At 65.7% G+C, this 224,764-nt stretch carries 214 protein-coding genes, 8 tRNA genes, 3 rRNA genes and 2 riboswitches (1 of these 227 cut by a window edge); of the genes, 146 read left to right on the top strand and 79 right to left on the bottom strand.

Going from position 1 to position 224,764, the window contains the following annotated elements:
* Positions 1-41: 41 nt before the first annotated feature.
* From hemE to CupriaWKF_RS16765, 7 genes are all read left to right on the top strand, one after another.
* The gene (hemE, locus tag CupriaWKF_RS16795) at positions 42-1,133 is read left to right on the top strand and encodes a uroporphyrinogen decarboxylase (protein WP_276098919.1); all 1,092 of its coding nucleotides are present in this window, start codon (positions 42-44) and stop codon (positions 1,131-1,133) included.
* A 531-nt stretch (positions 1,134-1,664) separates the two neighbouring features.
* Entirely contained in the window at positions 1,665-3,950 is a 2,286-nt protein-coding gene (locus CupriaWKF_RS16790; protein WP_276098918.1) for a primosomal protein N', read from the top strand.
* 199 nt (positions 3,951-4,149) lie between these two features.
* Entirely contained in the window at positions 4,150-8,118 is a 3,969-nt protein-coding gene (putA, locus tag CupriaWKF_RS16785) for a trifunctional transcriptional regulator/proline dehydrogenase/L-glutamate gamma-semialdehyde dehydrogenase (RefSeq protein ID WP_276098917.1), read from the top strand.
* A gap of 146 nt (positions 8,119-8,264) precedes the next feature.
* Positions 8,265-9,416, top strand: coding sequence for a branched-chain amino acid ABC transporter substrate-binding protein (locus CupriaWKF_RS16780; RefSeq protein ID WP_276098916.1), 1,152 nt, complete (start codon positions 8,265-8,267; stop codon positions 9,414-9,416).
* A 166-nt stretch (positions 9,417-9,582) separates the two neighbouring features.
* A complete protein-coding gene (locus tag CupriaWKF_RS16775) occupies positions 9,583-11,541 on the top strand; it encodes a tetratricopeptide repeat protein (protein ID WP_276100850.1) in 1,959 nt (652 codons plus the stop codon).
* 154 nt (positions 11,542-11,695) lie between these two features.
* Complete coding sequence (locus CupriaWKF_RS16770; RefSeq protein ID WP_276098915.1) at positions 11,696-12,931, top strand: cation:proton antiporter; 1,236 nt, start codon at positions 11,696-11,698, stop codon at positions 12,929-12,931.
* Positions 12,931-14,046 carry a YbdK family carboxylate-amine ligase gene (locus CupriaWKF_RS16765; protein ID WP_276098914.1) on the top strand — a complete coding sequence of 372 codons (1,116 nt, stop codon included), beginning with the start codon at positions 12,931-12,933 and terminating at the stop codon, positions 14,044-14,046. Before CupriaWKF_RS16770 ends, CupriaWKF_RS16765 begins: the two co-directional genes overlap by 1 nt.
* Before the next feature lie 15 nt (positions 14,047-14,061).
* Here the strand turns inward: CupriaWKF_RS16765 and CupriaWKF_RS16760 are convergent, their stop codons facing one another.
* From CupriaWKF_RS16760 to CupriaWKF_RS16725, 8 genes are all read right to left on the bottom strand, one after another.
* Entirely contained in the window at positions 14,062-14,526 is a 465-nt protein-coding gene (locus CupriaWKF_RS16760; RefSeq protein ID WP_276098913.1) for a hypothetical protein, read from the bottom strand.
* Positions 14,527-14,667: 141 nt separating this feature from the next.
* Complete coding sequence (locus CupriaWKF_RS16755) at positions 14,668-15,405, bottom strand: MBL fold metallo-hydrolase (RefSeq protein WP_276098912.1); 738 nt, start codon at positions 15,403-15,405, stop codon at positions 14,668-14,670.
* 85 nt (positions 15,406-15,490) lie between these two features.
* Complete coding sequence (locus CupriaWKF_RS16750) at positions 15,491-16,867, bottom strand: L-serine ammonia-lyase (protein ID WP_276098911.1); 1,377 nt, start codon at positions 16,865-16,867, stop codon at positions 15,491-15,493.
* A 53-nt stretch (positions 16,868-16,920) separates the two neighbouring features.
* Positions 16,921-17,457 carry a YetF domain-containing protein gene (locus tag CupriaWKF_RS16745; protein ID WP_276098910.1) on the bottom strand — a complete coding sequence of 179 codons (537 nt, stop codon included), beginning with the start codon at positions 17,455-17,457 and terminating at the stop codon, positions 16,921-16,923.
* Between the two features lie 103 nt (positions 17,458-17,560).
* On the bottom strand, positions 17,561-20,491 hold the full coding sequence (gene gcvP, locus CupriaWKF_RS16740; RefSeq protein ID WP_276098909.1) for an aminomethyl-transferring glycine dehydrogenase: 2,931 nt from the start codon (positions 20,489-20,491) through the stop codon (positions 17,561-17,563).
* Between the two features lie 103 nt (positions 20,492-20,594).
* Positions 20,595-20,975 carry a glycine cleavage system protein GcvH gene (gene gcvH, locus CupriaWKF_RS16735; protein ID WP_029046545.1) on the bottom strand — a complete coding sequence of 127 codons (381 nt, stop codon included), beginning with the start codon at positions 20,973-20,975 and terminating at the stop codon, positions 20,595-20,597.
* A 104-nt stretch (positions 20,976-21,079) separates the two neighbouring features.
* Positions 21,080-22,207, bottom strand: a complete 1,128-nt coding sequence (gene gcvT / locus CupriaWKF_RS16730) for a glycine cleavage system aminomethyltransferase GcvT (protein ID WP_276098908.1) — start codon at positions 22,205-22,207, stop codon at positions 21,080-21,082.
* A gap of 98 nt (positions 22,208-22,305) precedes the next feature.
* A riboswitch (glycine riboswitch) is annotated at positions 22,306-22,439 on the bottom strand.
* Positions 22,440-22,460: 21 nt separating this feature from the next.
* Positions 22,461-22,549: riboswitch (glycine riboswitch) on the bottom strand.
* A gap of 62 nt (positions 22,550-22,611) precedes the next feature.
* Positions 22,612-22,848, bottom strand: a complete 237-nt coding sequence (locus CupriaWKF_RS16725; RefSeq protein ID WP_276098907.1) for a glycine zipper 2TM domain-containing protein — start codon at positions 22,846-22,848, stop codon at positions 22,612-22,614.
* Positions 22,849-23,119: 271 nt separating this feature from the next.
* Between CupriaWKF_RS16725 and CupriaWKF_RS16720 the strand changes: the two genes are divergently transcribed.
* Positions 23,120-25,216, top strand: coding sequence for a UvrD-helicase domain-containing protein (locus CupriaWKF_RS16720; protein ID WP_276098906.1), 2,097 nt, complete (start codon positions 23,120-23,122; stop codon positions 25,214-25,216).
* 308 nt (positions 25,217-25,524) lie between these two features.
* Here the strand turns inward: CupriaWKF_RS16720 and CupriaWKF_RS16715 are convergent, their stop codons facing one another.
* Positions 25,525-26,667, bottom strand: a complete 1,143-nt coding sequence (locus CupriaWKF_RS16715) for an ABC transporter substrate-binding protein (RefSeq protein ID WP_276098905.1) — start codon at positions 26,665-26,667, stop codon at positions 25,525-25,527.
* 210 nt (positions 26,668-26,877) lie between these two features.
* On the opposite strand from CupriaWKF_RS16715, the gene hemN reads away from it, so the two are divergent.
* On the top strand, positions 26,878-28,347 hold the full coding sequence (gene hemN / locus CupriaWKF_RS16710) for an oxygen-independent coproporphyrinogen III oxidase (protein ID WP_276098904.1): 1,470 nt from the start codon (positions 26,878-26,880) through the stop codon (positions 28,345-28,347).
* 94 nt (positions 28,348-28,441) lie between these two features.
* Here hemN and CupriaWKF_RS16705 read toward each other — a convergent pair whose 3' ends face one another.
* Positions 28,442-29,317 (bottom strand): c-type cytochrome, encoded by an 876-nt coding sequence (locus CupriaWKF_RS16705; RefSeq protein ID WP_276098903.1) that lies wholly within the window; start codon positions 29,315-29,317, stop codon positions 28,442-28,444.
* A gap of 348 nt (positions 29,318-29,665) precedes the next feature.
* Here CupriaWKF_RS16705 and CupriaWKF_RS16700 point away from each other — a divergent pair.
* Together CupriaWKF_RS16700 and CupriaWKF_RS16695 are read left to right on the top strand one after the other, a co-directional pair.
* Positions 29,666-29,741, top strand: a tRNA-Arg gene (locus CupriaWKF_RS16700).
* Between the two features lie 272 nt (positions 29,742-30,013).
* On the top strand, positions 30,014-30,244 hold the full coding sequence (locus CupriaWKF_RS16695) for a hypothetical protein (RefSeq protein WP_276098902.1): 231 nt from the start codon (positions 30,014-30,016) through the stop codon (positions 30,242-30,244).
* Between the two features lie 145 nt (positions 30,245-30,389).
* Here CupriaWKF_RS16695 and CupriaWKF_RS16690 read toward each other — a convergent pair whose 3' ends face one another.
* Complete coding sequence (locus tag CupriaWKF_RS16690) at positions 30,390-30,623, bottom strand: YMGG-like glycine zipper-containing protein (RefSeq protein WP_276098901.1); 234 nt, start codon at positions 30,621-30,623, stop codon at positions 30,390-30,392.
* Positions 30,624-30,632: 9 nt separating this feature from the next.
* Positions 30,633-31,016 carry a hypothetical protein gene (locus CupriaWKF_RS16685; RefSeq protein WP_276098900.1) on the bottom strand — a complete coding sequence of 128 codons (384 nt, stop codon included), beginning with the start codon at positions 31,014-31,016 and terminating at the stop codon, positions 30,633-30,635.
* A gap of 519 nt (positions 31,017-31,535) precedes the next feature.
* On the opposite strand from CupriaWKF_RS16685, the gene CupriaWKF_RS16680 reads away from it, so the two are divergent.
* Positions 31,536-32,924, top strand: coding sequence for an FAD-binding oxidoreductase (locus tag CupriaWKF_RS16680; protein ID WP_276098899.1), 1,389 nt, complete (start codon positions 31,536-31,538; stop codon positions 32,922-32,924).
* Positions 32,925-32,962: 38 nt separating this feature from the next.
* A complete protein-coding gene (gene arfB / locus CupriaWKF_RS16675) occupies positions 32,963-33,367 on the top strand; it encodes an alternative ribosome rescue aminoacyl-tRNA hydrolase ArfB (RefSeq protein WP_276098898.1) in 405 nt (134 codons plus the stop codon).
* A gap of 118 nt (positions 33,368-33,485) precedes the next feature.
* Here the strand turns inward: arfB and htpX are convergent, their stop codons facing one another.
* Complete coding sequence (gene htpX, locus CupriaWKF_RS16670) at positions 33,486-34,364, bottom strand: protease HtpX (RefSeq protein WP_276098897.1); 879 nt, start codon at positions 34,362-34,364, stop codon at positions 33,486-33,488.
* Positions 34,365-34,477: 113 nt separating this feature from the next.
* Entirely contained in the window at positions 34,478-34,837 is a 360-nt protein-coding gene (locus tag CupriaWKF_RS16665; protein ID WP_276098896.1) for a hypothetical protein, read from the bottom strand.
* 345 nt (positions 34,838-35,182) lie between these two features.
* Between CupriaWKF_RS16665 and CupriaWKF_RS16660 the strand changes: the two genes are divergently transcribed.
* From CupriaWKF_RS16660 to CupriaWKF_RS16650, 3 genes are all read left to right on the top strand, one after another.
* Complete coding sequence (locus tag CupriaWKF_RS16660) at positions 35,183-35,629, top strand: Cd(II)/Pb(II)-responsive transcriptional regulator (protein WP_276098895.1); 447 nt, start codon at positions 35,183-35,185, stop codon at positions 35,627-35,629.
* A 509-nt stretch (positions 35,630-36,138) separates the two neighbouring features.
* Complete coding sequence (rnk, locus tag CupriaWKF_RS16655) at positions 36,139-36,558, top strand: nucleoside diphosphate kinase regulator (protein WP_276098894.1); 420 nt, start codon at positions 36,139-36,141, stop codon at positions 36,556-36,558.
* A gap of 265 nt (positions 36,559-36,823) precedes the next feature.
* Entirely contained in the window at positions 36,824-37,174 is a 351-nt protein-coding gene (locus CupriaWKF_RS16650) for a hypothetical protein (protein WP_276098893.1), read from the top strand.
* Between the two features lie 215 nt (positions 37,175-37,389).
* Here the strand turns inward: CupriaWKF_RS16650 and CupriaWKF_RS16645 are convergent, their stop codons facing one another.
* The 6 genes from CupriaWKF_RS16645 to gcl all read right to left on the bottom strand — a co-directional run bounded on the left by CupriaWKF_RS16645 (position 37,390) and on the right by gcl (position 45,140).
* Positions 37,390-38,265: a neutral zinc metallopeptidase gene (locus CupriaWKF_RS16645; protein WP_276098892.1), complete on the bottom strand. Its 876-nt coding sequence runs from the start codon at positions 38,263-38,265 to the stop codon at positions 37,390-37,392.
* Positions 38,266-38,473: 208 nt separating this feature from the next.
* The gene (gene pyk / locus CupriaWKF_RS16640) at positions 38,474-39,937 is read right to left on the bottom strand and encodes a pyruvate kinase (protein ID WP_276098891.1); all 1,464 of its coding nucleotides are present in this window, start codon (positions 39,935-39,937) and stop codon (positions 38,474-38,476) included.
* Positions 39,938-40,036: 99 nt separating this feature from the next.
* Positions 40,037-41,344 carry a glycerate kinase gene (locus tag CupriaWKF_RS16635; protein ID WP_276098890.1) on the bottom strand — a complete coding sequence of 436 codons (1,308 nt, stop codon included), beginning with the start codon at positions 41,342-41,344 and terminating at the stop codon, positions 40,037-40,039.
* Positions 41,345-41,452: 108 nt separating this feature from the next.
* On the bottom strand, positions 41,453-42,373 hold the full coding sequence (glxR, locus tag CupriaWKF_RS16630; protein ID WP_276098889.1) for a 2-hydroxy-3-oxopropionate reductase: 921 nt from the start codon (positions 42,371-42,373) through the stop codon (positions 41,453-41,455).
* Positions 42,374-42,442: 69 nt separating this feature from the next.
* Positions 42,443-43,225 (bottom strand): hydroxypyruvate isomerase, encoded by a 783-nt coding sequence (gene hyi, locus CupriaWKF_RS16625; protein WP_276098888.1) that lies wholly within the window; start codon positions 43,223-43,225, stop codon positions 42,443-42,445.
* A gap of 130 nt (positions 43,226-43,355) precedes the next feature.
* Complete coding sequence (gcl, locus tag CupriaWKF_RS16620) at positions 43,356-45,140, bottom strand: glyoxylate carboligase (protein WP_276098887.1); 1,785 nt, start codon at positions 45,138-45,140, stop codon at positions 43,356-43,358.
* 284 nt (positions 45,141-45,424) lie between these two features.
* Here gcl and CupriaWKF_RS16615 point away from each other — a divergent pair, with 284 nt between their 5' ends.
* Positions 45,425-46,180, top strand: a complete 756-nt coding sequence (locus CupriaWKF_RS16615) for a hypothetical protein (RefSeq protein WP_276098886.1) — start codon at positions 45,425-45,427, stop codon at positions 46,178-46,180.
* Positions 46,181-46,192: 12 nt separating this feature from the next.
* Here CupriaWKF_RS16615 and CupriaWKF_RS16610 read toward each other — a convergent pair whose 3' ends face one another.
* Positions 46,193-47,407, bottom strand: coding sequence for a M20 aminoacylase family protein (locus tag CupriaWKF_RS16610; protein WP_276098885.1), 1,215 nt, complete (start codon positions 47,405-47,407; stop codon positions 46,193-46,195).
* Between the two features lie 28 nt (positions 47,408-47,435).
* On the bottom strand, positions 47,436-48,731 hold the full coding sequence (locus CupriaWKF_RS16605) for an MFS transporter (RefSeq protein ID WP_276098884.1): 1,296 nt from the start codon (positions 48,729-48,731) through the stop codon (positions 47,436-47,438).
* Positions 48,732-49,071: 340 nt separating this feature from the next.
* On the opposite strand from CupriaWKF_RS16605, the gene CupriaWKF_RS16600 reads away from it, so the two are divergent.
* The 3 genes from CupriaWKF_RS16600 to CupriaWKF_RS16590 all read left to right on the top strand — a co-directional run bounded on the left by CupriaWKF_RS16600 (position 49,072) and on the right by CupriaWKF_RS16590 (position 51,381).
* Entirely contained in the window at positions 49,072-50,022 is a 951-nt protein-coding gene (locus CupriaWKF_RS16600) for a LysR family transcriptional regulator (protein WP_276098883.1), read from the top strand.
* A 64-nt stretch (positions 50,023-50,086) separates the two neighbouring features.
* Positions 50,087-50,998: a LysR family transcriptional regulator gene (locus tag CupriaWKF_RS16595; RefSeq protein ID WP_276098882.1), complete on the top strand. Its 912-nt coding sequence runs from the start codon at positions 50,087-50,089 to the stop codon at positions 50,996-50,998.
* Between the two features lie 20 nt (positions 50,999-51,018).
* On the top strand, positions 51,019-51,381 hold the full coding sequence (locus CupriaWKF_RS16590; RefSeq protein WP_276098881.1) for a DUF2784 domain-containing protein: 363 nt from the start codon (positions 51,019-51,021) through the stop codon (positions 51,379-51,381).
* Between the two features lie 94 nt (positions 51,382-51,475).
* Here the strand turns inward: CupriaWKF_RS16590 and CupriaWKF_RS16585 are convergent, their stop codons facing one another.
* The 6 genes from CupriaWKF_RS16585 to CupriaWKF_RS16560 all read right to left on the bottom strand — a co-directional run bounded on the left by CupriaWKF_RS16585 (position 51,476) and on the right by CupriaWKF_RS16560 (position 58,388).
* Positions 51,476-52,309 (bottom strand): crotonase/enoyl-CoA hydratase family protein, encoded by an 834-nt coding sequence (locus tag CupriaWKF_RS16585; RefSeq protein ID WP_276098880.1) that lies wholly within the window; start codon positions 52,307-52,309, stop codon positions 51,476-51,478.
* A gap of 71 nt (positions 52,310-52,380) precedes the next feature.
* Positions 52,381-54,045: a long-chain-fatty-acid--CoA ligase gene (locus CupriaWKF_RS16580; RefSeq protein ID WP_276098879.1), complete on the bottom strand. Its 1,665-nt coding sequence runs from the start codon at positions 54,043-54,045 to the stop codon at positions 52,381-52,383.
* Between the two features lie 75 nt (positions 54,046-54,120).
* Positions 54,121-54,906, bottom strand: a complete 786-nt coding sequence (locus CupriaWKF_RS16575; protein ID WP_276098878.1) for an enoyl-CoA hydratase-related protein — start codon at positions 54,904-54,906, stop codon at positions 54,121-54,123.
* A 31-nt stretch (positions 54,907-54,937) separates the two neighbouring features.
* Positions 54,938-55,738 carry an SDR family oxidoreductase gene (locus CupriaWKF_RS16570; protein WP_276098877.1) on the bottom strand — a complete coding sequence of 267 codons (801 nt, stop codon included), beginning with the start codon at positions 55,736-55,738 and terminating at the stop codon, positions 54,938-54,940.
* A gap of 518 nt (positions 55,739-56,256) precedes the next feature.
* Complete coding sequence (locus CupriaWKF_RS16565; protein ID WP_276100849.1) at positions 56,257-56,949, bottom strand: GntR family transcriptional regulator; 693 nt, start codon at positions 56,947-56,949, stop codon at positions 56,257-56,259.
* Positions 56,950-56,996: 47 nt separating this feature from the next.
* Positions 56,997-58,388 (bottom strand): C4-dicarboxylate transporter DctA, encoded by a 1,392-nt coding sequence (locus CupriaWKF_RS16560; protein WP_276098876.1) that lies wholly within the window; start codon positions 58,386-58,388, stop codon positions 56,997-56,999.
* 406 nt (positions 58,389-58,794) lie between these two features.
* On the opposite strand from CupriaWKF_RS16560, the gene CupriaWKF_RS16555 reads away from it, so the two are divergent.
* Both CupriaWKF_RS16555 and CupriaWKF_RS16550 read left to right on the top strand, forming a co-directional pair.
* Entirely contained in the window at positions 58,795-60,048 is a 1,254-nt protein-coding gene (locus CupriaWKF_RS16555) for an allantoate amidohydrolase (RefSeq protein ID WP_276098875.1), read from the top strand.
* Between the two features lie 56 nt (positions 60,049-60,104).
* Entirely contained in the window at positions 60,105-61,373 is a 1,269-nt protein-coding gene (locus tag CupriaWKF_RS16550) for a M20/M25/M40 family metallo-hydrolase (RefSeq protein WP_276098874.1), read from the top strand.
* 206 nt (positions 61,374-61,579) lie between these two features.
* Here CupriaWKF_RS16550 and CupriaWKF_RS16545 read toward each other — a convergent pair whose 3' ends face one another.
* On the bottom strand, positions 61,580-62,155 hold the full coding sequence (locus CupriaWKF_RS16545) for a GNAT family N-acetyltransferase (protein WP_276100848.1): 576 nt from the start codon (positions 62,153-62,155) through the stop codon (positions 61,580-61,582).
* Between the two features lie 142 nt (positions 62,156-62,297).
* Here CupriaWKF_RS16545 and arsC point away from each other — a divergent pair, with 142 nt between their 5' ends.
* Positions 62,298-62,657 (top strand): arsenate reductase (glutaredoxin), encoded by a 360-nt coding sequence (gene arsC / locus CupriaWKF_RS16540; RefSeq protein WP_276098873.1) that lies wholly within the window; start codon positions 62,298-62,300, stop codon positions 62,655-62,657.
* Between the two features lie 82 nt (positions 62,658-62,739).
* Here the strand turns inward: arsC and CupriaWKF_RS16535 are convergent, their stop codons facing one another.
* The 3 genes from CupriaWKF_RS16535 to CupriaWKF_RS16525 form a co-directional block, all read right to left on the bottom strand.
* Positions 62,740-62,967: a hypothetical protein gene (locus tag CupriaWKF_RS16535; RefSeq protein WP_276098872.1), complete on the bottom strand. Its 228-nt coding sequence runs from the start codon at positions 62,965-62,967 to the stop codon at positions 62,740-62,742.
* A 185-nt stretch (positions 62,968-63,152) separates the two neighbouring features.
* Positions 63,153-63,800: an exonuclease gene (locus CupriaWKF_RS16530; RefSeq protein WP_276098871.1), complete on the bottom strand. Its 648-nt coding sequence runs from the start codon at positions 63,798-63,800 to the stop codon at positions 63,153-63,155.
* A 25-nt stretch (positions 63,801-63,825) separates the two neighbouring features.
* The gene (locus tag CupriaWKF_RS16525) at positions 63,826-64,476 is read right to left on the bottom strand and encodes an MBL fold metallo-hydrolase (RefSeq protein ID WP_276098870.1); all 651 of its coding nucleotides are present in this window, start codon (positions 64,474-64,476) and stop codon (positions 63,826-63,828) included.
* A gap of 259 nt (positions 64,477-64,735) precedes the next feature.
* Here CupriaWKF_RS16525 and CupriaWKF_RS16520 point away from each other — a divergent pair, with 259 nt between their 5' ends.
* On the top strand, positions 64,736-65,479 hold the full coding sequence (locus CupriaWKF_RS16520; RefSeq protein ID WP_276098869.1) for a septal ring lytic transglycosylase RlpA family protein: 744 nt from the start codon (positions 64,736-64,738) through the stop codon (positions 65,477-65,479).
* 66 nt (positions 65,480-65,545) lie between these two features.
* Here the strand turns inward: CupriaWKF_RS16520 and rsmI are convergent, their stop codons facing one another.
* Complete coding sequence (gene rsmI / locus CupriaWKF_RS16515) at positions 65,546-66,442, bottom strand: 16S rRNA (cytidine(1402)-2'-O)-methyltransferase (RefSeq protein WP_276098868.1); 897 nt, start codon at positions 66,440-66,442, stop codon at positions 65,546-65,548.
* Positions 66,443-66,453: 11 nt separating this feature from the next.
* Between rsmI and CupriaWKF_RS16510 the strand changes: the two genes are divergently transcribed.
* The 6 genes from CupriaWKF_RS16510 (at position 66,454) to CupriaWKF_RS16485 (ending at position 71,084) form a co-directional block, all read left to right on the top strand.
* Complete coding sequence (locus CupriaWKF_RS16510; protein WP_276098867.1) at positions 66,454-66,837, top strand: YraN family protein; 384 nt, start codon at positions 66,454-66,456, stop codon at positions 66,835-66,837.
* 86 nt (positions 66,838-66,923) lie between these two features.
* Complete coding sequence (locus tag CupriaWKF_RS16505; RefSeq protein ID WP_276098866.1) at positions 66,924-67,511, top strand: phosphoheptose isomerase; 588 nt, start codon at positions 66,924-66,926, stop codon at positions 67,509-67,511.
* Positions 67,512-67,542: 31 nt separating this feature from the next.
* Positions 67,543-68,361 carry a BON domain-containing protein gene (locus tag CupriaWKF_RS16500; RefSeq protein WP_276098865.1) on the top strand — a complete coding sequence of 273 codons (819 nt, stop codon included), beginning with the start codon at positions 67,543-67,545 and terminating at the stop codon, positions 68,359-68,361.
* A 128-nt stretch (positions 68,362-68,489) separates the two neighbouring features.
* Entirely contained in the window at positions 68,490-68,816 is a 327-nt protein-coding gene (locus tag CupriaWKF_RS16495; protein WP_276098864.1) for a c-type cytochrome, read from the top strand.
* A gap of 11 nt (positions 68,817-68,827) precedes the next feature.
* On the top strand, positions 68,828-70,087 hold the full coding sequence (locus CupriaWKF_RS16490) for an NAD(P)/FAD-dependent oxidoreductase (RefSeq protein ID WP_276098863.1): 1,260 nt from the start codon (positions 68,828-68,830) through the stop codon (positions 70,085-70,087).
* Positions 70,088-70,184: 97 nt separating this feature from the next.
* Positions 70,185-71,084, top strand: a complete 900-nt coding sequence (locus CupriaWKF_RS16485) for an EamA family transporter (protein ID WP_276098862.1) — start codon at positions 70,185-70,187, stop codon at positions 71,082-71,084.
* 82 nt (positions 71,085-71,166) lie between these two features.
* On the opposite strand, the gene CupriaWKF_RS16480 is transcribed toward CupriaWKF_RS16485, so the two are convergent.
* The 4 genes from CupriaWKF_RS16480 to CupriaWKF_RS16465 are packed head-to-tail and all read right to left on the bottom strand — an operon-like array spanning position 71,167 to position 74,210.
* Positions 71,167-71,916, bottom strand: a complete 750-nt coding sequence (locus CupriaWKF_RS16480) for an amino acid ABC transporter ATP-binding protein (protein ID WP_276098861.1) — start codon at positions 71,914-71,916, stop codon at positions 71,167-71,169.
* Position 71,917: 1 nt separating this feature from the next.
* On the bottom strand, positions 71,918-72,610 hold the full coding sequence (locus tag CupriaWKF_RS16475) for an amino acid ABC transporter permease (RefSeq protein WP_276098860.1): 693 nt from the start codon (positions 72,608-72,610) through the stop codon (positions 71,918-71,920).
* Between the two features lie 2 nt (positions 72,611-72,612).
* The gene (locus CupriaWKF_RS16470; RefSeq protein ID WP_276098859.1) at positions 72,613-73,308 is read right to left on the bottom strand and encodes an amino acid ABC transporter permease; all 696 of its coding nucleotides are present in this window, start codon (positions 73,306-73,308) and stop codon (positions 72,613-72,615) included.
* A 56-nt stretch (positions 73,309-73,364) separates the two neighbouring features.
* Entirely contained in the window at positions 73,365-74,210 is an 846-nt protein-coding gene (locus CupriaWKF_RS16465) for an ABC transporter substrate-binding protein (RefSeq protein WP_276098858.1), read from the bottom strand.
* A 411-nt stretch (positions 74,211-74,621) separates the two neighbouring features.
* Between CupriaWKF_RS16465 and CupriaWKF_RS16460 the strand changes: the two genes are divergently transcribed.
* The 12 genes from CupriaWKF_RS16460 to CupriaWKF_RS16405 all read left to right on the top strand — a co-directional run bounded on the left by CupriaWKF_RS16460 (position 74,622) and on the right by CupriaWKF_RS16405 (position 83,501).
* Entirely contained in the window at positions 74,622-75,038 is a 417-nt protein-coding gene (locus tag CupriaWKF_RS16460; protein ID WP_276098857.1) for a metalloregulator ArsR/SmtB family transcription factor, read from the top strand.
* Positions 75,039-75,107: 69 nt separating this feature from the next.
* Positions 75,108-76,457 carry a sulfite dehydrogenase gene (gene soxC / locus CupriaWKF_RS16455; RefSeq protein WP_276098856.1) on the top strand — a complete coding sequence of 450 codons (1,350 nt, stop codon included), beginning with the start codon at positions 75,108-75,110 and terminating at the stop codon, positions 76,455-76,457.
* Complete coding sequence (locus tag CupriaWKF_RS16450) at positions 76,441-77,481, top strand: c-type cytochrome (RefSeq protein WP_276098855.1); 1,041 nt, start codon at positions 76,441-76,443, stop codon at positions 77,479-77,481. The genes soxC and CupriaWKF_RS16450 overlap by 17 nt, the downstream gene beginning before the upstream one ends.
* Before the next feature lie 117 nt (positions 77,482-77,598).
* Positions 77,599-77,925, top strand: a complete 327-nt coding sequence (locus tag CupriaWKF_RS16445) for a c-type cytochrome (protein WP_276098854.1) — start codon at positions 77,599-77,601, stop codon at positions 77,923-77,925.
* Between the two features lie 166 nt (positions 77,926-78,091).
* The gene (soxY, locus tag CupriaWKF_RS16440; RefSeq protein WP_276098853.1) at positions 78,092-78,547 is read left to right on the top strand and encodes a thiosulfate oxidation carrier protein SoxY; all 456 of its coding nucleotides are present in this window, start codon (positions 78,092-78,094) and stop codon (positions 78,545-78,547) included.
* 40 nt (positions 78,548-78,587) lie between these two features.
* A complete protein-coding gene (gene soxZ, locus CupriaWKF_RS16435; protein ID WP_276098852.1) occupies positions 78,588-78,899 on the top strand; it encodes a thiosulfate oxidation carrier complex protein SoxZ in 312 nt (103 codons plus the stop codon).
* Between the two features lie 67 nt (positions 78,900-78,966).
* Positions 78,967-79,425 (top strand): DsrE family protein, encoded by a 459-nt coding sequence (locus CupriaWKF_RS16430; protein WP_276098851.1) that lies wholly within the window; start codon positions 78,967-78,969, stop codon positions 79,423-79,425.
* A 76-nt stretch (positions 79,426-79,501) separates the two neighbouring features.
* Positions 79,502-80,308: a sulfur oxidation c-type cytochrome SoxA gene (soxA, locus tag CupriaWKF_RS16425; protein WP_276098850.1), complete on the top strand. Its 807-nt coding sequence runs from the start codon at positions 79,502-79,504 to the stop codon at positions 80,306-80,308.
* A gap of 18 nt (positions 80,309-80,326) precedes the next feature.
* The gene (gene soxX / locus CupriaWKF_RS16420) at positions 80,327-81,001 is read left to right on the top strand and encodes a sulfur oxidation c-type cytochrome SoxX (protein WP_276098849.1); all 675 of its coding nucleotides are present in this window, start codon (positions 80,327-80,329) and stop codon (positions 80,999-81,001) included.
* 61 nt (positions 81,002-81,062) lie between these two features.
* A complete protein-coding gene (locus CupriaWKF_RS16415) occupies positions 81,063-81,509 on the top strand; it encodes a TlpA disulfide reductase family protein (RefSeq protein WP_276100847.1) in 447 nt (148 codons plus the stop codon).
* A gap of 121 nt (positions 81,510-81,630) precedes the next feature.
* The gene (gene soxB / locus CupriaWKF_RS16410; RefSeq protein ID WP_276098848.1) at positions 81,631-83,352 is read left to right on the top strand and encodes a thiosulfohydrolase SoxB; all 1,722 of its coding nucleotides are present in this window, start codon (positions 81,631-81,633) and stop codon (positions 83,350-83,352) included.
* Positions 83,353-83,425: 73 nt separating this feature from the next.
* Positions 83,426-83,501 (top strand) — tRNA-Ala (locus CupriaWKF_RS16405).
* Positions 83,502-83,585: 84 nt separating this feature from the next.
* Here the strand turns inward: CupriaWKF_RS16405 and CupriaWKF_RS16400 are convergent.
* Complete coding sequence (locus CupriaWKF_RS16400) at positions 83,586-83,798, bottom strand: hypothetical protein (RefSeq protein ID WP_276098847.1); 213 nt, start codon at positions 83,796-83,798, stop codon at positions 83,586-83,588.
* 168 nt (positions 83,799-83,966) lie between these two features.
* On the bottom strand, positions 83,967-85,502 hold the full coding sequence (locus tag CupriaWKF_RS16395) for a DHA2 family efflux MFS transporter permease subunit (protein ID WP_276098846.1): 1,536 nt from the start codon (positions 85,500-85,502) through the stop codon (positions 83,967-83,969).
* 128 nt (positions 85,503-85,630) lie between these two features.
* On the opposite strand from CupriaWKF_RS16395, the gene CupriaWKF_RS16390 reads away from it, so the two are divergent.
* Together CupriaWKF_RS16390 and CupriaWKF_RS16385 are read left to right on the top strand one after the other, a co-directional pair.
* Positions 85,631-86,074, top strand: a complete 444-nt coding sequence (locus tag CupriaWKF_RS16390) for a MarR family transcriptional regulator (protein WP_276098845.1) — start codon at positions 85,631-85,633, stop codon at positions 86,072-86,074.
* A gap of 6 nt (positions 86,075-86,080) precedes the next feature.
* Positions 86,081-87,010: a cation diffusion facilitator family transporter gene (locus CupriaWKF_RS16385; RefSeq protein ID WP_276098844.1), complete on the top strand. Its 930-nt coding sequence runs from the start codon at positions 86,081-86,083 to the stop codon at positions 87,008-87,010.
* 357 nt (positions 87,011-87,367) lie between these two features.
* On the opposite strand, the gene CupriaWKF_RS16380 is transcribed toward CupriaWKF_RS16385, so the two are convergent.
* The 3 genes from CupriaWKF_RS16380 to CupriaWKF_RS16370 form a co-directional block, all read right to left on the bottom strand.
* Complete coding sequence (locus tag CupriaWKF_RS16380) at positions 87,368-87,994, bottom strand: DNA-3-methyladenine glycosylase I (protein ID WP_276098843.1); 627 nt, start codon at positions 87,992-87,994, stop codon at positions 87,368-87,370.
* 146 nt (positions 87,995-88,140) lie between these two features.
* Positions 88,141-89,136 carry a hypothetical protein gene (locus CupriaWKF_RS16375; protein WP_276098842.1) on the bottom strand — a complete coding sequence of 332 codons (996 nt, stop codon included), beginning with the start codon at positions 89,134-89,136 and terminating at the stop codon, positions 88,141-88,143.
* A 159-nt stretch (positions 89,137-89,295) separates the two neighbouring features.
* Complete coding sequence (locus CupriaWKF_RS16370) at positions 89,296-89,613, bottom strand: hypothetical protein (RefSeq protein WP_276098841.1); 318 nt, start codon at positions 89,611-89,613, stop codon at positions 89,296-89,298.
* Between the two features lie 237 nt (positions 89,614-89,850).
* Between CupriaWKF_RS16370 and CupriaWKF_RS16365 the strand changes: the two genes are divergently transcribed.
* A complete protein-coding gene (locus tag CupriaWKF_RS16365) occupies positions 89,851-90,738 on the top strand; it encodes a class III extradiol ring-cleavage dioxygenase (protein ID WP_276098840.1) in 888 nt (295 codons plus the stop codon).
* Positions 90,739-90,765: 27 nt separating this feature from the next.
* Here the strand turns inward: CupriaWKF_RS16365 and CupriaWKF_RS16360 are convergent, their stop codons facing one another.
* From CupriaWKF_RS16360 to CupriaWKF_RS16345, 4 genes are all read right to left on the bottom strand, one after another.
* Positions 90,766-92,061, bottom strand: a complete 1,296-nt coding sequence (locus tag CupriaWKF_RS16360) for an MFS transporter (protein WP_276098839.1) — start codon at positions 92,059-92,061, stop codon at positions 90,766-90,768.
* A gap of 77 nt (positions 92,062-92,138) precedes the next feature.
* A complete protein-coding gene (locus CupriaWKF_RS16355; RefSeq protein ID WP_276098838.1) occupies positions 92,139-92,549 on the bottom strand; it encodes a VOC family protein in 411 nt (136 codons plus the stop codon).
* Between the two features lie 21 nt (positions 92,550-92,570).
* Entirely contained in the window at positions 92,571-92,921 is a 351-nt protein-coding gene (locus tag CupriaWKF_RS16350; RefSeq protein ID WP_276098837.1) for a GFA family protein, read from the bottom strand.
* Between the two features lie 33 nt (positions 92,922-92,954).
* Entirely contained in the window at positions 92,955-93,374 is a 420-nt protein-coding gene (locus CupriaWKF_RS16345) for a GNAT family acetyltransferase (protein ID WP_276098836.1), read from the bottom strand.
* 125 nt (positions 93,375-93,499) lie between these two features.
* Between CupriaWKF_RS16345 and CupriaWKF_RS16340 the strand changes: the two genes are divergently transcribed.
* Positions 93,500-94,111, top strand: coding sequence for an HD domain-containing protein (locus CupriaWKF_RS16340; protein ID WP_276098835.1), 612 nt, complete (start codon positions 93,500-93,502; stop codon positions 94,109-94,111).
* 43 nt (positions 94,112-94,154) lie between these two features.
* Here CupriaWKF_RS16340 and CupriaWKF_RS16335 read toward each other — a convergent pair whose 3' ends face one another.
* A complete protein-coding gene (locus CupriaWKF_RS16335) occupies positions 94,155-97,748 on the bottom strand; it encodes an indolepyruvate ferredoxin oxidoreductase family protein (RefSeq protein ID WP_276098834.1) in 3,594 nt (1,197 codons plus the stop codon).
* 347 nt (positions 97,749-98,095) lie between these two features.
* Here CupriaWKF_RS16335 and CupriaWKF_RS16330 point away from each other — a divergent pair, with 347 nt between their 5' ends.
* Positions 98,096-99,355 carry an NYN domain-containing protein gene (locus tag CupriaWKF_RS16330; protein ID WP_276098833.1) on the top strand — a complete coding sequence of 420 codons (1,260 nt, stop codon included), beginning with the start codon at positions 98,096-98,098 and terminating at the stop codon, positions 99,353-99,355.
* Positions 99,356-99,443: 88 nt separating this feature from the next.
* On the opposite strand, the gene gspF is transcribed toward CupriaWKF_RS16330, so the two are convergent.
* The 11 genes from gspF to gspG all read right to left on the bottom strand — a co-directional run bounded on the left by gspF (position 99,444) and on the right by gspG (position 110,767).
* Entirely contained in the window at positions 99,444-100,661 is a 1,218-nt protein-coding gene (gspF, locus tag CupriaWKF_RS16325; RefSeq protein ID WP_276098832.1) for a type II secretion system inner membrane protein GspF, read from the bottom strand.
* A gap of 12 nt (positions 100,662-100,673) precedes the next feature.
* Complete coding sequence (gene gspE, locus CupriaWKF_RS16320; protein WP_276098831.1) at positions 100,674-102,200, bottom strand: type II secretion system ATPase GspE; 1,527 nt, start codon at positions 102,198-102,200, stop codon at positions 100,674-100,676.
* 8 nt (positions 102,201-102,208) lie between these two features.
* On the bottom strand, positions 102,209-104,611 hold the full coding sequence (gene gspD, locus CupriaWKF_RS16315; protein WP_276098830.1) for a type II secretion system secretin GspD: 2,403 nt from the start codon (positions 104,609-104,611) through the stop codon (positions 102,209-102,211).
* 35 nt (positions 104,612-104,646) lie between these two features.
* Positions 104,647-105,453, bottom strand: a complete 807-nt coding sequence (locus CupriaWKF_RS16310) for a type II secretion system protein N (protein ID WP_276098829.1) — start codon at positions 105,451-105,453, stop codon at positions 104,647-104,649.
* Positions 105,453-106,061 carry a type II secretion system protein M gene (locus CupriaWKF_RS16305; protein ID WP_276098828.1) on the bottom strand — a complete coding sequence of 203 codons (609 nt, stop codon included), beginning with the start codon at positions 106,059-106,061 and terminating at the stop codon, positions 105,453-105,455. The genes CupriaWKF_RS16310 and CupriaWKF_RS16305 overlap by 1 nt, the downstream gene beginning before the upstream one ends.
* Before the next feature lie 8 nt (positions 106,062-106,069).
* Positions 106,070-107,461 carry a type II secretion system protein GspL gene (gspL, locus tag CupriaWKF_RS16300; protein WP_276098827.1) on the bottom strand — a complete coding sequence of 464 codons (1,392 nt, stop codon included), beginning with the start codon at positions 107,459-107,461 and terminating at the stop codon, positions 106,070-106,072.
* Positions 107,462-107,708: 247 nt separating this feature from the next.
* Complete coding sequence (gene gspK / locus CupriaWKF_RS16295) at positions 107,709-108,734, bottom strand: type II secretion system minor pseudopilin GspK (RefSeq protein WP_276098826.1); 1,026 nt, start codon at positions 108,732-108,734, stop codon at positions 107,709-107,711.
* A 2-nt stretch (positions 108,735-108,736) separates the two neighbouring features.
* Entirely contained in the window at positions 108,737-109,432 is a 696-nt protein-coding gene (locus tag CupriaWKF_RS16290; RefSeq protein ID WP_276098825.1) for a prepilin-type N-terminal cleavage/methylation domain-containing protein, read from the bottom strand.
* Positions 109,410-109,820 (bottom strand): type II secretion system minor pseudopilin GspI, encoded by a 411-nt coding sequence (gspI, locus tag CupriaWKF_RS16285; protein ID WP_276098824.1) that lies wholly within the window; start codon positions 109,818-109,820, stop codon positions 109,410-109,412. The genes CupriaWKF_RS16290 and gspI overlap by 23 nt, the downstream gene beginning before the upstream one ends.
* The gene (locus CupriaWKF_RS16280) at positions 109,817-110,317 is read right to left on the bottom strand and encodes a GspH/FimT family pseudopilin (RefSeq protein WP_276098823.1); all 501 of its coding nucleotides are present in this window, start codon (positions 110,315-110,317) and stop codon (positions 109,817-109,819) included. Before CupriaWKF_RS16280 ends, gspI begins: the two co-directional genes overlap by 4 nt.
* Before the next feature lie 15 nt (positions 110,318-110,332).
* Positions 110,333-110,767, bottom strand: coding sequence for a type II secretion system major pseudopilin GspG (gene gspG / locus CupriaWKF_RS16275; protein WP_276100845.1), 435 nt, complete (start codon positions 110,765-110,767; stop codon positions 110,333-110,335).
* 239 nt (positions 110,768-111,006) lie between these two features.
* On the opposite strand from gspG, the gene CupriaWKF_RS16270 reads away from it, so the two are divergent.
* The 5 genes from CupriaWKF_RS16270 (at position 111,007) to CupriaWKF_RS16250 (ending at position 115,136) form a co-directional block, all read left to right on the top strand.
* A complete protein-coding gene (locus CupriaWKF_RS16270) occupies positions 111,007-111,459 on the top strand; it encodes an Rrf2 family transcriptional regulator (RefSeq protein WP_276098822.1) in 453 nt (150 codons plus the stop codon).
* A 102-nt stretch (positions 111,460-111,561) separates the two neighbouring features.
* A complete protein-coding gene (locus CupriaWKF_RS16265; protein WP_276098821.1) occupies positions 111,562-112,782 on the top strand; it encodes a globin domain-containing protein in 1,221 nt (406 codons plus the stop codon).
* A 69-nt stretch (positions 112,783-112,851) separates the two neighbouring features.
* Complete coding sequence (locus CupriaWKF_RS16260) at positions 112,852-113,550, top strand: type II secretion system protein N (RefSeq protein WP_276098820.1); 699 nt, start codon at positions 112,852-112,854, stop codon at positions 113,548-113,550.
* Between the two features lie 169 nt (positions 113,551-113,719).
* The gene (locus tag CupriaWKF_RS16255; RefSeq protein ID WP_276098819.1) at positions 113,720-114,295 is read left to right on the top strand and encodes an EF-hand domain-containing protein; all 576 of its coding nucleotides are present in this window, start codon (positions 113,720-113,722) and stop codon (positions 114,293-114,295) included.
* A gap of 349 nt (positions 114,296-114,644) precedes the next feature.
* Positions 114,645-115,136 (top strand): Lrp/AsnC family transcriptional regulator, encoded by a 492-nt coding sequence (locus CupriaWKF_RS16250; RefSeq protein WP_211946200.1) that lies wholly within the window; start codon positions 114,645-114,647, stop codon positions 115,134-115,136.
* 80 nt (positions 115,137-115,216) lie between these two features.
* Here the strand turns inward: CupriaWKF_RS16250 and CupriaWKF_RS16245 are convergent, their stop codons facing one another.
* Positions 115,217-115,915 carry a GNAT family N-acetyltransferase gene (locus CupriaWKF_RS16245; RefSeq protein ID WP_276098818.1) on the bottom strand — a complete coding sequence of 233 codons (699 nt, stop codon included), beginning with the start codon at positions 115,913-115,915 and terminating at the stop codon, positions 115,217-115,219.
* A 376-nt stretch (positions 115,916-116,291) separates the two neighbouring features.
* Between CupriaWKF_RS16245 and CupriaWKF_RS16240 the strand changes: the two genes are divergently transcribed.
* Both CupriaWKF_RS16240 and kefC read left to right on the top strand, forming a co-directional pair.
* Positions 116,292-116,840: an NAD(P)H-dependent oxidoreductase gene (locus tag CupriaWKF_RS16240; protein WP_276100843.1), complete on the top strand. Its 549-nt coding sequence runs from the start codon at positions 116,292-116,294 to the stop codon at positions 116,838-116,840.
* Positions 116,837-118,648 (top strand): glutathione-regulated potassium-efflux system protein KefC, encoded by a 1,812-nt coding sequence (kefC, locus tag CupriaWKF_RS16235; RefSeq protein WP_276098817.1) that lies wholly within the window; start codon positions 116,837-116,839, stop codon positions 118,646-118,648. Before CupriaWKF_RS16240 ends, kefC begins: the two co-directional genes overlap by 4 nt.
* A 28-nt stretch (positions 118,649-118,676) precedes the next feature.
* On the opposite strand, the gene CupriaWKF_RS16230 is transcribed toward kefC, so the two are convergent.
* From CupriaWKF_RS16230 to paaA, 7 genes are all read right to left on the bottom strand, one after another.
* Entirely contained in the window at positions 118,677-119,312 is a 636-nt protein-coding gene (locus CupriaWKF_RS16230) for a TetR/AcrR family transcriptional regulator (RefSeq protein ID WP_276098816.1), read from the bottom strand.
* A gap of 43 nt (positions 119,313-119,355) precedes the next feature.
* Positions 119,356-120,150, bottom strand: coding sequence for a DUF1835 domain-containing protein (locus CupriaWKF_RS16225; RefSeq protein ID WP_276098815.1), 795 nt, complete (start codon positions 120,148-120,150; stop codon positions 119,356-119,358).
* Between the two features lie 132 nt (positions 120,151-120,282).
* Positions 120,283-121,371 carry a 1,2-phenylacetyl-CoA epoxidase subunit PaaE gene (paaE, locus tag CupriaWKF_RS16220; RefSeq protein WP_276098814.1) on the bottom strand — a complete coding sequence of 363 codons (1,089 nt, stop codon included), beginning with the start codon at positions 121,369-121,371 and terminating at the stop codon, positions 120,283-120,285.
* 32 nt (positions 121,372-121,403) lie between these two features.
* Entirely contained in the window at positions 121,404-121,976 is a 573-nt protein-coding gene (gene paaD, locus CupriaWKF_RS16215) for a 1,2-phenylacetyl-CoA epoxidase subunit PaaD (protein ID WP_276098813.1), read from the bottom strand.
* 16 nt (positions 121,977-121,992) lie between these two features.
* A complete protein-coding gene (gene paaC / locus CupriaWKF_RS16210; RefSeq protein ID WP_276098812.1) occupies positions 121,993-122,844 on the bottom strand; it encodes a 1,2-phenylacetyl-CoA epoxidase subunit PaaC in 852 nt (283 codons plus the stop codon).
* Positions 122,845-122,856: 12 nt separating this feature from the next.
* The gene (gene paaB, locus CupriaWKF_RS16205; RefSeq protein WP_276098811.1) at positions 122,857-123,144 is read right to left on the bottom strand and encodes a 1,2-phenylacetyl-CoA epoxidase subunit PaaB; all 288 of its coding nucleotides are present in this window, start codon (positions 123,142-123,144) and stop codon (positions 122,857-122,859) included.
* 22 nt (positions 123,145-123,166) lie between these two features.
* Positions 123,167-124,180, bottom strand: coding sequence for a 1,2-phenylacetyl-CoA epoxidase subunit PaaA (gene paaA, locus CupriaWKF_RS16200; protein ID WP_276098810.1), 1,014 nt, complete (start codon positions 124,178-124,180; stop codon positions 123,167-123,169).
* A gap of 217 nt (positions 124,181-124,397) precedes the next feature.
* On the opposite strand from paaA, the gene CupriaWKF_RS16195 reads away from it, so the two are divergent.
* The gene (locus CupriaWKF_RS16195; RefSeq protein WP_346348595.1) at positions 124,398-126,611 is read left to right on the top strand and encodes a VTT domain-containing protein; all 2,214 of its coding nucleotides are present in this window, start codon (positions 124,398-124,400) and stop codon (positions 126,609-126,611) included.
* A 44-nt stretch (positions 126,612-126,655) separates the two neighbouring features.
* Positions 126,656-127,351 (top strand): endonuclease/exonuclease/phosphatase family protein, encoded by a 696-nt coding sequence (locus tag CupriaWKF_RS16190; RefSeq protein ID WP_346348594.1) that lies wholly within the window; start codon positions 126,656-126,658, stop codon positions 127,349-127,351.
* Positions 127,352-127,356: 5 nt separating this feature from the next.
* On the opposite strand, the gene CupriaWKF_RS16185 is transcribed toward CupriaWKF_RS16190, so the two are convergent.
* Both CupriaWKF_RS16185 and CupriaWKF_RS16180 read right to left on the bottom strand, forming a co-directional pair.
* Positions 127,357-128,007 carry a PQQ-binding-like beta-propeller repeat protein gene (locus CupriaWKF_RS16185; RefSeq protein ID WP_276100840.1) on the bottom strand — a complete coding sequence of 217 codons (651 nt, stop codon included), beginning with the start codon at positions 128,005-128,007 and terminating at the stop codon, positions 127,357-127,359.
* A gap of 37 nt (positions 128,008-128,044) precedes the next feature.
* Positions 128,045-129,268: a helix-turn-helix domain-containing protein gene (locus CupriaWKF_RS16180; RefSeq protein WP_276098809.1), complete on the bottom strand. Its 1,224-nt coding sequence runs from the start codon at positions 129,266-129,268 to the stop codon at positions 128,045-128,047.
* Between the two features lie 165 nt (positions 129,269-129,433).
* Between CupriaWKF_RS16180 and CupriaWKF_RS16175 the strand changes: the two genes are divergently transcribed.
* The gene (locus CupriaWKF_RS16175; RefSeq protein WP_276098808.1) at positions 129,434-129,904 is read left to right on the top strand and encodes a universal stress protein; all 471 of its coding nucleotides are present in this window, start codon (positions 129,434-129,436) and stop codon (positions 129,902-129,904) included.
* 21 nt (positions 129,905-129,925) lie between these two features.
* Here the strand turns inward: CupriaWKF_RS16175 and CupriaWKF_RS16170 are convergent, their stop codons facing one another.
* Both CupriaWKF_RS16170 and CupriaWKF_RS16165 read right to left on the bottom strand, forming a co-directional pair.
* On the bottom strand, positions 129,926-130,204 hold the full coding sequence (locus tag CupriaWKF_RS16170; protein WP_011299329.1) for a DUF1488 domain-containing protein: 279 nt from the start codon (positions 130,202-130,204) through the stop codon (positions 129,926-129,928).
* Positions 130,205-130,306: 102 nt separating this feature from the next.
* On the bottom strand, positions 130,307-132,400 hold the full coding sequence (locus tag CupriaWKF_RS16165) for an FUSC family protein (RefSeq protein ID WP_276098807.1): 2,094 nt from the start codon (positions 132,398-132,400) through the stop codon (positions 130,307-130,309).
* A gap of 84 nt (positions 132,401-132,484) precedes the next feature.
* Between CupriaWKF_RS16165 and CupriaWKF_RS16160 the strand changes: the two genes are divergently transcribed.
* Entirely contained in the window at positions 132,485-132,763 is a 279-nt protein-coding gene (locus tag CupriaWKF_RS16160; protein WP_276098806.1) for a hypothetical protein, read from the top strand.
* Positions 132,764-132,809: 46 nt separating this feature from the next.
* Here CupriaWKF_RS16160 and CupriaWKF_RS16155 read toward each other — a convergent pair whose 3' ends face one another.
* Together CupriaWKF_RS16155 and CupriaWKF_RS16150 are read right to left on the bottom strand one after the other, a co-directional pair.
* Entirely contained in the window at positions 132,810-134,054 is a 1,245-nt protein-coding gene (locus CupriaWKF_RS16155; protein ID WP_276098805.1) for a spore maturation protein, read from the bottom strand.
* 102 nt (positions 134,055-134,156) lie between these two features.
* Complete coding sequence (locus CupriaWKF_RS16150; RefSeq protein WP_276098804.1) at positions 134,157-134,543, bottom strand: DUF488 family protein; 387 nt, start codon at positions 134,541-134,543, stop codon at positions 134,157-134,159.
* Between the two features lie 694 nt (positions 134,544-135,237).
* Between CupriaWKF_RS16150 and CupriaWKF_RS16145 the strand changes: the two genes are divergently transcribed.
* The 55 genes from CupriaWKF_RS16145 (at position 135,238) to dsbD (ending at position 180,470) form a co-directional block, all read left to right on the top strand.
* Positions 135,238-136,769 (top strand): 16S ribosomal RNA (locus tag CupriaWKF_RS16145).
* 64 nt (positions 136,770-136,833) lie between these two features.
* Positions 136,834-136,910 (top strand) — tRNA-Ile (locus CupriaWKF_RS16140).
* Positions 136,911-136,920: 10 nt separating this feature from the next.
* Positions 136,921-136,996, top strand: a tRNA-Ala gene (locus tag CupriaWKF_RS16135).
* A 291-nt stretch (positions 136,997-137,287) separates the two neighbouring features.
* Positions 137,288-140,168 (top strand): 23S ribosomal RNA (locus CupriaWKF_RS16130).
* A gap of 129 nt (positions 140,169-140,297) precedes the next feature.
* A 5S ribosomal RNA gene (gene rrf, locus CupriaWKF_RS16125) occupies positions 140,298-140,411 on the top strand.
* The 16S, 23S and 5S rRNA genes sit together here with 5 tRNA genes alongside, the layout of an rRNA operon.
* A 321-nt stretch (positions 140,412-140,732) precedes the next feature.
* Positions 140,733-140,818, top strand: a tRNA-Tyr gene (locus CupriaWKF_RS16120).
* A 50-nt stretch (positions 140,819-140,868) separates the two neighbouring features.
* Positions 140,869-140,942, top strand: a tRNA-Gly gene (locus CupriaWKF_RS16115).
* A gap of 40 nt (positions 140,943-140,982) precedes the next feature.
* A tRNA-Thr gene (locus tag CupriaWKF_RS16110) sits at positions 140,983-141,057 on the top strand.
* Between the two features lie 43 nt (positions 141,058-141,100).
* The gene (tuf, locus tag CupriaWKF_RS16105; RefSeq protein ID WP_276098793.1) at positions 141,101-142,291 is read left to right on the top strand and encodes an elongation factor Tu; all 1,191 of its coding nucleotides are present in this window, start codon (positions 141,101-141,103) and stop codon (positions 142,289-142,291) included.
* An 86-nt stretch (positions 142,292-142,377) separates the two neighbouring features.
* A tRNA-Trp gene (locus CupriaWKF_RS16100) sits at positions 142,378-142,453 on the top strand.
* 59 nt (positions 142,454-142,512) lie between these two features.
* A complete protein-coding gene (gene secE, locus CupriaWKF_RS16095) occupies positions 142,513-142,893 on the top strand; it encodes a preprotein translocase subunit SecE (protein ID WP_276098803.1) in 381 nt (126 codons plus the stop codon).
* A gap of 10 nt (positions 142,894-142,903) precedes the next feature.
* Positions 142,904-143,485, top strand: coding sequence for a transcription termination/antitermination protein NusG (gene nusG / locus CupriaWKF_RS16090; protein WP_276098802.1), 582 nt, complete (start codon positions 142,904-142,906; stop codon positions 143,483-143,485).
* 162 nt (positions 143,486-143,647) lie between these two features.
* Complete coding sequence (gene rplK / locus CupriaWKF_RS16085) at positions 143,648-144,079, top strand: 50S ribosomal protein L11 (RefSeq protein ID WP_010810467.1); 432 nt, start codon at positions 143,648-143,650, stop codon at positions 144,077-144,079.
* A complete protein-coding gene (rplA, locus tag CupriaWKF_RS16080; RefSeq protein ID WP_276098801.1) occupies positions 144,080-144,775 on the top strand; it encodes a 50S ribosomal protein L1 in 696 nt (231 codons plus the stop codon).
* A gap of 390 nt (positions 144,776-145,165) precedes the next feature.
* Positions 145,166-145,687 (top strand): 50S ribosomal protein L10, encoded by a 522-nt coding sequence (gene rplJ / locus CupriaWKF_RS16075; RefSeq protein WP_276098800.1) that lies wholly within the window; start codon positions 145,166-145,168, stop codon positions 145,685-145,687.
* Positions 145,688-145,753: 66 nt separating this feature from the next.
* Positions 145,754-146,128 (top strand): 50S ribosomal protein L7/L12, encoded by a 375-nt coding sequence (rplL, locus tag CupriaWKF_RS16070; RefSeq protein WP_276098799.1) that lies wholly within the window; start codon positions 145,754-145,756, stop codon positions 146,126-146,128.
* A gap of 415 nt (positions 146,129-146,543) precedes the next feature.
* Entirely contained in the window at positions 146,544-150,650 is a 4,107-nt protein-coding gene (gene rpoB / locus CupriaWKF_RS16065; protein WP_276098798.1) for a DNA-directed RNA polymerase subunit beta, read from the top strand.
* A gap of 110 nt (positions 150,651-150,760) precedes the next feature.
* The gene (gene rpoC / locus CupriaWKF_RS16060; RefSeq protein ID WP_276098797.1) at positions 150,761-155,005 is read left to right on the top strand and encodes a DNA-directed RNA polymerase subunit beta'; all 4,245 of its coding nucleotides are present in this window, start codon (positions 150,761-150,763) and stop codon (positions 155,003-155,005) included.
* Between the two features lie 253 nt (positions 155,006-155,258).
* Positions 155,259-155,732 (top strand): YbaK/EbsC family protein, encoded by a 474-nt coding sequence (locus tag CupriaWKF_RS16055; RefSeq protein WP_276098796.1) that lies wholly within the window; start codon positions 155,259-155,261, stop codon positions 155,730-155,732.
* A gap of 170 nt (positions 155,733-155,902) precedes the next feature.
* Positions 155,903-157,750 (top strand): DNA helicase RecQ, encoded by a 1,848-nt coding sequence (recQ, locus tag CupriaWKF_RS16050; RefSeq protein ID WP_276098795.1) that lies wholly within the window; start codon positions 155,903-155,905, stop codon positions 157,748-157,750.
* 324 nt (positions 157,751-158,074) lie between these two features.
* A complete protein-coding gene (rpsL, locus tag CupriaWKF_RS16045; protein ID WP_006576501.1) occupies positions 158,075-158,452 on the top strand; it encodes a 30S ribosomal protein S12 in 378 nt (125 codons plus the stop codon).
* A gap of 207 nt (positions 158,453-158,659) precedes the next feature.
* Positions 158,660-159,130, top strand: coding sequence for a 30S ribosomal protein S7 (gene rpsG / locus CupriaWKF_RS16040; protein ID WP_010810459.1), 471 nt, complete (start codon positions 158,660-158,662; stop codon positions 159,128-159,130).
* A gap of 118 nt (positions 159,131-159,248) precedes the next feature.
* Positions 159,249-161,357 carry an elongation factor G gene (gene fusA / locus CupriaWKF_RS16035; protein ID WP_276098794.1) on the top strand — a complete coding sequence of 703 codons (2,109 nt, stop codon included), beginning with the start codon at positions 159,249-159,251 and terminating at the stop codon, positions 161,355-161,357.
* Positions 161,358-161,451: 94 nt separating this feature from the next.
* A complete protein-coding gene (gene tuf, locus CupriaWKF_RS16030) occupies positions 161,452-162,642 on the top strand; it encodes an elongation factor Tu (protein WP_276098793.1) in 1,191 nt (396 codons plus the stop codon).
* A 78-nt stretch (positions 162,643-162,720) separates the two neighbouring features.
* Positions 162,721-163,029 carry a 30S ribosomal protein S10 gene (gene rpsJ, locus CupriaWKF_RS16025; protein WP_006160488.1) on the top strand — a complete coding sequence of 103 codons (309 nt, stop codon included), beginning with the start codon at positions 162,721-162,723 and terminating at the stop codon, positions 163,027-163,029.
* A 664-nt stretch (positions 163,030-163,693) separates the two neighbouring features.
* A complete protein-coding gene (rplC, locus tag CupriaWKF_RS16020) occupies positions 163,694-164,344 on the top strand; it encodes a 50S ribosomal protein L3 (protein WP_224081394.1) in 651 nt (216 codons plus the stop codon).
* 12 nt (positions 164,345-164,356) lie between these two features.
* Entirely contained in the window at positions 164,357-164,977 is a 621-nt protein-coding gene (gene rplD, locus CupriaWKF_RS16015) for a 50S ribosomal protein L4 (RefSeq protein ID WP_276098792.1), read from the top strand.
* The gene (gene rplW, locus CupriaWKF_RS16010; RefSeq protein WP_006576245.1) at positions 164,974-165,288 is read left to right on the top strand and encodes a 50S ribosomal protein L23; all 315 of its coding nucleotides are present in this window, start codon (positions 164,974-164,976) and stop codon (positions 165,286-165,288) included. Before rplD ends, rplW begins: the two co-directional genes overlap by 4 nt.
* A gap of 2 nt (positions 165,289-165,290) precedes the next feature.
* Positions 165,291-166,121, top strand: coding sequence for a 50S ribosomal protein L2 (gene rplB, locus CupriaWKF_RS16005; protein ID WP_011299310.1), 831 nt, complete (start codon positions 165,291-165,293; stop codon positions 166,119-166,121).
* Positions 166,122-166,143: 22 nt separating this feature from the next.
* Entirely contained in the window at positions 166,144-166,419 is a 276-nt protein-coding gene (gene rpsS / locus CupriaWKF_RS16000; RefSeq protein WP_011299309.1) for a 30S ribosomal protein S19, read from the top strand.
* A 9-nt stretch (positions 166,420-166,428) separates the two neighbouring features.
* Positions 166,429-166,758, top strand: a complete 330-nt coding sequence (gene rplV, locus CupriaWKF_RS15995; protein WP_003271370.1) for a 50S ribosomal protein L22 — start codon at positions 166,429-166,431, stop codon at positions 166,756-166,758.
* Between the two features lie 9 nt (positions 166,759-166,767).
* Positions 166,768-167,565 carry a 30S ribosomal protein S3 gene (gene rpsC, locus CupriaWKF_RS15990; protein WP_276098791.1) on the top strand — a complete coding sequence of 266 codons (798 nt, stop codon included), beginning with the start codon at positions 166,768-166,770 and terminating at the stop codon, positions 167,563-167,565.
* A gap of 2 nt (positions 167,566-167,567) precedes the next feature.
* Positions 167,568-167,984: a 50S ribosomal protein L16 gene (gene rplP / locus CupriaWKF_RS15985; RefSeq protein ID WP_010812391.1), complete on the top strand. Its 417-nt coding sequence runs from the start codon at positions 167,568-167,570 to the stop codon at positions 167,982-167,984.
* A gap of 11 nt (positions 167,985-167,995) precedes the next feature.
* Complete coding sequence (gene rpmC / locus CupriaWKF_RS15980; RefSeq protein ID WP_008642937.1) at positions 167,996-168,190, top strand: 50S ribosomal protein L29; 195 nt, start codon at positions 167,996-167,998, stop codon at positions 168,188-168,190.
* Entirely contained in the window at positions 168,187-168,465 is a 279-nt protein-coding gene (gene rpsQ, locus CupriaWKF_RS15975) for a 30S ribosomal protein S17 (RefSeq protein ID WP_011299307.1), read from the top strand. Before rpmC ends, rpsQ begins: the two co-directional genes overlap by 4 nt.
* A gap of 274 nt (positions 168,466-168,739) precedes the next feature.
* Positions 168,740-169,108, top strand: a complete 369-nt coding sequence (gene rplN / locus CupriaWKF_RS15970) for a 50S ribosomal protein L14 (protein ID WP_006576237.1) — start codon at positions 168,740-168,742, stop codon at positions 169,106-169,108.
* A gap of 9 nt (positions 169,109-169,117) precedes the next feature.
* Complete coding sequence (gene rplX / locus CupriaWKF_RS15965) at positions 169,118-169,426, top strand: 50S ribosomal protein L24 (RefSeq protein WP_011299306.1); 309 nt, start codon at positions 169,118-169,120, stop codon at positions 169,424-169,426.
* A 25-nt stretch (positions 169,427-169,451) separates the two neighbouring features.
* The gene (rplE, locus tag CupriaWKF_RS15960) at positions 169,452-169,994 is read left to right on the top strand and encodes a 50S ribosomal protein L5 (RefSeq protein ID WP_011299305.1); all 543 of its coding nucleotides are present in this window, start codon (positions 169,452-169,454) and stop codon (positions 169,992-169,994) included.
* A gap of 9 nt (positions 169,995-170,003) precedes the next feature.
* Positions 170,004-170,309 (top strand): 30S ribosomal protein S14, encoded by a 306-nt coding sequence (gene rpsN, locus CupriaWKF_RS15955; protein ID WP_276098790.1) that lies wholly within the window; start codon positions 170,004-170,006, stop codon positions 170,307-170,309.
* 27 nt (positions 170,310-170,336) lie between these two features.
* Positions 170,337-170,732 (top strand): 30S ribosomal protein S8, encoded by a 396-nt coding sequence (gene rpsH, locus CupriaWKF_RS15950; RefSeq protein ID WP_276098789.1) that lies wholly within the window; start codon positions 170,337-170,339, stop codon positions 170,730-170,732.
* 10 nt (positions 170,733-170,742) lie between these two features.
* On the top strand, positions 170,743-171,276 hold the full coding sequence (rplF, locus tag CupriaWKF_RS15945; protein WP_276098788.1) for a 50S ribosomal protein L6: 534 nt from the start codon (positions 170,743-170,745) through the stop codon (positions 171,274-171,276).
* A gap of 11 nt (positions 171,277-171,287) precedes the next feature.
* Entirely contained in the window at positions 171,288-171,644 is a 357-nt protein-coding gene (gene rplR / locus CupriaWKF_RS15940) for a 50S ribosomal protein L18 (RefSeq protein WP_276100838.1), read from the top strand.
* Positions 171,645-171,664: 20 nt separating this feature from the next.
* Positions 171,665-172,183, top strand: coding sequence for a 30S ribosomal protein S5 (gene rpsE / locus CupriaWKF_RS15935; protein WP_011299302.1), 519 nt, complete (start codon positions 171,665-171,667; stop codon positions 172,181-172,183).
* Positions 172,184-172,193: 10 nt separating this feature from the next.
* Entirely contained in the window at positions 172,194-172,376 is a 183-nt protein-coding gene (gene rpmD, locus CupriaWKF_RS15930) for a 50S ribosomal protein L30 (protein ID WP_010812381.1), read from the top strand.
* A 22-nt stretch (positions 172,377-172,398) separates the two neighbouring features.
* The gene (rplO, locus tag CupriaWKF_RS15925) at positions 172,399-172,833 is read left to right on the top strand and encodes a 50S ribosomal protein L15 (RefSeq protein ID WP_276098787.1); all 435 of its coding nucleotides are present in this window, start codon (positions 172,399-172,401) and stop codon (positions 172,831-172,833) included.
* 47 nt (positions 172,834-172,880) lie between these two features.
* Positions 172,881-174,224: a preprotein translocase subunit SecY gene (gene secY, locus CupriaWKF_RS15920; RefSeq protein ID WP_276098786.1), complete on the top strand. Its 1,344-nt coding sequence runs from the start codon at positions 172,881-172,883 to the stop codon at positions 174,222-174,224.
* 22 nt (positions 174,225-174,246) lie between these two features.
* Positions 174,247-174,465, top strand: a complete 219-nt coding sequence (gene infA, locus CupriaWKF_RS15915) for a translation initiation factor IF-1 (protein ID WP_029047590.1) — start codon at positions 174,247-174,249, stop codon at positions 174,463-174,465.
* A 31-nt stretch (positions 174,466-174,496) separates the two neighbouring features.
* A complete protein-coding gene (gene rpmJ, locus CupriaWKF_RS15910; RefSeq protein ID WP_008642959.1) occupies positions 174,497-174,613 on the top strand; it encodes a 50S ribosomal protein L36 in 117 nt (38 codons plus the stop codon).
* Between the two features lie 19 nt (positions 174,614-174,632).
* The gene (gene rpsM / locus CupriaWKF_RS15905) at positions 174,633-174,998 is read left to right on the top strand and encodes a 30S ribosomal protein S13 (RefSeq protein WP_276098785.1); all 366 of its coding nucleotides are present in this window, start codon (positions 174,633-174,635) and stop codon (positions 174,996-174,998) included.
* 24 nt (positions 174,999-175,022) lie between these two features.
* The gene (gene rpsK / locus CupriaWKF_RS15900; protein ID WP_010812376.1) at positions 175,023-175,421 is read left to right on the top strand and encodes a 30S ribosomal protein S11; all 399 of its coding nucleotides are present in this window, start codon (positions 175,023-175,025) and stop codon (positions 175,419-175,421) included.
* A gap of 291 nt (positions 175,422-175,712) precedes the next feature.
* Positions 175,713-176,336: a 30S ribosomal protein S4 gene (rpsD, locus tag CupriaWKF_RS15895; protein ID WP_276098784.1), complete on the top strand. Its 624-nt coding sequence runs from the start codon at positions 175,713-175,715 to the stop codon at positions 176,334-176,336.
* Positions 176,337-176,512: 176 nt separating this feature from the next.
* Positions 176,513-177,493, top strand: a complete 981-nt coding sequence (gene rpoA, locus CupriaWKF_RS15890) for a DNA-directed RNA polymerase subunit alpha (RefSeq protein ID WP_011299297.1) — start codon at positions 176,513-176,515, stop codon at positions 177,491-177,493.
* Between the two features lie 143 nt (positions 177,494-177,636).
* A complete protein-coding gene (rplQ, locus tag CupriaWKF_RS15885) occupies positions 177,637-178,032 on the top strand; it encodes a 50S ribosomal protein L17 (RefSeq protein WP_011299296.1) in 396 nt (131 codons plus the stop codon).
* Positions 178,033-178,139: 107 nt separating this feature from the next.
* A complete protein-coding gene (gene cutA, locus CupriaWKF_RS15880) occupies positions 178,140-178,520 on the top strand; it encodes a divalent-cation tolerance protein CutA (RefSeq protein ID WP_276098783.1) in 381 nt (126 codons plus the stop codon).
* Positions 178,521-178,544: 24 nt separating this feature from the next.
* Positions 178,545-180,470 carry a protein-disulfide reductase DsbD gene (dsbD, locus tag CupriaWKF_RS15875; protein WP_276098782.1) on the top strand — a complete coding sequence of 642 codons (1,926 nt, stop codon included), beginning with the start codon at positions 178,545-178,547 and terminating at the stop codon, positions 180,468-180,470.
* 3 nt (positions 180,471-180,473) lie between these two features.
* Here the strand turns inward: dsbD and CupriaWKF_RS15870 are convergent, their stop codons facing one another.
* The 3 genes from CupriaWKF_RS15870 to yihA all read right to left on the bottom strand — a co-directional run bounded on the left by CupriaWKF_RS15870 (position 180,474) and on the right by yihA (position 183,640).
* On the bottom strand, positions 180,474-181,667 hold the full coding sequence (locus CupriaWKF_RS15870) for a magnesium transporter CorA family protein (RefSeq protein WP_276098781.1): 1,194 nt from the start codon (positions 181,665-181,667) through the stop codon (positions 180,474-180,476).
* A 15-nt stretch (positions 181,668-181,682) separates the two neighbouring features.
* The gene (gene hemB, locus CupriaWKF_RS15865) at positions 181,683-182,675 is read right to left on the bottom strand and encodes a porphobilinogen synthase (protein WP_276098780.1); all 993 of its coding nucleotides are present in this window, start codon (positions 182,673-182,675) and stop codon (positions 181,683-181,685) included.
* Between the two features lie 266 nt (positions 182,676-182,941).
* On the bottom strand, positions 182,942-183,640 hold the full coding sequence (gene yihA / locus CupriaWKF_RS15860; protein ID WP_276098779.1) for a ribosome biogenesis GTP-binding protein YihA/YsxC: 699 nt from the start codon (positions 183,638-183,640) through the stop codon (positions 182,942-182,944).
* A 447-nt stretch (positions 183,641-184,087) separates the two neighbouring features.
* Here yihA and CupriaWKF_RS15855 point away from each other — a divergent pair, with 447 nt between their 5' ends.
* The 8 genes from CupriaWKF_RS15855 to msrQ all read left to right on the top strand — a co-directional run bounded on the left by CupriaWKF_RS15855 (position 184,088) and on the right by msrQ (position 192,200).
* Complete coding sequence (locus CupriaWKF_RS15855; protein WP_276098778.1) at positions 184,088-184,747, top strand: c-type cytochrome; 660 nt, start codon at positions 184,088-184,090, stop codon at positions 184,745-184,747.
* Between the two features lie 156 nt (positions 184,748-184,903).
* Positions 184,904-187,114 carry a cytochrome c biogenesis protein ResB gene (locus CupriaWKF_RS15850; protein ID WP_276098777.1) on the top strand — a complete coding sequence of 737 codons (2,211 nt, stop codon included), beginning with the start codon at positions 184,904-184,906 and terminating at the stop codon, positions 187,112-187,114.
* A 91-nt stretch (positions 187,115-187,205) separates the two neighbouring features.
* Positions 187,206-188,411 (top strand): c-type cytochrome biogenesis protein CcsB, encoded by a 1,206-nt coding sequence (ccsB, locus tag CupriaWKF_RS15845; protein WP_276098776.1) that lies wholly within the window; start codon positions 187,206-187,208, stop codon positions 188,409-188,411.
* 142 nt (positions 188,412-188,553) lie between these two features.
* Entirely contained in the window at positions 188,554-188,988 is a 435-nt protein-coding gene (locus CupriaWKF_RS15840) for a hypothetical protein (RefSeq protein ID WP_276100836.1), read from the top strand.
* A 31-nt stretch (positions 188,989-189,019) separates the two neighbouring features.
* Positions 189,020-189,562, top strand: coding sequence for an RNA polymerase sigma factor (locus CupriaWKF_RS15835; protein WP_276098775.1), 543 nt, complete (start codon positions 189,020-189,022; stop codon positions 189,560-189,562).
* Entirely contained in the window at positions 189,559-190,392 is an 834-nt protein-coding gene (locus CupriaWKF_RS15830; RefSeq protein WP_276098774.1) for an anti-sigma factor, read from the top strand. The genes CupriaWKF_RS15835 and CupriaWKF_RS15830 overlap by 4 nt, the downstream gene beginning before the upstream one ends.
* A gap of 108 nt (positions 190,393-190,500) precedes the next feature.
* A complete protein-coding gene (msrP, locus tag CupriaWKF_RS15825) occupies positions 190,501-191,508 on the top strand; it encodes a protein-methionine-sulfoxide reductase catalytic subunit MsrP (protein ID WP_276098773.1) in 1,008 nt (335 codons plus the stop codon).
* Positions 191,509-191,522: 14 nt separating this feature from the next.
* Positions 191,523-192,200, top strand: coding sequence for a protein-methionine-sulfoxide reductase heme-binding subunit MsrQ (msrQ, locus tag CupriaWKF_RS15820; protein WP_276098772.1), 678 nt, complete (start codon positions 191,523-191,525; stop codon positions 192,198-192,200).
* A 28-nt stretch (positions 192,201-192,228) separates the two neighbouring features.
* On the opposite strand, the gene lysA is transcribed toward msrQ, so the two are convergent.
* Positions 192,229-193,500, bottom strand: a complete 1,272-nt coding sequence (lysA, locus tag CupriaWKF_RS15815) for a diaminopimelate decarboxylase (protein ID WP_276098771.1) — start codon at positions 193,498-193,500, stop codon at positions 192,229-192,231.
* Between the two features lie 2 nt (positions 193,501-193,502).
* Positions 193,503-193,733, bottom strand: coding sequence for a hypothetical protein (locus tag CupriaWKF_RS15810; protein ID WP_276098770.1), 231 nt, complete (start codon positions 193,731-193,733; stop codon positions 193,503-193,505).
* 200 nt (positions 193,734-193,933) lie between these two features.
* Between CupriaWKF_RS15810 and cyaY the strand changes: the two genes are divergently transcribed.
* Positions 193,934-194,269, top strand: coding sequence for an iron donor protein CyaY (gene cyaY, locus CupriaWKF_RS15805; protein ID WP_276098769.1), 336 nt, complete (start codon positions 193,934-193,936; stop codon positions 194,267-194,269).
* A gap of 72 nt (positions 194,270-194,341) precedes the next feature.
* Here the strand turns inward: cyaY and CupriaWKF_RS15800 are convergent, their stop codons facing one another.
* The gene (locus CupriaWKF_RS15800; RefSeq protein ID WP_276098768.1) at positions 194,342-196,717 is read right to left on the bottom strand and encodes a penicillin-binding protein 1A; all 2,376 of its coding nucleotides are present in this window, start codon (positions 196,715-196,717) and stop codon (positions 194,342-194,344) included.
* A gap of 379 nt (positions 196,718-197,096) precedes the next feature.
* On the opposite strand from CupriaWKF_RS15800, the gene pilM reads away from it, so the two are divergent.
* The 11 genes from pilM to CupriaWKF_RS15745 all read left to right on the top strand — a co-directional run bounded on the left by pilM (position 197,097) and on the right by CupriaWKF_RS15745 (position 212,828).
* Positions 197,097-198,167, top strand: a complete 1,071-nt coding sequence (gene pilM / locus CupriaWKF_RS15795) for a type IV pilus assembly protein PilM (protein WP_276100835.1) — start codon at positions 197,097-197,099, stop codon at positions 198,165-198,167.
* A 20-nt stretch (positions 198,168-198,187) separates the two neighbouring features.
* Entirely contained in the window at positions 198,188-198,829 is a 642-nt protein-coding gene (locus CupriaWKF_RS15790; protein WP_276098767.1) for a PilN domain-containing protein, read from the top strand.
* Positions 198,830-198,831: 2 nt separating this feature from the next.
* Positions 198,832-199,500 (top strand): type 4a pilus biogenesis protein PilO, encoded by a 669-nt coding sequence (gene pilO, locus CupriaWKF_RS15785; protein ID WP_276098766.1) that lies wholly within the window; start codon positions 198,832-198,834, stop codon positions 199,498-199,500.
* On the top strand, positions 199,497-200,036 hold the full coding sequence (locus CupriaWKF_RS15780) for a pilus assembly protein PilP (RefSeq protein WP_276098765.1): 540 nt from the start codon (positions 199,497-199,499) through the stop codon (positions 200,034-200,036). Before pilO ends, CupriaWKF_RS15780 begins: the two co-directional genes overlap by 4 nt.
* Complete coding sequence (locus CupriaWKF_RS15775) at positions 200,033-202,150, top strand: type IV pilus secretin PilQ (RefSeq protein ID WP_276098764.1); 2,118 nt, start codon at positions 200,033-200,035, stop codon at positions 202,148-202,150. Before CupriaWKF_RS15780 ends, CupriaWKF_RS15775 begins: the two co-directional genes overlap by 4 nt.
* A 289-nt stretch (positions 202,151-202,439) precedes the next feature.
* Positions 202,440-202,982 (top strand): shikimate kinase, encoded by a 543-nt coding sequence (locus CupriaWKF_RS15770; RefSeq protein WP_276100834.1) that lies wholly within the window; start codon positions 202,440-202,442, stop codon positions 202,980-202,982.
* A complete protein-coding gene (gene aroB, locus CupriaWKF_RS15765) occupies positions 202,979-204,085 on the top strand; it encodes a 3-dehydroquinate synthase (protein WP_276098763.1) in 1,107 nt (368 codons plus the stop codon). Before CupriaWKF_RS15770 ends, aroB begins: the two co-directional genes overlap by 4 nt.
* Positions 204,086-204,139: 54 nt before the next feature.
* Positions 204,140-205,276 carry a deoxyguanosinetriphosphate triphosphohydrolase gene (locus tag CupriaWKF_RS15760; RefSeq protein ID WP_276098762.1) on the top strand — a complete coding sequence of 379 codons (1,137 nt, stop codon included), beginning with the start codon at positions 204,140-204,142 and terminating at the stop codon, positions 205,274-205,276.
* Between the two features lie 105 nt (positions 205,277-205,381).
* The gene (locus CupriaWKF_RS15755; RefSeq protein ID WP_276098761.1) at positions 205,382-206,086 is read left to right on the top strand and encodes a transposase; all 705 of its coding nucleotides are present in this window, start codon (positions 205,382-205,384) and stop codon (positions 206,084-206,086) included.
* A gap of 363 nt (positions 206,087-206,449) precedes the next feature.
* The gene (locus CupriaWKF_RS15750; RefSeq protein ID WP_276098760.1) at positions 206,450-211,252 is read left to right on the top strand and encodes a glutamate synthase-related protein; all 4,803 of its coding nucleotides are present in this window, start codon (positions 206,450-206,452) and stop codon (positions 211,250-211,252) included.
* Between the two features lie 112 nt (positions 211,253-211,364).
* Complete coding sequence (locus tag CupriaWKF_RS15745; RefSeq protein WP_276098759.1) at positions 211,365-212,828, top strand: glutamate synthase subunit beta; 1,464 nt, start codon at positions 211,365-211,367, stop codon at positions 212,826-212,828.
* 108 nt (positions 212,829-212,936) lie between these two features.
* Here the strand turns inward: CupriaWKF_RS15745 and CupriaWKF_RS15740 are convergent, their stop codons facing one another.
* Complete coding sequence (locus CupriaWKF_RS15740) at positions 212,937-213,473, bottom strand: GNAT family N-acetyltransferase (RefSeq protein ID WP_276098758.1); 537 nt, start codon at positions 213,471-213,473, stop codon at positions 212,937-212,939.
* Positions 213,474-213,696: 223 nt separating this feature from the next.
* Between CupriaWKF_RS15740 and CupriaWKF_RS15735 the strand changes: the two genes are divergently transcribed.
* The 13 genes from CupriaWKF_RS15735 to hisD form a co-directional block, all read left to right on the top strand.
* Positions 213,697-214,782 carry a tripartite tricarboxylate transporter substrate binding protein gene (locus tag CupriaWKF_RS15735; RefSeq protein WP_276098757.1) on the top strand — a complete coding sequence of 362 codons (1,086 nt, stop codon included), beginning with the start codon at positions 213,697-213,699 and terminating at the stop codon, positions 214,780-214,782.
* 95 nt (positions 214,783-214,877) lie between these two features.
* Positions 214,878-215,699 (top strand): ABC transporter ATP-binding protein, encoded by an 822-nt coding sequence (locus CupriaWKF_RS15730; RefSeq protein WP_276098756.1) that lies wholly within the window; start codon positions 214,878-214,880, stop codon positions 215,697-215,699.
* Entirely contained in the window at positions 215,696-216,472 is a 777-nt protein-coding gene (gene mlaE, locus CupriaWKF_RS15725; protein WP_276098755.1) for a lipid asymmetry maintenance ABC transporter permease subunit MlaE, read from the top strand. Before CupriaWKF_RS15730 ends, mlaE begins: the two co-directional genes overlap by 4 nt.
* A gap of 52 nt (positions 216,473-216,524) precedes the next feature.
* The gene (gene mlaD, locus CupriaWKF_RS15720) at positions 216,525-217,046 is read left to right on the top strand and encodes an outer membrane lipid asymmetry maintenance protein MlaD (protein ID WP_276098754.1); all 522 of its coding nucleotides are present in this window, start codon (positions 216,525-216,527) and stop codon (positions 217,044-217,046) included.
* The gene (locus tag CupriaWKF_RS15715; RefSeq protein ID WP_276098753.1) at positions 217,043-217,957 is read left to right on the top strand and encodes a VacJ family lipoprotein; all 915 of its coding nucleotides are present in this window, start codon (positions 217,043-217,045) and stop codon (positions 217,955-217,957) included. Before mlaD ends, CupriaWKF_RS15715 begins: the two co-directional genes overlap by 4 nt.
* Positions 217,958-218,152: 195 nt before the next feature.
* Positions 218,153-218,782: an ABC transporter substrate-binding protein gene (locus CupriaWKF_RS15710; RefSeq protein ID WP_276098752.1), complete on the top strand. Its 630-nt coding sequence runs from the start codon at positions 218,153-218,155 to the stop codon at positions 218,780-218,782.
* A gap of 139 nt (positions 218,783-218,921) precedes the next feature.
* The gene (locus CupriaWKF_RS15705; protein WP_276098751.1) at positions 218,922-219,206 is read left to right on the top strand and encodes an STAS domain-containing protein; all 285 of its coding nucleotides are present in this window, start codon (positions 218,922-218,924) and stop codon (positions 219,204-219,206) included.
* 236 nt (positions 219,207-219,442) lie between these two features.
* Complete coding sequence (locus CupriaWKF_RS15700; protein WP_276098750.1) at positions 219,443-220,393, top strand: ABC transporter ATP-binding protein; 951 nt, start codon at positions 219,443-219,445, stop codon at positions 220,391-220,393.
* Positions 220,390-221,211, top strand: coding sequence for an ABC transporter permease (locus CupriaWKF_RS15695; protein ID WP_276098749.1), 822 nt, complete (start codon positions 220,390-220,392; stop codon positions 221,209-221,211). Before CupriaWKF_RS15700 ends, CupriaWKF_RS15695 begins: the two co-directional genes overlap by 4 nt.
* Positions 221,212-221,244: 33 nt before the next feature.
* Positions 221,245-221,493, top strand: coding sequence for a BolA family protein (locus CupriaWKF_RS15690; protein ID WP_211955740.1), 249 nt, complete (start codon positions 221,245-221,247; stop codon positions 221,491-221,493).
* 107 nt (positions 221,494-221,600) lie between these two features.
* A complete protein-coding gene (murA, locus tag CupriaWKF_RS15685; RefSeq protein ID WP_276098748.1) occupies positions 221,601-222,851 on the top strand; it encodes a UDP-N-acetylglucosamine 1-carboxyvinyltransferase in 1,251 nt (416 codons plus the stop codon).
* Positions 222,852-222,859: 8 nt separating this feature from the next.
* Positions 222,860-223,534 carry an ATP phosphoribosyltransferase gene (gene hisG, locus CupriaWKF_RS15680; protein WP_276098747.1) on the top strand — a complete coding sequence of 225 codons (675 nt, stop codon included), beginning with the start codon at positions 222,860-222,862 and terminating at the stop codon, positions 223,532-223,534.
* Positions 223,535-223,562: 28 nt separating this feature from the next.
* Positions 223,563-224,764 carry the 5' portion of a histidinol dehydrogenase gene (gene hisD, locus CupriaWKF_RS15675; protein ID WP_276098746.1) on the top strand. Its footprint extends 136 nt past the window's final position, so 1,202 of the gene's 1,338 nt are visible here — the first part of the coding sequence; it begins with the start codon at positions 223,563-223,565; its stop codon lies off the right edge, out of view.

Genomic DNA, 224,764 nt, shown 5'->3' with positions numbered 1-224,764 from the left:
CCGTGGCCATCCCTTAGAATGGCGGTCTTACGAGGATGACCATGACCGCACTGCAGAACGACACTTTCCTGCGCGCACTGCGCCGGCAGCCGACTGAATACACGCCGCTGTGGCTGATGCGCCAGGCGGGCCGCTACCTGCCAGAGTACAACGCCACGCGCGCGCGGGCCGGCAGCTTCCTGGGGCTGGCCAAGAATCCGGCCTACGCCACCGAGGTGACGCTGCAGCCGCTGGATCGCTATCCTCTGGACGCGGCCATCCTTTTCTCGGACATCCTGACCGTACCCGACGCGATGGGCCTGGGCCTGTCGTTCGCCCAGGGCGAGGGCCCGCGCTTTGCCCGGCCGCTGCGAACCGAAGCCGATGTCCAGAAGCTGGCGGTGCCGGACATGGCGTCGCTGCAGTACGTCTTCGATGCCGTTGCCGAGATCCGCCGCGCGCTGGTCCAGGACGGCCGCCAGCGCGTGCCGCTGATCGGTTTCTCGGGCAGCCCCTGGACGCTCGCGTGCTATATGGTCGAAGGCGGCGGCTCGGACGACTTCCGTACGGTCAAGGCAATGATGTACGGCCGCCCCGACCTGATGCACCGGATCCTGGAGATCAATGCTCAGGCGGTCAGCCAGTACCTGAACGCCCAGATCGAGGCCGGTGCCCAGGCCGTGATGATTTTCGACACCTGGGGCGGCGCGTTGGCCGATGGCATGTACCAGGCATTCTCGCTGGCCTACATGCGCAAAGTGCTGGCTGGCCTGAAGCGCGAGCATCACGGGCAGCAAATCCCGGCGATCGTGTTCACCAAGGGCGGTGGCCTGTGGCTGGAAAGCCTCGCCGACATCGGCGCCGACGCAATTGGCCTGGACTGGACCGTCAACCTGGCCGACGCCCGGCGCCGCACCGCGGGGCGCGTGGCGCTGCAAGGCAATATCGATCCCACGGTGCTGTTCGCTCCCGAGGCTGCCATCCGCGAGCAGGTGCGTGGCGTGCTGGACAGTTATGCCGCGGCGGGCGGCAGCGACGGGCATGTGTTCAATCTGGGCCACGGCATTTCGCAGTTCACGCCGCCGGAAAGCGTGGCCGTGCTGGTTGACGAAGTGCATCGCTATAGCCGCCAGCTGCGTGCGCAGCGAGGCTGAGCCACCTTTGTTCTGGCGGCTGGCGGCAGGGGCGCCGGCCGCTGTTTCCCCGCGGTGCAGCGATCTTGCGCGGTTTGCCCTCAGTGCCGCCAGAGGCGCGCCGAAACTACTGTCAAGTAAACAATTTCTTCCGGATTCACCAAAAAGGTACTTCCGCTTGACCGATGAGGCTTGACTTATGCACACCGATAGGTTTGCGGCGGTGCAAGAACGGGTTACCCCTTAACTCATCTGGGGGATGTTTGCAAGGCCTTGATTTTTAAGGAATTGGAAGTTTTTCAATGCGGGCGTGCCGGCCAGTGAGTCCCTTGTTTTTCGGGCTTTGGCGGCATCTTGGAGCGACTTTTCAACAAAGTTATCCACAGGGGCGTTGGAATTAGTGGAAAAGCAGTCATCTATCATCGACTTAGGGCCACATTTGAAGTTTTACTTTAAGTTGATGTTGCGCCGCACACAAAGCCTCGAGCGATTCCTTTCGCGCCGCATTCCGCACAATTTTCGCGCACGCGTTGTGCACCACAACCGCCCGCAATGATGCTGTCAGACGACACCGAGCCGCGCAGCGGGGGCATTATCCGCGTCGCGCTCGATACCCCCGCGGACGACTGTTTCGACTATCTTGCCGGCCCCGACGTGTCGCCTGGTGACCTGGTGGTGGTGCCATTCGGGCGTCGCAGCGTGGTCGGGGTTGCCGTCGCCCGCGCCGTTGAATCCGCCGTGCCCGCGGAACGTCTCAAACCGGTGTCCGCGCGGCTGGACTGGCTGGCGCCGCTGGCGCAAGAGTGGCGGGACCTGGCGGCATTCGCCGCGCGCTATTACCAGCGCTGTCTCGGGGAAGTGATGCTGCCGGCGCTGCCGCCGTCGCTACGCGAACCGGAGGGTTGGCCGCGTCTCGCACAGCGTGCGCGTACCGAGGCGTACCGGGTGCTGCCCGAGCATATTCCCACGCTGCTGGATGCCATACCCGCCCGCGCCCGGTCAGTGCGAGCGCTTGCCCAAGCGCTCGCCGACCGTGCCGCAGGCGATGCGGTGCCGTTGCCAATGAGCCAGTCCGAGGCACGCGAGCTGTGCGCGGCCGCGCCGGCCAGGCTGGCGGAATGGGTCGCCGCGGGCTCGGTCGAGGCTCTGGTCGCCGAACGCACTTTGCTGGCCACGGCACCCGCCCAGGCCCCGTCGGTGGCGCCCCCGCTGCACGAGGAGCAGCGTATGGCGGTCGATGCCATTGCCGCGGCCACGTCATTCGCGCCGTTCCTTCTTCACGGCGTCACCGGCAGCGGCAAGACCGAGGTCTACCTGCACGCCATGGCGCAGGTGCTGGCACGCGATCCGCACGCGCAGGTGCTGATGCTCGTACCCGAGATCAACCTGACGCCCCAGCTCCAGTCGCGTATCGCCGCCCGGTTTCCGCACTTGCCGCTGGCCGTGCTGCACAGCGGACTGGCCGACCAGGAGCGCAGCCTGCAGTGGCTGGCCGCCCATCGTGGCGAAGCACGCATCGTGCTGGGCACGCGCATGGCGGTGATGGCGTCCATGCCGCAGCTCGCGCTGATTGTTGTCGATGAAGAGCACGACACGTCCTACAAGCAGCAGGAGGGCCTGCGCTACTCCGCGCGCGACCTGGCCGTGTGGCGCGCCAAGCGGCTCGGGGTCCCCGTGGTGCTGGGTTCGGCCACGCCGTCGATGGAGACCTGGTGGCGCGCCGAGCAGGGCGCCTACCGCAAGCTGGTGCTGCGAGAGCGTGCGCAGGCGGAAGCCGCGCTGCCGGTGGTGCGGCTGGTCGACCTCAACCACGAACGCCAGCGCCAGCGCGCGCTGTTCGAGGGCCTGTCGGTCCCGCTGCTGGAAGCCATCGAAGCACGCCTGGCGCGCGGCGAGCAGAGCCTGCTGTTCCTTAACCGCCGCGGCTACGCACCGGTCCTGGCCTGCGACAGCTGCGGCTGGCTCTCCGGCTGCCCGCGCTGTTCGGCGTACCTGGTATTGCACCGTCCCGAGCGGCGGCTGCGCTGCCACCACTGCGGCCTGGAAGCCCCGGTGCCGCACCATTGCCCCGATTGCGGCAATGTGGATATCGCGCCGCTGGGCCGCGGCACGCAGCGCATCGAAGAAGCCCTGGCGGCGCGTTTCCCACAGGCGCGCATCGCCCGCATCGACGCCGACTCCACACGTCGCAAAGGCAGCGCGCAAGCCATGTTCGACGACGTCCATGCCGGCGAGGTCGACATCCTGGTCGGCACCCAGATGGTCGCGAAGGGGCACGACTTCCAGCGCGTCACGCTAGTGGGCGTGGTCCACCCGGACGCCGCCATGTTCAGCCACGACTTCCGCGCCGCCGAGCACCTCTTTGCATCGCTGATGCAGGTGGCAGGCAGGGCGGGGCGGGCCGGATTGCCGGGCGAAGTCATGATCCAGACCCGCTACCCCGATGCTGCGGCATTGCAGGCCCTGCAACGCCATGACTATGATGGATTCGCCGCCGGTCAGTTGCGCGAGCGGCGCCAGGCAGGGTTGCCCCCGTTCTGCTACCAGGTGCTGCTGACCGCCGAACATGGCCAGCTGGAGCGGGCCCTGCAGTTCCTGCGGGCGGTCCGCCGCCTGGCAGATGGCAACGTGCTGGCACCTGAGGTGCAACTGCATGACCCGGTACCGATGTCGATGGTCCGTATTGCCGGCCGGGAGCGCGCGCAGATGCTGGTGGAAGCCAGCGCCAGGCCAGTGCTGCAACGGTTTGTGAGCGAGTGGGTACAGACTTTCTCCGAAGCTGGAGCGGATGCCCGGGGCATCCGGTGGCAGTTGGAGATCGATCCGCTGAGGATCTGAAGGCCGGGTTGCACCATGACCGTGGTGCAACCTCTATAATTGTTTTCTATCTAGTGGTTGCACTAGGTTGCACCCTCGCGTTTTTCGGGAGTAAGATCGCGCCAGCCCAAAGGTTGCGCAGGTCGGGCCCCTATGCCGTCCGGGCTTGACCCCAAGACGGATCGACCCGCAGCCTTGTGTCTTACGGAGAACAGCTCGCATGGCCACCACCACCCTCGGCGTCAAGCTCGACGACGCCTCGCGCGATCGCCTCAAGCGCGTCGCCCAATCCATCGACCGCACGCCGCACTGGCTGATCAAGCAGGCGATCTTCACGTACCTGGAGCAGATCGAGCGCGGCCACCTGCCGCACGAGGCGGCGGCCGGCGGTGCGGCGGATGCCGAGAGCGCCGATCCGCGTGACCTGGGCCATGCGGATGGCGCGCCCCAGCCGTTCCTGGAATTCGCGCAGAGCATCCAGCCACAGTCCGTGTTGCGCGCGGCCATTACCTCTGCCTATCGCCGCCCCGAGACGGATTGCGTGCCAGTGCTGCTGGAACAGGCGCGCCTGCCGCACCAGCAGGCCGAGTCCGCCATCAAGATGGCCAAGAAGCTGGCCATGACCCTGCGCGAGCAGAAGGTCGGCACCGGCCGGGAAGGCCTGGTGCAGGGCCTGATCCAGGAGTTCTCGCTGTCTTCGCAGGAAGGCGTCGCGCTGATGTGCCTGGCCGAGGCGCTGCTGCGCATTCCCGACAAGCCCACGCGCGACGCGCTGATCCGCGACAAGATCAGCGGCGCCAACTGGCAGTCGCACCTGGGCCAGAGCCCGTCGCTGTTCGTCAATGCCGCGACCTGGGGCCTGCTGCTGACCGGCAAGCTGGTGGCCACGCATACCGAGTCGGGCCTGAGCAAGGCGCTCACGCGCATCATCGGCAAGGGCGGCGAGCCGCTGATCCGCAAGGGCGTGGACATGGCCATGCGCCTGATGGGCGAGCAGTTCGTCACCGGCGAGACCATTTCCGAGGCGCTCGCCAACGCGCGCAAGTACGAGGCACAGGGCTTCCGCTACTCCTACGACATGCTCGGCGAAGCCGCGATGACGGAAGAAGACGCCCAGCGCTACCTGGCGTCCTATGAGCAGGCCATCCACGCGATCGGCCAGGCCTCGCGCGGGCGCGGCATCTACGAGGGCCCTGGCATCTCGATCAAGCTGTCGGCGCTGCATTCGCGCTACAGCCGCGCCCAGCACGAGCGCGTGGTCACCGAGCTGTACGAGCGCCTGAAGAGCCTGACGCTGCTGGCACGCCAGTACGACATCGGCATCAATATCGACGCCGAGGAGGCAGACCGCCTCGAAATCTCGCTGGACCTGCTCGAGCGCCTGTGCTTCGAGCCCGAGCTGGCCGGCTGGAACGGCATTGGCTTCGTGGTGCAGGGCTACCAGAAGCGCTGCCCGTTCGTGATCGACTTCCTGATCGACCTGGCCCGCCGCAGCCGCCACCGCCTGATGATCCGCCTGGTCAAGGGCGCCTACTGGGACAGCGAGATCAAGCGCGCCCAGGTCGAAGGCCTGGAGGGCTATCCGGTCTACACGCGCAAGGTCTACACCGACGTGTCCTACGTGGCCTGCGCGCGCAAGCTGCTGTCGGTGCCGGACGCGATTTATCCACAGTTCGCCACGCACAACGCGCACACGCTGTCGGCCATCTACCAGATCGCCGGCCACAGCTACTACCCCGGCCAGTACGAATTCCAGTGCCTGCACGGCATGGGCGAGCCGCTGTACGACCAGGTCGTGGGCCCGGTCGCAGATGGCAAGTTCAACCGCCCGTGCCGCATCTACGCGCCGGTCGGCACGCACGAGACGCTGCTGGCCTACCTGGTGCGGCGCCTGCTCGAAAACGGCGCCAACACCTCATTCGTGAACCGCATTGCCGACGACACCATTTCGCTCGATGAACTGGTGGCCGACCCGGTGGCCGTGGTCGAGACCATTCATCGCGAAGAGGGCACGCTCGGCCTGCCGCATCCGAAGATCCCGTCGCCGCGCGGCCTCTATGGCAAGTCGCGCGCCAATTCGGCCGGCATCGACCTGGCAAACGAACATCGCCTGGCGTCGCTGTCGTCGGCGCTGCTGGCCGGCACCAGCGAGCGCGTGGTGGCCGAGCCGATGCTGGGCACCGAGGTTCCGCGCGCGGCCGATGCGGTTGCGGCACCCGTGCTGAACCCGGCTGACCACCGCGACGTGGTAGGTCATGTCGCCGAGGCCAGCCAGGCCGAGGTCGACGCTGCGCTGCAGGCCGCCGCCAATGCCGCGCCGATCTGGCAGGCCACGCCGCCCGACGTACGCGCCGCCGCGCTGGAGCGCGCCGCCGACCTGATGGAAGCGCAGATGCAGTCGCTGATGGGCATCATCATGCGCGAGGCCGGCAAGACCTTCTCCAACGCCATCGCCGAAGTGCGCGAGGCGGTGGACTTCCTGCGCTACTACGCCGCAGAAGTTCGCCGCAGCTTCGACAACGAAACCCACCGCCCGCTGGGCCCGGTGGTCTGCATCAGCCCGTGGAACTTCCCGCTGGCGATCTTCACCGGCCAGGTGGCCGCGGCGCTGGCCGCCGGCAACACCGTGCTGGCCAAGCCTGCCGAGCAGACCCCGCTGATCGCCGCCGCCGCCGTGCGCCTGCTGCGCGAGGCCGGCGTGCCGGCCGGCGCGGTGCAACTGCTGCCGGGCCGTGGCGAGACCGTAGGCGCGGCGCTGGTGGGCGATGCCCGCGTCAAGGGCGTGATGTTCACGGGCTCGACCGAAGTCGCGCGCATCCTCCAGCGCAATATCGCCGGCCGCCTCGATGCCGCTGGCCGCCCGATCCCGCTGATTGCAGAAACCGGCGGCCAGAACGCGATGATCGTCGATTCCTCGGCGCTCGCCGAACAGGTGGTGGGCGACGTGGTTAACTCCGCGTTCGACTCGGCCGGCCAGCGCTGCTCGGCGCTGCGCGTGCTGTGCCTGCAGGAAGACGTGGCCGACCGCGTGCTCGAGATGCTCAAGGGCGCCATGAACGAGCTGACCATGGCCAACCCGGACCGGCTGTCCACCGACGTGGGCCCGGTCATCGACGATGAGGCGCGCGGCAATATCGTGCGCCATATCGACGCTATGCGCGCCAAGGGCCGCCGCGTGTACCAGGCCGACCCGAACGCCGCGCAGGGCGCGAGCTGCCGCCACGGCACCTTCGTGCCGCCGACGCTGATCGAACTCGACAGCATCGACGAGCTCAAGCGCGAAGTGTTCGGCCCCGTGCTGCATGTGGTGCGCTACCCGCGCGCGGCGCTCGACACCATGATCGGCCAGATCAACGGCACCGGCTATGGCCTGACGATGGGTATCCACACCCGCATCGATGAAACCATCGCGCAGATCGTGCAGCACGCCGAGGTGGGCAACCTGTACGTGAACCGCAATATCGTCGGCGCCGTGGTCGGCGTGCAGCCGTTCGGCGGCGAAGCCCTGTCCGGCACCGGCCCGAAGGCCGGCGGCCCGCTGTACCTGCATCGCCTGCTGTCGGTGTGCCCGCAGGACGCGGTGGTACGCAGCGTGCGTCATGCTGAAGCTTCGGGCGCCACGCTGGCCACGCCGGAGCGCCCGGTCGCGGCGCAGGCCCTGAAGGACTGGGCCAAGGCGGAGATGCCCGCGCTGGCCGCGGCGTGCGACCGCTTTGCCGAAGCGTCGGCCGCCGGCATTTCGGTGACGCTGCCGGGGCCGACAGGAGAGCGCAACACCTACTCGCTGCTGCCGCGTCACCAGGTGCTGTGCCTGGCGGCGCAGGAAACGGATCTGGCTACCCAGCTGGCGGCCGTCCTGGCCGTCGGCAGCCAGGCCGCGATGGCGGAAAACCCTGTCGCGCGCGGGCTGTTTTCGCGGCTGCCTAAGGGCGTACAATCGCGCGTCCGCCTGGTCGCCGACTGGATGTCGCCCGAGGTTGCGTTCGACGCGGTGATCCACCACGGCGACTCAGACCAGTTGCGCACGGTGTGCGAACAGGTCGCGGCGCGCCCGGGCCCGATCGTCAGCGTGCAGGGACTGGCGCAGGGTGAAACGAATATCGCGCTGGAGCGTTTGCTGATCGAGCGCTCGCTGTCGGTCAACACGGCAGCCGCCGGCGGCAATGCCAGCCTGATGACGATCGGCTGAGCCGGCGCGGACTGAGTTTGACGTGCGTATGCGCGGCGGCGATCCTGCCGCCATACGCAGCAATAGGGGAGGGGCGCCCAGCCGGCGTTCCCGAAGCGTAGAAAAAGCGCAGCAAAGAAGGCTGAACCAGCCACCAAGGAGAACTGATGACCTCGACATTCCACAAGACGGCCCTGACCGTTGCCCTGACTTTCGCCGGCCTGACCGGTGCCACGGCAGCCTTCGCCCAGGCGCAGGAAATCAAGCTGGGTTTTGCCGGCCCGATGACCGGCGGCCAGGCCCAGTACGGCAAGGACATGCAGAACGGCATCGTCCTCGCGATTGATGACATGAACGCCACCAAGCCGAAGATCGGCGGCAAGGAAGTCAAGTTCGTGCTGGTCTCCGAAGACGACCAGGCCGATCCCAAGACCGGCTCGGTGGTGGCGCAGAAGCTCGTCGACAATGGCATCCAGGGCATGCTCGGCCACTTCAACTCGGGCACCACGATTCCGGCGTCGATGGTCTACAACCGCGCCGGCATTCCGCAGATCGCCATGGCGACCGCGCCGGAATACACGAAGCAGGGCTTCAAGACGACCTTCCGCATGATGACGTCCGACACCCAGCAGGGCTCGGTGATCGGCGCCTTCGTGGTGAAGAAGCTGGGCGCGAAGAACATCGCGATCGTCGACGATCGCACCGCCTACGGCCAGGGCCTGGCCGACGAGTTCGAGAAGGCCGCCAAGGCCGCCGGCGGCAAGATCGTGCGCCGCGAGTTCACCAACGACAAGGCGGTGGACTTCAAGGCCGTGCTGACCAACATCAAGCGCAGCAACCCGGACATCATCTTCTACGGCGGCGCCGAGACCCAGTCGGCCCCGATGGCCAAGCAGGTCAAGGAACTGGGCATGAAGGCCCCGCTGGTGTCGGGCGAAATGTCCAAGACCGACAACTTCCTGAAGCTGGCCGGCCCGGCTGCCGAAGGCACTGTGGTGTCGCTGGCTGGCTTGCCGCTGGACCAGATGCCGGGCGGCGCCGCATACGAGAAGAAGTACGAGAAGCGCTTCGGCTCCAAGGTGCAGACCTACTCGCCGTACGCCTATGACGGCGCGACCGCGATGATGACCGCCATGATCAAGGCCGGATCGGCCGATCCGGCGCGCTACCTGCCGGTGCTGGCTGCCACCAATATGCAGGGCGTCACCACCAAGACGCTGGCGTACGACGCTCGCGGCGACCTGAAGGACGGCGGCATTACCGTCTACAAGGTGGTGGGCGGCAAGTGGACGGTGCTGGAGACGGTTGGCGGCAAGTAAGCCGCCCAGCGCACAGCCCGAAAAACGCCACCCGAACCGGGTGGCGTTTCTTCTTCGTGCAATTCTAAAGATCGAACTGACCCCTGCCGTTTGTTGTCCCCGATGGGGGATCGTGTCATTGGCGCATAATCCCGCATTCGCCTATCCAATCCAGAAGGAGCAGTACGTGTCCGTGCAGGAAGTCAGCTACGACCGCGCAATCGACCTGGCCGGCATCGGCCGGTTCGATGAAGCGCTCGAAATCGCCGGCCAGTTGTCGGAGGCCCGGCCCGAAGTGGTCGATTTCATTACGCTGCGGGCAAGGCTGCACTTCGACAAGGGTGATGCGCAGGCGGCCTTCGCCGTGCTCGACGAGGCGCTGGCGCGGCTGGAATCGCTGGGGCTGGCGGCGCCGCACCGGTGGGCTTCGCGCGGGGTGATCGCGCATCGCTACGGCGCCATGCTGATGGGCCTTGGCCGTGATGGCGACGCACTGCCGTGGCTGCATGAGGCTGCGCGGCGCAACGGCCTGCTGTCCGGCGAATGGGCTGCCCATTTCCACGCGGGCCTGGCGTGCTACCGGCTTGGTGACCTCGCGCGGGCCGGCCGTTACTGGCACGACCTGCTGTACCGGGCGCCGGACCTTGGCGCAGAAGACATCCTGCCGCTCGTGCACGACGCGATCGCGCGCGCCGAGGCCGCCGGCCAGCCGGCCGAGCCCATGATGCGCGTTTGCCTGGGCCGCATTGCGCTGGATAACCCCGACCTGCTGGAGCTCGAACCGGAGGCGGCCGACGCGCTCGCCGGCGAGCAGGCCGACCTGGTGCTGGCCGAGTCTCCCGATCATCCGCAGGCCCGCCGCCTGCGCGCGCCGCTGCGCTTTGGCACGGGCGACATGGACGGCGCCCAGGATGACCTGGCCGTGTACCTGCGCCAGTGCCCGGACCCGCAGACCCAGGTACGCGCCATGGCGTGGCGCCACCAGGCCGCCCAGTCCGGTGCGCAGGGAGCCGACGCACAGCCCTGGCTGAAATTCAGCCTGACCACGCAATCCGACGACGGCGCCGGCTACTACCGTGCCGCCACGGCGCTGGGCGAGTTCATCGACCAGGTGCCGCAGGCCGAAGCCGCGTTGCGGCCGCGGCTGGTGGAAGCCTGCCAGCTCGGCGTAGCGCGCTTCGAAGCGTATTTCGCCACCGGCGAAGGTGACGCGGACGGCCATGGCGGCAATGCCGACCCGCACGTCTATTCGCTGCTGTGCCGCTTGCTCGCGCGCAGCCTGCCGGCCGACGCCGCCAGCCTCGACACGCGCATCGCCCTGCACCGCAAGGGCATGGCCGCGAGCGAGTTCATCGACCACTGGATCGACCTGCTCGACTGCCACGCCGGCGCGGGCCAGCACCAGAAGGTGGTGGAACTGGCGGGCGAGGTGCTGAACCGCTATCCGCTGGAGCGCAACCCAGCCGACGTGACCTGGGCATTCAGCCGCCTCATCGCCGCCTGGAAGGCCATCGGCGGCGCCGAGGCCGGCGAGGCGGCCGGCGCGGCGATGACGCATATGGATGCCCGGCTCGACGCTTTGCCGGTGGAAGCACGCAGCGAGGCCGCGCACCCGATGGCGCACGCGCGCGCCCATTACGCCGCGCTCGTCCAGGCCCGCATGGACGGCATGGACCAGCACGACCGCACCGACGCACTCGCCGAGATCGACGCCCAGCAACGCCGCGCACTGCTGGTGGAAGACGCGTGGCTCTTCAACCGCTTTGGCCAGGTCTGGCGCGATCTCGGCGACCATGAACGCGCGCTGCCGCTGTTCGAGCAGGCGATTGAATTGACAGAGGGCGATGCCTGGGACCAGGCCGCGCCGCGCGTGCAGCGCGCGCTCATCCATAACGCCGCCGCACGGCACGATGCCGCGCTCGCGGATTTTGTCGCGGCGTTCGCGGTACGTGACGACTGGGATGCCGAAACCTGGTTGCGCGCGGTGGAGTCGGCGGTTGGCCTCGGTCAGCGCGAGACGGCGCTTGGCTACTACGACAAGGCGCATGCCGCAGGCGCCGCCGAAGGGCGCACGCGTGGCCTGAATATGAAGGTCGAGGCTGCACTCCGGGCGACCCGGCCGAAGTGGAAACTGTGGGGCATGTAAGGCGCGGCCCGGCGCCAGTGAAAGCGCGGATCCCGCCATGAGAAACGCCATCTGAAAAGATGGCGTTTTTTATTGAAAGTTAGAGACAGAAGTTGGCGCATTCCGTGCGGTGTCAGACAATCACTGACACGGCATGTCATGTGCTTCCATTACCATGTCACGCATGAATGGACTGAGCCAACTTTTCCCGTCACTTCCGCTCGCGCCCGGCGGCCTGTTCTGGGTCGGCCTGGCGCTGGTGGGTGCCGGCCTTGCAGGCGAGCTGAGCCGCCGCTGGCTGCGTTGCCCGCGCATTGTCGGCTATGCGGTAGCGGGCCTGTGCGCCGGCATGCTCGGGCGCAGCATCGTCGACGACAACATGATCGCCCAGACCCGTATCCTGATCGATATGGCGCTGGCGCTGGCCCTGTTCGAACTGGGGCATCGGCTCTCGCTGGCCTGGCTGCGCGCGAACCGCTGGCTGCTGCTGACCAGCGCGTCCGAAAGCGTGCTGACCTGGGGCCTGGTCGCGGCCGTGCTGCAATGGATCGGCGCCTCGCCGGGCATTGCGGTCCTGGCGGGCGGCATTGCGGTCAGCACCTCGCCGACCATCGTGCTGCAGCTCAAGAACGAGCTGCGTGCCGAAGGCCAGGTGACCGAGCGCCTGATGGCCATGGCCGCGCTCAACAGCATCTATGCCGCCGTGATCGTGCAGGTGGCTACCGGCTGGCTGCATTCCGAGTACGGCAACCTCGGCGCCGCGCTGCTGCATCCGCTTTACCTGCTGGTCGGCTCCTGCCTGCTGGCGTGGGTAGTGGGGAAGATCGGCCACGCCATCTACGGCCGGATGTCGGTGGACGATCACTACAGCTTCCTCGTGCTCGTCGGCCTGGTGCTTTTCACGCTGGCGCTGACCCGGGTACTAAAATTGTCGATGCCGATCACGCTGTTGCTGGCCGGCGTCGTGTTCAAGCACGAGGACAGCCAGCCGCATGTGTGGCCGACGCACTTTGGCAGCGCTGGCAGCCTGCTGATCATCGTCATGGTGGTGTCGCTGGGCCTGCCGCTCACGGCGCATGACTGGGCGGTCGGCGGCGTCTATGCTGTAGTGCTGGTGTTGCTGCGCCACGCGGCCAAGCTGGCCGGCGTGGTGTCGCTGGGATCGTTCTCGGGGCTGAGCCTGCGCCAGTGCGTGGCGCTCGGGCTCGCGCTGGCGCCCATGTCGGGCCTGGCGTACCTCTTGATGAACGATGTCGCGCGCCTGTACCCGGGCACCGGGGAGCCGTTGGCCGCCATCATCCTGTGCGCGCTGGCCATCGAGCAACTGCTGGGCCCGGTGATCGCGGCCTGGGCACTGCGCTTCGCCGGCGAAGTCCGCGCCGATCTGCGCAGCAATGGAGGAGGGCGCTGATGTCGCTCGAACCGTTCAAGCATTCCGAGGCGCTGACCTTCGGCGTCGAGCTGGAGCTGCAGCTCGTCAATCGGCACGACTACGACCTGGCGCCGTTCGCGCCCGACTTGCTGCGTGCGCTGAAGGGCGCCCAGCATGCCGGTGACATCAAGCCGGAGATCAGCCCGTCGATGATCGAGATCAGCACGGGCATCTGCCATACCTATGACCAGGCGGTGGAAGAGCTGACCACCATGCGCGACCTGATGGCGGCGGCCTCGCGCTCGCTCAACATCGGCATCAGCGGTGGCGGTACGCACCCGTTCCAGCAGTGGGCCGACCGCATCATCTCCGATTCGCCGCGCTACCAGTACATCTCGGAGCTGTATGGCTACCTGGCCAAGCAGTTCACCGTATTCGGCCAGCATGTCCATATCGGCTGTCCGAGCGCGGACGAGTCGCTGTTCCTGCTGCATGCCATTGGCCGCTACGTGCCGCACTTCGTCGCGCTGGCGGCGTCATCGCCGTACGTGCAGGGCGTCGATACCGGCTTTGCCTCGGCGCGCCTCAATTCGGTGGCGGCCTTCCCGATGAGCGGACGGGCGCCGTTCCTGCTCACCTGGGACGCCTTCACCGCGTACTTCGAGAAGATGCGCAATACGGGCGTGATCGAGAGCATGAAGGACTTCTACTGGGATATCCGGCCCAAGCCCGAGTTCGGCACGATCGAAGTGCGCGTGATGGATACGCCGCTGACGGTCCGGCGTGCCTGCGATATCGCCGCGTATATCCAGATGCTGGCGCGCTACCTGTTGCTGTCGCGCCCGTTCATGCCGCAGGAAGACGACTACCTGGTCTATACCTTCAACCGCTTCCAGGCCTGCCGTTTCGGGCTGGAGGGCGAATACGTGCATCCCAACGAGCTGACGCGCCGGCCGATCGCGGAACACATCCTGTCGATCTGCGACGCGCTGGTGCCGCATGCCGAAGCCCTGGGATCGCTGCAGGCGCTGGCCAATATCCGCGCGCTGGCCGAGCGCCGCGACGGCGACGCCGAATGGCTGCGCCAGGTCGACGCCGACGCGCGCAGCCAGCGTGAAACCGTGCGCCAGGCCTGCGAACGCTGGGCGGCCTGACGCCGCCCGCGGCGCTTACTTTACGGTGTAGCCGCGCCCCTGCATGCACGCGCCCCAGGCCTGGTAGTAGGTCGACATGGCCTGGCCGGTGTTGGCTGCGGCCTGCTGATTGGCGGCCGCGGCCTGCCGGCGCGATTGCCGGTGCGCGACGCCGCCCGCAACCGTGCCAACCGCTGCGCCCTTGCCGGCATCGCCCGCGATTGCGCCTACTGCCGCGCCGGCCGCTGCACCGCGCACACGCTGGCCGCTTTGCGCCTGTGCGGGCGGCGGCGCGGCCGCGGCCTGAGCCGGGTCGACGCCGGTCTGCTGCTTGGCCCAGCTATAGCACGCGCCGTCGTCGCTGGACTGCTGCTGCTGGCTCTGTCCCTTGGCGGGATAGGCAATCGGCTTTTGCTGCGCCTGGGCCGGCACTACGGCCAGCGCCGCCAGCACCGCCGCGAGCGTACCCAATCCACAACGTGCATTCCCGTCAGGCTTCATGGCGAAATCCCCTGTGAGTCGGTCGGCGCTGCATGCGTCACGCTGCAGCGCATCCGGGTGCCGGAGAAATCAGTATTGCAGCAGGTGGCGCGAAGTCAATTCAGAGTTTTTGGAGGGTGGAATAGACGGGTTCGCCGCGCGTCACGCGCCGTGCGGCACGCTTTCGCCGTCGCGCAGCCCGAGCCGCCTGTTGGCCGGCACGGCCACGTCGATCAGCTTGGGCCGAGGCAGGTTCAGGTTGCGCATCATTTCGATGAACTCGTCGCGCGTGCGGCCGGCCACGCGACTGTTGTGCGCGCGCTCCTGCGCGATCGTCGACGAGGTTTGGCCCTTGTAGTCGTGCGCCGGGTAGACCAGCGTGTCGTCGGGTAGTGCAAACAGCTTGCGCGTCAGGCTGTCGTACAGCGTGCCGGCATCGCCCGACTGGAAATCGGTGCGCCCGCAGCCGTCGATCAGCAGCGCGTCGCCGGTGAATACGCGGCGCACCGTGCCGTCCGGCGCGGGCTCTTCCCACAGGTAGCTCATGCTGCCGGCGGTATGGCCCGGCGTATGGATGGCCCGCAGCACCTGCGCGCCGAACGTCAGGGTATCGCCATCGATCAGCTGCTTCTGTGCGGACCTGATGTCGCACCCGGACGGCGCCGCGGTGTGCGCACCCGTCTGCATGGCGACATGGCCGGCCGAGGTGATGTGGTCGGCATGGGCATGCGTCTCCACCACCCACGCAAGGCTGGCGCCCGCGTCGCGCAGCACGGCCATGTCGCGTTCGAGCTGGTGGTCGACCGGGTCGATCAGCACGGCATCGCGCGTGGCGGCATCGATCAGCAGGTAGGTGAAAGTGGACGAGGTGTCGTCGAACAGCTGGTAGAAAGTTTGCATGGCCGCCTCGCTTTTTGCTCTGGTTCTGGCAGGCGCCCGCGGTGGCGCCATGGGGAGACTGGCGCCATGATACGCCGCACCGGGCTCAGCATTCCACGATATTCACCGCCAGCCCGCCGCGCGCCGTTTCCTTGTATTTGGTCTTCATGTCGGCGCCGGTTTCGCGCATGGTCTTGATGACCGAATCGAGCGATACGTAGTGCGTGCCGTCGCCGCGCAACGCCATGCGCGCGGCGTTCACGGCCTTGACCGAAGCCATCGCGTTGCGCTCGATGCATGGGATCTGCACCAGCCCGCCGACCGGATCGCAGGTCAGGCCCAGGTTGTGCTCCATGCCGATCTCGGCGGCGTTCTCGACCTGCGCGGGGGAGCCGCCCAGCACCGCCGCAAGCGCGCCAGCCGCCATCGAGCAGGCCACGCCAACCTCGCCCTGGCAGCCAACCTCGGCACCGGAGATCGACGCATTGAGCTTGTAGAGCAGGCCGATTGCGCCGGCGGTGAGCAGGAACTCCACCACGCCCTGCGCGTTGGCGCCGGGCACGAAGCGGTCGTAGTAGTGCAGCACGGCCGGGATGATGCCCGCCGCGCCGTTGGTCGGCGCGGTCACCACGCGGCCGCCGGCGGCGTTTTCCTCGTTGACGGCGATCGCATAGAGGTTGACCCAGTCCATCACGGACAGCGGGTCGGACAGCGTGCGCTCGGCGCGCTCGGTCAGGCTGCGGTACAGCTCCGGCGCGCGGCGGCGGACCTTGAACGGGCCGGGCAATTCGCCATCCGTGCGGCAGCCGCGCACCACGCAGGCCTGCATCACGTCCCAGATATGCAGCAGGCCGGCGGTGACGTCGTCCTCGCTGCGCCACGTGAGCTCGTTTTCCATCATCAGGCGCGCGATGCTCTTGCCGCTTTCGCTCGCCATCTCCAGCATGTCCTTGCCGCTGCGGAACGGGTGCGGCATCTGTTGCGCCGCCTTGAGCACCTGCGTGTTGGGCGCGCCCGCGGTGACGACGAAGCCGCCGCCAACTGACAGGTAGCGCGCCTCGCGCAGCGACGCTCCCTGCGCGTCGAAGGCGTGGAACTTCATGCCGTTCGGGTGCTCGGCCATGGCCTCGCGGCGATAGAACGCGATGTGTTCCTTCTCGATGAACGGGATCGGGTGGCGGCCCAGCAGCGACAGCGTGCGGCTCGCGCGCAGCGCCTTGAGCCGGCCGTCGATGGTGTCGGGATCGATGGTATCGGGCGCTTCGCCCATCAGGCCCAGCATCACGCCCTTGTCGGTGCCGTGGCCCTTGCCCGTAGCGCCGAGCGAGCCATACAGCTCCACGCGCACGCTGGCGACCTGCGGCAGCAGGCCATCGCGCTCCAGGCCCTGCGCGAACATCAGGGCAGCGCGCATCGGGCCCACGGTATGCGAGCTCGACGGGCCGATGCCCACCTTGAACAGATCGAAGACGCTGACTGCCACGGATCACTCCTGAAGTCATTGCCGCTTGCGGATGGCAAGCGGGCATTGCAGGTTCAAACTGCGTCGTCCTTGCCGACTTCGCTCCAGACCGACGCATCCGGCTTGGGCGGCGCGGCGCCGGCCGGCTGCTGGCGCAGCTTGACCGATACCGTGCCGTCGGTTTCCAGGATGGCGAAATGCACGTCGGCGATGCTGCTGCTGCCGGCGTGGCGCAGTACCTTGTTGAGGTCCTCCATGCTGACGCGCTGGCTGCGCATCACGTCACGCAGCAATTTGCCGTCATGGATCAGGAACTGCGGCCGGCCTTCCACGAAGACCTCCAGCTTGCGGCTGCGCCAGGTCAGATAGGCAAGGCCGGCATTGGCGCCCACCAGCGTGATGGCCAGGATCAGCCCGGCGGTCACGGAGTTGTCCCCGGCGTTCATGGCGTTCTGCACGGCGTTGGACAGTACCAGCAGCAACACCAGGTCGAACGGCGTGAGCTGGCCGATCTGGCGCTTGCCCGACATCCGCAGCAGGGCCAGCACCGCGCCATACACGATCAGTCCGCGCAGCACGAACTCCCACCAGGGGGCACTGAGATTCCACATGCAGCCTCCGCTGTGCTGGTGGCGCCGCGACGCGCGGCGCCCCTGTGTCGAGCATAGCGCGCGCGGCGGCCGTCCGTCACCGGACGCCGGGCGAAGGACGGCCTCAGTCCTGGGCGTACTCGCTCATCGGCACGCAGCTGCAGAACAGGTTGCGGTCGCCGTAGACGTTGTCGGCGCGGCCGACCGGCGGCCAGTACTTCTGCGTGCGCAGCGATGCCACCGGATAGGCCGCCTCTTCACGCGTGTACTTGCGCGTCCACTCGTTGGCCGTGACCACGGCCGCGGTGTGCGGGGCATGCTTGAGCGGGTTGTCCTCGCGGTCGAAGGTGCCGTCGGCGACACGGCCGATTTCCTGGCGGATCGCGATCATCGCGTCGATGAAGCGGTCCAGCTCGTGCAGGGCCTCGCTTTCGGTCGGCTCGATCATCAGCGTGCCCGGCACCGGGAAGCTCATGGTCGGGGCGTGGAAGCCGTAGTCCATCAGGCGCTTGGCCACGTCCTCGTTGCTGATGCCGGTGTCCTTCTGCAGCGGGCGCAGGTCCAGGATGCACTCGTGCGCCACCAGGTCGTGCTGGCCCGTGTACAGCACCGGGTAGTACGGCGACAGGCGCTTGGCGACATAGTTGGCGGCCAGGATCGCGTTCTCGGTGGCGGCGGTGAGGCCGGCCGAGCCCATCATGGCGATGTACATCCACGAGATCGGCAGGATGCTGGCCGAGCCGAACGGCGCGGCCGAGATGCCGCCGATGCCGTTGTCGTCGCGGCGATAGCCCACGCTGTCCTGGTTCGGCAGAAAATCGGCCAGGTGCGCGCCGACGGCCACGGGACCCACGCCGGGGCCGCCGCCGCCGTGCGGGATGCAGAAAGTCTTGTGCAGGTTCAGGTGCGACACGTCGCCGCCGAAGTGGCCCGGCGCGGCCGTGCCGACCATGGCGTTCATGTTGGCGCCATCCACGTAGACCTGGCCGCCGTGCTGGTGCACGATCTCGCAGATCTGCTGCACGCCCTGCTCGAACACGCCGTGCGTGGACGGGTAGGTGATCATGATGGCCGCCAGGTTTTTGCTGTGCTGCTCGGCCTTCTTCGCCAGGTCTTCCAGGTCGACGTTGCCGTTTTCGTCACAGGCGACCACCACCACCTTCATGCCGGCCATCTGCGCCGACGCCGGGTTGGTGCCGTGCGCCGACGACGGGATCAGGCAGATGTCGCGATGGCTTTCGCCGCGGCTGGCGTGGTAGGCGTGGATGATCAGCAGGCCGGCGTATTCGCCCTGCGAGCCGGCGTTCGGCTGCAGGCTCACGGCGGCATAGCCGGTGGCTGCGCACAGCATGTCCTCGAGCTGGTCGATCATCTCGCGGTAGCCCACGGTCTGGTCCAGCGGCGCGAACGGGTGGATCTGGCTGAACTCGGGCCAGGTCACCGGGATCATCTCGCTGGTGGCGTTGAGCTTCATCGTGCACGAGCCCAGCGGGATCATGGTGCGGTCCAGCGCCAGGTCCTTGTCGGCCAGCATGCGCAGGTAGCGCAGCATCTCGTGCTCGGCGTGGTGCGTGTTGAACACCGGGTGCGTCAGGTAGGCGCTTTGGCGTGCCAGGTTGGCCGGGAAGGCGTCCTCGACCGTTGCCTCGATGGCATCGAACGTCAGCGAGGCCGGCAGCGGCTTGCCGTGCGAGAAGATTTCCCACAGCGCCACCACGTCGTCGCGCGTCGCGGTCTCGTCGAGCGACACGCCGATGCGCGTCGCGCCGGCATGGCGCAGGTTGATGCCGCGCTCGGTCGCGGCGGCGTGGATCGCTTCGGTATTGAAGCCGGTCTCGAACGTCAGCGTGTCGAAGAACGTCGCGTTGGTACGCGTGAAGCCGAGCGTCTGCAGGCCCACGGCCAGCGTGGCCGCCAGGCGATGCACGCGCTGCGCGATGCGCTTGAGGCCTTGCGGGCCGTGGTACACGGCGTACATCGACGCCATCACGGCCAGCAGCACCTGAGCGGTACAGATGTTGGACGTGGCCTTCTCGCGGCGGATATGCTGCTCGCGCGTCTGCAGGGCGAGGCGGTAGGCCTTGTTGCCCTGCGCGTCGATGGTCACGCCGACCAGGCGGCCCGGCATCGAACGCTTGTAGGCATCCTTCACCGCCATGTAGCCCGCGTGCGGGCCGCCGAAGCCAAGCGGCACGCCAAAGCGCTGCGAGTTGCCCACGGCCACGTCGGCGCCCCATTCGCCCGGCGCGGCGATCAGCGTCAGCGCCAGCAGGTCGGCGGCCGCCACCACCAGGCCGCCGGCCGCGTGCACGGCGTCGGCAATGGCGCGGTAGTCGGTCACGTCACCATTGACGCCCGGATACTGCAGCAGCACGCCGAACGCGTGGGCCGAAGCTGCGTCGGCAGCGGGGCCGACCTTCACCTCGATGCCCAGCGGCTTGGCGCGCGTGCGTACCACTTCCAGCGTCTGCGGCAGGACGTCGTCGGCCACGTAGAAGGTGTTCGACGCGTGCTTGTTCACGCGCTGCAGCAGCGTCATGGCCTCGGCTGCGGCGGTGCCTTCGTCCAGCATCGAAGCGTTGGCGATATCGAGGCCGGTCAGGTCGGTGACCATCTGCTGGAAGTTCAGCATGGCCTCCAGGCGGCCTTGCGAGATCTCGGGCTGGTAGGGCGTATACGCGGTGTACCAGGCCGGGTTCTCGAAGATATTGCGCAGGATGACGGCCGGGGTCAGCGTGTTGTAGTAGCCCTGGCCGATAAAGCTCTTCAGGACCTTGTTCTTGCCAGCGAGCTTGCGCAGCTTCGCCAGTGCGGCCTCCTCGGCCAGCGGCTCGGTGAATTCGCCCATCGGCATGCCGTCGCGGCGGCGGATGGCCTCGGGGATCACGGCGTCGATCAGCGCGGCGCGGCTGCTGTAGCCGAGCACCTTGAGCATGTGCTGCTGTTCGGGCGTGTCGGGGCCGATATGGCGAGCGGCGAAGGCGTCGCGCGCCTCCAGTTCGGCCAGCGTGGGCCGGTTACCTTGGGCGGCGGTCATGGGAAGCGGGGCGTTCATGGCAAGAACCTCGTTGGGGCGCGGCGGCAGGTGGTCAGCCATGCCGCCGCGCATCGATACAGTGGCCGGCCCATGCTTGGTGCAGGGGCCGGCGGGCGTGGCGTCAGGCGCCGACGCTGGCCTTGTAGGCGTCGGCCGACATCAGGCCGTTGACGTCGTCGCTGTTGGCCGGCTTGAGCTTGAACAGCCACGCGTCGAAGGCGTCGGCGTTCACGCTTTCCGGCGCGGCCGTGGCGGCCTCGTTGACGGCGATGACTTCGCCGGCCACCGGGGCGTAGATGTCGGAAGCGGCCTTCACCGATTCCACCACGGCAAGCGCGTCGCCGGCGCCAACCGACTTGCCCACTTCGGGCAGTTCCAGGAAGACGATGTCGCCCAGCGCGTCCTGCGCATGGTCGGTGATGCCGATGGTCAGGGTGCCGTCGGCTTCGACGCGCACCCACTCGTGCGACTCGGTGTATTTCAGGTCAGCGGGGAAATTCATGAGGGTTCTCCGGATTCAGATTTGTTCTTGATTCGGGCGCCTGCCATCGGTGGATGGGGCAGGCGCGACGGGCGACCGTTGTGGTGGGCCGGGGCGTTGCCGCCTCAGCTCACGAGTGCCTTGCCAATACGCACAAACGGCAGTTTAACCACAGTCGCCGCGAGTTTGCGGTCGCGGATCTCCACCTGGACGGTATCGCCGACCGCCACGCCCATCGGCAGGCGTGCGAAAGCGATCGACTGCGACAGGGACGGGCTGAAGGTGCCGCTGGTGATTTCGCCGTCACCGGCCGCGGTGATGACCTTCTGGTGGGCGCGCAGCACGCCGCCCTTGTCGCGCAGGATCAGGCCCAGGAACTGCTGGCGCTGGCCGGCGGCGGCGAGTGCCGCCTTGCCGGTGAAATCGCGCTCGCTCTGCAGGTCCACGGTCCAGGCCAGGCCCGCGTCCAGCGGCGAGACGTTGATGTCCATGTCCTGGCCGTACAGGTTCATGCCGGCTTCCAGGCGCAGCGTGTCGCGCGCGCCGAGCCCGGCCGGGCGCACGCCTGCGGCATCGAGCTTTTCCCAGACAGCGGCAACGCTCTCGGCGGGCACGACCAGTTCGAAGCCGTCTTCACCTGTGTAGCCGGTACGCGCGACCATGATCTCGCCGATAGCAGGATCCTGCACCACGATGGCGTTGAAGGGCTTGAGGGCGTCGGAAGGCTGAGTGGACGGGAAGGCGCTCCACACCTTGGCGCGGGCGTTCGGGCCCTGCACGGCAACGATGGCCAGCGGCAGCACGCCAGCCGGGGCCACGTCATCGCGGCGCGGGGTGATGGTCACGCCGCTGCCGGTGGCGTCATTGCGCGCGCGGATCCATTCGATATCGCCGAGCGCCGTGCTGGCATTGACGACCAGGCGGAAGCGGTCCTCGGCGAAGAAATATACGATCAGGTCGTCGATCACGCCGCCTTTCTCGTCGAGCATGCACGAGTACAGCGCCTTGCCCGGGGTCTGCAGCTTGTCGACGTTGTTGGCCAGCAGGCCGCGCAGGAACGCGCGGGTATTCGGGCCCGCCAGGTCGACCACGCACATGTGCGACACATCGAACATGCCGGCGTCGCCGCGCACCGCGTTGTGTTCTTCGATCTGGGAGCCGTAGTTGACCGGCATGTCCCAGCCGCCGAAATCGACCATGCGGGCGCCGAGAGCGCGGTGGATGGCGTTGAGGGGCGTGGCCTGGAGCGTCATGGGAATCCTCGGGGGCAATCTCGGTTGCGAAAACGAAAAAAAGGGTCATCCGCCGCAACGCTTGCTTCGCCCGAATGGCGTCGCAATCCGCTGCGGCGGATGACCCCTCTGTCCTCGATACCTGAGAGATTACGAGGCGGCTCTGCCTGATGGCAGGTCCGGTCCTCGCGCGCCCCTTCGGTGGGCACGCTCGCCATCTTAATGGCGGGTGCCGCTCTCCAGAGTGCGGCATGCATCGTGTGCATGTTGCATGCCGATCCGAACGGTCCGTGGTGCCTGAGAGTTTTCGGGTGATACCCCTTCGGCGGCGCAATACTGTGCGCGCTCTCCCGGTCGGATGCGCGCAATGTACGGGAGGGCCCTGCCTTTGTCAACGCGGCAGGCCCGCCCGCTTTCGTCACCCCTTAGCGGTGATGGTGGTTGTCGTCCGTGACCACGTTGCCGACCACGCCGCCGAGCGCGGCGCCGCCGAGGGTACCGACCGCACTGCCGTTGGTCAGCACGGCGCCGCCCACGCCACCGGCGGCCGCACCGATTGCGGTATTACGTTGCTTTGGCGTCATATCGGAACAACCGCCCGCGAGGGCCGCTACTGCCACGCCTACCAGTGTCGCCTTGCCAAGGGCTCGTAGAGTTCTCATGATTGGCTCCGGAAGTGACTTCAAACAGGCCCGGGACGGATCGGAATCCCTCCCGCCTACTCATTAGAAACCGCGATGTGCAGCCGGTTTTTGGGACTTACCAAGTGTTACCCCGGTAACATGCGCGCCAACCAAATACCGGTTTCCGCTGACAGAACCGCTTCTGTCGCGCGTGTTAACATGGCTGGCTTCGCGCCGGCCGCCGACATGCTGCGGCATGTTGCGTACCAGGCGCCTCCGCCGCCCCGCCCACGTCAGACACATCCCACGCATGACCCACGGCCTGAATGCCGCCCAATCCGAAGCCGTCCGCTACCTGGACGGGCCCTGCCTCGTCCTTGCCGGCGCGGGTTCGGGCAAGACGCGCGTGATCACGCAGAAGATCGCGCACCTGATCGAAGACAAGGGCTTCGAGCCGCGCCACATCGCCGCGGTCACGTTTACGAACAAGGCGGCCAAGGAGATGCAGGAGCGCATCGGCAAGCTGATGGAGGGCAAGACCACGCGCGAGGGCAAGCGCCTGCCGCTCAGGCAGCTCACGGTGTGCACGTTCCACTCGCTGGGTGTGCAGATCCTGCGCCTGGAGGCCGAACACGTGGGCCTGAAGCCGCAGTTCTCGATCATGGATTCCGATGACTGCTTCGGCCTGATCCAGGAGCAGCTTGGCACCACCGACAAGAAGCTGATCCGCGGCGTGCAGAGCACCATCTCGCTGTGGAAGAACGGCATGGTCGATCCGGAAGCGGCCATCGCGCAGGCCGCCAATGCAGACGAGCACCAGGCCGCGCTGGTCTACCGCAACTACGTGGCCACGCTGAATGCCTACCAGGCGGTGGATTTCGATGACCTGATCCGCCTGCCGGCCGAACTCTTCGCGCGCAATGAAGCGGTGCAGCTCAAGTGGCAGAACCGCCTGCGCTACTTCCTGGTTGACGAATACCAGGACACCAACGCGTGCCAGTACCAGCTGCTGAAGCTGCTGGCGGGCGGGTCGCACCTGCGCGCGCCGGCGTTCACCGCCGTGGGCGATGACGACCAGGCCATCTACGGCTGGCGCGGCGCCACGCTGGACAACCTGCGCTTGCTCCAGACCGATTTCCCCGACCTCAAGGTCGTGAAGCTCGAACAGAATTACCGCTCGACCGTGCGCATCCTCGAAGCGGCCAATTCGGTCATCGCCAACAACCCGAAGCTGTTCGACAAGAAATTGTGGAGCGAGCACGGCATGGGCGACCCGATCGCCGTGCACCCGATGAACGACGAGGAGCACGAGGCCGAATCCGTGGTGTTTCGCCTGTCAGCGCACAAGTTCGAGCGCCGCGCGCAATTCCGCGACTACGCGATCCTGTATCGCGGCAATCATCAGGCGCGGCTGTTCGAGCAGATCCTGCGGCGCGAGCGCATTCCCTACGTGCTGTCGGGCGGCCAGAGCTTCTTCGACAAGGCGGAGATCAAGGACATCTGCGCCTACCTGCGGCTGATCGCCAACCCGGACGATGATCCCGCCTTCATCCGCGCGATCACCACGCCGCGCCGCGGCATCGGCAACACCACGCTGGAAGTGCTGGGCACGTTCGCGGGCCAGGCCAAGGTGTCATTGTTCGAGGCTGCCATGATGGGTGGCATCGAAGCGAAACTGCAGCCGCGCCAGCTCGAGCCGCTGCGCGTGTTCTGCGAATCGATGGTGCGCCTGGCCGATCGCGCGACCAAGGACCCGGCCAGCGTGGTGCTGGACGACATGATGGAAGGCATCCACTACGAAGCCTACCTGTATGACGCCTTCGACGAGCGCCAGGCCCAGTCGCGCTGGACCAACACGCTCGAGTTCCTTGACTGGCTCAAGCGCAAGGGCACGCGGCCCGAACCGGAGGGCGAGGGCGAAGCCACCGGTTTCGACAATACCGACGGCTTCGGCGACGAAGGCAAGAACCTGCTCGAACTGACCCAGACCGTGGCGCTGATGAGCATGCTGGAAGGGCGCGAGGAAGACCCCGACGCGGTGCGGCTGTCGACGCTGCACGCGTCCAAGGGCCTCGAATATCCGCATGTGTTCCTGGTTGGCGTGGAAGAGGGCATCCTGCCCCATTGCCGCGAGGACGAGGACATGGGTGACGAGAAGATCGAGGAAGAGCGGCGCCTGATGTACGTGGGTATCACGCGTGCCCAGCGCAGCCTGCATATCAGCTGGTGCAAGAAGCGCAAGCGCGCGCGGGAGACATATTCCTGCGAGCCTTCGCGCTTCATCGGCGAGATGAAGCTGGAAGAGGCGCCCGCGCCGAAGGATGAGACACCGGCAATGAGTCCCAAGGACCGGCTTGGCGCGCTGAAGGCTTTGCTCGGCAATGGTGGCAAGGCGGCGCAGGGGTGAGATTTGCGGGAGGCAATATTGCCGATACCAAGCGATATGAACGGGACATGGCCCACGTGCCGGCGCGGGCCTAATATTTTCCGGCGTTGGCGCGGAGCTGTCCTGTGCGGGCGTCGGGCGTCGGGCGGTGACGCGGGAATAGGGAAGGGTTGGGGGTGTCGTGTGTTTCGCCGGCTACGCCGGCGAAACAGCGGCGCCTGCCAAGCACGACAACCCCACCATCACCCATTCCCCGCACTCCGCTTATCGCCTTGATCTCAGGAGCGCACGCCCGTGTATCGGGCCTGATACAAAGGCGCCACAGGGAACTACCGCGCGCCTGAAGCGGCCAGCTGCACGTAGCGCGAGCCGCGCTGGCCCTGCGTGAAGTCGAGCGTGAAATCGCCCACGTCGATGCGTGCCTGCAGCGCGCGCCGCAGTTCCACCGTGCCGTTGCCGTGCCACCCGCCCAGGGCGCGCACCAGCCACGCCGCGCCGATGTATCCGGCGATGGTCGCAGGCGAGGGCGGTTCATCGAGGTATTGCTTCATGCGGGCCACATGCTCCTTGACCACGCGCAGCGTGGCGGCCTGCGGGCCGGGGGCGACCTGCGTCAGCACCATGCCGCCCGGGTAGCCTGCGCCGAGCACTTCGCGCGCGACCGCAGGGCTGACCGCGGACAACCCGACCAGGAATCCGTACCAGCCTTGCGCGGCCAGCGCGCGGCCCAGGCTCGCATAGGCGAGCGTATCGCCCGCCACGATCACGGCACCCGGCCGTTGCGCCGCGATGGTGCGCGCTGCGGCGTCCGGGCTGCCGCCCAGCGGCACCGCGCGCGTGCCCGTCGTGGATTCCAGCCGGGTCAGCCACGATGCACCATTGCCGGACGCGGTGGCGGCGAACTCCGCCGAGACCGCCAGGGCCACGCGGGTCAGCCCATAGTCGCGCAACTGCTTCACCGCGGCGTCGAGCTCGGCCTGGTAGTCGGCCCGCGTGAACCAGACGTTGTCCGCGCTCAGGGCAAGGCCCGAGAGCGGCGCCACGATCTGCACGCCGCGCCGGTGCAGTTCGGGCGAGGCCGCCAGCGCGGGCAGCAACCGGTCGCCCGGACCGAACAGCAATTCGGCATGCTCGCTATCCACGAGCGACAGTGCCTGCGCGAGCGCCGCGCGCGGATCGGCATCGGCGTCGCGCACGACATGCGCGATCCGCACGGGCCCTCCCGTGGCGTTGGCCGCGTCGAACATGACCTTGGCGCCCGCCAGATAGTCGCGCGCCAGATCGGCCTGCGCGCCGCTGCGGTCGAGCAGGTGCCCGACCACGGCAGTGCGCCGGGCCGGTGACTGGGCCAGGACCGGCGGCGTGGCGGCCAGTCCGCCAAGCGCCAGCATCAGCTGGCGGCGTCGCGGGGAGTCTGGCAGCGCTTCGCCGCGCAGCGATGGGTACGGCAAACAGGGCAGGATTGAAGGCATGGGAACACGGTTGGCTGAGCGATCCGGGCGGTGGCTGCCGGAGATGCGGGGCGCAGCGTATCCGGCATCCGTGACAGAAATGTGACGCAGCCCCCCCGCTCACGAGGGGTGTGCGCAAGCATTGCGGCGGTGGTGCTTGACGCGGGTCAAGTCCCTGCACGCGTCGCGGAACTAGCATGGACCGTCAAACTCCCCCATAAGTCCGCCCCCATGAACACGTCATCCACGCCATCCGCGGCGCTCGACCGCCGCGCCTTGTCCGACTTCCGCGCGCTGGCAGGCCGAATCGACGGCAACGGTCCGCGTTATACGTCCTACCCCACGGCAGACCGCTTCCATGGCGGCTTCGACGAAGCCGCCTATCATGCTGCGCTGGCGGACTGCGGCGCGGCGGCGCCGGCGCCGTTGTCGCTGTACCTGCACATCCCGTTCTGCGAGAACATCTGCTACTACTGCGGCTGCAACAAGGTCATCACGCGTGACCATGGGCGCAGCGCCAAATACGTGAGCTACCTAGGGCGCGAAATGGCCCTTGCTGCGGCACACCTTGGCGGGCGCAGGCAGGTGTTGCAATCGCACTGGGGTGGTGGCACACCGACTTTCCTGAACCCGGCCGAGATGCGCCGCTTGATGGCTTCGCTGCACGAGCACTTCGACCTGCCGGCCGACGGCGAGCACTCGATCGAGATCGATCCGCGCCGCGTCGACCACGAACGCATGGCGTTGCTCGCCGAACTCGGCTTCAACCGTGTCAGCCTCGGCGTGCAGGATTTCGATCCCGAAGTCCAGCAGGCCATCCATCGCGTGCAGCCGTTCGAGGAAACCCGGGCGGTGGTCGATGCTTCGCGCGAACTGGGGTTCCGCTCGGTCAGCCTGGACCTGATCTACGGGCTGCCGCACCAGACCACGGCGCGCTTCAACGCGACGGTGGAGCGGGTACTGACGTTGCGGCCGGACCGGCTCTCGGTCTACAGCTACGCGCACCTGCCGCACGTCTTCAAGCCGCAGCGGCGCATCGATGAAAACGCCTTGCCGAGCGCGGGCGAGAAGCTCGACATTCTGGTCTCCACGATCGAGCGCCTGACCGCCGCCGGCTACGTCTATATCGGCATGGACCACTTCGCGCTGCCCGACGACGACCTCGCCGTGGCCCAGCGCGAGGGCCGGTTGCAGCGCAATTTCCAGGGCTACTCCACGCATGCCGGCTATGACCAGCTCGGCTTCGGCATTTCCGCGATCGGAGCCGTGGCGGGACGATACGTGCAGAACGCGCGCACGCTGGACGACTATTACGCTGCGCTCGACGACGGCCGGCTGCCGGTCATACGTGGCTTCGCGATGGAGCGCGACGATCATCTGCGCCGCGAGATCATCGGCGCGCTGATGTGCAACGGCGTGCTCGACATCGCGCAGATCGAGGCACGCCATGGCATCGATTTCGCGGACGTGTTCGCCGCGGAACTCGGCGATCTCGACCGGCTCGGTGTCGATGGCCTGGTCCGCCGCGAGCCGGGCCGCATCGAGGTGACCATGCTGGGCCGCCTGCTCGTGCGCCGCGTGGCCATGGTGTTCGACCGGTACCTGCGCGAAGATGCCGCGCGGCCGCCTGCCGCGCAGCCAGCCGCCAACGACGGTGCCGAGCCGGTGCGGTTCGTGCCGCGGTACTCGCGCGTGGTCTGAACCGGCGGCGCCATTCCTGGCGCACGGCGACAGGCGAAGAACCAAAAAAAAGCCCGCGAACCAGTCGCGGGCTTTCTTTACAGCGCAGCCGGTATTACTTGGCAGCGCTCGCCATGTAGTCGGCGGCGGCGAGCACGTCGGCGTCCGGGCCGGCATAACCGCCCTTCGGCGGCATCACGCCCTTGCCCTTCAGCGCGAAGTTGTGGACAGCGTCCATGCCTTCCTTCAGGCGTGGTGCCCAGGCGGCCTTGTCGCCGAACTTGGGAGCACCGGCAACGCCAGCAGCATGGCAGGCGGCGCAGACCTGGTCATAGACCTTCTTGCCCACATCGGCGGACGCCGCGGCAGGTGCAGCGGCCGGTGCCGGCGCAGCAGCAGCGGGCGCTGCCGGGGCGGCGGCTGCCGCAGGTGCGGCACCAGCGTCCGTTGCCGCGGTGGCGGCCGGAGCAGCGGCGGCCGGAGCCGGCGGCTCGGGGAACTTGGCGCCGCCGGCGTCAGCCATGTAGACCACGGCGCGGCCCAGTTCGTAGTCGGAATAGTCGTCCGGCGTGGTGCCCGCGCGGGCCTGCATGGCGCCCTTGCCGTTCAGGAGGGACTTCAGCAGGCCATCGAAGCCCTGGCCGATGCGGCCGGCCCAGTCGCCAGCGTTGCTGTACTTCGGCGCGCCCGCCGCACCCGTGGCGTGGCAGGCAGCGCAGACTTCCTTGTAGACCTGCTCGCCGGTCTTGAAGACGCGCGGCGCATTAGCGTCCTTGATCTCAAGCGCTGCGACCGGCTTGATGCGGTCATTGATGGCTTCGGCCGTGGTAATCGAACCGGCACCTTCCTTGGAACCATGGCCGACAAAATTGACCAGCAGGATGATCACGATGATCGGGACCAGGAACGCAGCGATCACCACCGCGATCAGCTGCTTTGGCGTCTTGATGGGAGACTCGTGTTCGTCGTGTTGGTGTTGGACGTCGCTCATACAGAACTCTCAGTTTTGCAGGAAACCTTCAGCCGCTCACGCTCGGCTTGATTTATGGGGCCCTAGAACGCCTGGGTCCTTCTGATTGCGTGGTTCAGTACTGTCCACCGTTTGCCAACGCGGTGCGGCTGCGTCTTGACGGAAATAGCTCGCGATTATAGCCCCAAAGGCCTCATGGCAGGGCCAAAAGAGACGGTTCCGAGACGTCCGGCGACGTCCCCGGATTCCCGCGCATGGACGCATGACCGCAAACGCGGTATCCTATGCGACTTCTCAGCGGCGGCACTCGCCCACCGCACGGTTGCACCCCGCGGCAGTGCCTGCCGCCAGTGCCAGACCACTTTCCGCGCGCCCGTAGCTCAATGGATAGAGTACTGCCCTCCGAAGGCAGGGGTTGCTGGTTCGATCCCAGCCGGGCGCGCCAAATCTCCATCACATTTCCTGCCGTTCCCGCTTTTCGCTTCCAGGGCCAGCACATTGCCAAGAGCGGCAGCGTGTCCGCGCCTTCTGCTAAGTCTTGCCCAGGCGAGGGGTGTCTTTGCGAGCACCTCTGCTGGAACATGCGAGTGTCGCGAGCTGACCCCTCCCCGGCATTTCCCATGGCCCGCTCAATGCGGGCCTTCTTGTAGGACGAAGCCGGATACCCGGACGACTGGCCTGCGCCAAGACTGGAAATGTTCCTAGGCGGAGACCACCATGGGTAGCAAGACTCCCCCCGTCGATCCCACGCACGACCGCAAGTCAGCCGGGTCGGAGGCCCATGATGATCAGGGCCTGGGCGAGCGGCGGGCTGAGACTGTGCGGAGCGACGACGCTCTGCTCGAGCGGATGCAGTGGGTCCGCGCCTCCAACCGCCGGGTCGTCGAGCGAAGCCAGCGCCTGGTGACTGAGAGCATCATCTTGCTGGCGAGGATTGGATTCCGCTGAGCAGGCGACGGCCAGGCATCCGTGCTTGAGCCTTCAAGGCACGGCCCGCGGACGCATGGCAGCGTCCCGGCACGATGTCCTCAGGCAGGGTATTACGCCGCGGCGACTGAAGGTGCCGTGGCTGCGCGCTTGACAGCTCCGGCAGTCAATACCGCTGCTGCTCGTTGCGTCCCTTGATATTGCCGGCCACACCGCCCGCCACCGCGCCGATGGCGGCACCCGTCCAGCCGCTGCCGCCTGCGATGGCGGCAATGCCGGCGCCGGCCGCGGCACCGATGGCCGCCCCCGATACCGTACCTTGCTGCTGCGGCGTCATGCCCGTGCAAGCGGCAACACTGGCCACTGCCAGCGCCGCGCCGATCCACTGAAGTCGTTTCATGGCCTTGCCTTACTTCTTGTTCTGCAGTCCGGGCACCACCATCTCGAACCAGATAGTCTCGATCACCGGCCGCTGCAGACGGTCGGGGTGGGCGGCATACCAGCGGTCCAGGCCGTCGCGAACCGAATCCAGCGTATGGCCTTTCAACCCCCTGGCCAGGCGCGGCACGATGGTCTGCGAGTCGGGCGGGACATTGCCGGCATAGTAGGCGACATCGACCTGCACGACGTTGGCGATGCCGACCAGGTAGGCCTTCTTCATCTGCTCCGTCGATTCGGTCCACTGCTTGCCGGTCACCAGCGGGACCTCGTCGGCACGGGCAATGCCCGATGCCATGACAAGCGCGGTGCACGCCACGGCGGTCCACGCATGCAGTTTCTGTCTTGTTGTCATTGCGCACTCCTGCACGGGCCGGGTTGCGCCGCGGCCCACCTCAGCCTGTCTCCCGGTCAGCAGGTGCTGACTGGCGCGCTTTCATATTAGTCGCTATTCCAGTGACCGCTACGCCGCCGTTCGGGGGCTCACCGGAGACGCGGCCGCAAGACCCATCGTCAGCCAGCGCGGCACCCGCAACCACGTCACCATGGCATCGGCCCTGGGCTATGCCTGGCGCTGACCCGGGACGTGTCGCCGCTGTAACGGATTGTCCATCAGCACCGCGGATATCCTGCGTCACAATCGGCACCCTTTTGGCACCGTGTCGCGGATACCGGGAGCCTTGCCAGGCATCACGGATGAAACACTTCGGTCCGATTCGAAGGAAGCACTAGCCCCTTTGAGTCGCAAGGCGTGTCCAGTCGGTGCGTTGCCGCACATGGCGCGCAATTTGCGAGACTGAAACCCCTGGACGGCTGCCATGGCCCCTGTCCACCACCGCATGGCGGCCCCGGGATGTCGATGCGGAGGATTGCCATGCCCGTGATTTCGAATGACTTGCTTGCGTCACTGCGCACGGCCGTGCGCGGCAAGGTGCTGTTGCCCGGTGAGGCCGACTACGATGCGTCGCGCGCGATCTGGAATGCCATGGTGGACAAGCGCCCCACACTGGTCGTGCGATGCACCGGGGTAGCCGACATCGCGGCGGCGGTGGCATTTGCGCGCGACAACGGCCTGCTGCTCGCGGTGCGCGGCGGTGGCCACAATATTGCCGGCAAGGCGCTGTGCGATGACGGCCTTGTCATCGACCTGTCGGCCATGCGCGCGGTCCATATTGACACGGGTTCACGGCGCGCCTGGGTGGAGCCTGGCGCGCTGCTGGCCGACTTCGACCACGAGGCCCAGGCTTGTGGGCTGGCGACGCCGCTGGGCATCAACTCGACCACGGGCGTGGCCGGCTTGACGCTTGGCGGCGGCTTCGGCTGGCTCACGCGCAAGTACGGCATGACGGTGGATAACCTGCTCTCGGCACAAGTCGTGACCGCCGATGGCCGGCGCCTTCACGCGAGCGAGCAGGAGCACTCCGACTTGTTCTGGGCCCTGCGCGGCGGCGGCGGCAACTTCGGCGTGGTGACGCTGTTCGAATTCCGGCTGCATGCTGTCGGGCCGCAGATCCTGGCCGGGCTGCTGGTGTTCCCGGCTGCGGAAGGCCGTGCGGTGCTCAGCCAGTACCGCATGTTCACCGAAACCATGCCGGAAGACTTGAATATCTGGGTCGTGTTGCGCAAGGCGCCGCCGCTGCCTTTCCTGCCGGCCGCCGTCCATGGCACGGACGTAGTGGTGCTGGCCGTGTTCTACGCGGGCGAGCCGGCGCAGGGCGAGCCGTTGCTGGCGCCATTGCGCGGCTTCGGCACGCTGCTGGGCGAGCATGTCGGCGCCATGCCCTATGTGGCCTGGCAGCAGGCGTTCGACCCGCTGCTGACGCCGGGCGCGCGCAACTACTGGAAATCGCACAACTTCACGCAACTGCCGGACGAGGCCATTGAGGCGATGATGGATTACTCCGGCCGCCTGCCTTCGCCACATTCGGAGATCTTCATCGGTCATGTCGGCGGGCGGGCCAACAGCGTCGCCGCGGATGCCACCGCCTACCACCACCGGGATGCACGCTTTGTCATGAACGTACATACGCGGTGGGAAAGTCCCGGCGAGGACGCAGCCTGCATAGCCTGGGCGCGCGACTTCTTCCGCGCCACGGAACCATATGCCACGGGAGGCGTGTACGTGAACTTCCTGACCGAGGATGAAGCGGGGCGCATCGGTGCGGCCTATGGCCCCAACTTCGAACGCTTGTCACGAATCAAGCAGAAGTACGACCCGGACAACCTGTTCCGCGTGAACCAGAACATCGCGCCCGCCGTTTAGAAGAATGTCCCGGGCATGCGCCTTGCTATGATGCGCGCATGTCCGGCGAACTCCTCATCCCTCACCACGAGTACGACATCACCGCCATCCGCGCGCAGGGCGCGGGCGGCCAGAACATCAACAAGGTGTCCAACGCGGTGCACCTGCGCTATGACGTGCATGCGTCTTCGCTCGCGCCGGACCATAAGGAGCGCCTGCTGCAACTGCATGACCACCGCATCACGCGTGATGGCGTGGTGGTCATCAAGGCGCAGCAGCACCGCAGCCTGGAGCTGAACCGCGACGATGCCATCCGGCGCCTGCATGAACTGGTTGCGAGCGTGGCGACCCCGCCGCGCTCGCGCCGCCCGACACGGCCTACGCTGGCTTCACGCAAGCGCCGCCTCGAGAGCAAGAACCAGCGCAGCCAGGTGAAAGCACTGCGCGGGCGCGTGACGGACTGAGCGCGGGCAGCCTGCTGCCTGCGGGCACCGTGGGGGCCGAGAGCGCATGATAGCTTGCTCCCTGACCGATGCCCGCGATGCCAGAGGCCCTGGACGGGTCGCAGCGATGGATCGGGCTTCAGCGTGCCGACTGCAGCGCCGCGATGCGCTGCTCGATCGGCGGATGGCTCAAGAACAGCGCCATCCACGATGTCCCTCCTGCTATGCCCATGGCCTGCATGTTCTGCGGCAGGCCGTCCGGCTCCAGGCCGCCCAGGCGGCGCAGCGCGGCGACCATCGGCATCGGCGTGCCCATCAGGCCCGCGGCGCCCGCGTCGGCGCGGAATTCGCGGCGGCGAGAAAAGGCGGCGACGATGATGCTGGCCAGGATGCCGAAGACGATCTCGCAGACGATCACGGTGACCATGTAGCCGATGCCGGGCCCGCTCGACTCCTCATCGTTCTTGCGCAGCATCGAGTCGACGAAGTAGCCGACCACGCGCGCGAGGAAGATCACGAACGTGTTCACCACGCCCTGGATCAGCGTGAGCGTGACCATGTCGCCATTGGCCACGTGCGCCACTTCATGCGCGAGCACGGCCTCCACCTCGTCGTGCGACATCGTTTGCAGCAGGCCGGTGGAAACGGCCACCAGCGAGCTGTTCCGGGTCGCGCCGGTCGCAAACGCGTTGGGCTCGCCCTCGTAGATCGCCACTTCGGGCATCGGTAGCCCGGCCTTCTGCGTCAGCTTCTGCACGGTCTGCACCAACCACAGTTCGGTGCTGGTGCCCGGGTGCGTGATGACCTGCGCGCCGGTGGACCACTTGGCGATGGTCTTGGACATCAGCAGCGAGATAAAGGCGCCGCCGAAGCCCATCAGCGCGGCAAAGGCGAGCAGCATGCCGAGGTTGAGACCGTTGGCGGTCAGGAAGCGGTTCACGCCAAGGACGCTGGCGGTGATGCTGAGGACAAGCATGACGGCGAGGTTGGTCGCCAGGAAAAGCAGGATGCGTTTCATGAGAGTGGAACAGGACAGCAGGATAGGCGCGGACGGGCCGCAGGCGCGCGCGGCGCCTCAACGGCACGGCACGCAGGAACGGTCATGCGCGGCGAATGCCGCGCAGGTGGGGATCAGCCGCGCGGAGGACGCGGCAGGAGAGGAAGGTCGGGGTCAGGCAGGGCAATCCCCGCGTAGCGCGGTGGCCCGGATTGGGTGGGACCGGCGGCAACGCGGAACTCGGGCGAGGGCAGAAGCTGCTCCGCGAGATCGATGCCGGCCGGCGACGTTTCAGGCGCTTCGGCCGGATCGGTCGGTGAGGTGCTGCAGGGCGCCGCACTTTCCGTCGCCTTGCACTGTCCGGCCGAACGGCCGTCAGTCTGTTGCGCCGGGTTGGCCGCAGCACCCAATTCAGGCGCGACTGCGCCGGCCCATGCCTGGAACGGCAGGAAGGCCAGCATCAGAACCAGCAGGAGGAGCCGGATGGTGCGCACGCGACAGCAAAAAACACAAAGGGGGATGGCGCGAATTCTACAGGATGGTGCCGGCGTCCGCGGTGACGTAATGAGCGCTAGCCCACGATGCGCGCGGCTGCGCGGGTGCCCCGTCAGGCGGCCTCTTCGAACACCGACAGGCCTGATCAAGGCGGTATCTTCGTGTGCGGCACGGCCAGGCCCGAACTGGCCGCCCGGCATATCCGCGAAGTGCTTGCGCCGCGCGCGATGACACTGCGGGACGAGGCACGCGGCATGAACGGCTGCCGCTGACGCCGCTTCGGCAGATCAGTGTCTTCTGCGCTAGACTAGCAAAACCCCGTAGTCACTACAGAGATTGTACCCATGCGAATCGGCGAACTCTCCCGGCACAGCGGTTGCGACGTCGAAACCATCCGCTACTACGAGCGCGAAGGCGTGCTCGACGCCCCGCAGCGCGAGGACAACGGCTACCGCCGCTACGGCGACATGCACCTCACGCAGCTGAACTTCGTGCGGCACTGCCGTTCGCTCGGCATGAGCCTGTCGGACGTGCGCCGGTTGCGCGATTTCGAGCGCAACCCGTCGCAGGACTGTGACGATGTCAACGCCTTGCTGGACCGCCAGATCGAGCAGATCCACGCGCAGCGCATCGCACTCGAAGCGCTGGAGAGCCAGCTGCGGGCCTTGCGCGAGACCTGCCACCACCAGCACCAGGCCGCCAGCGAATGCGGCATCCTGCAGAACCTGCAGCAGGCCGCTGCCGGCGCGCCATGCGAATGCCATGCGCCGGCCACCGGCCAGGCTGGCTGAAGGCGGCGCTCACGGCGCATGCCGCCTGCCTGTGCTACGATGGGTGTTCCCGTCGCCGCACCAGACCGGTGCGGGCACGAAGCCAGAATTGCCGGACATGTGTCCGGTTTTCCTTTCCAGATCCTAGCTCTTGTTATCTGCGTGACCGCCATAACAGCCCGCCACTCGCTGCCCGCCGTACCTGCCCGCCTTGCGCGGCAGGACCGCGCACGCGCCGGCGCCACAGCCCTGGCCACGCGCATGACGCCCCGCCGCCGGGTCAGCGCTCCGCCTGATCCCGCCCGGTTCCCAGCCTGATTGTCCCCACCACGGGCCCGGGCCGAACCGGGCCCGAGCCCCAAGCCTGCGTTCTGACACCGATGCGCTTTGCAAGCGCCGTGTGACCCGGCAACGCCGGCCTTGATTCGCTGCTTTTCCCTGATGTTCCCGCATGGGGCCGTCGGCAATGCCGTCCGGTTGCCGTGCCGGGCCCAACCTGACCGCCACCGACATCTGACGGAGGATTAGCCATGACGGCCACCAACCCGACCGCAACGACCCTCTACCTGACCGAGCTCGACGTCACGCGACTGGAGCGTATTGCCAGCCGCCCCGGCGCCGGCCCGATGGCCGATATGCTCGACGCGCTGCTCGCGCGCGCGGCGATCGTCGCGCCGCGGGATATCCCGACCGACGTGGTCACCATGAACTCCCGCCTGCTGTGCGCACTGCAAGGCGACGCCGCGCCGCGCCAGTGGACGCTGGTCTACCCGGATGAAGCCGATTTCGACGCCGGCCGGCTGTCGGTGCTGTCGCCGGTTGGCCAGGCGCTGCTGGGCGCGCGTGCCGGCCAGACGGTGAGCTACCGCATGCCCGATGGCCGCGAACAGCACGTCACCATCAGTGAAATCGCGTTCCAGCCCGAGGCCAGCGGCCAGTACACACTTTGAGCAGGTGAAACGGGCAGCGCACGCCATACGCGTGCGGGCCCGCCGCCTCGCGCCATGGCATAGGCATACGGCGATCCACACGCACCGTTCGTCAGCAAGTCCGTCGTTTCACGACTAGCAACTCACCATTCGTCGCAGCGTCATTTCCGATGACGTACCCAGTGACTAAGCTTCAGTCCGTGCTCGCATCGCGACAAAGATTGCGTAGCGGCAAGGAGTTAGCCGGTCACATAAAGAAAGACGAAATCAGTTGAAGGAGTCCGAAATGATCGCCAAACGCATTCTTGGCGGCGCGTTCGTGGTAGCGGCCCTGGCCGCATCGGCCGCGTCGATCGCTGCCCCTGCTGCGACCAGCAAGGCAGGCAAGTTCGATGTTTATGCCGACGCACTGCGTGCCGGCAAGTTCGACCCGTATGTGGACGGCACCAAGCAAGGCAAGTACGACGTCTACACCGACGGCGCGCGCAAGGTTTACGACCCTTATACGGACGGCGCGCGCATGGAACGCTTCAACCCTTATACGGATGGTGCGGCCGTATTTAGTGGCGAGATCTCCGCGAGCTCGACCGACAACTCGCGCACGGGCGACGGCTCGCTCTACGGGTATCGCGTCTGACGCGCTTTCACAGGGTTCTTTTCGGACCTGATGCGGCCACCCAGGGTGGCCGCAAGTTTTCTCTCCCGCCTGCCCGGCAGACCTCCTCCTCCTTCTCTCTGCGCCGGGCAGGCGATTTTTCCCCGAAGATCACCACGAAGCTCACGGTTTAGCACCTGAGTCCGGTGCGGCTCGCTCAGGACGATCGCGCCGAAAAAAACGGGGCAAACGACTGATCAAGGCTGGCGCGCGGCGAAGGTATCGCACTTGCGGATATCGCCCGTGGTCAGGCCCTGGCGCAGCCAGCGCACACGCTGTTCGCTGGTGCCATGTGTAAAGGCCTCGGGCACGACATAGCCCTGTGCCTGGCGCTGCAGCCGGTCGTCGCCGATGGCGGCGGCGGCCTTCAGGCCTTCCTCGATATCGCCCGGCTCCAGCAACTGCTGGTTGGCGCGCTGTGCGTTGGTGGCCCAGACGCCGGCCAGGCAGTCAGCCTGCAACTCCATGCGCACCGAAAGCTGGTTGGCCTGCGCCTCGCCCATGCGGCGGCGCGCCGCATCGACCTTGTCGGAGACCCCGAGCAGGTTCTGCACGTGGTGACCGATCTCGTGGGCAATCACATACGCCTGCGCAAAATCGCCGCCCGCGCCAAAGCGCTGGCGCAGCTCGTCATAGAAGGCCAGGTCGATATAGACCTTGTGATCGCCCGGGCAATAGAACGGACCCATGGCCGATTGTCCCGTGCCGCATGCGGTTGGCGTCGCGCCCGAGAACAGCACGAGCTTCGGCGGCTCGTAGCGGCGATTGAGTTCGGTTTCGAAGATGTGCTCCCACGTCCGCTCGGTATTGCCCAGCACCTTGCGCGTGAACACCGTCATCTGGTCGTTGGCCGGAGGCCGGTTGACCTGTTGCTGGTGGGGCGCCTGCTGGCCCTGCAGCACCGACGCACCCTGCATGATGAGCGTCGGATCGATGCCAAAGAAATACGACGCGGCAAGGGCGATGATGACCGTGCCGATACCGATGGTCTTCGGACCACCGAAACCGCCACCGCCAAAGCCGCCGCGGCGGTCTTCAACGTTCTGGCTTTCGGCTTCGTCATCGAGACGCATGGGGGCTCCGCGGGCAAGGGGGTATCGGTTGGGGAATCAAGTATAGCAACGAGGATGAAGGGCGTTTGGCGGCACGGCGCCCTTCGGGAACAACCCCTCCAGACAAAAAAACGCCACCCGCCCAGCCTTGGAGAAAAGGCACTGGCGGGTGGCGGGCGGCAATTTGCACCATAGGGGCACGGCCAGTGCCCCGACAACAAAAAGCGGATCAGACCGTAGCGGCCTCCCGGGCGGATTGCGCACCGACCGCCGCATTACCGCCAACTTCCGCCACGCGCAGCAGGTTGGTGGTCCCGCCCTGGCCAAACGGCATGCCGGCGGCAATCGTGATCTGGTCGCCCGGCGCGGCATAGCCCTCGACCAGCGCGGCCCGCGTGGCCGCTTCGACCATCTCGTCGACGCTCTGCACATCGGGGCTGACGGTCGAGTGGACGCCCCAGGCAATCGCCAGCCGGCGTGCGATCTCGAGGTTCGGCGTGATGCTGACGATCGGCGCGCACGGCCGCTCGCGCGCCGCGCGCAGTGCCGTGGCGCCGGACGACGTATAAGTCACGGTCGCCGCCGCGCCGATGATCTGCGTGACTTCGCGCAGTGCCGCGCAGATCGCGTCCTGGCGCGTGTTCAGCGGCGTCTCGTGCTGAGCATCGAGCAGGTTGCGATAGAGCGGATCGCGTTCCACCTCGGTGACGATGCGATTCATCATCGACACTGCAGGCACCGGGTAGCGGCCATTGGCCGACTCGGCCGACAGCATCACCGCGTCGGCGCCTTCGTAGATCGCGCTCGCCACATCGGACGCCTCGGCACGCGTCGGCACCGGTGAGTCGATCATCGACTCGAGCATCTGCGTGGCAATGACCACCGGCTTGCCAAGCTGGCGGCACACGCGCAGGATGCGCTTCTGCACACCGGGCACGCGCTCGGGCGGCAGTTCCACGCCGAGGTCGCCGCGCGCGACCATCACCGAGTCCGACACGCGCACAATCTCTTCGAGCTGCTGCAGCGCGGCCGGCTTCTCGATCTTCGACAGGATGCCGGCACGCGTGCCGACGATCTCGCGCGCTTCGACGATATCGGACGGGCGCTGCACGAACGACAGGCCGATCCAGTCAGCGCCGAGCGACAGCGCGAAGTCCAGGTCCTTGCGGTCCTTTTCGGTCAGCGCGGGAATGGGGATCACCGCGTCGGGCACGTTCACGCCCTTGCGGTCGGACAGCGTGCCGTTATTCACCACGCGCGTAGTGATGCTGCCGCTCGCCACGGCTTCGATCGCCAGGCGCACCTTGCCATCGTCGATCAGCAGCGACTGTCCGGGCTGCGCCGCGCGGAACAGTTCCGGGTGGGGCAGGTGCACGCGTGTGCCGTCGCCTGGCGTGGGATCGCTGTCGAGCACGAAGGTATCGCCGGCACGCACGGCCACCTTGCCCGCGGCGAACACGCCGATGCGCAGCTTGGGGCCCTGCAGGTCGGCCAGCACCGCGATCGGGCGGCCGGTCTCGGCCTCGACCTGGCGCACGGCGTCGTAGCGCGCGCGGTGGTCTTCGTGCGTGCCGTGGCTGAAGTTCAGGCGGAACACGTCGGCCCCGGCTTCGAACAGCTGTCGGATCACCGCGATATCGGTGCTCGCGGGACCGAGCGTGGCAACGATCTTGGCTTTGCGCTGGCGTCTCATGATGTCTCCTCTTCCATTCTCGGAACGGCGCGCCGGATGCGGTGCGCCGGTAATGCAATTCGGCAATTCAGTTCGTGCAGTTCGCTTCGGCCGCGATGCTCAGACGATGAGGATCGCGCGGAAGTCGTTCACGTTGGTGCGGGTCGGTTCGGTGACGATCAGGTCGTCCACGCCCGCAAAGAAGCCATAGCCGTCGTTGTTTTCCAGATGCGCGCGCGCGGACAGGCCGCGAGCGGCGGCACGGGTCAGCGTGTCGGGCGCGAGCAGCGCGCCGGCGTTGTCCTCGGAGCCGTCGATGCCGTCGGTGTCGCACGCGATCGCATGCACGCCGGGCAGGCCGTCGAGCGCCACCGCCAGCGACAGCAGAAACTCGGCATTGCGGCCGCCACGGCCCTTGCCGCGCACGGTGACGGTGGTCTCGCCACCCGACAGCAGTACGCACGGCTTGCTGAACGGCTGGCCGTGCTGCGCGATCTGGCGTGCGATCGCGGCATGCACGACGGCCACGTCGCGGGCCTCGCCTTCGATGCAATCGGACAGGATGTGCGCTTCGTAGCCGAGTTCGCGCGCACGCGCCGCAGCGGCTTCGAGCGATTGCTGCGCGGTGGCCAGCGTCACGCTGCGGTGGCCGGCAAAACGCTCATCGCCGGGCTTGGGCGTCTCGCCAGCGCCGCTTTCGAGATGCGCGCGCACATTGGCCGGCACCTCGATGCCGTACTTGGCGATAACGGCGAGCGCGTCGGCACAGGTGGTCGCATCGGGCAGCGTCGGGCCGCTTGCGATCAGCGTCGGGTCATCGCCGGGAATATCGGAAATCAGCAAGGTCTCGACGCGGGCCGGCGCGCAGTGCAGCGCCAGGCGGCCGCCCTTGAGCGCGGACAAGTGCTTGCGCACGCAGTTCATCTCGCCAATGCTCGCGCCGCTGCGCAGCAGCGCCTTGTTGACGGCCTGCTTGTCGGCCAGCGAGATGCCGGGCGCGGGCGCGGCCAGCAGCGCGGAGCCGCCGCCGGAGATCAGGCACAGCACCAGGTCGTCGGCGCTCAGGCCCTGCACGAGTTCGACCATGCGCTGCGCGGCACGGGCGCCGGCTTCATCGGGCACAGGATGCGCGGCCTCGACGACTTCGATGCGCTTGCAGTCGGCACCGTGGCCATAGCGCGTCACCACCAGTCCGCTCAGCTCGCCCTGCCAGTGGGCCTCGACCGCCTGCGCCATCGCGGCGGCGGCCTTGCCGGCGCCGATCACTACCGTGCGGCCCTTGGGCGGCTGCGGCAGGTGCGGGGGCAGGCAGTGGCTGGCGCTGACCGACGCCACGGCGGTATCGAACAGGTCGCGCAGCAGGGCACGCGGCTGGAGGCTGGGGCGCTGCGGGGTCAGCAGGGCGGCGCTGGTTTCGGTGTCGAGCATGGGGAATCCTGGGAACTGAAACTGAGGCCGTCCCCGGCGAAGGGGACGGCGTTTGCTGCAACTACAGGTACTGCAGATACTGCAGGTATTGCATGTACAACAATGCGCTTACTTGGCCTTGGCGATATCGTGGTTCGACATGATCTCGATCGCACGGCACAGGGCCGAGTGGTCGGCCTTGCCGAAGCCGTTCGCGGCGCAGGTGTTGAACAGCTCCTGCGCGGTCGCGGTGTTCGGCAGTGCCACACCCAGCGCCTTGGCGCCCTGCAGCGCGAGGTTCAGGTCCTTCTGGTGCAGTTCGATGCGGAAGCCCGGGTCGAAGGTGCGCTTGACCATGCGTTCGCCGTGCACTTCCAGGATGCGCGACGAGGCGAAGCCGCCCATCAGCGCCTGGCGCACGCGTGCCGGATCGGCGCCGGCCTTCGACGCGAACAGCAGCGCCTCGGACACGGCCTGGATGTTCAGCGCGACGATGATCTGGTTGGCCACCTTGGTGGTCTGGCCATCGCCGTTGCCGCCCACCAGCGTGATGTTCTTGCCCATCAGCTCGAACAGCGGCTTGACCTGGTCGAACGCTTCTTCCGGACCACCAACCATGATCGTCAGCGACGCGGCCTTGGCACCCACCTCACCACCGGACACCGGCGCGTCCAGGTACGAGGCGCCCAGCTTGTTGATGCGCGCTGCGAAATCCTTGGTCGCGATCGGCGAGATCGAGCTCATGTCGACCACGATCTTGCTGTAGCTGGCTTCCTTGCCGGCGGCCTTGAGCGCGGCGGCAACGCCCTTCTCGCTGAACAGCACCGCTTCGACGTGCGGGGTGTCCGGCACCATGATGATGATGATGTCGGCGCGCTTGGCGACTTCCTCGGCGCTGGTGCAGACCGTCACGCCGGCATCGACCAGGACCTGCGGGGCCGGGTTGACGTCATGCACGAACAGCGTGTGGCCCGCTGCGCGCAGGTGGCCCGCCATCGGTGCGCCCATGATGCCCAGTCCGATGAAGCCGATATTGCGTTGGTTTGCCATGTTGATGTCTCCGATTGGATGTTAAGTCTGTGATGGATTGCGTGTGCGGTAACCCGTTACTGCACGCTGTTACTGCACGCCGTGGGCGGCGCGCCAGCCCAGGCCGGCTTCGGTGGTGGTCTTCGGCTTGTACTCGCAGCCGATCCAGCCGGTGTAGCCGATCTCGTCCAGGTACTTGAACAGGAACTGGTAGTTCAGCTCGCCGGTGCCCGGCTCGTTGCGGCCCGGGTTGTCGGCCAGCTGCACATGCCTGATCTTCGGCAGGTTGGCCTTGATGGTGTTGGCGATCTCGCCCTCCATGCGCTGCATGTGATAGATGTCGTACTGCACGTAGAGGTTGGGTGCGTTGACCTGGTTGATCAGGTCCACGGCCTGCTGCGTGCGCGACAGGAAGAAGCCCGGGATATCGAAGGTGTTGATCGGCTCGATCAGCAGGTCGATATGCTCGGCGGCCAGCGCGTTGGCGGCGAAGCGCAGGTTTTCGACCAGCGTCTCCTGCGCCTGCTCGCGCTTCACGTTCTGCGGCTGGATGCCGACCAGGCAGTTGAGCTGGCGCACGCCCAGCACCTTGGCGTACTTGATGGCCTCGCCCACGCCGTCCTGGAATTCGCCGACGCGGTCCGGGTGGCAGGCAATGCCGCGCTCGCCCGCATCCCACTTGCCGGCGGGCAGGTTGTGCAGCACCAGGTCGAGCTGGAAGCGGTTCAGGCGGTCAGCGATCTGGTCCGCATGGAACGCATACGGAAACAGGAATTCCACGCCGCGGAAGCCCGCGCGCGCAGCGGCTTCGAAGCGGTCGAGAAAACCGACTTCGTTGAACAGCATGGTGAGGTTTGCCGCAAGTTTGGTCATGAATCTCTCCGGTTTAATTGTGGTTGTCGCTCCGCCGGTGCGGAGCCGCTACTGCTTTCCTTGGTGCTGCAAAACAGGGGGCGCTGACGACGGCGCGGGCCTGTTGCCCGCGCCGCGTGTGGAGGCTTGCTTACGCCGTTTCCACTTCTTCCTTCAGGATCGCTTCCTCGATGTCCTCGAGATCCTCGATCGGTTCGAACTCGTTGATGTTGTCGATCTCGGTACCCATCGCGATATTGGTCACGCGCTCCAGGATCACTTCCACGACCACCGGCACGGAGAACTCGGCCATCAGGTCGCGCGCCTCGGCGAAGGCCGGGGCGATGTCTTCCGGCTTGAACACGCGGATCGCCTTGCAGCCCAGGCCTTCGACGACCTTGACGTGGTCCACGCCGTAGCCGTTGAGCTCGGGCGAGTTGACGTTGTCGAACGCGAGCTGCACGCAGTAGTCCATCTCGAAACCGCGCTGCGCCTGGCGGATCAGACCGAGGTAGGAGTTGTTCACCACCACGTGGATGTACGGCACCTTGAACTGCGCGGCCACGGCCAGTTCCTCGATCATGAACTGGAAGTCGTAGTCGCCCGAGATCGCCACCACGTCCGAGTTCGGCGACGCGGTCTTCACGCCGATCGCGGCCGGGATGGTCCAGCCCAGCGGGCCGGCCTGGCCGCAGTTGATCCAGTGGCGCGGCTCGTTGACCGACAGGAACTGCGCCGCGGCGATCTGCGACAGGCCGATGGTGCTGACGTAGCGCACGTCGCGCGGGAAGTACTGGTTCATCTCGCGGTAGACGCGCTGCGGCTTGACCGGCACGTTGTCGAAGTCGCTCTTGCGCTGCATGGTGCGGCGGCGCTTCTGCACGTCGGCGACCCACGACTTGCGGCACGGCAGGCGGCCGGCCATCTTCATTTCGCGTGCGACTTCGACGAACAGTTCCAGCGCGGCCTTGGCGTCGGAAACGATGCCAAGGTCCGGACCGAACACGCGGCCGATTTGCGTCGGCTCGATATCGACGTGCACGAACTTGCGGCCCTTGGTGTAGACGTCGACGCTGCCGGTGTGGCGGTTAGCCCAGCGGTTGCCGATGCCCATCACGAAGTCCGACGCCAGCAGCGTCGCGTTGCCGTAGCGGTGCGAGGTCTGCAGGCCGACCATGCCGGCTTGCAGCGGGTGGTCGTCGGCCAGCACTCCCCAGCCCATCAGCGTCGGCACCACCGGCACGTTGACCAGCTCGGCGAACTCGACCAGCAGCTCGGACGCATCAGCGTTGATCACGCCGCCGCCGCACACGATCAGCGGGCGCTCGGCCGCGTTGAGCATGGCGATGGCCTTCTCGATCTGGGCGCGCGAGGCGGCCGGCTTGTACGGCTGCAGCGACTGGTAGGTGTCGGGATCGAATTCGATCTCGGCGACCTGCACGTCGAACGGCAGGTCGATCAGCACCGGGCCCGGACGGCCCGAGCGCATGATGTGGAACGCTTGCTGGAACACCTGCGGCACCAGCGCCGGCTCGCGCACGGTCACGGCCCACTTGGTCACGGGCTTGGCGATCGACTCGATGTCGACGGCCTGGAAGTCTTCCTTGTACAGGCGGGCGCGCGGGGCCTGGCCGGTGATGCAGAGGATGGGGATCGAATCGGCCCAGGCCGAGTACAGGCCGGTGATCATGTCGGTGCCGGCGGGGCCCGAGGTGCCGACGCAGATACCGATATTGCCCGGCTCGGCACGGGTGTAGCCCTCGGCCATGTGCGAGGCGCCCTCGACGTGGCGGGCCAGCACGTGGTTGATGTTGCCCGACTTGCGCATCGCCGAGTAGAACGGGTTGATCGCCGCGCCCGGCACGCCGAACGCCGTGGTCACGCCTTCCTTCTCCAGTACGGCGATGGCCGCGTCGATTGCTCTCATCTTTGCCATGATCTTGTCTCCAGTTGGGGTGGGTTTTCCGTTGGAGTTGATCCTATTCCCGCAACCGGTGTGGGATAAAGGGAAGCGAGATCAGTTGATTCGATACCTGGAGTTTGCAATGTGGCCTTGGAACGCCCGATGGACGGTCGGCGCCCATGCCGCGCGCACCGGGATTCGAGATCGCGTGTGATGATCTGGATACGCGGGGACGCTACCCCCTGCACGCGGCTGCGGCGACAATGGCGGGGTTAGCTGCGCCGCGCCGATTCCAAACCTCCGCCTCCCTGAACGCCATGTACTCCCGGCTACCGTCCACCTACGAACTGCTCGAAGCCCTGGCCGCCGCGCCGGCGCCCGCGCCCGTGCCGGCGTCGGTCAGTGCGGCGGGGGTGACGCCTTGGGCGCAGCGGCTTGGCCGTGGTCTGTGGGTGGGCTTCGTCGTCACGCTGGTGGCAACGCTGCTTGCGGCCGCCGCGCTCGCTGTCTGGCGGCTGGTGCTGAAGCAGCCGCTGGCGCCATGGTCGGTCCGGCTGACCGAGGCCCTGCTGGTGCTTTGCGCCGCGTGCTATGCGGCCGCGGGGCTGATGCGCCTGCCGGGTGTGCTGGCGATCGTGCGCAACCCGCTGCGGTGGCAGGCCAGCCAGATGGATCTGGACAGCGCCATCGAGAACGCGCTGCTGCGCCGGCTAGGGCGGATTCACCCGCTGCAGCTGCAGGCGCGGCAACGGCGGGTGGCCTTGCAGATTCGCTTATGGGAAGCGATGGCGCGAACCGTCGGCCTTCTGCTTGCGCTGGCGCCCGCGGCGCTGGTGCTCGTGAGCGGGCTGCATCCGCTGCCGCATCAGGCCGAAATGAAGGGGTCCCTGCTATGGCTATACGCCGTGATGGTAGTGGTGGGGGCGGCGTTCTATCTCTACGTGCATGTGCAATGCAGCCGGCCGCTGCGACGGCTGTCGCATGTGCTGGGGGAGGCGGCGGAGATCAACGCGCGGCTTGGGGCGCGGCGCGCGGGCCCGGCTCCATCCACCGAGCAGGCACCCGCGCAGTAAGACCGGGCGGTTTCAGTCCGCCACCAGGTAGGTCTGCGCCAGCCGCACCCACGCGGCCGCGCCCAGCGGCAGCACTGCGTCGTTGAAGTCGTAGCCGGGGTTATGCACCATGCATCCCCCAAACTCCCCTTCGCCATTGCCGAGGATCAGGTAGCAGCCCGGCACCGCATTGAGCATCCACGCAAAATCCTCGCTGCCGTTCAGGCCCTTGGGCGCCTGCGTGACCACGTTTTCCGCCCCAACGAGTTCTGCGCAGACATGTTGCGCAAGCTGCGTTTCCGCTTCGGTGTTGACCATCGGCGGCGTGAGCTGCCGGTAGTCGATCTGCGCTTCCACACCATGCGCCTGCGCCGTGAGCGACACGATCTCGCGGATGCGCTGCTCTACCAGCGCGCGCGTCTCCGGACGCGCCGCGCGCACGTTAAGGCCGATCGTCACGGACTCGGGAATGACATTGTGCGTGGCACCGCCGCGGATGAACCCGACCGACACCACCGCGGTGTCGTCAGGCGCGACGTTGCGCGCCACCACCGTCTGCAGCGCGGTGACGATGGCCGCCGACGCGGCGATCGGATCGCGCGCGCGGTGCGGCATGGCACCGTGGCCGCCCACGCCCTTGATGGTGACGTCGGCCACATCGGACGACAAACTGACCGGCCCCGGCAGCACGCGGAAGGTGCCGGCCGGCACGCCCGGCATATTGTGCAGTGCGAACACCGCGTCGCACGGGAAGCGCTCGAACAGCCCGTCCTCGATCATCGCGCGCGCGCCGCAGAGGTTTTCCTCGTCAGGCTGGAAGATCAGGTTCAGCGTGCCGTCGAAGTCCGGGTGGTCGGCCAGCGCCTTGGCTGCTGCCAGCAGGATCGCGGTATGGCCGTCATGGCCGCACGCGTGCATCTTGCCGTGCAGCTGGCTGGCGTAGGGCAGGCCGGTGGCCTCGACGACCGGCAGCGCATCCATGTCGGCGCGGATGCCGAGCCGGCGCTTGCCGGTGCCGCGCCTGAGCTGCCCGACCACGCCGCTCTTGCCGATGCCGGTGTGAACCTCGTAGCCCCACGCGGCGAGCAGCGTGGCCACCAGCTTGCTGGTCGCGCCGACTTCGAAGCCGAGCTCGGGTTGCGCATGGATCTGGCGGCGAATGCCGATGAAGGTTTCGGCATCGATATTGATGTTCGGCAGCAGGTGCGGCAGGTACTGGAAGGGCTTGAGCGTGGGTGCGCGGGTCATGGATCGGGTCTCCTGAAGAATGGGGGAATCAGTGCACGCGGCGTTCGCGGATGCTCAGCACGGCGATCAGCGTGATGGCGCCGCAGACCAGCATGTACCAGGCCGGCGAGAGCGGATTGCCGGTCCGCGAGAGCAGCCACGTGACGATGAACTGCGACGAGCCGCCAAATACGGTCACGCCAACGCTGTAGATCACCGACAGGCCGCTGGCGCGCACGCTGGCGGGCAGCATCTCGAGCATCATCAGGAACATCGGCGTGGTGCCCAGGTTGATGCCGGCAGTCAGCAGCGCCGACAGGCACAGCACCAGCGGCACGCTCGGGTGGGCATTGATCAGCCAGAAGGCGGGATACACGGCCACCATGCTGAACACCAGCGAAGCCACCACCAGCGGCTTGCGGTTCGTCAGGCGGTCGGCCAGGCGCCCGGCGACCAGCGATACCACCGTCAGCGTGAGCCCCGTGACGCAGCCCGACAGGAACGACAGCGAGGGCGGCATCTTGAGCACGCGGATCATGTACGTCGGCATGAAGAACACCACCAGGTACATCGTCGCGGTGCCAGCCGTGGTGGCGAGGATGCCCTTCACCACGGTGGCCCAGTGGTGGCGGAACAGCTCGCCGAGCGGGCTCGGCGCATGGGCGTCGGCCTGGTGCGTTTCATCGAGGTTGGCGCGGATGTAGAGGCCCACCGGCGCGATCAGCAGGCCCACCAGGAACGGCAGGCGCCAGCCCCAGCTTTCCAGCGACTCGGTCGGCAGCAGCGTGTAAAGGGCCGCGCCGGTCAGCGCGCCCAGCAGCGCCGAGATGCCCTGGCTGCCGAGCTGCCAGCTCACGCGCCAGCCGCGGCCGCGCACGCCGCCCGATTCCATCAGCATGGCGGTCGATGCGCCGATCTCACCGCCGAGCGAGAAGCCCTGCAGCAGGCGGCCGGCCAGGATCGTCAGCGAACCGAACACGCCCGCCGACGCATACGGCGGCGCCAGCGCGATGCACAGCGTGCCGGCCACCATCAGGCCGATGGTCAGCGTCATGGCCGCCTTGCGGCCGCGGCGGTCGGCGTAGCTGCCGATCACCACGCCGCCAAGCGGACGCATCACGAAGCCGATGCCGAAGGTGGCCACGGCCAGCAGCAGCGAACCGTAGGGATTGTCGGACGGGAAAAACAGCTTGCCGATCAGCAGCGAGAAGAAGCTGTAGACGGTGAAGTCGAACATCTCCAGCGCATTGCCAAGGGAACAGGCGGCAATCAGGCGGAACTGGCTTTGCGGGCGCGTCGGCGTGGCAAGCGTGCCGGTGCCGGCGGCGAGGGTGGCGTCGTTCATGCGGTCTCCACGAACTGGTGGGTGGGGGCGCACGCGGGGGCCGGTCTTGTCCGTGCCGGGTCATCGGGATCCGCGCTGGCCATGGGGTGCAAAGGCTGCGATGAAGTATTCAGGCAAACGCGGCGGGACAAAAAATCATATATTTTCATCTTGATAACCAAATCGAATCACCGTCATAACCGCTTGCCGGCGGATATCGGGACAAGTACTGGGCCGGGGCGAAACCCAGCGCTGGCGCGGGATGGCGGGAATGCGGCGTGCGCCGCGCATGGATGCGGTGCGCCTGCAAACGGGGCGCGCTGCACGGCACGCGGGCACGCCGCACAAATCAAGGGGACCGATGAAGCTGCAACAACTGCGCATCCTGCTGGCCGTAGCCGAGCACGGCAGCATTCATGAGGCGGCGCGTGCGCTGCATATCTCGCAGCCGGCGCTGTCCAAGGCGATCGCGGAGCTGGAGCGCGAACTGGGCGTCACGCTGATGTCGCGCTCGGTGCGCGGCGTGAGCCTGACGGCCTATGGCGTGGCGCTGGTCAAGCGGGCCAGCGTGGTGGAGCAGGAGCTGCGGCATGCGCTGGAAGACATTGAATCGATCCGCGGCCATGCCGAGGCCGAACTCAATATCGGCTTCACGGCGGTGGCTTCCAGCGGGCCGCTGCCGGACGCCATGGCGGCGTTTCGCCAGCGCTTCCCGAACGTCGCGCTGCGCGGCTTCGAACTGCGTCCGCAGCAGATCCAGGAAGGGTTGCGCGAAGGGCGGCTGGACCTGGGGCTGATCTCGACCAACAGCGGCCCCGGCTCCGCCTCGTTCCAGTGGGAGCCGCTGTTCTCGGTCGGCATGAAGCTGGCCGTGCGCACCGGCCACCCGCTGCGGCGTGCGCGGCGCCTGCGGCCGCTGCTCGATGCCGACTGGCTCGTGCTCGACCCGGTCGATGACGCCGGCAGCCCGCTCGCCAGCCTGATGCGCCTGCACCGGCTGGAGATGCCGCGACGCGTGGTGCAAAGCGCCTCGAACCTGCTCGGCCTGCAGCTGGCGACCAAGACCGACCTCGTCAGCATGTGGTCGGATTTCGTCTTCTTCGGCACGGGCGGCCCGCTGCAACTGGTACGCGACGCGCTCACTCCGCTGCCGATCCAGGACGAGCTGCCCGATTTCCGCGTGTTTTTGGTTTATCGCTCGGTGGACCTGATGACCCACGTCTGCGCCGAATTCGTGCGCGAGGTGCGCCATTGTGCTCGCCAGATGCATGAACCGCTGGCCACCATGCGCAAGCCCCGATCCGCTTCATAAGTGCCGGCAAGGTGTCAGTCCGGCGCCGATGCCGCACAATGGCGGGCAGGAGACGCAATACCCTATGGACAAACTCAAACAGATAGAAGCCTTTATCGCCGTGGTCGAGCATGGCAGCATGGCCGCCGCTGCGCTCACCCAGGACGTCACGCCGGTGATGATCGGGCGCCGCATCAACGCGCTGGAGGCGCGCATCGGCGTCAAGCTGCTGCACCGCTCGACGCGGCGCATCGTGGTGACCGAGCAGGGCGCCGTGTTCATGGAGCAGTGCAAGAAGGCGCTGGCCGACCTGGACCGCGCCGAGATGCTGATCGCCGAGGGCAAGCACAAGGCCACCGGCCACCTGATCGTGTCGGCCCCGGCCGCGTTCGGGCGCAAGCACGTGGCGCCGCATGCGCCGGCCTTCCTGGCGGCGAACCCTGAAGTGCAGATCTCCTTCAACCTGACCGACCGCGTGGTGGACCTGGTACGCGAAGGCTATGACGTCGGCATCCGCATCGGTGGCGCCATCGACCCGAACTTCGTCGCCATCAAGCTGGCCACGAACAAGCGCGTGGTGTGCGGCACGCCCGCGTACTTCGCAAAGCACGGCGTGCCGCTTACGCTGGACGATTTGCAGCACCACAACTGCCTGGCCTTCAATCTGCAAGGCGGCCAGCAGCGCGGCTGGTACTTCCAGCAGAACGGCAAGACCGTGACGGTGCGCGTCAACGGCAACCTCGACTGCAACGACGGCGAGCTGCTGCACCGCTGGACCGGGGAGCACCTGGGCCTGGGCTGGCGTTCCACGTGGGAGATCCTGCCGCAGCTCGAGAGCGGCGAGCTGGTCACCGTGCTGGATGAATACGCATTGCCGGACTACGACATCCTTGCCGTGTACCCGCAGCAGCGTCCGGTGCCGGCCAAGATCCGCTTCTTCATCGAGCACCTGAAGGCGCAGTTTGCGCAGCCCGGCTACTGGTCCGGCCGAACCTGACGAACTAGAGGAGGGCGCCGATGGCGGGGTGGCTGGCTGACCTGGTGGTCGTGGTCCACTTCCTCTTCATCGCCTTCGTGGTCGGGGGCGCTCTGCTGCTGTTCCGCTGGCCTCGCGTGGCGTGGGTGCACTTGCCGGCGGCAGCGTGGGGCGTGTTCGTGGAGTGGTCGGGGCGGATCTGTCCGCTGACGCCGCTGGAGAATGCGTTGCGCCGTGCGGCGGGCGAGGCGGGGTATGGCGGCGGGTTTGTCGAGCGCTACTTGTTGCCGGTGATTTACCCGGTCGGGTTGACGCCGGAGATTCAGCTCTGGCTCGGCGCGCTCGTGCTGGGACTTAACGTGGCGATCTATGTGTTGTGGTGGAAGCGCCGGAGACAGTCCTAGCTCACCGCTCACCGGTTATGACGATCCCGCGGTGCCTCCCCTCTCCCGCATGCGGCAGAGGGGAGCCAGGCAGCGGTAACGCCGGGCGTATCGCTCAGTCCCGTGCCGCCTCAAACTTCGGCGCACGCTTTTCCAGATTTGCCCGCACCGCTTCGCGCTGGTTGGGCGAACCGACCAGCTTGTCCTGCTCGACTGACTCGGCCATCAGGATAGCGGCGTTGTCGCCACCCTCGACCACTTCCATCAGCCGCTTGGCGGCGCGGATGGCGTGCGGGTTCTTCTGCGCGACCTGCCGCGCCGCCTCCAGCGCCGCAGCGCGCGGATCGTCCACGACGCGCGTGGCCAGGCCCAGTTCGCACGCTTCGGCGCCGGTGACGATGCGGCCCGTGTAGACCAGCTCGCGCAGCGCGTCCGGGCGCACCAGCCCGCGTGTCAGCACCATGCCCGCCATATCGGGCACCAGGCCCCACTTGATCTCCATGACCGAGAGCCTGGTGTCGGCCGTGACGAAGCGCACGTCAGCGCCCAGCGCCACCTGCAGGCCGCCGCCGAAGGCCACGCCATGCACGGCCGCGAACACGGGCACCGGCAGCTCGCGCCACACCATGCATGCGTACTGCGGACGATTGGAGATGCCGTGCGCGCGCGCGGCAAGTCGGCCCGGGCGGATGCCCGGATCGCCGCCCGCGCCGTTGCCGAGCATGCCGGCCATGCTTTCCATGTCCAGCCCCGCGCAGAACGCGCGGCCTTCGCCCGACAGCACCACCGCGCGCAGGTCCGGGGTCTCGCGCAGCCGTTCGCCAGTGGCGATCAGCGCGTCGAACATCGCTGGGTCGAGCGCGTTCATCTTGTCGGCGCGGTTGAGGCGGACGTCGGCGACGCCGTCCTCGATGGTCACAATGATGCGGTCGGTGCTGCTGGCACTCATGCGCGGCTCCTTCTGTGTTCGTTCAGTGTTGGGAATGGCTGCCCGCACCGCGGCGGCGCGGGCAGCCGGTCTTACGCCGTGCGCTCGTCTTGCGCGGTCGGCAGCACATAGTTCCGGTAGGTCTCGCGCAGCTTCAGCTTGAGCAGCTTGCCGGTGGCCGTATGTGGCAGCGCATCGACGAACACCACGTCGTCAGGCACCCACCAGCGCACTACCTTGCCCGCCAGGAAGGCGAGCAGCTCGGCCGGCGTGACATCCTGATCGGGCCGCTTCACCACGATCAGCAGCGGCCGCTCCTGCCACTTGGGATGGGGCACGCCGATGACGGCCGCCTCGGCCACGGCCGGGTGGCTCATGGTGGCGTTCTCCAGGTCGATCGAAGAGATCCACTCGCCGCCGGACTTGATCACGTCCTTGGCGCGGTCCACCAGCTGCACGTAGCCTTCAGGGTCGATATTGGCCACGTCGCCGGTATCGAACCAGCCGTCGTTGTCGAGCGCGTCATGCTCGGCCTTGAAGTATCCCGAGGCAATCCACGGTCCGCGCACCTTGAGCCGGCCGAACGCCTTGCCATCGTGCGGCAGCGCCTGGCCTTCGTCGTCCTCGATGCGCAGCTCGACGCCCCACAGCGCGCGGCCCTGCTTGAGCTTGATCCTGAGCTGCTCGGCCTCGCCGAGGCCGGCATGCTGCGGCAGCAGCGTGTTGATCACGCCGATCGGGCTGGTCTCGGTCATGCCCCAGCCCTGCATCAGCGTCGCGCCAAACTGCTTTTCGAAGCGCTCGATCATGGCCGCTGGTGCGGCGGATCCGCCCACGCCGGCCACGCGCAGCACCAGCTCGTCGCGCGGGTTGATTTCAGGGTGCGCGTCCAGGTACTGGAACAGCATCAGCCACACCGTGGGCACTGCGGTGGAGTAGTTCACGCGCTCGTCGCGCAGCAGCCGGTACACGCTTTCGCCGTCGAGGTGCTGGGCCGGCAGTACCATCTTCGCGCCATTCATCGCGCACGCGTAAGGCAGGCCCCAGGCGTTGGCGTGGAACAGCGGCACGATCATCAGGATGCTGCTGGCCGGGCTCACGCCGAAGGTGTCGGCACCGCTGGCCTTGAGGCTGTGCAACACCGTGGACCGGTGCGAGTAAAGCACGCCCTTGGGGTGGCCCGTGGTGCCGGACGTGTAGCACAGCGACGACGCGGTGCGCTCGTCGAACTGGGGCCAGTCGAAATCCTCACTGCTGCCGGCGAGCAGGTCTTCATAGCAGAGCAGGTTCGGAATGCCCATCGCAGCCAGCGCCGCCATGTGCTCGGGATCGGTCATGGCGACGTAGTGCCTGACCGTCTTGAGCTGCGGCGCGAGCTTCGCGACCAGCGGCGCGAAGCAGCTGTCGAAGCACAGCACGCTGTCTTCGGCGTGGTTGACGATGTATTCGATCTGCTCGGGGAAAAGCCTCGGGTTGACCGTATGCAGCACGGCGCCCGAGCCCGACACGCCGAAATACATCTCGAGGTGCCGGTGCGTATTCCACGCCAGCGTGCCGACGCGGTCGCCTTCGCTCAGGCCGAGCTTGGCGAGCGCGTTGGCGAGCCGCTTCGAGCGGCGATGCACCTGCTCATAGTTGCTGCGCACCGTGCCGCCTTCCACGGTGCGCGAGATGATCTCCTGTTGCGGGTGGTACGCCGCCGCGTACTCGATCAGCGATGAAATCAACAACGGACGGTCTTGCATGAGGCCCAGCATGATGCGTCTCCTTGTGTTGTTCTCGTGATGCCCCGGGATGCCATCCCGGGGGTAATGCAAACGGCGATGGAGCGCTCAGCGGCCCTTGAACTGCGGCGGCCGCTTGGCCACGAACGCGGCCACGCCTTCGCGGAAGTCCTCGCTGCGGCAGGCCAGCGACTGCTGCGTCGCCTCCAGCTCGAGCTGCGCCGCCAGGTCGTTGCCGGAGCTGGCGTTGAGCGCCTGCTTGATCAGCCCATAGGCGAAGGTCGGCATGTTGGCCAGGTGGTTGGCCATCCTGGCGGCCTCGGCCTGCAGCGCGTCGTCGGCGTGGACCTTCCATACCAGGCCGATGCGCTGGGCTTCTTCCGCATCGATCTTCTCGGCCAGGATGGCCAGCGCACGCGCGCGCATCTCGCCCGCGTAGCGCGGCACGAAGTACGTGCTGCCGGCATCGGGCACCAGGCCGATCTTCGAGAATGCCTGCAGGAACGAAGCCGACTTCGCCGCCAGCACCACGTCGGCGGCCAGCGCGATGCTCATGCCGGCGCCGGCGGCAACGCCGTTCACGGCGCTGATCACGGGCTTGGGCATCTCGCGCAGCTTGAGGATGATCGGGTGATAGCGTTCGCGCAGCAGCGCGCCGGAGTCGGCCATCTCGCCGCCGGCATTCTGGCGCGCGGACAGGTCCGCGCCCGAGGAGAAGCCGCGGCCGGCGCCGGTCAGCACGACGGCGCGCACGGACTCATCGGCGGCGGCGCGGTCCACGGCCGCGCGCAGCTCGCGCAGCAGGTCGGCGTTGAGTGCGTTCAGGACGTCGGGACGATTCAGGGTGATGGTGGCCACGCCTTCGCTGGCGTGGTAGAGCACGGGGGAGGTCATCGGGCTGTATTCCTTCGGATGATCTTGGGGTTCAGTTGGTCTTCAGGGCGTTGGCCGAGGCGTCGCCGAGCTTGCTGCCGCCGTCGCAGTCCAGGATGGTGCCGGTCACGTAGCGCGCGTTGTCGCAGCTCAGGTACAGCGCGGCATCGGCAATGTCCTGCTTGCTGCCGTAGTCGCGCAGCGGCAGGCGGCCCTTGTAGAGCGCTTCCATCTCGGGCGTCGGTGCCAGGCGCGCCATGCCTTCCGTCTCCGCGATCGGGCCGGGAGAAATGCCGTTCACGCGCACGCCGGCCGGGCCCCATTCCATCGCCAGGCACTTCACCAGCATGTTGATGCCGGCCTTGGCCGCGCACGCGTGGGCCTGGAACATCATCGCGTTCACGCCCTGCGGCGCGGTGATCGCGATCAGCGACGCGCCGGGCTTGTTCAGGTAGTCGAACGACGCGCGGAACACGTTGAACGTGCCGATCAGGTCGATGTCGACCACGGTCTTGAAGCCGTTGGCCGACATGCCGACCACCGGCGCCAGGAAGTTGCCGGCCGCGCCCGAGATGACGATGTCGATCGGGCCGAGCGTGTCGCGCGCCTGTTTCAGCGCGGCGTCCACGGCGGCGTAGTCGCGCACGTCGGCGGCCATGCCGATGGCGGTGCCGCCGGCCTCGGTGATGGTGGCTGCGGCGGCTGCAACGCGCGCCGGGTCGCGGCTGATCAGCGCGAGCTTTGCGCCGGCGCGGGCAAAGCTCTGGGCAATGCCAAGGTTGATGCCGGACGAGCCACCAGCCACGAAGACAGTCTTGCCGGCGAGCGCGTCAGGGCGGAATGCACTGGACATGGGATTCCCTCTGTTGAGTGGGTGAGCGAGACAAGGCACCGGCTTGCGTGCGGCATGCCGGCGGTTCACGTAAAGGGAGGCAGGGGAAGCAGGGACAGGTTCAGCGCGGTGCGCGCGCGCTCGGCCAGGTGTTGCGGCAGTTGCGGCAGTTGCGGCAGGGGCCAGGGTGGGGGCAAGCGTGCATGGGTGTCTCCTGTCTGTCGTTATCGCTGGCTCGGGCCTGCGACATGCTAACCCGAAGACGGATTCCGTTCATGCACGCCCTGCGCAATGCCGCGCCGCAGCACCGGAAATTATGTGGCGCCACGCGGCGGCGCGGCAACCGGCGAAGACAGGCTTACAAAAAGAAAAAGGCCCGCACCATTAAAAGAAAAAGCCCGCACACCATTGCGGTGGGCGGGCGGCCTGCCAGATAGATCGGGTAGGCGCAGTGCCCGTGAAGTGCGCCCCCGCGTCTTCACGAGCGGGGTCAATATTGCATCGCGGTCAGCGCAAACGCTTTGACCGGCGTCAAGCAGTCAGGCGAGCAGCGCCGCAACCAGGTCCTTGCCGCGTGCCGCGGGTGCGTTTTCCTCGAAGTGCAGGGCGGCCTCGACGTGGCTCAGGTGGTCGACCATCAGCGACACGGCGCGCTCGACATCGCCGGCACGGGCGGCTTCGATGAATTCGCGGTGCTCGTCGGACGAGCAGGCCGCATCGCGCCGCGACTGGTACAGCATGGTGATCACCGCGCTGCGCGTCGACAGCTCGCGCATCATCTCGGTCAGCACGCTGTTGCCGACCACTTCGGCCAGCACGATGTGGAAATCGCCTAGCAGCCGGGTGCGGGTCTGCGCGTCGATGCCTTCGATCGACTTGCGCTCGGCGGACAGGTGCTTGTCGATGCGCTTGTAGTCAGCCGGGCGCGCCTTGGCGACGAACTCGCGCGCGAGCGCCGCTTCCAGGATGCGGCGCACGGCAAAGACCTCGCGCGCTTCCTCGGCGCTCGGCTTGGCGACGAAGGCGCCCTTGTCCGGCACGATCTGGATGACCTTGTCCTTGGACAGCATCAGCAGCGCCGCGCGCACCTTGGTGCGGCTCACGCGGTAGACGCTGGCCAGGGCTTCCTCGCGCAGCTTGGTGCCCGGGGGCAGCCGGTGCGAGACGATCGCCGCGACGATGTCTTCGGCGATCGCTTCGGCGGTCATGTCGGGATCGATATGCTCGGGCATGGCTTGCATGGGCGCAGGGCCTGCGCGTTGGAGGAAATGCCGAGATTCTAGCGCCCCGCCGCGGGTGACGGCACAGGCGCCACCGCTTCGGCCGCATCGGCCATCGGCAGGCCCTCGTCCAGCTCGGTGGCCGGCACCTTGCCATTGAGCACGTCGTGCGCGCGGCCGCGGTCGATATCCTTCTCCCAGGCCGCCACCACCACAGTGGCCACGCAGTTGCCAATCAGGTTGCCCAGGGCGCGGGCAATGCCGATGAACCAGTCGACGGAAAGCACCAGCACCAGGCCGATGGCCGGGATGGCCGGATGCGCCGACAGCGTCGCCGCCAGGATCACGATGGCCGAGCCGGGGATGCCATGCGCGCCCTTCGAGGTGATCAGTGCCACCGCGAGGATGCCGAGCAGGTCGCCCATGGCCAGCGGCGTGTTGGTGGCCTGCGCGATGAACACGGCTGCCAGGGTCAGGTAGATCGAGAATGCGTCGAGGTTGAACGAGTAGCCGGTCGGGATCACCAGGCCGACCACGGACTTCTTGATGCCCATGAACTCGAGCTTCTTCATCACCTGCGGCAGCACGCTGTCGGACGAGGCAGTGCCCAGCACCACCAGCAGTTCGGCGCGCAGGTAGCGGATCAGCTTGATCACGGAGAAGCCGGACAGCCGCATGATGGTCCCCAGCACCACGAGCACGAAGATGATTACCGCGCCGTAGAACAGCACCACCAGGAAGCCGAGTTGCTTGAGCGAGCCGATGCCGTACTTGCCGACCGTGAACGCGACTGCGCCGAGCACACCCAGCGGAGCGAGCTTGATGATGAAGCCCATCATCTTGAACAGGGTGTGGGAGAAGGTGTCGACCAGGCTCACCAGCGGCTTGGCCTTTTCCCCGACCAGCGACAGCGCACAGCCGAACAGCACCGAGACCAGCAGCACCTGCAGCACGTCGCCGCTGGCGAAGGCGCCCATGATCGTGTTCGGAATCAGCTTGAGCAGGAAGTCGGCGGTGCCCTCGCTCTTCACCTTGGTGGCGTTCTCGATGTAGCCTGCAATCGCGGAAGCATCGAGCGAGCGCGGATCCACGTTCATGCCCGTGCCCGGATGGAACACGTAGGCCAGCAGGATGCCAAGCGCCAGCGCTATGGTGGTGACGATCTCGAAGTACACCACCGCCTTGATGCCCACGCGGCCGACCTTCTTGAGTTCGCCCGCGCCGCAGATGCCGGCCACGACCACGCAGAACACGATGGGGCCGATCAGCATCTTGACCAGCTTGATGAAGGCATCGCCAAGCGGCTTGAGCTTGGCGGCGAACTCGGGGAACAGTATGCCGAGCACCGTGCCGATCACAAGGGCGATCAGCACCTGGCCGAACAGCGAGCGGGTAAAGCGGGTGTGGAGGCGGCCACCAGGGGCGGGGCGCGACTGGACTGCGTGCTGCATGGTTGTCTCCGTACCGGGTCGCTGCCTGGCGCCTTTCGCTGGCCCGCCCGTTATCTGATTCCAGGAATGCCTGCCGCCCGTACTGCATTCACCATCCGGGCTGCCGGCCTGCCGTTCAGGACGCACCGTCGGGTCACGGACGCATCACTTCGCGGACAGCCCCCCTGTTGGGGCGGAATCCGCGCAATCCATTGTTGGGACGGGATTGTCCGCAGCAGATTGTCTGAACGTTGGACCGAATATAGTGCATATCATTTTTGTATGCAATTTTTGAATTCACTGTGCTACCATGAATCGCACAGAATAGAGCTTCGGCCCTGGGCGCCTTTAACCAGACGGCGCCCCGACTGGCGCCCCCGCCAGCCCGCGTGCCGCCGCTTCAAGTCCTTCCAGCAGGAGACAACGCATGGCAGCAAACCAGTCGCCGGCCGCAGACATCGGCACGCGCATCATGGCCTGGCACGACGCCCTGGCCGTCCACACCGAGCAGCCCGGCATGCTCACCCGCACCTACCTGACCGAAGCCCACCACGGTGCCGCCGCGCAGCTGACCGAGTGGATGCAGGCCGCGGGCATGACGGTGCGGCGCGACGCCGCCGGCAACGTGATCGGCCGCTATGAAGGTACCGATCCGGGCGCCCCCGCGCTGCTGACCGGTTCGCACTTTGACAGCGTGCGCGACGGCGGCCGCTATGACGGCAATCTCGGCGTCATCCTGCCGATTGCCTGCGTCGCCGAATGGAACCGCCAGGGCAAGCGTTTCCCGTTCGCCGTCGAGGTGGTCGGGTTCGCGGAAGAAGAGGGCGTGCGCTTCAAGGCCACGCTGCTGGGCAGCCGCGCGATTGCGGGCACTTTCGACAACAACGTGCTGGACAACGTCGACGACAGCGGCAAGACCATGCGCGAGGTGATGGCCGCGGCCGGCTTCGACCCGGCCGGCCTGCCGGCCGCCGCGCATGACCCGAAGCAGGTGCTGGCCTTCATCGAAGTCCATATCGAACAGGGCCCGGTGCTGCTCAACGAAGGCCTGCCGGTCGGCGTAGTGACCGCCATTTCCGGCGCGAGCCGCTTCATCGTCGAACTCGAAGGCCTGGCCGGCCACGCCGGCACGGTGCCAATGGACATGCGCCGCGACGCGGCCATGGCCGGTGCCGAGATCGGCCTGTACATCGAGAAGCGCTGCGGCGGCAAGCCGGGCCTGGTCGGCACGGTCGGCCAGTTCAACGTGCCCAATGGCGCCACCAACGTGGTGCCGGGCCGCGCGGTATTCTCCATCGACATCCGCTGCGGCGAAGACGCCGAGCGCGAGGCCGCCGTCAATGACGTGCTGGCCGAAATCGAACGCGTGTGCGCACGCCGCAACGTGCGTGCGCAGGTGCGCAAGACGCACGAAGCCAAGAGTGTTCCCTGCGCCCCGTGGCTGCAGGAGCAATGGGCCGCCGCCATCGCCCGCCAGGGCGTGCCGGTGCGCCACCTTCCCTCCGGCGCCGGCCATGACGCCATGGCCATTGCCGCGATTGCCGACGTGGCCATGCTCTTTGTGCGCTGCGGCAACGGCGGCATCAGCCACCACCCCACCGAAATCATGACCGCCGAGGACGCCCAGCTGTCCGCGCGCGTGTTCAGCGATTTCGTCGAGCAATTCCGGCGCCAGCAATAAGCCGAGCGCGCCTGGAGCGCTTCCTGAAGCTACAGCACAATCCCCGAGAACAAGACATGACCGCACGAGACAATATGAACCCGATCGAAACCACGCTGACGACGTTCATCGACCAGCACCGCCCGCAGCAGGAAGCCTTCCTGGCCGAGCTGGTCAAGGTGCCCTCCGACAACCCGCCGGGCGACTGCGACGCCCATGGCAAGCGCGCCAAGGAACTGCTCGAAGGCCTGGGCTTTACCGTCGAAGCGCACAAGGTGCCTGACGAGCAGGTGAAGGCCGCCGGCATGATCAGCGCCACCAACCTGATCGTGCGCAAGCAGTTCGGCACGGGCGGCCCGGTCATCGCCATGAACGCCCACGGCGACGTGGTGCCCCCGGGCCTGGGCTGGACCAAGGACCCGTACGGCGGCGAGATCGCCGATAGCGAGCACGGCCCGGTCATGTACGGCCGCGGCGTGGCCGTGTCCAAGTCGGACTTCGCCACCTACACCTACGCCGTGCTGGCGCTGATGGAAGCCGAGAAGCAGGGCGCCAGGATCAACGGCGCGGTCGAGCTGCAGTTCACCTATGACGAGGAAACCGGCGGCGACATCGGTCCCAAGTTCCTGCTCGACAACAACCTGAGCAAGGCCGACTACGCGATCTCGGCCGGCTTCTCGTACGGCATCACGTCGTCGCACAACGGCTGCCTGCACGTCGAAGTGACCGTGAAGGGCAAGCAGGGCCACGCCGCCATGCCGCACACCGGCGTGGACGCGATCGAGGCCGCCACGCACATCCTGCAGGCCATCTACGGCCTGCGCGCCGAACTGGCCACGCGCAAGTCCAAGGTGCCGGGCATCGACACCGCCACGCTGAACGTCGGCCTGATCAAGGGCGGCATCAACACCAACGTGGTGCCGGACCTGGTGACCTTCCGCGTCGACCGCCGCATGATCCCCGAGGAAATCGGCTTCGACGCCGAGGGCGAGATCCGCGCCGTGGTGGAAAAGGCCGCCAAGGACCGTCCGGGCATCGAAGTGAAGGTCGAGCGCATCATCCTGGCCGAGCCGCTGTCGGAACTGCCGGGCGTGGAAAAGCTGATCGGCGCGCTGAAGAGCCGTGCCGAGTCCGTGTTCGGCGTGGACATCCCGGTGCAGGGCGTGCCGCTGTACACCGACGCGCGCCACTACACCAAGTGCGGCATCCCGACCGTGCTGTACGGTGCCGGCCCGCGCACGCTGATGGAAGCGCGCGGCCACAACTCGGACGAGAACCTGCGCCTCAATGACCTGAACCGCGCGACCAAGGTGGTGGCGCTGGCGCTGTCGGACCTGATGAAGTAAGCCGGCAGCCATACCAACTTGAAGACAGCCCGCAGCGATGCGGGCTGTTTTGGTTTCTGCCTTCTACGCAGCCTCACCGAATGCCACGAACCTACAAATAGATGCACGGGATGAATCAACTTGAAATTGATCGCCGCCGATTTATTCGTAAAACCAATGATTTGTGCAGCTGAGTGCGTTTCCATGCACCAAGCTGGTGGCTCCGCCTACTCCGGCAGACTGCCTCGCCCGGTTCCAAGCTCGCGCTGCATCAATACCGTGTCGATCCACTGCCCATGCTTGAAGCCGACCGCTTCGAGCCGGCCGACCGTGCGGAAACCCAGCCGCTCATGCACGGCCAGCGACCCCGCGCCCTCGCCGCTGGCGGTGCAGGCAACGACCGCCACCATCTGCCGCCACGGTCCGGTCTCGCAGCGCGCGATCAGCGCTTCCAGCAACGTCCGACCCAGGCCCTCGCCGACACAGCGGTGGTCGATGTAGATGGAGTCCTCGATCGCGAAGCGGTAAGCGCTGCGCGCGCGGTACGACGACGCGTAGGCATATCCCAGCACCTCGCCGTTGCGCTCGGCGACCAGGTAGGGCAGGCCCTTGCGCAGGACTTCGGCCATGCGCAGCTGCATGTCGTCGACGTTTGGCGGCACTTCCTCGAACGAAGCGCGGCCGTGCAGCACATGATGCGCGTAGATGGCCTGGATGGCCGGCACATCGGCCGGTCCGGCATCACGCAGGGTGAAGGTCTTGCGCTGCCGCACCGTGGGTGCCGGCATGGAGGAGTTCGTCATGGTCGAGGTGGACACGCCGCAATCCGCGGGAAGATAAATATGCACCGGAACAGCACGATGCGTGCCGGGCTCCGCCGACGAGCTTGCACTGCGCCGGTGCACGTATATAGTGCGTGATTATTCGACAAGAAGGACGCCTGCCATGATCACGATCTATCACAACCCTCGCTGCTCGAAATCGCGCGAAACGCTGGCCCTGGTCGAGGCCGCCGCCGAACGCCTCGGCGAACCGGTGGAGGTCGTGGAGTACCTGAAGGCCCCGCCGTCGCTGGCCACGCTGCGCCAGCTTCAGACCATGCTCGGTGTGTCGGCGCGCGAGATGCTGCGCGACAACGAAGCGCCATATCAGGAACTGGATCTGGCCGATCCTGGCCTGACCGACGCAGAGCTGCTGGCTGCCGTGGCTGACAATCCCATCCTGCTGCAGCGGCCGGTGGTGGTGCGCAACCGCCGGGCGGCCATCGGACGCCCGCCGGAGAAGGTCGCCGCGCTGCTCGCCTGATCCGCAGCGACGAAATAAAACCGGCCTTCACAAAGTGAAGGCCGGCCCGGTCAGTCAAGCTGGATCGCTTCAGGCGAGTCGTTTAATGAACACCCAACCAGTGCATGGCTTCCTGACCGAAAGCGATTGCCGCCAACACCACGAGCAGCACGACCAGCGTGACCGTGCTCACGTACAGGGTCGCCTTGGCGACTTCGGCATCCTCGTCCGAGGTGTGGCGGTGAGTGATCTGCGTGTCATTGCGCGCGGGATGCGGCCAATGGATCCGGCCGGCCAGTTCCTTGAAGTGCAGGTCGGTAGGAAATCGCATGATCGACACCTCCTCGACGGGAGCCGCGCAGGCCGGGCGACAGGGGAACGCAGGCAGATGGCGTGATTGCGCTTGGTCCGCGAATCGCAAGTCGTCAGCTTTCACCCGGTGTCGCCACCTGCATCTTTACTATAGGCGGGCTGGGCGCAGATGCCAGCCCGCGCACATATGCCGCCACGGGTCGCTTAGGGCGCTAACGGTGGAGGTGAAGGTTCGCTTACGTCAGAAGCCTCACCAGAAGCCAGCCTGGCTTCACGGGCGCGGACTTCTGCAAGCATATTGCAGAACAGGGCTCCCTGTTCCAGGGCGTCGTCCAGGGCCACGTGCGTATGGGGCAGCGGGTCTTTCCATGCGTCCGGGAAGGCCGGCTTGACGGTCTTGCGGTACGGCAGCCCGGTCAGCGCGAAGCCCAGCGTCTTGACGTCGAGCGCGGCCCAGCCGAACGGCGAGCGGCCGACGAAGCGCATCATGTACCAGAACATCCACGTGAAGTCGAAGCCGGCCGGAAACGCCACGAAGACCGGCTTGCCGGGCAGGCGCTCGACCCATTCGACGTAGTGCACCATGGCCTCCTCAGGCCGTTGCAGGTCGCGGCGGCAGGCGGTCCACGCTTCGGGCTGGGTCTCCCACCATTGCATCTGGACCGGGTGGCCTACCGCCCCCGGCAGCGTTTCCAGGTTCGCCGAGAACGTGCCCACCACGGTCTTGTCCGCCAGCATGGCAGCCGAGGCGAACGACAGCATCGAATGCGGGCCGGGAATCGGCCCGTCGGCCTCGATGTCCGTGCTGACGTAGATTTCCGGGCGGGTATCGGGGGCTTGCCGCTTGGCCATGGCGCTTGCTGGGATGGCCCGCGGGTCAGGCCGCGTCGATGAGGTGGTCGGCGACGTAGGGGTTGTTGCGGCGTTCCTCGCCGAACGTCGACACCGGACCGTGGCCGGGGATGAAGGTCACGTCCTCGCCCAGCGGCCACAACCGCGTGCGGATCGAGCGGATCAGGTCCGCATGGTTGCCGCGCGGAAAATCCGTGCGGCCGATCGAGCCGGCAAACAGCACGTCGCCGACAACCGCAAGCCGGTTCCCGCGCGAAAAGAACACCACGTGGCCGGGCGTATGGCCCGGGCAGTGATAGACCTCGAGCGTTTCGCCGCCGAACTGGACGGTATCGCCGTCCTTGAGCCAGCGATCGGGCTCGAACGCCTCGGGGTGGCCAAAGCCGAAGCGGCGGGTTTGTTCCGGAAGCTGTTCGATCCAGAAGCGCTCATCCTCGTGCGGGCCCTCGATGGGGATGCCGAGCTGGCGCGAAAGCGCCGCGGCACCGGCGCAGTGGTCCACGTGGCCATGCGTCAGGAAGATCTTCTCCAGCGTCACGCCCTGTTCCTTCACGGCCTCCAGGATGCGGTCCAGGTCGCCGCCGGGATCGCAGACGGCTGCCTTGCCGGTGTGCTCGTCGATCAGCAGCGAACAGTTTTGCTGGAAGGGCGTAACGGGGATCAGCAGGACTTTCATGGGTGATTTTTCGTAGGCCGCGGTGGGCTCGGTCACATGCGGCGGGTTGTGTCGGCATTGTAGCGCCGGCCGACCGCAAGGCCCGTTTCTTGCCCTGAATATGCAGCTTGAATCACATCCATCCCGGTATTGGCCGACAGCCGGAATCCCTTGCCTGGCGGTGGATTCCGGGGAATTGACCGGCCTTCGTGCGAGATCGCACATAATTCGTAACAAAATCAATGCTATAGCTGCATCGGTACGATGATAGACTCGCGCGATGTCTTGGATTCTGTCGATCTCCTCCGGCTGGCAGCGGCTGGCAAAACTGGGCACATGCACGGCATGTGCCGTGGTGCTGGCCGCCTGTGCAACGCCGCCCGAGGGCGGCGATTCTTTGGGCGCCGGGGCTTCCGGCGCGGTGCCGACCAAGTCTGCCCGCACGTCGAAAACCGCCAAGGCCGACAAGCCCGATACGGGCAGCTGGAACCTGTTTGGTCTCGATCAGGACGACAGCAGCCTGAGCGGCCGTTCGCTGGACGGCCTGCGCGCCGACATGGGCTCGTTCGAGCAGCGCGGCATGGCGTCCTGGTACGGCAAGGGCTTCCATGGCCGCAAGACCGCCAACGGCGAACGCTTCGACATGCGCGCGATGACCGCGGCCCATCCGTCGCTGCCGCTCGACAGCTGGGTGCTGGTGCGCAACCTGCGCAACAACAAGGTGGCCGTGCTGCGCATCAATGACCGTGGCCCGTACCATGGCAACCGCGTGCTCGACGTGTCCTATGGCGCCGCGCGCCGGCTGGGCTTTGTCGACCACGGCGCCACGCAGGTGGAAATCCGCCGCCTGTCGCGCACCGAAGTGGCTGCGCTGGGACCGCAGTTCGAGGCTGGCGGCAACGAAGCCGGCGACGGCGCCGGCGATGACGATGTCGCAGTGCCCGAACTGGCCAACTCGCTCGCGCCCAAGTCGGGCAAGGCGTCCGCGAAGGCCAGGTCGACGGCCAAGCACAAGCGCCGCTGATGCGGCGCGGGCCGACGCATGCCGCCGCGCGCCCCGGCCCTCTTTTCCGCCTTTCTCCGCTTTCCCTCAGTCCCCGCCGCGCTGCGCCAGCGCCAGCTTGTAGAGCGCATCGGTATCCGCGCCAGTGATCGCGGCGGCCAGCTTGGCCGCACGCTTGGCGGGCAACTCCGCCAGCAGCAACGACAGGACGCGCTGCGCTTTGGCGTCGGGCGCACCGTCAACCACAGTCCCCGCCGCACCTTCCACGACCAGCACGAATTCGCCCTTGGCGCGGGTGGCCTCTGCCGCCAGCCACGCAGGCGCCTCGGCCACGGTCATCACCGGGATTTCCTCGAACAGCTTGGTCAGCTCGCGCCCCACCAGCAGCCGGCGCGTGCCCGGCAGGCCAGCGGCCAGCGCAGCCAGCGTCTCGGCAATGCGGTGCGGCGCCTCATACAGGACCCAGGCGTGGTCGAGCGCAGCCAGCGTGGCGATAGCCTCGGCGCGTGCCTTGGCTTTGCTCGGCAGGAAGCCGACAAAAGTGAAACGGCCAGCGCCGGTGTCGAGCATCTCGCCGGCGACCGACAGCGCCGCCACGGCGGCACTGGGGCCGGGCAGCGGCACCACCGGCAGGCCAGCGGCGCGCACGGCCTCCACCAGCCGCGCGCCAGGATCGGAAATGCCCGGCGTGCCGGCGTCCGACACATAGGCAATGCGCTCGCCGGCGGCCAGGCGCTGCACGATGCGGACCGCGGCCTCGCGTTCGTTATGTTCATGCACGGCGACCAGCGGGCGCTGCAGGCCCACGCGCGACAGCAGTTGCCCGGTATTGCGCGTGTCTTCGCAGGCAATGGCATCGGCCAGGCCCAGCACATGCAGCGCGCGCAGCGACAGGTCCGCCACATTGCCGATCGGGGTCGCCACGACGTACAGCGTGCCGGCCGGGTACGACTGGCCGGCCGCCAGCGAGATCCAGTCACTCATGAGAACTTCCGTTGATTCGATCATTCAAAAGCACGACGCAGGCGCGCGGCGCGCTGGCCGAGGACCGCGCGCTTGCCCACCTGCAACGGCACGGCTTGCAGCCCGTGGTGCGCAATTATCGCTGCAAAGGCGGCGAGATCGACCTGGTCATGTGCGCGCCGGACGGCACGCTGGTGTTTGTCGAGGTGCGCCAGCGCAGTGCGGCCGCGTTTGGCGGCGCGGCGGCCAGCGTGACGCCGGCCAAGCAGCGGCGCGTGGTACTGGCGGCGCTGCATTACCTGGCGACGCTGGCGCAACAGCCGCCGTGCCGGTTCGACGTGGTGGCGCTGGCGCCGGGCCGGCTCGAATGGCTGCAGCACGCCTTCGACCTGGATGCCGCCGGCGGCCTTTGCTGATCGCGGCTGACCGGCCGCGCTGGTTCATAATGCGCGATATTGCGCGGCCCGTGCCGCCACTGCAACAACAAGGCCCCCATCGAGCGATGAGCATCGAAAGCATTCAGCAGCAATTCCTGGACAGCGCCGAAACCAAGCGCCAGGCCGCGGCCGTGATGGCGCCGTATATCGACGCCGCCGTGGAACGCATGGTCGGCGCGCTGACCAGCGGCAACAAGATCCTGGCCTGCGGCAACGGCGGTTCGGCCGCCGACGCCCAGCATTTCGCCGCCGAGCTGGTCGGCCGCTTCGAACGCGAGCGGCCCGGCCTGGCGGCAATCGCGCTGACCACGGACAGCTCGATCCTGACCGCCATCGGCAATGACTACGACTTCAGCGTGGTGTTCTCCAAGCAGGTCGAGGCGCTGGGCCAGCCCGGCGACATCCTGCTGGCACTGTCCACGTCGGGCAATTCCGGCAATGTGATCACCGCGATCGAGGCCGCGCGCCAGCGCGACATGAGCGTGATCGCACTGACCGGCAAGGGCGGCGGCAAGATCGGCGCCATGCTCGACGAATTCGATATCCACCTGTGCGTGCCGAGCGAGCGAACGGCGCGCGTCCAGGAAGTCCACCTGCTCACCCTGCATTGCCTGTGCGATGGCATCGACGAGGCATTGCTCGGCGAAGCCTGATCCACTTACCCCAAGCTACAGCAAGGACAGCATGACCAAACTGCCTTTCCAAGCCACCCGACTGACCCGCATCGCGCTCACGGCCGCCATGCTCGCCGTCGGTACCACCCAGCTCGCCGGCTGCTTCCCGGTCATGGCCGGTGCCGTGGCCAGTGGCGTGGCGGTTGCCACCGACCGTCGCCCGACCGCCACGCAGACCGTCGACCGCGGCCTGCAGATGGAGGCCGACAGCACGCTGAGCTCGCGCTACAACGGCCAGGCGCGCGTGAGCGTCACCGTGTTCAACCGCAAGGTGCTGCTGACCGGCGAAGCCGCGAACGACAATGTGAAGCAACAGGTCGACCAGTACGTGCGCGGGCTGCAGAACGCGCGCGTGGTAATCAACGAGCTCGAGATCGCGTCGTCGCCGTCGTTCCTCACGCAGAGCGAGGACGCCTACCTGACCAGCAAGGTCAAGACCCAGCTCATGACCGCCGAGGGCGTGCCGTCCAACTCGATCAAGGTCACCACCGACAAGGGCGTGGTCTACCTGCTGGGCATCGTCACCACGGCCGAAGGCGACCGCGCCACGGAAGTGGCCCGCAACACCAGCGGCGTCGCCAAGGTGGTCAAGGCTTTCGACTACGTGAGTGATGCCGAGCGCGCGCGTCTGGACCAGGCCTCCACCTCGCAGAACCCGCAGCCGGACGGAACCGTCGGTACGCCGGCGCCCGTGCAGTCGGTGCCGGGCGTCGGCGGTCCGGTCAATGCTCCGGCCGACTCGTCGGCCGGCAATGGCGCCGTTGCGACTCCGGTGACGTCGCCGGTGGCTTCCCCGGTGGCACTGCCTCCGGGCCGCAGCCTGCCCTGAGCCGCATCCGAACCCACCGTCAGGCAGCACCGGCTGCCTGACGTCATGCGGATTTCGTTCCGTCCGCCCGCGTGCAATGTGATACGGTAGCCACGCGCCGCCCGCCGGGCGGTCCACGGAGCGAGACCATGACAAGGATCCCCATGCCCGCGGCGCTGGCCGTGCTGGCCTTGCCGATCGCGTGCGGCACCGCCTCCGCGGCCGACAACGACGCGTCGGCGCTGCGCGCCCGCAATCATGCCGCGGCCTGCACCAGCTGCCATGGTCCGCACGGCCGCCCGCCTGCGGGCAGTCCCATTCCCGCGCTGGCCGGCCGCCCCCAGTCAGAACTCGTCTCGCAGATGCAGGCGTTCAAGGCCGGCACGCGCCCGGCTACGGTCATGCACCAGATTGCCAACGGCTACAGCGACGACCAGATCGCCGCGATTGCCGCGTGGTTTGCCGCCATCAGGTGAGGGGGGGCACCATGCAACGTCGCAACTTTCTGAAGGTGGCGGCCGGCGCCGCTGCACTGGGTACGCTGGGCGCACGCGCAGCCGCGCCGGCAAAGGTGGTGGTGGTCGGCGCCGGCTACGGCGGTGCCACGGCGGCGCGCTACGTGCGCGAATGGAGCGGCCACACCATCGACGTCACGCTGGTGGAGCCCAATGCGGCCTTCGTATCGTGTCCGCTGTCCAACCTCGTGATCGGCGGCAGCCGGCGCATGGCGGACATCACCGTGCCATACGACGCCCTGGTGCGCCGCCACGGCGTGAAGCTCGTGCGCGACAACGCGGTGGCGATCGACGCCGCCCGGCGCACGGTGCGCCTGGGCGGCGGCGCGGTGCTGCCATACGACCGCCTGGTGCTGTCGCCCGGCGTCGACATGATGAGCGACGCGCTGCCCGGTCTGCAGCGTCCCGGCGGCGACCAGATCCTGCATGCCTGGAAGGCGGGCCCCCAGACGCTGGCATTGCGGCGCCAGCTCGAAGCCATGCCGGACGGCGGCACCTTTGCGATCAGCATTCCGCTGGCGCCTTACCGATGCCCGCCGGGGCCCTACGAGCGGGCCTGCCAGGCGGCACACTATTTCAGCCGGCACAAGCCGCGCAGCAAGGTGCTGATCCTGGATGCCAATCCGGACATCACCTCGAAGGCGGCGCTGTTCCGGCAGGTCTGGGGCACGCAGTACCAGGGTATGGTGGAGTACCGGCCGCAATACAACGCCGTCGATGTCGACGCCGCCACGCGCACGCTCAAGTTCGACGTGCAGGATGACGAGCGGGCCGACGTGCTCAACGTGCTGCCGCCGCAGCGTGCTGGCGCAATTGCCGTGTCGGCGGGGCTGGCCACCGCCAATGGCCGGTGGTGCGAGGTGGATTTCCTGACGTTCGAATCGCTTGCCGTGCCGAATATCCACCTGCTTGGAGATGCGATCCAGATTGCGCCGCTGATGCCCAAATCGGGACATATGGCCAACCAGCACGGCAAGGTTGCCGCGGCGGCCATTGTCGCGCTGCTATCGGGTCGTGCCCCGGATTCCGAGCCGCTCTACAACAACACCTGCTACAGCTTCACGTCCGATCGCGAAGCGGTGCATGTGGCGAGTGTGCATCGCTACGACGCCGCGCAGAAGACGATGGTGACGGTGCCAGGTTCTGGCGGGCTGTCGGCGGCGCCGAACGTGCCGGAGGGGGATTTTGCCCTGGCATGGGCAAAGGGAATCTGGGCCGACATGCTGAGTTAGCCGTCTCGGCAAAAACCGCAGGAACGTGCAATGCCCCGGCGCGGGGCACTGCTACGCTGGGGCTTTCCGAATCCGCCCCCGCGCCGCCCCCGTTTCCATGCAACCCAAAGACCGCCTCCTAGCCCTAGCCATCGTCTGCGTCTGGGGCGTCAACTTCGTCGTCATCAAGGTCGGCCTGGCGGGCGTTCCGCCGATGCTGCTGGGCGCGCTGCGCTTCTGCCTGGTGGCGTTTCCGGCCATCTTCTTCGTCCCGCGCCCGCGCGTGCCGCTGCCCATGCTGCTGGCCTATGGCGCGACCATCAGCCTCGGGCAGTTCGCGTTCCTGTTCTACGCGATGGCGGTCGGCATGCCGGCCGGGCTGGCCTCGCTCGTGCTGCAGTCGCAGGTCTTCTTCACAGTGGGCATCGCGGCGCTGTGGCTGGGCGAGCCCGTGCGCTGGCACAACCTGGCCGGCATGATGGTGGCCGCCTGCGGACTGGTGCTGATCGGCTCGGGCGCTGCAACGGGTACGGCTCCGGGCAGCATGAGCGTTGCCGGCTTCCTGCTGACGCTGTGCGGCGCGGCCTGCTGGGCCAGCGGCAATATCGTCAGCAAGAAGATCGGTCCGGTCGATCTGCTGGGCCTGGTGGTCTGGGCGGCGCTGATTCCGATCGTGCCGTTTGCGCTGCTGTCGCTGTGGTTCGAAGGGCCGGCGCGCATTACGGCAAGCCTCACGCACGTCTCGGGCATGGCCGTGTTCGCGGTACTGTATCTGGCGTTCGCCGCGACCGTGTTCGGCTACACCATGTGGGGCAGGCTGCTGACCCGCTACCCGGCCAGCCAGGTGGCGCCGCTCACGCTGCTGGTACCGGTGGTCGGCCTGGTGGCTGCGCACGGGCTGCTGGGCGAAGACCTGTCGCCGGCCCAGTGGCTCGGCGCCGCCGTGGTCATGGCCGGCCTGCTGCTCAACGTGTACGGCGGCCGCTTCTGGGCTGGCCGCCCGCTGGCACGACGCTAGCGTCGGCGCAGGCGCGCCCCTTGGCGCAGTCAGTTCAACGCAGCGGGGACGCCCGGATTCATTCTCCGAATCCGGTCCGCCATCAGGCGACGACGGCGGACACCCAGGGCGAGCGGATATCGGACAGGAAGCGTTGCGCGCGCGGATGCTCGGGCTTCTGGAAGAACCGCTCCGGCTTGGCGCGCTCGAGCACCTGGCCCTGGTCCATGAAGATCACGCGATCCGCCACTTCGCGCGCGAAGCCCATTTCATGCGTGACGCACACCATGGTCATGCCGTCACGCGCCAGCCCCTTCATGACCTGGAGAACTTCATTGACCATCTCCGGGTCGAGCGCGGAGGTCGGTTCGTCGAACAGCATGACAGGAGGCTTCATCGCGAGCGCGCGCGCAATGGCGACACGCTGCTGCTGGCCGCCCGACAATTGTCCCGGGTAGGCCTGCGCCTTGTGCGGCAGGCCAACGCGTTCCAGCAGGCTCATGGCAAAGTCCTTCGCTTCGCGTGCTGACATCCGCTTGAGCCGCACCGGCGCGAGCGTGCAGTTGTCGAGCACCGTCAGGTGCGGGAACAGGTTGAACTGCTGGAAGACGAAGCCGATGCCGCTGCGCAACGTGTTGACATCGACATTGCGCGCGTGCACGTCCAGGCCGTTCACGAGGATGCGGCCTTTCTGGATGGCTTCCAGCCGGTTCAGGGTCCGGATCAGCGTCGACTTGCCAGAGCCCGAAGGCCCGCACACGACCACGACTTCGCCTTTCGCTACCGTTTCGTTGATATCCACCAGCGCCTGATAGTCGCCGTACCACTTGCTGACATTCTCAAGGGTAATCATTTCACACCTTCATCGGGGCACGCGCGGCAAGCCTGCGCTCAAGCAGATAGGCAAAGCGGGTCAGTCCAAAGCACATGACGAAGTAGCTGAACGCGAGCAGCAGGTAGACCTGGGCCGCCTGGGTAAGCATCTGCGTGCTGATCTGACCGGAGATGAATGAGGCTTCCGGCAGGCTGATGATGTAGCCCAGTGACGTCTCCTTGATCGTCGACACCAGCTGGTTCACCAGCGAGGGCAGCATATTGCGCAAGGCCTGCGGAAGAATGACCAGGACCATCGCCTGAACGTATGACAAGCCGAGCGACCGCGCGCTCTCCATCTGGCCGCGCGGCAGCCCCTGGATCCCGGCGCGCACGATCTCGGCCAGGTAGGCGCCGTCGAAGATCACGAGCGCGGTCAGCATGGTCGTGAACTGCGCCGTGCGATGGCCCGTCACCGTGGGCAGCAGGAAGTACGCCCAGAAGACCACCATCAGCAGTGGCGTTCCCCGCACGATATAGACGAGCGCTGTGGCCGGCCAGCGCAGTGTGCGGAACGGGCTCACCCGGCACAACCCCAGGGTGATCCCGACGGGCAAAGCCAGCACGAGTCCGGCCGACGCCAGCAGTATCGTCAGCAGCAGGCCGCCCAGCGGACCGTTGGGATACTGGCCGATAAGAAAGTAGACGCCATACGTCTGGATGACATCAAGCATGGCTACGCGCTCCTTACCGGATACCGGCGCTGATACCACACGGACACCAAGGTGATGGTCATCGAAATGGTAAGGTAAGCCAGCGTGGCGAACGCGAACGATTCAAAGCCGCGGAACGTGGCGCTTTCCACCTGCTGCGCCTGGTACATCAGTTCCGCCACGCCGATCACCATGGCAATGCTTGAGTTCTTCCAGAGATTCAGGGTCTGGCTAACCAGTGGCGGCACGGTAATGCGCAGCGACTGGGGTAGTACGACCAATCGCATCGCTGCCAGGAAGCTCAAGCCCAGCGCGCGGCTGGCCTCGAGCTGCTCCTTCGGTATGGAGCGAATGCCGCTGCGAATATCCTCGGCCATATAGGCCACCGTATACAGCACCAGGGCGATCAGCGCGCTGACGGCTTCATAGTTGTGTTCGTACAACCAGCTCCTGAGCGCCAGGGGCAGCAACTGCGGCGCGCCGAAATACCAGAACAACATGTGCGCGAGCAGCGGCACATTGCGGATGGCTTCGACGTAGACTTGTCCAAGGGCCCGCAAGGGCGCAAATGGCGCGAGACGCAAGAGGGCCACCACGATGGCGAGCGGCAGAGAGATCACGAACGTGAGCGCCGACAGCTTCAGCGACATCACGAATCCGCTGACCAGCCATTCGTGGTACTGGCCGGACAGCAACATCGACAGGTGGAAATTGGGCATGGCGTGCAACTGCCCGGCATGGTGCCGGGCAGCGCTTCAGGGAAGGTGACCGAAACTCAGTCGATCTTGTCGGTGGAGATCTTGAACGCGCGCGGCGGGAAGTTCATCTTCGTCGTTGGCCCGAACCACTTGTCGTACAGCTTCTGCGCTTCGCCGCTGGATTCCATGGCCAGCAAGACCTTGTTGACCTGGGCGTGGAGGGCGGGCTCGTTCTTGCGCAGGCCCAGCGCGAGATGTTCCGTCGAAAGGTACTGCGGCACCAGCGTGTAGTCCTTGGCGGCTGGCCCGAGCTTCGAGAAGTTGCTGACCAGCGAGGTCTCGTCGTTGACGTAGGCGACGCCCTTGCCCTGTTGGAGCGCCAGCAGCGCCTGCGGGCTGTTGTCGAACGACACCACCGAGGCGTTCTTGATCTTGGCGGCGATGTTGGTTTCCATCGTCGAGCCCTTGACGGTCAGGACCTTCTTGCCGTCAAGCTGTTCGAGGGTCGTGATGCCGCTGCTCTTCGTGACCATGGCCTTCTGGCCGGTGATGAAGGTCGACAGCGAGAAGTCGATCTGGGACTCCCGCTCCTTGTTGTGCGTCAGCGAGGCGGCAAGCAGGTCGACGTGACCTTGCTGGAGCTCGGGAATGCGCGCGGCGACCGCGATCTGCTTGAGCACCGGCTTGACGCCCAGGCTCTTGGCGACCGCATTGCACAGGTCGACGTCATACCCGACGATTTCGCGGCTGGACGGATCCTTGATGAAGCTGAACGGTTCGTCAGTACCGAGCACGCCGCATACCATTTCGCCCTTGGCCTTGATATCGGCGACCTGATCGGCATGGGCATGCACCGCCATCAGCGCAAGCGCAGACAGGGCGGCCAGGCGGGCAATCCGAACAATACCTTTCTCTTCTTGCATGTCTCCTCCTCCTTTTGAAATATTGTCGTGGCAGGGTCGAGCTGTATTCTATTTTCCCGTCTGCCTTTGGGAAGACAGGACTAACCCCATCCTTTCAACGCCCGTATTCCGGCTTGAGACCAGCTGGATACGCTCCTTCGGTTGAAATCATAGAGTCCCGCTCGAGGAAAGGATTTTCGAAGAACGCCGCCCCAGCGTCTCATCAGTAGAATAAATTTCTATGCGACGGACGTAACAAGGAATTCAATGCTCGAAGAGCTAAAATGTGGACGTCTGTCGGGCTCGGGACATATTGAGTTTGGTACTGACCTGGCGACACGGGCGCAAGAAGCGGTGAGGCCCATGCCGCTGCTCGGCCGGTCGTAGATTCCACGCTGTATCGGAGCGTGTATTGCAGCGGGTAAACACTATATGCGCATTCACGCATATACGAATATATTGGATCTCATGGAAGAGCTGGATCGCGTGTTCGAAAAGGTGTCGGGGTATTTCAGCCTGCTGGCGGAGCCTACGCGGCTGAAGATCCTGCACGCCCTGTGCGATGGCGAGAAGCCGGTGAACACGGTGGTCGAGACGGTGGGTTCGTCCCAGACCAATGTGTCGCGGCATCTCAACGCGATGTACCGCTCGGGCGTGCTGTCGCGCCGCAAGGAGGCGAACCTGGTGTATTACGCCATTGCGGACGAAAGCGTGGTGGAGCTGTGCCGCACGGTCTGCGTGCAGGTGGCCAGCCGGCTGGAGGACAATGCCCTGACCTCCGGCGCGGTGGACCGTTTCATGGCCCAGCCCGCACCACCCCCCGCCCGGCGGCGCAAGGCCGCGCAGTAGCCTGGCTCTTCCTGCAGACCGCATCAGAACAGGCGCGCCGCCACGGCGAGCGTACCGGAGGAGACGGCATTGCAGGAACGCACCCCGCGCGGGCGCATCGTGCCCGCGCCCGAGCACTTCGTCAGCACCTCGCTGCAGCAGGACATTGCCCGGCACGGGCTCGACAGCCCGCGCCGCGACTTCCTGCGCAAGAGCTTCCTCGGCGCGGCGGCCGGGATCGCGGCAGTCGGCCTGGGCCGGCGCGCGCTGGCCGCCGATGGCGATCCCGCCATCCTGGAACCGCAGCCGTGGGCCACATCTCTGGGCCAGCCGGTGGCGGCGCGGCCGTACGGACAGCCTTCGGTCCATGAGAAGAACCTCGTGCGGCGCGAGTCACCGGGACTGACGCGCGTGTCGGCGGCCTCGGTCGCGTTTGCGCCGCTGCAGGGGCTGTTCGGCATCATCACGCCCAGCGGCCTGCATTTCGAGCGGCACCACCAGGGCTGGCAGGACATCGACCCGGCCCGCCACCGCTTGATGATCAACGGGCTGGTCAAGGCGCCGCGTGTCTATACCATGGACGACCTGATGCGCCTGCCGTCGGTGTCGCGCATGCATTTCATCGAGTGCGGCGCCAATACCGGCATGGAGTGGGGCAACGTCGCGGTGCCGACGGTGCAGTACACCCACGGCATGCTGTCCTGCTGCGAATTCACCGGCGTGCCGCTCAAGGTGCTGCTGGACGACGCCGGCGCGGACCTGCGCCGCGGCAAGTACCTGCTGGCCGAAGGCGGCGACGGCTCCGGCATGACGCGCACCATCCCGATGGAGCTGGCCGACGAGATCATCGTCGCCTGGGGCATGAACGGCGAGATGCTGCGTCCCGAGAACGGCTACCCGCTGCGGCTGGTGGTGCCGGGCGTGCAGGGCGTGTCGTGGGTCAAGTGGCTGCGCCGGCTGGAGCTGGGCGACCAGCCCTGGAACGCCAAGGACGAGACCATCCACTACGTGGACATGATGCCGGACGGCAAGCTGCGCCAGTACACCTCGATCCAGGAGTGCAAGTCCGTCATCACCTCGCCGTCGGGCGGCCAGCAGATGGTCGGCAAGGGCTTCTACAACATCAGCGGGCTGGCGTGGTCCGGGCGCGGGCGCGTGCGCCGCGTCGATGTCTCGACCGATGGCGGGCGCAACTGGCGCACGGCTCGGCTCGAAACGCCTGTGCTGTCCAAGTGCCTGACGCGCTTCAACCTGGACTGGGTCTGGGACGGCGGACCGGCCATCCTGCAAAGCCGCGCGATCGATGAAACCGGATACGTGCAGCCCAGGATGGGGCAATTGCGCGCGGTGCGCGGCACGCGCTCGATCTACCACAACAACGCCATCCAGAGCTGGCAGGTGGCCCAGGGCGGGGAGGTGTCCAATGTCCATGTGGGCTGACACGGCGCGCGCGCTGGCGCTGGCGGCCGGCTGCGTGGCCTCCGCGGCCTGGGCTGGCACGGCAGACACGGCCGCGGCACGCACGGCACTGGGCCGCACCGCGACCGCGGCCGAGGTGGCCGCCTGGGACATCGACGTGCGCCCCGATTTCCAGGGCCTGCCCAAGGGCAGCGGCACGGTGGCGCAGGGACAAAAGATCTGGGATGGCAAATGCGCGTCCTGCCATGGCGACTTCGGCGAATCGAACGAAGTCTTCTCGCCCATCGTGGGCGGCACCACGGCCGACGATATCCGCAGCGGCCGCGTCGCCGCGATGACCGGCAACCAGCCGTACCGCACCACGCTGATGAAGGTCAGCACGGTCAGCACGCTGTGGGACTACATCCACCGCGCGATGCCGTGGAATGCGCCGAGGAGCCTGAGCGCCGACGATGTCTACGCCGTCACGGCCTATCTGCTGAACCTTGGCGAGATTGTCCCGTCCGACTTCACGCTGTCGGACGCCAACATCGCCGAGGTGCAGCGCAAGATGCCGAACCGCAACGGCATGACCACGGAACACGGGATGTGGCCCGGCCGCGGCCGGGCCGATACGCACAACGTGGCGTGCATGAAGGACTGCGAGTCAACCGTGAAGGTGGTCTCGGCCATGCCGGACTACGCGCGCGATTCGCACGGCGACCTGTCGCAGCAGCAGCGCGAGTTCGGACCCACGCGCGGCGTGGTGGCGCTGGCTTCGGCGAAGGCGATGCCGGTCGCCACTGCGCCAGTGGCACCAGGCGCGAAGCTGACCGGCCAGTACCAGTGCATGGCGTGCCACGCCCTCGATCGCAAAGTGGTGGGTCCGTCATTCTCGGATATCGCCAGCAGGTATCGCGGGCAGGGTGATGCTCACGCCGCGCTGGAGCGCAAGGTCAAGGCGGGCGGGCAGGGCACCTGGGGCAGCGTGCCGATGCCACCGCAGCCACAGATCCCCGATTCGGACATCCGCGCCATGGTGGGGTGGATTCTTGAGGCAAAATAGCGGGCTGGCCGCTGGAGTGCCCCCAGGCGGCGGCCAGAGTGTGTCGCGCCGCAGCGCAGTCCGTTTGTGGCGCGGCCTTTGCCGTCCCCACGGCTTTACAAAGCTTGGAGCTTAATAATGAAGCAGTTTGTCATCGCAGCGCTGATGCTGGGCGCCGCCGCATCGGCCCACGCGGTCGATGCCGCCAAGGCACAGGAGATCGCCAACAAGAACGCCTGCATGGGTTGCCACCAGGTCGACAAGAAGCTGGTTGGCCCGGCCTACAAGGACGTGGCCGCCAAGTACAAGGGCGACAAGAACGCCGTTGCGACCCTGGTCAAGAAGGTCAAGACCGGCGGTTCGGGCGTGTGGGGTCCTGTGCCGATGCCCGCCAACACCGGCCTGAGCGACGCTGAGGCGAAGACGGTGGTGGAGTGGGTCCTGGCTGGCTCGCCGGCCAAGTAAGCAAGGCCCGCAAGGGCAGACGCACCGATGCAACGGGCCGGCGGGCACGCGCCGCGCGGGCCCGACACAAAGCACAGCGGCCGGCCAAGCACCGGCCGCATGCAGGACGCACCGCCCCAGGCGGTCAACCACGTGTGGGAACGGAGTAGCTGGAGAGCTAAGCACAATGAATTCCAAACGACGAGAAATGCTGCGGGTCACCGCTGTCCTGTCGCTGATGGCTGCAACCGGCCTGATCACCGAAGCCCAGGCAGCCGAGTGGAACAAGACCGCTTTTGACGGCAAGAGCGTGGCCGACGTGATCAAGGCCCTGGGCGGCAGCGCTACCGAGAAGAGCACCGCCATCACCTTCAACGCCCCGGACATCGCCGAGAACGGCGCCGTGGTGCCGGTGGCCGTGACCAGCGCGATCCCGGATACCGAGCAGATCGCCATCCTGGTCGAGAAGAACCCGAACACGCTGGCCGCGGATTTCGTGATCCCGGCGGGCACCGAACCGTTCGTCTCCACGCGCGTGAAGATGGGCCAGACCTCCGTGGTGCATGCCGCGGTCAAGGCCGGCGGCAAGTGGTACGTGGCATCCAAGGAAATCAAGGTCACCTTGGGCGGCTGCGGCGGCTGAGCCCCCGCCAACCCACGATCATCTGCAACAGGAGAGAGCAATGGCAGACCCGATGCGCGTACGCGCCACCGAGAACGGCGGCGTGGTAGACGTCAAGATTCTGATGAAGCACGACATGGAAACCGGCCAGCGCAAGGACGGCGCCGGCAAGACCATTCCGGCGTGGCATATCCAGACCGTGAGCGCCCAGTGCAAGGGCAAGGAAGTGTTCCGCGCGCAGTTCGGCCCGGCGGTGTCCAAGGACCCGTTCCTGAACTTCAAGTTCAAGGGCGGCGCCAAGGGCGACAAGGTCGCCGTGACCTGGATCGACAACCGCGGCGACAAGCGCACCGACGAGGCGACCATCGCCTGATACCCGTCCGGCGCGCGCGGCCGTCGTCTGCTATGGTTCTGGTCGGAAACTGACCTCGGGAACAATCATGCGGCGAGCATTCATTCGGGCATCGGCGGCGCTGGCCGCGATCGGACTGGCGGCAAAGGCGGAGGCGCAGGCGGCGCCGGCCGCGTCGGCAGGCAAGGGCGGGCGCGTCAAGGTGGTGTACCAGCTGTCGGAAGGCATCGACCAGGCGGTGCGCGCGATGGGCAACCTGCGCAACCACCTGAACGCCGCGCCCGACACAAAACTCGTCGTGGTCGCGTTCGGCTATGGCGTGGATTTCCTGGTGGAAGGCGCCAAGGATGCGCGCGGCAACACGTTTGAAGGCCCGGTGGGCGCGCTGGCTTCGGCCGGTGTCGAATTCCGCGTCTGCCGCAATACGCTGACCGCACGCAAGATTTCCGAATCGAGCCTGCTGATGGAATCGAAGATCGTACCGGCCGGCGTGGTGGAGATCGCCCGCCTGCAGTTTGATGATGGCTACGCCTACATCAAGCCTTGAGGACGGCCCGGGCAAGGGAAGGCCCGCAGACAGAAGAATGACCCGGCGCATGAGCGGCCGGGAGGAGAAGCCCCCAATGACCAAGATCCGACGCCTTGCCACAGGCGCCGCGGCGCTGACCCTGGCGGCCGCCGTGCACGCGCAGGGCAGCACCGCCGACGAAATCGCCAAGTACCGCCAGATGCTGGCCGAAGGCAACCCCGCTGAATTGTGGGAAGCCGCCGGCGAAGAGCTGTGGAAGAAGCCCGCCGGCCCGAAGAACGTATCGCTCGAGCAGTGCGACCTGGGCAAGGGCCCGGGTGTCACCAAGGGTGCCTACGCCGAACTGCCGCGCTACTTCAAGGACACCGGCAAGGTCATGGATCTCGAGCAGCGCCTGGCCTATTGCCGCGTGACATTGCAGGGGTTGACCAGGGAAGAGGCGATGGCCAATCCGTTCTCGTCGTCGGGCAAGCCGTCGGACATCGAGCGCCTGGTCTCGTACCTGACCGCCGAGTCGCGCGGCGTGAAGATGAACGTCCAGCTCGGCCACCCGGAAGAGCAGCGCACCTACGCGCTGGGCCAGAAGATGTTCTTCTACCGCGGCGGCGCCTATGACTTTGCCTGCGCCACCTGCCACGCGGTGGACGGCCAGCGCATCCGCCTGCAGGACCTGCCCAACCTGCTGACCGAGAAGGGCGCGCAGGCCGCCTACACGACGTGGCCCGCCTACCGTGTCTCGCAGGGCGAGGTACGCACCATGCAGCACCGCCTGTACGACTGCCTGCGCCAGCAGCGCTTTCCCGAGCCAGCCTACGGTTCGGACGTGATCACCGCCCTCACCATGTTCCTGGCCAGGAACGCCAACGGCGGCACCTACGATGGCCCCGCCATGAAGCGCTGACGAGCACGGGAGACAGACATGCAAGGAATCACCAAGCAATACGCCGTGTGGGCGGTTGCCGCGCTGACCCTGGCGGCCAGCGCCGGTGCCGTCGCGCAGGACAGCGCAAAGGCCAAGCCGGCGGCAAAGGCGAAAGCGATCACCGTCAGCGCCGCTGACATGAAGCACCTGATCGAAGGCTCGTTCTCGTCGAAGGGGCCGGCCACTGTCGAAGGCGTGCTCAACCAGGACGCCATGCAGCAGGCCTGCAGCCAGTACCCGGACCGATCCAAGGTGCCGGCGGCCACGGCAAAGAAGATAGAGGCCGCCGAGCTGAAGCAGGTCAAGTATCCGGCCGACGGCAAGTGGCTCGGCGACTGGAAGGAAGGCGAGAAGATCGCACAGAACGGCCGCGGCATGCAGTTCACGGACCCGGTCGGCGGCACCAACGGCGGCAACTGCTACGCGTGCCACCAGATGACCAAGGCGGAGATCTCGTTCGGCAATATCGGCCCGTCGCTGTACCAGTACGGCAAGCTGCGCGGCAATTCCGACGACGTGGTCAAGTACACCTGGGGCAAGATCTGGGACTCCAGCGCCTATGCGGCCTGCTCCAACATGCCGCGCTTCGGCCACAAGGGCATCCTGACCGAAACGCAGATCCGCGACGTGATGGCGCTGCTGCTGGACCCGGCCTCGCCGGTCAACCAGTAAGGACAAGGGCATGCTGCGCGTTCGCACCGCCTTCATCGCGTGGCTGCTGGCCTTCGGCCTGATGGCCGGCGCCGGCAGCGCCGGCGCGCTGGAGGTCGGCGACACCGTGCGGCTGCCCGATGTGCGGACGCTCGATGGCCGCACCCTGAGCGCGGCATCGCTGGCCGGCAAGCCGCTGATCGTCGAAGTGTGGGCTTCATGGTGCCCGTTCTGCGCCCTGCAGAACCCGCGCCTGCAGAAGCTCCACGAACGCACGCGCGGCACGCCGCTGCAGGTGCTGACCATCAGCATCGACAAGGATCCGCGCGAGGCGACGGAGTACCTGCGCAAGCGCGGCTATACCTTCCCGGTTACCATGGATTCGCCGGCGCTGCGCAGTGCATTCAGCCCGCGCAAGGGCCTGCCCGAGCTGTACGTGATCGACGCGCGCGGCCGCGTGGTGCAAAAGGAAGTGGGCGAGATGCTCGACGACGAAGTCGCGGCGCTCGACCGTTACGCCAGGCCCTGAAGATTCCTTGCCGCGTGCGGACGCCCCTCCGTGCATGGCCAACTTGAAACGATGCCGGAACGCCCTTGCATGCGTGCGGGGGCCCAACCGGCACGCCGATTCCACAGGAAGAGACGAAGACATGAACCGACGCGAGTTCCTGCAGGTGCTGGCCATTGCCGGCGCCGGCGGCATGAGCTTCCCCGCCAGCGCGGCCCAGGCGGCGAAATCCGCCGAGGCCATGTACGACCTGCCGCGCTTCGGCAATGTCCACCTGCTGCATTTCACCGATTGCCATGCGCAGCTGCGGCCGGTGTATTTTCGCGAACCCAACGTCAACCTCGGCATCGGCGCCTATGCTGGCAAGCCGCCGCACCTGGTCGGCGACGCGTTGCTGCGCCACTATGGCATTCGCCCCGGCACGCCGCAGGCGCATGCGTTCACCTACCTCGATTTCACCGAGGCCGCGCAGCGCTATGGCCAGGTCGGCGGGTTTGCCCACCTGGCCACGCTGGTCAAGCGCATGAAGGCCAACCGGCCCGGCGCGCTGCTGCTCGACGGCGGCGACACCTGGCAGGGCTCCGCCACCGCTCTGTGGACCAAGGGACAGGACATGGTCGACGCGGCGCTGGCGCTCGGCGTCAACGTCATGACGCCGCACTGGGAAATGACGCTCGGCGCCGACCGCGTCAAGGAGATCGTCGAGAAGGACTTCAAGGACAAGGTCTCGTTCCTGGCGCAGAACATCAAGACCAACGACTTTGGCGACCCCGTCTTCGACCCGTACGTGATCCGCGACATCAACGGCGTGGCGGTGGCCATCATCGGCCAGGCTTTCCCGTACACGCCGATCGCCAACCCGCGCTACTTCGTGCCGGACTGGACCTTCGGCATCCAGGAAGAGAACCTGCAGCAAGTCATCGACGACGCGCGCAGCAAGGGCGCCCAGGTGGTCGTGCTGTTGTCGCACAACGGCATGGATGTGGATTTGAAGCTGGCCTCGCGCGTGCGCGGGCTCGACGCGATTCTGGGTGGCCACACCCATGACGGCATGCCGGCGCCTGTGCCGGTGAAGAACGCGGGGGGCACCACGCTGGTCACCAACGCCGGCTCCAATGGCAAGTTCCTCGGCGTGCTGGATTTTGACGTGAAGAACGGCAAGGTAACGGATTTCCGCTACCGCCTGCTGCCGGTGTTCGCCAACTACCTGCCGGCCGATCCGGCCATGGACGGGCTGATCAGGAAGGTCCGCGCGCCGTATGAGCAGAAGCTCGGCGAAGTGCTGGCCGTGAACCGCGGCCTGCTGTACCGGCGCGGCAATTTCAACGGCACCTTTGACCAGCTCATCCTGGACGGCCTGATGGAAGTGCAGGGCGCGCAGATCGCGTTCTCGCCGGGTTTCCGCTGGGGCACCACGCTGCTGCCGGGCGAGGCCATCACCATGGAGCACCTGATGGACCAGACCGCCATCACCTACCCGTACACCACGGTGACGGACATGAGCGGCGAGACCATCAAGACCATCCTCGAAGATGTGGCCGACAACCTGTTCAACCCGGACCCGTACTACCAGCAAGGCGGCGACATGGTGCGCGTGGGCGGCCTGCAGTACACCATCGACCCGAACGCCGGCATGGGCAAGCGCATCAGCGACATGCGCCTGAACGGCCAGCCGCTCGAAGCCGGCAGGACCTACAAAGTGGCCGGCTGGGCGCCCGTGGCCGAAGAAGCGCGCCAGACCGGCGGCGCACCGATCTGGGATGTCATGGCCCAGTGGCTGCGCGCCAGCAAGGAAGTCAGCGCCCGCCCGCTGAACCAGCCACGCGTGGTCGGCATGGAGCGCAACCCGGGCATGGCGGCCTGATGTTGCGCGGGATCATCACCCCGCGGGTACGGATTGAAGCGCCAAACGGAAGTAGGCTACAATCGTCCACGACGGGCCGATAGCTCAGCTGGGAGAGCGCTGCGTTCGCAATGCAGAGGTCGGGAGTTCGATCCTCCTTCGGTCCACCAGATACAAAAGGGCTCGGAATTCGTTCCGAGCCCTTTTTTTCGTCTGTCTTTTTTGGTTTGTCTTTTCATCCGGCGCATCCCGCGTCACGCCACCCGCGGCCCGCGCCGCGCCTTCATCGCCGAAGGCCGTACCTGTTGCAGCGCCCGCAACGACTGAAGCGCGTCTTCCACCGCCTCGATACCGTCGCGCAGCCGAGCCGTGGCATAGCCGAGGCGAGTTTGCGTATCGGGATCCGGTGCGGACAGATGCTCGAGCGCATCGACTTCCGCCTGCATCTGGCCGATCAGGCGGCGCAATTGGGATGTGCTATGCGAAGCAATCGACCGGATTGCCATGCGAACTCCTTGGACGTGGTCGTTGGGTGGGCGCGTAATTTGTACGGTAGTACGTCACAGCAAGATCGCCAGGGCTGTTACGTCTCCATACACGCATGTCGTCTCGCGCAAGCCACGGCGGCGGGCGGGTCAGTCCATGGCGGCGTGGGCCACGTCGGCCGAGACCTTGCGGGCGGGGTGCACCAGCAGGATCAGCGGCACGACCAGCAGCGTGGCAATGAACATCGCCTTGAAATCATTGAGGTAGGCGATCATTGACGCCTGCTGCGTGATGGCGTGGTTGAGTGCCAGCAGGTCGGCACGGGAGCCGCTCGCGACCATTGACTGCAGGTTCGGGTTGTAGACGCTGACATGCGCGGCCAGGTCGGCGTGCGCGACCTGCGTGTTGCGCGTCATCAGCGCCTGGATCACCGAGATGCCGATACTGCTGCCGATATTTCGCACCAGGCTGTAGGTAGCGGTGCCATCGGCACGCAGATCCGGCCGCAGCGTGGAGAACGTCAGCGCGCTGAGCGGCACGAACACCAGCCCCAGCCCGAAGCCCTGGATCACGCCGGGCCAGACGATGTCGGACATCGATAGCACGATGGTGTAGTGCATCATCTGCCACAGCGCGAACGCGGAAATCAGGAATCCCGACAGGAGCAGCAGCCGCGCGTCGAAGCGGCGCAGCAGGCGGCCCGCCAGCAGCATCGCCACCATGGTGCCGGCGCCGCTGGGCGCGGTGACGAGGCCGGTCGTGGCCACGGGATATTGCATCAGCCCCTGCAGCATCGGCGGCAACAGCGCCCGCGTCGCGTACATGACCGCGCCGATAACGAAGATAAAGCAGGTGCCGGTGGCGAAGTTGCGGTCCTTCAGCAGTTCATAGCGGAAGAACGACTTCGACCCCGCCGTGGCGGTGTGCACGAGGAAATAGGCAAAGCTGACCACCGCCAGCAGCGCCTCGATGCGAATCTCCAGCGAACTGAACCAGTCGAGCTGCTCGCCGCGGTCCAGCATGGCCTGCAGCGCGCCGATGGCCAGGCTCAGCGTGGCGAAGCCGAACGCGTCGAACCTGACCTCGCGGCGCGGTGCCCTGGCGGGCAGGAAGGACATGACCCCGAACATCGCAAACGCGCCGATCGGCACGTTGATGAAGAACACCCAGCGCCAGTTGTAGCTGTCGGTCAGCCAGCCGCCCAGCGTGGGGCCGAGGATCGGGCCGACCATCACGCCCATGCCCCACACGGCCATGGCTTGCCCCTGCCGTGCGGGCGGGTTGATATCGAGCAGGATGGACTGCGACAGCGGCACCAGCGAGGCCCCGAAAATACCCTGCAGCAGGCGCGCGGCCACCATCTGCGGCAACGTCTCGGCCAGGCCGCATAAGGCGGAGGCCATGGTGAAGCCGCCGATGGCGACCAGCAGCAGCTTTTTCACGCCAAGGCGGTCGGACAACCATCCGGTCAAAGGCGTGGCGATGGCCGCCGCCACGATGTACGAGGTCAGGACCCACGTGATCTCGTCCTGCGAGGCCGACAGCGTGCCCTGCATGTGCGGCAGCGCGACGTTGGCAATGGTGCTGTCCAGGGTCTGGATCAGCGTGGCCAGCATGATCGAGACCGTGATCATTGGCCGGTTCAGCGGCGTGTCGGTACCGGCCTGCTGGGCTAGGGAGGACATGGAAGGCGGGGGCTGTTTTATTGATAAGCGTGCTTATTATATGGCCAGGCCGTTCATGCGCGCGCTGTGTGTTCGTGAGCCGTGTGCCGGTCCATTCACTGTCAGGGTTCTTGGGCTATAGTCGCGCGATGGAATCGGAATCTGAAAAACGCCTGGGCTTCCTGGTGACCGACGTGGGCCGCTTGTGCGGCAAGCGCTTCGACGACCTGGCGAAGTCCACGCTGGACCTCACGCGCGCGCAGTGCCGCGCGCTCGTCTACCTTGCCCACCATGGCGAGATCAACCAGGCCAGCCTGGCCGACATCCTCGATGTGGCGCCAATCTCGGCGGGCCGGCTGCTCGACCGCATGGAAGAGGGCGGGTGGATCGCACGGCGGCCCAACCCGGACGACCGCCGTGAACGCCTGGTGCAGATGACCGCCAAGGCCCGCAAGGCACTGGATCAGGCGCGGCGGGTCGGCGACGAGATTGCCGCCGAAGCGCTACGCGGCTTTACGCCGCACGAGCATGAGCAACTGATCACCCTGCTGCAGCGTGTGCGTGCCAACCTGGTGGCCGCGGTGGAGCGCTGAACGGACATGCCACTTCAGGATCCTTCCATCAGCCGGTCAGCGGGCGCGCACGCCGATTACCTCGCCGGCCGGCGCAGCACGCTGGTCAGTGTCGCGGTCAATATCGCACTGACCCTGGCTCAAGCCGCGGCCGGCCTGTGGGCCGGCTCGCAGGCGCTGATTGCCGATGCTCTGCACTCGCTGTCGGACCTGGTGTCGGACTTCGTGGTCCTGCTGGCCGGGCACCACGGCCGCAAGGACCCCGATTCCGACCACCAGTACGGCCACCGCCGCTATGAAACCGCTGCCTCGCTGGTGTTGGGCTGCCTTCTGCTCGCGGTGGGGCTCGGCATGTTGTGGGCGGCGGTCGGCAAGATCCAGCATCCGCAGGGCGCGCAGGCGGTCAAGCCAATCGCGCTATGGGTGGCCATGGTGGCGCTGTTGTCCAAGGAACTGCTGTTCCGCTACATGCTGGCCATCGCCAAGCGCGTGCGCTCCGGCATGCTGGTGGCCAACGCCTGGCACGCGCGTTCGGACGCCGCGTCGTCGCTCGTCGTGGCGCTCGGCGTCGGCGGCAACCTGCTTGGCTATCACGTGCTGGATCCCGTCGCGGCCATCGTGGTTGGCCTGATGGTCGCGCGCATGGGCTGGAAGTTCGGCTGGGATGCGCTCAGCGACCTGATGGACCGCGCCGCCGATGCCGAGACGGTCGCGGCCATCCGGCAGACCATGCTGGAAACGCCGGGCGTGCTCGGGGTGCACGACCTGCGCACGCGCAAGATGGGCGACCAGGTACTGGTCGACGTGCATCTCGATGTCGACGCGAACCTGACCGTCGCCGAAGGCCACGCCATCGCGGCCGAGGCGCACCGGCGCACCTTGGCCAGCCATCACGTGCTGAACGTGATGACGCACGTCGATCCGGTATACACCTCCGCGGCGGCGGCCAGCCGCTGAGCGGCGCTGTGGATATCCTGACCGTCCATTGGGGATAACTGTGCGGGAAAGCTGTGATACCGCGGGGGATGTGCTGTGGGCCGTATACGTACAAGCTGCGTGAGCTGTCGCGGACGTATACCGAAGGTCGCGGATATCCCGGTACAACCTACGCCATGCCATGTGGTTGTCTTTCCTGCAACCCGCTGATCCCAAAGGAAAAAAACCGGTTATCCACGACCGCGGGCGACGTTTACCTACTACTACTATTTATGTATACGTAAACAGTCTTAAGAAAAATCACTAGGTTGTTCCGCCTCGACGAAACGTATACCAGCATGGCCCGTTCGCCGGCTCGTATACCTGAGGCCGGCCGCCTTAGCGCGGCACCTTGAACGCCTTGCGCGCGCGCAACGCTTCGGCCCGGGCCCAGCAGCCATCCTGGTGGTCGTTGACCAGCCCCATCGCCTGCATCAGCGCGTACATCGTGGTCGGGCCAACGAAGCGCCAGCCGCGCCGCTTCAGGTCCTTTGACAGCGCCGCCGACTCCGGCGAGGTCGCCATGGTGCGCAGGACTTCCGGTGTCAGCACCTTGGGCCGGCTGGCAGGGTCGGGCTCGTAGCGCCAGAAGTAGGCCGCCAGCGACGACTCGGTTTCCAGCAGCTCCGCCGCCCGCTGGGCATTGTTGATGGCGGCTTCGATCTTGCCCCGGTGCCGCACGATGCCGGCATCGCCGAGCAGGCGCTGAATGTCGCGCTCGCCGAAGCGGGCCACCTTCTCGATGTCGAAATTGGCAAACGCCTTGCGGAAGGCCTCGCGCTTGCGCAGGATGGTCAGCCAGCTCAGCCCGGCCTGGAAGCCTTCCAGGCAAAGCTTCTCGAACAGGCGCCGGTCATCGCCGACCGGATAGCCCCATTCGTTGTCGTGGTAGTGGCAGTAGTCTTCGAGCGTGCCGCACCAGCCGCAGCGCACGCGTTCCGCGGCGGCTTCCTGTTTGCTTGTCATGCGTGCCTTTCCATGGCCCGTGGTTTGTCATGGCCGGCGGCGCGCTTGCGCGGTGCCGGCATCAGCCGGTGATCATGCACCGGACCCGCCGTTTGCGGAAGGCAGGAATCGGACATGCGAATCCTGCCGCAGCCGGCGGGGACGGCTCAGAAGCTTGCCGCAAGCCCCAGCGACACGCCCGAGACATTGTTGCCGAACACATACCGCACCACCGCCCGGATCCGCGTGACGAAGACCTCATGCGCGCTGGTGTCCAGTTCCAGCCCGGTGCCGAGCGTGGTCAGGTAGTTGAAGCCGAGCACGCCGGCCTGGCTGCCGAGATAGTGCGAATGGGACAGTTCGAGCACATAGCGTACAGGCCGGTCCAGCGCGCGCCAGCCGGTCGGGGCGCGCCAGCGGGCATACAGGTTGGCGGTCTGCGCGGTCGCGGTGCCGGTGACCCCCGCGGACGAGCCACCGAAGCTCTGCAAGTGGATATTGGTGTAGCGCAATTCCAGGTCGATCTCGTGGGTCTCGCGGTAGTGCTCCCAGTCGAGCATCACCGAGCCGCCCAGGCCGTAGGCATTGAGCGAGCCGTGCTCGAGGAAGTTGATGCTGGCATCGGTGTTGCGCTCGATCACGAGCTCGCCCACCCTCAGGTCGCTGGAGACATTGCCGAGCGAGGCATTGAAGATCGGCCGGAACACCAGTTCCTTGTTTTCGGTCAGCGGGAAGTCCCAGCCGACGCCGATGGTGCCGGAAAACGTGTTCCATTTGACCGGCAGGGGGCGGGAGTCGGCGCCGCTGGAGGCGACGAAGGTCGGGTCGTAGCGGCTGTAGGCGATCGCCCCTTCCAGGTAGAGCGGGAACGACTTGCTCCAGGTGAAGCCGCCACCAAGCTGTGTCATGTAGACGCCGGGGTTGTCAGTGGTCGCGTTGTTGATCGACAACGAACTGGAAGCCAGGTCCGGCACGACCGAGTACGACATCAGCGTGAGCACGCCGTTGGCATGCTTCTGCACATTGGTGCCGATGATCCGGAACCCGTTCGAACCCTGTGCCTGTGCCCGTGCCTGCCCCGGCAACAGCCAGAGCGCACCCGATAGGGCCAGACAGGCCGGCAGGGCAGCCGCGGCCCTGCGAAATTGCTGGATTGCGGACATTCGAAGTGCCGGATAGGGTTCCGAATCCGGCGCGCATGATGCGCGCGCCGCACCGGTGATGCATTCTAGCTAGGGATGGTGCCCGCCGCATGGCATCGGCGCCCATGCACGAATCTTTTCAGATCACCGATGACAAGTCTTGCATACGGGGCACCGCGACTAACCTGCGTGATGGTGGCCCTGCGGGGGCGATGATGCCGGGTCCGCCTCGGACACCGGCGGCCGCGTGGCGCGCCTGCACGACAGCCACAGCAGCGCGGCGCTGGCCAGCCAGCCAGCCACGAAGACCGTATCTCCGGCATGGTTGAGCCAGTAGGTGGCGCCCGGCGTGCCGAACAGGGCGGCCAGGACGGCGGCCGGCAAGCGGGCGAGGATCCACAGCGCGACAGCCGGGGCGCTCGCGTACGCCCCGGCTCGCCACCAGTGCGCGGGAATCGAGGCTGGCCGCCTGTGACGGGGCGGGAGGCGCTGTACCACGAGAATCTCCACTTGCCGGGGGCGCTTGCTGAAGACCGCCGGGCGCCCCGTAGGCATCGTATGCGATTCCCGCTGCGCGCAGGCACAAGGAGCCATGCGCTGTGTGGGCCACCCCACGCTGGCCGCGGAACGGCCATTCAAGTTTTTTGCACGAACTGTCCGCAAATCCGATCCGCAGGGCTGCGCCTTCTTTGTCAAACTACCTGCAACCCACGAAATCCTTTGAAGGTGAGTGCCATGCTTCCCTCGATCTATGTCTCACACGGTTCGCCGATGCTGGCGATCGACCCGGGTCCGACCGGGGCCATCTTCGACGCGCTGGGCGAAAGCCTGCGCGCGCAGCGGCCGCGCGCCGTGCTGGTGGTGTCGGCGCACTGGATCTACAGCACGCTGGCAGTCAGCACGCGTGAACGGCAGGAAGCGTGGCACGACTTCGGCGGTTTTCCGCGCGAACTCTACGCGCTGCGCTATGACGCGCCGGGCTCGCCCGAGCTGGCTGCGCGCGTCAAGGCGCTGGTCGAGGCCGCTCACGTTCCGGGCGCCGGCTTTGTCGGCTTTGACGAAGAACGCCCGCTGGACCATGGGGCCTGGATGCCGATGCGGCACTTTTTCCCGGATGCCGACATCCCCGTGGTGCAGCTGGCGCTGAACCCGTACCTGTCTCCGGCGGTCCAGATCGAGATCGGCCGCGCGCTGGCGCCGCTGCGCGCCGAAGGCGTGCTGGTGCTCGCATCGGGCAGTTTCACGCACAACCTGCAGGAAGTGTTTGGCAGCGGCCGGCGCGTCCAGCACGGCGCGGCCACCGAGCCGTATGTCGATGCCTTCCGCGGCTGGATGCTCGGCGCGCTCGACGAGGCGCTGGCAACGGGCGATACCAGCCGCATTGCCGACTACCGTGCCCAGGCGCCGCACGCGCGCCGCGCGCACCCGACCGACGAGCACCTGTTGCCGTTCTACGTGGCGCTGGGCGCGGCGCTGGGCCCGCGCGAGGCCGGCCATGCGCAGGCACCAGCGGAGGTGGCGCGGGTCGCCGACGAAGTGACTTACGGCGTGCTGGCCATGGACACCTTTGTGTTCAACGGCCTGGGAGCCGGTGCGCAGCCGCCCGTGCGCGCGGCCGCCTGAGGGCTATCCCCTGCGCGCAGGCGGGTATCAGCCGGGCGCGCGCAGCAGGCCGCGCCGGTGCAGCGCGAACGCGAACGACAGCAGCGCGGCCAGCGCGAGCGCCGTCATGGTCCAGAGCATCAGCCAGTAGCCGCCGGCGGCGCGCCAGAGCAGGGCGCCCAGCCACGGCGCGGCGGCCTGCATCAGCAGCACCGGCGTCATCATCAGGCCGTTGAGCGTGGCGTAGTGATGGCGCGAGATCAGTTCCGGCATGGCCATCGCGCGCAGCATGGTATTGACGCCATTGGCGCAGCCGTAGAGCACCGCCGCGACCATCAGCCAGGCGCCGTGCCCGAGCGCCATGCACAGCAGGCCCGTGCTCATCAGCGCATAGACGGGCAGGGCAAGGCGTACCGGGTGCCGCACCGCGGCGCGCATCATCAGCAAGCGGCCCGCCACCTGCGCCGGGCCGATCAGCGCCGCGACCACGAGCTGCTGGCCCAGCGGCAGGCCTTTCTCGGTCAGCATCGGAATCAGGTGCGCACCAAGCAGCGACGCCACCATGATCGTTGCCGTGAAGGCCAGCACGACCGCCCAGAACACCGGCTGGCGCAGCGTGGCGCGGGCGATGCCCTGGCTGGCGGCGTCGCCCGCAGGCAGCGGCGAGGCCGGCTGGACGGCCGCATAGCTGGGGTGCAGCGCGTAGCGCAGGCGCGCGTGCAGCGGCGCGCAGACCAGCAGGTTGAGCGCGGCAAAGCCCAGCAGCGTGGGGCGCCAGCCAATATGCAGCACCAGCCATTGCGCCAGCGGCACGAAGATCGTGCTCGCAAAGCCGGCCATCAGCGTGACCGTGACGATTGGCTTCTGGTAGCCGTCTCCGTATGCCTGGCGCAATACCACGAAGGCAGGTTCATAGAGCGTGGTGGACATGGCCAGGCCCAGCGGCACCCACATCAGCAGGAACATGGCCGGGGAGGGCGACCAGGCCCATAGCAACAGCCCGGCGCCAGCCAGCAGCGAACCCGCGCCCATCACGCGGCGCGCCGGCACGCGGTCGAGCCGCCGGCCCACGCCGAACGAGCACAGCGCCCACACCAGCAGGCCGAGCGAAAAGCCGCCGGCCAGGAAGGGCTTGGAGTAGCCCAGCGCGCGGGTCATGGGCTCGATGAAGACCGTGAAGGCGAAGTACAGCGTGCCCCAAGAGATGGTCTCGGTCAGGCCAAGGGTCCAGACCAGCCGGCGTGGCGGCATCGGCGGCATTGGCGGCGCAGGCGGGTTGCCGGTGTCGGCAGGAACGGAGGGCGTGGCGGATTCCGCGTCGGGCGTGGCGTCGGTTCGGGTCATGGCGCGCCCGGCGCATGCGGGACGGCGCGGCGGGCTAAGCGGAAATTGTAGCGACCACGGGCGCGTCGTGGTGACGCTCAGGCACTTTCGGCCGGCCCCTTGAGTTCGACCACATTGCCATCCGGATCCTTCAGATACAGCGACGGCCCCTTGCCTTCGGCGCCGAAGCGCTGCTCCACCGCGCCGGCCTCCACGCCGTGGCGTGCCAGTCCGGCACGCACGGCGTCGGCATCGAACGGGTCGATGCGCAGGCAGAAGTGGTCGAGATTGCGGCCCTGCGCACCGGGGCCCGCGCCGCCGGCGAGGCCGAGCGGGCCGTCCAGCGAGACCAGGTCGATCAGTCCGCTGCCGGCGCGCAATTGCGTCAGTCCAAAGGCCGGTTGCTCGCGTTCCACGCTGCAGCCGAGGACATCCACGTAGAAGCGCCGCAGCCGCTCCACGTCGGCGGTGCGCAGCACCAGGTGGTCGATACCGAGGATGCGGAACATGTCAGGCTCCCGGCACGGCGCTCAATGGTGCAGGCCGTCGTAGTCGATGATCTTCAGCGCGTCCAGGTCGACGTTGTCCAGGCAGCGCACATTGATCCCCGTCGTTGGCCGGCCGTCCTTGTCCTGGCCTTCCGCATAGGGCCCGCAGCCGCATACCGGGCAGAAGCGGTGCGCGATCTTCATGGTGTTGAAGCGGTACGTGGAAGCGTTCGCTTCCGGCGTGGCCAACTTGAACTGCGCGCGCGACACGAACCACAGCAGGTGCCCGCGCCGGCGGCAGATCGAGCAGTTGCAGCGGATCACGCTGGGGATGTTGTCGGCCTCCACCTCGAAGGCGATGGCGCCGCAATGACAGCTGCCCTGGAATGTCATGTCGTCTCCTTGTGGTCGGATCTGCTGCAGGGCCTATTGATCGGGAATCAGCCGCTTGCCCAGGCTGACCACCGCATCCGGCGCGTACCCGAGCTTGTTGTAGAAATCGATTACGACGTCGTTGCCGGCGCGCACCTGCAGGTTGATCTTGGGACAGCCGCGCTCGATCAGCAGTTGCTCGGCATGCGCCATCAGCATGCGTCCGCAGCCCTTGCCCTGGTGCGCGGGATCGACGGCCACATAGTAGACCCAGCCGCGGTGTCCGTCGAAGCCCACCATCGCGGACGCCATCGGCGCTCCGGACACTTCGCCCACCAGGAACAGTTCAGGCTGTGCGGTGAGCTTGCGGGCAATGTCGCGGTACGGGTCATTCCATGGACGCGTGAGGCCGCAGGCCTGCCACAGCGCAACGATGGCTTCAGCATCTTCTTCGCGGAACGAACGGATCAGCATGCAGGGATGGTGCGTCGCATCAATCGGCGCATTGTTCAGTATTTGACAGTGTAGCCGCGCGGCCGATGCCACAATGCCCCCAGACCATCCAGACGACAGGCAACCCCACCGCCAAGGAGACCAGCATGAGCGACACCCACGTGCCCGCGCACGCCACTTTCAGCCACATGGAACATGGCACCCGTGAAGACTGGGCCGCCATCTCGGCAGAGTTCATGCCGTTCGCAAAAGCTTTGCCGGACCGCGTACTGGCGCACCTGCGCCTGCTCGAAGGCGATTGCGGCGGCTTTCCCGTGGACCGCCTCACGCACTCGCTGCAGACCGCCACGCTCGCGCACCGCGACGGCCGCGACGAGGAATACGTGGTGTGTGCATTGCTGCATGACATCGGCGACACGCTGGGCAGCTACAACCATCCCGATATCGCCGCCGCCATCCTCAAGCCTTTCGTCAGCGCCGAAAACCTGTGGATGGTCGAGAAGCACGGTGTCTTCCAGGGCTATTACTTCTTCCACCACCTGGGACTGGACCGCAACCTGCGCGAGCAATTCCGCGACCAGCCGGAACTGTTCGAGCGTACCGCGGAGTTTTGCCAGAAATATGACGCGGCCGCGTTCATGACCGACTATGACACGTTGCCGCTGTCGTTCTTCGAGCCGATGGTGCGACGCGTGCTGTCCCACCCGCGCAACTCGATGTATGTGAAGCCAGGCGAGAAGGAGCTGGCCAAGGCGTAACGCTGGCGACTGGCAGCGCGGCAGGCGCTGCCAGTCCGGCTTCTTAAGCTACGCGCTGCGCCGTCTCCGGATGGCGGAACTGCTCCAGCAGCTTCGCCCAGCGCGTACGTACCGCCTTCAGGTTGTTGTCCTTCACATGGCCGAAACCGCGGATGTCGTCCGGCAGGTTGGCCAGCGCAACGGCGGTGTCGTAGTTGGCCGCATTCAGGCCGGCGCTCAGCGTATCGAGCAGCGCACGGTATTCGCCGATCAGCGCGCGTTCAGTGCGGCGTTCCTCGGTCCGGCCGAAGATGTCGAACATGCCGCCACGCAGTCCTTTCATCTTCGCCAGCACGCGGAACAGCGCCATTGTCGACGGACCGAACTTGCGCTTGACCAGTTGCCCCTTGTCGTCGCGTTTGGCGGTCGCCGGAGGCGCCAGCCAGAAGTTGAGCTGGTAGTCCTTGCCGGGCTCGCCTTCGAACTGCGCGCGCAGCTTGTCCAGGAAGGCCGGGTCGGTGTACAGGCGCGCGACCTCGTACTCGTCCTTGTAGGCCATCAGCTTGGCCAGGTTGCGTGCAGCGGCTTCCGTGAGCGGCAGCGGCTTGCCGCTGCCCGCCAGCGCGCTTTCGGCTGCGCGCACGCGGTCGACGGCTTCGCGGTAGGTACGTGCGTAGGCCGCATCCTGGTAGGCGGTCAGGTGCTCCATCCGGCGAGCGATCAGCCTTTCCAGCAGCGCGCCCGATGACGTTGGCAGCTTCACTACCTCAGCGCCTTCGGCGGATGTCTTCAGCTTGCCGGTCAGCGACAGCACGTGCTCCGGGTCATGCGCCATGTGGCGGCCCCAGTCGAACGCGGCCTTGTTCTTTTCCACGGCCACGCCGTTGAGTTCGATCGCACGTTCCAGCGCCTGTAGCGTCAGCGGGATCCATCCCTTCTGCCAGGCATAGCCGAGCACCAGCGGGTTCGTATAGATGGCGTCGCCAAGCAACGCCACGGCCAGGCCGCTCGCATTGATGAAGTCGCACTGGGCGCCGACGGCGTTGCGGATGTCCTGCTCGGCCGACAGGCCCGGAAACTGCCACTTCGGGTTCTTGATGAACTCGGCGGTCGGGGTCTGCGACGTGTTCACCACCGCACGCGTGCGGCCCGACTGCGTCTTCGAGATGACTTCGTCGTTGGCCGAGACGATCGCGTCGCAGCCGATGATCAGGTCCGCCTCGCCCATGGCGATGCGTGTCGCATGCAGGTCCTCGGGGCGCATCGCGAGCTGCACGTGCGACAGCACCGCGCCGCCTTTCTGCGCCAGGCCCGCCATGTCGAGCACGGTGACGCCCTTGTTCTCCAGATGCGCGGCCATGCCGAGCAGGCCACCGATGGTTACCACGCCCGTGCCGCCCACGCCGGTCACCAGGATGCCGTAGGCGCGGCGGATCTCGGGCAATGCAGGCTCAGGCAGTGCCGGCAGGCTGTCCATCGCTACGCCATGCTGTTCGGGCTTGCGCACCTGTGCGCCTTCAGCCGTGACAAAGCTCGGGCAGAAGCCGTTCAGGCATGAGAAGTCCTTGTTGCACGACGACTGGTTGATCTGGCGCTTGGTGCCGAACTCGGTTTCCAGTGGTTCCACCGACAGGCAGTTTGACTTGACCGAGCAGTCGCCACAGCCTTCGCAAACCGCATCGTTGATGAAGGCGCGGCGCTGCGGGTCTTCCATCGTGCCGCGCTTGCGGCGGCGGCGCTTCTCGGTGGCGCAGGTCTGGTCGTAGATCAGGATCGTGCAGCCGGGCACCTCGCGCAGTTCGCGCTGGATCGTGTCGAGCTGGTCGCGATGGTGGACGGTGATGCCCTCGGGCAGCCTGATCGCCGCGTTGTACTTCTCCGGCTGGTCCGTGACGATGACGATCTTCTTCGCGCCTTCGCTGTGGACCTGCCAGGCGATGTCCTGCACCGACAGCTGGCCGTCCACCGGCTGGCCGCCCGTCATGGCCACCGCGTCGTTGTAGAGGATCTTGTAGGTGATGTTGACGCCGGCGGAGATCGACGCGCGGATCGCCAGCAGCCCCGAGTGGAAGTAGGTGCCGTCACCGAGGTTGGCAAACACATGCTTGTCGCCTGCGAATGGCGCCTGGCCGATCCACGCCACGCCTTCGCCGCCCATCTGGCTGAAGGTGCTGGTATTGCGGTCCATCCACACCGTCATGTAGTGGCAGCCGATGCCGGCCAGCGCGCGCGAGCCCTCGGGCACGTTGGTCGAGGTATTGTGCGGGCAGCCCGAGCAGAACCAGGGCTTGCGCTCCGCGGTCACGCGCGGCGTGGCCAGCGCCTTTTCCTTGGCCTCGATGATCGCCAGGCGCGCGGCGATCCGTGCGCGCACGTCCACGGGCAGGTCGAACTTCTCGAGCCGCGTGGCGATGGCCTTGGCGATGATGGCCGGCGACAGCTCGTAGTGCGCCGGCAGCAGCCAGTTGTTCTGCGGGATCGACCATTCGCCGCCCGCGTTGTCCTTCTCGTCGAACTTGCCGTAGACCTTGGGGCGCACATCGTCGCGCCAGTTGTACAGCTCTTCCTTGAGCGCGTACTCCATGATCTGGCGCTTCTCTTCGACCACTAGGATTTCCTGCAGGCCTTCGGCAAACGCCCGCGCGCCGTGCGCTTCGAGCGGCCACACGCAGCCGACCTTGTACAGGCGGATACCGATCTGCGCGCAGGTGGCATCGTCCAGGCCCAGGTCGGACAGCGCCTGGCGCGTATCCAGGTAGGCCTTGCCGCCGGTCATGATGCCGAAGCGCGCGTGCGGCGAATCGATCTCGATTCGGTCGATCTTGTTGGCGCGCACGTAGGCCAGGCCGGCATACCACTTGTAGTCGAGCAGCCGCGCTTCCTGTTCCAGCGGCGGATCGGGCCAGCGGATATTGAGGCCGCCCGGCGGCAGCGCGAAGTCGTCAGGCAGCACGATCTGCACGCGATGCGGATCGAGTTCCACCGAGGCGGACGATTCCACCACGTCGGTGACGCACTTCATCGCCACCCACAGTCCCGAATAGCGGCTCATGGCCCAGCCATGCAGGCCGTAGTCCAGGTATTCCTGCACGTTCGACGGATACAGCACCGGCAGGCCGCAGGCCTTGAAGATGTGTTCCGACTGGTGCGCGAGCGTCGAGGACTTGGCCGAATGGTCGTCACCCGCGAGCACCAGCACGCCGCCGTGGCGCGACGAGCCCGCCGAGTTCGCGTGCTTGAAGACGTCGCCGGTGCGGTCCACACCCGGCCCCTTGCCGTACCACATGCCGAACACGCCGTCGAACTTCGCGTCCGGGTACATATTGACCTGCTGCGAGCCCCATACCGACGTGGCGGCAAGGTCCTCGTTCAGGCCGGCCTGGAACACGATGTTGTGTGCGGCGAGGTGCTTCTTGGCTTTCCACAGCTGTTGGTCCAGCGCACCCAGCGGCGACCCGCGATAGCCGGAGATGAAGCCGGCCGTGTTCAGGCCGGCGGCGTGGTCGCGCTCCTGCTGCAGCATTGGCAGGCGTACCAGCGCCTGCGTGCCGCTGATGTAGATGCGGCCACGCTCAAGCGTGTATTTGTCGTCGAGGGAAACGTTAGCGAGCGCGCGGCGGATGGCGTCGCTGACCGGCGTGGTCAGGGGGGCATTCATAGGTGCTCCTCTATGGGGGTGTGTGGTCGGGATCACCGACTCCTACATTCATGGGGCGACCGTCCTGAGCCTCTTGTGAAGGCATCGACCGGTCGTGTCTCTGCGCGGCATGGTAGCACCGCTGAAAATGCCGCGGCACCTTGCAATGCAGCAAAATCCACACCCGGCCGGACCGGAGTTTCCCGTATGGACAGGGCTTCGCGTGTACACTGCGATGCATCCAACGCGCCGCCCGCATGCACTACGATGTGGCTGAAGGCGCCCCTGCCACCGACCAGCGCGCGCCGGCCTGGTGCAACCCTCCACCCGGCAACATGGCCGGGAACCTCCTCCGAGCAGGACAGAACATGAGCAACTCCCCCCGCCAGGGCACCGCAACCCTGGCTGTACTGATCGACGCCGACAACGCGGCGCCCGCCATCATCGAAGGCCTGCTGGCTGAAGTCGCGAAATATGGCGTGGCCGCCGTCAAGCGCATCTACGGCGACTGGACCAAGCCCAACCTGTCGGGATGGAAGGAGTGCCTGCTGTCGCACTCGATCCAGCCGATCCAGCAGTTCCGCTACACGGTTGGTAAGAATGCGACCGACAGCGCGATGATCATCGACGCGATGGATCTGCTGTACACGGAACGCTTCGACGGCTTCTGTCTGGTGTCGAGCGACAGTGACTTCACGCGCCTGGCATCGCGCATCCGCGAGCAGGGGCTGACTGTCTATGGCTTTGGCGAGCGCAAGACGCCCAAGCCGTTTGTGACAGCGTGCGACAAGTTCATCTATTCCGACGTGCTGCGCGCCGAAACCGAGGTGGATGAGGCGGCCCCGCCGCCGCGTCGCCGCAATACCGGCGAACTGCGCCAGGATTCGCGCCTGGTGCGGCTGCTGCAGAGTGCGTCGCAGGCGGTGTCGGATGAAGACGGCTGGTCGACGCTCGGCGGCATGGGCAACCACATCGCCAAGCAGGCGCCGGAGTTCGATTCGCGCAACTATGGCTACGGCAAGCTTTCGGAGCTGGTTGTGGCCACCGGGCTGTTCGAGGTCGAGACGCGCAATGGCGGCAACAACAAGACCATCTGGGTGCGGTTGAAGAAGCGAGGCAAGGGCGGGCAGGAGGGAGATGGCCGCGGTGGCGCGGGCCAGCGTCAGCCAGAGAAGCAGCAAGCTCAGCCGCAGGCGACGCCGCCAATGTCACAGCCCGAGAGTCGCCGGCCGGCGCCCCAGCCGGAAGTCGTGGCGGCACCGGTCGTCGACCCCGTAGCGGAGCCCGTGCCGGCGGCCGTGGAGATTCCCGCGGTACCCGAGGCCGTACCTGAACCTGCGCCCGTGCCGGAGGCGGAAGCGCCTCAGGCAACGGTGGCCGTGGATGTGGTTCCGGACGAGCCGGCCGCTCCGGCCGCCAGGAAGACCCGCAAGCGGGCTCCGCGGCGTCCCGAAGTGGCGCTCAGCGAGAAGCCCTGGCCGATCGACCAGTCCGTGTTTGCCGCGCCCGGCGATACGGTGCTGACCGCGCAGGTGCAGGAGGCGTTTGAAGGGTTTGCCGAGGCGCCGGCGCCAATTGAGGAAGAGGCCAAGCCGGCAAGAAGGACGCGCAGGAAGGCGAAGGCTTAAGGGATTCGCGGGATTCGCCGGAGGCGTTGTGCCTGGCCGGGCGGTGAAACCGCCACGCCAGCCAGGCACGACGACCGGCCAGTTCTCTTCATCTCACCAACTGATTGATCTCGATAATCGGCATCAATACCGCCAGCACGATCATCAGCACTACCCCGCCCATCGCCAGAATCAACAAGGGCTCCAGCAGGCTGGTAAGAAACAGCGTGCGGCGCTCCAGCTCCTGCGCCTCACCCTGTGCAGCGCGGTCGAGCATCGTCGGCAGATTGCCGGTGGCCTCCCCAGACCGGATCAGGTGCACCAGCACCGGTGGAAACTGGTTCTGCGCGGCCAGCGCCCGCGCCAGCGACGCGCCTTCCCGCACCCGCGTGTTCGCATCCTCCACATTGGCCCGCAGCGCCTCATTGGTCAGCGTCTCGCCCGCCGCCTGCAGGCTGCGCAGGATTGGAACCCCCGCCGACACCAGAATCGCCAGCGTGCCCGCGAAGCGCGCGGTGTTGTAGCCGCGGATCAGCTTGCCGAACAGCGGCGCGGTCAGCAGCCAGCGGTGCCATTCCAGCCGCACGGCGGGCTGCTTGAGCACGCTGCGAATGATCGCGGCGACGATGGCGATCACGCCCAGCGCCGCCCACCACCAGTTCCGCACGAAATCCGACAGCGCCAGCATGATGATGGTCAGCGTCGGCAGCTTCTGCTTGGTGTTGGCGAACACGCTGACGACCTGCGGCACGACATACGACAGCAGGAAGATGACGATCGCGAATGCCACCACCGTGACGATGGCCGGGTACGTGAACGCCAGCCGGATCTTCGACGTCAACGCATTGCGCGATTCGATGTAGCCGGCCAGCCGCTCCAGCACCAGCCCGAGGTGGCCCGAGTGCTCGCCGGCGGAAACCAGGGCGCGGTAGATGTCCGGGAAATCACGCGGATGCTGGGCCAGCGCCACGGACAGCGCGCTGCCGCCCATCACCTCGGCGCGGATGCCGGCCAGCAGTTCGTGCACATAGGGACGCTCGGCCTGGTCGGCCAGCGCGCCGAGCGCTTCGTCCAGCGGCAGTCCGGAGACGATCAGGCTGGCGAGCTGACGCGTGAACAGCGCCTGCTCCTGGCTCGACAGCCGGCGCGTGAACAGCTGCGCGCCGCTGCGCGGCGCCTGCCCGGCACCGGCGAGCGGGTCGACCGTCAGCGGCGTGAGCCCGCGTGCGCGCAGCTGCGTGCGCGCCTGCCGCGCGCTGTCGGCCTCGATGACGCCGCGGTCGGTCTTGCCGAGGGCGTCGGCGGCTTCGTAGCGGAAGGCGGGCATGGCGGCGTTCCGTCAGTCGCGCGTGACGCGCAGGACTTCTTCCAGGGACGTGGCGCCGCCGTCGATCCAGCGCTGCGCATCGCCGCGCATGGTCTGCATGCCATGCGCCAGCGCCACCTGCTTGATCTCAGATTCGGGCTGCTGGCGGTGGATCATGGTGCGGATCTCGTCGTTGACGGTCAGCAGTTCGTACACGCCCATGCGGCCCTGGTAGCCGGAGTTGCCGCACTTGTCGCAACCGGCTGCATGCCAGAGATGCTGCAGCGGCCGGCCCTGCGCCTGCAGGGTCGCGGCTTCGCCGGCGGTAACCTCGATGACTTCCTCGCGTTTGCAATGCGGGCACAGGCGCCGTACCAGCCGCTGCGCCAGCACGCCGAGCAGCGACGACGACAGCAGGAACGGTTCGATGCCCATGTCCACCAGCCGCGTGATCGCCGAGGCCGAATCGTTGGTGTGCAGCGTGGCCAGCACCAGGTGGCCGGTCAGCGACGCCTGCACCGCGATCTGCGCGGTCTCAAGGTCGCGGATTTCGCCGATCATCACCACGTCCGGATCCTGGCGCAGGATCGCGCGCAGGGCCTTGGCGAAGGTCATGTCGATGCGCGGGTTGACCTGGGTCTGGCCGATGCCGTCCAGGTCGTACTCGATCGGGTCCTCGACCGTCATGATGTTGGTGGTGCGCGCGTCCAGCCGCGACAGCGCCGCGTACAGCGTGGTGGTCTTGCCCGAGCCGGTCGGCCCGGTGACCAGCACGATGCCGTGCGGCTGGCGGATCAGGTCGTCGAAGCCGCCCAGCGTGCGCGGCGACATGCCGAGCCTGGCCAGGTCCAGGCGGCCCGCTTCCTTGTCGAGCAGACGCAGCACGGCGCGCTCGCCGTGGCCGGTAGGCAGCGTGGACACGCGTACATCGACGGGCCGGCCACCCACGCGCAGCGTGATGCGGCCGTCCTGCGGCAGGCGTTTTTCCGCGATGTCGAGCTGCGCCATGATCTTGATGCGGGAAATCAGCGCGCCATGCAGCGCCTTCTTGGGCCGCACCACGTCGCGCAGCGTGCCATCCACGCGGAAGCGCACCACCGACGCCGACTCGAACGGCTCGATGTGGATATCCGACGCGCCCTCGCGCGCGGCCTGCGTGAGCAGCGCGTTGATCATGCGGATGATCGGCGCATCGTCCTCGGACTCGAGCAGGTCTTCCACGGCGGGAATGTCCTGCATCAGGCGCGACAGGTCGACTTCGCCTTCCACTTCGCCCACCACCTGGGCGGCGCTGCCGTCCTGGCGGTTGTAGGCGTCGGACATGGCGCGCTCCAGCGCTTCGGGCTCGAGCACCCGCAGGCGCAGCGCGCCATGCACGCGCGCCACTTCAGCGAGCGCCGCGGGCGAGGTGGCGCGGCTGACCCAGACTTCGAGGCCGTCGGCGCGCTGGTGTGCGATCAGCAGCGGCGCTTCACGGGCGAAGCTGTATGGGACCAGTCGCGCCGCCATCGGCGACGGCGGCTCCTGGGTATCGGGTGCGGCTTGGACTTCGCTTGCCATGGTGTCGTTCAGTTGCCGCGCCCGGAAGCCGGCGCAGCCGTCCCGGCGAGCGCACCGTTGCTGCCTTGCTGTGTCAGCGGCTGCGGCACGGGTTGCTGGGACTGCGGCGCGGATTGCGGCACGGATTGCGGCAAAGGCATCGGGCCGGGAACCGCGCCGGAGCCGCGCGGGTCGACAAACGGCGTGGTCGGCGCCTCCGCGGGCGGCAGCACCGGCGTATTTTCGTCGCGCACCATGATGTTAGGCGAGACGAAGCCGGTCTGCTGGTTGCGCATGTAGTCGTAGCGGTCCGCCGTCAGGCGGTCGACGGCGCCGGCCGTGCGCATCACATACGGACGCAGGAACACCAGCAGGTTGGTCTTGGAGCGGTTCTTGTTCTCGTAGCGGAACAGGCCGCCGATCCACGGGATATCGCCGAGCACCGGCACCTTTTGCACGCCGTCGCCATAGGAATCCTCGATCAGGCCGCCCAGCACGATGATCTGGCCGTCGTCGACGAGCACATTGGTCTCGATCGAACGCACATTGGTGGTCGGGCCCTGGACCTGCGTCAGCGTACCCGGCACCACCGACGACGATTCCTGGAAGATCTGCATCTTGACCAGGCCGCCGTCGGTGATCTGCGGCCGCACGCGCAGCGTGATGCCGACGTCCTTGCGGTCGAAGGTCTGGAACGGGGTGACCGAGGCGGCACCGCCGGTCTGCGCATAGGAGCCGGTCGTGATCGGGATGTTCTGGCCGATCAGGATCTTCGCTTCCTCGTTCTCGAGCGTGATCAGGTTCGGCGTCGACAGCAGGTTCACGCTGCCGTTGCTGCCCAGCGCGCGCAGCAGCGCGCCCAGGCCCAGCGCCTTGTTGACGACGCCGAGGTTCAGGCCGCCGATGTCGGGCACCAGTTGCGTCGCCGCTGCAATGCCGGCGGCATGGTTGGCGTTGTAGGCCGCGCCGGCCAGGGTCAGGTTGATGATGTTCTTGCCGCCGGTGCCAAAGTTGGTGCCAGCGAAAAAGTTGTTGTTGCCGCTGTCCGACCGGATCAGCCCCTGCCACTGAATGCCGAGTTCGCTGGCTTGCGTGGAAGTGACCTCCACGATCATCGACTCGATGTAGACCTGCGCGCGGCGCGCGTCGAGATCCTCGATCACGCCGCGCAGGTTGCGGTAGACCGGTTCGCTGGCCGTGATGATCAGCGAATTGGTGGAGGGATCGGCCTGGATGATGCCGCCCGTGGTCGGCTGGGTGTTCGGGTTGAACGATGCCGCGAACGCTGAATTGCCATAGGCGCCGCCCGAGCCGGAGCCGCTGGTGCCGCCGGAGCGCATGCCGGTCTGGCTCGCCGTGGTGCCGCCGGTGAACTGGCCGCCGGCAGGCGTGGAAACGTTGGTCAGGCCGCCCGCGCCCGCCGCACCGGCTGCGCCGGGCTGCGTGCTGGAAGCAAAGCTGCCGTCCGCGGCGACGATGGCGCGCAGCGTGGCGGCCAGCTTGACCGCATCGGCGTTCTTGAGCGGCACGACCCAGATATTGCCGGGGCGCGCATAGGGCTGGTCGAGCTTGTCGATCAGCTGGCGCGCCTGCTGCAGCCGCGCGCGGCTGGACGCGCGGATCATCAGCGAGTTGCTGCGCGGCTCGGCCACCACGGTCGTGCGCAGGCTGCTGTCGACGCCCGCGCCACCGCCGCCTGCGCCGCTCGCGGCCGCCGCCGGATCGAGCAGCTTCTGCAGCACCAGCGCCGTGTCGCTGGCGATGGCATTCCTCAGCGGTACCAGTTCGACTTCGCCCGAAGCCGGCGCGTCGATGGCGGCGATGATGCGGCCCAGGCGGCGCAGGTTCTCGGCATAGTCCGTGATCACCAGCGTGTTGTTGGCCGGGTAGGCGGTGATGGTGTTGTTGGGCGCGATCATCGGCCGCAGCACCGGCACCAGGTTGTTGGCCGACTCGTAGTTCAGGCGGAACACCTGCGTCACCACCTGGTCGCCGCGCCCGCCGCCACCGCCAACCACGATCGGCGAGCCTTGCAGCTTGGCGTCCGCTTCGGGGACGACCTTGGTGAAGCCGTTGCTTTCCACCATGGCATAGCCCTGCATGCGCAGGACCGATCCCAGCGTTTCAAGGGCTTGTGCGCGCGACACCGGCTGCTCGGTCACCAGGTTGACCGTGCCCTTCACGCGCGGATCGATCACGAAATTCTTGCCGGTAGCCTGGCCCACGGCCTTGACCACGGATTCAAGGTCGGCGTTGACGAAGTTCAGCACCACCTGGTCGCGGTTGCGCGGCGTGATGTCCGGCGGCGCGCCGGGACCGGCGGGCTGTTGCGCCCACAGCGGCGTGGGCGCCAGCAGCGAAAGCCCGCACAGCAGGGCCACGGCGCGGGCACTGGCGGTCTGGAGGAAGGGTCGGGTGGCTTCGGTTTTCATGTTGGGTTCCGGTCGGCTCCTGGCGCTGCCTGGCTTCAGAAGCGCAGCCTTGTCACATTGTTCTCTCGTCGTCCCAGCAGGCTCAGCAGGCTGTTCAGCTGGGTGGCGGCGTCGGGCTCGGCCTGGGCCGTGCCTTCAAAGCGCGCCTGCCGGCCCAGCGTGCCGCTGCCATCGAGATGCAGGGGCCCGGCGATGGTGCTCAGCGCGAGCTTGCCGTCGGCGCCGTTCCAGTCGATCTCGGCACGGTAGCTGCCCAGCGGACGCAGGCGGCTTACCGCCGACGACACCTGTTCGATGCGCAGCGTGATATGCCCGTAAAGCAGCCCGCCCGCGAACTTGCCTTGCAGCGCGGACCAGTCCACGCGCATCAGGCCGTCCGGGCGCAGCGTGTTGAACGGCGCGCCCACGCCCTCCAGCAGCGCCGCGGGGAGGCGCATGGCACCCGCCTGCGCGGTCCAGCCGCGCGGCGTGACGGTCAGTCCGACCGGCGTCGGCATCGACTCGGTGTGCGTCAGCATCACGCGCGCGGAGCCGGTCAGCAGCGGCCAGAAGGCCAGCGACCATTGCAGGCGGCCGGGCAGCACGGTCGCGGTCTGGCTGCCCGCGCCGGCCGACATCGCCAGCGTGGCGCTGCCATGCCAGAGCGAGCCCGACGCGTCGGCGAGCAGCACGCGGCGCTGCGTGCGGGCTGCTACCGTGTCGGCAATCCAGGCGGCCGGCAGCATCGCCAGCATGGTGATGCCGGCGGTGGCCAGGCCAAGCAGCAGCCAGCCCGCGCGCCGCCAGCCCGCCGGGCGGCGCAGCTTGCGTCGGGGCAGCCGCAGCGACTCCAGGCGTACCATCAGCTGCGGCCGCCCGGACCCTGCAGGGTCGCGCTGACATTGACCAGCGCGGTGGCGCCGACGTAGACGATGCGTGCGTCCGTGACCTTCAGGCGCTGCTGCTGGCGCACGTCCTGCAGCCATCCCGCCACCGCGCCGAAGGGCGCCTTGTCGAGCTGCACCTGAACGCTGTTGTCGGCGCCGGCCGCCAGCCGCGTGGCCTTGAGGCCGTATTTGCCGAGGCTGTCCTGCAAGGCCTGCGTGAGGGCATCGCCGCGCAGCGCGGGGGCCGGGCTCGCGTTCAGGCCGCGCGCCTCCTGCGCCAGGGTTTCCATTTCCGCGAGATCGGCGCGCATCGCCGGCAGGCTGCGCGACAGTCGCGCGCGGCCGTCCGCAGCGGGCTCCCACAAGACGCTGTAGATGAGCACCAAGCCCAATACCGCGGCGCCACCCGCAAGGATGGCCTGCTCGCGCGGGTTGCGCGCCGACCAGAAGGCGTCGAACTGGTCGCGCCAGGCTTGCGGCACGCGCGGCTTGACGCGCGCAAGCCAGGCGGGAGCCGCGCGGCGCCCCGGTGTCGCGGAGGCCGGTTGGGTCTGGGGGCGGAGGTTGTCTTTGCTCGGGCTCATGGTTCGGTTCACAGGCCTGGCTTGATGACCCAGCGCGAGCCGGCCGGACCGGCGGGGCGCGTGTCCTCGGCGGTCTTGTCTTCTTCCATTTGCAGGCCGGCCTGGCGCACGGCGCCGCGCAACGCGGCGGTATCGGTGCCGGGCTTGAGCGTGGCCACCAGCGTGCGGCCGCGGTATTCGAGCGCCAGCAGGCCGTCTGGCGGAAGCTGGCGGGCCGCCTGGCCAAAACGGTCGGCCAGCGGCAGGAAATCGTCCGGCGTACTGCGCCCGCTGGCCAGGCGAAGCTGTTCCACCTGGCGGCGCATCTGCAGCGGGGCGTCGAGCACGGTCTGGATCTGCGGGAAGGCGTTGTGCAGCGTCTGCAGCTGCGCGGCTTCGAGCCGCTGCTGTTCGTGGCGCAGCATCAGCCAGTGTACGTTCATGCCGAGCAGCTGGACCAGCACGATGCCGGCGGCCAGCGCCAGCGGCAGGCGCCAGGCCAGCAGGTTCCAGCGGTCCGCGCGGCCCTGGGCGAACTCGAACTGTGCAAGGTCCAGCCCGGTTTCCTGCAGGCAGCCCTGCGCGCCGGCGATCCACAGGCGCCAGTCGGCGGCGCGGGCCTGGCGCAGCGCGGGCACCGGCGCGCTGGCCACGGCGCTGGCATCGCCATGCCAGTCGCCTTCGGGCGCCAAGGCCTGCCATGCGGCGAGTGCATCATTGCCGAGCAGCAGGCCATAGCCTTCATGGGGGCCGGTGCGTACCGTGAGCTGCCACTGGCCGCCGCCAGCTGCGATTGGCGGGGCCAGCGTCGGTTCGACCATGCCTTCGGCCTGGGCCAGGGACGCGGCCGCGGCTTCGACGACCAGCGTGGCCGGCTGCGCCGCGGCGCTATCGTCATCCCCGGCTTCCGGCGCAGCCGCCAGCGGCAGGCACATCTGCGCCGGCAGGATATGGCGGCGGCGATGGCGGTGTTCGCCAAAGGCATCGAGCACGGCGCGCAGCCAGGCCCGGTCGGCCACCATCAGCAGGCGGCGGCGCGGGCCGCGCGCAGGCCGTGCGGCGTCGCCGTCCAGCACCGGGCCCACGCCGACGTGGCACGGCTGCGCGTCCGTGGCCAGCGCATCTTCCACCAGGTTGGGCAGTGCCAGCTTGAGACGCGCCGGCGGCAGCGGTGGCACGGTCGCTGTGGTGAGCAGTACGTCACTGGCGGCAAGGATGAGCACCAGTCGCTCCGCGGCGGGCAGCGCGGCAATCTGGGCGTGGCCTTCGCGCAACACTTCCGGCGCCTGCGAGGCGTCCGTGCGCCGCGCGGCCGGCATGGACGGGTCGCGTACCAGGGCGAACGGCAGGGCGCCAAAATGCCACGGTTGCGGCTGGTCGTGCGGCCGGTGCGGCAAGCGAACGTACAGGGTGGTGCTCAAGATTTCCTAATGTTGACGTCAGTGAGGCTGTGCTTGGGGACTGCCGGGGCAGCGGCGGGGATGCCCCGGGCGCGGATGTGCCGGGTGGCGGAAACGGAAAGGCAGGGGCGCCGCTCGGCATGGCGCCACGGTTGCGGCAGCGCCGCAGCATACCTTGCCTGTGTGACTAATCCGCGTCAATAGCATTCTCCCCGGTGTCTCGGCCTGCAACGTCGCGTACCCGAACGCGTGCAAATCGGCAGATGCGTCATCGCAGATCGGGCATGCGGTCGGTGTCGTGGATCCATAGCACGCGCGTGGTGTTGGCGTTGCCCAGCACCTCGCCACGGTACACCAGCGACACCTGAAGCCGGCTGGCGCGCTCGTGGCGCACCAGGCCGTAGATCAGGAAATAGTGCGTGCGCACGTCCAGCATGGCGGACAGGTTGCCGGTGTCGGCCTGCGGCGCCACGCCGGTCAGCTTGGTCTGGAGGTCGCCGACATTATTGAAGTACGCGCGGTCGCGCTCGCGGACCAACTCGCGCGCACGGTCGAGCGCCAGGTTGTTGATGACGGCCGACAGCACTTCCGGGTCGGCCGTATTGGCGTTGACCAGCGTGCGTTCGGGCAGCACCGTGATGAACGGCTCCAGCGTAGCAACCATCGCTGGCGTATAGCCCGGGATCGCCAGCAGGCTCTGGGCGCTGTCGGCCGGCCGGGGCGCGGGCTGGCCGTCGGCGCCGCCCTGGGCGGCACGCAGCAGGAAGCGGCCCGTGGTCTCGGCCAGCGACGGGTTCAGGCCTACCGTCTGCAGCAGGCGGCGGTAGGCCGCCAGCGCGGCCGGGTCGACCGTGGCGGCGCGGCCCTGGGTCGGCGTGGCGGTCCACAGCACCAGGTTGGTCAGGTTCAAGCGTGCCTGGGCGTCCAGGATGCGGCCGGACAGGAACGAGGTCTCGCCCGACTGGTCGGTGCGCAGCGCCGCGCCAAGGAAGTCCGACAGCCGGGTCTCGGCGATAGGCACGGCCCAGGGCTCGCCAAGCTCGTCGATGCTGGTGCGGCGCTGGTCGTCGCGCAGGATCAGCCGGGCCCAGTCCACGGCCGCGCGCTCGATCCACGTGGCCTGCGCCAGCAGGCGCTGGTTCTCGATCGAGCGGATCTGCACCTGCTGGCGCCACAGCATGCCGGACACCACCACCACGGCAAGCGTGACCATCAGCAGCGCCGTGACCACGGCGGCACCGCGAGCGCGGCGGCGGGGCAGGGGCAGGGGCAGGGAGGGAGAGGGTCGGCGCATGATCACAGGCCCGTCATGCAGATCTTGAGGAAGTCGCGCGGCGTGTCGCCGTCGCCCGTGCGCGCCCGCACGGACAGCTCCACGGCGCGGACGACGGCGCCGGTCGGTGCCGTCGCCGCCGTCGCCGCCACGGCGCTGGCTGGATTGAACAGCGCGCCGCGGATGCGGCCGTTGTCGGCCAGCCATCCCTGCGGATCGATCCATACGCGCGCGCCCAGGCTGTCCACATCGGACAGCACGCGGCGCGCCTGCACGTTGTCTTGCCGGCCGGCCTGGCGCAGCCCCAGCAGCGCGGACTGCACGGCGGCGCGGCTGTCGACGGGCGGGGCAGCCAGGCGTACCAGCGCGTTGCCGTCGAGCCGGTAGCTGAGCACCTGCCACATCGGCGGCTGGTTCTCTTCGCGGCGGTCGCGCACCATCAGCACCTGGCCGGCCCCGACTTCCACCGGGCTGGCCTGCAGCAGGTCCGCGTTGGCCAGGTGCTCGCAGTCGGACTGGAACTGGCCGTAGAGCACCTTGAGTGCGTCGAGCCGGGCATCGTGGTCGGTCAGCCGTTCGCGGCTGCGCGTCATGCTGTCCAGCGCGCGCCAGCCGATCACGGCCATGACCGCCAGCAGCGTGATGGCCACCAGCATCTCGAGCAGCGTGAAGCCGCGCGGCGCCGCCTGGCGGCGCTCAGAGCAGGTTGCGCGTTTCATTGGGGATGATGGTGACCAGCCACGCCAGGCGCACCGAGCGGTCGGCGGCTGACGGATAGACCGCGATCTCGACGCGCCGGAACACGGGGTTGGGCGTGCCGGAGACGCTTTGCTCGCAATAGAGCGGCGTGCCGCCCTGCGGGCAGGCATAGCCGCTGACGCCTGGCTCGGGCCAGGTCTTGGACAGGCGCAGCGTGGCCAGGTGGTTCTCGGCGCTGAATTCGGCCAGCATGCGCGATTGCAGCGCGGCACTGGCATCGATCATGCTGCCCATGGCGCGCATGGCCGCCGTCAGCGCGACGGCCAGGATGGTCAGCGCCACCAGCACCTCGATCAGCGTGAAGCCGCGCGCAGGGCGGCGCAAGGAGGCGACGGCGGGCGCGCTCATGGCGTGCTGGCGAAGTAACGGCCGCCGCCGTCGCCGACGACATCGACGCGGATGTCGCCGCGCACCAGTACCAGCCGCTGCGGGCCGTCGATCAGCTCGCGACCGAAGACGAGGCGCGGCGGGCCGCCCGTGCCGGCGTTGCGGCCGCCTTCGGCGATGATCACCTGGTCCGGCGCAAGGCGCCACTGACCCGGCGCGAACACGTCGGTGCGCATCGGGACCCAGCCGTTGGGGGTGGATTCGAGAAAGCGCCAGCCCCTGATGCTGCCTTCCCAGGCGATCGGGCGGGCGCCGAGCTGGGCCTCTTCCTGCGCCAGCTCGAACAGGCGCGCGATGCGCTGGCCGTCGTCCAGCAGGCGCCCGCGCTCATTGGGCGAAGCATTGATGGCCACCAGCGAAATGACGATGCCGGCGATCACCATGACCACCAGCAGTTCGAGCAGGGTGAAGCCCCGTGGCCGGCAGGCGGCGGCGCGGCGGCACGGGGCCGGTTTCATGCTGCGGGCGCGGCGTTATTCCCAGTTGCCGATGTCGGCGTCATTGCCGCTGCCGCCGGCCTGGCCGTCGGCACCGAAGCTGAAGACGTCGATCTCGCCGCGCACGCCGGGGTTCAGGTACTGGTACGGGTGGCCCCACGGATCCTTGGGCAGCTTCTCCAGGTAGCCGCCGCCCTTCCAGTTATTGGGCACGGGCTCGGTGGTCGGCTTGGCCACCAGCGCGGCCAGGCCTTGCTCGGTGGTGGGGTAGCGGCTGTTGTCGAGCCGGTAGAGCTTGAGCGCCTGCATGATCGACGAGATATCCTGGCGTGCCGCCACGATGCGGGCTTCGTCAGGGCGGCTCATGATCTTGGGCACCACCAGCGCCGCCAGCACCCCCAGGATGACGATCACCACCATGATTTCGATCAGGGTGAAGCCGCGGCTGCCGTTGGTGTGGCGCGATCTCATGAAGCGGGTATTGGCGGTAAGCGGTGAAAATCTGCGCATCGTGTCTGAGCCTCTTGCTGGATGGCGGGGCGGGCCGCTAGCCGCGCGCCCGGCGTTCGGCAGCCAGTATAACCGCCACCCCATGACTGTTTTTTGTGGCGTGGGATTCTCGCACGCAGGTGTGCGATCCATGTCACGGTATCCTGCACTGCAACAATAATCTTGCATTTGAAATGCTGCTTATCTAAGATGTCGCCACGATGCAACTGACCCGTTTCTCCGACTACGCACTGCGGCTGCTGATGTACGTCGCACGCGCCGACGGCAGCCGGCCCATCACCATTGCCGAGGTGGGGCAGCAGTTCGAGATTTCGCACCACCACCTGGTGAAGGTGGCCGCGCGTCTGTCGAAACTGGGCTGGCTCACGGCTACGCGCGGTCGCCACGGTGGACTGGAACTGGGCCCGCAGGCCTGCCAGCTGACCATCGGCACGATCCTGCGCGAGCTGGAAGGGCACAAGCCGGTCATTGACTGTGACAATCCGCCGTGTGCCCTGAGCGGCAGTTGCCGGCTGCGTCGGGCGCTGGACGAGGCAGAGCAGGCGTTCTACCGCACGCTTGACACCGTCACCCTGGCGGATGTGACCGGCAGCCAGACCGCCGAGTCGATCATCCGGCTGCATCGTGATTTTATGAGCCGGCGCACGGCCTGAACGGCACCTCCTGAGCGGTTCGTTCAGACGCCCCGTGCGCCGGCTTTGTTGTGAGTGAAAACATGCATTTTGTTTGCATGAATTAAAACGGAGCCTTACCTGATGTTGTCTGCCGCTTCCCGCCCCTACATCGATGCCAGCGTTCCGGTGCTGCGCGAACATGGTCTCGCCATCACCACCCATTTCTACCGCGAGATGTTCGCGGCCCGGCCCGAACTGACCCAGCTCTTCAATATGGGCAACCAGGCCAACGGCTCGCAGCAGCAGTCGCTTGCATCCGCGGTGTTCGCATACGCCGCCAACATCGACAACGCCAGCGCGCTCGCGCCGGTGGTCGAGCGCATCGTGCACAAGCATGCGGCCGTGGGCCTGACGCCCGCGCACTATCCGATTGTCGGAAAGCACCTGCTGGGCGCAATTTCCGCCGTGCTGGGCGAAGCCGCCACGCCTGACCTGCTTGCTGCCTGGGACGAAGCTTACTGGCTGCTCGCCGGCGAACTGATCGCCGCCGAAGCGCGCCTGTACCAGAGCACCGGCCTGGCCGCGGGCGAGCGCATCGCCGTGCGCGTAGAGCGCCGCGAAGTGCAGAGCGACAACGTGGTCGCGCTGACGCTGTCGGCCATCGACGGCAAGCCGCTGGGCGATTTCCGCCCGGGCCAGTACATCAGCGTCGAAGTCGCGCTCGAGGATGGCAATCGCCAGCAGCGCCAGTATTCGCTGTCCGCAGAGCGCGGTCTGCCGACGTGGCGGATTTCCGTCAAGCGCGAGGACGGCGACCATGCCACGCCGGCCGGCGCCGTCTCCAACTGGCTGCACGCCAACGCCCAGCCCGGCACCGAACTGGCCGTGAGCGCGCCGTTCGGCGACTTTGCGCCGCGCCTGGACGGCCAGCGCCCGCTGGTGCTGCTGTCGGCCGGCATCGGCATCACGCCGATGCTGTCGGTGCTGCGCACGCTGGCCCTGCAGGGTTCCAGGCGTGAAATCCTGTTCGCCCATGCCGCGCGCGACGGCCGCCACCATGCGCACCGCGCCGACGTGGCCTGGGCCAAGGAGCGCCTGCCGCAGCTGCGTACCCATGTCAGCTACGAGCAGCCGCAAGCCGCCGACGTGGACGGCCGCGACTACGACCATGCGGGCACCATGCCGGTCGCCGAGCTGCTCGCCTCGCCCGAGAACAGCCTGTTCATCGATGGCGATTTCCACCTGTGCGGCCCGCTCGGCTTCATGCAGGCGCAACGGCATGCGCTGATCAGCGCCGGCGTGCCGGTCGGGCATATCCATCGCGAAGTGTTTGGCCCGGATCTGCTGGACGACCTGCTGTAAGCCGTCGCAGACACGGTCATGGGCCTCTGGTACGCTTGATGCGTTCCTGTCGAGCGTACCGTCCATTCCGTGCAACTCTCCTTCCGGCCCGTTTTCCGTCCCGATGCTGCCGCCTGGCTGCCGCGCGCGGCCAGCCTGGTTCTCTTCGTCGCGCTATGCGCCCTGGCGACGCACTGGGTGCTGACCTTCAGCGCCATGCGGACCATCCCCGTACCGCAAGCCGCCCGCGTGGCGCAGACCGAGGCGATAGAGACCGGCGCCGTGGCCACGCTGTTCGGCGGCTCCGCCCAGGGTGGCGTGCGTGACGTCCAGCTGGTCGGGGTCGTGGCGGATGTGGCCGACGGCGCGGGCGCCGCGATCGTGTCGCTCGACGGCGGCCCGCCCAAGGCTGTGCGGGCCGGTACGGCACTGTCGCAGCAGATTCGCCTGGTCGAGATCCACGGCCGTTCCGTGGTGATCGAGCGCAATGGCGTGCGCCAGGAGATTGCGTTGCCGGTGCAGGCCGGCGCAGAGCGCTCCGGTCCGGCACCGCTGGCAACGCCGCCTTCCGGTGCGGCCGCTCCGCTCGCCACACCGATGACGCCGCCAGCGCCCGCGGTGAGCCAGCCGCCTGCCCCATCGTCGCCGGCTCCACAGCCGATACAGCCCGCCTCGCCGGCGCCGCCGGTCAACATGCAGCCGCAACCGCAGAACGTCGATCCCCACCAGCTTCAGTCTGCCGTGGCGCCGCACGCACCAATGGCCGAGCCGCTTGTGCCCAAGAACTGAATCCGGGCGCGCGGGCCGCCATGGCTCGCCAATATTCGTCCTGGCTTGCGATCGCTTACGACCGGACGGCCTTTCTGTGAGGCGCGTAACATCGTATTAAAAGCGCCAACTTCCCTGCATCGTCCGCATTCTAATCCGTACATGCCCACGTGATGAAAAGGAGCAAGACATGCAAGGCAATTCCAAGTCGCAGATCCTCAAGCACTTCCTGGCCGCGTCCGCCGCGTTCCTCGTCGCAGGCGGCGCCTTTGCCCAGGCCGCAGCAACCGCGCCGGCGCCCGCGCCCGTACCGGGCCAGCGCGGTGCCATGCACCACCACATGGAGCACGGTGGCGGCATGTGGATGAAGTCGGTCGACACCGACGGCGACGGCACGATTTCCAAGGCCGAGGCCGACGCGCTGTTCAACCGCATCGACACCAATCACGACGGCAAGCTCGACCAGAACGAACTAACGGCCTACCGCAAGTCCATGATGGAGCAACGCCGTGCCGAAATGCAGAAGGAGTTCGAGGCGAAGTTCAAGGCCGCCGACAAGAACAATGACGGCGCGCTGACCAGGGACGAAGTCAAGACAGGCATGCCGCGCCTGGCGGAGCGTTTCGATCAACTCGACGCCAACCATGACGGCAAGCTGACTCTCGACGAAATCAAGGCAGGCATGCAGAAGATGCACGAGGAGCGCATGCAGCGCATGCCGCGCGGACCGGGGGCGCCGTCGGCGCCTTCCAGCAGCGGCGGCTGATCCGCGTGAGCGCGCCCCACACCGGGGCGACGCCTGATATCGCGCGACCTTTACGGGTCGCGCTTTTTTTTGCATTTCGGGTCTTCTAGTGCTCCAAATCCTGGCATTGGTGCCGGATAAGCGCAGAACGACCGTAGAATGCCCGCTGCCCGTGCAACCGGCTTGGCACCCTCCTTGCCTTCCCTTGGTCAGTTTGTCGCGGCACGATCTTGCCCGTCCATTCCTTCGCCAGAGTGATGGATACGGCCACAAAGCGGATGAGATGCCACAAAAAATTGCGTAGTTGTGCACAACTTGCTAAATTTGCGCAAAAAAATTGCCAATAAACATACTGCGGAGCAACGAAATCGTGAGCAAGGTGGAGTTGGACAAGATCGACCGGAAGATCCTTGAGGTGCTGCAGACCAACGGCCGGTTGACCAACCTGGAGGTGGCCGAGCGCGTGAACCTGTCGCCGAGCCCATGCCTGCGGCGCATCCGCCGGCTGGAGGAGATTGGCGTGATCCGCCAGTATGCGGCGTTGCTGGAACCCGGCAAGATCGGCCTGGGCCTGCTGGCCTATATCAACGTCCGGCTGGAAAAGCATGGTGGCGCGCCCAAGGGCAAGGCGCCGCTGGACCTGTTCCGCGCTTCCATTTCCACGTGGCCGGAGGTGGCGGCATGCCATGCCATGACCGGCGAAATGGACCTGCTGCTCAAGGTCTACGTGGAAGACATGGAGCACTTCGCGCGCTTCATGCAGGAGCAGTTGCTTGCCCACCCGTCCGTCATCGACGTCCGTTCCAGCTTTGCGCTGGAAAGCATCAAGGACACCACGGCATTGCCGGTTGCCGGCGGCTGAGCTGCCGCGCAAAACAAAAACGGCGCATCGTCACGATGCGCCGTCTGGCGTGCGGGCCTGGCCGGTGCGCGGCGAGGGTATCAGGCGGTGCCCTTCTGCGGCACCATCGAGCGCCAGAAGCGCAGCCCGAAGCGGCGCGCGTCGCGCAGGTTGCGGCGCACCAGGTAGTCCAGGTCGGCGACTTGCTCGTCCAGCGCCTCGGTCAGGCGGCTCATGGCATCTGCCGGCGGCAGCTCCAGGTAGGCGTCGGCCTCGCCGTACGCGTACTGGACCTTCATGCCGGCCTTCTTGGCGATATGCATCATGGCCGCGTTGCGCGACAGGCAGTGCATGTACAGCGTGCGCACGCTGGTGTTGCGGCCGTGGATGGCGGCGCGCTCGAACAGCGCACTGCCGATGCCGCGGCCGCGCGCGCTCTTCGACACCGATACGCCGAACTCCGCTACGCGGCCCTGGGCGTTGTCGCGCAGGTTGGCGAAGTGGCCGACGCCGACCAGTTCCAGCTTCTCGTCATACACGCCGAACACCGAGTCATGGTCGAAGTCGATGCTGTCGACATACGCTTCAATCACGTGGTCGCCCACCGACTGGCCGAAACGGAGCAGGCGATCCTCCTCGCGCAGGGCGAGGAAATGCTTCAGCAGGCGCGAGCGGTGATGGGCGGCCAGCTCGCGCACCAGGACGGTGGCGCGCTGTGCGGCCTGTGTGGCTTCGGCTGCCTTGCGCAGATCTTCGTCGGTAACGGCGCCGACAGCCTTGCTCAGTTCGAGCGGATTCACGATGTTTCCTTCCCGGTGCAATCCGGTGCAATCAGCGATAAAAATAACACCGCTGTGGTGTTTGACCAGGCACTTTCTGCTTCACAAGCTGCCGGATAGGGGCAAACACCATCTTGATGCGGCACGAAAAGTATTGTAGCGGAACTGTCAGTTACGCGTAAGCTTCCTGCGATGCAGCAGGGATGGCCGGACCAAATTTCTGTAAAAATACTGAGTAAAATCAAAAGCTTGAAAAAATGTGATGAATTGTTGCAGCCGCTCAGCTGTGGATTTGCTGCAACGCCGCATTCCCTTGGATAACTGCGTGCCCGCCGAAGCGGGTACGCCCGATTTTCCGGACTGATCGCCCGTGCCGAAGACCGAATCCCCGATTGTTGTGATCTATGCGCATCCCGCGCCGAGCCGTTCGCGCGTGAACCGGCCGCTGGCAGAGGCGCTCGCCACGCTGCCGAACGTCGCAGTTCACGATCTCTATCGCCGCTACGTCGACTACGACATCGATGTCGTCGCCGAGCAGCGCGCGCTCGCCGCTGCGGAGACGGTCGTCCTGCAGTACCCGGTGCACTGGTACAGCGTGCCGGCGCTGCTCAAGCTCTGGCTCGACGAGGTGCTCGAATATGGCTGGGCCTATGGCCCCGGCGGCACGGCGCTGCGCGGCAAGTCCGTGCTGGCCGTGGCGAGCACCGGCGGCACCTTCGATTCCTATGGGCCCGAAGGCAACCATGGCCACCCGATCGAAGCGTTCCTGCTGCCGCTGGAGCAGACCGCGCGGCTGTGCGGGATGGACTGGCTGCCGCCGCTGGTGCTGCATGACGCCGACAACATCGACGCCCAGGCCCTGGCCGGGCATATCACCCACGTTTGCAGGCGCATTGGTGCCCATGAGGGCAGCCCGGCCGCGGCAGGCGCGGAGGTACGCGCATGAACCAGCACGACTTCCTGATCGCGCTCGTGGTGTTTCTGGTGGCCGCCGTGGTGGCGGTGCCGCTGGCGCGCCGCACCGGCCTGGGCGCAGTGCTCGGCTACCTGCTGGCCGGTGCGGCCATCGGGCCGTTTGCGCTGCGCCTGGTGACCAATGTCGAGTCGATCCTGCATTTCTCGGAATTCGGCGTGGTGCTGATGATGTTCGTGATCGGCCTGGAGCTGGAGCCACGCAAGCTCTGGGCGCTGCGGCAGAGCATCTTTGGCCATGGCGGTATCCAGCTTGCGGCGTGTGCGCTGGTGATCGGCGTCCTGGCGGTGCTTGTCGGGGCGCCCTGGCCGGTGGCGCTGGTTGCGGGGCTGGGACTGGCGCTGTCGTCCACGGCCATCGCCCTGGCCACGCTGGGCGAGCGCAACCTGTTCGGCACGCCCGCGGGCGGGGCCAGCTTCGGCATCCTGCTGTTCCAGGACGTCGCGGCCATCCCGATGATCGCGCTGCTGCCGCTGCTGGCGGCAGAGAGCGCGACAGACGCCGGCGGCGCCGGCGGCTGGCAGGCGGCGGCCAAGGGCGTGGCGGTGATTGCGGCCGTGGTGTTCGGCGGCCGTTATCTCGTGCGCCCGGCCCTGCGCTTCATCGCCCGGACCGACATGCGCGAGATGTTCACCGCCTTCGCGCTGCTGCTGGTGGTGGGCATTGCGCTGATGATGGATGCGGTGGGCCTGTCGATGGCGCTGGGCACCTTCGTGGCCGGCGTGCTGCTGGCCGATTCAGAGTACCGCCATGCGCTCGAGGCCGACCTGGAGCCGTTCAAGGGCCTGCTGCTCGGCATGTTCTTCATGGCCGTGGGAATGTCGATCGACTTCGCGGTGCTGGCGCGTGCGCCCGGCACCGTGCTCGGGCTGGTGGCCGCCTTCGTCGTCGCCAAGACCGCCGTGCTGATGCTGCTGGCGCGATACTTCGCCATTGCGCGCGGCCAGCGGCTGCTGTTCGCGCTGCTGATCTCGCAGGGCGGCGAGTTCGCCTTCGTCGTGTTCGGCGTGGCCGGCACGGCGGGCCTGCTGCCGCGCGAGACCGAGGCGCTGCTGGTGCTGATCGTGGCCCTGTCGATGGTGGCCACGCCCTTGCTGCTACTGGCCTATGACCGCCTGGTGGCGCCGCACGTGGGGGCCATGAAACGGCGCGCCGACGACGCCATCACGCCGCAGGACAACCCGGTGATGATTGCCGGCTTCGGGCGATTCGGGCAAATCATCGGCCGTCTGCTGTACGCGCAGGGCATCGGCGTGACCGTGCTGGACCATGATCCCGACCAGATCGAGTTCCTGCGCCAGTACGGTTTCAAGATCTTCTACGGCGATGCCACGCGGCTGGACCTGCTGGAAGCCGCCGGCATAGCCAAGGCGCGCATCCTGATCGTGGCCATCGACGGCATGGACGACAGCCTGCAACTGATCGACCGCGTGCGCGAACGCTACCCGGACCTGCAGATCTACGCCCGGGCGCGCCATGTCTCGCACATCTACCAGCTCAAGGACCGCGGCGTGCAGCTGTTCGAGCGCGAGATGTTCGAGGGTTCGCTGATGCTGGGCCGGCGGGTGCTGGAAGGATTGGGATTCGATCCGGTGCAGGCCCGCAGCGTCGCACTGCGTTTCCGCCGCCACAACATCCAGGCCATCGACCGCTTCTACCCGCACTACACGGACCAGAAGAAGCTGGTGTCGCTGGCGCGCCAGGCGCGCGACGAGCTGGAAGAAATGTTCCGCCAGGACCGCGAGCAGCGGCGCCAGCAGGAAGAGGCCGAATGGTCCTGATGGCCGGGCCGGCCTGCCTTCAGTGCCTTCAGCGGCGGGCCAGTGCTTGCGCGGGGATGCCGGCCTTGCCCGGCAGCCCGCCTTCGAGCATGTCGACCACCATGTCGGCGAACGCCGCGTAGGACAGCTTGCCGCCCGGCTTGAGCCAGGTGAAGGTCCAGTTGATCATGCCGAACACCATCATGGTCAGCGCGGTCTGGTTCTCGCGCGTGACGCGCTCCGGGTACGCGCGCCGCAGCATGCGCGAGAACGCCGCGACCACGTCGCGTTCGCGGCCGAGGATGATGTCGCGCTGCTCGTCGGCCAGGAACTTGACGTCGTTGATCAGCGCGATATGGCGCGTCTGCGAGTTCTCGTACTCGGCCAGGAAGGCGCGGATCAGGCTGGCGAAGCTTTCGCTGTCGGTGCGGCCCTGGCGCTCGGAATCCGCCTCGACCTCCGTGACGATCAGCATCAGGCGGCGCGTGTAGCGGTCCAGCAGGTCGAACAGGATCGCTTCCTTGCTCTCGTAGTAGTGATACAGGCGCGCCTTGGAGGTGCCACAGGCGGCGGCCAGGTCGGCCATCGAGGTGCTGGGGTAGCTGCTGTTGGCAAAGGCGGCGGCGGCCAGTTCCAGGATCTGCTCGCGCTGCGCTTCGAAGTCGGGTGCCTTGGTTCGGGCCATGTCTGTCCGGCAGGGAGTGTCCGGGGATAAGAGGGAAGAGGGGCTATTCCGCGCTGGTGGCCTGATGCCGGCGCAGCTCGCAGGTGTCAAGCGAATCGGCGTTGCCGCGCAGGACCATCCGGCCCGTGGAGATCAGCTCGCGGCAGCGCCAGAACACGAACCAGTCGCTGGCCAGCAAGCCTTCGATAGCGCCCATCACGCTGCCTACCACCTGGGACGCGGGCGTCCAATCGGACGGAGCCCGCTCCATGATGATGTCGTCGATGCTGTGGTAGGCCGCCGGCACCAGCGTATTGCCCTTCCATAGCCGGACATCGGCGTTCTCGCGCACATTCTGCTGCCATTCGTAGCCCAGCCGCCCCAGGCGCAGTACCGAGACCGGCGCGATGGTCGAGAAGCGCCGCGCCAGCCGTGCCGGCGAGTACATGCCGATGGCCGCCAGCCCGGCCTGCGGCGGCAGTTCCAGCTCGCGCAGGTCCATGGAGACTTCATTGATGCGCTGGGGGGCCTGGTAGAGGTGGAACACCACCCGGCGCAGCATCAGCTGGTCGGCCGCGCTCTGGCCGTGCCAGATCGCGACTTCCATCTCGCTCTGGCGCAGCGTCTGCAGCTGGTCCAGCGCCTGGCGCATTTCGGCGGGGAAGTCGATGTCGGTGTGCGGGGCCACGCGCTGCCAGAAGCCGGAGCGGATCTGGCCGGTGCTGTCCACGTCGACGAGCGGACCCACGGCCAGGTCGTCGCGCAGCACGATCACGGGGTCGGGCCGGGCAGCCTGGGCCAGCGCCTGGCGCAGGGTATTTCCGGCGACATCGCCGTTGACGACGTGGATATATTGCATGGCCGTGATTGTATATGCGTGGGACGGTTGTCAGTCACCTTGCGGAGCCGGCAATGCGCTCCCTTCCCATTGTAATCACGGCCAGACTTCGCCAGCCGGCGCGCCGGCCACGGCGCGCGGCGCGGCGAACGTTCAGCGCTCGTCGTAGCTGACCACCACCCGGGGCGTGAGCGCACGGGCCTGGCAGGTCAGCACGAAGCCCTTTTCCATTTCCCACGGCTCGAGCGTGTAGTTCTTCTCCATCTCGACCTGGCCCTCCAGCACCTTGGCGCGGCAGGTGCAACAAACGCCGCCCTTGCACGCATAGGGCAGATCCAGGCCGGCGGCCAGCGCGGTGTCGAGCACTTTGCCGTCTTCCAGCGGCAGGCGCATGGTGTGCTGCTTGCCGTCCAGCACGACCACCAGTTCGGCCGTGCCGGTGTGATCGCCAGGGGTATGCGCGGGCGCGCGCTTCTGGCGGTCCACCGGCACGCCGAAGCGTTCGGCGTGGATGCGGTGCGGGTCCAGCCCGGCGTCGCGCAGCGCCGCTTCGACATCGTCGATCATCGACGCCGGGCCGCACACGAAGGCGGCATCGATATCGTCCACCGGAATCAGCGCCTGCAGGAAGGCCGTGACCCGCGCATGATCGAGCCGCCCATGCAGCAGGTCGACTTCCTGCGGCTGGCGCGACAGTACGTGGTAAAGCGTGAAGCGCGCCAGGTACTGGTTCTTCAGGTCTTCGAGCGCCTCGGAAAAGATGATGCTGTCGACCGTGCGGTTGCCATAGACCAGAGTGAAGCGGCTCTTCGGTTCCGCCGCCAGCGTGGTGCGGATCAGCGATAGCACCGGCGTGATGCCGCTGCCCGCGGCAAAGGCGACATAGTGGCGCGCGGCGCCGGCATCGAGCGGCACGTGGAAGCGCCCGTCCGGCGTCATCACGTCGATGACCTGGCCAGTCGCCAGCGTGTCGTGCAGGTGGCTGGAAAAGATGCCATCCTCGACCAGCTTGACCGCCACGCGCAGCTCGCCGCGCTCCGCGTAATCCTGCACGCCGCTGCAGATCGAGTACGAGCGGCGCAGTTCCTGGCCATCGACCGGGGCCTTCAGTGTCAGGAACTGGCCCTGGGTGAAGCGGTAGGCGTCGCGCAGGCCTTCGGGCACCTCGAACGCGATGGAGATCGTGTCGGCCGTCTCGGGGCGCACCTGCGCCACACGCAGCGGATGGAACTGTGGGGTCATGGCAGCTCGCTCGGAACGGCAGCGTCGTGGGATTAGTAGGGTTTGAAGTAGTCGAACGGCTCGCGGCAGTCCAGGCAGCGGTAGAGGGCCTTGCAGGCCGTGGACGCAAAGCGCGAGATTTCCTGCGTGTGGCGGCTCCCGCAGCGCGGGCAGACTACCGTGTCGGGCACGCCGGCGCGCGCCGCGCGCGGTACGAAATTCAGTGGCTGCATGGCAGGCGTGGTGGCCGCCGTGCCGCACGGGTGCGGCGGGGCGATGCCGAACTCGCGCAGGCGTTCGCGCGCGGCGTCGCTGATCCAGTCGGTCGTCCACGCCGGCGACAGCACCGTGCGGATCCGCCACGGCCCGAGCCCGGCCGCATCGAGGGCCTGGCCGATGTCCTCGGCGATCTGCGACATGGCCGGGCAGCCGGAATAGGTCGGCGTGATCGTGACCTCCAGCGTGTCGCCGTCAGCCACGGCGATTTCGCGCAGGATGCCGAGGTCGCGGATCGATACCACCGGGATTTCCGGGTCGGGCACAGCCTCCAGCACAAGCCACGCGCGCGCGACGCGCCCGGCGCCGGAATCGAAGTCGACGGAATCGGAATGGGTCACGGTGCTCATGTCGGCTTCCCGCCGGCTACCACTGCGCGCCGGGATGGGCGCGCGCCACGCTCTGCATCTCGGCCAGCAGGTAGCTCATATGTTCCGAATGCAGGCCGTGCTTGCCGGTGGACAGGAAGGTGCTCGGTACCGGCTTGTCGAGCGTGGCGGCTTCGAGGGTCTCGTCGACTGTCTCCTCCCATGCGTCGCGCAGCGCCGAGGTGGGCACGGCCACGCCCTGGGCGGCAGCGAGCTGCTCCACGTCGTCACCGGCAAAGCACTCGTTCATGTATGGCATCAGGTGGTCGAGCGCGCGCTGCATGCGCAGGTGCGAGGCTTCGGTGCCGTCGCCAAGCCGCACCATCCAGCCGGCGGCGTGTTGCAGGTGATAGCGCGCTTCCTTTAGCGACTTGGCCGCGATGGCGGCCAGCCCGGCGTCGGTGCTGGCCTGCAGCACGTTCCACAACTCGACCATCAGCGCGCTGTACAGGAAGTTGCGCGTGATGGTGACGGCGTAGTCGCGGTCGCTGCTGGCGGTGCCGGCCAGCGGGCCGCTGTGCGGCAGTTCGGCCAGCGTCCAGTTGCCGAACTCGCGCTCACCGCGCCAGTACGCGTAGTCATCCTCATGGCGCGGCCGGCCGGTCAGCGCGCCTTCGAGTTCGCCGGCGTGCGCATAGAGCAGGCGCGACTGGCCGATCAGGTCCAGGCTGATGTTGGCCAGCGCAATGTCCTCTTCCAGCACCGGGCCGTGGCCGCACCACTCGGCGTTGCGCTGGCCGAGGATCAGCGCGTTGTCGGCGAGCCGCAGCACATAGCGCAGCGCCGCGGTGCGCTCGGGCGGCAGGTGCGACAGGTATGGCAGCGCGATGTCGGACGTCGGGGTCGTCATGGTGCCGGGCCCTTACATGTGGTTGACTTCGTCGGGCAACTGATAGAAGGTCGGGTGCCGGTAGATCTTGTCGGCCATCGGGTCGAACAGCTCGGCCTTTTCCTCGGGCGCGCTGGCGGTGATGGCGCTGGACGGCACCACCCAGATCGACACCCCCTCCTGGCGGCGTGTATATACATCGCGCGCCATGTGCAGCGCCTGCTGGGCATCCGCCGCATGCAGGCTGCCGCAATGCTTGTGCTCCAGGCCCTGCTTGCTGCGCACGAACACTTCCCACAGCGGCCACTCTTTCCGGGTCATGCTGCTCTCCTTGTCCATGGTCTCAGGCGGCTTCGCGCTGCGCCTCGCGCGCGGCCAGCTTGGCGGCGTGGGCCAGCGCGGCTTCACGCACCCAGGCGCCGTCCTCGTGGGCCTTCACGCGCGTGGCCAGGCGCTCGCGGTTGCACGGGCCGTCGCCGTTGATCACGCGCCAGAATTCGTCCCAGTCCAGCGGGCTGTAGTCGTAGTGGCCGCGCTCGCTATTCCATTGCAGGCCCGGATCGGGCAGCGTGACGCCGAGCACCTTGGCCTGTTCGACCGTTGCGTCGACGAACTTCTGGCGCAGGTCGTCGTTCGAGATGCGCTTGATGCCCCAGGCCATGGTCTGGGCGCTGTTGGTGGACGCGGCGTCGGGCGGCCCGAACATCATCAGCACCGGGAACCACCAGCGGTTGACCGCGTCCTGCACCATCTCGCGCTGGGCATCGGTGCCGCGCATCATCGCCAGCAGCGCGTCGAAACCCTGGCGCTGATGGAACGACTCTTCCTTGCAGATGCGGATCATGGCGCGCGCATACGGGCCGTATGAACAGCGGCACAGCGGGATCTGGTTCATGATCGCCGCGCCGTCGACGAGCCAGCCGATCACGCCGACGTCGGCCCAGGTCAGCGTCGGGTAATTGAAGATCGACGAATACTTGGCGCGGCCCGTGTGCAGCGCCTCGATCATTTCGTCGCGCGAGGTGTTCAGCGTTTCGGCCGCGGAATAGAGGTAAAGGCCATGCCCGCCCTCGTCCTGCACCTTGGCCAGCAGGATGGCTTTGCGCTTGAGCGACGGCGCGCGGCTGATCCAGTTGCCTTCGGGCAGCATGCCGACGATCTCGGAGTGCGCGTGCTGGGAGATCTGCCGGACCAGCGTCTTGCGATAAGCCTGCGGCATCCAGTCCTGCGGTTCGATCTTGCTGTCGGCGGCCATGCGTGCATCGAACGCCGCCTGGCGGCCGGCGTCGTCCAGGCCCGGGTCGGACGGACTGACCGCGGCAGGGTTGCCGGGCAGGTCCAGACTCTGCGTGTACATAGGAGCCTCCTTTGGCGGCGGTTGTCCCGGCTCTTGCGGCCGGCTTTGCGCCTGTGGTTCGGCCCCATTATATATAAGCCGACCGGTCGGTCAATTAAACGGAGCCTGCGCAATGCAAGGAGCCGTTTCACCAATAGAAGTCGGAGGCAGCGTTCCGGCAACTTTTACAACCGCAAGTAAAGCCGGCGCGACATGAGCAGCGCACCCGGCGGTTCTCGTGTCCGCACGACCGGTACGGAACTTGCGCGGCATCTATTTCGCCATGACAAACGATGCACAAGCCTCGCTGCTGCGTCCCGGGCGCAATTGCTGGCGCGTGGAGCCCTGTGCGCGCTTTGCGATGCTGGTCGACGCGGATGCCTATTTCACCGCGCTGCGGGAGGCGCTGGCACGTGCCAGGCAAACCATCTTCATCCTCGGTTGGGACATCGACAGCCGCATGCGGCTGACGTCCGGAGCTCCGGACGACGGCCTGCCGGTCGAGCTTCGCAACTTCCTCAATGCGCTGTGCGAGCGGCGGCGCGGTCTGCGCATCTATGTGCTGAGCTGGGATTTCGCGATGGTATTCGCGTTCGAACGCGAGTTCCTGCCCGCGGCGCGGCAGCACTGGCAGGCGCACGGGCGTCTGTCGTTCCGCCTGGATGGAAATCATCCCGCGGGCGCTTCGCATCACCAGAAGGTCGTGGTCATCGATCACTGCCTGGCGTTCGCCGGCGGACTGGACCTGACGATCCGCCGCTGGGATACCCCCGACCATCGTGCTGACGAACCGCGCCGGACCGATCCGGACGGCAGGCCCTACGCGCCGTTCCACGACGTGCAATGCATGGTGGACGGCGCTGCCGCGCGGGCGCTGGGCGATCTCGCTGCCGAGCGTTGGCTCCATGCGACGGGACGCCATCCGCGTGTACCCGCGGTGCCGGCGGCGGACGCCTGGCCCGCACGGGTATCGCCGGATATTACCGATGTGCGGGTCGGCATCAGCCGCACGTATCCGGCAAGCGATGTGGCCCGCGCCATCTGCGAGATCCGCGAGCTCTATACCGATGCGATCGCCGCTGCGCAGGACAGCCTGTACCTCGAAAACCAGTACTTCAGTTCGGGCCTGATTGCCGACGCATTCGCCTCGCGCCTGCGCGAGCCCGCCGGGCCCGACATCGCACTGGTCTCGCGCCGGACCGAAAGCGGCTGGCTGGAGGAGGCCAGCATGGGCGTGCTGCGCGCGCGGCTCTGCCGAGGCCTGCGCGCCGCCGATTCGCATGCTCGCTTCCAGCTCTACTGCCCTGAAGTGCCGGGCTTGCGCAATGCCTGCGTCAATGTCCACAGCAAGGTGATGATCGTGGACGACCGCCTGATCACGGTCGGCTCCGCGAACCTCAGCAACCGGTCGTTCGGGCTCGATACCGAATGCAACCTTGTGATCGAATCAAACGGCGACGCTCGCGTCGCGGCATCGATCCGCGCGATGCGCGAGCGCTTGCTTTGCGAACACCTTGCGGTCACGCCCGAGGTCCTGCGCCAGGCGATGGCGATGCATCCGCGGCTGAACGACGCCTTGCGCGCGCTGCACCGGCCCGCAGGACGCACGCTGGAGCCTTTCACGCCGAGCGTTCCCGAAGACGTCGATGCCGCGCTGCCCGATGCCATGCTGCTCGATCCGATGGAGCCGATCGATTCCGAACAGGTGATGGCAGAGTTCATCGGCCATGAGGCGCGGCCGCACGCGGCCAGCCGCGTGGCGCTGCTGGTGGCGTTCGTGCTGATGCTGGCCGGCGTGATGTTTGCATGGCGCTACACGCCGTTGCGTGAATGGGCAGACTTCCGGCATCTGCTGGCGCTGGTGGAGCGCGTTGACGAGATGCCGCTGGCGCCGCTCGTGCTGATGTGCGCCTATGTCGTGGGCGCGCTGACCATGGTTCCGGTGACCTTGCTGATCGTGGTCACGGTGCTGGTGTTCGGGCCGTTGTACGGAGGCGCGATGGCGCTGGCCGGCACCGTACTGGGCACGGCGGCGGGCTACACGGTCGGGCGCTTGCTCGGCCGCGATACCGTGCAGCGCTTTGGCGGGCGGCGTTTGAACCGGCTCAGCCAGCGGGTCGGCCAGCACGGCGTGCTGGCGATGGTGGCACTGAGACTGGTGCCCGTGGCGCCGTTCACGCTGGTCAACCTCGTGGTAGGCGCTTCCCGCATCCGTCTGCGCGATTGCCTGCTGGGCACGGCCATCGGCATGTCGCCGGGCATCATTGTGTCGGCATCGCTGGTCGACCGCATTGCGGCCGTGGCGCGCAATCCCGGCGTTCCCACATTCGCGCTGCTGGTGCTCGTGCTGCTGCTACCCGCGGGCTTGTGGCTGGCGCTGCGGCGAAGACGAGAGCGTCGCAGGCGCGCGCGGCACGCGCGCGGCCCTGCATCGGGCGAGCGTACGCGGTGAACGCGCCAGCACCAGCCGTCGCAGGCAGGCACGCCGAGATCGTGGTGGCAAGCTACAACATCCACGGCGGTGTCGGCACCGACGGCCACTTCGTGCCGAAGCGGATCTGCGAAGTGCTGCGCGAGCTGCGCGCCGACCTGGTGGCGCTGCAGGAGGTGGAAACCCGCGCCACCGGCTTTGACATGCTGCGCTTCCTGTCCGAACACACGGCGCTGCATGCGATCCCTGGACCGACGCTGGTGCGCGCTGACGGCGACTATGGCAATGCCTTGCTGACGCGCTATCCACCGATCGCCGTGCGGCACATCGATCTCAGCGTGAAAGGGCGCGAGCCGCGCGGCGCCATCGACGCGCAGCTCGCGTGCCATGCGATCGAGTCCGGCAGCTTCGCGCTGCGCGTGATCGCCACGCACCTGGGCCTGCGCCCGAGCGAGCGCCGCGCGCAGGTGCGCCGCCTGCTGACGGCGCTGGCCGAAGTCCCGGCCCAGCCGACGATCCTGCTGGGCGATGTCAACGAATGGTTCCTGTGGGGCCGGCCGTTGCGCTGGCTGCATGCGTACTTCGAGCGCACGCCGCATGTGTCGACGTTCCCGTCGCGCTGTCCGCTGCTGGCGCTCGATCGCATCTGGACGTCGCCGCGTGCGCACCTGGTTGCGGTAGCGAGCCACCGCAGCCCGCTTGCGCGGCTGGCATCCGATCACTTGCCGCTGCTGGCGCGGATGTATCTCAGCTCAGGTTAGGCGCGTCACGTCTGCGGTGCGTCCTTGCCTGGGCGCCGCACGGCTCTGAGCTTTCCGCTGGTGCCGCCTCCGCAGTAGAACCGGTCCCCGCCATCGGACTCGAGTCCCGACACGCTGACACCCGGGGGCATCTCGAGCCGTTCCAGGACCTCGCCCGAGCGCGGGTCGATGCGCCGCAGATCGCTCGCTTCGCCTTCCCACGTGCCGTGCCACAGCTCGCCGTCGACCCACGTGACGCCGGTCACGAAGCGGTTCGACTCGATGGTGCGAAGCACTTTCCCGCTCTCGGGGTCGATCTGGTGGATCTTGCGCTCGCGGTACTGTCCGACCCAGAGCGAGCCTTCGGCCCAGGCAAGGCCGGAGTCGCCGCCACCGCCAGGCGCCGGAATGGTGGCAATCACGCTGCCGGTCTGTGGGTCGATCTTCTGGATGCGGCTCTCGGAGATCTGGAACAGGTGCCGGCCGTCGAAGGCCGTTCCCGCATGCGCGGGCAACGCGATGGCGCGCACGGTCTGCCCGCTCGCAGGGTCGAGCGCGTTGAGCTTGTCGCCGGAGGCGAACCACACCTGGCGCCCGTCGTAGGTGACGCCATGCACGGCGTCCACGCCCGGAAACGGGCCATACTCACGAATGATTTCTGCCGATGATCGCTTCATTTCCTTGTCCTCGTTACGGGTGGATGTGCGTTTCATGCTAGCCGCCGGGCAGCGGGGCAGGGAGTAACAAGGTCGTCGCGAATCCGGGTACCGGGGGCGTCATCCAGCGACGCGCGCGCCCGTGGCCGACCGGCTGTACCTTGCCCGCTGCCGCCAGGGCGTCGAGGGCGCGCTGCATGGTGCGCTGGCTGGCGCCAAGCGCAAGCGCCAGGGCCGAGCTCGACCAGGACTCGCCGTCGGCCAGGCAGGCAAGCACGGTCGCGTAAGCATCCTCGACGGGCAGCGCCAGCACGGCGACTTCTTCCGCGTTGCGCGGTGCCAGCGAGAATCCGCGTCCGGTCGCGGTTACCTCCGCCATCGGCGCGAGGGCGGCACGGAGCCGGCCGATCTCGACGCGCAGGCGCGCACGATGTGAGGCATCGGCGAATTTCGTCCGGAAGGCGCGCGCAATCAGCGTGTCGCGCGGCACATCATGCGGCCAGGCTTCGCCAAGCATGCGCGCGAGCGCGAACAGCACCGGACGCCGGGCGAGCGGGACCACGCTGGCGCCTTCACGCACGACGAGACGACAGGCATCGACTACCAGCGTGCCGGAGAGCAAGAGCGCTTCCACCTCGTCGAGCAGGAGCAGCCGCTCGCTGCCGTGTGAGATGAGGCGGGCCGCGGGCGTGTCGAGGACAAGCGACGCGCTTTCGACCTCGGCCATCAGCGCGGGAATGCCGGCCCGGCGCGCCGCATCGGCGGCCAGGCCGAGCGCGGCACGCGCCGCCGTCGTGCGCAGGCGCCGGATCGCGATGCCGGCGGTGACCAGTTCTTGCGCCGCCCGCAGGGCTGGCGGCAAGGGGATGGCGAGATCCAGTCCGGCAAGAGCGTGCTCGGCCTCTTCGAGACGGCCGATCAGCAGCAGGCGGCGGACCTGCAAGTGGCGGGCATGTGCCGCGTTGACGCGGTCGCCGTGCGCTTCGAGCGTGGCTCGTGCGGTGTCGAGTGCCCTGGCAGGCCACCCCAGCTCGCGGGAGGCGAGGGCGATCTCGGCCTCGGCGACGACGCAACGCGCGCGTGCGACCGCTTCTTTCGGGCCGAATGCGCGCGCGGCGCCACGCAACAGTGCCTTGGCACGGGCGAGGTCGCCGAGCTGCGCCATGGCGATCCCGCGCAGCGCGAGCGCCGGGGCATCGTCGCGCAGGGCGATCCGGTTCAGCGCGCCAAGCGGATCGCCACCCGCCAGGGCGCGCGCCGCGGCAGTGATCAGCGAGTCCATCCGGAGTCCGTCACGCTTCTCACTCCCATCGTTGGAGGTCTGTGCCTAATCTAGCACACGGCTACCTGCTGGCCCGCCACGTGCCGCCAGCCGCACGCGCACGTATAGTATGAGGACCGGTGACCTGCGGTCGCCATCCCCTTTCCTGTCTACGGAGGTACGAAGATGACTGGCGCGGCGTACAACAAGATCGTGGTAGCAGTGGACGGCAGCAGCACGTCCGCCCTGGCCCTGAATGAGGCAGTCCGCGTGGCAGGCCCGGGCGGCGGGACGGTACTCGCGCTCTATGTCGTGGACAGCGCGACGCCTTTGTTCGATGCCGGCTTCTACGACCCGAGCCAGGTGCAGAAGGCGTTTGAAGAGAGTGGCGGGCGGGCGCTCGAAGAGGCTGCCAGGCACCTGACGGCCGCCGGTGTGAAACACGAAACCCGGCTGGTGAGCGAGGCCGCCGTACCGGGCGACATTGGCGCATCCATCAATGAAGCTGCCCGTCAGTGGGGGGCCGACCTGCTCGTGATTGGCACCCACGGACGGCGCGGCGTGCGCCGTCTCGTGCTGGGCAGCGTGGCCGAGGCAGTCATCCGGCAATCCACCATGCCGGTATTGCTGGTGCGTGGCGAAGGCGCGGCGGACTGAGTCCCCTGGCGCCGAAGGGCGTCAGCCTGCGAAGCGGAAATGTCCGCTGCGCAGCACGATCTCGCGGGCCTCGGTCAGTTCGAACAGGCTTTCCGCCAGTTGCTCGATGCGCTGGCGGTTGCTGGTGAAGGCCGCCAGCAGATCCTCTTCGCGCGGCGAGCGCGCGCCGAAGTGCGCTTCGAGGGCTTCGGCTGTGACGGAGTACTGGGTAGGGCTGCCGTTGACCGTTGCTGGGCAGGACAGCCTGAGGCTGGCCGCGCAGTAGGTCGGATTGGCGCGAGGAAACGAGACAGCGGACATGGCGTACCCCTCGTGCGGTCGACGAACGAATGACAACATTCTAGGACATCGGCTGGCGCGGTAAAGGCCGGCATGCGGCGCCGCGCGCGCCCTCACGCGCCCTCACGCGCGGTGTGCGAGGCCGGGCGGCGCGGCGACCGGCTCAGGTTCGCGCAACGCGGCCGCGGCGGCGTGGGCCGCGGCGATATGGGCATTGGCATAGTCCGCCTGCTCGGCCAGGAAGCACTCGAAGGGCAATTGCGGCACAAGTTCGACCGCAAGCGTTTGCGTCCCGGGAAGGCCCGTGGCCTCATGTCCTGGCCGTATTGCAATCTCGGCAAGGCGGGTTTCGAGCGCGGCCAGGGCTGACTGCATGGGGGAACGCGGCAAGGCGTCGAACGAACCGGACTCTGCGCCCGCCCGTACCACGCCGGCCAGTGCCGCCAGGCGGCGCGCGGTGCCGTGCAGACAGGCGTACGCCTGTGCCACATCGGGCGTGAGCCCCTCGCCATGTTCTGCCAGGGTACGTTCCGCGCGTGTCGAGGCCCGGCCGGCCGCAATCCGCAGCGCCTCGAGCCGCGCCCTGGCTGGGGCTGCCGTGCGGGCCGCTGCGAAGGCAGCCCGCAGGTAGACGGCATTGACGGCAACTGCCTCGAGGGCGTGGCGCAGCAGGCGCGAACGCTCCATGCGCGGCGCCAGTATGTAATAGCTTGCCAGCGCAATCAGGCAGCCTAGCGCCGTGTCAATGCCGCGCAATGCGGCAAAGTGGCTGCTGTCGACGGCCGGAGCGCCGACCCAGGAGAACAGAATCACCGCCGGTGTCAGGCAGAACGCAAAGCCGGCGGGTTGGGCGGCCAGCCGGTTGGCGTAGGCACCGGCGAGGAATACGGCGCTGATGCCCAGCGCTATCGTCGGCGCGGGGTGCAACAGCCCGACCGCGCATGCCAGCAGCGCCCCCGCCAGCGACCCCGCGAAGCGCTTGAGCGAGATCTGGCGCGTCGTCTGGAGCTGCGGGCTCAGCACCATGATGACCGTGACCGCTACCCAGTAGCCGTGATCCACGTGCCACCATTGCGCCGGCAAGAGGCTCAGGCAGCCGCCGAGCGCCAGCCGGATGGCATGGCGGCCAGCCAGCGCGTCGCGCGCGGCATGTTCGCCGAGCGCGCCACGCACGCGATCCACGACGTGCCACAGGCCGCGGCGCGGCCAGGAGAATCCGGCACGCCAGGGCTCGAATTCCGGGTGCCGCGCCAGCGCACCCAGTGCGGCCTGGTACGGCGGCGGCGCGCTGGCGTTGGGCATTGGCGATATCAGCCGCCGCAGCTCGTGCCGCAGCGCCGCGCTCAGGGAAGGCAGGTCCGCGGCGTGCCGGGCCATGGCCTGGCTGACTTGCTGATGTGCGTCGGCCATGCAGCGCGCCACGTGCCGCAGCGGCAGGCGATGTGCGGAGCCCGCGCGTTCACGCAGCTCGGCTGCCACGATCAGCAGGCCGAACAAGGCGTCGGCAATGCCAATGACATAGGCGTAGTGCAGCAGCGCATGGGCGTCCCGCGGGCTGCGCCTGGCATGGATGGCGCGCCGCGCTGCCTCGATGCGGTTGCGGATGTCCTGCTTGCAGGCGGTCAGTTCGGCCGCGGCACCGTCGGCGGCGAGTGCCGTGGCGAAGCGCTGCAGGGCGGCGTAAACGGCCTCCGTCTCAGGTCGCGGGCGCATGTCGCGGCGCGAGGGAATCAACGCGAGGCAGACGGCACAGGCAAACACGCCGCCCTTCAGGTAGCCGAGAGCGGAATCCGCCAGATGGGCCAGCACATCCGGTCCGGTCGCAGGCTGGAGGCAGGCGGCGATCAGGACCACGTACAGCAGCTTGGCCGCGAGCGCCGCGGCCGGCCCGCGCGTTTCCGCCAGGCCGGCAGCTATTCCCGCGACCAACACCAAGGGCACGGCCGCAACAGGACTGGAGGCCACGGCAGCGCCCAGCGCACTGGCCAGACTGCCGCCGAGGCCGACAGCGCCAAGGCTGGCAAGGCGTTCGGCCGCCGTGCCTTCACGGTCGGCCAGGCATGTCCAGATGGAGGCGGTCGCCGCCCAGAAATAGCTCTCTTGCCCGCTCAGCCATGCCATGCTGGCGAGGGAGAGAAATGACCCGGCATAAACCATGCCGCGCCGGATCAGCGCAGCGTCAGGCCAGTAGCGGAGAAAGGACAGTAGGGCGGGCATGGGCGAGTGACGTGCTTTGGCCACTCTACGGCAGCGCTTGTTGCATCGCAACAAAATCGAGAACCGGTGCCTTGGTGCCACGACATGGAGCACTATTGCACCATCGCGTGGCAATCGCGGCAGATCTGGTGCGTGTCTGGCTCGCCGCAACAAGTTGCGGCGGAAAGCCAATCGCAGCAGGGCCTTATGCCAAAAATGGGCAAAAAAAACCCGCGCAGTGTTCTGCGCGGGTTGGAATCCACCGAGGTGGTGGAGGAGACAGACTTCACTATACACGCCTTGCTGCGTCGCACCAAGTGCCCGCTCAGCAATGTTTTGCTTTTGACACATTATTGTTGTGTCGATACAACGAATGGGGTTTGATTTCTACGTTTAGAGGCGCCTAAGGCCCTCCTGGGCGGAAATCTGTCTATCGAAAAAGATAAGCGGCCCCGACAGCGCAGAACAGTCCGGCGACATCGGCAACGAGCGCGCAAGCGAGTGCATGGCGCGTGTTGCGCACATTGACGCTGCCGAAATAGACGGCCAGGACATAGAACGTGGTCTCGGTCGACCCCTGGATGATCGCGGCAAGCCGACCTTGGAAGGAATCCACGCCGTAGGTGGTCATCACATCCACCATCAGCCCGCGGGCGCCGGCGCCCGACAGGATCTTCATCAGCCCGACGGGAAGCGCGGGCACGAACTCCGTATTCAGGCCAAGCCAGGCGAAGCCGACGGTCAGCCCGTGCATCAGAATGTCCATGCAGCCGGTAGCGCGGAATAGCCCGATTGCCACAAGGATCGCGACGAGGTAAGGAATGATCTGCACGGCGACGCCGAAGCCCTCCTTGGCGCCGTCGATAAAGGCCTCATAGACGTTGATGCGGCGTATGGCTCCGCACACCAGGAAAATGGTGATCAGTGAAAGGATGAAGCCGCTGCCTGCCAGGGCGGTGACCTGGCTGACATGATCCGGAGGCGCGTGGCGAAGCCATATCAGGAGACCGCCCAAGCCTAGTGTCGCTATGGCAAAGGCGGTCAGCACCGCCGGCCGGAACAGGTTCAGCCGCTGCATCCAGGCCACCGCCAGCAGACCCGCCAGGAACGAACCGCCGGTTGCCAGCAGTGTCGGCAAGAAGATATCCGCCGCATTGAACCCGATCAGTCCTTGCTTGATCGCGATGGCTTGCCGCATGGCGATGACCGAGGTCGGGATCAGAGTCAGGCCTGCGGTGTTCAGAACAATGAACATGACCTGGGCATCGGTGGCCACTTCCGGGCGCGGATTCAGTGTCTGGAGCTCGCGCATCGCGTTGAGCCCCAGCGGTGTCGCGGCGTTGTCCAACCCGAGCAGATTGGCCGAGACGTTCATCATCATGGCACCTTGGGCCGGGTGGCCCTGGGGCACGCCTGGAAAGAAGTGGCGCAGCAGCGGACTGACCAGCCTTGCAAAGGCGTCTACAACGCCGGCTCGCTCACCAATGCGCATGATGCCCAGCCAGAGGCTCATGACCCCGGCCAGCCCCAGCGAAATCTCGAACGCCGTGCGGGCGCTGTCGAACAGGCTGGTCAACATAGCGGGAAACACAGCAAGGTCGCCATTGGCGAGCCTGATGCATGCCGCCAGGAAGGCGGTCAGGAAGAAACCGAGCCAGACGAGATTCAGGACCATCGGAAGTCAGGGCGAAGAAGGGGCGACCGGGTCCGGCTGAAGCCCGGGCCCGGACAAGCGTCGCATCATAGCGGCACGCGCTTGCGCGCGGCAGGTCCTTCGTCAGGCGATCTGCGCACCGCGTTCGGCGAGCAGTTCGCGCAGAACCGAGCGGTGGCAGTGCGCTTCATCCTCGCAATAGCAGCCGATGGAGAAATCGGTCTTGTGCGACAGGGCGGCCAGCAGGTCCAGCGTATGGCTGGCATCGGGCGCGGCCATCTCCTTGCGGAAATGCCTGACGAAGGCGCGCCAGGCCTTGTCGTCCCCGGCTGCAAGCGCCTGGGCCACCAGTTCGGGTGTCGGGGACAGGACGGGATACCAGACGTCATAGAAATCGCGGCTGGCGAACTCGGACTTCGGAACCCCCCGTGGTGGGCGGCGGACAGTGCCAATACGAAGGCCCTCATCCGCGGCGCGCGGGGAGCCGAGTCGAACAATCCGGATGGTCATGAGATTTCCGCTCGGGCGGTAGCGCTGTGCTGAAGTCCCTGATCATGAATCATCGTGTCGTGCGTGACAAACATCCGCACGCTCGCTCGGAAGTTCTCGCGAGCATTCCTGCCACGGAATGCCTCTATATATAGGGTGTCGCGGGCCTGGTACGGCTGCATGCAGGGCCAGCGCAAGGTCGATCATCGAAATCAAACGTGAAGGCACCCATCGATCACTTCTGGCTCTTCCCGAATTATTTCGCCAAAACGCTTGCCAAGGCTGCCCTGGTCCCGTAGTATTCGCCCCCTCGCAACACAACGCGGCGCTGCAAGGCAGGCGCAGCAAGGGTTGCGGGTCGATCGGGTGGTTCGGCAGCGCGCAGTTGGCGCAGCGAACCGAAGCAAAAAAGATTGCTGACCCGGGTTGACGAAGCGAGGAAAGTTCTGCATAATCTTCCTTCTCTGCTGCTGACAACGCAGCGCGCTGAACGGCAAAGCCGGCAGCGAAGTTCTTTAACAATCAAACAACCGATAAGTGTGGGCGCTGGGTAGCGGACGCACGAGGTCTTCGGACTTCGGAGCTTCAAAAGTTATCAGTGCTCGCACAGCAAAACGTGACTGGATTTTCGGATCTGGTCAGTCAGTTTTCTGAGAGTGAGCGACCGCTCGAAAGAGCGAGGACCGTAGGGAAACCGAAGGTCCACACAGAGATTGAACTGAAGAGTTTGATCCTGGCTCAGATTGAACGCTGGCGGCATGCCTTACACATGCAAGTCGAACGGCAGCGCGGGCTTCGGCCTGGCGGCGAGTGGCGAACGGGTGAGTAATACATCGGAACGTGCCCTGTCGTGGGGGATAACTAGTCGAAAGATTAGCTAATACCGCATACGACCTGAGGGTGAAAGCGGGGGACCGTAAGGCCTCGCGCGATAGGAGCGGCCGATGTCTGATTAGCTAGTTGGTGGGGTAAAGGCCCACCAAGGCGACGATCAGTAGCTGGTCTGAGAGGACGATCAGCCACACTGGGACTGAGACACGGCCCAGACTCCTACGGGAGGCAGCAGTGGGGAATTTTGGACAATGGGGGCAACCCTGATCCAGCAATGCCGCGTGTGTGAAGAAGGCCTTCGGGTTGTAAAGCACTTTTGTCCGGAAAGAAATCCTCTGGGTTAATACCTCGGGGGGATGACGGTACCGGAAGAATAAGCACCGGCTAACTACGTGCCAGCAGCCGCGGTAATACGTAGGGTGCGAGCGTTAATCGGAATTACTGGGCGTAAAGCGTGCGCAGGCGGTTTGATAAGACAGGCGTGAAATCCCCGGGCTTAACCTGGGAATGGCGCTTGTGACTGTCAGGCTAGAGTGCGTCAGAGGGGGGTAGAATTCCACGTGTAGCAGTGAAATGCGTAGAGATGTGGAGGAATACCGATGGCGAAGGCAGCCCCCTGGGACGTGACTGACGCTCATGCACGAAAGCGTGGGGAGCAAACAGGATTAGATACCCTGGTAGTCCACGCCCTAAACGATGTCAACTAGTTGTTGGGGATTCATTTCTTCAGTAACGTAGCTAACGCGTGAAGTTGACCGCCTGGGGAGTACGGTCGCAAGATTAAAACTCAAAGGAATTGACGGGGACCCGCACAAGCGGTGGATGATGTGGATTAATTCGATGCAACGCGAAAAACCTTACCTACCCTTGACATGCCACTAACGAAGCAGAGATGCATTAGGTGCCCGAAAGGGAAAGTGGACACAGGTGCTGCATGGCTGTCGTCAGCTCGTGTCGTGAGATGTTGGGTTAAGTCCCGCAACGAGCGCAACCCTTGTCTCTAGTTGCTACGCAAGAGCACTCTAGAGAGACTGCCGGTGACAAACCGGAGGAAGGTGGGGATGACGTCAAGTCCTCATGGCCCTTATGGGTAGGGCTTCACACGTCATACAATGGTGCGTACAGAGGGTTGCCAACCCGCGAGGGGGAGCTAATCCCAGAAAACGCATCGTAGTCCGGATCGTAGTCTGCAACTCGACTACGTGAAGCTGGAATCGCTAGTAATCGCGGATCAGCATGCCGCGGTGAATACGTTCCCGGGTCTTGTACACACCGCCCGTCACACCATGGGAGTGGGTTTTGCCAGAAGTAGTTAGCCTAACCGCAAGGAGGGCGATTACCACGGCAGGGTTCATGACTGGGGTGAAGTCGTAACAAGGTAGCCGTATCGGAAGGTGCGGCTGGATCACCTCCTTTCCAGAGGCGCGCGTTCTGCGTGTCCAGTGTCCACACTTATCGGTTTGTTTGCTGTTACAGCCAAGGGTCTGTAGCTCAGGTGGTTAGAGCACCGTCTTGATAAGGCGGGGGTCGTAGGTTCAAGTCCTACCAGACCCACCAAGTTATCCGAGGGGGATTAGCTCAGCTGGGAGAGCACCTGCTTTGCAAGCAGGGGGTCGTCGGTTCGATCCCGTCATCCTCCACCATCACTCTGCCGAGTGAGCACGGATACCCTGGATTTGGTGGTCAAAGGAAAGCATTCACTGAGTGCTTCCCTTTGGCATTGCCAAGCGATCGCAAGATCGGCTGTTCTTTAACAATATGGGATGTAGTAAAGGTGTCGCGCGAGCGTTGATGAGACGCTGCAGTACCAACGCGATACCGGGTTGTGATTGTATCAACCAAAGTATTTAAGTGATCGAAAGATGACTTGGAATACGGCACAAATGCGAGAACTCACCTGTAGCGAAGGTCTCACTGAGACACACTCGTTATAGGGTCAAGCGAACAAGTGCATGTGGTGGATGCCTTGGCGATCACAGGCGATGAAGGACGCGGTAGCCTGCGAAAAGCTTCGGGGAGCTGGCAAACGAGCTTTGATCCGGAGATGTCCGAATGGGGAAACCCGGCCCGTATGGGTCATCGCTGGCTGAATACATAGGTCAGCGAAGCGAACGCGGCGAACTGAAACATCTAAGTAGCTGCAGGAACAGAAATCAACCGAGATTCCCAAAGTAGTGGCGAACGAAATGGGAAGAGCCTTGTACTCTTTAGCAGTGTTGTTAGCAGAACGGGATGGAAAGCCCGGCCATAGCAGGTGATAGCCCTGTATGCGAAAACAGCGTTGTGGAACTAGGTGTGCGACAAGTAGGGCGGGACACGTGAAATCCTGTCTGAAGATGGGGGGACCATCCTCCAAGGCTAAATACTCGTGATCGACCGATAGTGAACCAGTACCGTGAGGGAAAGGCGAAAAGAACCCCGGGAGGGGAGTGAAATAGATCCTGAAACCGCATGCATACAAACAGTCGGAGCCTGGAAACGGGTGACGGCGTACCTTTTGTATAATGGGTCAGCGACTTACATTCAGTGGCGAGCTTAACCGATTAGGGCAGGCGTAGCGAAAGCGAGTCCGAACAGGGCGTCCAGTCGCTGGGTGTAGACCCGAAACCAGATGATCTATCCATGGCCAGGTTGAAGGTGCGGTAACACGTACTGGAGGACCGAACCCACTAACGTTGAAAAGTTAGGGGATGAGCTGTGGATAGGGGTGAAAGGCTAAACAAATCTGGAAATAGCTGGTTCTCTCCGAAAACTATTTAGGTAGTGCCTCGTGTGTCACCTTCGGGGGTAGAGCACTGTCATGGTTGGGGGGTCTATTGCTGATTACCCCGCCATAGCAAACTCCGAATACCGAAGAGTGCAATCACGGGAGACAGACATCGGGTGCTAACGTCCGGTGTCAAGAGGGAAACAACCCAGACCGCCAGCTAAGGTCCCCAAGATTGGCTAAGTGGGAAACGAAGTGGGAAGGCTAAAACAGTCAGGAGGTTGGCTTAGAAGCAGCCACCCTTTAAAGAAAGCGTAATAGCTCACTGATCGAGTCGTCCTGCGCGGAAGATGTAACGGGGCTAAGCCAGTCACCGAAGCTGCGGACGCACAGCAATGTGCGTGGTAGGAGAGCGTTCCGTAAGCCTGTGAAGGTGTCTTGTAAAGGATGCTGGAGGTATCGGAAGTGCGAATGCTGACATGAGTAGCGATAAAGGGGGTGAAAGGCCCCCTCGCCGTAAGCCCAAGGTTTCCTACGCAACGTTCATCGGCGTAGGGTGAGTCGGCCCCTAAGGCGAGGCAGAGATGCGTAGCTGATGGGAAGCAGGTTAATATTCCTGCACCGTCGTATGATGCGATGGGGGGACGGATCGCGGAAGGTTGTCCGGGTGTTGGAAGTCCCGGTCCCTGTAGTGGAGAAGGCGCTTAGGCAAATCCGGGCGCGCAATTCAAGGCTATGGGGCGAGCGGCTTTATGCTGCGAAGCAATTGGAAGTGGTTCCAAGAAAAGCCTCTAAGCTTCAGTCATACGAGACCGTACCGCAAACCGACACAGGTGGGCGAGATGAGTATTCTAAGGCGCTTGAGAGAACTCGGGAGAAGGAACTCGGCAAATTGGTACCGTAACTTCGGGATAAGGTACGCCCTGGTAGCTTGACTGGCCTGCGCCAGAAGGGTGAAGGGGTTGCAATAAAATGGTGGCTGCGACTGTTTAATAAAAACACAGCACTCTGCAAACACGAAAGTGGACGTATAGGGTGTGACGCCTGCCCGGTGCCGGAAGATTAAATGATGGGGTGCAAGCTCTTGATTGAAGTCCCGGTAAACGGCGGCCGTAACTATAACGGTCCTAAGGTAGCGAAATTCCTTGTCGGGTAAGTTCCGACCTGCACGAATGGCGTAACGATGGCCACACTGTCTCCTCCCGAGACTCAGCGAAGTTGAAGTGTTTGTGATGATGCAATCTCCCCGCGGCTAGACGGAAAGACCCCATGAACCTTTACTGTAGCTTTGCATTGGACTTTGAACCGATCTGTGTAGGATAGGTGGGAGGCTTTGAAGCGTGGACGCTAGTTCACGTGGAGCCGTCCTTGAAATACCACCCTGGTTTGTTTGAGGTTCTAACCTTGGCCCGTGAATCCGGGTCGGGGACAGTGCATGGTAGGCAGTTTGACTGGGGCGGTCTCCTCCCAAAGTGTAACGGAGGAGTTCGAAGGTACGCTTGGTACGGTCGGACATCGTACCTAAAGTGCAATGGCAAAAGCGTGCTTAACTGCGAGACCGACAAGTCGAGCAGGTGCGAAAGCAGGACATAGTGATCCGGTGGTTCTGAATGGAAGGGCCATCGCTCAACGGATAAAAGGTACTCTGGGGATAACAGGCTGATACCGCCCAAGAGTTCATATCGACGGCGGTGTTTGGCACCTCGATGTCGGCTCATCTCATCCTGGGGCTGTAGCCGGTCCCAAGGGTATGGCTGTTCGCCATTTAAAGAGGTACGTGAGCTGGGTTTAAAACGTCGTGAGACAGTTTGGTCCCTATCTGCCGTGGGCGTTGGAATCTTGACGGGGGCTGCTCCTAGTACGAGAGGACCGGAGTGGACGTACCGCTGGTGTACCTGTTGTCTCGCCAGAGGCATCGCAGGGTAGCTATGTACGGAAGAGATAACCGCTGAAAGCATCTAAGCGGGAAACTCGCCTGAAGATGAGGATTCCCTGGCGGCTTGACCGCCTTGAAGGGTCGTTCGAGACCAGGACGTTGATAGGCTGGGTGTGGAAGCGCAGTAATGCGTTAAGCTAACCAGTACTAATTGCCCGTAAGGCTTGATCCTATAACCAGTGTGTTTTAGCCTGGTGAGTGGAAAATCGCCTTGTGCCGATACAGCACAACCCGAAGACTACAAAGACTACATCCCGAATTGGTGACGCTGACCCACCTGTCAGCGCCACAACCCCTTATGCCTGGTGACCATAGCGAGTTGGAACCACCCCTTCCCATCCCGAACAGGTCCGTGAAACGACTCCGCGCCGATGATAGTGCGGATTACCCGTGTGAAAGTAGGTCATCGCCAGGCTCTTACAATGCAAAACCCCTCGACAGCGTGTGCTGCGAGGGGTTTTTGCTTTTTGGGCTTCCATGCCGCGATCGGATTCGCTCTCGCAGTCCCGCACCGCAGGCGGGCAGGCTGACCGCCTGCCGGCCCCAGAGGCCGCTGGAGCATCGTTCTGCGTCTCCCTATAGGGTGAGAGCGCAGAAATTCAAACTGTGTTTGTGGGTTGCCATAGCCGGTGTAGACAGCCGTGCAGTGGCCAGCTCGATGGTCCGGTCGATGTACTCCGCAACGGAAAGTGCTTGACAGGCGAGGCGAGAGGTCCCATAATCCATAGTTCTCTGCGGAGAGGTGCCCGAGTGGCTAAAGGGGGCAGACTGTAAATCTGTTGGCTTACGCCTACGCTGGTTCGAATCCAGCCCTCTCCACCAGAATGCAAGACAGTGACTGGCTATCAGGCCGGTGAAGCAGAAAGAACCGGGCGGGTGTAGCTCAATGGTAGAGCAGAAGCCTTCCAAGCTTACGACGAGGGTTCGATTCCCTTCACCCGCTCCAAAGCACGCGGTTGCTGTCGACAAGTAATACGTCTAGTTTTGCCCATGTGGCTCAGTGGTAGAGCACTCCCTTGGTAAGGGAGAGGTCGGCAGTTCGATCCTGCCCATGGGCACCAAATACCGCACTGGCAACATCGCTACCGAGACAGGAGTCGCGCAATGGCAAAGGAAAAGTTCGAGCGGACTAAGCCGCACGTGAACGTTGGTACGATTGGTCACGTTGACCACGGCAAGACCACGCTGACCGCAGCGATCGCCACGGTGCTGGCTTCGAAGTTCGGCGGTGCCGCCAAGAAGTACGACGAAATCGACGCAGCGCCGGAAGAGAAGGCACGCGGTATTACCATCAATACCGCCCACGTCGAGTACGAGACGGCCAACCGCCACTACGCGCACGTTGACTGCCCGGGCCACGCCGACTACGTGAAGAACATGATCACGGGTGCCGCCCAGATGGACGGCGCGATCCTGGTTTGCTCGGCTGCTGACGGCCCGATGCCGCAAACGCGCGAGCACATCCTGCTGGCCCGCCAGGTTGGCGTGCCGTACATCATCGTGTTCCTGAACAAGTGCGACATGGTGGACGACGCCGAACTGCTCGAGCTGGTCGAGATGGAAGTTCGGGAACTGCTGTCGAAGTACGAGTTCCCGGGCGACGACACCCCGATCATCAAGGGTTCGGCCAAGCTGGCGCTGGAAGGCGACAAGGGCGAACTGGGCGAAGTGGCCATCATGAACCTGGCCGACGCGCTGGACAGCTACATCCCGACGCCGGAGCGTGCCGTTGACGGTACCTTCCTGATGCCGGTGGAAGACGTGTTCTCGATCTCGGGTCGCGGCACCGTGGTGACCGGGCGTATCGAGCGCGGCGTGATCAAGGTCGGCGAGGAAATCGAAATCGTCGGTATCCGCCCGACCGTGAAGACCACCTGCACCGGCGTGGAAATGTTCCGCAAGCTGCTGGACCAGGGCCAGGCTGGCGACAACGTCGGTCTGCTGCTGCGCGGCACCAAGCGTGAAGACGTCGAGCGCGGCCAGGTGCTGTGCAAGCCGGGTTCGATCAAGCCGCACACCCACTTCACCGGCGAGGTGTACATCCTGTCGAAGGACGAAGGCGGCCGTCACACCCCGTTCTTCAACAACTACCGCCCGCAGTTCTACTTCCGTACCACCGACGTGACCGGCTCGATCGAGCTGCCGGCGGACAAGGAAATGGTGATGCCGGGTGACAACGTGTCGATCACCGTCAAGCTGATCGCCCCGATCGCCATGGAAGAAGGTCTGCGCTTCGCTATCCGCGAGGGTGGCCGTACCGTCGGCGCCGGCGTCGTGGCAAAGATCCTCGACTAAGCAGTATTAGTATCAGGCGAACGCAACACCAACCGGTTGCGTTCGTTGCCAGGGGGTTGGTTTCATTGCTGACCCAAAGTAGTTTTAGGGGTATAGCTCAACTGGCAGAGCGTCGGTCTCCAAAACCGAAGGTTGGGGGTTCGATTCCCTCTGCCCCTGCCAAATCAATCAGCCGCGTCGCGAAAATCCTTCGTGACGCGGCTTAGTCTCGTTTGCGAAACATGGCCAATCCCAATGTCGAAACCGTAAACGCCAACAGCGGCAAGTGGTTGCTTGGCGTCGCGGTCCTGCTTGTGGTTGCCGGCGTCATCGGTTTCTATGCACTGGCACAGCAACCGTCTTATGTACGTGGCGCCGCGCTGTTCGCGGGTATCGCACTGGGCGTGGTCGTTGCGCTGGTGTCGGTGCCGGGTAAGGATTTCATCGGCTTCGCCAAGGAATCGTACCGGGAAGTTCGTAAGGTCGTCTGGCCGACACGCAAGGAGGCCGGGCAGATGACTGGCCTGGTGTTCGCCTTCGTCGTGATCATGGCCTTGTTCCTGTGGTCGGCAGACAAGCTCATCGAGTGGGTCATCTTTTCGCTCGTACTGGGCTGGAAATAAGAGGTAGCGCATGACGGAAAACGCCCAGCAGGAAAACAACGCCGCGGAATCGCCTTCGTCGAAGAAGCGCTGGTATGTCGTGCACGCATACTCCGGTATGGAGAAGAGCGTGCAGCGCGCGCTGCAGGAGCGCATCGAGCGCGCCGAGATGCAGGACAAGTTCGGCCGCATCCTGGTGCCCTCGGAAGAAGTCGTGGAAATCAAGGGTGGCCACAAGTCGGTCACCGAGCGTCGTTTCTTCCCGGGCTATGTCCTGGTCGAGATGGAAATGACCGACGAAACCTGGCACTTGGTGAAGAACACCAGCAAGGTGACCGGTTTCGTGGGCGGCGCCCGCAACCGCCCGAGCCCGATCTCGCAGCGCGAGGTCGACAAGATCATGACCCAGATGCAGGAAGGGGTCGAGAAGCCGCGTCCCAAGACGCTGTTCGAAGTGGGCGAAATGGTGCGCGTCAAGGACGGCCCGTTCACCGACTTCAACGGCAACGTGGAAGAAGTGAACTACGAGAAATCGCGCCTGCGCGTCTCGGTCACGATCTTCGGACGTGCCACCCCGGTCGAGCTCGAGTTCGGCCAGGTCGAGAAGGTGTAAGGAATTTGCCGGTTGCAGGCCGAAAGGCCGGCAGCGGGTAAAGGGCGCAGCCGAGTGGCTGTGCCAAGAGGAGCGCGAGGCCGTGCCAGCAGGGCGGCGATAGCGCGTTACGACTCAACAGGATCATCTCCGTGAAACGGAGTGATCTGGATTGGAGTAGAAATGGCCAAGAAGATCATTGGCTTTATCAAGCTGCAGATTCCGGCTGGTAAGGCAAATCCCTCCCCGCCCGTTGGTCCCGCACTGGGTCAGCGCGGTCTGAACATCATGGAGTTCTGCAAGGCGTTCAACGCCCAGACCCAGGGTATGGAACCCGGTCTGCCGGTGCCGGTGGTGATTACCGCCTTCGCCGACAAGAGCTTCACCTTCGTGATGAAGTCGCCGCCCGCGACCGTGCTGATCAAGAAGGCAGCCGGCATCACCAAGGGTTCGCCGAAGCCGCACACCGATAAGGTTGGCAAGATCACCCGCGCCCAGGCTGAAGAAATCGCCAAGGCCAAGAACGCTGACCTGACCGCCGCCGATCTGGACGCCGCCGTGCGTACCATCGCCGGTTCGGCTCGCTCGATGGGCATCACCGTGGAGGGTCTGTAAATGGCTAAGGTTTCCAAGCGCGTCGCTGCCAACAAGGCAAAGATCGAGCGTACCAAGTTCTACCCGATCGACGAGGCCCTGGGCCTGGTGAAGAGCTGCGCTTCGGCGAAGTTCGACGAGTCGATCGACGTGGCCGTGCAGCTGGGCATCGATGCCAAGAAGTCGGACCAGGTTGTGCGTGGTTCCGTGGTGCTGCCGGCCGGTACCGGCAAGTCGGTCCGCGTGGCCGTGTTCGCCCAGGGCGACAAGGCCGAGGCTGCCAAGGCCGCTGGCGCCGACATCGTTGGCATGGAAGACCTGGCTGAGCAAGTCAAGGCCGGCAACCTGAACTTCGACGTCGTGATCGCTTCCCCGGACACGATGCGTATCGTTGGTACGCTGGGTCAGATCCTGGGCCCGCGCGGCCTGATGCCGAACCCGAAGGTTGGCACCGTGACCCCCGACGTGGCCCAGGCCGTGAAGAACGCCAAGGCTGGTCAGGTTCAGTTCCGTGTCGACAAGGCCGGTATCATCCACGCCACCATCGGTCGTCGTTCGTTCGAAGACACCGCTCTGAAGAGCAACCTGGCAGCACTGCTGGACGCTCTGGTCAAGGCCAAGCCGGCGACGAGCAAGGGTGTGTACCTGCGCAAGATCGCCGTGTCGTCGACCATGGGCGTTGGCGTGCGTGTCGAGCAGGCTTCGCTGTCGGCCTGAGCTGGCGGCACTCGGTTGACCGGAACCCGATAACGCCGGTCAGCAAAAGAATTGAAAGTTCCTGCCGATGGCAGGAACTGTCTCCGGACTGAAAGGAAAGGAGCAAGGCTTTGGGCAGTGATGCCCGCCGGAGGCGCAAGCCCCGGCAGACATTGCTGGTTATCAAAGACCGCTGGTGTCCGCGCTGCTGCTGTCAGGGAGCGTGGGCTTAATCGGACGGTACGTGCGCAATGGGGCAACCCATCGCGACGCTCTCCGGCCCGCCAGCGCAGATGGCGTACCCGAAGGGATTGATGAAGCCGGGCCAGACCCGGGTGATTCGGGCCAATCGGTCGCCGTTCGTATGGACTGATGCGCGTCGCAAGACAAGCATCGTTTTGGAGCTAAACCGTGCCACTCAATATTGAAGATAAGAAGGCCGTCGTTGCTGAGGTTTCGGCGCAAGTCGCCAAAGCCCAGACCATCGTCGTGGCCGAATATCGCGGCATCGCGGTTGGCGATCTGACCAAGCTGCGTGCTACCGCCCGCCAGCAAGGCGTCTACCTGCGCGTTCTGAAGAACACGCTGGCCCGCCGCGCTGTGGAAGGTACGCCGTTTGCTGGCCTCGCAGAGCAAATGACCGGTCCGCTGATCTACGGTATTTCCGAAGATGCAGTGGCCTCGGCCAAGGTTCTCAACGACTTTGCCAAGACCAACGACAAGCTGGTCCTGCGCGCTGGGTCGTATGACGGCCGTGTGCTCGACGCTGCCGCCGTCAAGGCGCTGGCCTCGATCCCGAGCCGCGACGAACTGATTGCTCAGCTGCTTGGCGTGATGCAGGCACCGGTGTCGGGCTTTGCCCGTCTGCTGGCCGCCCTGGCCGCCAAGAAGAGCGAAGGCGCTCCCACGGAAGCGGAAGCCCCGGCTGCTTAAGGCTGCGTACAGATCGGGCATACCGATCGCAATACCGATACCGAATCAAATTTAGGAGTAATCCAAATGGCAATCACTAAAGACGACATCCTGGAAGCCGTTGGCGCGATGTCCGTGATGGAACTGAACGACCTGGTCAAGGCGTTCGAAGAGAAGTTTGGCGTGTCCGCCGCTGCAATGGCCGTGGCTGCTGCCCCGGGCGCTGGTGGTGCTGCTGCTGCTGAAGAACAGACCGAGTTCAACGTGATCCTGGCCGAAGTCGGCGCCAACAAGGTTGGCGTGATCAAGGCCGTTCGCGAAATCACCGGTCTGGGCCTGAAGGAAGCCAAGGACCTGGTCGATGGCGCACCGAAGCCCGTCAAGGAAGGCGTGGACAAGGCCGCTGCCGCCGAAGCCAAGAAGAAGCTGGAAGAAGCCGGCGCGAAGGTCGACGTCAAGTAAGCATGCTTGCGTGCCGTTCTGGCACGCAAATGGGGCTGGCAAAGGGAAATTCCCGGCGCCAGCCTTTTTGCGCTTGTGCGAGTGTGTTTTATTGGCCACTCATCACAGCGAAAAAGTGATGTTTGGGTTGTTTTGGCGCATCGGATTTCCGATGTCCCAGCAGATGTCAAACATCAGTGGCAAACTAGCTTGTTGCTGCTGATGTTTGTCTTCTGAACCGACTGCAGAAGACAAGTTTGGTCGGGTGTCCCCCGGGCGAGTGCAGGCTTTGCGCCGATGCATTGACCACACCGCCCGCAGCGTGCGGACACCGTCAGCCAGAGGTTGGTAGCGGCCAACCGCCAAATCCCCTCCCAGTCGCTGAACACCTCAGGCGTGGCCAGGTCCAGCCGCCCTGCGATGATTCGGAGATCCCATGGCGTACAGCTTCACCGAAAAGAAGCGCATTCGCAAATCCTTTGCGAAGCGCGCGACGGTTCATCAGGTTCCATTCCTGCTTGCTACCCAGATTGAATCCTACACCCAGTTCTTGCAAGCGGAAACGCCGACCGCGCGTCGCAAGACCGAAGGCCTGCAGGCCGCTTTCAACGCGATTTTCCCAATCGCCTCCCATAACGGGCTTGCCCGTATGGAGTTTGTCTCGTATCACCTGTCCAATCCGCCGTTCGACGTCAAGGAATGCCAGCAGCGTGGCCTGACGTTCCACTCGGCCCTGCGCGCGAAGGTTCGCCTGATCATCAACGATCGCGAGAACCCAGGCAAGGTCAAGGAAGTGAAGGAGCAGGAAGTCTATATGGGCGAAATTCCGCTCATGACTTCCACGGGTTCGTTTGTGATCAATGGCACCGAGCGTGTCATCGTCTCGCAGCTGCACCGCTCGCCGGGCGTGTTCTTCGAGCACGACAAGGGCAAGACCCACAGCTCGGGCAAGCTGCTGTTCTCGGCTCGTATCATCCCCTACCGCGGTTCGTGGCTGGACTTCGAGTTCGACCCGAAGGATATCCTGTACTTCCGCGTCGACCGCCGCCGCAAGATGCCGGTGACGATCCTGCTGAAGTCGATCGGCCTGACGCCGGAGCAGATCCTCGCGCACTTCTTCGTGTTCGACAACTTCACGCTGCAAGCCGAAGGCGCGCAACTCGAGTTCGTGCCCGAGCGCCTGCGCGGTGAAGTCGCTCGCTTCGACATCGCCGACAAGAACGGCCGTGTCGTGGTCGAGAAGGACAAGCGCATCAACGCCAAGCATATCCGCGACCTGGACTCGGCCGGCACCAAGCTGATCAGCGTGCCGGAAGACTACCTGCTGGGCCGCGTGCTGGCGAAGAACATCATCGACCCGGATACCGGCGAGGTGATCGCCAACGCCAACGACGAGCTGACCGAGACGGTCCTCGAGAACCTGCGCGAAGCCGGCGTCAAGCAGATCCAGACCCTGTACACCAACGACCTGGATCAGGGCCCGTACATGTCGCAGACCCTGCGCGTGGACGAGACCGCCGACCAGACCGCTGCGCGTATCGCGATCTACCGCATGATGCGCCCGGGCGAGCCGCCGACCGAGGAAGCCGTCGAAGCGCTGTTCCAGCGCCTGTTCTACAGCGAAGAGTCGTATGACCTGTCGCGCGTTGGCCGCATGAAGGTCAACAGCCGCCTGTCGCGCCCGAGCGGCGAGGGCAGCATGGTGCTGCAGGACGAGGACATCCTCGAGACCATCAAGATCCTGGTCAACCTGCGCAACGGCAAGGGCGAAGTCGACGATATCGACCACCTGGGCAACCGCCGCGTGCGTTGCGTCGGCGAACTGGCCGAGAACCAGTTCCGCGCCGGCCTGTCGCGCGTGGAGCGCGCCGTCAAGGAACGTCTGGGCCAGGCCGAGACCGAGAACCTGATGCCGCACGACCTGATCAACTCGAAGCCGATTTCGTCGGCGATCCGCGAGTTCTTCGGTTCGTCGCAGCTGTCGCAGTTCATGGACCAGACCAACCCGCTGTCCGAGATCACGCACAAGCGCCGTGTCTCCGCACTGGGCCCGGGCGGTCTGACCCGCGAGCGCGCAGGCTTTGAAGTCCGCGACGTGCACCCGACCCACTACGGCCGCGTGTGCCCGATCGAAACGCCGGAAGGTCCGAACATTGGTCTGATCAACTCGCTGGCGCTGTATGCGCGCCTGAACGAGTACGGATTCCTGGAAACCCCGTACCGCAAGGTCGAGAACAGCAAGCTGACCGACCAGGTCGACTACCTGTCCGCGATCGAGGAAGGCAAGTACGTGGTGGCCCAGGCCAATGCGACCGTGGACGCCGAAGGCAACTTGACCGACGAACTGGTGTCGGCGCGTGAAGGCTCCGAGCGTGAAACCCGTATGGTGACGCCGGACCGCGTGCAGTACATCGACGTGGCGCCGTCGCAGATCGTGTCGGCCGCTGCCTCGCTGGTGCCGTTCCTGGAACACGATGACGCGAACCGTGCACTGATGGGCGCGAACATGCAGCGTCAGGCCGTGCCTTGCCTGCGTCCGGACAAGCCGCTGGTCGGCACCGGCATCGAGCGCACCGTTGCGGTCGACTCGGGTACTGCCGTGCAAGCCATGCGTGGCGGCGTGGTCGACTACGTCGACGCGATGCGTATCGTGATCCGCGTGAACGACGACGAAGCCGTGGCCGGTGAAGTCGGCGTGGACATCTACAACCTGATCAAGTACACGCGTTCGAACCAGAACACGAACATCAACCAGCGTCCGATGGTCAAGGTGGGCGACCACGTGGCCCGCGGCGACGTCGTGGCCGATGGTGCCTCGACTGACCTGGGCGAGCTCGCGCTCGGCCAGAACATGCTGGTCGCGTTCATGCCCTGGAACGGCTACAACTTCGAGGATTCGATCCTGATCTCGGAGCGCGTGGTGGCCGAAGACCGCTACACCTCGATCCACATCGAGGAACTGTCGGTCGTTGCCCGCGACACCAAGCTCGGACCTGAAGAAATCACGCGCGACATCTCGAACCTGGCCGAAGCCCAGCTGGCTCGCCTGGACGAGTCGGGCATCACCTACATCGGCGCCGAGGTCGAAGCCGGCGACGTGCTGGTGGGCAAGGTCACGCCGAAGGGCGAGACCCAGCTGACCCCGGAAGAGAAGCTGCTGCGCGCGATCTTCGGCGAGAAGGCTTCGGACGTGAAGGACACCTCGCTGCGCGTGCCGTCGGGCATGAGCGGCATCGTGATCGACGTCCAGGTCTTCACCCGCGAAGGCGTGACTCGCGACAAGCGTGCCCAGTCGATCATCGACGACGAACTGAAGCGCTACCGCCTGGACCTGAACGACCAGCTGCGTATCGTGGAAGGCGACGCGTTCCAGCGTCTGGAGCGCCTGCTCGTCGACAAGACCGTCAACGGCGGTCCGAAGAAGCTGGCCAAGGGCGCGAAGCTGACCAAGGAATACCTGGCGGAAATCGACAAGTACCACTGGTTCGACATCCGTCCGGCCGACGAGGAAGTCGCTGCCCAGCTGGAAGCCGTCAAGGAAGCGATCGAGCAGAAGCGCCACGAGTTCGACCTGGCCTTCGAAGAGAAGCGCAAGAAGCTCACGCAGGGCGATGAACTGCCGCCGGGCGTGATCAAGATGGTCAAGGTGTACCTGGCCGTCAAGCGCCGCCTGCAGCCTGGCGACAAGATGGCAGGCCGTCACGGTAACAAGGGTGTGGTGTCGAAGATCGTCCCGATCGAAGACATGCCGTATATGGCGGACGGTACCCCGGCCGACATCGTGCTGAACCCGCTGGGCGTGCCGTCGCGGATGAACGTGGGCCAGATCCTGGAAACCCACCTGGGCTGGGCCGCGCGCGGCTTGGGCCAGCGTATCGGCGACATGCTCAAGGCTTCGGCCAAGGCGCAGGAACTGCGCCCGCTGCTGGCTCAGGTCTACAACGAGAGCGGCAAGCCGGAAGACCTCGACAGCCTGTCGGACGCCGAAGTGCTGGAACTGGCGAACAACCTGAAAAAGGGCGTGCCCTTCGCGACGCCGGTGTTCGACGGTGCGCACGAGGATGAAATCCGCCGCATGCTGGACCTGGCCTACCCGGACGAGATCGCCAAGGAAAAGGGCCTGACCGCTTCGAAGCAGCAGGTCACGCTGTTCGACGGCCGCACCGGCGAAGCGTTCGAGCGTCCGGTCACGCTGGGTGTGATGCACATGCTGAAGCTGCACCACCTGGTCGACGACAAGATGCACGCGCGTTCGACCGGCCCGTACTCGCTCGTCACGCAGCAGCCGCTGGGTGGTAAGGCGCAGTTCGGTGGCCAGCGTTTCGGTGAGATGGAAGTGTGGGCACTGGAAGCCTATGGCGCGTCGTATGTGCTGCAGGAGATGCTGACGGTCAAGTCCGATGACGTGAACGGCCGTACCAAGGTGTACGAAAACATCGTCAAGGGCGAGCACTCGATCGATGCCGGCATGCCGGAATCGTTCAATGTGCTGGTGAAGGAAATCCGCTCGCTGGGTATCGACATCGACCTCGATCGCTACTGATCGAGACGATCGGGTGCCGGCCATGGCACCCACCAGCGCAGGATTTCCCACAGGATTGAATGCCGCGGCACCGGACAGACTCCGGCGCTGCGGCGAAACAAGGAGTTGCAATGAAAGCATTGCTCGATCTCTTTAAGCAGGTACAGCAGGAAGAGCAGTTCGACGCGATCAAGATCGGCCTGGCCTCGCCCGACAAGATCCGTTCGTGGTCGTACGGCGAAGTCAAGAAGCCGGAAACGATCAACTACCGTACGTTCAAGCCGGAACGCGACGGCCTGTTCTGCGCCAAGATCTTTGGCCCGATCAAGGACTACGAGTGCCTGTGCGGCAAGTACAAGCGCCTGAAGCATCGCGGCGTGATCTGCGAGAAGTGCGGCGTTGAAGTGACGCTGGCCAAGGTGCGCCGCGAGCGCATGGGCCACATCGAACTGGCCGCGCCGACCGCGCACATCTGGTTCCTGAAGTCGCTGCCGTCGCGCCTGGGCATGGTCCTGGACATGACGCTGCGCGACATCGAGCGCGTGCTGTACTTCGAGGCATTCGTGGTGCTCGAGCCCGGCATGACCCCGCTCAAGAAGAGCCAGATCATGTCGGAAGACGACTACCTGGCCAAGTGCGACGAGTACGGCGAGGGCGAGTTCGTCGCCATGATGGGTGCCGAGGGCATCCGTGAACTGCTGCGCGGCATCGACATCGAGAAGCAGATCGAACAGATCCGCGCCGAGCTGCAGGCCACCGGCTCCGAAGCCAAGATCAAGAAGTTCGCCAAGCGCCTGAAGGTGCTCGAGGCCTTCCAGCGTTCGGGCATCAAGCCCGAGTGGATGATCCTCGAAGTGCTGCCGGTGCTGCCGCCCGAGCTGCGCCCCCTGGTGCCGCTGGATGGCGGCCGCTTCGCGACCTCGGACCTGAACGACCTGTATCGCCGCGTCATCAACCGTAACAACCGCCTGAAGCGCCTGCTGGAGCTGAAGGCCCCTGAGATCATCGTGCGCAACGAAAAGCGCATGCTGCAGGAAGCGGTTGACTCGCTGCTGGACAACGGCCGTCGCGGCAAGGCGATGACCGGTGCCAACAAGCGTCCGCTGAAGTCCCTGGCCGAAATGATCAAGGGCAAGGGCGGCCGTTTCCGTCAGAACCTGCTGGGCAAGCGCGTCGACTACTCGGGCCGTTCGGTCATCGTGGTGGGCCCGACGCTCAAGCTGCACCAGTGCGGCCTGCCCAAGCTGATGGCGCTCGAGCTGTTCAAGCCGTTCATCTTCCACAAGCTGGAAACGATGGGCATCGCCACCACCATCAAGGCGGCGAAGAAGGAAGTCGAAAGCCAGACGCCGGTGGTGTGGGACATCCTCGAAGAGGTGATCCGCGAGCACCCGGTGATGCTGAACCGTGCGCCGACGCTGCACCGCCTGGGTATCCAGGCGTTCGAGCCGGTGCTGATCGAAGGCAAGGCCATCCAGCTGCACCCGCTGGTCTGCGCGGCGTTCAACGCCGACTTCGACGGTGACCAGATGGCTGTTCACGTCCCGCTGTCGCTGGAAGCGCAGATGGAAGCCCGCACCCTGATGCTGGCCTCCAACAACGTGCTGTTCCCGGCCAACGGCGACCCGTCGATCGTGCCGTCGCAAGACGTGGTGCTGGGTCTGTACTACACGACCCGCGACAAGATCAACGGCAAGGGCGAAGGCATGACCTTTGCCGACATCAGCGAAGTGATCCGCGCCTACGAGAACAAGGAAGTCGAACTGGCTTCCCGCGTGAACGTGCGTATTACCGAGTATGAGCTGGTCGACAAGGACGCCGATGGCGATGCCCGTTTCGCACCCAAGATCACGCTGCAGGCCACCACGGTCGGCCGCGCGATCCTGTCCGAGATCCTGCCCAAGGGCCTGCCGTTCTCGGTGCTGAACAAGCCGCTGAAGAAGAAGGAAATCTCGCGCCTGATCAATACCGCCTTCCGCAAGTGCGGCCTGCGCGAGACCGTGATCTTCGCCGACAAGCTGCTGCAGTCGGGCTTCCGCCTGGCGACGCGCGCCGGCATCTCGATCGCGATCGACGACATGCTGGTGCCGCCTGCCAAGGAGAAGATCATCTCCGAGGCCTCGGCCAAGGTGAAGGAATACGACAAGCAGTACATGTCGGGTCTGGTGACGGACCAGGAGCGTTACAACAACGTCGTGGACATCTGGGGCGCTGCCGGCGACCAGGTGGGCAAGGCGATGATGGAACAGCTCCAGCACGAAGACGTGGTCGACCGCAACGGCAACACCGTCAAGCAAGAGTCGTTCAACTCCATCTACATGATGGCCGACTCGGGCGCACGGGGTTCCGCCGCGCAGATCCGCCAGCTCGCTGGTATGCGTGGCCTGATGGCCAAGCCGGATGGCTCGATCATTGAAACGCCGATTACGGCGAACTTCCGTGAAGGCCTGAACGTTCTGCAGTACTTCATCTCGACCCACGGCGCCCGTAAGGGCCTGGCCGATACGGCACTGAAGACCGCGAACTCGGGTTACCTGACCCGCCGTCTGGTCGACGTGACGCAGGATCTCGTCGTGGTGGAAGACGATTGCGGCACCTCCAACGGCGTGGCCATGAAGGCCCTGGTCGAAGGCGGTGAAGTGATCGAAGCCCTGCGCGACCGTATTCTGGGCCGTGTGACCGTGGCCGACGTGGTGAACCCTGAAACCCAGGAAACCGCGATCGAGACCGGCACGCTGCTGGACGAAGACCTGGTCGACCTGATCGACAGCATCGGCGTGGACGAAGTCAAGGTCCGTACCCCGCTGTCGTGCGACACGCGCTACGGCCTGTGCGCCAAGTGCTATGGCCGCGACCTCGGCCGCGGCGTGATGGTGAACTCGGGCGAAGCGGTGGGCGTGATTGCTGCCCAGTCGATCGGTGAGCCGGGCACGCAGCTGACCATGCGTACGTTCCACATCGGTGGTGCGGCATCGCGTGCGGCAGTGGCATCGAGCGTGGAAGCGAAGGCAACCGGTACCGTGCGTTTCACGGCGACCATGCGCTACGTGACCAATGCGAAGGGCGAGCTGATCGTCATCTCGCGTTCGGGCGAGGCGCTGATCACCGACGACCACGGCCGCGAGCGCGAGCGCCACAAGATCCCGTACGGCGCCACGCTGCTGGTGCAGGACGGCCAGGCCATCAAGGCTGGCACGCAGCTGGCCACGTGGGACGCGCTGACCCGCCCGATCGTCTCGGAATACACCGGCACGACCAAGTTCGAGAACGTCGAAGAAGGCGTGACCGTCGCCAAGCAGATGGATGAAGTCACGGGCCTGTCGACCCTCGTGGTGATCGACGCCAAGCGCCGCACGGCTGCCACCAAGGGCATTCGCCCGCAGGTGAAGCTGCTCGACGCCAATGGCCAGGAAGTGAAGATCCCGGGCACGGACCACTCCGTGACCATCGGCTTCCAGGTGGGCGCGCTGATTACCGTGAAGGACGGCCAGCAGGTTCACGTCGGTGAAGTGCTCGCACGTATCCCGACCGAATCGCAGAAGACCCGCGACATTACCGGTGGTCTGCCGCGTGTGGCCGAGCTGTTCGAAGCGCGTTCGCCGAAGGACGCCGCCGTGCTGGCGGAAGTCACCGGCACGACCTCGTTCGGCAAGGACACGAAGGGCAAGCAGCGCCTGGTCATCACCGACCTGGACGGCAACGCCCACGAGTTCCTGATCGCGAAGGAAAAGCAGGTGCTGGTGCACGACGGCCAGGTGGTGAACAAGGGCGAAATGATCGTGGAAGGTCCGGCGGATCCGCACGACATCCTGCGCCTGAAGGGCATCGAAGAGCTGGCGCACTACATCGTCGACGAGGTTCAGGACGTGTACCGTCTGCAGGGCGTGAAGATCAACGACAAGCACATCGAGGTGATCGTTCGCCAGATGCTGCGTCGCGTTCAGGTCGCCGACGTGGGCGACACCAAGTTCATCCCGGGTGAACAGGTGGAGCGTTCGGAACTGCTCGACGAGAACGATCGCGTGATCGCCGAAGGCAAGCGTCCGGCAACCTACGAGAACCTGCTGCTGGGTATTACCAAGGCGTCGCTGTCGACCGACAGCTTCATCTCGGCGGCATCGTTCCAGGAAACCACGCGCGTGCTGACCGAAGCCGCGATCATGGGCAAGACCGACGACCTGCGTGGTCTGAAGGAAAACGTGATCGTCGGCCGTCTGATCCCGGCCGGTACCGGCCTGGCCTACCACCGTGCCCGCAAGGCACGCGAGGCGGCCGAGCGCGAACGCGCCCAGGCGATCTCCGAAGAAGAGCAGTCGCTCTTCATCGAGCCGCCGCCGGTGGTGCAGGCGACCGAGGGTGAAGGCGACAACGCCTGATCCATGCAGTAGTGCTCCGCCGCCAAGGCGGACACAAGAAGCCCGGCTGATGCAGCCGGGCTTTTTTTTGTCTGCGTTTCCGGTGTGATCGCCTGGCAACAGGGCCGCGGAAAGCATGCGTGCCAGGGTCGTTGCAGTGCGACATAAAGAAACCGGCATGGACGCCGGAGCTGGCCATCTGGCGGGCGACCCTTGACCTATAGTTTTAGCACCCCGGATAACTGTCGCGATGATCGCGTCGGAGGTTGCAATCATGACCATGGCTACCACGCTGGCGAGCTGCCTGGACAAGAGGCAGACCCAGTTCGACACCGTTCGTCATCCCTATAGCCTGAGCAGCATGGCTACTGCCCATGCCGCGCATATTCCCGGCGACCGCCTGGCCAAGACGGTGCTGCTGGAAGACGACAAGGGCTATGTCGCTGCCGTGATCCCTTCCAGCCACCACCTGAAGCTGTCGGAGATCTGCGAGCAGACTGGCCGCAAGCTGACGCTGGCGCACGAGGATGGCGTGCGCGAAGTATTCCGCGACTGCGACCTCGGCGCGATTCCGCCCGTTGCCATGGCGTACGGCACGCAGACCTGGCTCGACGAAAGCTTGCTCACTCATTCGGACGTCTACTTCGAGGCCGGCGACCACCAGGAACTGGTGCACATGAGCACCGAGCAGTTCATGGCGCTGATGGCCGACGCGCAGCGCGGGCATTTCGCGCATCGCATGATGTAGGGCGGGGCGTGACGCAGTGAAGGCCAGGGCGGCCGGCGTTTGCCGGCCGCTTTGTTTTGGAGCGCCCCGACTGGCGTAAGAATCTTCGGACTGTTTGTCCCGCGCGGTCGGTCAGCCGCGTTCTTAGTGGTATGGTTACGGCTTTTCCGGCTTCCGCAATTCCGTTGTCCATGTCGCAAGCACTGGCGGTCCTCAAGGATGTTTTTGGCTACCACGCCTTCCGGGGCCGCCAGGGCGAGATCATCGATCATGTCGCGTCCGGTGGCGATTGCCTGGTGCTGATGCCGACCGGCGGCGGCAAGTCGCTGTGCTACCAGATCCCGGCGCTGTTGCGGCAGCGCGCCGGCGAGGGCGTGGGCATCGTGGTCTCGCCGCTGATCGCGCTGATGCAGGACCAGGTCGCGGCGCTGACCGAAGCCGGCGTGCGCGCCGCGGTGCTCAATTCCACGCTGACCGGTTCCGAGGCTTCCGCGGTCGAACGGGACCTGCTGGCCGGCCGGCTCGAGGTCCTCTATGTCGCGCCGGAACGGCTGATGACGCCGCGCTTCCTCGACTTGCTCGAGCGCACGCGGGTCGGGCTGTTCGCGATCGACGAAGCGCATTGCGTGTCGCAGTGGGGCCATGATTTCCGGCCTGAGTACATCCAGCTGTCGGTGCTGCACGAGCGCTTCCCGCACGTGCCGCGCATCGCACTGACGGCCACGGCCGACGCGCTGACGCGAGACGAGATCATCGAACGCCTGGCGCTCGATGACGCACGTGTCTTCATCTCCAGCTTCGACCGTCCTAATATCCGCTACCGCATCGTCGAGAAGGACAATGCCCGCCAGCAGTTGCTGGCCTTCATCAAGGCCGAGCACACCGCCGGCGATGGCAGCCATGACAGTGGCATCGTCTATTGCCTGTCGCGCAAGAAGGTCGAGGACACCGCCGAGTGGCTTCAAGGCCACGGCATCAATGCGCTGCCATATCACGCGGGCATGGACCCGGCCACGCGACAGCGTCACCAGGCGCGCTTTCGCGAAGAGGAGGGCCTGGTGATGGTCGCTACCATCGCCTTTGGCATGGGTATCGACAAGCCGGACGTACGCTTCGTCGCTCACCTGGATCTGCCCAAGAGCATGGAAGGCTACTACCAGGAAACCGGCCGCGCCGGCCGTGACGGGCTGCCGGCCAACGCCTGGATGGCCTATGGTCTCGGCGACGTCGTGCAGCAGAAGCGCATGATCGACGAATCCGAAGCCGACGATGCCTTCAAGCGGGTGTCGTCGTCCAAGCTCGACGCCTTGCTGGGGCTGTGCGAGACCGCCGGCTGCCGGCGCGTGCGCATCCTGGCCTACTTCAACGAGGCCAGTGAGCCCTGCGGCAACTGCGATACGTGCCTCGAGCCGCCCGCCACCTGGGACGGCACGCGCGAGGCGCAGATGGCGCTGTCGTGTGTCTACCGTACGGCGCAGGCCAGCCGGGTGCATTTTGGCGCTACCCATCTGATCGATGTGCTGCGCGGCAATACCTCGGAAAAGATCAAGCAATGGGGCCATGACAAGGTCTCGACCTTTGGCATCGGGAAGGACCGGTCGGGCCATGAATGGCATACCGTATTCCGTCAGTTGATCGCGCAGGGTTTGCTGGTGATCGACCATGGCGGCCACGGCGCGCTGCTGCTGGGGGAGGGTGCGCGCGAGGTGCTCAAGGGCGAGCGCCAGATCATCCTGCGCCGCCAGGCCACGAGGCCCGGCAAGTCCGGCGAGCGCGCCGCGCGTGGGACCCGCCCCGACCACACCGCGGATATGGATGCCGACACGCTCGCAAACTGGGAGGCACTGCGCCGCTGGCGCACTGAGGCCGCTCGCGAACATGGCGTGCCGGCCTATGTCATCTTCCACGATGCCACGCTGGCCGAACTGGCCCGGACCGCACCGGGCTCCTTGTCGGCGATGGAAGGTATTCCCGGGATTGGTGCATCCAAGCTCGAGCGCTATGGCCAGGCCATCGTCGACACCCTGAGCAGGGTCTAGATGCAACCGGTATACGGCTTGACGGTATACGATTCCGCGGCTATCATGCCAGATTCGAGTTTTTGGCTTTGGATTTCGCTCGCCTGTCGGATATGTGGCCTTTGGTTCGCGCCCGGCAAGCCTTCCGGATGACTTCTTGGGGTCCGGCGGCGGCAGATGCGGGATCCGGGTGCCGGCTCGCGCTCTTTGGCATGCTGTTACCGCACAGTCCCGTCTCCAGAGCGCGTCCGCTCATCTCTCCCGCCCAAAACCCGTAGTTGCCTCTCCATTCCGGCGCATGCCGGTGCGAGGGGTGTTTTTCGTAAAACCAAGCTGGATTGAACAATGCCAACTATCAACCAACTGGTTCGCAAGCCGCGCGTCTCTGAAGTCATCAAGAGCAAGAGCCCGGCACTTGAGAACTGCCCGCAGCGTCGGGGCGTGTGCACCCGCGTGTACACCACGACGCCGAAGAAGCCGAACTCGGCACTGCGTAAGGTCGCCAAGGTGCGCCTGACCAACGGTTTCGAAGTCATTTCGTACATCGGCGGTGAAGGCCACAACCTGCAGGAACACTCGGTCGTGCTGATCCGCGGCGGCCGTGTGAAGGATCTGCCGGGTGTGCGTTACCACATCGTCCGTGGTTCGCTGGATCTGCAAGGCGTGAAGGACCGCAAGCAGGCCCGTTCGAAGTACGGTGCGAAGCGTCCGAAGGCTGCCTAAGCTTTCAGAGCAAGCAACAAGCGATGGCCGCTGGCGGTTTCCGTCATGCAGCTGTCAACAGGCGGCGGTACAACGGAGCGTTTTTGTGCGCCGTGCCGTCGAGTAAGTGGTCACCCGGCGAATTTGCTGTTCATGCATGCAAGCTAGTTGGTGGCCGGAGAGCGGAGACAACAAACCGCGCTCTCAACTGAATCTAAAGGAAAGAAGATGCCACGTCGTCGTGAAGTCCCGAAGCGGGACGTTCTGCCTGATCCGAAGTTCGGCAACGTTGAAGTTGCCAAGTTCATGAACGTGCTGATGCTGGACGGCAAGAAGTCGGTTGCCGAACGCATCGTGTACGGCGCGTTCGACCAGATCGAAAAGAAGGCAGGCAAGGCCCCCATCGAAGTGTTCTCCGTTGCGATCAACAACGTGAAGCCGGTGGTGGAAGTGAAGAGCCGTCGCGTGGGCGGCGCCAACTATCAGGTTCCGGTCGAAGTCCGTCCGTCGCGTCGTTTGGCATTGGCGATGCGTTGGCTGCGCGAGGCCGCGAAGAAACGCAGCGAGAAGTCGATGGCGCTGCGCCTGGCAGGTGAGCTGCTGGAAGCATCGGAAGGTCGTGGCGGCGCGATGAAGAAGCGCGATGAAGTGCACCGCATGGCCGAAGCCAACAAGGCGTTCTCGCACTTCCGCTTCTAAAGCGCGCGAGAAACGTTGTTGGTTGCCGGGCGGGCTGTGTTTTTACACATCTCGCCCGTTTGTGTTAAGGGCGCGCGGCATGAGATGCCGGCGCCTCATGGACGAATAGAGGATTAAAGTGGCTCGTAAGACTCCTATTGAGCGCTACCGTAACATCGGTATTTCGGCTCACATTGACGCGGGTAAAACCACCACGACCGAGCGGATCCTGTTCTACACCGGTGTGAACCACAAGATCGGTGAAGTGCATGATGGCGCGGCCACCATGGACTGGATGGAGCAGGAGCAGGAGCGCGGCATCACCATCACGTCTGCTGCGACCACCGCCTTCTGGAAGGGCATGGGCGGCAACTACCCCGAGCACCGCTTCAACATCATCGACACCCCGGGCCACGTGGACTTCACCATCGAGGTGGAGCGTTCCATGCGCGTGCTGGACGGCGCGTGCATGGTGTACTGCGCCGTGGGTGGCGTGCAGCCGCAGTCCGAAACCGTCTGGCGTCAGGCCAACAAGTACGGCGTGCCGCGTCTGGCATTCGTCAACAAGATGGACCGTACCGGCGCGAACTTCTTCAAGGTCTACGACCAGCTGAAGACCCGCCTGAAGGCGAACCCGGTGCCCGTCGTGGTGCCGATCGGCGCTGAAGACGGCTTCCAGGGCGTCGTCGATCTGCTGGAGATGAAGGCGATCATTTGGGACGAAGCCAGCCAGGGCGTGAAGTTCGAATACCAGGACATCCCGGCCGAGCTGCAAGCCACCGCTGCCGAATGGCGCGAGAAGATGGTCGAGTCCGCCGCCGAAGCCAGCGAAGAGCTGATGGAAAAGTACCTGGGCGGCGAAGAGCTGACCCGCGCCGAGATCGTCAAGGCGCTGCGTGACCGTACCATCGCCTGCGAAATCCAGCCGATGCTGTGCGGCACCGCGTTCAAGAACAAGGGCGTGCAGCGTATGCTCGACGCCGTGATCGACTTCCTGCCGTCGCCGGTCGATATTCCGCCGGTCAAGGGCGTGGACGAGCGCGACGATGAGAAGAAGCTCGAGCGTAAGGCTGACGACAATGAGAAGTTCTCGGCGCTGGCGTTCAAGATCATGACCGACCCGTTCGTCGGCCAGCTGATCTTCTTCCGCGTGTACTCGGGCAAGATCAATTCGGGCGACACCGTGTACAACCCGGTGAAGGGGAAGAAGGAGCGTCTGGGCCGTATTCTGCAGATGCACGCCAACCAGCGCGAGGAAATCAAGGAAGTGCTGGCCGGCGACATCGCCGCTGCGGTGGGCCTGAAGGATGCCACCACGGGCGATACGCTGTGCGATCCGGCTGCCCCGATCGTGCTCGAGCGCATGGTGTTCCCGGAGCCGGTGATCTCGCAGGCGGTCGAGCCGAAGACCAAGGCTGACCAGGAAAAGATGGGCATCGCCCTGAACCGCCTGGCCGCTGAAGATCCGTCGTTCCGCGTGCGTACCGATGAAGAATCGGGTCAGACCATCATTTCGGGCATGGGCGAGCTCCACCTCGAAATTCTGGTCGACCGCATGAAGCGCGAATTCGGCGTGGAAGCCAACATCGGCGCGCCGCAGGTGGCCTACCGCGAAACCATTCGCAAGACGGCCGAAGGCGTCGAGGGCAAGTTCGTCAAGCAGTCGGGCGGCCGCGGCCAGTACGGCCACGCCGTGATCACGCTGGAACCGCAAGAGCCGGGCAAGGGCTTCGAGTTCATCGACGCCATCAAGGGCGGTGTGATTCCTCGCGAATACATCCCGGCGGTCGAAAAGGGTATCGTCGACACGCTGCCGAACGGTATCCTGGCAGGCTTCCCGGTGGTGGACGTGAAGGTCACGCTGACGTTCGGTTCGTACCACGACGTGGACTCGAACGAAAACGCGTTCCGTATGGCCGGCTCGATGGCTTTCAAGGAAGCCATGCGCAAGGCCAGCCCGGTTCTGCTCGAGCCGATGATGGCCGTGGAAGTGGAAACGCCGGAAGACTACACGGGTACCGTGATGGGCGACTTGTCGTCCCGCCGCGGCATCGTGCAGGGCATGGACGACATGGTGGGTGGCGGCAAGATCATCAAGGCCGAAGTCCCGCTGTCGGAAATGTTCGGTTATTCCACGTCGCTGCGCTCGGCCACTCAAGGCCGTGCCACGTACACCATGGAATTCAAGCACTACGCTGAAGCACCGAAGAACATCGCCGAAGCCGTGATGACGGCCAAGAGCAAGTAATTGGAAGTTCGCCGCCGCGCCAGCCGGTGCGGCGGCGCGATGAAACAACAAGATTGCATTCCTACAAGATTGCTTTCCTATCAGGAGCTGAAAAATGGCAAAGGAAAAGTTCGAGCGGACTAAGCCGCACGTGAACGTTGGTACGATTGGTCACGTTGACCACGGCAAGACCACGCTGACCGCAGCGATCGCCACGGTGCTGGCTTCGAAGTTCGGCGGTGCCGCCAAGAAGTACGACGAAATCGACGCAGCGCCGGAAGAGAAGGCACGCGGTATTACCATCAATACCGCCCACGTCGAGTACGAGACGGCCAACCGCCACTACGCGCACGTTGACTGCCCGGGCCACGCCGACTACGTGAAGAACATGATCACGGGTGCCGCCCAGATGGACGGCGCGATCCTGGTTTGCTCGGCTGCTGACGGCCCGATGCCGCAAACGCGCGAGCACATCCTGCTGGCCCGCCAGGTTGGCGTGCCGTACATCATCGTGTTCCTGAACAAGTGCGACATGGTGGACGACGCCGAACTGCTCGAGCTGGTCGAGATGGAAGTTCGGGAACTGCTGTCGAAGTACGAGTTCCCGGGCGACGACACCCCGATCATCAAGGGTTCGGCCAAGCTGGCGCTGGAAGGCGACAAGGGCGAACTGGGCGAAGTGGCCATCATGAACCTGGCCGACGCGCTGGACAGCTACATCCCGACGCCGGAGCGTGCCGTTGACGGTACCTTCCTGATGCCGGTGGAAGACGTGTTCTCGATCTCGGGTCGCGGCACCGTGGTGACCGGGCGTATCGAGCGCGGCGTGATCAAGGTCGGCGAGGAAATCGAAATCGTCGGTATCCGCCCGACCGTGAAGACCACCTGCACCGGCGTGGAAATGTTCCGCAAGCTGCTGGACCAGGGCCAGGCTGGCGACAACGTCGGTCTGCTGCTGCGCGGCACCAAGCGTGAAGACGTCGAGCGCGGCCAGGTGCTGTGCAAGCCGGGTTCGATCAAGCCGCACACCCACTTCACCGGCGAGGTGTACATCCTGTCGAAGGACGAAGGCGGCCGTCACACCCCGTTCTTCAACAACTACCGCCCGCAGTTCTACTTCCGTACCACCGACGTGACCGGCTCGATCGAGCTGCCGGCGGACAAGGAAATGGTGATGCCGGGTGACAACGTGTCGATCACCGTCAAGCTGATCGCCCCGATCGCCATGGAAGAAGGTCTGCGCTTCGCTATCCGCGAAGGTGGCCGTACCGTCGGCGCCGGCGTCGTGGCAAAGATCCTCGACTAAGCAACTTCCTGGGACATGCCTGCGGGCATGTCCCCTTTGATCCGGGCACATTGCCCATCGCTCTTTTAAGGAAATATCATGCAGAACCAGAAGATCCGTATCCGCCTGAAGGCTTTCGACTATCGCCTGATCGACCAGTCGGCAGCTGAAATCGTGGATACCGCCAAGCGTACCGGCGCGATCGTCAAGGGCCCGGTGCCCCTGCCGACCCGCATCCAGCGCTTTGACATCCTGCGTTCGCCGCACGTCAACAAGACCAGCCGCGATCAGTTCGAGATCCGCACTCACCAGCGCCTGATGGACATCGTCGACCCGACCGACAAGACCGTCGACGCGCTGATGAAGCTCGACCTGCCGGCAGGCGTGGACGTCGAGATCAAGGTGTAATCATGCTTCGGGCCGCGCCAGCGGCCTGCTGCAGGAAGAAACGGCGAACTTCGGTTCGCCGTTTTTGTTTTTTGTGGCTTCGGCTTGGTCAGTTCAAATCGGCTCGTACCCGGCGCGTGTGATAGCGCATCTTGCCCTTGTGAAGCCGGCCGGTCGTGGTCACGAGCCATGCTCCCTCGGCCGATAGGCTTTCATCCCGTTCGCCCACTAAAGTCAGTGAACCATTCGTCCCGATCAACCCACCCGCGCGAGATGGTGCCGTCGTCCGATATCTGCTCCGCTTCGTACCACTCAGGGGATGTCGCTGCGTCGGAAGGCGAACCGCGTGTGTTCCATGTAGGTCAGTTCGTCCGCCTCTGCGGCCGGAACTGAGCGCTTCGGCGGCTATCGCGCCGCAGAAAGTCGGTTTCGCGCCGCAATCTCCCCGCATGCTGTGGTTGAAGGCGCAATTCCCGGCGGAATTCGGCAATTCATGTTGCCCATTCCAAAACTCTGGGCTATAGTGTAAGGCTACCCGTGTCTCCGGGTGGTGGGTTGGCCGTTTTGGCCTTGCGCAGTCCTCTTTAGCGCAGCCCTTTTAAGCGCAAATGCAGCGCAACTGCGCAAACACAGTTTTCGTGTATCAATCAGCCCCGGCCAATCGCAGCTGGGAATGGAGCAAACCATGAGCCTTGGCCTTGTAGGTCGCAAGGTTGGCATGACCCGTATTTTCACGGACGACGGTGATTCGATTCCCGTTACCGTGGTCGAGGTCGGCGACAACCGCGTGACGCAAATCAAGACGGACGAGACCGACGGTTACACCGCGGTTCAAGTCACCTTCGGCGCACGACGCGCAAGCCGCGTCACCAAGCCGCTGGCGGGTCACCTCGCCAAAGCCGGCGTGGAAGCCGGCGAAATCATCCGCGAATTCCGTATCGATGCAGCCAAGGCTGCCGAACTGCAAGCTGGCGGTTCGCTGTCGGTCGACCTGTTCGAAGTCGGTCAGAAGATCGACGTGCAGGGCGTGACCATCGGTAAGGGCTACGCCGGTACCATCAAGCGCTATCACTTCGCCTCCGGCCGTGCCACCCACGGTAACTCGCGCTCGCACAACGTGCCGGGCTCGATCGGTATGGCGCAGGATCCGGGCCGCGTGTTCCCGGGCAAGCGCATGACCGGCCACCTGGGTGATGTCACCCGTACCGTCCAGAACCTGGAAATCGCCAAGATCGACGCAGAGCGCAAGCTGCTGCTGGTCAAGGGCGCCATCCCCGGCTCCAAGGGCGGCAAGGTCATCGTTACCCCGGCCGTCAAGGCCAAAGCCAAAGCTTAAGGAGCGGAATCAATGGAACTCAAGCTCCTCCAGGACAATGGCCAGATCGGCGCCGGCGTAGCCGCCTCCGCCGAAGTGTTCGGCCGTGACTACAACGAGGCCCTCGTTCACCAGATCGTCGTCGCTTACCAGGCCAACGCTCGCAGCGGTAACCGTAAGCAGAAGGACCGTGAAGAGGTCAAGCACACGACCAAGAAGCCGTGGCGCCAGAAGGGTACGGGCCGTGCTCGTGCCGGTATGTCTTCCTCGCCGCTGTGGCGCGGGGGCGGCCGTATCTTCCCGAATTCGCCGGAAGAGAACTTCAGCCAGAAGGTCAACAAGAAGATGTTCCGTGCCGGCATGCGCTCGATTTACTCGCAGCTCGCACGTGAAGGCCGTATCAATGTGGTGGACGGTTTCACCGTCGACGCGCCCAAGACCAAGCTCTTGGCCGACAAGTTCAAGGCCATGGGCCTGGACTCGGTGCTGATCATCACCGACAGCCTCGACGAAAACCTCTACCTGGCTTCGCGCAACCTGCCGCACGTGGCAGTTGTCGAGCCGCGCCAGGCTGACCCGCTGTCGCTCGTGCACTACAAGAAGGTGCTGGTGACCAAGGCGGCTGTCGCGCAGATCGAGGAGTTGCTGAAATGACGCAAGTAGCCAAGAACGATCATCGTTTGATGCAGGTGCTGCTCGCGCCGGTGGTTTCCGAAAAGGCAACCCTGGTCGCCGACAAGAATGAACAAGTCGTGTTCGAAGTGGCTCGCGATGCCAACAAGGCAGAAGTGAAGGCCGCCGTCGAACTGCTGTTCAAGGTCGAGGTGCAGTCCGTTCAGATCCTGAACCAGAAGGGCAAGCAAAAGCGCTTTGGCCGTTTCATGGGGCGTCGCAACCACGTGAAGAAGGCCTACGTTTCGCTGAAGCCGGGTCAGGAAATCAATTTTGAAGCGGAGGCCAAGTAATCATGGCACTCGTCAAGACCAAGCCGACTTCCCCGGGTCGTCGCTCGATGGTGAAGGTGGTCAACAAGGACCTTCACAAGGGCGCTCCCCACGCTCCGCTGCTGGAAAAGCAATTCCAGAAGTCGGGCCGTAACAACAACGGTCATATCACCACCCGCCACAAGGGCGGTGGTCATAAGCACCACTACCGCGTGGTCGACTTCAAGCGCAACGACAAGGACGGTATCGCCGCCAAGGTCGAGCGCCTGGAATACGATCCGAACCGCAGCGCGAACATTGCGCTGGTGCTGTTCGCCGACGGCGAGCGCCGCTACATCATCGCCACCAAGGGCATGGTTGCTGGCCAGGCGCTGCTGAATGGTGCTGAAGCCCCGATCAAGGCTGGCAACAACCTGCCGATCCGCAACATTCCGGTTGGTACCACGATCAACAACGTGGAAATCCTGCCGGGCAAGGGCGCCCAAGTCGCCCGTGCTGCTGGCGGTTCCGCCGTGCTGCTGGCCCGCGAAGGCCTGTACGCTCAGGTGCGTCTGCGCTCCGGTGAAGTGCGTCGCGTGCACATCGAGTGCCGCGCCACCATCGGTGAAGTGGGCAACGAAGAGCACAGCCTGCGCGTCATCGGCAAGGCCGGTGCGACCCGTTGGCGCGGTATCCGCCCGACGGTCCGCGGCGTTGTGATGAACCCGGTCGACCACCCGCACGGTGGTGGTGAGGGCAAGACCGCTGCCGGTCGCGATCCTGTGTCGCCGTGGGGTACCCCGGCCAAGGGCTACCGCACCCGCAGCAACAAGCGCACGGACAGCATGATCGTCCAGAAGCGCCACAAGCGTTAATCGGTAGGTAGGAGCTAAAGATATGACTCGTTCCGCTAAAAAGGGTCCGTTCTGCGACGCCCACCTGCTGAAGAAGGTGGAAGCGGCCGTAGGCGGCAAGGACAAGAAGCCCATCAAGACGTGGTCGCGCCGCTCGACCATCATGCCGGAATTCATCGGCCTGACGATCGCCGTGCACAACGGCCGTCAGCACGTGCCGGTGTATGTCACGGAAAACATGGTTGGCCACAAGCTCGGCGAATTTGCGCTCACCCGCACGTTCAAGGGCCACGCGGCTGACAAGAAAGCGAAGAGGTAAGGTGCCATCATGGAAGTGAAAGCGATTCATCGCGGTGCCCGCATCTCCGCCCAGAAGACGCGCCTGGTCGCTGACCAGATCCGCGGTCTGCCGATCGAGCGCGCGCTCAATGTCCTGACGTTCAGCCCGAAAAAGGCTGCCGGGATCGTGAAGAAGGTGGTCGAATCGGCCATCGCCAACGCTGAGCACAACGAAGGCGCCGATATCGACGAACTCAAGGTCAAATCGATCTACGTCGACAAGGCGACCTCGCTCAAGCGCTTCACCGCACGGGCGAAGGGCCGCGGCAACCGCATCGAGAAACAAACGTGTCACATTACTGTGACGCTCGGCAACTAAGGAGTCACGATGGGACAGAAGATTCATCCGACTGGCTTCCGTCTGGCCGTCAGCCGTAACTGGGCTTCGCGTTGGTACGCCAACAACACGAAGTTTGCCGGCATGCTGAAGGAAGACATCGAAGTTCGCGACTTCCTGAAGAAGAAGCTGAAGAACGCATCGGTTGGCCGCGTGGTCATCGAGCGCCCCGCCCGCAATGCCCGTATCACCATTTACAGCTCGCGTCCGGGCGTGGTGATCGGCAAGAAGGGCGAGGACATCGAACTGCTGAAGGCTGAACTGCAGCGTCGCATGGGCGTGCCCGTGCACGTGAACATCGAGGAAATCCGCAAGCCGGAAACCGATGCTCAGCTGATCGCCGATTCGATCACGCAGCAGCTCGAGCGCCGCATCATGTTCCGCCGCGCCATGAAGCGCGCCATGCAGAACGCGATGCGCCTGGGTGCCCAGGGCATCAAGATCATGAGCGCCGGCCGCCTGAACGGTATCGAAATCGCACGTACCGAGTGGTACCGCGAAGGCCGTGTGCCCCTGCACACCCTGCGCGCCGACATCGACTACGGCTTCTCCGAAGCAGAAACCACCTACGGCATCATCGGTGTCAAGGTGTGGGTCTACAAGGGTGATCACCTCGGCCGCAACGAAGCGCCGGTGGTGGAAGAGCCGCAGGACGACCGTCGTCGTCGCCCGGGTCGTCCGGAAGGCCGCCGCCGTGAAGGCGAAGGCCGTCCGGGTGGCAACCGCCGCGGTGGTGCCGGTGCCGGTCGCCGCGCTGCGCCTGGTGCAGATGGGAAGAGTGGAGAATAACGATGCTGCAACCTAAGCGCAGAAAGTACCGCAAGGAGCAGAAGGGCCGCAACACGGGTAAGGCTACCCGTGGCAACGCCGTGTCTTTCGGCGAATTCGGCCTGAAGGCCATGGGCCGTGGCCGCCTGACGGCTCGCCAGATCGAGTCGGCACGTCGTGCGATGACCCGTCACATCAAGCGTGGCGGCCGCATCTGGATCCGGATTTTCCCGGACAAGCCGATCTCGAAGAAGCCCGCTGAAGTCCGTATGGGTAACGGTAAGGGCAATCCGGAGTACTACGTGGCTGAAATCCAGCCGGGCAAGATGCTCTACGAGATGGATGGTGTGAGCGAAGATCTGGCGCGTGAGGCCTTCCGCCTCGCGGCTGCCAAGCTGCCGATCGCCACCAATTTCGTGGTGCGCCAGGTCGGGACGTAAGGAGAGCAGGGATGAAAGCATCCGAACTTCGCGGCAAGGACGCCGCAGGCCTGAACCAGGAGCTCTCCGAGCTGCTGAAGGCCCAATTTAGCCTGCGCATGCAAAAGGCGACCCAACAGCTGCAGAACACCAGCCAGCTGAAGAAGGTTCGCAAGGACATCGCGCGAGTGCAAACCGTGCTGACTGAGAAGGCGAACGCGAAATGACTGAAGCTGCAAAAACGGAAACGTCGCTTCGCCGCACCCTCGTCGGTCGTGTGGTAAGCGACAAGATGGACAAGACCGTCACGGTCTTGGTTGAAAACCGCGTCAAGCATCCCCTGTACGGCAAGTACGTGCTGCGTTCCAAGAAGTACCACGCACACGACGAAGCCAACCAGTACAAGGAAGGCGACAAGGTCGAAATCCAGGAAGGCCGTCCGCTGTCGCGGACCAAGTCCTGGGTGGTTTCCCGGCTGGTAGAGGCTGCACGCGTCATCTAAGAACAACAGTTCTTAGCTTGACTTGCAAGTCCAGGATTATGTGGCTATAATCCTGGACTTCCGCTTTATTGCGTTCGCCTTAGTTGTACCACCCGGGCGGGCCTGTTGAGCGAGCCAGGGCCAGGTGGCCCGACGTCTGTCGGGAGTGCCAGGTTCCTACCGACTCAAAGTTGATCAACCCATACGGGTCTGGCGCAAAGCCGGAGCCTACGGGACCAAGACTGACCGGCAGGCGTTTATGCACCTGGCGGATTAAGTTGGGAAGACAAACACCATGATTCAGACAGAAAGCCGGCTCGAAGTGGCCGATAACACTGGTGCGCGCGAAGTGCTGTGCATCAAAGTGCTGGGTGGGTCCAAGCGCCGCTACGCGAGCGTGGGCGACATCATCAAGGTGACCGTCAAGGACGCAGCGCCGCGCGGTCGCGTGAAGAAGGGCGATATCTACAACGCCGTGGTCGTGCGTACCGCCAAGGGCGTGCGCCGTGCGGACGGTTCGCTCGTCAAGTTCGACGGCAATGCCGCCGTCCTGCTGAACAACAAGCTCGAGCCGATCGGCACCCGTATCTTCGGGCCGGTGACTCGTGAACTCCGTACCGAGCGCTTCATGAAGATCGTGTCGCTCGCTCCGGAAGTGCTGTAAGGAGCCGCCATGAACAAGATTCGCAAAGGCGACGAAGTCATCGTCCTGACCGGCAAAGACAAGGGCAAGCGCGGTACCGTGCAAGCCGTGCTCGGCGACAAGGTTGCAGTGGAAGGCGTGAACGTTGCGAAGAAGCACGCCCGCCCGAACCCGATGCTGGGCACCACCGGTGGTGTGGTCGACAAGGTCATGCCGCTGCATATTTCCAACGTTGCGCTCGTGGATGCCAATGGCAAGCCGTCGCGCGTCGGCATCAAGGTGGAAGACGGCAAGCGCGTGCGCGTGCTGAAGACCACCGGCGCCGTCGTGGCAGCTTGATTCTGGGCACGTTTAGGAGTTGAGCATGGCAGCACGTCTGCAAGAGTTCTACAAAGAAAAGGTTGTGCCGAAGCTGATCGAGCAGTTCGGTTACAAGTCGGTCATGGAAGTGCCGCGCATCACCAAGATCACCCTGAACATGGGTCTTGGCGAAGCCATCAATGACAAGAAGATCATTGAAAACGCTGTCGGCGACCTGACCAAGATCGCTGGCCAGAAGCCCGTGGTGACGAAGGCCAAGAAGGCCATCGCCGGCTTCAAGATCCGCCAGGGCTACCCCATCGGTGCGATGGTGACCCTGCGTGGCGAGCGCATGTTCGAATTCCTCGATCGTTTCGTCACCGTGGCCCTGCCGCGCGTGCGTGACTTCCGTGGTGTGTCGGGCCGTTCGTTCGACGGTCGTGGCAACTACAACATCGGTGTGAAAGAGCAGATCATTTTCCCCGAAATCGAGTACGACAAGATCGACGCACTGCGTGGTCTGAACATCAGCATCACGACGACGGCAAAGAACGACGAGGAAGCGAAGGCGCTGCTCGGTGCGTTCAAGTTCCCGTTCCGCAATTAAGGGGTAACCGTGGCTAAACTGGCTCTGATTGAACGTGAGAAGAAGCGCGCCAAGCTGGTGGCGAAGTATGCTGCCAAGCGCGCCAACCTCAAGGCCATTATTGACGACCAAGAAAAGTCGGAAGAAGAGCGTTACAACGCGCGCCTCGAGCTGCAACAGCTCCCGCGCAACGCGAACCCGACTCGCCAGCGCAACCGCTGCGCGATCACCGGTCGTCCCCGCGGTACCTTCCGCAAGTTTGGCCTGGCGCGTAACAAGATCCGCGAAATCGCCTTCAAGGGCGAAATCCCGGGTCTGACGAAAGCCAGCTGGTAATTACGCACAGGCTACAGGAGAAACAGTATGAGCATGAGCGATCCTATCGCCGATATGCTGACGCGCATCCGCAACGCCCAGGGCGTGCAGAAAGCGTCGGTTGTCATGCCGTCGTCGAAGCTGAAAGTGGCAATCGCCAAGGTCCTGAAGGACGAAGGCTACATCGATGACTACGCCGTCCAGGAAGAGGGTGGCAAGGCACAACTGAGCATCGGCCTGAAGTACTACGCCGGCCGTCCGGTGATCGAGCGCATCGAACGCGTCTCGAAGCCCGGCCTGCGCGTGTACAAGGGCCGCAGCGACATCCCGCAAGTGATGAACGGCCTCGGTGTGGCGATCATCTCGACCCCGCAGGGTCTGATGACCGACCGCAAGGCTCGCGCCACCGGCGTGGGCGGCGAAGTTCTCTGCTACGTCGCTTAAGGAGAGAACGATGTCCCGTGTAGGTAAGGCTCCCATCGCGCTGCCCAAGGGCGCGGAAGTGAATGTGGCGGCTGGCGTGCTCTCCGTGAAGGGGCCGCTGGGTACGCTGTCGCAACCGATTCACAGCCTGGTCAAGGTCAATGTCGAAAACGACACGCTGACCTTCTCGCCGGCTGACGAGTCGCGTGAAGCAAACGCCCTGCAAGGCACCATGCGCGCCCTGGCGGCAAACATGGTCAAGGGCGTGACCACCGGTTTCGAGCGCAAGCTGAACCTCGTTGGCGTGGGCTATCGTGTCCAGCTGCAAGGCGCTGCGCTGAAGCTCCAGCTTGGTTTCTCGCACGACGTGATCCATGAGATGCCGGAAGGCGTGAAGGCGGAAACGCCGACGCAGACCGAGATCATCATCAAGGGTGCGGACAAGCAGAAAGTCGGTCAGGTTGCCGCGGAAGTCCGCGCGTACCGTCCGCCTGAGCCCTACAAGGGCAAGGGTGTGCGTTACAGCGACGAGCGCGTCATCCTGAAGGAAACCAAGAAGAAGTAAGGGGTGCAATGATGAACAAGAAAGACGCTCGTTTGCGCCGTGCACGTCAGACCCGCGCCAAGATCGCGGAGATGAAAGTCAATCGTCTGACCGTGTTCCGTACGAATTCGAACATTTACGCCCAGGTCTTCTCCGAGTGCGGCACCAAGGTGCTGGCTTCGGCTTCGACCGTCGAGGCAGAAGTGCGCAAGGAACTGGAAGGCAAGGGCGCTACCGCCGCTGCGGCCACCGTGATTGGCAAGCGTATCGCCGAAAAGGCGAAGGCTGCCGGCGTGGAAACCGTCGCCTTCGACCGCGCTGGTTTCCGTTTCCACGGCCGCGTGAAGGCCCTGGCTGACGCTGCCCGCGAAGCCGGCCTCAAGTTCTAAGCGCAAGAGAGAGATACGTCATGGCAAAGATGCAAGCAAAAGTCCAGCAGGACGAACGCGACGACGGCCTCCGCGAGAAGATGATCTCGGTCAACCGTGTCACCAAGGTGGTGAAGGGTGGCCGGATTCTCGGTTTCGCTGCGCTGACCGTGGTGGGTGACGGCGATGGCCGCATCGGCATGGGCAAGGGCAAGGCCAAGGAAGTGCCGGTGGCAGTTCAGAAGGCAATGGACGAAGCCCGTCGCAAGATGGTCAAGGTCTCGCTGAAGAACGGCACGCTGCAACACGAAGTCGTTGGCAAGCACGGCGCCGCCAAGGTGCTGATGATGCCCGCCAAGGAAGGTACCGGCGTGATCGCCGGCGGTCCGATGCGCGCGATCTTCGAAGTGATGGGCGTCACCAACGTGGTGACCAAGTCGCATGGCTCCACCAACCCGTACAACATGGTTCGCGCCACGCTGGACGGCCTTCAGAAGATGAGCACGCCGAGCGAAATCGCCGCCAAGCGTGGCAAGTCGGTCGAAGACATCCTGGGTTAAGGTGAACGCAATGTCGCAGAAAACCGTAAAAGTGCAACTCGTGCGCAGCCTGATCGGCACGCGCGAGGATCATCGCGCCACCGTACGTGGCCTGGGCCTGCGCCGCATCAACTCGGTGTCGGAGCTGCAGGACACGCCCGCCGTGCGCGGCATGATCAACAAGGTCTCGTACCTGGTCAAGGTTCTGGCCTGATACCGGGACTTCGGAGAGCAAGATGCAACTGAACAACCTGAAACCGGCCGCCGGTTCGAAGCACGCCAAGCGTCGCGTCGGCCGCGGTATCGGCTCCGGCCTGGGCAAGACCGCCGGTCGCGGTCACAAGGGTCAGAAGTCGCGTTCGGGCGGCTTCCACAAGGTGGGCTTCGAAGGCGGTCAAATGCCGCTGTACCGTCGCCTGCCGAAGCGCGGCTTCACGTCGCTGACCAAGGCCTTCACGGCCGAAGTCTCGCTGCGTGACATCGAGCGCCTGGAAGCGGCCGAAGTCGATCTGCTGGTCCTGAAGCAAGCTGGCCTGGTGGGTGACCTGGTGAAGAGCGCCAAGGTCATCAAGGCTGGCGAGCTGACCCGCAAGGTGACGATCAAGGGTCTGGGCGCCACTGCTGGCGCCAAGGCCGCGATCGAAGCCGCTGGCGGCCAGATCGCAGAATAAATCGGCAGCAGTCATCGCAGCATAGGCAGTCATAGTCGGAGCATCGTTTGGCCACGGCGAAACCCAATGCAAGCGCGCAAGCCAGGAACACGGCGAAGTACGGCGACCTCAAGCGCCGGCTGATGTTCCTGGTGATGGCCCTGATCGTTTACCGCATCGGAGCGCATATTCCGGTGCCGGGCATCGATCCGGACCAGCTCGCGAAGCTTTTCCAGAGTCAGTCGGGTGGCATCCTCGGGATGTTCAACCTGTTCTCGGGCGGGGCGCTGTCGCGCTTTACCGTCTTCGCGCTCGGCATCATGCCGTACATCTCGGCGTCGATCATCATGCAATTGCTGACGATCGTGCTGCCGCAGCTGGAGTCGCTGAAGAAGGAAGGGCAGGCAGGTCAGCGCAAGATCACGCAGTACACGCGTTACGGCACCGTGGTTCTGGCCACGTTCCAGGCGCTGTCGATCGCGGTCGCGCTGGAGTCGCAGCCTGGGCTGGTGATCGATCCGGGCCTGATGTTCCGGGCTACGGCGGTGATCACGCTGGTGACCGGCACGATGTTCCTGATGTGGCTGGGCGAGCAGATCACCGAGCGTGGTCTGGGCAACGGCATCTCGATCATCATTTTCGGCGGTATCGCGGCGGGCCTGCCCAACGCGATCGGCGGACTGTTTGAACTGGTCCGCACGGGTTCCATGAGCATCATCGCGGCGATTTTCATCGTGGCGATCGTGATCGGTGTGACCTTCGCCGTGGTGTTTGTCGAGCGTGGCCAGCGCAAGATCCTGGTGAACTATGCCAAGCGTCAGGTCGGCAACAAGGTGTACGGCGGCCAGTCGTCGCACCTGCCGCTGAAGCTGAACATGGCAGGGGTGATTCCGCCGATCTTCGCATCGTCGATCATCCTGTTCCCGGCGACGATTGCGGGCTGGTTCACGTCCCAGTCGACGGGTGCGGTTGGCAGGTTCATCAAGGACCTTGCAGCCACGCTGTCGCCGGGCCAGCCGGTCTACATCCTGCTGTACGCTGCTGCGATTATATTTTTCTGCTTCTTCTATACGGCTCTGGTGTACAACAGCCGGGAAGTGGCAGACAACCTGAAGAAAAGCGGTGCCTTCATTCCGGGCATTCGTCCGGGCGAGCAGACGACGCGCTACATCGACAAGATTCTGGTGCGCCTGACGCTGGCTGGTGCGATCTACATCACACTGGTCTGCCTGTTGCCGGAATTCCTGGTGCTGCGCTGGAACGTTCCGTTCTATTTTGGCGGGACCTCGCTGCTGATCATCGTGGTCGTCACGATGGACTTCATGGCACAGGTTCAGTCCTACGTCATGTCGCAGCAGTATGAATCGTTGCTGAAGAAGGCGAACTTTAAGGGCAACCTGACCCTGCGCTGATTCAGATCGGTACAGACTAGGTATGGCTAAAGACGACGTCATCCAGATGCAGGGGGAGGTCCTCGAAAACCTCCCGAACGCGACGTTCCGCGTCAAACTGGAGAATGGCCACGTAGTACTCGGCCACATCTCCGGCAAGATGCGAATGCATTACATCCGGATACTTCCGGGTGACAAGGTGACGGTCGAACTGACTCCATACGATCTGTCGCGCGCACGGATCGTCTTCCGGACGAAGTGAGCGAACTGGAATTGAAGGAAGAGGAAAAATTATGAAAGTGCTGGCTTCTGTTAAGCGCATTTGCCGCAACTGCAAAATCATCAAGCGCAACGGTGTCGTGCGCGTGATCTGCTCGTCGGATCCCCGCCACAAGCAACGCCAAGGCTAATCGGAAAGAGGATTGACGAATGGCACGTATCGCAGGGGTTAACATCCCGAACCACAAGCACACCGAAATCGGCCTGACGGCCATTTATGGTGTCGGCCGCTCGCGCGCTCGCAAGATTTGCGAGGCCACCGGTGTACCGTTTGACAAGAAGGTCAAGGATCTGACCGACGCCGATCTGGAAAAGCTTCGTGACGAAGTGGGCAAGATCACGGTCGAGGGTGACCTGCGTCGTGAAACCACGATGAACATCAAGCGTCTGATGGACCTTGGTTGCTATCGTGGCATGCGTCACCGCAAGGGCCTGCCCATGCGCGGTCAGCGTACCCGTACCAACGCCCGTACCCGCAAGGGTCCGCGCAAGGCCGGCGTGGCTCTGAAGAAGTAAAGCCGAAGGCAGAGGAAGAAACTAATGGCAAAAGGTCCGAATAACGCCGCTCGCGCGCGTAAAAAGGTCAAGAAGAACGTTGCCGACGGCATTGCGCACGTCCACGCTTCGTTCAACAACACCATCATCACGATCACCGACCGCCAGGGCAATGCCCTGTCGTGGGCGACCGCCGGTGGCCAGGGCTTCAAGGGTTCGCGCAAGTCGACCCCGTTCGCTGCCCAGGTTGCTGCCGAGAACGCCGGCCGTGTGGCGCAAGACCAGGGTATCAAGAACCTGGAAGTGCGCATCAAGGGCCCGGGCCCGGGTCGTGAGTCGGCTGTCCGCGCGCTGAACGCGCTGGGCATCAAGATCGCGATCATCGAAGACGTCACGCCGATTCCGCACAACGGCTGCCGTCCGCCGAAGCGCCGCCGCATCTAAGCGATGGCGTGTCCGGACCGGCGGGTTTACCTGCCGGTTTCGGATATGGTAGTATCGCACGCTGACCTGCTGCATCTGATGCGGCAGGTTTTCGTTTTGCGCGGCGAGAATGTTGCCTTGAGCGCATTTCGCGCCTGCGCGTAGCAAAATGCTTTTTGCGTTGTACCCGGCAACGGGGCACGCTTCATAAGCCCACCGTCCGTCACGGTCTCCGGGAATTCCCGGTAGGACAGCGTTGACGGACTCGCGGCGCGTCAAGACAGGCGCCGTGATCGATCAAAGGAAGACAACGTGGCACGTTATACCGGCCCGAAGGCCAAACTTTCCCGCCGTGAAGGCACCGACCTGTTCCTGAAGAGCTCGCGCCGTTCGCTGGCCGACAAGTGCAAGCTGGACAGCAAGCCGGGCCAGCACGGCCGCACCTCGGGTGCACGCACCTCCGACTACGGCAACCAGCTGCGCGAAAAGCAGAAGGTCAAGCGCATCTACGGTGTGCTCGAGCGCCAGTTCCGCCGCTACTTCGCTGAAGCCGACCGCCGCAAGGGCAATACCGGCGAAAAGCTGCTGCAGCTGCTGGAATCGCGTCTGGACAACGTGGTGTACCGCATGGGCTTTGGCTCGACCCGCGCTGAAGCGCGCCAGCTGGTGTCGCACAAGGCGATCCTGGTGAACGGCCAGGCCCTGAACGTGCCGTCGGCCCAGATCAAGTCGGGCGACGTGATCTCCATCCGCGAGCAGTCGAAGAAGCAAGTGCGCATCGCTGAAGCGCTGTCGCTGGCCGAGCAGTCGGGCTTCCCGACCTGGGTCGCCGTGGATGCCAAGAAGTTCGAAGGCACCTTCAAGCAGGCTCCGGATCGCGCAGACATCGCCGGCGACATCAACGAAAGCCTGATCGTCGAACTGTACTCGCGTTAATCCGCCGGACCGCCGAACAGAACGGTTCGAGCTTGCGATTCCCGCAAGGCCTCTCTTTCAGCCCGCCGCGCTATACGCGCGGTCGGGCTTATTGCCCATCGCGCGATGGGTCTTTCAGGTTCCAAACGTCAGCCTTATCGGTGTAACGAGCCGAGGGTATTGAAAAGGACAACCTAATGCAAACAGCACTCCTCAAGCCAAAAATCATCGCCGTCGAGCCGTTGGGCGATCATCACGCCAAGGTCGTGATGGAGCCGTTCGAGCGCGGCTACGGCCATACGCTCGGTAACGCCCTGCGTCGCGTGCTGCTGTCGTCGATGGTCGGTTATGCACCGACCGAAGTGACGATCGCTGGGGTGGTCCATGAGTATTCCACCATCGATGGCGTGCAGGAAGACGTCGTCAACCTGCTGCTCAACCTGAAGGGCGTGGTGTTCAAACTGCACAACCGCGACGAAGTCACGGTTTCGCTGCGCAAGGACGGTGAAGGCATCGTGACTGCAGCCGATATCGAGCTGCCGCACGATGTCGAGATCATCAACCCCAACCACGTCATTGCCCACCTGTCGGCCGGCGGCAAGCTGGACATGCAGATCAAGGTCGAGCAAGGCCGTGGTTACGTGCCCGGCAACGTGCGCAAGTTCGGCGACGAGTCGAGCAAGGTGATCGGCCGTATCGTGCTGGACGCCTCGTTCTCGCCGGTGCGCCGCGTGTCGTACGCCGTCGAGTCCGCGCGCGTCGAGCAGCGTACCGACCTGGACAAGCTGGTGATGAACATCGAAACCGACGGCGTGATCTCGCCCGAGGAAGCGATTCGCCAGTCGGCCCGTATCCTGGTTGACCAGCTGTCGGTGTTCGCCGCGCTGGAAGGCACCGAGTCCGCCGCCGAGGCTGCTTCGAGCCGCGCACCGCAGATCGACCCGATCCTGCTGCGCCCGGTCGACGACCTGGAGCTGACCGTGCGTTCGGCCAACTGCCTGAAGGCCGAAAACATCTACTACATCGGCGACCTGATCCAGCGTACCGAGAACGAGCTGCTGAAGACCCCGAACCTGGGTCGCAAGTCGCTCAACGAGATCAAGGAAGTCCTCGCCTCGCGTGGCCTGACTCTGGGCATGAAGCTCGAGAACTGGCCGCCTGCTGGTCTGGACAAGTAATTGTGGTGCGGGGCGCAAGCCTCGCGCCGCGGTAAGCGCCCCGGTTCCGGCCGGGGCATGCAGGACTACCGGCCCGCGTCCCGGGGATCGATTCCCAGGGCGATAGAAGAGCTGGTCAAACACTTAATCTGAAAGGAATCATCATGCGTCACCGTCATGGTCTGCGGAAATTGAACCGCACCTCGTCGCACCGTCTCGCGATGCTGCGCAACATGTCCAACTCGCTGTTCCAGCACGAGCTGATCAAGACCACCCTGCCCAAGGCCAAGGAACTGCGCAAGGTTGTCGAGCCGCTCATCACGCTGGCCAAGAAGGACACCGTTGCCAACCGCCGTCTGGCTTTCGCCCGTCTGCGCGATCGCGACATGGTCACCAAGCTGTTCACCGAACTGGGCCCGCGCTACAACGCTCGTCCGGGCGGCTACACCCGTATCCTGAAGTTCGGTTTCCGTCAGGGCGACAACGCGCCGATGGCGCTGGTCGAGCTGGTGGATCGTCCGGAAATCACCGAAGCTCCGGCTGAAGAAGCTGCCGAGTAAGGTTGGATTCCAGCCCGTCTTCCGACGGGTTCGGACACACCGCTTACAATCGAGCCAGGCAATTTGCCTGGCTCTTTTGTTTTGTGCGCCAGGATTCGGAGGGCCGGATGCAAGCCAGTGCCAGTTCACAACACGCCGCCGACGGCGACGAAGCGGCGGTCATCGCCGTGCTGACCAACCTGCCGGATGCGGATGCCGCGAAGCGGCTTTCACGGGCCTTGCTCGAGGCACGCGTGTGCGCGTGCGTGAACCGCCTCGCCCCCGTGGAATCCGAGTACTGGTGGCAGGGCAAGCTGGAACAGGCCACGGAATGGCCGTTGCTGGCCAAGACGACGCGCGCACGTTATGCGGCCTTGGAGGCGGTGATCCGCGCAAATCATCCCTATGATGTGCCGGAGATCATCGCGTGGCCCGTTAGCCAGGGTTTTGGCCCTTATCTGGCGTGGGTGCGGGATGAAGCGGACTCCGCCCGGGGCGGTGCGGAATAAGACAGAAAGGATTCGGGACGGTTTATGAGCATGGGTTTTGCACTTTCAGTGCGGTCACACCGGCCTGGCTGGGGGCGGCATATTGTCGCAGTGCTGGCGGCGATGGCGGCTTGGTTGTGCCTGGCCGGAGGTGCCGGCGCCGCCACGGAAGAGGACTTCCTGCCACCCGAGCAGGCCTTCCGCTTCGCTGCGCGGCAGCTCGACCCCCAGACCATCGAAGTGCGCTTCGATGTGGCGAGCGGCTACTACCTGTACCGCGAGCGCTTTGCCTTTGCCGCCCAGCCCGATGCCGTCCGACTGGGGCAGCCCGAGTTTCCCGCTGGCAAAGTTAAGTTCGACGAGACCTTCGGCAAGCAGATGGAGACCTATCGCGACGCTGTCGTGATCCGGGTACCGGTGCAGTCCGCGCCTGCCGACGGCAAGTGGTCGCTGGTCGTGACGTCTCAGGGCTGCGCCGACAAGGGCTTGTGCTATCCGCCGATGGAGAGCGTCTACAAGGTTGGCGCCGTCTCGCTGGGCAGCCTGTTTGGCAGCAGCCCACGCAGCGAGGCGCCAGTGCCCCCGGCAGCGACGGCCCCGGGTAGGGGATCCGCCGCACCCGCCGCACCCGCCGCACGCCTCGACGAGAACGACCGCATTGCCGGCGTGCTCGCCAGCCGCAACCTTGGCATCGTCGTGGCGCTGTTCTTCGGTCTGGGCCTGCTGTTGACTTTCACGCCGTGCGTCCTGCCGATGGTGCCGATCCTGTCGTCCATCGTCGTCGGAGAGCATGCCACGCGCAGCCGGGCGCTGGTGGTGTCGCTGGCTTATGTCCTCGGCATGGCCGTGGTGTACACGGCAATTGGCGTGGCCGCGGGGCTGCTCGGCGAAGGCCTGGCCGCGACCTTGCAGACGCCGGCCGTGCTTGCCGCGTTTGCGGCGCTGATGGTGGCGCTGTCGCTGTCGATGTTCGGCCTCTACGAACTCCAGCTTCCGCAGCAATGGCAGAACCACCTGACCGCTACGTCAAGCCGCCGGCGAGGCGGACAGGTGATTGGTGCGGCCGCCATGGGCGCGATTTCGGCGCTGATCGTTGGTCCGTGCGTGACGGCGCCGCTGGCCGGTGCGCTGGCCTACATCGCCCAGACGCGCGATGCGGTGACCGGCGGCAGCGCGCTGCTGGCCATGGCGCTGGGCATGGGGGTTCCGCTGGTGCTGGTCGGGGTCGGAGCGGGCAACCTGCTGCCGCGCGCGGGGCGCTGGATGGAAGCCACCAAGCGCTTCTTCGGCTTCCTGCTGCTGGGCGTGGCGATCTGGATGGTGACGCCGGTGTTGCCGGCATGGCTCATCATGGCGTTGTGGGCGGCGCTGCTGCTCGTGGCGGCGGTATTCCTCGGCGCGTTTGATGCGCTCGGTGCCGAAGCGCGCGGCGTGGCCCGGCTCGGCAAGGGGCTTGGCGTGCTGGCGGCGCTCGCGGGCGCCATCTTGCTGCTCGGCCTGGCCTCGGGGGGGCGGGACCCGCTGCAGCCTCTGGCGCACCTGAGCCTGGCACGAGTGACGGGCGGTGCTGCCGAAACATCGGCCGGTCCGCAAGCCGTCCGCTTCGAGCGAGTTCGCAGCGTGGCGGAACTGGATGCGCGCGTCGCGCAGGCGGCGGCTGCCGGTAAGCCAGTGCTGCTCGATTTCTATGCGGACTGGTGCGTGAGCTGCAAGGAGATGGAGCGCATGACCTTCACGGACGCCCGGGTGCGCTCGCGCATGTCGGAGATCGTGCTGCTGCAGGCCGACGTCACGGCCAACAACGCCGACGACAAGGCCCTGCTCAAGCGCTTCGGCCTGTTCGGGCCGCCGGGCATCATCCTGTTCGGCGCCGACGGCCGTGAACGGCCCGTGCGCGTGATCGGCTACCAGTCCGCCGGCCGCTTCCTGGACAGCCTGGAGCGTGCGCTCGGCACGCGCCCCAGCACCTGAGCGCTAGCGCTCCAGCTGCCGCCCGAGTGCCCACACGGCGCCCAGCACCACCACCACCACGCCCATCAGGCCGAGCGACCACCAGAACCCGTCGGGCTCGCGCAGCCACGGCATGCGTTCGAAATTCATGCCGAAGATGCCGGTGATCAGCGTCAGCGGCATGAACAGTGCCGTGATCAGCGTCAGCGTGCGCATGGTGCGGTTGGTCCGGTGCGCCACCGCCGAGAAATGGATCTGGACGGCGGATTCGATCGAATCTTCCAGCCGCCGTGCATGCGCGAGCACGCGCTGGATGTGCTCCATCAGGTCGTTGATTCGCACCAGCAGCATTTCGTCGCGCCCCGTCGCCTTGTCCGCGGGCTCGGCGGGATCGACGCTGTAGCGGTTGTCCAGCACGCTGTCGCGGAATTCCTGCAGGGCATCGCGCTGCTCCTCGCTCAGGTGTTCGAGCCGGCGCAGCTGGATGCGGGCATCGAGCAAGCCTTCCCAGCTTGAGAAGCCACGCCGCGCATTGAGCAGTGCGCGTTGCCAGCGGTCCAGTTGCCGCGTCAGCGGCGCGCGCAGGTCCAGGTAGCGGTCCACCATGGCATTGAGCAGGCGCAGCATCATGTCCTCGGGCCGGCCTGGCGGCCGCAGGCCATGCAACAGCGGTGCCTGCCCGCTCGCCCGCGGCGCGGTTTGCGGCCGCGGCGCCTGGCAAAGTTCGAGCAGACGCTGGCGTACCTGGTCGATGGTGCGCGACGGCCCGGGCCGGACGGTGACCAGTACGTTGTCGAACACGAAGAAAGTGACCGGCTGGGTGTCGATCCGTGCCAGTGCCGGCAGGAAGCCTGGCGGATGGCGTCGCGCCTTGGGCGCAGCCTCTGCCGCGGGCGGTGCCGAGCCGGCCGCTTCCGCAATGGCGCGGCTGGTCTCGAAGGTCAGCTTGCGGAAGATCACCATGTCGTACGCGTGCGTCGTATCGAAGTACGACGGATGCGCGGTGTTGGTGGCATCGACCAGATGCAGGTCGAGGATGGGTGCGCCAGTGAGCTGGCGCAGCTTATCGCGCCAGCTTTCCGGTGCGGCCGAAACCTCCTCGATGGGAAAGTCGGCCCAGACGAAGCGGGCCGCCGCGCTGCCGGCGAGGAACGTGCCCGCCTCGTCCAGCGAGGCGAGCGGGTGAACCTGGGTGGCCGAGAAGCCTAGCAGCTCCATGCGTGCGGCGTGGCCTCAGCCGGCGAGCAGGCGCGCGGCATCGCGTGCGAAATAGGTCAGGATGCCGTCGGCACCCGCGCGCCGGAAGGCCAGCAGCGATTCCATCATGACCTTGTCGTGATCCAGCCAGCCGTTCTGCGCGGCGGCCTTTAGCATCGCGTACTCGCCGCTGACCTGGTAGACGTAGGTCGGAAAGCGGAACTCGTCCTTCACGCGGCGCACGATATCCAGGTATGGCATGCCGGGCTTGACCATCACCATGTCGGCGCCTTCCATGATGTCCTGGGCGACTTCGCGCAGCGCTTCGTCGGTGTTGGCCGGGTCCATCTGGTAGGTCATCTTGTTGCCCTTGCCCAGATTGGCGGCCGAGCCCACGGCATCGCGGAACGGGCCATAGAACGCCGACGCGTACTTGGCCGAGTAGGCCATGATGCGGGTGTGGATGTGGCCGGCATCTTCCAGGGCCATGCGCACGGCGCCGATGCGGCCGTCCATCATGTCCGAGGGGGCCACGATGTCCACGCCGGCGTCGGCCTGGACCAGTGCCTGCCTGACCAGGATCTCGACGGTCTGGTCGTTGATCACATACCCGTTTTCGTCAAGCACGCCGTCCTGGCCGTGGCTGGTGTATGGGTCGAGCGCCACGTCGGTGAGCACGCCCAGTTCGGGGAAGCGGTCCTTCAGGGCACGCACCGCGCGCGGCACCAGGCCTTCGGCGTTGGTGGCCTCGATGCCGTCGGGGGTTTTCAGAGACGGGTCGATCACCGGAAACAGCGCGATCACCGGGATGCCCAGCTTCACGCAGTCTTCGGCCACCGGCAGTAGCAGGTCAATGGAAACGCGCTCCACGCCCGGCATGGATGCCACCGACTGGCGCTGGTTCTGCCCGTCCAGGATGAAGACGGGGTAGATCAGGTTGTCCGGCGACAGGCGGTGCTCGCGCATCAGGCGCCGCGAGAAGTCATCGCGACGCATGCGGCGGGGACGGTACTCGGGAAAGGCAGACATGGCAGCTTGAAGGGGGAGTTCAGGGAGAAATTATGCGGAAAGCGGCCCGTCGCCGGCTGGCGGGCGAACGCGCCGGAACGCCTCATGCAGAAAAACTAAACTTTTGAGTGTGCCCGCTATCATACTCGCGGACACCTTGCGTTGCGCCTTGCGCGGCGCGGTGTCCCCCGCTACTCCTCCCTGAGCGGGTACCCGCCTGAACCGGCGGGAACGTTCGTCCCCGTTGCTTGCAACGGGGCTTTTTTTGCCCGAGCGCAATGCCTCCGTTAGGCGGACGCTCCCGGCTCCGCGGGTGGCTGGGCCAGCGCCGCGGCCTGCGCTTCAGCTTGCGCTTCAGGCAGCGACAACCAGCCCGCGATGACGCGCTGCGCTTCTTCGATACCGCGGCGCTTGAGGCTGGAGAACAATTGCGCAGTGAGCGGCACCGGCGTTCCCAGTTGCTCCGCATAACCAGCCAGTATCTGTTTTGTCTCGCGCAGGGCCTTGGCGTTCTCGCTGTTGGTCAGCTTGTCGGCCTTGGTCAGCAGCACGTGAATCGGCTTTCCGGTGGGCAGGAACCACTCCACCATCTGGCAATCGAGATCGGTGAAGGGGCGGCGCGCATCCATCATCAGGATCAGGCCGGACAACTGGGTGCGGCTCTGCACGTAGTCGCTGAGCAGTCCTTGCCAGTGGAACTTGGCCGAGCCCGAGACTTCCGCGTAGCCATAACCCGGCAGGTCGACCAGGAAGGCCAGCGGGTCCGGCGCTTTCACCGGGGCGACCGTAAAGTAGTTGATATGCTGCGTGCGGCCCGGCGTGCGCGAAGAAAAGGCCAGGCGCTTCTGGTTGCACAGGATATTGATGGCCGTCGACTTGCCGGCGTTGGAGCGTCCGGCAAACGCGACTTCCGGCACCGCGGTGGCGGGCAGGTCGCGCAGATGGTTGACGGTCGTGAAGAAGCGGGCCTGGTGTAGAAGGGACATGCGCTGAAGCGGGTGGGGCGGGCTGGTTGCGGCCGGCGTGAATCGCGCGGCAGTGCAACCACGGTCACGCCGAGGTGGTAAGGCTGGCGGCACGGATTCGGCCAGGCCACCGGATTTGATCCCGCGCAGGCACAGGGGCGCCATGGCATCAATCCGGCACATTATTTATTGTACAATACGCCGGTTTACGGTCTCCTGACCGGGTGACGCAGGGCATCCATGTTCGCGTTGCCGGTGGTCCGATCCATCCGGATGGGAGCCGTGTTTGCCGTTCCATCGTGAGCGGCGCCAGGAAGGCGGGGTCTGCTGCCTGGCGCGCCGGTCCGACCGGAATTCCGGTTGCCGCGAGCACGATGCCTGGACCTTGCAAGGGCGCGTCCTCACCGCCCGCAGAGCGCCGGCCGGCATGCACTACGGTATTCAAAACAATTCAGACAAGGTGTGCGAATGAACCGCATTGCGAAGCTTCTGGGTGTCCTGGTGCTGGCCCTGCCTGCAACCGCCATGACCGGTCTGGCTTCTGCCTCGGAGCAGGCCGCCGCGAAGGCGGATCCGGCAAAGGGCGAAACGCTTTATACACAGGGTGCGCCCGATCGCAATGTCCCCGCCTGCCTGAGCTGCCACGGCGCGAATGGCAACAGCGGCGCCGCCGCCAATCCCAAGCTGGCCGCGCAACATCCCGAATACGTCCACAAGCAGCTCGCCAACTTCAAGGACAAGACGCGCAATAACGCGATCATGTCGCCGCTGGCCGGCTCGCTGAATGACCAGGAAATGAAGGACGTCGGCGCTTATCTCGCCAAGCAGCAGATCAAGCCGGCCACCGCCAAGAACAAGGACACCATCGAAGCCGGCCAGAAGATCTACCGCGCGGGCATCGCGGCCAAGGGCGTGCCGGCCTGCGCAGCCTGCCATGGTCCGACTGGCGCCGGCATTCCGGCACTGTATCCGCGCATCGGTGGCCAGTGGTCGGACTACACCGAAGCCCAGCTCGTGGCATTCCGCCAGGGCACCCGCAAGAACAATCCGGTGATGACGACCATCGCCGCCAAGATGTCGGACGCCGAGATCAAGGCCGTGGCGGACTACGTCGCCGGCGTTCGCTAAGTCGGTCCGCGCCGGCCCGGCGGTTGGCCTGCCGCTCCGCGAACGCGGGGCACGAAGCAGGATGCAACCGATCGCGTCGGCAACAATCGAAGAGGGTGGCCTGCTTGCCAAGCATGTCCACCCTTTTTTATTTCAAAGCCTACTGCTGCACATCACATGTCGACCGCTTCCACTTCAGGGCTGCACCTGAAGACTCCACACCGCGTGTTGCGCGACGCGGTCGAATTGTTGTCCTCGATGCGCTTTGCGATCGCCCTGCTGACGGTAATCGCCATTGCCAGCGTGGTCGGTACCGTACTCAAGCAGAACGAGCCATACCCGAACTATGTGAACCAGTTCGGGCCGTTCTGGGCCGATGTCTTCCATGCGCTGTCGCTGCAGAAGGTCTACGGTTCGTGGTGGTTCCTGCTGATCCTGGCCTTCCTGGTGGTGTCGACGAGCCTGTGCCTCGTGCGCAACGCGCCCAAGATGATCGTCGACATGCGCTCATGGAAGGACCATGTGCGCGAACGCAGCCTACGCGCCTTCCACCACCGCGGAGAATTCGAGGCGGCGCGTCCGCGCGCCGAAGCCGTGGCGCGCGTGGACGCGCTGCTGCGCAACCGCGGCTACCGTACCCGGCATGTCGAGCATGAGGGCGCGACGCTGCTGGCGGCGAAGGCCGGCGCGGCCAACAAGCTCGGCTATATCCTGGCGCACACCGCGATCGTGGTGATCTGCATCGGCGGCTTGCTCGACGGCGACATGCTGATCCGCGCCCAGATGTGGTTCGGCGGCAAGACACCGATCAGCGGCAACGCCGTCATCAGCGAGATCCCGCCGCAGCATCGCCTGTCGGCCAGCAACCCGGGCTTCCGCGGCAATGCCTTCGTGCCGGAGGGCTCGACGGTGTCCACGGCGATCCTGAACATCGCCGACGGCGCATTGGTGCAGGACCTGCCGTTCATCCTCACGCTCAAGAAGTTCAGGGTCGATTTCTACGCCACCGGCATGCCCAAGCTGTTCGCCTCGGACGTGGTCGTGACCGACCGCGCCACCGGCAAGCAGACGCATGCGACGGTGAAGGTCAACGAGCCGCTGATCGTCGACGGCGTTGCGATTTACCAGTCGAGTTTCGAGGACGGCGGGTCGCAACTGAAGTTCGTCGGCTACCCGATGCAGGGCAGCGGCCACGGTACCTTCCAGTTTGCCGGTACCGTTGGCGGCAACGCGCCACTGACCGCCACGGGCACGGCGGCCGACGCCGACGGTCTGACGGTCGAGTTCAGCGATTTCCGCCTGATGAACATCGAGAACGTCACCGACGCCTCGGGCAAGCCCGACGCACGGGGCGTGGCGCGAAAGTCGTTCAACGAGACCCTCGAGTCGCACCTGGGTGCCGCGGCCAACACGCAGAAGGAAAAGGCGCTGCACAATGTCGGTCCGTCAGTGCAGTACAAGCTGCGCGATCGCAATGGCCAGGCGCGCGAGTACAACAACTACATGGTGCCGGTCCAACTGGACGGCCAGTCGGTGTTCCTGGCCGGCATGCGCGAGTCGCCGAACGAGCCGTTCCGCTACCTGCGCATTCCGGCCGATGACCAGGGCAGCGTGGCCGACTGGATGCGCCTGCGCGCCGCCTTGCAGGATCGGGGCATGCGCGGCGAAGCGGCGCGCCGCTTCGCGCTGGCGTCGATGCCGGGCGCGGACAAGGCCGAGCTTCGCGGCCAGCTGGCGGAAAGCGCGCTGCGCGCGCTGGACCTCTTCGCCGGTGCCAACCGACCGGCTCCGGACTCTCCGCCGGGCGGCTTCACGGCGATCGCGGCGTTCCTCGAGAAGTCGGTGCCCGCGGCCGAGCAGCAGAAGGCCGCCGAAGTGCTGCTGAAAATCCTCAACGGCTCGATGTGGGAGCTGTGGCAAATCGCGCGCGCCCAGGACAAGCAGCCGGTGGTGCCCAACAGTGCGCAGAGCGGGGCGTTCCTGCAGCAGTCGATCAACGCGCTGTCGGACAGTTTCTTCTACGGCGCGCCGGTGTTCCTGCAGCTTGACGACTTCAAGGAGATCAAGGCCAGCGTATTCCAGATGACCCGTGCGCCGGGCAAGAACATCGTGTATCTTGGCTGTCTGCTGCTGGTGTTGGGCGTGTTCTCGATGTTCTATATCCGCGAGCGCCGGGTGTGGGTCTGGATCAAGGATCCGGGTCATCACGCGGACTCCGCCGCGCCGACCGCGCCAGCCGAACCGGCAGCGCCAGGCAGTCATGTGCTGATGGCCATGTCGACCCAGCGCCGCACACTGGATTTCGAGAAGGAATTCGTCGCCATGCGCGACGACATCGGCCGCGCGGCCGGGGCCGACCAGGATGCCCCGACGCAGGCGCAGCATTGAACAAGTCGCGCCGGGCAGTGGCGATTCGCGCCGATCGCCGTCCGGTCTTGGTTGCGCAGCCACGCGCTGCGCGCAGATCGCAGGTAACGCTATGTCTTCTAACGTGAACCAGGCCGCCCGGCCGGCCATGCGCCCGGCAACTCCTGCCGATTCCGGCGCGATGGACGAGGCCTACCTTGAACCGTCCTTCCTGCGCCGCCTCACGTGGCTGGACTGGGCGTTCGCGCTGCTGCTGGCGGTTGGCGCCGGCGTGGCGCTGTCGCGCTATGGCCAGTGGATGAACGGCTACGACAAGGCCGTGCTGATTGCCGCGGTGCCGACATTCGCGCTGCTCGGCTGGCACTGGAAGCCGGTGCGCCCGCTGATGGTCGGGCTGGCCGTGCTGTCGCTGTTTGCCGTGCAGCTTTACCAGGGGCAACTTGCGCGCGCCGAGCAGGCCTTCTTCCTGAAGTATTTCCTGTCGAGCCAGTCGGCCATCCTGTGGATGAGCGCGCTGGTGTTCCTGTCCACGCTGTTCTACTGGGTGGGCCTGGTCACGCGTTCGGCCACTGGATACAGCATCGGCAGCAAGCTGTGCTGGGCCGCGGTGGTGCTCGGCTTCACGGGCATGCTGGTGCGCTGGTACGAGTCGTACCTGGTCGGCACGGACATCGGGCACATCCCGATCTCGAACCTCTACGAAGTGTTCGTGCTGTTTACGCTGATCACGTCGCTGTTCTACCTGTACTACGAGGGGCGCTACCGCACGCGTGCGCTCGGGCCGTTCGTGATGCTGGTGGTGTCGGCCGCGGTGGGTTTCCTGCTGTGGTACACGGTCAGCCGCAACGCGCAGGAAATCCAGCCGCTGGTGCCGGCGCTGCAGAGCTGGTGGATGAAGATCCATGTGCCGGCCAACTTCATCGGCTACGGCACGTTCGCACTGGCGGCGATGGTGTCGGTGGCTTACCTGCTCAAGCAGCGCGGCATCCTGGCCGAGCGCCTGCCGTCGCTCGAGGTGCTCGATGATGTGATGTACAAGGCTATCGCGGTCGGCTTTGCCTTCTTCACCATTGCGACGATCCTCGGCGCGCTATGGGCGGCTGAGGCCTGGGGCGGCTACTGGAGCTGGGATCCGAAGGAAACCTGGGCGCTGATCGTCTGGCTGAACTACGCAGCCTGGCTGCACATGCGGCTGATGAAGGGCCTGCGCGGCACGGTCGCGGCCTGGTGGGCGCTGACCGGCTTGCTGGTGACCACGTTCGCGTTCCTGGGCGTCAATATGTTCCTGTCAGGCCTGCACAGCTACGGCGAATTGTGATTATTGCGCTACTTGCGTAGCGAAGGAACCTGCCCATTGGGCAGGTTTTTTTTTCGCCCTCAGGGAATAAAAGCATCACATTCGGTGTTTACTGGAGGAACGGTGCCGGTTGGCGGCACCGGCCTGCATGGAGAAGAACATCATGGCACGTCTGCGTCGTCCCACCGCTGCATCCCTGCTTCGTCCCGCCGCGCTCGCCCTCGGCTGCGCCTCTGTCCTGCTGGCTGCTTGTTCCGGCATGGGGGGAATGGGCGGCACCGGCAACATGCCGCCGACCGTCAAAGTGACCGACGGGGTGCTGACTGACCCGCAAGGCCTGACGCTGTATACGTTCGATCGCGACACCAAGGACAGCGGCAAGAGCGCCTGCAACGGCGCGTGCGCCAACAACTGGCCGCCGTTGATGGCGGCGCCCGGCACCAGCGCGTCGGGCAGCTACACCATCATTACCCGTGACGACGGCAACAAGCAGTGGGCCTATCGTGGCATGCCGCTGTACCGTTTTGCCAAGGATGCCAAGTCGGGCGACCGTGGTGGCGACAACTTCAACAATGTCTGGCACGTCGCCAAGCCCTGAGCAGACAACGACGGACTGAGTCCGGCAAGGCATGGACGGGTTTGAGGGTCAGCTGGTGGCGCTGGCGCCGCGCCTGCGGCGCCACGCACGTGGCCTGACCAGGGACGCGGCGCAGGCCGACGACCTGGTGCAGGACACACTGGAGCGCGCGCTGCGCTACCGCTGGCGCTTTCGCCTGCGCCCGGGGGCGTGGTGGGGTGACGGCGCCGATGGCCTGCTGCCATGGCTGCTTACGCTGATGCACCGATTGCGCCTGAACACGGTGCGGCGCAAGGAGCTGGTGGTGACTACCGACAACCTGCCGGACGTCAGTGCCCCGGTTCCCGATCCCGGTTTGCGGCGCGACCTGCTGCAGGCACTCGCGGAACTGCCCGAGGCCCAGCGCGCGGTGTTGTTGCTGGTCAGCCTGGAGCAGTTCACCTATGCCGAGGCCGCACAGGTGCTGAACGTTCCGGTCGGCACTGTGATGTCCCGCCTGGCACGGGCTCGCGAACACATGCGAGCCCTGCTGGACGGCACGCGTCAGCCGGCACCGGCCTCGGAGGCCGGTACGACGCTGCAGCGAGTGAAATGATGTCCCCGATCCACGAAGCCGACCTGCATGCCTACGCCGACGGCCAACTGAGCGGCCGCCGCCGCGCAGCCGTGGAGGCGTACCTGGCCGAGCGGCCCGAAGTCGCGGTGCGCGTGGCAGAGTGGCGCCGCCAGGCCGAGGCATTACACGGCGCGCTCGATGGCGTGCTCAATGAGCCCGTGCCGCTCGCTGCCGTGCCGGAGTCGCTGCGTGGCGGCACGCAGCGGCGTGATGGCGTGGGAGGCGGTCGGCGCACGCTATGGGTCGCCGCATGCGCGTCGCTCGCCTCGCTGGCGCTGGGCGGCGCGATTGGCTGGCTTGCGCATGACCGCATTGCCGACGGTATCGCCGTTGCCATGGCGCCGGGCGAGCGTTTCGCGCGCGATGCGCTGATCTCGCACGTGGTCTATGCACCCGAGGTCCGGCATCCGGTGGAGGTGCCGGCCAGCGACGAAGCCCACCTGATCGCGTGGCTGTCCAAACGGCTGGGCGCGCCATTGCAGGTGCCGGATCTGCGCCCGCAGGGCTTTCATCTGATCGGCGGCCGCCTTGGCGTGGCGGAAGGCGGGCCGTCCGCGATCCTCATGTACGAAGCCGACGACGGCACCCGCCTGTCCCTGCAACTGCGCCGCATGGCACAAGGCACCCCCGATACAGGCTTCCGGCTCGAGCGAATGCCGCAGTCTGCCCCCGTCAAGGGAGCCGCCGCCATGGCTTTCTACTGGATCGACCGCAACCTCGGTTTTGCGCTGGCCGGTCAGGTGGATCGCGGGCGGCTGCTGACGCTGGCGCAGTCCGTGTACCAGCAGTACCAGGGCCAGGGCGGGTAAGTCACGGGCCCTGATCGGGCAGCAAAAAAGGGCTGTCAGGAATGGCCAGCACTATCCGACCAAGGGAAAGTCCAATTCCCGGGCCGTTCGAAGCATCAAGGAACAACCATGCTGATTCCCTCCCCGAAGTGGCTGCGCGGTGACGATATCGCCGCCTCCGAGATCACGCCACGCCACGTCTTCGCCGTGCGCCGTCGCCTGCTCGCGCTTGCCGCCGCCGGCAGCGCCGGTGCAGCGCTGAGCCCCTGGCTCGCGCGTGACGCCCGCGCCCAGCAGGGCCAGCATGGGGCGAAGCTGCCCGCCGCGGTCAACAATGCCTATGTGGTGACGGAAAAGCGCACGCCCTTCGAGGACGTGACCACGTACAACAACTTCTACGAATTCGGCACCGACAAGTCTGACCCGGCACGCAATGCCGGCACGCTGCGGCCGCGGCCCTGGCAGGTGGCGGTGGAAGGGCTGGTGAAGAAGCCCAAGGTCTATGACCTCGACGAACTCCTGAAGCTCGCGCCGTTGGAAGAGCGCGTGTACCGCCTGCGCTGCGTGGAAGGCTGGTCGATGGTGATTCCGTGGCTCGGCTATCCGCTTGCCGAGTTGATCCGTCGCGTGGAACCGCAGCCGGGGGCGAAGTACGTGCAGTTCATCACGCTTGCCGACAAGAAGCAGATGCCCGGTATCAGCAGTTCGGTACTGGACTGGCCCTACAGCGAAGGTCTGCGCATGGACGAGGCGATGCATCCGCTCGCGCTGCTGACCTTCGGTCTCTATGGCGAAGTGCTGCCGAACCAGAACGGCGCGCCGGTGCGCATGGTGCTGCCATGGAAATACGGCTTCAAGAGTGCCAAGTCGATCGTGAAGATCCGCTTTGTCGACAAGCAGCCGCCGACGAGCTGGAACCTCGCGGCGCCGCAGGAGTATGGCTTCTACTCGAACGTGAACCCGGAGGTGGACCACCCGCGCTGGAGCCAGGCCACCGAGCGGCGCATCGGCGAGGACAGCGGCGGTGGCGGCTTTGCCGCGCTGTTCGCGCCCAAGCGCAAGACGCTGCCGTTCAATGGCTACGGCCAGCAGGTGGCGTCGCTGTACCAGGGCATGGACCTGAGGAAGTTCTTCTGATGGGCAGGGCTGACATGACGGTCTCGCAACCGACTTCCCCGCATACGGCGAGCGCGGTACCGCGCGGCAAGACAGGCGGCCTGGCGGCGCTGCCGCAGTCGCAGGTACGCATCCTCAAGGTTGCCATCTGGCTGCTGGCGTTGCTGCCGTTTGTGCGCCTGCTGTACCTGGGCGCTACCAGCCAGTTCGGCGCCAACCCGCTGGAATTCGTGACGCGATCCACCGGCACGTGGACGCTGGTCATGCTGTGCGCAACGCTGACGGTCACGCCGCTGCGGCGCCTGACGGGCTGGAACTGGCTCGTGCGTATACGGCGCCTGCTGGGCCTGTTTGCGTTCTTCTACGGCCTGCAGCACTTCCTGCTATGGATCGGCGTCGACCGTGGGTTTGACCTGGCCTACATGTTGAAGGATGTGGTCAAGCGGCCGTTTATCACCGTCGGCTTCACCGCCTTCACGCTGATGATCCCGCTGGCGTTGACGTCGACCAACGGCATGGTGCGGCGCCTCGGCGGCAAGCGCTGGCAGGCGCTTCACAAGGCGGTGTATGCGATCGCGGTACTGGCCATCCTGCACTACTGGTGGCACAAGGCCGGCAAGAACGACTTCAGCGAGGTGTCGGTCTATGCCGCGGTGGTGTTCGTGCTGCTGGGGCTGCGCCTGTGGTGGCGCTGGCGGCCGGCCGCCAGCTGACGCAGGCGGCCCGGGCTCGCGGGCAGGATCAGTCCTGTAGCAGGCGTTCGTCGCGGAACAGGTCTTCGACCAGTTCGCGCTCGCGTACCAGGTGGACCTTGTTGCCGTCGACCATCACTTCGGCCGCGCGCGGACGGGTGTTGTAGTTGGAGCTCATCACGAAGCCATAGGCACCCGCCGACATCACCGCCAGCAGGTCTCCGGGCCGCACAGCCAGCGCGCGGTCGCGGCCGAGCCAGTCGCCCGATTCGCATACGGGCCCCACGATGTCGTAGGTGACCGGCGGGGTGACCGGTGAAGCGCTGCTTGCCAGCACCGGCTCGATGCCGTGGAAGGCCTCGTACATGGCCGGGCGCGCCAGGTCGTTCATGGCGGCATCGACGATGCAGAAGTTCTTGGCCGCGCCGGGCTTGAGGAATTCAACCTGGGTCAGCAGCACGCCGGCATTGCCGACGAGCGAGCGGCCCGGCTCGAACAACACTTCCCGATGACCATGACCGCGTGCGGCCACGCGGTCGAGCAGCGTGGTGGCGAAGCCGGTGATGTCCGGCGGGGTCTCGTCAGCGTAGGTGATGCCAAGGCCGCCGCCGACATCGATGTGCTCGAGGACGATGCCCTCGCGTTCGAGCGCTTCCACCACGTCGAGCACCTTGTCGAGCGCTTCCAGGTATGGCTCCACCTCGGTGATCTGTGAACCGATGTGGCAGTCGATGCCGGTGATCCGGATGTGCGGCAGCGACGCGGCGGCCCGATACGTGGGCAGTACCTCCTCGAACGCGATGCCGAATTTGTTGTCCTTCAGGCCCGTGGAGATGTACGGGTGGGTCTTGGCGTCGACATCCGGGTTGATGCGCAGCGATACGCGAGCGCGCTTGCCCAGCTGGCCGGCCACGGCATTGAGGCGGTCGAGTTCGGGGATCGACTCGACGTTGAAGCAGCGCACGTCGTGCGCCAGGGCGAGTTCCATCTCCGCCGCGCTCTTGCCCACGCCCGAGAACACCACCTTGCGCGGATCGCCGCCGGCGGCCAGCACGCGCTTGAGTTCGCCGCCCGAGACGATGTCGAAGCCGGCCCCGAGCCTGGCGAATACCTGCAGCACTGCCAGGTTCGAGTTGGCCTTCATGGCGTATTGCACCTGCGCCTTGCGGCCCTGGCAGGCGGCGGCATAGCCTTGGTAGGCGGCGGTCAGCGCGGCGCGCGAGTACACGTAGGTCGGCGTGCCGAACTCTGCGGCGATCTGCGCCAGCGGCACCTGTTCGGCAACAAGGGCGCCGTCCTGGCGATGGAAAAATGCGGTCATGGTTACCTGGTGGTAGGGGCGTCGGAAGGAGCCGGGGCCGGGGGCGTGGCGGGGGCTACCGGGGCGGGCAGCGTCGCGTCCGCATGTCCCAGGCCAGGATCGGGCACGGCAGGAGCGGTCGGCTCGGGCGGGCGCTTGGGCATGGTCAGCGGCCCGCGAATGCCGCATCCGCCCAGCAGGGGCATCGCAAGGCTGGCGGCAAACGCCGATACAATCGCAACACGACGGAGCATCGGGTCGTCCTTGAAAGCGGTTGGGAAAGCTGTCGGACCGGCAGCCGGCGTGTCGTCCGCGGCCGCCGCCAGAGTTCCAGGGCACGGCCGGAATCCGGGAATCCTCAACAAATAATGCCGGCCACTGCAGGTGCCCCATGCGATGCTCAATGTGAGCAGCAAGGCGGACAGCGCTGGCGCCGGCGGTCTTGGAGTTTAGCATGCCCCCCTTGAGCGAAAGCGAGTTCCTGGCCCTGGCGGTCAAGGAGCTGGACCGCATCGAAGCCGCGGTGGAAGCCGCCGCGGACGCGGCCGACGCCGACATCGAAATCAGCCGGACCGGCAATGTCATGGAGCTGGAATTCGAGAACGGCTCCAAGATCATCATCAACAGCCAGGCGCCGATGCAGGAGCTGTGGGTCGCGGCGCGCTCGGGCGGCTTCCACTTCCGTCGCGACGGCGAGCGCTGGGTCGATACGCGCAGCGGCAACGAGTTGTACGACGCGCTGTCCAGCTATGTGAGCCAGCAGGCGGAGGTAGCGCTCACGCTGGGCTGACCCGCCAAGTCATGCGCACGAATGAAAAAGCCGGCCACGTGGGCCGGCTTTTTCCATTGGCTGCAACACGGCTCAGGCGCCGCCGAACATCTCCAGGATCTTCTTCTTCTCGGCCTCGACATCGGCCGGCGAGCGCGTGCTTTCCTCCGGCTTGCCCGGCCACGGATCGCCCAGGCCGACCGAAGCCACGCCGGCGCCGCTGGCGTTTTCTTCGAAGGTCCAGTCGCCGCCGACCATCAGCACGCCTTCCGGCGCCGGGCGCTCCGGACTTTCCGGGACGCCCTTGAGCATCTTGCCCATGTAGCCGACCCAGATCGGCAGGGCCAGCCCGCCGCCGGTCTCGCGCACGCCCAGGCTCTTGGGCTGGTCGTAGCCCATCCAGGCGATGGCTACCAGGTTCGGCGTGTAGCCGGCGAACCAGGCATCCACGGCGTCGTTGGTGGTACCCGTCTTGCCGGCCAGGTCATTGCGGCCCAGGCGCTGCTTGGCGGCGTTGGCAGTGCCCATGCGCACCACGTCGCGCAGCATGGTGTCGGCGATGAACGCCGTGCGGGCATCGAGCACGCGCACGGCATCGCTGCCGGCGCGCTGCGGCTGCGTTTCGGAAAGGACCTTGCCGCGCGCATCGACCACCTTCTGGATCAGGTACGGGTTGATGCGGTAGCCGCCGTTGGCGAACACCGAGTACGCGCCGGCCATCTGCAGCGGCGTGACGCTGCCCGCGCCCAGCGCCATCGGCAGGTAGGCCGGGTGCTTGTCGGCCTCGAAGCCGAAGCGGGTGATGTAGTCCTGGGCGTATTGCGTGCCGATCGCACGCAGGATGCGTACCGAGACCAGGTTCTTCGACTTGGCCAGCGCGCGGCGCATGGTCATGGGGCCTTCGAACTTGCCATCGTAGTTCTTCGGCTCCCATATCTGGCCACCGGTGTCCGGGCCGATCGTCAGCGGCGCGTCATTGATCACGGTGGCCGGCGAAAAGCCCTTTTCCAGCGCGGCCGAATAGATGAACGGCTTGAAGCTGGAACCCGGCTGGCGCCAGGCCTGCGTCACATGGTTGAACTTGTTGCGGTTGAAGTCGAAGCCGCCGACCATCGAGCGGATCTCGCCGTCCTGCGGGTTGATCGAGACGAAGGCCGCCGACACTTCCGGGAGCTGCGTGACCGTCCACTGGCCCTTTTCGTCCTGCGTCACGCGGATGATCGCGCCGGGGCGGATCCTGGTCTTCGGCTGCGCGTTCGCCGACAGCGACGGCGCGATGAAGCGCAGCGCCGCCCCTTCGATGGTGGCCACTTCGCCGGACAGCAGCGTGGCCTTCACTTCGCGCGATGACACGCTGGTCACCACGGCGGAACGCAGGTCGTCGCTGCCCGGGTGCTCGACCAGCGCGTCGTCGATGGCCTGCTCGCGTTCTGCCTGGTCGGAGGGCAGGTCGATGAAGGCTTCCGGGCCGCGGTAACCGTGTTTGCGCTCGTAGTTCATGATGCCCGAGCGCACGGCTTCGTACGCCGCATCCTGGTCGGGCTTCATCAGCGTGGTGTAGACGGTGAGGCCGCGCGTGTAGGTTTCCTCGCGGTACTGCGCGTACATCAGCTGGCGCACGATCTCGGCCACGTACTCGGCATGCGTCGAGAACTCGTTGCCTTCCGTGCGGACCTTCGGCGTTTCGCGCAGGGCCTGGTCATACTGCTCCGGCGTGATGTAGCGCAGGTCGCGCATGCGCTGCAGGATGTACTCCTGACGTACCTTCGCGCGCTTGGGGTTCACCACCGGATTGTAGGCAGACGGCGCCTTGGGCAGGCCGGCCAGCATGGCGGCCTCGGCCGGCGTGACGTCGCGCACCGACTTGCCGAAATAGACGCGCGCTGCGCTGTCGAAGCCATAGGCGCGCTGGCCGAGGTAGATCTGGTTCATGTACAGCTCGAGGATCTGGTCCTTGCTCAGGTTCGCCTCGATCTTGTACGCAAGCATCATTTCGTAGATCTTGCGCGTGTAGGTCTTCTCGCTCGACAGGAAGAAATTGCGCGCCACCTGCATGGTGATCGTCGATGCCCCCTGCGACAGCCCGCCGCGCAGGTTTGCCAGGCCTGCCCGCAACACGCCGACAAAGTCCACCCCGCCGTGCTCGTAGAAGCGGTCATCCTCGATCGCCAGCACCGCCTTCTTCATCACGTCGGGGATTTCGGCGATGGGTACGAAGTTGCGGCGCTCTTCGCCGAATTCGCCGATCAGCACATTGTCCGCAGTGAAGATGCGCAGCGGAATCTTGGGGCGATAGTCCGTGATGGTGTCGAGCGACGGCAGGTTGGGCGCGGCCACCAGCAACGCATAGCCCAGCAGCAGCGCGACCGCCACGATGCCGGCGACGATCAGACCGACCACCCAGAACGTGAGCCGCGCCCAGAGCGGGCGGCGGGCAGGGAGGGACGGCTTCTGTTGTGCTGTGGCCATAAGGGAAAAACCTAGTCAGGAGTGCGGGGGATTATATCTTCCGGGATAGCGGCAACTTCCCGCACAGTGGCGCCTGCGGCGCTACTGCGCTGTTACAAGATGTAATGTCCCTGATCGCCGCAGTTTGCGCCGATGTGAGAACAGAAAAAAGGCTGGAAAGGGAACCCGACGACCGTGGGGTTTTGGCAACGCTTTGGAGGAGCCGTCGCAAAAATAAAAGCGTGGTCAGAGCGGCACATTGCCAGCACTGCCGGTTTTTGTAAGAATCGGCCAACATAAAAGAGCAAAACGTTTCATCGAGAAACAGGACCCGCCCGATTAGAGCAGTCAAGCCAGGGGCGAGTTCAAATGTCAGGGGGTCACCTTGCGACGGGGCATTTTGTCGGGGCTTCTGCGCCGGACTACGGTCGGCGTGGACATCGGGTCGTCCAGTGTCAAGGTAGTTGAGCTGTCCGTAGGGGGCAGCAAGCAGGACTACCGGCTGGAAAAGTGTGCCAGCGAACTGCTGGACCGCAGTGCCGTTGCCGATGGCAACGTGGTCAATATCGAGGCGGTCGGGATCGCGCTCAAACGCGCGCTCGGCAAGGCTGGCATTCGCACCAAGGACGTGGTGCTTGGCGTGCCTTCGATGCTGACGGAGTCACAGACCGTCAGCTTGCCGGACAACCTGTCCGAAGACGAACTCTATTCCCAGGTCGAGTCCGAGGCGCACCGGCTTTATCCGCCGTCGCAGGCGGTCAATTTCGACTTTGCCGTGATCGGCCCGAGCGAAACCGAGGGCGGTATCGGCGTGCGCGTGACCGCGGCCAACAGCGACCGCGTGCAGGAACGCGTCACCGCCGCCGAGATGGCAGGCCTGCGCCCGCAGGTCATGGATGTCGAGGAATACGCGGTGCAGCGGACCGTCGTGCAGATGCTTGGCGTGCCGCGCGATATGTCTGAAGCCGACGCACGCGCGTTGCCGGTGGTGGCCGTCGTTCACCTCGGCGGCAGCCGTTCCAAGGCCATCTTCTACCAGGGCTGGAAGGAGCTGTACGAGCAGCCCCTGAACAGCTACGGCGACCAGCTCACGCAAAGCGCCGCGCGCATGTTCACGCTCGACGCGCTCAAGGCCGAGATCAAGAAACGCAAGAACACGCTGCCGGAAGCCTGGCGCGCCCAACTGCTCAAGCCATCGCTGGAAGCGCTGGCCATGGAAGTGCAGGCCGCGGTGGCTAATTTCATTGCCAGCTCCAGCCTGGGGCGGGTCGACGAAATCCTCTTGTCGGGCGGACATGCGTCTCTGCTTGGCGTGCAGGCGGCCATCCAGCAACAGACCCAGATCACCACCACGCTGGCGAACCCGTTCGCCAACATGGTCACCAACGGCAAGGTCAACGAGCGCTACCTGCAGCGCGACCTGCCGGCGTATATCGTCAGCGCCGGACTGGCATTGCGCGGCCTGCAATAACGCGCCCCGGGGGAATCCGAATGTCAACGAACACGCTCCCGTCGGTCAACCTGCTGCCCTACCACGAAGCCCGCAAGGCCGCCCGGCGCAAGCGCGTCTACGCGATCCTTGGCGGCGCCGCCGCGGGTGGGGCGTTGTTGGTGCTGCTGGGTGGGCTTTATATCGATCGCCAGATCGCATCGGTGGCCGCGCTGAACCAGGTGCTGACCACCGAGAATGCGCGGCTGGACGGCCAGATCCGCGAGGTCAACACGCTCAAGAAGGACATCGAGGCCCTGCTGCAGCGCCAGCAGGCCGTGGAAAGCCTGCAGACCGCACGCAACCGCCCGGTGCAGCTGCTTGAAGAGCTGGTGCGCCAGGTGCCGGAAGGGGTCTACCTGACCAGCCTGAAGCAGACTGGCGAGGCCTTCACGATCGCCGGCGTGGCACAGTCCAACGAGCGCATTTCCGAGCTGTTGCGCAATGTGGGCGCGGTGCCCTGGCTCGACAAGGCCGAACTGGTCGAGTCCAAGGCGGTGACGATGACCAACAACCTGCGCGAGCAGCGCCGCCTGTTCGAATTCTCCATGCGCTTCGCCTATCGCGCTCCCGAAACGCCAGCCGACAAGAAGGATGGCTCGGCACGCCCGGCCTCGGCGCCGGCCGCCAACGGAAAGGCCTGATCATGGGGCTCAATACCGAAATCAACCTGTCGGACCTGGCAGGCCAGTTCCGCGGGCTCAATATGAACGAGCCCGAGACCTGGCCGACGGCGCCGCGCGTGGTGTTCGCCATCATGGCGGCGGTGGTGGTGCTGCTGCTCGGATGGCAGTTCTACTGGAGCGGCAAGTCCGAGGAGCTGGACCGCCAGCGCTCGGAGCAGGAGACCCTCAAGCAGGCCTACCAGTCCAAGGTCGCGCAGGTCGCGAACCTCGACGCACTGCGTGCGCAGAAGAAGCAGGTCGAGCAGCGGGTCGCGCAGCTTGAACGCCAGCTTCCCAACAAGACGGAAATGGATGCCCTGCTGGCTGACGTCAACCATGCCGGCGTCGCGCGTGGCCTGCAGTTCGAACTGTTCAAGCCGCAGGCCGCTGTCCTCAAGCCTTATTTCGCCGAGATCCCGGTGAACCTGAAGGTGACGGGCCGCTATCACGATGTTGCGCAATTCAATGCCGATGTCGCTGCCCTGTCGCGGATCGTGTCGATGCAGAACCTGCAGCTCGCCAATACCAAGGACGGCGGACTGACCATGGAGGCGGTCGCGATGGCCTACCGCGCGCTGGACCCGGACGAGCAGGCCGCCCAACGCAAGGCCGCCGCCAATGCTGCCAAGCCGGCCGGAGGTGCGAAATGAGCCGCCTCGTGAGCCTTTGCACGCATCGCGCCGCGGTGCTTGCCGTCGCCGCGCTGGCCGCCGGCCTGCTGGGCGCGTGTGGATCCAGCGACGAACAGGCGCTGCACCAGTGGATGGACGCCACCCGCAACGCCAAGGCCCAGCCGCCGGCGCCCTTGCCCGAGCCCAAGCCCTACGTACCGCGCGAGTATGCGGAGCGCAATGCGCCGGAGCCGTTCGCGCAGACCAAGATCGGGGAACTCAACAAGATGATGGCGGAGTCGCCCGAAGCCGGGCGGCGCCGCGAGCCGCTGGAGGACTATCCGCTCGAAAACTTCAAGATGCTCGGCATGATGAAGAAACACGGCGAGACCTTCGGCATCGTGCGGGTTGATAACAAGATCCACCACGTCAAGGTGGGTCAGTATCTCGGCCAGAGCTACGGCCGGGTGGTCCGCATCACCGATCAGGAGATCGTGTTGCGCGAATTGGTCCGGGAAGGGGTATCCGAGTGGAAAGAGAAAATGACCAGCCTGAAGCTGGAGGTGTCGGCATGACCCTGGGTCGCTGGTACCGGGCGCTTGCGGGCGCAGCAACGATGGCGCTGGTGCTGGCCGCTCCGGCCGCGCTGGCACAGGCAAACCAGGTGAAGTCGGTCGAGGCCAATGTCGTGGGCGAGCAGACCGTGTTCACCATCGACCTGCAGTCGCCGCCGGCGCAAAAGCCGGCGGACTTCACGACGCAGAAGCCGGCGCGCATCGCGCTCGATTTCTTCGACACCGGGTTTGCCGCAGGACGTGCCCAGTATGACTATGGCGGCAAGCTGCTGCGCGGCGCCAACGTCATGCAGATCGGGGACCGTACGCGCGTGGTGCTCGACCTGACGCGTGCGGCGACCTACCGCACGGAAGTCCGCGGCAACCAGTTCGTGGTGCTGCTGGATAATGCCGCACCCGCGGCCAAGGCGGCCACGCCCACGTTTGCGGCGCCTGCCGCACTGACCGCGGTTGCCGCGGGGCGAGCCTCCGTGCGCAATATCGACTTCCGTCGCGGTGCAGATGGGGCGGGGCGCGTGGTGGTTGACCTGTCCTCGCGCGAGTCCGGCATCAATATCGCGCAGCAGGGCCAAAACGTGGTGGTCGACTTCCTTGGCACCACGCTGCCCGACAACCTGCGCCGCCGCTTCGACGTGAGCGACTTCGGCACGCCGGTGCAGGGCATGCGCGCCACGGATACCAGCGGCAATACCCGCCTGACCATCGAGCCGCGCGGCAACTGGGAGTACAGCTCGTACCAGACGGACACCCAGTTCGTCGTGGAAGTGCGCCCCGTCAAGGAGGACCCGACCAAGCTGATCAGCGGTCCGGGCTACCGTGGCGAGCGCCTGTCGCTCAACTTCCAGAACATCGACATCCGCTCGCTGCTGCAGGTGTTTGCCGACTTCACGAACCTGAACATCCTCACCAGCGATACCGTGCAGGGCAACATCACGCTGCGCCTCAAGGACGTACCGTGGGACCAGGCCTTGCAGATCGTGATGGATGCCAAGGGGCTGGCGTCGCGCCGCAATGGCAATGTGCTGTGGGTCGCGCCCAAGGCCGAGCTGGCCACCAAGGAGAAGCTCGAACTCGAGGCGCAGCAGCAGATCAATGACCTGGAGCCGATCCGCAGCCAGGTGTACCAGCTGAACTACCAGCGGGCCGAAGACGTGCGCAAGATGCTGCTGGGTATAAGCACGGGCGCTCCCGGCGCCGCGGTCCCGGCCGTTGGTGTAGGTGGCGCCGCCGGCATGGCTTCGCGCATGCTGTCCAAGCGCGGTTCGCTGACCGCAGATGCGCGCACCAACCAGCTGTTCGTATCGGACATTGCCAGCAAGCTTGAGGAAGTGCAGAACTTCCTCGCCAAGATCGACATCCCGGTGCGCCAGGTCATCATCGAGGCACGCATCGTCGAGGCAACCGATACGTTCAGCCGCAACCTTGGCGTCAAGCTCGGCTTTGCCGGCCAGTACAACAATGCCAAGGTGGGCAATACGTACAACAACGTGCTGCCAGGCACGACTTCCGACAACGGTCCGTTCCTGAGCCTGCCGGCTGGCGCCATCAACGGCGCGAATCCGGCGAACATCGCGGTCAGCATATTCAACAGCGCGGCGACCCGCTTCCTTGCGCTCGAGCTGTCCGCGCTGGAAGCGGACGGCAAGGGCAAGATCATCTCGAGCCCGCGCGTGGTGACGGCCAACAACATCAAGGCGCTGATCGAGCAGGGCACGGAACTGCCTTACCAGGCGGCGACGTCCAGCGGCGCCACGTCGGTCCAGTTCCGCAAGGCCAACCTGAAACTGGAGGTGACGCCGCAGATCACGCCGGAGGGCAATGTGCTGCTCGACGTGGACGTGAACAAGGACAGCGTCGGCATCCAGACGACGTCGGGCTTCGCCATCGACACCAAGCACGTGCAGACCCAGGTGCTGGTGGACAACGGCGGCACGGTGGTCATCGGCGGTATCTACACGCAAACCGAGTCCAACGACACCGACAAGGTGCCCTGGCTGGGCGATATCCCGGTGCTGGGCAATCTGTTCAAGAGCAATGCCAAGGTGCGCAACCGCACCGAGCTGCTGGTCTTTCTGACGCCGCGCGTGCTGAATGAGAGTGTGACGCTGAAATGATGCGGAATGATGCGGATCCCGGCGCGAATGAGGCGTAATTGGCGCCCGGGACCCTGGATGCAGTAGACTGCAAGGCCGCATCGACTGATGCGGCCTTTTTTTGTCCGTGGGGCCGCCCGCACGACAATGCCGCATCCGCCACTTGCCGCCTGCGGCTCAACATAAGAAGATGATGCAGTTTCCAACGGGGGAGGGCGGACCGGAATCCGCATTCCCGAACGACAATCCAGTGACAGCCTCGCCGACGGCCACGGAGACCGGCCGCCCCAATCTCTTTTTCGTCGGCCTGATGGGCGCCGGCAAGACGACCGTGGGCCGTACGGTCGCACGGCGCCTGCACTATCCGTTCTTCGATTCCGACCATGAGCTGGAAGCGCACTGCGGCGTGCGCATTCCGGTGATCTTCGAGCACGAGGGCGAGGAAGGCTTCCGCGAGCGCGAGGCCGCGATGATCCGCGAGCTGACCGGGCGCAGCGGCATCGTGCTGGCCACCGGCGGCGGCGCGGTGCTGCGGGCGGAAAACCGCGAACTGCTCAAGGCCCGCGGCACCGTGGTCTACCTGCGCGCCAGTCCGCATGACCTGTGGCTGCGCACCCGGCACGACCGCAACCGCCCGCTGCTGCAGACCGAGGATCCGAAGGGCAAGCTGGAGGCCCTCTACGCTACGCGCGACCCGCTGTACCGCGAAGTGGCCGATTTCATCATCGAGACCGGCAAGCCCTCGGTGGCGCAGCTTGCTAATATGGTGCTGATGCAACTGGAAATGGCGGGTTTCCGCATCGATCCCGCCGCTGCCGCGCCGGAACAGCCGGCTAAAGATACGCATTCATGATCACGCTACAAGTCGACCTGGGAGAGCGCAGCTATCCCATCCATATCGGTTCGGGGCTGCTCGGCAACGCCGAACTGCTGCGCCCGCACGTGCGCGGCCAGCACGCCGTCATCGTTACCAATGAAACGGTGGGCCCGCTCTACGCGGCACGCGTGGAAGCCAGCCTGAAGGCGCTCGGCAAGACTGTGCGCGTCGTGACGCTGCCCGATGGCGAGGCCTTCAAGCAGTGGGAAACGCTGAACCTGATCTTCGACGCGCTGCTGTCGGCGGGCGCCGACCGCAAGACCACGCTGGTCGCGCTGGGCGGCGGCGTGGTGGGCGATATGACGGGGTTTGCGGCAGCCTGCTACATGCGCGGCGTGCCGTTCGTGCAGGTGCCGACCACGCTGCTTTCGCAGGTGGATTCGTCGGTGGGCGGCAAGACCGGCATCAACCACCCGCTCGGCAAGAACATGATCGGCGCGTTCCACCAGCCCAACGCGGTGATTGCCGATATCGACACGCTGCGCACGCTGCCCCCGCGCGAGCTGGCTGCGGGCATGGCCGAGGTAATCAAGCACGGCGCGATCGCCGATGCGGAGTACTTCGCCTGGATCGAGCGCAATATCGCCGCGCTGAACAACTGCGACCCGGACCTGATGGCCCTGGCCGTGCAACGTTCCTGCGAGATCAAGGCCGGTGTGGTGGCCCAGGACGAGCGCGAAGGCGGGCTGCGCGCGATCCTGAACTTCGGCCACACCTTCGGCCATGCCATCGAAGCGGGCATGGGCTACGGCGAGTGGCTGCATGGCGAAGCAGTCGGCTGTGGCATGGTGATGGCGGCGGACCTGTCCCACCGCCTGGGCTTCATCGACACCGAGACGCGCGCGCGCATCCGTCAACTGACGCAGGCGGCCATGCTGCCCATCGTTGCGCCGGAACTGGGCGCCGACCGCTATATCGAACTGATGAAGGTGGACAAGAAGGCCGAAGCCGGCAGCATCAAGTTCATCCTGCTGAAGAAGCTTGGCGAAGCGTTCATCACCACGGTTCCCGATGACGACCTGCGCGCGACGCTGGCGCAGGCAGTCCTTAAACCTCCCACCGAGGCCACGGTCGCGTAAGTGATTCGCGATCGGTTATGCCTCGCAACCCTGACCCAGCCCACGGATTGCCGCATGACCGACCTTGAAAGCCATCTCGCTCCCTACGCCGCCCGCTCCGCGCAGACGCGCGGACGGGTCCACGCCGAGCCCGCGTCGTCGTCGCGCAGCGAATTCCAGCGCGATCGCGACCGTGTCATCCACAGTACGGCCTTCCGCAGGCTCGAGTACAAGACCCAGGTCTTCGTCAACCATGAGGGCGACCTGTTCCGCACGCGCCTGACGCACAGCCTGGAAGTGGCGCAGATCGCTCGCTCGATCGCGCGCAACCTGCGCCTGAACGAGGATCTCGTCGAAGCGATCTCGCTCGCGCACGACCTTGGCCACACCCCGTTCGGCCACGCCGGCCAGGACGCGCTCAACGCCTGCATGAAGAACCACGGCGGCTTCGAGCACAACCTGCAGAGCCTGCTGGTGGTGGACGAGCTGGAAGAGCGCTACGGCGGCTTCAATGGCCTGAACCTGACCTTCGAGACGCGCGAAGGCATCCTCAAGCATTGCTCGCGCGTCAACGCGGCCGCGCTTGGCGAACTGGGCCGGCGCTTCCTGGAGGGCTCGCAGCCGTCGCTGGAGGCGCAGCTGGCCAACCTGGCCGACGAAATCGCCTACAACAACCACGATATCGATGACGGCCTGCGCTCGGGCCTGCTGACGCTGGAACAGCTCGACGAAGTGCCGATGTGGGGTCGCCACCGGGCCGAGGTGGCCGAGGCGTTCCCGGGCATCAACGGCCGCCGCGCGATCAATGAAACCGTGCGGCGCATGATCAACACGTTGATCGTGGACCTGATCGAAACCACCAGCCGGAACATTGCCGCGGCGAATCCGCGCTCGATCGAGGCGGTGCGAGCGGCGGGGCCGCTGGTCGGGTTCAGCGCCCAGATCCACGAAGAGGCGGCCACGCTCAAGCGCTTCCTGTTCCGGCACCTGTACCGGCATTACCTGGTCATGCGGATGTCGTCCAAGGCGCAGCGCATCGTGTCCGATCTGTTTGCGGCGTTTATGTCGGATTCGCGGCTGCTGCCGCCGCAGTACCAGGCCGCGCATGGGGGCGACCAGTCGCGGCTGATCGCCAACTACATCGCGGGCATGACCGACCGCTACGCTATCCGCGAGCACCGTCGCATCTTTGCGGTCAGCGAAGGTAACTAGTCCCAGGTCTTTGCGTTCGGAGCGGGCACAAAAGGGTGCCCGCAGAAATTGGGGACGGATCAGGCTATCATTCGGGCAACCCGGTTCTGATCTCTGCAACCCCCGATGGCACGACTTCCCCGTTTTTCCCCAGCCGGCCTGCCGGCTCTTGTGTTGCAACGCGGCAACAACCGCCAGCCAGTCTTCCTCGGGCCGGACGACTACCTGCACTACCTGGACTGCCTGCGTATGGCCGCGCGTGAACATGACCTGGCGATCCATGCCTACGGCTTGCGGCCCAACCATATCCACCTCGTGGCGACGCCACGCGGCGCCGATTCACTGAGCCTGACGATGCAGGCGGTAGGCCGTCGCTATGCGCGCCACTTCAACCGTACCGCCGGCCGCACGGGCACGCTGTGGGAGGGGCGCTTCCGCTCCGCGGTGTTCGATCCAGCCGAATGGATGTTGCCGGCGATGCTGTACGCCGAAGGCAACGCCATGAGGGCAGGCGAGGCCACGACACCAGAAGCTGACCCGTGGAGCAGCTATCGTCATCATGTTGGCATTGAGGCTAGCGCGATTGTGAGTGATCACTCTTCCTACTGGGATCTCGGCAATACGCCGTTCGAGCGGCAGTCCAACTACCGGTCGCTGTGTAACGAGGGCCTGTCAGGCCGGACACTCGCCACCCTGCGCAAGCATGCGCACAGCGGCTGGCCGCTTGGCGGCGAGGCATTCCTCGCGCAGCTCGAGCGCCAAGGCTCTCGACGCGTGCAGCCATTGCCAAAGGGCCGCCCCAAGCGTGAGTTGGCTGCTGAGCCGGGCTAGCATGACTCATCGGTGCGTAGCCGCTCCTGGAGTTTCTGAGGGGTCACGTCCGGACAGATGTGCGTCGTTTTAATGTGTCCCCATTTAATGCTCCATCTGAATGTTTGAGTTTTTAAATATGTTCTGACCCCATTTAAAAACTTTGCAGGCTTTGTGGGATTCCCATATAGTGTGCTCCACCCACAGTCATTGTGCGGCGCGTCACGCTCGTGTACGCCGTTGCGGTCCCCGTAGTCCCCTGACAGTAGATGAGCCGGTCGAAACCGGCCCACCCGGTCCGATTTTGTGTCCGGCGCGCAGGCAGCATGCGGTACCCGTTCGGTTTGCCCGGCCTTCCGCGCAGCCTTCACCGGAATTCAGCCCGTGGACCAATCGCAAAACCATCCGGCCCAGGAACTGGCCCAGGCGCAGACCAGCGCAACTTCCACTGACATCGCCCTGCGTCCGCAATCGCAAGGCCTGTATGACCCGACCAATGAGCACGACGCCTGCGGCGTCGGCATGGTCGCGCATATCAAGGGCAAGAAGACGCACGAGATCATCAGCCAGGGCCTGAAGATCCTCGAGAACCTGGACCACCGGGGTGCCGTTGGCGCGGACGCGCTGATGGGCGATGGCGCCGGCATCCTGATCCAGATTCCGGACCAGTTCTATCGCGAAGAGATGGCCGCGCAGGGCGTGAGCCTGCCGCCCGCCGGCGAATATGGCGTGGGCATGATCTTCCTGCCGAAGGAACACGCCTCGCGCCTGGCCTGCGAACAGGAACTGGAGCGCACCGTCCGCCTCGAAGGCCAGGTCGTGCTGGGCTGGCGCGACGTGCCGGTGGACGCCAACATGCCGATGTCGCCGACGGTCCGCAAGACCGAGCCGGTGATCCGCCAGATCTTCATCGGTCGCGGCCGCGACATCATGACCACGGACGCGCTGGAACGTAAGCTCTACGTGATCCGCAAGACCGCCAGCCACGCCATCCAGGCGCTCAAGCTCAAGCACGGCAAGGAATACTTCGTGCCGTCGATGTCGGCCCGTACCGTGGTGTACAAGGGCCTGCTGCTGGCCAACCAGGTCGGCGAGTACTATCTGGACCTGCAGGACCAGCGCGCCGTGTCGGCCCTGGCCCTGGTGCACCAGCGCTTCTCGACCAACACCTTCCCGGCCTGGGAACTGGCCCACCCGTACCGCATGGTCGCCCACAACGGCGAAATCAACACGGTCAAGGGCAACGTCAACTGGATCAACGCGCGTACCGGCGCGATCTCGTCGCCGGTGCTGGGCGACGACCTGCCCAAGCTGTGGCCGCTGATCTACCCGGGCCAGTCCGACACCGCATCGTTCGACAACTGCCTCGAACTGCTGACGATGGCCGGCTACCCGCTTGTCCACGCGATGATGATGATGATCCCGGAAGCCTGGGAACAGCACACGCTGATGGACGACAACCGTCGCGCCTTCTACGAGTACCACGCCGCCATGATGGAGCCGTGGGACGGCCCGGCCGCGATCTGCTTCACCGACGGCCGCCAGATCGGCGCCACGCTGGACCGTAACGGCCTGCGTCCGGCCCGCTTCTACGTGACCGAGGACGACATCGTCGTGCTGGCCTCGGAAGCCGGCGTGCTGCCGTTCCCCGAGTCGCGCATCGTCGAAAAGTGGCGCCTGCAGCCGGGCAAGATGTTCCTGATCGACATGGAGCAGGGCCGCATCATCGACGACAAGGAACTCAAGGACAACCTGGCCAACGCCAAGCCGTACAAGAGCTGGATCGACGCCGTCCGTATCAAGCTGGACGAGATCGACGCCAAGCCCGAAGACGTTGCCGCCGAGAAGAAGCCCGTGGCCAAGCTGCTGGACCGCCAGCAGTCGTTCGGCTACACGCAGGAAGACGTCAAGTTCCTGATGGCGCCGATGGCGCTGTCGGGCGAGGAAGCCACCGGCTCGATGGGCAATGATTCGCCGCTGGCCGTGCTGTCGTCGAAGAACAAGACGCTGTACCACTACTTCCGGCAGCTGTTCGCCCAGGTGACCAACCCGCCGATCGACCCGATCCGCGAGAACATGGTGATGTCGCTGGTGTCGTTCATCGGCCCGAAGCCGAACCTGCTCGAGCTGAACAACATCAACCCGCCGATGCGTCTCGAAGTGTCCCAGCCCGTGCTGGACTTCAAGGACATCGCCAAGATCCGCAACATCGAGCACTACACCGGCGGCAAGTTCCGTTCGTACGAACTGAACATCTGCTACCCGACTGCGTGGGGCAAGGAAGGCATCGAAGCGCGCCTGGCCTCGCTGTGCGCCGAAGCCGTGGATGCGGTGCGTTCGGGCTACAACATCCTGATCGTGACGGACCGCCGCGTCGACGCCGACCAGGTCGCGATTCCCGCGCTGCTGGCCACGTCCGCGATCCACCACCACCTGGTGGAGAAGGGCCTGCGCACGTCCACCGGCCTGGTGGTCGAGACCGGCACCGCGCGTGAAGTGCACCACTTCGCGCTGCTGGCCGGCTACGGCGCCGAAGCCGTGCACCCGTACCTGGCCATGGAAACGCTGGCCGATATGGCGGCTGACCTCTCGGGCGACCTGTCGGCCGAGAAAGCGATCAAGAATTTCGTCAAGGCGATCGGCAAGGGCCTGTTCAAGGTGATGTCCAAGATGGGCATCTCCACGTACATGTCGTACACCGGCGCGCAGATCTTCGAAGCGATCGGTTTGTCGCGCGAGCTGGTGCAGAAGTACTTCCACGGCACGCCTTCGAACGTCGAGGGCATCGGCATCTTCGAGGTGGCCGAGGAGGCGCTGCGCCTGCACAAGGACGCCTTCGGCGCGAACCCGGTGCTGGAGAACATGCTCGATACCGGCGGCGAATACGCGTTCCGTATCCGCGGCGAAGAGCATATGTGGACGCCGGACTCGATCGCCAAGCTGCAGCACTCGGTGCGCGCTGACGACGGCAAGGGCGCCTACCAGACGTACAAGGAATACGCCAACATCATCAACGACCAGAGCAAGCGCCACATGACGCTGCGTGGTCTGTTCGAGTTCAAGGTCGATCCGGCCAAGGCGATTCCGCTGGAAGAAGTCGAGCCCGCCAAGGAAATCGTGCGGCGCTTCGCGACCGGCGCGATGTCGCTCGGCTCGATCTCGACCGAAGCCCATGCCACGCTGGCCGTGGCGATGAACCGCATCGGCGGCAAGTCGAACACCGGTGAAGGCGGCGAAGACGAGAAGCGCTACCGCAATGAACTGCGCGGCATTCCCATCAAGCAGGGCGACAGCCTGAAGAGCCTGCTGGGCGACGTGGTCGAGGCCGACCTGCCGCTGCAGGATGGCGACTCGCTGCGCTCGAAGATCAAGCAGGTGGCATCGGGCCGTTTCGGCGTGACAGCCGAATACCTGGCCTCCGCCGACCAGATCCAGATCAAGATGGCGCAGGGCGCCAAGCCGGGCGAAGGCGGCCAGCTGCCGGGCCACAAGGTGTCGGACTACATCGGCAAGCTGCGTTACTCGGTGCCGGGCGTCGGCCTGATCTCGCCGCCGCCGCACCATGACATCTACTCGATCGAGGATCTGGCACAGCTGATCCACGACCTGAAGAACGTCAACCCGTCGTCGGATATCTCGGTCAAGCTGGTGTCCGAAGTGGGCGTCGGCACGGTGGCAGCAGGGGTGTCGAAGGCCAAGGCCGATCACGTCGTGATCGCTGGCCACGATGGCGGCACCGGTGCTTCGCCGTGGTCGTCGATCAAGCACGCCGGCTCGCCGTGGGAACTGGGCCTGGCCGAAACGCAGCAGACGCTGCTGCTCAACGGCCTGCGCAACCGCATCCGCGTGCAGGCCGACGGCCAGATGAAGACCGGCCGCGACGTCGTCATCGGCGCGCTGCTGGGCGCCGACGAGTTCGGCTTCGCCACGGCGCCGCTGGTGGCCGAGGGCTGCATCATGATGCGCAAGTGCCACCTGAACACCTGCCCGGTGGGCGTGGCCACGCAGGACCCGCAGCTGCGCAAGAAGTTCCAGGGCAAGCCGGAACACGTGGTGAACTTCTTCTTCTTCGTTGCCGAGGAAGCCCGCGAGATCATGGCCCAGCTGGGCATCCGCACCTTCGACGAGCTGATCGGCCGCGCCGACCTGCTCGACATGAAGGCCGGCATCGAACACTGGAAGGCACGCGGCCTGGACTTCGCCCGCATCTTCCACCAGGTGGCGCTGCCCGCGGACACGCCGCTGTACCACACCGACGTGCAGGACCACGGCCTGTCGGCCGAAGCCGGCAAGGCGCTGGACCACGTGCTGATCGCCAAGGCACGCCCGGCGATCGAGAAGGGCGAACGCGTGTCGTTCATCCAGCCGGTCAAGAACGTGAACCGTACCGTCGGTGCGATGCTGTCGGGCGTGGTGGCCAAGCAGCACGGCCACGAGGGCCTGCCCGACGACACCATCCACATCCAGCTGCAAGGCACGGCCGGCCAGTCGTTCGGCGCGTTCCTGGCGCACGGCATCACGCTGGACCTGGTGGGCGACGGCAACGACTACGTCGGCAAGGGCCTCTCGGGCGGCCGCGTGATCGTGCGCGCCCCGCACGAGTTCCGTGGCGATCCGACCCGCAACATCATCGTCGGCAACACCGTGCTGTACGGCGCGATTGCCGGTGAGGCGTTCTTCAACGGCGTGGCCGGCGAGCGCTTCGCGGTGCGTAACTCAGGCGCGGTGGCCGTGGTGGAAGGCACCGGCGACCATGGTTGCGAGTACATGACCGGCGGTACCGTGGTGGTGCTGGGCGGCACCGGCCGCAACTTCGCGGCGGGCATGTCGGGCGGCGTGGCCTACGTCTATGACGAGGACGGCCTGTTCGACAAGCGCTGCAACACCTCGATGGTGGCGCTGGAAGCGGTGCTGGCCGCGGCCGACCAGGAGAAGGGCCAGAGCCCGGCTTCGTGGCACAAGGTCAACGGCAAGCGCCAGCTCGACGAAGTCGTCCTGCGCAACCTGATCGAGCAGCACTTCCGCTACACCGGTTCCGAGCGCGCCAAGGCGCTGCTGGCGGACTGGACCACGGCGCGCCGCAAGTTCGTCAAGGTCTTCCCGACCGAGTACAAGCGCGCGCTGGGCGAGATGTACGCCAAGGAACAGGCTGCCCGCGACAGCGACCGCGAAGCCATCGCCGCCTGATCCGCGGCACCACGAGACGGGAGCCGCGGCCAGCGGCGGCGGCTCCGACAAGATTCTGACCTCACAGCAAGGCCGGCCAAGCCGGTCTTGCCAGCAAGACCAAGGACGCAACATGGGTAAGGCGACTGGCTTTCTCGAATTTCCGCGCCAGAACGAAGGCTACGAAGCGGTAGTCAAGCGCGTGAAGCACTACAAGGAATTCGTGTTCGCGCTGTCCGACAGCGAAGCGAAGATCCAGGGTGCGCGCTGCATGGACTGCGGCATCCCGTTCTGCAACAACGGCTGCCCGGTCAACAACATCATCCCGGACTTCAACGACCTGGTGTACCGCCAGGACTGGAAGTCGGCGATCGAGGTGCTGCACCAGACCAACAACTTCCCAGAGTTCACGGGCCGCATCTGCCCGGCACCGTGCGAGGCCGCCTGCACGCTGGGCATCAATGAGCTGCCGGTCGGCATCAAGTCGATCGAGCACGCCATCATCGACAAGGCCTGGGAAGAAGGCTGGGTCGCACCGCAGCCGCCCAAGCACAAGACTGGCAAGACCGTGGCCGTGGTCGGCTCGGGTCCCGCCGGCATGGCTGCCGCGCAGCAACTGGCGCGCGCCGGCCACGACGTGACCGTGTTCGAGAAGAACGACCGCATCGGCGGCCTGCTGCGCTACGGCATCCCCGACTTCAAGATGGAGAAGACGCTGATCGACCGCCGCATCGAGCAGATGCAGGCCGAAGGCGTGACCTTCCGCGCAGGCGTGATGGTGACCGACGGCGCGCTGCCGGCGGGCATCAAGAACTACGCGCGCGAAACCATCTCGGCCAAGGACCTGATGGACCAGTTCGACGCTGTCGTGCTGGCCGGCGGCTCGGAAGTGCCGCGCGACCTGCCGGTGCCGGGCCGCGACCTGAACGGCATCCACTTCGCGCTGGAATTCCTGATTCCGCAGAACAAGGAAGTGGCTGGCGACGGCGAGAACGACATCCGCGCCGAAGGCAAGAACGTGATCGTGATCGGCGGTGGCGATACGGGTTCCGACTGCGTCGGCACGTCGAACCGCCATGGTGCCGCCTCGGTGAACCAGTTCGAACTGCTGCCGCAGCCGCCGGAAGAAGAGAACAAGCCGCTGGTGTGGCCGTACTGGCCGATCAAGCTGCGCACCTCGTCGTCGCACGAAGAAGGTTGCGACCGCGACTGGTCCGTCGCCACCAAGGAATTCATCGGCGAGAACGGCAAGGTCACCGCGCTGAAGGCCTGCCGCGTCGAATGGAAGGACGGCAAGATGCAGGAAGTGCCGGGCAGCGAATTCATCCTGCCGGCCGACCTGGTGCTGCTGGCCATGGGCTTCACCAACCCGGTGGGCTCGATGCTGGAAGCGTTCGGTGTCGATACCGACGCACGCAAGAACGCCAAGGCCGCCACCGAAGGCGAGCGTGCCTACCACACCAACGTGCCGAAGGTGTTCGCCGCTGGCGACGTGCGCCGTGGCCAGTCGCTGGTGGTGTGGGCGATCCGCGAGGGCCGCCAGGCGGCGCGTTCGGTTGATGCGTTCCTGATGGGGCATTCGGAACTGCCGCGCTGATTGCGTCGTCATGGCCGATTGGGAAACCCGTTTGGTGTTAGCCAAGCGGGTTTTTTTTGTGGTTCTTCGCCCCACCATTCCCCATCCCCCGCAATCCGGCGAAGAATCTCAGACGCTCAGCGCGCACTCCATGATCACGGCATCCGGACCATAGCAAGCGAGCTTGCCGGCATGCGTGGCGGCCCGGTGCGCTGTCATCGGCGCGTACCCAAGCCTGCGCCACCACCCTGCCGCGGCCTGCACTGCAATCAGGCGCGAATGCCGCAAGCCGGCTTCCAGCGCGGCCCGCAAGGCGGCTTCATACAGCCGCAGCGCGAGACCGCTACCGCGTCCTGCCGGCGCCACGGCCATGTCATGCACAAACCAGGTTATGGCGGCGGCCGCCGTCCCGCCGAGCACGCAAGGCTTCAGGACGCCGTCCAGCGGCGGCAGGCTGTCCTGTGGCCAGGGATGGGTGAACAGGTAGCCAGCCAGAGTCCGGTCATCGATGGATTCGGCCACCGCGCAGGTCGCGGGTGAGAGCGTGAGCCGGCTGGCGAAGGCCTCGGCGCCTTCCAGCAGGCCGCTGTGATAGCACTGCTTCTGGATCTCGAGTACGCCGGGCAGGTCTGCGGTCGTCATGCGCCGCACCAGGAATTCAGACATCGCGCCATTGTAGGGGGCACTGTGAGTGCTTGGACAAGGATGCTGGACGTCTGCACAGGCTTTGACAGGTTTTCAGGGTTCTCCCGCGCTATGGTTTACGTGCCTGTGTCCTGCCGGGGGCTCTTCGTACAATTTACAAAAACAATAATCGGAAATTGCCTCGAATCCTTTTTCAGCCGAACCAGATGCGGTCCTGCTAAGCGGGACGCGCCGGAGAAAATTGATGTCCGAAGTGCGCATCTTGTCGCGGCTTTGGCGAGGTAAAGCGAAGTTGATGCTTGCTGCTGCCATCCGGGATGCTGTAGTGACGTGGTGTGGGGTGTTGGCCGCCTTGCTGGCGGCATGGACGCCTTTTGCCGCGCAAGCCGTGTCGACGGCTACCGCATCTGCGCCGCCAGCCGTGGCACGGACGATGTCGTTCCCGGCACGCCCGATGCGGCTCATCGTGCCGTTTCCCGCAGGCGGCGTGGCCGATGCCGTGGCACGCCTGCTTGCCGAGCGTCTGTCGGTTCGGCTCGGTGTGCCGGTGGACGTGGACAACCGGCCCGGTGCGGCCGGTACCACGGCCGGCGATGTGGTGGCCAAGTCCAGCTCGGACGGTCACACATTGCTGTTTCACCAGGCCAACATGCTGATCCAGCCAGGGTTGGAGCCCGTGCCGTATGACGTGGTGCGCGACTTCACGCCGGTGGCGCGCGTGGCCACCACGCCGCTCTTCCTGGTCATCGACGGCCGCTTGCCCATGCGCACGCCGGCACAATGGGCGGTGGCCGTCAGATCGAATCCCGGTTCCTACAGCTATGGCTATGGCCAGTCGGGCAGCCCGTCCCACCTGTATGCGGAATACGCGGTACGCGGTATTCGCAATGGCGTGCCGCTCGTGACGGCCAAGGGCGAGGGGGCGGTCGTGCAGGAGATGCTGGCCGGCCGCATCAGCGCCTGCTTCTGTTCCTATGCGGCCGTGCAGAGCCATGTCCGCAACGGTTCGTTGCGCATGATCGGCGTGACTGGCGTATCGCGCTCGCCGCTGGCGCCGCTGGTGCCGACGCTGCAGGAATCCGGCCTGGAAGGCTATGCCGCCGCCGCCTGGTTCGGTGTGATGGCGCCGGCCAAGACGCCGCGCGCGATCATTGCGAAGCTGGCGGTCGAGCTGGACGCGGTGATGGCCGAGCGTGAAGTCCGCACCCGCCTGATGGCCGCGGGCCTGACGCCGCTGCGCGATTCGCCCGAGGCCTTCGCGACCGCGATCCGCTCGGAATCGATCCAGTGGCAGGTCATCCTGCGCGATGCCGCGCAGGGCGAGCCATAGCGGCATCGCGCAGTCAATGTGGCGGCGGGCCCACGGCCGCCTGCAGGTCTAGGTAGTAGCCCTTATAATGCGCGACTGCCCAGAACGCTGCAAACGTGACCGATCCTGCCCGCAATCTCGTCGAACTCAACGCGGTAGATTTTGCCTACTCGTCTGACGCCAAGCCGATCCTGACCGGCCTGACCATGCATTTCCCGCGTGGCAAGGTGATCGCGGTGATGGGCGGCTCTGGCTGCGGCAAGACCACCGTCTTGCGCCTGATTGGCGGGCAAGTGCGGCCGCAATCGGGATCGGTGACGTTCAATGGCGCCGATATCCACAAGCTCGACGTGGCGGGGCTGTACGCCGTCAGACGCCAGATGGGCATGCTGTTCCAGTTCGGCGCGCTCTTTACGGACTTGTCGGTATTCGACAATGTGGCCTTTCCGTTGCGCGAGCACACGGACCTGCCCGAATCGGTGATTCGCGACCTGGTGCTGATGAAGCTCAACGCCGTCGGCCTGCGCGGCGCGCGCGACCTGATGCCGTCGCAGATCTCCGGCGGCATGGCGCGGCGAGTGGCGCTGGCGCGCGCGATTGCCCTTGACCCGTCACTGCTGATGTACGACGAGCCCTTTGCCGGTCTCGATCCGATTTCGCTCGGGCTGACCGCGCGGCTGATTCGCAGCCTCAATGATGCGCTGGGCGCTACTACCATCATCGTCTCGCACGACGTGCACGAGACCTTCCAGATCGCCGATTACGTGTATTTCATCGCCAACGGCCGCATCGCCGCGCAGGGCGAGCCGGAAGCCCTGCGCGCATCGACCGATCCGTTCGTGCACCAGTTCGTCCATGCCGAGGCGGATGGCCCGGTGCCGTTCCACTATCCGGGCCCGTCGCTGGCCGAGGACTTTGCCGGCGGAGGTGCGCAGTGATGGGTTTCCTCACAGCAATCGGCGCCGCCGTGCGGCAAGGTGTCACGGGCCTGGGCCGCGCGACCCGCATGTTCTTCACAGTGCTGGGCCTGTCGCCGGCCCTGCTGCGGCGTTTCCGCCTGGTGTCCGACCAGATCTTCTTCGTCGGCAACCTGTCGCTCGTGATCATCGCCGTATCCGGCCTGTTCGTCGGCTTCGTGCTTGGCCTGCAGGGCTATTACACACTGAACCGCTATGGCTCCGAGCAGGCACTCGGCCTGCTGGTGGCGCTGTCGCTCGTGCGCGAGCTGGGGCCGGTGGTGACGGCGCTGCTGTTTGCGGGCCGCGCGGGCACGTCGCTGACCGCTGAAATCGGCCTGATGAAGGCCGGCGAACAACTGACCGCCATGGAAATGATGGCCGTCAATCCCTTGCAGCGCGTGGTGGCCCCGCGCTTCTGGGCGGGCGTGGTGGCCATGCCGGTGTTGGCCGCCATCTTCAGCGCGGTCGGCATCCTGGGCGGCTACCTGGTGGGTGTGCAGCTGATCGGCGTGGACGCCGGCGCCTTCTGGTCGCAGATGCAGGGCGGCGTGGATGTGCGTGCCGATGTGCTCAACGGCGTCATCAAGAGCTTTATTTTTGGCATTGCCGTGACGTTTATCGCGCTATACCAGGGCTTCGAGGCCAAGCCCACGCCGGAAGGCGTGTCGCGCGCCACGACCCGCACGGTGGTGATTGCGTCGCTGGCCGTGCTGGGGCTGGATTTCCTGCTGACCGCGCTGATGTTCAGCTGATGGACGACGGCACCGGGACAACTGACAGGACAACGGATACAAAGAGATCCCAATGAAAAAAAGTGCACTCGATTTCTGGGTGGGGTTGTTTGTGGCGGCGGGCTTTGTTGCCCTGCTGTTCCTCGCCCTGAAGGCCGGCAACATGAGCGCCTTCACGTTCCAGGAAACCTACGCGGTGGAAGCGCGCTTCGACAACATCGGCGGGCTCAAGCCGCGCGCGCCGGTCAAGAGCGCCGGCGTGGTGGTGGGGCGCGTCGCCGAGATCCGGTTCGATGACAAGACCTACCAGGCGACCGTGGTCATGAACCTGGAAAAGCAGTACCAGTTTCCCAAGGACACCTCGGCCAAGATCCTGACCTCGGGCCTGCTCGGCGAGCAGTACATCGGCCTGGAGGCTGGCGGCGATACCGCCATGCTGGCACAGGGTTCGCGCATCACCATGACGCAGTCGGCGGTGGTGCTGGAGAACCTGATCGGCCAGTTCCTCTACAACAAGGCGGCCGATGCCGGGGCCGGCGGAGGCAACAGCGGCGGCGCAGCGAGCGCACCGGCCCTTGGCGGAGCCGGTAAATGAACGTCGCCTCCCATAAACCGGCGCCCCGGCGCGCCGTGCTGGCGTTCGCCGCCAGCGCGCTGACGCTGATGGCTGGTTGCGCCACGGGCCCGACCGCCAACCCGAAGGATCCGCTCGAGCCGTTCAACCGCGAGGTCTCGCGGATCAACGAGGACTTCGACAAGGGCGTGCTGAAGCCCGTTGCCCAGCTCTATTCCGACTACATTCCGTCGCCGGTCCAGACTGCGGTCGACAATTTCTTTTCGAACGTCAGCGATGTCTATTCGGCGGTGAACAACCTGCTGCAGGGCAAGCCTAGCCGTGCCGCCGAGGACACCATGCGGGTGGCGATCAACACCGTGCTCGGCATCGGCGGGCTGATCGATATCGCCACGCCAGGCGGCCTGCCCAAGTACAAGGAAGATTTCGGCCAGACCCTGGGCGTCTGGGGCGTGCCGGCGGGCCCGTACCTGGTGCTGCCGCTGTTCGGGCCGAGCACCGTGCGCGACACCGCCGGCATGCTGGTGGACCGGCAGATCGACCCGTCGGCCTATTTCTATCCGGTCTCGCTGCGCAATTCGCTGATCGGCGTCCGTATCGTCGCGGGCCGCGCGCAACTGCTTGGCGCGACCAACCTGCTCGAGCAGGCCGCACTGGACAAGTACGCGTTCATGCGCGATGCGTACCTGCAGCGGCGCGAGTACCTGATCTACGACGGCAATCCTCCAGGCCGCGAGAACGACGATTCCGAGAGCGACGGCGCACCTCAGCAGCCGTCACAGGAGCCGTCCCAGCAGCCGTCCCAGCAGCCGTCCCAGCAACCTGCTGCGCCGTCCGAGGGAACCACGCAGCCCGAGGGCCAGAACCTGCCCGTGCCGCCGGCGTCGCCAATGCAGCGTATCGTCCCGGGCGGCGGCCTGCACATTCGGTGACGCTGCGCTGCGGCGCTGTGAATGCGCTGTGAGCACTGAAACAATTTGTTTTTAAGTGACGCCGGATGCGCTGGCGCGAGAAACTCGCCGCCGCGGACTATGTTCCAATGTGCGCAACGTCCCTGGATGACTGGCCTGCCAAAGCCCCGGCCGGCTCCAGGGGCGGTGAATGAACCTGACCAAGAAGGAAAATCCATGATCAAGCGACTGTTGCTCCCCTTCCTCGCTGTAGCCGCCTTTGCCGGCGCCGCCCATGCGCAGGTTTCGGCGCAAGACGCAGCCAGCCCTGAAACGCTGGTCAAGGCCGTCGTCGGCGACGTGATGACCAGCGTCAAGAGCGACAAGGACATGCAGGCCGGCAATATCGCCAAGATCTCCGCGCTGGTCGAGCAGAAGATCCTGCCGAACGCGAATTTCCAGAAGACCACGCAGATCGCCATGGGCCGCAACTGGTCGAAGGCCACCCCCGAGCAGCAGAAGGTCATCACCGACGAGTTCAAGACGCTGCTGATCCGTACCTACGCCGGCGCCATTGCGCAGATCCGCGACCAGACCGTGCAGTACAAGCCGTATCGCGGTTCGCCGGAGGACACCGACGCGACCATCCGCACCCAGGTGATCAACAAGGGCGAGCCGATCCAGCTCGATTACCGCCTCGAGAAGACCGCGCAGGGCTGGAAGGTCTATGACATCAACGTGCTGGGCGCATGGCTGACCGAAGCCTACAAGGGCAGCTTCAACACCATCGTCGGCCAGCAGGGCGTGGATGGCGTGATCAAGACGCTGCAGGACCGCAACCGCCAGCTGGCAAACGCCAAGAGCTGACGCGCTGCGCAAATTGGCGCTGCATTGCAGCACGCGGCGCCAAACTGCCCTACAATGGCCCCACACACGCAAACTCCCGCCTCCAGGCGGGAGCTTGTGTTTTCCGGAACCCCCTGGCTTCGCCGATCTGACTTCCCCGATGCTCTCGCTTGGCACCTCGCTGACCAACCAGAACGCCGCCGTTGTGCTGCGTGATGGGCTGTCGCGCGTTGCACAAGGCGAAACACAGGTGGACTGCGCCGCGCTGGAACAGGTGGATTCATCCGCCGTTGCCGTTCTGCTGGCCTGGCAGCGCGCCGCCGTCGCCCGCCAGGGCAAGCTGGCCCTGAGCGGCGTGCCTTCGCAGTTGGCCGAACTGGCTTCGCTGTATGGCGTCGACGGCCTGCTCGGCCTGACGCCGCAAGCGGCTTCGCATCGACATTGAACCGGCATCCCTGACCGCGTGCCCGGTTGCGGTCATCCGGATGCCCCGGCCACTGCCCGAGGCGGTGGCCGCGTCCCAAGCGGGAGTTTGCCCGCATCCCCTATAATTCCGGGTTGTTCGCCCGTTCCCCCGCAGCACTTCGGGCCGGTTCAGGGTTGCCCGGGCACCAGTTGGTCCAAGTTGGTCCCCATTTCCAGACGGCCGGTCCCAGTCGGGCCAGCTCCAGACATTCGGCCATGAAAGCCATCGAACTCACCGACGTTCGCAAGCGCTACAGCAACCTGCAGGCGCTCAAGGGCGTCAGCTTCACCGTCGAGCGCGGCGAATTCTTCGGTCTGCTCGGTCCCAACGGTGCCGGCAAGACCACGCTGATCTCCATCCTGGCGGGCCTGAACCGCGCGGATTCCGGCCGCGTCAGTGTGCTCGGGCACGATGTCGTGTCCGACTACCGGATGGCGCGGCGTATGCTCGGCGTGGTGCCGCAGGAACTCGTGTTCGATCCCTTCTTCACCGTGCGCGAGACGCTGCGGCTGCAGTCGGGCTACTTCGGCCTGACGCGCAATGACGACTGGATCGACGAGATCATGGCCAACCTGGATCTCACCAACAAGGCCGATGCCAACATGCGCCAGCTGTCCGGCGGCATGAAGCGGCGCGTGCTGGTGGCGCAGGCGCTGGTGCACCGTCCGCCGGTGATCGTCTTGGACGAACCCACCGCCGGCGTGGACGTGGAGTTGCGCCAGACCCTGTGGAAGTTCATTTCGCGGCTGAACCGGGAAGGGCACACCATCATCCTGACCACGCACTACCTGGAAGAAGCCGAAGCGCTGTGCGACCGCATCGCCATGCTGAAATTTGGCGAGGTCGTGGCGCTGGACCGCACCAGCAACCTGCTGACGCAGTTCGCAGGCCTGCAACTGGTGCTGACGTTCGCGCGCGGCAAGCTGCCCGTGGCGCTGGAGCCGCTGCGCATGCCCGCCAATCCGGGCGAGCGCGCGGTGCGCCTGCGCCTGTCGGGCTACCCGGCCGTGGAGCCCATCCTGGCTGCCTGCCGCGAGGCGGGCTGTGACATCGAAGACATGGAAATCAACAAGGCCGATCTCGAAGACGTGTTCGTCCAGATCATGCGCCGCGAGGGCCACATGCCCGGCGCCTTGCCCGACCAGGACATGGAGGCCGCGGCATGAAGCAGCCTGGCGATATCGAAGTGCTGGACACCACGCGGCTTGCGCCGATGGCCGTGGGCGGGCTGGTCGGTTTCCGGACCCTGCTTTACAAGGAAGTGCTGCGCTTCTGGAAGGTCAGTTTCCAGACCGTGGCCGCGCCGGTGCTGACGGCCGTGCTGTACCTGCTGATCTTCGGCCACGTGCTGGAAGACCGCGTCAAGGTCTATGACCAGATCAGCTATACCGCATTCCTGGTACCGGGCCTGGTGATGATGAGCGTGCTGCAGAACGCCTTCGCCAACAGTTCGTCGTCGCTGATCCAGTCCAAGATCACCGGCAACCTGGTATTCGTGCTGCTGCCCCCGCTGTCGCACTGGGAGATGTTCGGCGCCTACGTGGTGGCTTCGGTGATCCGCGGCCTGACGGTTGGCCTCGGGGTGCTGCTGGTGACCGCGTGGTTCGCTAACCTGCACTTCTCCAGCGTGGGCTGGATCCTGGTGTTCGCGCTGCTCGGTGCCGGCATCCTGGGGACGCTCGGGCTGATCGCCGGTATCTGGGCCGAGAAATTCGACCAGCTGGCCGCCTTCCAGAACTTCCTGATCATGCCCGCGACATTCCTGTCGGGGGTGTTCTACTCCATCCATTCGCTGCCCGCCTTCTGGCAGGCGGTGTCCCATGCCAACCCGTTCTTCTACATGATCGACGGCTTCCGCTATGGCTTCTTCGGCGTCTCGGACGTGTCGCCGATGTTCAGCCTGGCGGTGGTCGGCGCGGCCTTCGTGCTGCTCGCGACGCTGGCGCTGCGCCTGCTGAAGTCGGGTTACAAGCTGCGTCACTGAACACGCGGCCATCCACACAGAAGAGAAGAAATCATGCTGCCTACTCCGGAACAAGTCAGGGATTACATTGCCCAAGGGTTGCCCTGCGAACACCTGGAAGTCGAGGGTGACGGCCAGCACTTCTTTGCCACCATCGTCAGCGCCGAGTTCGACGGCAAGCGGCTGATCCAGCGTCACCAGCGCGTGTACGCCGCGCTCGGCGACCGCATGCGTGCCGAGATCCATGCGCTGTCGATGAAGACCCTCACGCCGGCCGAGTGGCAGGCGGGCGCCGGCAAATAAGCGGCCGGGCCGGCAGTTTCACCGATTCGAGCTGCGTGCCGGTGCGTGCGGCTCCCGCGATAACGACGCCGGGCGTGCTTACCCCGTCCGGCTGCAACTGACAGAACATGGACAAATTCCAGATCCAGGGCAATGGCCCGCTCAAAGGCGAGATCCGTGTTTCCGGCGCCAAGAACGCCGCGCTGCCGATCCTCTGCGCCGGCTTGCTGACGGCGGACACCGTCACCATCGACAACGTGCCGAACCTGCAGGACACGCGCACCATGCTCAAGCTGCTGCGGCAGATGGGCATGCATGCCGAGATGACGGGCGCCACCGCCACGCTGAAGGGCACCGACATCAATTCGCCCGAAGCGCCGTATGAGCTGGTGAAGACCATGCGCGCGTCGATCCTGGTGCTCGGCCCGCTGGTCGCGCGCTTCGGCGAGGCGCGCGTCTCGCTGCCCGGCGGATGCGGCATCGGCGCGCGTCCGGTGGACCAGCACATCAAGGGCCTGCAGGCCATGGGGGCCGAGATCGCGATCGAGCACGGCTTCATCCATGCCCGCGCCAGCCGCTTGAAGGGCGCGCGCGTGGTGACGGACATGATCACCGTGACCGGCACGGAAAACCTGCTGATGGCCGCGACCCTCGCCGAAGGCGAGACGGTGCTGGAAAACGCCGCGCGCGAGCCCGAGGTGACCGATCTCGCGAACCTGCTCGTCAAGATGGGCGCGAAGATCGACGGCATCGGCACCGACCGGCTGGTCGTGCAGGGCGTCGACAAGCTGCATGGCGCGCGGCACTCGGTCGTCGCCGACCGCATCGAGGCCGGCACCTTCCTGTGCGCGGCCGCGGCCACGCTGGGCGACCTGGTCCTGCGCGACATTCCGCCGCTGATCCTGGACGCCGTGCTGATCAAGCTGCGCGAGGCCGGCGCCAACGTGGAAACCGGCGATGACTGGATCCGCCTGTCGATGCCGCGCCGTGCCCAGGCCGTGAGCTTCCGCACCTCGGAATACCCGGCTTTCCCGACCGACATGCAGGCGCAGTTCATGGCGCTGAACGCCGTGGCCGAGGGCACCGCGCGCATTACCGAGACGATCTTCGAAAACCGCTTCATGCACGTGCAGGAGCTGAACCGCCTGGGTGCCAATATCACGGCGGAAGGCAACACGGCCGTGGTGACCGGCGTGCCGCGCCTGTCCGGCGCCAACGTGATGGCGACCGACCTGCGCGCCTCGGCGAGCCTGGTGATTGCCGGCCTGGTGGCCGACGGCGACACCGTGATCGACCGCATCTATCACCTGGACCGCGGCTACGACCGCATGGAAGACAAGCTGTCGGCAGTTGGCGCCAAGATCCGCCGCATTGCCTGAGGAATCCGATGAGCCCCGCTTTCAACGCTTCGCCCAGCCAGCTCACCCTGGCGCTCTCCAAGGGCCGTATCTTCAAGGAAACACTGCCGCTGCTCGAGGCCGCCGGCATCCGTGTCACCGAGGATCCGGAGACTTCGCGCAAGCTGATCCTGCCGACTTCCGATCCGGCCGTGCGCGTGATCATCGTGCGCGCGTCCGACGTGCCCACCTACGTGCAATACGGTGCGGCCGACTTCGGCGTAGCCGGCAAGGACGTGCTGATGGAGCACGGCATGACCGGCCTGTACGCGCCGATCGACCTGAACATCGCGCGCTGCCGCATGTCGGTGGCGGTGCCGGCCGGGTTTGACTACGCCAACGCCGTGCGCCAGGGCGCGCGTCTTGCGGTGGCCACCAAGTATGTGCAGACCGCGCGCGAGCATTTTGCGAAGAAGGGCGTTCACGTCGACCTGATCAAGCTGTACGGTTCGATGGAACTGGGCCCGCTGGTCGGCTTGTCGGACGCCATCGTCGACCTGGTCAGCACTGGCGGCACGCTGCGCGCCAACAACCTGGTGGAAGTCGAAGAGATCGTGCAGATTTCGTCGCGCCTGGTCGTGAACCAGGCTGCGCTGAAGCTCAAGCGCGAACGCCTGACGCCGATTCTCGACGCGTTCGAGAAGGCATCGGCGGCGCTGGCCTGAGGCCGGCGCCCCAGAAAGGAATGGAGTCATGAACGCAACCGAAATGGAAAACGTGTCGATTCGCCAGCTCGACTCCGCCGAGCCGGGCTTTGCCCAGGCGCTGCGCGAGGTGCTGGCCTTCGAGGCCGCCGAGGATGAGGCCATCGACCGCGCCGTGGCGCAGATCCTGGCCGACGTGAAGGATCGCGGCGACGTCGCGGTGCTCGAGTACACGCAGCGGTTCGACCGCGTCGAGGCCGCGTCGATGGGCGCGCTGGAAGTCTCGCAAAGCGAACTCGAAGCTGCGCTCGAAGACCTGGAGCCCAAGCGCCGCGCCGCGCTGGAAGCGGCTGCCGCGCGCGTGCGCGCCTATCACGAGAAGCAGAAGATCGAATGCGGCAGCCACAGCTGGGAGTACACCGAGGCCGACGGCACCATGCTGGGCCAGAAGGTGACGCCGCTGGACCGCGTGGGCATCTACGTGCCGGGCGGCAAGGCCGCGTATCCGTCGTCCGTGCTGATGAACGCGATTCCGGCGCGCGTGGCCGGCGTCAAGGAAATCATCATGGTCGTGCCCACGCCGGGCGGCGTGCGCAATGAGCTGGTGCTGGCCGCCGCGCAGATCGCGGGTGTGGACCGGGTGTTCACCATCGGCGGCGCGCAGGCGGTCGGCGCGCTGGCCTACGGCACGGCGACGCTGCCGCAGGTCGACAAGATCGTCGGACCGGGCAATGCGTATGTGGCCGCCGCCAAGCGCCGCGTCTTCGGCACGGTCGGCATCGACATGATCGCGGGCCCCTCGGAAATCCTGGTGATCTGCGACGGCACGACCGACCCGGACTGGGTGGCGATGGACCTGTTCTCGCAGGCCGAGCACGACGAACTCGCGCAATCGATCCTGCTGTGCCCGGACGCGGACTACATCGCGCAGGTGGAAGCCAGCATCCAGCGCCAGCTCGACAGCATGCCGCGCCGCGAAGTGATTGCGGCGTCGATCTCGGGCCGTGGCGCGCTGGTCAAGGTGCGCGACATGGATGAGGCCTGCGAGATCGCCAACGCGATTGCGCCGGAGCACCTGGAAATCTCGGCCGAGAATCCGCGCCAGTGGAGCGAGAAGATCCGCCACGCTGGCGCCATCTTCCTGGGCCGCTATACCAGCGAATCGCTTGGCGACTACTGCGCCGGCCCCAACCACGTGTTGCCGACCTCGCGCACGGCGCGCTTCTCGTCGCCGCTGGGCGTGTACGACTT

It is taken from the genome of Cupriavidus sp. WKF15 (genome assembly GCF_029278605.1).
Lineage (GTDB): Bacteria > Pseudomonadota > Gammaproteobacteria > Burkholderiales > Burkholderiaceae > Cupriavidus.
The sequence above is the reverse complement of the archived record's forward strand: the minus strand, read 5'-3'. Positions and strand labels throughout refer to the sequence as shown.

Coding starts and splice junctions, on each gene's coding strand:
- hemE (WP_276098919.1), top strand. CDS start 42: ATGACCGCACTGCAGAACGACACTTTCCTGCGCGCACTGCGCCGGCAG.
- CupriaWKF_RS16790 (WP_276098918.1), top strand. CDS start 1,665: ATGATGCTGTCAGACGACACCGAGCCGCGCAGCGGGGGCATTATCCGC.
- putA (WP_276098917.1), top strand. CDS start 4,150: ATGGCCACCACCACCCTCGGCGTCAAGCTCGACGACGCCTCGCGCGAT.
- CupriaWKF_RS16780 (WP_276098916.1), top strand. CDS start 8,265: ATGACCTCGACATTCCACAAGACGGCCCTGACCGTTGCCCTGACTTTC.
- CupriaWKF_RS16770 (WP_276098915.1), top strand. CDS start 11,696: ATGTCACGCATGAATGGACTGAGCCAACTTTTCCCGTCACTTCCGCTC.
- CupriaWKF_RS16765 (WP_276098914.1), top strand. CDS start 12,931: ATGTCGCTCGAACCGTTCAAGCATTCCGAGGCGCTGACCTTCGGCGTC.
- CupriaWKF_RS16760 (WP_276098913.1), bottom strand. CDS start 14,526: ATGAAGCCTGACGGGAATGCACGTTGTGGATTGGGTACGCTCGCGGCG.
- CupriaWKF_RS16755 (WP_276098912.1), bottom strand. CDS start 15,405: ATGCAAACTTTCTACCAGCTGTTCGACGACACCTCGTCCACTTTCACC.
- CupriaWKF_RS16745 (WP_276098910.1), bottom strand. CDS start 17,457: ATGTGGAATCTCAGTGCCCCCTGGTGGGAGTTCGTGCTGCGCGGACTG.
- gcvP (WP_276098909.1), bottom strand. CDS start 20,491: ATGAACGCCCCGCTTCCCATGACCGCCGCCCAAGGTAACCGGCCCACG.
- gcvH (WP_029046545.1), bottom strand. CDS start 20,975: ATGAATTTCCCCGCTGACCTGAAATACACCGAGTCGCACGAGTGGGTG.
- gcvT (WP_276098908.1), bottom strand. CDS start 22,207: ATGACGCTCCAGGCCACGCCCCTCAACGCCATCCACCGCGCTCTCGGC.
- CupriaWKF_RS16725 (WP_276098907.1), bottom strand. CDS start 22,848: ATGAGAACTCTACGAGCCCTTGGCAAGGCGACACTGGTAGGCGTGGCA.
- CupriaWKF_RS16720 (WP_276098906.1), top strand. CDS start 23,120: ATGACCCACGGCCTGAATGCCGCCCAATCCGAAGCCGTCCGCTACCTG.
- CupriaWKF_RS16715 (WP_276098905.1), bottom strand. CDS start 26,667: ATGCCTTCAATCCTGCCCTGTTTGCCGTACCCATCGCTGCGCGGCGAA.
- hemN (WP_276098904.1), top strand. CDS start 26,878: ATGAACACGTCATCCACGCCATCCGCGGCGCTCGACCGCCGCGCCTTG.
- CupriaWKF_RS16705 (WP_276098903.1), bottom strand. CDS start 29,317: ATGAGCGACGTCCAACACCAACACGACGAACACGAGTCTCCCATCAAG.
- CupriaWKF_RS16695 (WP_276098902.1), top strand. CDS start 30,014: ATGGGTAGCAAGACTCCCCCCGTCGATCCCACGCACGACCGCAAGTCA.
- CupriaWKF_RS16690 (WP_276098901.1), bottom strand. CDS start 30,623: ATGAAACGACTTCAGTGGATCGGCGCGGCGCTGGCAGTGGCCAGTGTT.
- CupriaWKF_RS16685 (WP_276098900.1), bottom strand. CDS start 31,016: ATGACAACAAGACAGAAACTGCATGCGTGGACCGCCGTGGCGTGCACC.
- CupriaWKF_RS16680 (WP_276098899.1), top strand. CDS start 31,536: ATGCCCGTGATTTCGAATGACTTGCTTGCGTCACTGCGCACGGCCGTG.
- arfB (WP_276098898.1), top strand. CDS start 32,963: ATGTCCGGCGAACTCCTCATCCCTCACCACGAGTACGACATCACCGCC.
- htpX (WP_276098897.1), bottom strand. CDS start 34,364: ATGAAACGCATCCTGCTTTTCCTGGCGACCAACCTCGCCGTCATGCTT.
- CupriaWKF_RS16660 (WP_276098895.1), top strand. CDS start 35,183: ATGCGAATCGGCGAACTCTCCCGGCACAGCGGTTGCGACGTCGAAACC.
- rnk (WP_276098894.1), top strand. CDS start 36,139: ATGACGGCCACCAACCCGACCGCAACGACCCTCTACCTGACCGAGCTC.
- CupriaWKF_RS16650 (WP_276098893.1), top strand. CDS start 36,824: ATGATCGCCAAACGCATTCTTGGCGGCGCGTTCGTGGTAGCGGCCCTG.
- CupriaWKF_RS16645 (WP_276098892.1), bottom strand. CDS start 38,265: ATGCGTCTCGATGACGAAGCCGAAAGCCAGAACGTTGAAGACCGCCGC.
- pyk (WP_276098891.1), bottom strand. CDS start 39,937: ATGAGACGCCAGCGCAAAGCCAAGATCGTTGCCACGCTCGGTCCCGCG.
- CupriaWKF_RS16635 (WP_276098890.1), bottom strand. CDS start 41,344: ATGCTCGACACCGAAACCAGCGCCGCCCTGCTGACCCCGCAGCGCCCC.
- glxR (WP_276098889.1), bottom strand. CDS start 42,373: ATGGCAAACCAACGCAATATCGGCTTCATCGGACTGGGCATCATGGGC.
- hyi (WP_276098888.1), bottom strand. CDS start 43,225: ATGACCAAACTTGCGGCAAACCTCACCATGCTGTTCAACGAAGTCGGT.
- gcl (WP_276098887.1), bottom strand. CDS start 45,140: ATGGCAAAGATGAGAGCAATCGACGCGGCCATCGCCGTACTGGAGAAG.
- CupriaWKF_RS16615 (WP_276098886.1), top strand. CDS start 45,425: ATGTACTCCCGGCTACCGTCCACCTACGAACTGCTCGAAGCCCTGGCC.
- CupriaWKF_RS16610 (WP_276098885.1), bottom strand. CDS start 47,407: ATGACCCGCGCACCCACGCTCAAGCCCTTCCAGTACCTGCCGCACCTG.
- CupriaWKF_RS16605 (WP_276098884.1), bottom strand. CDS start 48,731: ATGAACGACGCCACCCTCGCCGCCGGCACCGGCACGCTTGCCACGCCG.
- CupriaWKF_RS16600 (WP_276098883.1), top strand. CDS start 49,072: ATGAAGCTGCAACAACTGCGCATCCTGCTGGCCGTAGCCGAGCACGGC.
- CupriaWKF_RS16595 (WP_276098882.1), top strand. CDS start 50,087: ATGGACAAACTCAAACAGATAGAAGCCTTTATCGCCGTGGTCGAGCAT.
- CupriaWKF_RS16590 (WP_276098881.1), top strand. CDS start 51,019: ATGGCGGGGTGGCTGGCTGACCTGGTGGTCGTGGTCCACTTCCTCTTC.
- CupriaWKF_RS16585 (WP_276098880.1), bottom strand. CDS start 52,309: ATGAGTGCCAGCAGCACCGACCGCATCATTGTGACCATCGAGGACGGC.
- CupriaWKF_RS16580 (WP_276098879.1), bottom strand. CDS start 54,045: ATGCTGGGCCTCATGCAAGACCGTCCGTTGTTGATTTCATCGCTGATC.
- CupriaWKF_RS16575 (WP_276098878.1), bottom strand. CDS start 54,906: ATGACCTCCCCCGTGCTCTACCACGCCAGCGAAGGCGTGGCCACCATC.
- CupriaWKF_RS16570 (WP_276098877.1), bottom strand. CDS start 55,738: ATGTCCAGTGCATTCCGCCCTGACGCGCTCGCCGGCAAGACTGTCTTC.
- CupriaWKF_RS16565 (WP_276100849.1), bottom strand. CDS start 56,949: ATGCCCGAGCATATCGATCCCGACATGACCGCCGAAGCGATCGCCGAA.
- CupriaWKF_RS16560 (WP_276098876.1), bottom strand. CDS start 58,388: ATGCAGCACGCAGTCCAGTCGCGCCCCGCCCCTGGTGGCCGCCTCCAC.
- CupriaWKF_RS16555 (WP_276098875.1), top strand. CDS start 58,795: ATGGCAGCAAACCAGTCGCCGGCCGCAGACATCGGCACGCGCATCATG.
- CupriaWKF_RS16550 (WP_276098874.1), top strand. CDS start 60,105: ATGACCGCACGAGACAATATGAACCCGATCGAAACCACGCTGACGACG.
- CupriaWKF_RS16545 (WP_276100848.1), bottom strand. CDS start 62,155: ATGACGAACTCCTCCATGCCGGCACCCACGGTGCGGCAGCGCAAGACC.
- arsC (WP_276098873.1), top strand. CDS start 62,298: ATGATCACGATCTATCACAACCCTCGCTGCTCGAAATCGCGCGAAACG.
- CupriaWKF_RS16535 (WP_276098872.1), bottom strand. CDS start 62,967: ATGCGATTTCCTACCGACCTGCACTTCAAGGAACTGGCCGGCCGGATC.
- CupriaWKF_RS16530 (WP_276098871.1), bottom strand. CDS start 63,800: ATGGCCAAGCGGCAAGCCCCCGATACCCGCCCGGAAATCTACGTCAGC.
- CupriaWKF_RS16525 (WP_276098870.1), bottom strand. CDS start 64,476: ATGAAAGTCCTGCTGATCCCCGTTACGCCCTTCCAGCAAAACTGTTCG.
- CupriaWKF_RS16520 (WP_276098869.1), top strand. CDS start 64,736: ATGTCTTGGATTCTGTCGATCTCCTCCGGCTGGCAGCGGCTGGCAAAA.
- rsmI (WP_276098868.1), bottom strand. CDS start 66,442: ATGAGTGACTGGATCTCGCTGGCGGCCGGCCAGTCGTACCCGGCCGGC.
- CupriaWKF_RS16505 (WP_276098866.1), top strand. CDS start 66,924: ATGAGCATCGAAAGCATTCAGCAGCAATTCCTGGACAGCGCCGAAACC.
- CupriaWKF_RS16500 (WP_276098865.1), top strand. CDS start 67,543: ATGACCAAACTGCCTTTCCAAGCCACCCGACTGACCCGCATCGCGCTC.
- CupriaWKF_RS16495 (WP_276098864.1), top strand. CDS start 68,490: ATGACAAGGATCCCCATGCCCGCGGCGCTGGCCGTGCTGGCCTTGCCG.
- CupriaWKF_RS16490 (WP_276098863.1), top strand. CDS start 68,828: ATGCAACGTCGCAACTTTCTGAAGGTGGCGGCCGGCGCCGCTGCACTG.
- CupriaWKF_RS16485 (WP_276098862.1), top strand. CDS start 70,185: ATGCAACCCAAAGACCGCCTCCTAGCCCTAGCCATCGTCTGCGTCTGG.
- CupriaWKF_RS16480 (WP_276098861.1), bottom strand. CDS start 71,916: ATGATTACCCTTGAGAATGTCAGCAAGTGGTACGGCGACTATCAGGCG.
- CupriaWKF_RS16475 (WP_276098860.1), bottom strand. CDS start 72,610: ATGCTTGATGTCATCCAGACGTATGGCGTCTACTTTCTTATCGGCCAG.
- CupriaWKF_RS16470 (WP_276098859.1), bottom strand. CDS start 73,308: ATGCCCAATTTCCACCTGTCGATGTTGCTGTCCGGCCAGTACCACGAA.
- CupriaWKF_RS16465 (WP_276098858.1), bottom strand. CDS start 74,210: ATGCAAGAAGAGAAAGGTATTGTTCGGATTGCCCGCCTGGCCGCCCTG.
- CupriaWKF_RS16460 (WP_276098857.1), top strand. CDS start 74,622: ATGCGCATTCACGCATATACGAATATATTGGATCTCATGGAAGAGCTG.
- CupriaWKF_RS16450 (WP_276098855.1), top strand. CDS start 76,441: ATGTCCATGTGGGCTGACACGGCGCGCGCGCTGGCGCTGGCGGCCGGC.
- CupriaWKF_RS16445 (WP_276098854.1), top strand. CDS start 77,599: ATGAAGCAGTTTGTCATCGCAGCGCTGATGCTGGGCGCCGCCGCATCG.
- soxY (WP_276098853.1), top strand. CDS start 78,092: ATGAATTCCAAACGACGAGAAATGCTGCGGGTCACCGCTGTCCTGTCG.
- soxZ (WP_276098852.1), top strand. CDS start 78,588: ATGGCAGACCCGATGCGCGTACGCGCCACCGAGAACGGCGGCGTGGTA.
- CupriaWKF_RS16430 (WP_276098851.1), top strand. CDS start 78,967: ATGCGGCGAGCATTCATTCGGGCATCGGCGGCGCTGGCCGCGATCGGA.
- soxA (WP_276098850.1), top strand. CDS start 79,502: ATGACCAAGATCCGACGCCTTGCCACAGGCGCCGCGGCGCTGACCCTG.
- soxX (WP_276098849.1), top strand. CDS start 80,327: ATGCAAGGAATCACCAAGCAATACGCCGTGTGGGCGGTTGCCGCGCTG.
- CupriaWKF_RS16415 (WP_276100847.1), top strand. CDS start 81,063: ATGGCCGGCGCCGGCAGCGCCGGCGCGCTGGAGGTCGGCGACACCGTG.
- soxB (WP_276098848.1), top strand. CDS start 81,631: ATGAACCGACGCGAGTTCCTGCAGGTGCTGGCCATTGCCGGCGCCGGC.
- CupriaWKF_RS16395 (WP_276098846.1), bottom strand. CDS start 85,502: ATGTCCTCCCTAGCCCAGCAGGCCGGTACCGACACGCCGCTGAACCGG.
- CupriaWKF_RS16390 (WP_276098845.1), top strand. CDS start 85,631: ATGGAATCGGAATCTGAAAAACGCCTGGGCTTCCTGGTGACCGACGTG.
- CupriaWKF_RS16385 (WP_276098844.1), top strand. CDS start 86,081: ATGCCACTTCAGGATCCTTCCATCAGCCGGTCAGCGGGCGCGCACGCC.
- CupriaWKF_RS16380 (WP_276098843.1), bottom strand. CDS start 87,994: ATGACAAGCAAACAGGAAGCCGCCGCGGAACGCGTGCGCTGCGGCTGG.
- CupriaWKF_RS16375 (WP_276098842.1), bottom strand. CDS start 89,136: ATGTCCGCAATCCAGCAATTTCGCAGGGCCGCGGCTGCCCTGCCGGCC.
- CupriaWKF_RS16365 (WP_276098840.1), top strand. CDS start 89,851: ATGCTTCCCTCGATCTATGTCTCACACGGTTCGCCGATGCTGGCGATC.
- CupriaWKF_RS16360 (WP_276098839.1), bottom strand. CDS start 92,061: ATGACCCGAACCGACGCCACGCCCGACGCGGAATCCGCCACGCCCTCC.
- CupriaWKF_RS16355 (WP_276098838.1), bottom strand. CDS start 92,549: ATGTTCCGCATCCTCGGTATCGACCACCTGGTGCTGCGCACCGCCGAC.
- CupriaWKF_RS16350 (WP_276098837.1), bottom strand. CDS start 92,921: ATGACATTCCAGGGCAGCTGTCATTGCGGCGCCATCGCCTTCGAGGTG.
- CupriaWKF_RS16345 (WP_276098836.1), bottom strand. CDS start 93,374: ATGCTGATCCGTTCGTTCCGCGAAGAAGATGCTGAAGCCATCGTTGCG.
- CupriaWKF_RS16340 (WP_276098835.1), top strand. CDS start 93,500: ATGAGCGACACCCACGTGCCCGCGCACGCCACTTTCAGCCACATGGAA.
- CupriaWKF_RS16335 (WP_276098834.1), bottom strand. CDS start 97,748: ATGAATGCCCCCCTGACCACGCCGGTCAGCGACGCCATCCGCCGCGCG.
- CupriaWKF_RS16330 (WP_276098833.1), top strand. CDS start 98,096: ATGAGCAACTCCCCCCGCCAGGGCACCGCAACCCTGGCTGTACTGATC.
- gspF (WP_276098832.1), bottom strand. CDS start 100,661: ATGCCCGCCTTCCGCTACGAAGCCGCCGACGCCCTCGGCAAGACCGAC.
- gspE (WP_276098831.1), bottom strand. CDS start 102,200: ATGGCAAGCGAAGTCCAAGCCGCACCCGATACCCAGGAGCCGCCGTCG.
- gspD (WP_276098830.1), bottom strand. CDS start 104,611: ATGAAAACCGAAGCCACCCGACCCTTCCTCCAGACCGCCAGTGCCCGC.
- CupriaWKF_RS16310 (WP_276098829.1), bottom strand. CDS start 105,453: ATGGTACGCCTGGAGTCGCTGCGGCTGCCCCGACGCAAGCTGCGCCGC.
- CupriaWKF_RS16305 (WP_276098828.1), bottom strand. CDS start 106,061: ATGAGCCCGAGCAAAGACAACCTCCGCCCCCAGACCCAACCGGCCTCC.
- gspK (WP_276098826.1), bottom strand. CDS start 108,734: ATGCGCCGACCCTCTCCCTCCCTGCCCCTGCCCCTGCCCCGCCGCCGC.
- CupriaWKF_RS16290 (WP_276098825.1), bottom strand. CDS start 109,432: ATGAAACGCGCAACCTGCTCTGAGCGCCGCCAGGCGGCGCCGCGCGGC.
- gspI (WP_276098824.1), bottom strand. CDS start 109,820: ATGAGCGCGCCCGCCGTCGCCTCCTTGCGCCGCCCTGCGCGCGGCTTC.
- CupriaWKF_RS16280 (WP_276098823.1), bottom strand. CDS start 110,317: ATGAAACCGGCCCCGTGCCGCCGCGCCGCCGCCTGCCGGCCACGGGGC.
- gspG (WP_276100845.1), bottom strand. CDS start 110,767: ATGAGATCGCGCCACACCAACGGCAGCCGCGGCTTCACCCTGATCGAA.
- CupriaWKF_RS16270 (WP_276098822.1), top strand. CDS start 111,007: ATGCAACTGACCCGTTTCTCCGACTACGCACTGCGGCTGCTGATGTAC.
- CupriaWKF_RS16265 (WP_276098821.1), top strand. CDS start 111,562: ATGTTGTCTGCCGCTTCCCGCCCCTACATCGATGCCAGCGTTCCGGTG.
- CupriaWKF_RS16255 (WP_276098819.1), top strand. CDS start 113,720: ATGCAAGGCAATTCCAAGTCGCAGATCCTCAAGCACTTCCTGGCCGCG.
- kefC (WP_276098817.1), top strand. CDS start 116,837: ATGAACCAGCACGACTTCCTGATCGCGCTCGTGGTGTTTCTGGTGGCC.
- CupriaWKF_RS16230 (WP_276098816.1), bottom strand. CDS start 119,312: ATGGCCCGAACCAAGGCACCCGACTTCGAAGCGCAGCGCGAGCAGATC.
- CupriaWKF_RS16225 (WP_276098815.1), bottom strand. CDS start 120,150: ATGCAATATATCCACGTCGTCAACGGCGATGTCGCCGGAAATACCCTG.
- paaE (WP_276098814.1), bottom strand. CDS start 121,371: ATGACCCCACAGTTCCATCCGCTGCGTGTGGCGCAGGTGCGCCCCGAG.
- paaD (WP_276098813.1), bottom strand. CDS start 121,976: ATGAGCACCGTGACCCATTCCGATTCCGTCGACTTCGATTCCGGCGCC.
- paaC (WP_276098812.1), bottom strand. CDS start 122,844: ATGACGACCCCGACGTCCGACATCGCGCTGCCATACCTGTCGCACCTG.
- paaB (WP_276098811.1), bottom strand. CDS start 123,144: ATGACCCGGAAAGAGTGGCCGCTGTGGGAAGTGTTCGTGCGCAGCAAG.
- paaA (WP_276098810.1), bottom strand. CDS start 124,180: ATGTACACGCAGAGTCTGGACCTGCCCGGCAACCCTGCCGCGGTCAGT.
- CupriaWKF_RS16185 (WP_276100840.1), bottom strand. CDS start 128,007: ATGAAGCGATCATCGGCAGAAATCATTCGTGAGTATGGCCCGTTTCCG.
- CupriaWKF_RS16180 (WP_276098809.1), bottom strand. CDS start 129,268: ATGGACTCGCTGATCACTGCCGCGGCGCGCGCCCTGGCGGGTGGCGAT.
- CupriaWKF_RS16175 (WP_276098808.1), top strand. CDS start 129,434: ATGACTGGCGCGGCGTACAACAAGATCGTGGTAGCAGTGGACGGCAGC.
- CupriaWKF_RS16170 (WP_011299329.1), bottom strand. CDS start 130,204: ATGTCCGCTGTCTCGTTTCCTCGCGCCAATCCGACCTACTGCGCGGCC.
- CupriaWKF_RS16165 (WP_276098807.1), bottom strand. CDS start 132,400: ATGCCCGCCCTACTGTCCTTTCTCCGCTACTGGCCTGACGCTGCGCTG.
- CupriaWKF_RS16160 (WP_276098806.1), top strand. CDS start 132,485: ATGGAGCACTATTGCACCATCGCGTGGCAATCGCGGCAGATCTGGTGC.
- CupriaWKF_RS16155 (WP_276098805.1), bottom strand. CDS start 134,054: ATGGTCCTGAATCTCGTCTGGCTCGGTTTCTTCCTGACCGCCTTCCTG.
- CupriaWKF_RS16150 (WP_276098804.1), bottom strand. CDS start 134,543: ATGACCATCCGGATTGTTCGACTCGGCTCCCCGCGCGCCGCGGATGAG.
- tuf (WP_276098793.1), top strand. CDS start 141,101: ATGGCAAAGGAAAAGTTCGAGCGGACTAAGCCGCACGTGAACGTTGGT.
- secE (WP_276098803.1), top strand. CDS start 142,513: ATGGCCAATCCCAATGTCGAAACCGTAAACGCCAACAGCGGCAAGTGG.
- nusG (WP_276098802.1), top strand. CDS start 142,904: ATGACGGAAAACGCCCAGCAGGAAAACAACGCCGCGGAATCGCCTTCG.
- rplK (WP_010810467.1), top strand. CDS start 143,648: ATGGCCAAGAAGATCATTGGCTTTATCAAGCTGCAGATTCCGGCTGGT.
- rplA (WP_276098801.1), top strand. CDS start 144,080: ATGGCTAAGGTTTCCAAGCGCGTCGCTGCCAACAAGGCAAAGATCGAG.
- rplL (WP_276098799.1), top strand. CDS start 145,754: ATGGCAATCACTAAAGACGACATCCTGGAAGCCGTTGGCGCGATGTCC.
- rpoB (WP_276098798.1), top strand. CDS start 146,544: ATGGCGTACAGCTTCACCGAAAAGAAGCGCATTCGCAAATCCTTTGCG.
- rpoC (WP_276098797.1), top strand. CDS start 150,761: ATGAAAGCATTGCTCGATCTCTTTAAGCAGGTACAGCAGGAAGAGCAG.
- CupriaWKF_RS16055 (WP_276098796.1), top strand. CDS start 155,259: ATGACCATGGCTACCACGCTGGCGAGCTGCCTGGACAAGAGGCAGACC.
- recQ (WP_276098795.1), top strand. CDS start 155,903: ATGTCGCAAGCACTGGCGGTCCTCAAGGATGTTTTTGGCTACCACGCC.
- rpsL (WP_006576501.1), top strand. CDS start 158,075: ATGCCAACTATCAACCAACTGGTTCGCAAGCCGCGCGTCTCTGAAGTC.
- rpsG (WP_010810459.1), top strand. CDS start 158,660: ATGCCACGTCGTCGTGAAGTCCCGAAGCGGGACGTTCTGCCTGATCCG.
- tuf (WP_276098793.1), top strand. CDS start 161,452: ATGGCAAAGGAAAAGTTCGAGCGGACTAAGCCGCACGTGAACGTTGGT.
- rpsJ (WP_006160488.1), top strand. CDS start 162,721: ATGCAGAACCAGAAGATCCGTATCCGCCTGAAGGCTTTCGACTATCGC.
- rplC (WP_224081394.1), top strand. CDS start 163,694: ATGAGCCTTGGCCTTGTAGGTCGCAAGGTTGGCATGACCCGTATTTTC.
- rplD (WP_276098792.1), top strand. CDS start 164,357: ATGGAACTCAAGCTCCTCCAGGACAATGGCCAGATCGGCGCCGGCGTA.
- rplW (WP_006576245.1), top strand. CDS start 164,974: ATGACGCAAGTAGCCAAGAACGATCATCGTTTGATGCAGGTGCTGCTC.
- rplB (WP_011299310.1), top strand. CDS start 165,291: ATGGCACTCGTCAAGACCAAGCCGACTTCCCCGGGTCGTCGCTCGATG.
- rpsS (WP_011299309.1), top strand. CDS start 166,144: ATGACTCGTTCCGCTAAAAAGGGTCCGTTCTGCGACGCCCACCTGCTG.
- rplV (WP_003271370.1), top strand. CDS start 166,429: ATGGAAGTGAAAGCGATTCATCGCGGTGCCCGCATCTCCGCCCAGAAG.
- rpsC (WP_276098791.1), top strand. CDS start 166,768: ATGGGACAGAAGATTCATCCGACTGGCTTCCGTCTGGCCGTCAGCCGT.
- rplP (WP_010812391.1), top strand. CDS start 167,568: ATGCTGCAACCTAAGCGCAGAAAGTACCGCAAGGAGCAGAAGGGCCGC.
- rpmC (WP_008642937.1), top strand. CDS start 167,996: ATGAAAGCATCCGAACTTCGCGGCAAGGACGCCGCAGGCCTGAACCAG.
- rpsQ (WP_011299307.1), top strand. CDS start 168,187: ATGACTGAAGCTGCAAAAACGGAAACGTCGCTTCGCCGCACCCTCGTC.
- rplN (WP_006576237.1), top strand. CDS start 168,740: ATGATTCAGACAGAAAGCCGGCTCGAAGTGGCCGATAACACTGGTGCG.
- rplX (WP_011299306.1), top strand. CDS start 169,118: ATGAACAAGATTCGCAAAGGCGACGAAGTCATCGTCCTGACCGGCAAA.
- rplE (WP_011299305.1), top strand. CDS start 169,452: ATGGCAGCACGTCTGCAAGAGTTCTACAAAGAAAAGGTTGTGCCGAAG.
- rpsH (WP_276098789.1), top strand. CDS start 170,337: ATGAGCATGAGCGATCCTATCGCCGATATGCTGACGCGCATCCGCAAC.
- rplF (WP_276098788.1), top strand. CDS start 170,743: ATGTCCCGTGTAGGTAAGGCTCCCATCGCGCTGCCCAAGGGCGCGGAA.
- rplR (WP_276100838.1), top strand. CDS start 171,288: ATGAACAAGAAAGACGCTCGTTTGCGCCGTGCACGTCAGACCCGCGCC.
- rpsE (WP_011299302.1), top strand. CDS start 171,665: ATGGCAAAGATGCAAGCAAAAGTCCAGCAGGACGAACGCGACGACGGC.
- rpmD (WP_010812381.1), top strand. CDS start 172,194: ATGTCGCAGAAAACCGTAAAAGTGCAACTCGTGCGCAGCCTGATCGGC.
- rplO (WP_276098787.1), top strand. CDS start 172,399: ATGCAACTGAACAACCTGAAACCGGCCGCCGGTTCGAAGCACGCCAAG.
- infA (WP_029047590.1), top strand. CDS start 174,247: ATGGCTAAAGACGACGTCATCCAGATGCAGGGGGAGGTCCTCGAAAAC.
- rpmJ (WP_008642959.1), top strand. CDS start 174,497: ATGAAAGTGCTGGCTTCTGTTAAGCGCATTTGCCGCAACTGCAAAATC.
- rpsM (WP_276098785.1), top strand. CDS start 174,633: ATGGCACGTATCGCAGGGGTTAACATCCCGAACCACAAGCACACCGAA.
- rpsK (WP_010812376.1), top strand. CDS start 175,023: ATGGCAAAAGGTCCGAATAACGCCGCTCGCGCGCGTAAAAAGGTCAAG.
- rpoA (WP_011299297.1), top strand. CDS start 176,513: ATGCAAACAGCACTCCTCAAGCCAAAAATCATCGCCGTCGAGCCGTTG.
- rplQ (WP_011299296.1), top strand. CDS start 177,637: ATGCGTCACCGTCATGGTCTGCGGAAATTGAACCGCACCTCGTCGCAC.
- cutA (WP_276098783.1), top strand. CDS start 178,140: ATGCAAGCCAGTGCCAGTTCACAACACGCCGCCGACGGCGACGAAGCG.
- dsbD (WP_276098782.1), top strand. CDS start 178,545: ATGAGCATGGGTTTTGCACTTTCAGTGCGGTCACACCGGCCTGGCTGG.
- CupriaWKF_RS15870 (WP_276098781.1), bottom strand. CDS start 181,667: ATGGAGCTGCTAGGCTTCTCGGCCACCCAGGTTCACCCGCTCGCCTCG.
- hemB (WP_276098780.1), bottom strand. CDS start 182,675: ATGTCTGCCTTTCCCGAGTACCGTCCCCGCCGCATGCGTCGCGATGAC.
- yihA (WP_276098779.1), bottom strand. CDS start 183,640: ATGTCCCTTCTACACCAGGCCCGCTTCTTCACGACCGTCAACCATCTG.
- CupriaWKF_RS15855 (WP_276098778.1), top strand. CDS start 184,088: ATGAACCGCATTGCGAAGCTTCTGGGTGTCCTGGTGCTGGCCCTGCCT.
- CupriaWKF_RS15850 (WP_276098777.1), top strand. CDS start 184,904: ATGTCGACCGCTTCCACTTCAGGGCTGCACCTGAAGACTCCACACCGC.
- ccsB (WP_276098776.1), top strand. CDS start 187,206: ATGTCTTCTAACGTGAACCAGGCCGCCCGGCCGGCCATGCGCCCGGCA.
- CupriaWKF_RS15840 (WP_276100836.1), top strand. CDS start 188,554: ATGGCACGTCTGCGTCGTCCCACCGCTGCATCCCTGCTTCGTCCCGCC.
- CupriaWKF_RS15835 (WP_276098775.1), top strand. CDS start 189,020: ATGGACGGGTTTGAGGGTCAGCTGGTGGCGCTGGCGCCGCGCCTGCGG.
- CupriaWKF_RS15830 (WP_276098774.1), top strand. CDS start 189,559: ATGATGTCCCCGATCCACGAAGCCGACCTGCATGCCTACGCCGACGGC.
- msrP (WP_276098773.1), top strand. CDS start 190,501: ATGCTGATTCCCTCCCCGAAGTGGCTGCGCGGTGACGATATCGCCGCC.
- msrQ (WP_276098772.1), top strand. CDS start 191,523: ATGACGGTCTCGCAACCGACTTCCCCGCATACGGCGAGCGCGGTACCG.
- lysA (WP_276098771.1), bottom strand. CDS start 193,500: ATGACCGCATTTTTCCATCGCCAGGACGGCGCCCTTGTTGCCGAACAG.
- CupriaWKF_RS15810 (WP_276098770.1), bottom strand. CDS start 193,733: ATGCTCCGTCGTGTTGCGATTGTATCGGCGTTTGCCGCCAGCCTTGCG.
- cyaY (WP_276098769.1), top strand. CDS start 193,934: ATGCCCCCCTTGAGCGAAAGCGAGTTCCTGGCCCTGGCGGTCAAGGAG.
- CupriaWKF_RS15800 (WP_276098768.1), bottom strand. CDS start 196,717: ATGGCCACAGCACAACAGAAGCCGTCCCTCCCTGCCCGCCGCCCGCTC.
- CupriaWKF_RS15790 (WP_276098767.1), top strand. CDS start 198,188: ATGTCAACGAACACGCTCCCGTCGGTCAACCTGCTGCCCTACCACGAA.
- pilO (WP_276098766.1), top strand. CDS start 198,832: ATGGGGCTCAATACCGAAATCAACCTGTCGGACCTGGCAGGCCAGTTC.
- CupriaWKF_RS15780 (WP_276098765.1), top strand. CDS start 199,497: ATGAGCCGCCTCGTGAGCCTTTGCACGCATCGCGCCGCGGTGCTTGCC.
- CupriaWKF_RS15775 (WP_276098764.1), top strand. CDS start 200,033: ATGACCCTGGGTCGCTGGTACCGGGCGCTTGCGGGCGCAGCAACGATG.
- CupriaWKF_RS15770 (WP_276100834.1), top strand. CDS start 202,440: ATGGGCGCCGGCAAGACGACCGTGGGCCGTACGGTCGCACGGCGCCTG.
- aroB (WP_276098763.1), top strand. CDS start 202,979: ATGATCACGCTACAAGTCGACCTGGGAGAGCGCAGCTATCCCATCCAT.
- CupriaWKF_RS15760 (WP_276098762.1), top strand. CDS start 204,140: ATGACCGACCTTGAAAGCCATCTCGCTCCCTACGCCGCCCGCTCCGCG.
- CupriaWKF_RS15755 (WP_276098761.1), top strand. CDS start 205,382: ATGGCACGACTTCCCCGTTTTTCCCCAGCCGGCCTGCCGGCTCTTGTG.
- CupriaWKF_RS15745 (WP_276098759.1), top strand. CDS start 211,365: ATGGGTAAGGCGACTGGCTTTCTCGAATTTCCGCGCCAGAACGAAGGC.
- CupriaWKF_RS15740 (WP_276098758.1), bottom strand. CDS start 213,473: ATGTCTGAATTCCTGGTGCGGCGCATGACGACCGCAGACCTGCCCGGC.
- CupriaWKF_RS15735 (WP_276098757.1), top strand. CDS start 213,697: ATGTCCGAAGTGCGCATCTTGTCGCGGCTTTGGCGAGGTAAAGCGAAG.
- mlaD (WP_276098754.1), top strand. CDS start 216,525: ATGAAAAAAAGTGCACTCGATTTCTGGGTGGGGTTGTTTGTGGCGGCG.
- CupriaWKF_RS15715 (WP_276098753.1), top strand. CDS start 217,043: ATGAACGTCGCCTCCCATAAACCGGCGCCCCGGCGCGCCGTGCTGGCG.
- CupriaWKF_RS15710 (WP_276098752.1), top strand. CDS start 218,153: ATGATCAAGCGACTGTTGCTCCCCTTCCTCGCTGTAGCCGCCTTTGCC.
- CupriaWKF_RS15705 (WP_276098751.1), top strand. CDS start 218,922: ATGCTCTCGCTTGGCACCTCGCTGACCAACCAGAACGCCGCCGTTGTG.
- CupriaWKF_RS15700 (WP_276098750.1), top strand. CDS start 219,443: ATGAAAGCCATCGAACTCACCGACGTTCGCAAGCGCTACAGCAACCTG.
- CupriaWKF_RS15695 (WP_276098749.1), top strand. CDS start 220,390: ATGAAGCAGCCTGGCGATATCGAAGTGCTGGACACCACGCGGCTTGCG.
- CupriaWKF_RS15690 (WP_211955740.1), top strand. CDS start 221,245: ATGCTGCCTACTCCGGAACAAGTCAGGGATTACATTGCCCAAGGGTTG.
- murA (WP_276098748.1), top strand. CDS start 221,601: ATGGACAAATTCCAGATCCAGGGCAATGGCCCGCTCAAAGGCGAGATC.
- hisG (WP_276098747.1), top strand. CDS start 222,860: ATGAGCCCCGCTTTCAACGCTTCGCCCAGCCAGCTCACCCTGGCGCTC.